The sequence below is a fragment of the Kitasatospora hibisci genome, from assembly GCF_043950205.1.
Taxonomy (GTDB): domain Bacteria; phylum Actinomycetota; class Actinomycetes; order Streptomycetales; family Streptomycetaceae; genus Kitasatospora; species Kitasatospora hibisci.
Window position 1 is genome coordinate 3323899 of record NZ_CP171642.1, and the last position, 228909, is coordinate 3552807.

Here is a 228909-nt window from a genome sequence, read left to right on the forward strand (position 1 = left end):
CCCTCCGCCTAAGCTGAAGCCACCACACGGCGGACCGCCGAGCGCCCTTCGCGGAATCGACACCACAGGCCATCGGGGGACTTCATGGAGTTTCGGGAAACGCCGCCCGCACCGGCGCTGCGCTTCCAGGTACTCGGTCCTGTCCAGGCATGGCTCGACGGCAAGCCCCTCGCGCTCGGCTCACCCCAGCAGCAGGCCGTCCTGACCACCCTCCTGCTGCACGCGGGACGCCCCGTCACCGCCCAGGACCTCGTCGACGGCCTCTGGGGTGACCGGCCGCCGGCCCAGGCCATCGCCGCCCTGCGCACCTACGTCTCCCGTCTGCGCTCCGTCATCGAGCCCAGGCGCGAGGTCCGCGCACCGGCCGAACTCCTGGTCTCGGTGGCCGACGGCTACGCCCTCCACATCCCCCGCGACGCGCTCGACGTGACGGTCTTCGAGAAGCTGGCCGCCGAGGCCGCCACGGCCCGGGCGGCCGGCGAGGTGCAGGACGCGCACGAGCTGCTGCTGCAGGCGCTCGGCCTCTTCAGCGGACGCCCGCTGACCGGCGTCCCCGGACCGTACGCCGAGGCGCAGCGGCTCCGCCTGGCCGAGCGCCAGATCGCCGTCGCCGAGGAGCGGTGCACCGCCGCCCTCGACATCGGCCTGCACGCCGAGGTGGTCGGCGAGCTGAACTCGCTCACCGCCGAACACCCGCTGCGCGAGCGACTGCGCGAACTGCTGATGCTGGCGCTCTACCGCTGCGGGCGCCAGGCCGAGGCCCTCGGCGTCTACACCGACACGCGGAAGCTGCTGATCGACGAGCTCGGCGTCGAGCCCGGTGCCGGCCTGTCGGCCATGCACGCGCGGATCCTCGCCGCGGACCCGACGCTGACCCCCGCCGTCGTGCCCGCCGCCCCCGCCCGCGAGGACAGCCCGGTCACGCCGCCTCCGCCGGCCCAGCTCCCGGCCGACGTCTCCGACTTCAGCGGACGGGAGGGGCTGGTCGCCGAGCTGTCCTCCGTCCTGATGAACGCCACCGGGCAGGCCGTCGTGGTGACCTCGCTCGCCGGCATCGGCGGCGTCGGGAAGACCACGCTCGCCGTCCACGTGGCCCATCGGGTGCGGGCCGAGTTCCCGGACGGGCAGTTGTACGTCGACCTCCGCGGCGCCGGGGCGTCTCCGGCCGACCCGGCGGTCGTCCTCGGCGACTTCCTGCACGTTCTCGGCGTCACCGAGAGCCCCGACTCCCTCGAACAGCGTGCGGCCCTCTACCGCTCGCTGCTCGCCAGCCGGCGGATGCTGATCCTGCTCGACAACGCCCACGACGCCGAGCAGATCCGACCGCTCATTCCGGGTGTGTCCGGCTGCGCCGTGCTCGCCACCAGCCGGGGCCGGCTCGCCGGAATCCCGGGTGCGCACCTGGTGGACGTCGAGGAACTGACTCCGGAGGAGGCGCTGGCCCTCTTCTCGGCCATCGTCGGCGAACAGCGCGTCGCCGCCGAGCCCGAGGCCTCGATGGCGGTCGTGACGGCCTGCGGCTTCCTCCCCCTGGCGGTCCGCATCGCGGCAGCACGGCTGGCCAGCCGGCCCCGGTGGAGCGTCTCGGACCTGGCCCGTCGGTTAGCCGATCAACGGCACCGGCTGGACGAGCTCCAGCTCGGCAACCTCGCGGTGGAGACCACGATCGGCCTCGGCTACGGACAGCTGTCCCCGGCCGAGGCGCGCGCCTTTCGGCTGCTCTCGCTGATCGACTCCCCCGACGTCCCGCTGGCGGCCGCCACGGCACTGCTCGGCGTGGACGAGACCACCGCCGAGGACCTCGCCGAGGCCCTGGTCGAGGCCAACATGCTGGAGTGCTTCACGCCGGGCCGCTACCGGTACCACGACCTGCTCCGGCTCTATGCGCAACGCCAGAACGAGCGCACCGGCGACGCCGAGGAGCAGCGGCTGGCCGTGCTGCGCCTGCTCGACCTCCTGTTGGCCACCGTCTACAACGCAGCCCGCGCGATCGAGCCGGACGACCGGTTCCCCGACCCGCTGAACCCACCGGCGTCGACCGGCCTGGCACTGGCGACGAGCGAGGCCGCACGGGACTGGCTCCGTGCCGAGAACGCCCTGATCCTCGGGGCCGTGGAGGCCGCGACGGACGGGCCGAGAGAACTGCGGTACCCGGCGGTCGACCTGCTGATCCTGCTGAACAGCCTGGGCGCGGACCCCACGCACGGGCCCCGGGTCCGTCGGGTCCTGGAGATCGCGGGCCAGAGCGCCGGCGACGACTGCGAAGCGCTCGCCCGCGTCCACTTCGCCATCGGAGCCCTTCAGGGGCTCACCAGCGATTTCCAGGGCGCGGAGCACTCCCTGCGCCGGAGCCTCGAATTCCAGGCAACGGCCGACACCGTGCTCCGTTCGGCCGCCACCAACATGCTCGGGATCATCCTCAGCATCGGCAACAGACCCGCCGAGGCCCTGGCATTCTTCGAGCAGGCCCTCGCCATCAGTCGGGTGGTCGGGGCTTCGATCGGCGAGGCCCGGCTGATCAGCAACATCGCCCGCGTCCAGCAGCGGCTCGGCATGACGGAGACGGCCGTCCAGTCGGCCACCGACGCGGTGGCCGCCGCGCGTACGTCGAAGAACGGGCCGTGCCTCGCGGACACGCTCTACCAGCTCGGCGTGGTGCTCTCCTCGGGCGCCGCCGTGGCGCACCTGCGCGAGGCCCACGAGCTGTACCGGTCCCAGCAGAACCCGCTCTGGCAGGGCTACACCCTGGCCCGGCTCTCCTCCTCGCTGCTCTCCGCCGGGCAGCACGCCGAGGCGGCCGAGTCGGCCGAGGAGTCGCTGGCCATCGGGCAGGAGCTGGACTCCGCCTACTGCCAGGGGCTGGCCAACGCCGCGCTCGGCGAGGCCCTGCTCGGACTCGCCCAGCCGGCGCGCGGCCTGGCCTGCCTGCAGGAAGCGCACGCCATCTTCACGCGGCTCGGTGTGCCGGAGGCCTCCCCCGTTGCGGACCTCATCTTCCGGCAGCACACCGAGCCCCTCTCTCCCCCTGCGCCGTAGGCCGCCGTCCCCCGGTCGGCAGCCTCCCCCCGGCGTTCGGTGCTCCCGCAGCCCCCCGGCTGCGGGAGCACCCTCAACGCTTCCCCGGCGCTGGACTCCACTGTGCACCGGGCCGATTGACGTTCAATAAACGACGGATTGTCAGCTCGAACCGCGACGGAAGTGCAGGTCAGAGCCGCCTTCCGGGCTGCCGGGCGGCGTGCGGACCGGCGCCGCACCACCCCGCCCCGCACCGATGTGCTTCCGCAACCCGGGCCGAGGCACCCAACCGTCACGAGTTGGCTGGAAACGGACCCCATGGCGGAGTGATCACGCATATTCTCAGATGCCAGTACACATGACTGCACCTTCCGGGCGGAGCATCCGGAAAAGGGCAGCGCGGCGGCGCTCCCACGGTGCAGAGTGTCCCTGCACGGAGATTCCGTGCACTGTGTCAGCGTGCAGTCAGTGTGACGCGGGGAGCGTGACGTACCGCCACCGGCAGCGGGGCAGCACGGGCGCCGGGCGGACGGCGGCCCGGCCTCGTCCGGCCGACCGGAGGCCCGGGTGGAAAGGTGCCTCTCAATCGTGACGACCGGACAGATATCGGACCCGTTCCCCCTCGACGAAGACGCGGACGGCGACGCCGGTCCCCCCGTGCTGCGACGGCGGGCCGAACGGGCCCTCCAGGCCGTCGCCTTCGACACCATCGGTGCCGGCTACGTCGAGGCCTTCCCGGTCAAGGACGGCCAGCTCGCCTGCGGGCGACGGCTGCTGGAGCGGCTCGAACCGGGCGACGCCGTGCTCGACGTCGGCTGCGGCACCGGCGACCCGACCGTCGGGCAGCTGACCGCCGCCGGGATGCGGGTCACCGGGATCGACCTCTCGGACGGCATGCTCACCCTGGCCCGGGCGGCGCGCCATCCCGGACCGCACGCCCCCGTCCTCCACCGCATCGACATGTACGACCTGGCCACCGAACGCGCCGACCGGGCATGGAACGTCCCCGCCCTGGGCCCGCGCGGGAAGGGCACCTTCGCCGCCGTCACCGCCTTCTTCTCCCTGATGCTGCTCCCCCAGGACGAGATCCCCACCGTGCTGGGGCGGCTGCGTGAACTCCTGAGGCCCGGCGGGGTGCTGGCGCTCGGCACGGTCGAGGCCGACCTGGACCACGTTCCGCTCCCGTTCCTCGGACGGGAGCTTCGCATCAGCGGGTATCTGAGGGAGGATCTGGAACGGGTTCTGGTGGAGTCCGGGTTCGCCGTCGAGGAGCAGTCGGGGTACTCGTACGCTCCGGCCAGCACCTCGCTGCCGCCGGAGGAGCAACTGTTCCTGTGCTGTCGACGCGTCGGCTGAGCCCGGACCAACCCGGAAGACCACCTACTCCACACCACTCCCCAGGACAGGCAGCCGTGCGCGACCAGCTCAACCCCGAGGCCGGACAGCCGCCTGCCCTCCCGGAGCAACGCCGCCCCCCGCACCCGCCACCCCACCCGTCCGGTCCCGCCGCACCGCTCCCCGCGCAGCCGGGCCCGGCAGGGGGCGCCCACGACCGGGTCGCCGAACGGCTCGCCTACCTCGACTCCGCCACCCGCCGGATCAACAGCGCCCTCGACCTCGCAGCGACGCTGCGCAACATCTGCCGGGTCCTCGTGCCCACCCTCGCCGACGCCGCCGTCGTCCACCTGCGCGATCCGCTGCCCAACGTCGAGCGCGAGCCCGGCTTCCCGGACGAGCTGCGGATCCACCACAGCCTGGGCACCCGGCTCGGCCGCCGGGGCCGCTCCACCGCCGGGGGCGAGCAGCGCGGCTCCCGCCACGACGGCCGGTACGGCCCCCGCTACGGCGCCCGCTCCAGCGCCGACACCGGGCCGGCCACCCCGGTCACCCGGGGCGGCGCGCTGGCCCACACCCTGCTCAGCCGCCGGCCCGCCGAGCCGGCCGTCCTCGGGGCGGACGGCTGCGCCGAGGGGGACTCGCGCGCCACCGAGCGGTCCACCGAGCTGCTGCGCGAGCTGTACGGCGCCCGCGGGGTGGCCCGGCTCGGCGCCGGCAGTTCGGTGCTCGCACTGCCGCTGCGCGGGCGCAAGGCCGTCCTCGGCCTGCTGGTGCTGATCCGCCGGCCACCCGGGAAGACCGGCCGGCCGGCCTTCGACGCCGCCGACACCGCCACCGCCGCCCACCTCGCCACCCAGGCCGGGCTCGCCGTCGACACCGCCCTGCGCTACGCCCGTGAGTGGGAGATTGCGAACGAACTCCAGCGCAGCATGCTGCCGTTGCGCCTTCCGCAGCCGCACGGCGTCCGGCTCTCCCAGCGCTACCTGCCCGGCGAGCGCGGGGCCCAGGTCGGCGGCGACTGGTACGACGCAGTGCCGCTGCCCGGGAACCGGGTCGCGCTGATCGTCGGGGACGTGATGGGCCACTCGCTGACCTCGGCCGCCATCATGGGCCAGCTCCGCACCAGTGCGCAGACCCTGGCCGCCCTCGACCTGCCGCCGCACGAAGTCCTCTACCACCTGGACGAGCAGGCCCAGCGCCTCGGCCGGGAACAGCACCTGGCCACCTGCGTCTACGCGGTCTACGACCCGATCGCCAACCGGGTGGTGCTCGCCAACGCCGGCCACGTGCCGCCCGTCCTGGTCCGGCCCGACGGCAGCGCCGAGCTGCTCGAGCTGGACGCGGGCGCGCCGATCGGCGTCGGCGGGGTCGACTTCAACTCCGTCGAGCTCCCCGCCCCGCCCGGCTCCGCGCTGCTGCTCTTCACCGACGGCCTGGTGGAGACCCGCAACCGCCCGATCAGCGACGGACTGGAACTGCTGCGCGCCCGGCTCGCGGGCGCACAGCTCCGGGCCCCCGAGCACCTCTGCCACGAGGCGCTGCGGATCCTGCCGCCCGGAGACCGGGGCGACGACATCGCGCTGCTGGCCGCCTGCTTCGACGGCATCCCGGCCGGGGACGTCGCCCACTGGTACCTCCAGCCGCGCAACGAGACACCGGGCCGGGCGCGCCGGCTGGCCGCGCACACGCTGCGCCGCTGGGGACTGGAGGAGCTCACCGCAGCCACCGAGCTGATGGTCAGCGAGCTGGTCACCAACGCCGTCCAGCACGCCACCCGTCCGGTCACCCTGAGCCTGGTGCGCACCACCCGGCTGCGCTGCGAGGTCGGGGACGACAGCCCGCTGCTGCCCCGCCCGCGCCGCACCGGGCCGGACGACGAACGCGGGCGCGGGCTGCAGATAGTGGCACGGTGCGCGGAGCGCTGGGGCGCCACCCGGCTGGGCACCGGCAAGGTGGTCTGGTTCGAGCAGCGCCTCCCCTGACGGGCGGGCCCCGGCGGTCGGGGATCCGACGGGCTGGGATCCGACGGGCGGGCCCCGGCGCCGGGGCCCGCGCCCGAGTGCGCCTGCTCGCTCCCGCCGGTGTCAGACCCGCTCCGGGACCTTCGCCGGCTCGGCGGCCTCCGTGCCCTCCAGCCGCGCCATCAGCTGCTCGCCCTCCATGTCGACCCGTGGGACGACCTTCTCCAGTCCCTTCGGGAACCACCAGGCGGCCTTTCCGAACAGCGCCATCGCCGCCGGCACCAACGCCATCCGCACCACGAAGGCGTCCACCAGCACGCCCACCGCGAGCGCGAACCCGATCGGCTGGACGATCGGGTCGTGGCCGAAGACGAAGCTGCCGAAGACCGAGACCATGATCAGCGCAGCCGCGGTGACCACCCGCGCACCGTTCCTCACCCCGGCGACCACCGCGTCCCGCGGCGCCATGCCGTGGACGTGGTGCTCCTTCATGCCGGAGACCAGGAAGAGCTCGTAGTCCATCGCCAGGCCGAACAGCACCCCGATCAGCAGGATCGGCACGAAGCTCACCACCGGTCCCACCTTGGGCACGTCGATCAGGCCGTCCAGCCAGCCCCACTGGTACACCGCGACCACGGCGCCGAGCGAGGCGGTGATGCTGAGCAGGAAACCGGCCACCGCCTTCAGCGGCACCAGGACGGAGCGGAAGGCCAGCGCCAGAAGCACCAGCGCGATGCCCACGATCACCGCGACGAACGGCGGCAGCGCGTCGCCCAGCTTGGCCGAGACGTCGATGTTGGCGGCCGTGGTACCGGTGACGTCGATCCGGGCGCCGGTCGCGGCCCTGATGCCGTCGCGCTGGTCGCGGATCTCGTTGACCAGCGTCCTGGTGTCGGCGTGGTCCGGGCCGGTGTGCGGGATGACGGTGAGCAGGGCGGTGCGGCTGGGTGCGTCCACGGCCGGCGGCAGCAGCGTCTGCACGCCCTTGAGCGTGGACAACGTCTGCGCCACGCCCTGCACCGCCTGCTCCGGCTGCTGCGCGCCGCCGGCGTCGACGACCACCACGAGCGGCGCGTTGAAGCCGGGACCGAAACCCTCGCTGACCAGGTCGTACGCCTTGCGGGCATCGGTTCCGGCGGCCTGCGAGCCGCCGCCGGGCAGGCCGAGGGTGAGGCTGACGGCCGGCACCGCGAGCGCGCCCAGCGCGGCCAGTCCGGCCAGCAGCACGGCGACCGGCCGGCGGACCACGAAGGTCGCCCAGCGCTCGCCCAGGGTGGTCCGGTCCGGGGCCCGCAGCGCGCGCCGCCAGACCGGAAGGCGGTCGATGGCGCGGCCTGCGAATCCGAGCAGCGCGGGGAGCAGGGTGATCGCGACGAGCACCGCCACCACGACGGCGCCGGAGGCCGCCAGGCCCATCACGGTCAGGAACGGCACTCCGGCGACGGAGAGCCCGGCCAGCGCGACCACCACGGTCAGGCCGGCGAAGACCACCGCACTGCCGGCCGTCGCGTTGGCACGGGCCGCGGCCTCCTCCGGATCCAGGCCCTCGGCGAGGTGGCGGCGGTGCCGGGAGAGGATGAACAGCGCGTAGTCGATGCCGACCGCCAGGCCGATCATCAGGGCCAGCACCGGCGCGGTGCTGATGATCTCGAACGAGCCGGAGAGGGCGAGCAGCCCGGCGAGGGCCACCCCGATGCCGACCAGCGCGGTCAGCAGCGGGAGCCCGGCGGCGACCAGCGAGCCCAGGGTGATCACCAGCACCACGCCGGCCACCATCAGGCCGACCGCCTCGCCGCCGTCCACCTGGGCCATCCGGTTGTAGGCGTCGCCGCCGTAGGCCACCGTCAGCCCGGCCTCGCCGGCCGGGTCGGCGGCGGCCCGCACGGCGTCGCGCTGCCCGTCGGTGATGTCGCCGAGCTTCCGGTCGAAGGAGACCAGCGCGATGGCGACCCGGCCGTCCGGGGAGATCGCCTTGGTGGCGTACGGGTCGGGGGCGCCCGCCACCCCGGGGACGGCGGCGATCCGGCCGACCGCCTCGGTGACGGCCTTGGCGGTCTCCGGCGCGGTGATGCCGCCGGGCTGCGGAGCGGCGAAGACGACCTGTGCGGAACCGTGGCCCTGGGCGGGGAAGGTGTCCTTGATCCGGTCCAGGGTGGCCTGCGCCTCGGTGCCCGGGACCTTGAACTCGTCGCTGGTCCTGCCCGCGAACGCCCCCGCGGCACCGCCCACGGCGATCAGGACGGCGAGCCAGACGGCGAGCACGGCGCGCCTTCGGCGGAAGCAGAACCGGCCGAGTCGGTACAGGTACGTGGCCATGGAGAACCTTCGATCAGGTCGGTCGGGCAGGCGGGTGCCTGAACGGGTCGCGACCCACCGTACGCTCGACTTGGTCGCATGACAAAGTCGAGCGACATGAGCTTGCGACAAGTTCACTAGACACGGTTGTCCGACCATGGCGATACGCTGATCCAATGGCCCATGTCCCCGCATCCGAACGGCGCCCCCAGCTGATCCAGGCCGCGATCGACCTGATGAGCCGCGAGGGTGTCGCCGCCGGCAGCACCCGGGCGATCGCGGCCGAACTCGGAGTGGCCCAGGCGACGGTGCACTACACCTTCGGCACCAAGAAGGACCTCTACCGCGCCGTGGTCGAGCAGCTGACCGCCGAGTTCATCGGCCAGGTCCGGGCGGCCGCGCCGGGCGCCGGCGCATTCGGCGACCAGGTCCGCGCGATGGTCTACGCGCTCTGGGACAGCGCGGTCGGCGAGGGCGGCAAGTGCGCCCTGATGTCCGAGTTCTCCGCGCTGGCGATGCGCGACCCGGACCTGCAGGAGATCATGCGCGCGCTCCAGTACGAGATCGAGGAGACCGCGGCCGAGCTGCTGACCGCGCTCGCCGCCGCGCACGAGCAGCCGCTGGCGGCGCCCGCGGCCGACGTCGCCGTTCACTTCCTGGCCGGTTTCCAGGGCCTGACCGACCGCTACCTGGTGCTCCGTGCGGCCGACGAGGAGCCCGACCAGGAGTCGCGCCGGGCCCTGGACCTTCTCGTCGCCACCACCGTCGGGCTCTGTCTGGGCGGACCCGCCCGGCTGTCCTGAACCCTTGGGCGACCCCCGGCGGGCCGCAAGGCCTCCGGTCGGCACGATGCCCAGCGGCGCAACGGCGAAGCGGCTCAGCGGCTAAGCGGCTAAGCGGCTCAACGCGTCAGGAGCAGGCACCCGACTGCTCGCGGGCCGCCGATCAGCAGACGATCCGCACCGGCAGCTCGGCCAGCACCTCGCGCAGGCTCGCGGCGAACCGGTCGTACTCGGCGCTGCGGGCCGAGCCCGGGCGGGTCGCGAGCCCGATCCGGCGCCCCGGCGCGGGGGAGGCGAACCGAACGGCCGCCAGCCGGTCGGTACGGCCCGCCTCGACGTCCAGCGCGGTGGCGGGCAGCAGCGTGACGCCGAGCCCGCCGGCCACCAGCTGGACCAGGGTGGAGAGGCCGGCCGCCCGGGTGGTGGAGCCGGAGGGGTCGGCGCCGACCTCGCGGCAGATGTCGAGGGCCTGGTCGCGCAGACAGTGGCCCTCCTCCAGCAGCAGCACGTCCAGGTCGAGCAGCACGTCGCGCGGGGTGTCGATCCGGCCGGCCAGCGGGTGCTCGGGCGGGGTCACCAGGACGAAGTCCTCGTCGTACAGCGGGATGTCCCGGGTCGGTGCGCTGCCGCCGGCCGGCAGCGCGAGCAGCAGGACGTCCAGCCGGCCGGCGGCCAGCCCGTCCAGCAGCGACGGCGTCCGCTCCTCGTGGACGTGCAGCTCCAGCTCCGGGTAGCGGTCGCGGACCAGCCGCAGCACGGTCGGCAGCAGGTACGGCGCCACGGTCGGGATGACGCCCAGGTGCAGCGGGCCGGTGAACGGGCGGCGAGCCGCCTCGACCTCCTCGGTGAGCGCCTGCAGTGCGGCGAGCACCCGGTGCGCGTGCTCGACCACCCGCTCCCCCAGGGGGGTCACGATCACCCTCCGCGTCGTACGCTCGATCAGCTGCGCGCCGAGCGCCTCCTCCAGCGCGGCGACCGCGCCCGACAGGGCCGGCTGGCTGGTTCCGGTCGCGGCCGCGGCCTCCCGGAAGTGCCGGTGCTGGGCCACCGCGGCGAAGGCCCGGAGCTGGGCGACGGTGGGCGTCCGGGTGCCGCGGGATGTGGCACTCGCCACAGCGCCGTCGGGTTTGCGGGCGCCCGCCTTGCGCCCCTTGGGGCCGGGCCGGGAAGTCGGGGTATTGATAGCTCTCTCCGATCAGACACATCGAGTGTAGCTATTTCCCTGATCAGTCCACGATGTGGAATCGTGGAGGGCGTTCCGCAACCCGGACAAACTCCCCTCATCTCACTTCAGGAGAAGCGAACGTGCTCACGATCGGTGACAAGTTCCCCGAGTTCGAACTCAACGCCTGCGTCGACCTGGACGCCGCGAACGCCTTCGCCGAGATCAACCACAAGTCCTACGAGGGCAAGTGGAAGATCGTCTTCTTCTGGCCGATGGACTTCACCTTCGTCTGCCCGACCGAGATCGCCGCGTTCGGCAAGCTGAACGAGGAGTTCGCCGACCGCGACGCCCAGATCCTCGGCGTCTCCGGCGACTCGGAGTTCGTGCACCACGCCTGGCGCAAGGACCACAAGGACCTGCGCGACCTGCCGTTCCCGATGCTGGCCGACGTCAAGCACGACCTGATGCGCGCCTGCGGTGTCGAGGCCGCCGACGGCACCGCCCAGCGCGCGGTGTTCATCGTCGACCCGAACAACGAGATCCAGTTCGTCATGGTGACCGCCGGCTCCGTCGGCCGTAACCCCAAGGAGGTCCTGCGCGTGCTGGACGCCCTGCAGACCGACGAGCTGTGCCCGTGCAACTGGAGCAAGGGCGACGACACCCTCGACGCCCAGGCCCTGCTGGCGGGCTGACCACCATGGCTCTCGACGACCTGAAGTCCGCCCTGCCGGACTACGCCAAGGACCTCAAGCTCAACCTGAGCGCGGTCATCGGCAACTCCGACCTCCCCGCCCAGCAGCTCTGGGGCACCGTGCTCTCCTGCGCGATGGCCACCCGCAGCGCCGAGGTGCTGCGCCAGCTGGAGCCCGAGGCCAAGGCCAACCTCTCCCCGGAGGCGTACAACGCCGCCAAGGGCGCGGCCGCGATCATGGGGATGAACAACGTCTACTACCGGACCACGCACCTGCTCTCCGACAAGGAGTACAGCAGCATGCGGGCCGGTCTGCGGATGAACATCATCGGCACCCCGGGCGTCGAGAAGGCCGACTTCGAGCTCTGGTGCTTCGCGGTCTCCGCCATCAACGGCTGCGGCCAGTGCCTCGACTCGCACGAGGGCGTGCTCCGCAAGGCCGGCGTCGAACGCGAGGTCATCCAGGCCTCGGTGAAGATCGCCGCGATCCTCCAGGCCGTGGCCGGTGTCCTCGACGCCGAGGCCGCCCTGGTCACCGTCGACGCCTGACGCACACCGGGCGCACGACAGACGCGCGAAGGCCCTGCCGGACACCACGTCCGGCAGGGCCTTCGCGCGTCGGCGCGTCCGGGCTCCGGCGCGTCCGGCGGGCGCTCAGTCGGCCGCGGGCCGGACCGCGGCGGGAAGGTCGGGAGCGGGCACGGACGCAGCCGCTGCCGGCCGGTCCGCGGGCGCGGGCGTGGGCGCGGGGTGGACGTGGCTGCGGGTGGCGGCGGCCTCGCGGGCCGCCTCCAGGGCGGTGAAGACGGCCTGGCCGGCCTCGTTGCGGCGGCGGAGGTGGGCGACCACGGTGTTGGTGACCGCGATCAGCGGGACGGAGACGACGGCGCCGCCGATGCCCCCGATGATCGAGCCGGCCGCCACCCCGAGCACCACGCCGAGCGGGTGGACGCGCACCGCCCGGCCGAGGATCAGCGGCTGGAGCACGTGGCCCTCGATCTGCTGCACGGCGACCAGCACCACCAGCACCATCAGCGCGGTGAACGGCGTCGTGGTGACCAGCGCGATCAGCACCGCGACGGTCCCGGTGACGAGCGCGCCGACCAGCGGTACGAAGGCCCCGAGGAAGATGATCACCGCCAGCGGCAGCGCCATCGGCACCCCGAGCAGCTGGATCCCGACGCCGATGAAGACCGCGTCGATGAACGCCACGCAGACGGTGCCGCGGACGTAGGCGGTGAGCGTGGCCCAGGCCTTCGGACCGGCGCCGGCCATCGCGTACCGGGAGTGCCGGGGCAGACCGCGCAGCGCCCAGTTCCAGATCCGCTCGCCGTCGTAGAGCAGGAAGAACGTGGTGAAGAAGGTGAGCAGAACGGCGGTCAGCACCTCGACGGCGATCTGCGCGCCGGTGAGACCTGCCGAGGTGAGCTGCTCGGTGTTGGTGCTGATCGCCTTGGTGATCTGGTTGGCGAAGTCGGTGATCTGCTGCTGGGTCAGGTGCAGCGGGCCGGTGATCAGCCAGTCCCGCAGTGTGGCGACACCGTCCTGGACCTTGGTGGTGACCGTGTTCAGGTTGGTGGTCACCTGCCAGACCACGAACCAGCCGACCAGCCCGATCCCGGCCAGGCCGCTCATGAACACCCCGCCCGCGGCCAGCGAGCGCGGCACGCCGTGCCGGCGCAGCCAGGAGACGCTGGGCTCCAACAGCGCCGAGATCAGCAGCGAGGCGAGGACCGCGAAGGCCACCAGCCGCAGCATGTCGACGATGTAGAAGACGACGTAGAGCGCGGCGCCGAGCAGCAGTAGCCGCCAGGTGGACTCGGCGGCCACCCGCAAGCCCCAGGGCACGGCCTCGGCCGGGGTCGCGGGCCGGCCGGGGTGGTACTCCCGGCCGAACGCGGCATGGCCGGTCGGACTCGCGGGCGCCGGGGCCGGCGCCGGTGCGACGGCACGGGCCGCCTCCTCACGGGGCCCCGGCAGCGGCGCCGAGACCGGTGCCACCGGCAACGGCGCCGGCACCGCCGCGGGCGGCGGCTCCACCGCGAGCGGGGGCTCGTAGGCCTCGGCCGCGATCGCGGCGCGCCGACGCCGCTCGATCACCGCGGCCGCGCTCGCCACCACGGCCGCCCCCTTGGCCACGGTCTTGAAGGCCTTCCCGCCCCACGCCATCCTCGCTACCACCGCTCCCCGCTGGGCCCGCCGTGCCGGCGGGTACGCCGTGGGTCGCGCCACGGCCGTCAGGGACGAAACTACCCGCCCGGTGCACGGCGAGTGCGGCGGGCGGGTGGGTTGGTCGAGCCCGGGGCCCGCTGCGGGCGGCCCGAGCCGGGCCCGGCGGTCGGGAGGCATCGGGGCAAAACCACCCGGACCAGGGGGTTTCAGGCGCGCGACAACGGGGAGGAGTCGGGCGAGAACACAGGCCAACTGTCGGCGGACCGGCCGGTGCAGGAAGCAACCAGGACCCCTTCCCGCGCCCCGCGTCCGCGCCCAGGACCGCACCGCCCGTGGGCGCACTGGTCAGCGCAGCCCGGGCGGCGCGGCCCGCCCCGACAGCACGGCGCAGCCCCCGACCCCGCTCAGGGCGGTCGGGGGCTGCGTCGGAAGTCCCGGGTACCGGTTGTCTCTAGTACCAGTGGTGGGACTGCCAGAACGACCAGGCGCCACAGGGGCTGCCGTAGCGGCTGTTCATGTAGTTCAGGCCCCACTTGATCTGGGTGGCCGGGTTGGTGCGCCAGTCGGCACCCGCCGTGGCCATCTTGGAGCCGGGGAGCGCCTGGACGAGGCCGTAGGCGCCGGAGCTCTTGTTGGTGGCGGTGTAGTCCCAGCCGCTCTCGCGCTTCACGATCTGGCTGAAGCACTGGAACTGTGCGTCGTTGCCGACGATCTGCTGGGCGATCGCCTGGACCGAGCCGGGGCTGACCGAGACCGGCGGGGCCGAGGTGTCGGTGGCGGCCATCGCCGAACGGGCCTTGGAGCGGTTGGCGGCGGCCTCGTCGGCCTTGCGCTTCTCCTCGGCCTCCTTGGCGGCCTTCTCCGCGTCGGCCTTGGCCTGCGCGTCGGCAGCGGCCTTCTGGCGCGCGGCCTCCTCGGCGGCCTTCTGCTCGGCCGCGGCCTTGGCGGCCGCCTCGGCGGCGGCCTGCTGGGCGGAGGCCTGCGTGCCGATGTTGTCGCTGATGGTCTGCGCCTGGGCGCCAGAGGGGACTTCGGCAAGCAGGGTCGCGCCGGCGACGTCGACCGTCTGCATGGTCTTGCCCTCGCTGCCCGAGGCCATGCCCACGACGGCACCGACGGCGGTGACGGCGGTGGCGGAGGCCACAGCAACTCCCCGGACCGAGATCCGAGTCACATGGATTCCTTCCAGCATCGCCCACGCGTGACCGTGCGGACGCAACATGCCCCTTGGCGCTGCCCTCCGTACGGTGCTGGTCACGGGAGGTACTGACCCGGCGTCCGGCCGCGCGAGCGACCGGGCGTTGAGATCGGGCGGCGTACGGCTCATCGGTGTTCAATTATGCGTCCACCCACCGGAGTTGGCGGACCGTCCGGACCAGGCCGCCGGTCGCCCGGGGCCCTGTCATGCCGTACGCGGGGCCTGACAGAACCCTCACCATGCCGCACCGGGCACTGTCGACGCAATTCCCCGTTGCGTGGCGGATGTCACATTCACCGCACCGGGGCTCTCCGGACAGAAAGCACTCGATGTGATGAAACGGGCGGAGGCCCGCTCCGTCAGGAGCGGGCCCCACGCCCGGAATTGACCATATTGTCCGACTATGCCCGGAACGCCCCGGTCACGGGTGGATGTCCTCCAGCATCTCCGTGACCAGCGCCGCGATCGGCGAACGCTCGGACCGGGTGAGCGTGATGTGCGCGAACAGCGGATGCCCCTTCAGCTTCTCCACCACCGCCACCACGCCGTCGTACCGGCCGACCCGGAGGTTGTCCCGCTGCGCCACGTCGTGGGTGAGCACGACCCGGGAGCCCTGGCCGATCCGGGACAGCACCGTCAGCAGGACGTTCCGCTCCAGCGACTGCGCCTCGTCCACGATCACGAAGGCGTCGTGCAGGGAGCGCCCGCGGATGTGGGTCAGCGGCAGGACCTCCAGCATTCCCCGGGAGATGACCTCCTCGATCACGTCCGGGGTGGTGACGGCGGAGAGGGTGTCGAAGACCGCCTGCGCCCAGGGGCTCATCTTCTCCGTCTCGGAGCCCGGCAGATAGCCGAGCTCCTGGCCGCCGACCGCGTACAGCGGCCGGAAGACCATCACCTTGCGGTGCTGCCGCCGTTCCAGCACGGCCTCCAGACCTGCGCACAGGGCCAGCGCGGACTTCCCGGTGCCGGCCCGGCCGCCCATCGAGACGATGCCGACCTCCGGGTCGAGCAGCAGGTCCAGCGCGACCCGCTGCTCGGCGCTGCGCCCGCGGAGCCCGAAGGCCTCGCGCTCCCCGCGCACCAGCCGGACCCGCCCGTCGCCGGTGACCCGGCCGAGCGCCCGGCCGCGCTCGGAGCTGAGCACCAGTCCGGTGTGGACGGGCAGCTCGGCGGCCCCCTCGACCGCCACCGCGGCGTCGTGGCCGGCCGCGAACAGCGCGTCCACGTCGTCCGCCGGGACGTGCAGCTCGGACATGCCCGTCCAGCCCGAGGTGACCGCCAGCTCCGCCCGGTACTCCTCGGCCAGGAGCCCGACCGAGCTGGCCTTGATCCGCAACGGGAGGTCCTTGGAGACGACGGTGACGTCGTACCCCTCGGCCTGCAGGTTCCGGGCGACCGCCAGGATCCGGGTGTCCGCCTCGCCGCCGCCGGCCCGGTAGCCGACCGGCAGTATCGACAGGTCGGAGTGGTTCAGCTCGACCCGGATGGTCCCGCCGAGCTCGCCGACCGGGATCGGCTCGTCGAGCCGGCCGAAGCGGATGCGGTAGTCGTCGAGGAGTCGCAGCGCCTGGCGGGCGAAGTAGCCCAGCTCGGGGTGGTGCCGCTTGGCCTCCAGTTCGGTGACGACCACCACCGGAAGGACGACCTCGTGCTCCTCGAAGCGGGTCATGGCGAGCGGGTCCGCCAGGAGCACGCTGGTGTCGAGAACGTACGTGCGCCGGTCTGGTGTCCGGCGGCTCTTGGAACTGACCACTAGGCCTCCAGAGCGGATGACCCTGCGTCATCCGCGGCAAGCCGGCCCCCGCTGCCCCGGTGGCCTCGGGGCCGGTCTGGTCGGAGTATTCCCAGGCGAGGGGCGGTGCATTCGCGTCCCCGGCGAACTGACGGATCATTGCCGGTGAACGTTTGGCCTCGTGCCCCGCCCGGGTAGGCCAGCCCTACTGGACACAGATCGGCCCCGCGGGCGCGGCGCGCCGCGGGGCGGGTGGGACGGGAGGGGTCTCCGGTGGGGCGGAAGGGGCCTCAGAGACCCATTCGCCGGTTCCGCTGCTCGTACGCGCGCAGGGCGCGCAGGAAGTCGACCTTCCGGAAGGCCGGCCAGTACGCCTCGCAGAAGTAGAACTCGCTGTGCGCGCTCTGCCAGAGCAGGAAGCCCGAGAGGCGCTGCTCGCCCGAGGTGCGGATGACCAGGTCCGGGTCGGGCTGGCCCTTGGTGTAGAGGTGCTCGGCGATGTGCTCGACGTCGAGGATCTCGGCCAACTCCTCGATCGAGGTGCCGCGCCCGGCGTGTTCCTGGAGCAGCGAGCGGACGGCGTCCGCGATCTCATGCCGGCCGCCGTAGCCGACGGCGACGTTGACCGTGATCCCGTCGATCCCCGCGGTCTCCTCGGCGGCGCGCTTGAGCACGTCGGCGGTGTGCTGCGGCAGCAGGTCGAGCGCGCCGACCGGGTTGACCCGCCAGCGGCGGGCGGCGGCCAGGCCGGTGACGGCGTCCTCGATGATCCCGAGCAGCGGGACCAGCTCGTCCGCGGGCCGGGAGAGGTTGTCGGTGGAGAGCATCCACAGGGTGACGACCTTGACGTGCGTCTCGTCGCACCAGCCGAGGAACTCGCTGATCTTGTCGGCGCCGCGCTGGTGGCCGTAGGCGGTGGAGCCCCCGGTGGCCTTCGCCCAGCGACGGTTCCCGTCGAGGATCACGCCGATGTGGTGCGGGGTGCGGGCCAGGTGCACCTCGACCCGGCGACCGTAGAGGCCGTACATACCGTCCAGCAGGGTGCGCAGCCCCGGCGTGCGTTCGACGACATCGCGCAGACCCATGGTTTCCGGCCCCTCCGTAACTCTTCACCGGGGTGCGTCACAACCCCGGGCGCAGCCTACTCCCGCCTGGACGAGCTGGGTAAAGCCGCAGGTAGCGGTCAGGTCACGGTCCTGTGCGGACTCTGTCGCGACCGGTGCGGCGGCCGTGGCCGGAAGACGTCCGCCGGGCGGCCGGCCCCCTCCGGGGAGACGGCTACGGAACGGTATCCGGTTCCTTAAGGAATCCGTAAGCCGACCGTTCCGTCCTTGACGGCCGGTAATGGTCTAGTCCAGCTTTTGACCGAGGCGGAAGAGCACGGACTCCCGCCCGCCAAGGCACCACTGCGGATGCATGCCCTCCCCCACACGCGGCCGCCGCGCCCCCCACCGCGGCGGCCGCTCCTTCCCCAGGAGCCCACCTCCATGGCCCGTACGCAGAACCAGCCCGCGCACCGGCGCCGGCGCAGCCCCCTGCCGGCGCTCGCCGCCGGCGCCACCGCTCTCGCCCTGGCCGGCAGCGGCCTGGCCCTCCTCGCCGGCGGCGCCAACGCGGCCGCCGGCAACCTGGTCGCCAACGGCGGATTCGACGGCGGCTCGCTCGCCGGCTGGTCCTGCACCGGCGCCGCGACCACCATCGCGGCCCCGGTCCACTCCGGGACCGGAGCGCTCCAGGCCACCCCGGGCGCCAGCGACACCGCCGAGTGCACCCAGACCGTCAGCGTGCTGCCCGACACCGGCTACACGCTGAGCGCGTGGGTCCAGGGCCCGTACGTCTACCTCGGCGCGCGGGGCACCGGCGGCGCCGAGCCGAGCACCTGGTCGAACCAGAACAGCTGGAACCAGCTCTCCTCGACCTTCACCACCGGCCCGAACACCACCAGCATCACGGTGTACCTGCACGGCTGGTACGGCCAGAGCGCCTACCTCGCCGACGACGTCACGCTGAGCGGCCCCGGAGGCACCTCCACCCCGAGCCCCACGGCGACGCCGAGCCCGACCGCGACGGCCACCGCGACGCAGACCCCCACGGCCACCGCGACCCCGACCGTGACGCCGACCCAGACCGCCACCCCGACGCCCACGGCGACCGCCACCGGCACCACCCCGCCGACCACCGGCCTGCCCAAGCACGTGGTCACCGGCTACTGGCACAACTTCGACAACGGCGCGACCGTCCAGAAGCTCGGCGACGTCCAGAGCGCCTACGACATCGTCGCGGTCTCCTTCGCCGACGCGGTGCCCACCAGGACCGGCGCGATCAGCTTCACCCTCGACCCGGCGCTCTCCAAGGCCCTCGGCGGCTACACCGACGCACAGTTCCGCGCCGACGTGAAGGCCAAGCAGGCGGCCGGCAAGAAGGTCGTCCTGTCGATCGGTGGCCAGAACGGCGCGATCTCCGTCGGCGACGCCACCGCGGCCGCCGCGTTCGTGGACAGCGCCTACGCGATCATCAGGGACTACGGCTTCGACGGCATCGACGTCGACCTGGAGAACGGCGTCAACCCGACCCACCTCGGCAACGCGCTGCACGGTCTCCAGGCCAAGGTCGGCCCGGGCTTCATCCTGACGATGGCCCCGGAGACCATCGGGATGTACAGCACCGCCGGCGCCTACTTCCAGCTCGCGCTGAACACCAAGGACATCCTGACCGTCGTCAACACCCAGTTCTACAACTCGGGCGGCATGAACGGCTGCGACGGCAAGGTCTACAACCAGGGCACCATCGACTTCATCACCTCGCAGGTCTGCACCCACATCCAGGGCGGCCTGCGGCCCGACCAGGTCGGCATCGGCGTCCCGGCCTCCAGCCGGGCCGCCGGCGGCGGCTACGTCTCGCCGACCGTGGTGAACAACGCGCTGGACTGCCTGGCCACCGGCCGCAACTGCGGCAGCTTCGTCCCGCCGGCCAAGTGGCCGACCATCCGCGGCGCGATGACCTGGTCGACCAACTGGGACGCCAACAACGGGAACGCGTTCTCCAACGCGGTCGGCCCGTTCGTCCACCAGATGCCGTAACTCCCCGCGGTGCACGGCTCCTTGAGGGTGGGGCCGGCGCACCCGCGGCGGGCCCGCCGTACCCGACCGGTACGGCGGGCCCGTCCGTGTCCCGGGGGCCGGCGCACCCGCCCGCCACCGCCGCCCCGGCGCTACCGCAGCAGCACCGCCGAGGCCGCGCCGAGCAGCAGGAAGGGACCCATCGGCAGGTCGAGCCCGCGCACCGGCCGGCGGCGCAGCACGGCCGCGACGGCCAGCCCGATCGACCAGAGTCCGGCCAGCGCCGAGGCGGCGAACAGCCCCCCGAACGCGGCCGGCCAGCCGTAGCGGCCGAGCAGTGCGCCGAGGCCGAGCGCCAGCACGGTGTCCCCGGGGCCCATCAGCCCGAACCAGGCGGGCAGTTCGAACAGCGCCGCGGCGGCGAGCGCGACCAGCAGGCAGCGCAGCAGGACGCCGGGGCTGCCGTCGGCCAGCTCCAGTACCACCAGCAGCAGCGCCAGCCCCGCCACCAGGGTCCAGCTCAGGGCGTAGGGCAGCCGGCGCACCCGGGCGTCGGTGAAGCCGAGCACCACGCCCGGCCCGGCCGCCCAGAGCAGCAGGACCGCGTCGGCCGGGTGCGCCGCCGAGAGCGCGGCCGCCACCGCCAGCGCGGTGACCGCCTCGACCCGCCCGGCGCCCGGGCCCAGCCGCTCCCGGCAGCCCGGGCAACGGCCGGTCGGCGGCAGCCCGCGCAGCTCCCGGTCGCAGGCCGGGCAGCGGGTGCACCACGGCTCACCTTCGGGCACGGCGTACCGCACCACCAGCCCGCGCAGGGCCGGTGCCACCAGCACTCCGGCCAGCACCGCCCCGAGTACGGCGACGATCACAGCACCCCTCCCGCCACCACCGGACCGCCCGCGAGGGAACCGGCCCGCTGTCGTCCTCGTCCGAGCGTTGGGGCCCGTCCGAATCGATCCCGTCGGACGGCGCGCGGTTCCGTGCGCCCGGCGGGACCGGCCGGACCGGACCCGGGCGGCACCCGGCGAACCGGGTGCCGCACCGACCACATCATCCACGGGGAACACATCTTGACGAAGCCCCAGACGGTCCTGCGCGCCGCGGTTCCGGCCGCGGCGCCGGCCATGCCGCTGACGGCCTGCGGGCCGGAGAACGACGCCCCGGTCGCCCCGGTCGCGGCGAGCGCCGGGGAGGCCACCGCCACGGGCCCGGGCGCCACGGAGCCCCCGGCGGCCGGCGGCGCGGGTGCCACGGCCGGTACCGGCGGCGCGGGCCCGGGCACCATCCCCTCGGCCACCACCGGCGGCAACCCGATCGGCGGCGCGGGCGGAGGCAGCGGCAAGGTCGGCTTCGGCAACCCGCTGGCGCTCACCGCCACCGGCAGCTACCAGGGCAGGACCAGGGCCGACGTCACCCCGGTCTCGGTGGTCGAGGGCACCGCGGCCGAGATCGCGCCGTTCGACTTCAAGCCCGCCGACCTGGAGGGCCGGACGCCGTACTACGTCACGGTGTCGTTCACCAACCGCACCGGCGCCCCGCTGACCGACGAGTACTTCATGATGCGGTTCAAGGTGAACACGGACGCCGAGGCGACCGGCATCCTCCCGGCTCCGGCGATCATGAAGTCGATCCCGCAGTGCGACGCGGGCAAGAAGCCCGGCACCCTGGCGGACGGCCGGAGCCAGCAGCAGTGTGCTGTCTATCTCGTTCCGACCGCCACCCCGCCGCAGTTCCTCACCTTCGGCAGCGTTCTGGACACCGAGCCGCTGGTCTGGAAGGTCGGCTGACGGCCCCGCCTGCCGATCGAAGGCAGGCCTTCGGGGCGGTCCGACGCGCGCCCCGGTACGCGCGCCGGACCGCCCCGATCTGCCCCTAAAGTAGGCAGGCATGCAGGTCATCCAGTCCAGCAAGCTCGCCAATGTCTGCTACGACATCCGCGGCCCGGTGCTCGACGAGGCGATGCGGCTGGAGGAACAGGGCCACCGCATCCTGAAGCTCAACACCGGCAACCCCGCCGTGTTCGGCTTCGACGCGCCGCCGGAGATCCTCCAGGACATCCTGCGCAACCTCGCCTCCGCGCACGGCTACGGCGACTCCAAGGGCCTGCTCTCCGCCCGCCGCGCCGTGGTGATGCACTACGAGGAGCGCGGGCTGCACGGACTCACCGTCGAGGACGTCTTCCTCGGCAACGGCGTCTCCGAGCTGATCCAGCTGGCCATGACGGCACTGCTGGACGACGGCGACGAGGTGCTCGTCCCCGCGCCGGACTACCCGCTCTGGACCGCCTCCGTCTCGCTGGCCGGCGGCACCGCCGTGCACTACCGCTGCGACGAGCAGTCCGAGTGGTACCCGGACCTCGCCGACATCGAGGCCAAGGTCACCGACCGGACCAGGGCGCTCGTGGTGATCAACCCGAACAACCCGACCGGCGCGGTCTACCCGCGCGAGGTCCTGGAGGGTCTGGTCGAGATCGCCCGCCGGCACAAGCTGGTGGTCTACGCGGACGAGATCTACGACAAGATCCTCTACGACGACGCCGAGCACGTCCCGCTGGCCACCCTGGCACCGGACCTCTTCTGCGTCACCTTCAACGGCCTCTCCAAGGCCTACCGGGTCGCGGGCTTCCGCTCCGGTTGGATGGTGCTCTCCGGCGACCGGAACCGGGCCCGCAGCTACGTCGAGGGCCTGACCGTGCTCGCCTCGATGCGCCTGTGCGCCAACATGCCGGCCCAGCACGCGGTGGCCGCGGCGCTCGGCGGCCGGCAGTCGATCCGGGACCTGGTACTGCCCGGCGGCCGGCTGCTGGAGTCCCGGGACGCCGCCTACCGGCTGCTCAACGAGATCCCGGGCGTGAGCTGCGTGAAGCCCAAGGGTGCGCTCTACGCCTTCCCCCGGCTGGACCCGAAGGTCTACAAGATCAAGGACGACGCCCGGATGGTGCTCGACCTGCTGCGGGCCGAACGGATCCTGCTGGTCCAGGGCACCGGGTTCAACTGGCCCGAGCCGGACCACTTCCGGCTGGTCACCCTGCCCAGGGCCGAGGACATCACCGACGCCGTCACCCGGATCGGCGCCTTCCTCGGCGGCTACACCCAGCCCTGACGGCGCGCAGGGGAGTGCGGCGCGCGGACGCCTCCGGAGCCGCCCGGAGGCCCCGAGGACGACTACGGCCGGAACCCCCGTCGCCGGACGATCTCCTTGGTCGGGGAAAGATCGTCCAGCAGGGGCTCCGGCCGTCCTGTCGCTCGGTCGGCGCGCGATTCGTGCCACGCGCCGACCGTTCGCCGGCTGAGGCTCAGGCTCAGCCGAGGCGGGCGACGAGGTTCCGGTACTCGTCCCACAGCTCGGTCGGCGTGTGGTCGCCGAAGAGCTCCAGGTGGGCGGGGACGAGTGCGGCTTCCTGGCGCCAGATGTCGGCGTCCACGGTGAAGAGCAGCTCACGGTCGGCCTCGGAGAGCTCCAGGCCGTCCAGGTCGAAGCCGTCGACGGACGGCAGCACGCCGATCGGGGTCTCGACGCCCTTGCCGTTGCCCTCCAGCCGCTCGACGATCCACTTCAGCACGCGGCTGTTCTCGCCGTAGCCGGGCCAGACGAACTTGCCCTCGGCGTTCTTGCGGAACCAGTTCACGTAGTAGATCTTCGGCAGCTTGCCGGCGTCCGCCTGGGCGCCGACCTTCAGCCAGTGGGCGAAGTAGTCGCCCATGTTGTAGCCGCAGAAGGGCAGCATCGCGAACGGGTCGCGGCGCAGCTCGCCGACGGTGCCCTCGGCCGCGGCGGTCTTCTCGGAGGCGATGTTCGCGCCCAGGAAGACACCGTGCTGCCAGTCGAAGGACTCCGTCACCAGCGGGACGGCGGTGGCGCGGCGGCCACCGAACAGGATGGCCGAGATCGGCACACCCGCCTGGTCCTCCCACTCGGGGGCGATGGTCGGGCACTGTGCCGCCGGGACGGCGAAGCGGGCGTTCGGGTGGGCGGCCGGGGTGCCGGACTCCGGGGTCCAGTCGTTGCCGCGCCAGTCGGTGAGGTGGGCCGGCGGCTCCTCGGTGAGGCCCTCCCACCAGACGTCGCCGTCGTCGGTCAGGGCGACGTTGGTGAAGACCGTGTTGCCCCAGAGGGTGTCGATGGCGTTGGCGTTGGTGTCCACGCCGGTGCCGGGGGCGACGCCGAAGAAACCGGCCTCGGGGTTGATGGCGTACAGGCGGCCGTCGGCGCCGAAGCGCATCCAGGCGATGTCGTCGCCGATCGTCTCGACCTTCCAGCCCGGGATGGTCGGCTGGAGCATGGCCAGGTTGGTCTTGCCGCAGGCCGACGGGAAGGCGGCCGCGACGTACTTGACCTCGCCGGACGGCGGGGTGAGCTTCAGGATGAGCATGTGCTCGGCCAGCCAGCCCTCGTCCCGGGCCATGGTCGAGGCGATGCGCAGCGCGTAGCACTTCTTGCCGAGCAGGGCGTTGCCGCCGTAGCCCGAGCCGAAGGACCAGATCTCCCGGGTCTCGGGGAAGTGCGAGATGTACTTGGTGCTGCTGCACGGCCACGGCACGTCCGCCTGACCCTCGGCGAGCGGGGCGCCGACGGTGTGCACGGCCTTGACGAAGTCGCCGTCCTCGCCGAGCTGGTCCAGCACGGCCCGGCCCATGCGGGTCATCACGCGCATCGACACGGCGACGTAGGCGGAGTCGGTGATCTCGACGCCGTACGCGGCCAGCGGGGAGCCCACCGGGCCCATCGAGAACGGCACCACGTACATGGTGCGTCCCTTCATCGCGCCGCGGAACAGGCCCTTCTCGCCCTGGAAGATCTCCCGCATCTCGGCGGGGGCCTTCCAGTTGTTGGTCGGGCCGGCGTCCTTCTCCTGCTCGGAGCAGATGTACGTGCGGTCCTCCACGCGCGCCACGTCCGTCGGGTCCGAGGCGGCGTAGTAGGAGTTGGGGCGCTTCTCCTCGTTCAGCTTCTTGAAGGTGCCCTGAGCCACCAGCAGGTCCGCGAGGCGCTGGTACTCCTCCTCGGACCCGTCGCACCACTCGATGCGGTCGGGCTGGGTGAGCTCCGCGATCTCGCTCACCCAGGCAAGCAGACGCTTGTGGCGGGTGGGCGCGAGGTTCTCGTTCGACACGATCGCTCCTTCACGCCATCTCGGCGAGGAGACGGCGTAGCGGGGGTTTGAGGGTGCTTGCAGCGTAGCTCCGGCTCCGAGCCCCGAATACGGCGCATCGGTGAAATTGACGCATCTTTTACTACAACCCGTCTGATTACCGGTTGGTAATCGGGCACTTTCGGCCGGCCCGAACCCCGTCACCCCCCGCCTCCATTACTCCAAAACGTCCAAGTAGTGATGATCGCCACTTCCTACGAGTCGGTAACCTACGGATCCGTAGGTAGCGGATAGCATGCTCCGCATGACTGCTGAGCTCCTGGAGAGCACGGAGAGCACGGAGAGTGCAGAGGGCAAGCCGAAGTGGCGCGGCTGGCTGCACGCCGGGATGTTCCCCGCCACGGTGGCCGCCGGGATCGCGCTGATCTGCCTGGCCGACTCCACCCCCGCCAAGATCGCCTGCGCGATCTACTCCGCCAGCGCCTGGCTGCTGTTCGGGGTCAGCGCGGTCTACCACCGCTTCACCTGGGGTCCGCGCGGCGACGCGGTGCTGCGCCGGCTCGACCACGCGAACATCTTCCTGATCATCGCGGGTACCTACACCCCGTTCACCATCCTGCTGCTGGACGGCGCCGCGCAGCAGGTGCTGCTCTGGGCGGTCTGGGGCGGCGCGCTGGCCGGGATCGCGTTCCGGGTGTTCTGGGTCGGGGCGCCGCGCTGGCTGTACACGCCGGTGTACATCGCGCTGGGCTGGGCCGCCGCGTTCTTCCTGCCGGACTTCCTGCGCACCGGCGGCGTCGCGGTCCTGGTGCTGATGATCGTGGGCGGCGTGCTCTACAGCGTCGGCGGAGTGGTGTACGGACTCAAGCGGCCCAACCCGTCACCGCGCTGGTTCGGCTTCCACGAGGTGTTCCACGCCTTCACCCTCGGCGCCTTCATCGTGCAGTACGTCGGCGTCTCACTGGTGGCGTACAGCGCGGCCAACTGAGCCCTGCGCCCCGTGACGGGGGGTCGGCCGGTCCAGCGACCGGGCGGCCGCCCGTTCCGCCGTCCAGTCCCGGGCGGGACGGCACCCCCGGACGGAGCGGTCGTGGCCGGCGAGGTCGCCGCCCGCGCGGCCATGGGCCGCAGGGTCGTGGGCCGCGCGGTCACGGACCGGGACCCCCTCGGCCCGGTGCGCCTCCCGGCGCTCCGCCCGGTCCCCCGACCGCGGGAGGGAACGGGCCCGCCGCGCGTCCAGCGCCTCGCGCGCCCGGCGGCAGCGCTCGCAGTGCGCCGCGTCCGGTGCACCCGCCGCCCCCTGGTGGCCGCTCGGCACGGCCGGTCGGCGGAGCCGCCGCCAGCGCCGACCGACGTGGACCATCAGCAGCAGCACCTCGACCCCGGCAACCACCAGCACCAGCACGGCACCGTTGATCAGATAGGCCGCGACCACGGCCAGCGCCGAGGCCACCACCACTGCCGCGCCCCAGATCTGGGCGGTCGACTCCCTGTCGGCCATTCGGTATCCCCTTCCTGCGCCGGGCTCGTGGTCGGCTCCTGCCGCCCCACCCCTTCTCCGCTCTCGGCACGCGTCGGCCTACAACTGACCGATTGCCACATCGTATCTACCGACAGTCACCCGGAGCCGCCCCGGAGCGGCGAACGACAGATCAACGTTGCGTCAATTCCCCGTGCGGAACCCTCACTTCCAGGACACATCACCGAGCGTGACCGACCAGGCCACCATTGCGCCGCATTGACGGCGCCCTCCTTTTGGGAGTTACTGTCATTTGAGAGGAACTTCCCGCCCGCGCTCCCGGCCCCGGAGGCTGCCGTGCCGACCACCCCTGCCCAAGCCCCGTCCGGACCCGACCCACGACGCTGGCTGGCGCTGGTCGCCGTCGCGCTCAGCGCCCTGGTGATCAGCTTCGACATGACGATCCTGAACGTCGCCCTGCCCACGCTGGCCTCCCAGCTCCGGGCCACCACCGGCCAGCAGCAGTGGATCGTCGACTCGTACACCGTCGTCTTCGCCGCCGCGATGCTGCCCGCCGGCCTGATCGGCGACCGGTTCGGCCGCCGCCGGACGCTCACCGCCGGTCTCGCCCTGTTCGCCCTCGCCTCCGCCGTCGGCATGCTCGCCGACAGCCCCGGCACCGTGGTCGCCGCCCGGGGCGCGATGGGACTGGCCGGCGCCCTGGTCATGCCGATGTCCCTGGCGGTGATCCCCGGACTCTTCCCCGCCGCGGAACAGCGCCGCGCGACCGCCGTCCTGTCCACGGCGCTCGCCGCCGGCGCCCCGCTCGGACCGCTGATCGGCGGCTTCCTGCTCCAGCACCTCTGGTGGGGCTCCGTCTTCGCGATCAACATCCCGCTGACCGCCGTCGGCATCGTCGCCTGCGTGCTGCTGCTCCCGGAGACCCGCAACCCCGCCGCGCCCCGGCTCGACCTGCTCGGCGCCGCACTCGGCGCGGGAGGGCTGGCGGCGCTCACCTTCGGCATCATCGAGATCCCCGAACGCGGCTGGACCGATCCGCTGGTGCTCGCGATGCTCGGCGGCTCGCTGGCCGCCCTCACCGCCCTGGTACTGCGCAGCCGTCGGCAGCAGGACCCGATGCTCGACCTCGCCCTGCTCGCCGCCCCGGCCTTCCGTTGGTCGGCGGTGGCCGCGACGCTGGTCTCGCTTGTGCTGTTCGGTGCCTTCTTCGTGCTGCCGCTCTACTTCCAGAGCGTGCTCGGCGCCGACGCCTTCGGCACCGGCCTGCGGATGATGCCGATGATGCTCGGTCTGATGGTGGCCGCGAAGCTCAGCGACCGCCTCGTCGCCCGGACCGGCCCGCGCACGGTGATCGCCCTCGGGCTGGCCCTGCTGGCCGCCGCCCTGCTGCTCGGCAGCCGGACCGGGACCTCCGACGGCTATGCCCCGGCAGCGGTCTGGCTCGTCCTGCTCGGCCTGGGAATGGGCCTGGCGCTGATCACCGCCCAGGCCACCGCCATGCTGACCCTGCCGCCCGCCCGAGCCGGCGTCGGCTCCGGACTGCTCCAGACGCTTCGCCAGGTCGGCGGCGCGATCGGGGTGGCCGTCTTCGGCAGCCTGCTGGCCGGCTCGTACCGGGGCGCGCTGGAGACCTCGGTCTTCCCCCCGGACGCGGTGCACCGGGCCGAGCAGTCGGTCGTCGCAGCCGACGCGGTCGCCGCAGCCGCCGGGGACCGGGCGCTGGCCGCCGCCGCGCACACCGCCTACGTGCACGGCATGACGGTGGTGCTGCTGGCCGCCGGGGTGACCGCGGCGCTGTCGGCGGTCCTGGTCGCGCTGCGGATGCCCGCCGCGGAAGCGCGGGCGGGCGGCGAGGGCGGTCCGGACGGTCCGGACGGTGTCGCGGACGGTGCGGACGGTGTCGCGGACGGTGCGGACGGTGTCGCGGACGGTGCGGACGGTGTCGGGGGCGGTGCCGGCCCGCTCTCGCAGAACGCCGCCGCGCCTGCGGCCGATCACCGATAATCGAAGGTATGAGCGCAGCGCGGCCGACAGCGGCACCCCCGGCATCCGCGGCAGGACCGACGACCGGCCCGGCCCGGGCGATGCTGGAGGAACCGCTGTCGCTGCGCGAGCGGAAGAAGCTGAAGACCCGCCAGGCGATCCGCCGCGAGGCGTACCGGCTGATCGCCGGACAGGGCTACGAGAACACCACCGTGGAGCAGATCGCCGCGGCAGCCGAGGTGTCGCAGTCCACCTTCTTCCGGTACTTCGCCACCAAGGAGGACTTGGTCCTCACCGACGAGTACGACCCGGCGATGGTCGCCGCGCTGCTCGCCCGCCCGGCGGATGAACCGTTTCTGCGTTCCTGCCGCGAGGCGATCGTCGGCCTGATCCGCGAGCTGCTCCAGCACGAGCGCGAGGAGCTGCTGACCCGGATACGGCTGGTCAACGACGTCCCGGCGCTTCGTGCCCGGCTGCACGAGACCGCCAACGACCCGCAGCAACTCTTCCTCACCGTACTGACCCGGCGGGCCGGCGTGGAGGAGCCGACCCTCCAGATGCGGATCACCGCCGCCGCGATCGGCGCGGCCACCACCGAGACGGTGCTGCAGTGGGCGGACGGCGGCGGCGCACAGGACTTCGCGGAGCTGGTGGACCAGACCTTCGCGCTGCTGGAGCACGGCTTCGCGGGCGTGTAGGCCCGGTCCCTGCCGAGGACCAGGCAGGCGCGGGGCCCGGCCACCGTGCACCGGACCCCGCCCGCCGGTCCGGTGGGCGCCCGCCCCCGTCGGACGCCCACCGTCGCCGGACCGCTACCCGAGCCGGGCTCCCGTCCGCCGCCGCCCAGCAGCCACGCCGCACGCGAGCGCGGTGACGCCCAGGGCCGCGGCCACCGTCGCCGGCAGCACCGCACCGCCGCCACCGCCGCCCGCCGCCACCGCGGACCGCGCGGACCGCTCCGACTGCGCGGTGGCGTCCGGCTGGTAGCCGCCGCCCTTCCCCGCCCGGTCGTACGCCGAGCCGGGCAACTTGTCCCCGTACCGTTGCCGGACGAGCTGCTGGTACGCCGCCAGGCTCACCCCGGACGCACCCACCGAGCGCCGGGCCTCGTCGGACAGCGGGAGTACCCGGCCGTCCCGCAGCACGTACCAGGCGTTGAGCTGCGGCTCGCGGAACGCCGTCCCGCCACCGCCGTCGGCCGCCCGAGCCGCGTAGTCGCTCTCGTCGCCGCCGGAGGCGATGTTGACGACCTGCCAGCCGTCGTCCTGCCTGACCGTCCAGACCGAGGCGATCTGCCCGTCCGCCGAGACGGCCTTGCTGGCCGCGAACTCGGCCTTCGCCACCGGCGCGCCCGGGGTCCCGGCCACGAAGGCCGCGTCCAGGGTGTAGACCGGCACGGTGTCGCCGGCGAGCCGCGGGGCGGCCTCCTGCGCCGCCCGGGCCTCCTCGGCCGCCCCGACGGTCGGCCGGCCGGTCGTCGGGGCGCCCTTGCGGGCGAAGAAGTGGCCCAACCGGTCCAGGACCGCCGGGCTCTGGGCCGCGCCGCGGGCCTGCGCCAGCTCGGCGGCGGTGACCGGCGCGGGGGTGCCGGCGGGAACACCGGCCGGGTCGTCGGCGTGGGCGGCCGGAGCGGCGGCCAGGCCGAGACCGGTGACGAGCAGGAGGCCGGCGGCGGCCTTACGGATGCTGGTCATGGTCGCCCCTCACGCGCCGATCCGGTACAGGGAGTGGGTCCAGGAGAACGTGCCGTTGGACACGTAGTAGTTGTAGTCCGCCCAGTTGTAGCGGTAGTTGGACGGCCACGGGTCACCCCAGTAGACCCAGTTGTTCGAGGTGTCGTAGCCGTAGACCACGTGCATGTGGCCGCCGCCCGAGCTCCACTGGATCCGGGTCTCGATCGGCCGGTCGGCGTTCACCTCGGTCTGCACGGTGCTGTAGCGCAGGTACCCGTTGACGTACGAGCCCGGGTTGACGCCGATCCAGTCGAGGCCGTTCTGCACGTCGCCGAGCGTGGCCTGGCTGTTGGGGCAGCCGGAGTTGGTCGCCCGGCCGAACGCGGCGTTGCAGAACTGGTTCTGGCTGTAGGAGTAGCCGAACCAGGTGGCGATCGTGTTGCCGCTCGCCGCCCAGCACCAGTTGCTCTGCTGTTGCTGCTGCATGGTGATGTTGAGCTTCTTGTACGTGCCGGCCAGGTCGGCGGCGCTGCCCGCCGCGGCCGCCGGCCGCACCTGGGCGGACGGCACGAACCGGACGGAGGGGGCGGACCGGGCGGAGGGGGCGCCGTTGGGGGCGGCGGAGGCCGGGGCGGCGGCCGCGACGCTGAGCGCCGGGCCGAGCACGCCGAGCGCGAGCACCGAGACCGCGCGGCGCAGGCGTGTCCGTGGAACTGACATGGGGGAGTTCCTCCTGGCGCAGGCAGAGGAGTGGAGATGTGTGGGGGTGCGGTCCGGATCGCGCCATGAGCATCACCCCGTCGAGAGAGCCTGGTCAACGACCCTCGCGGCCCCCGTTCCCGGGTGTGAACGCCACCACCCGGGTGTGAACGCCGCCCCGCGGACCCCGGCGCCCCCAGGCGCCACCGGTGACAAACCACCCTCCGCATGTGAATATTCACGACCGAACGAACCGGTGCCCGCCCCGCTCGACACGAGGAGGCCGCCATGCAGCGGACCGACCGGGCCGACCTCGCCACCGTCCTGCGCACCGGGCCGTTCCACCTCGCCCTGCGCACCGCCATCGCCGCCCGCGGCCTCGCCCTGCACCGGGTGCGCCAGCACCTCGCCCAGCGCGGTGTCCACGTCGGCCTGACCAGTCTCAGCTACTGGCAGCAGGGCCGCCGCCGCCCCGAACGGGCCGAATCCCTGCGCGCGGTAGCCGCGTTGGAGGAGGTCCTGGACCTCCCCGAGCACTCCCTCACCCGGCTGCTCGGCCCGCGCCGGGCCACCCCCGCCGACCCGGCCGGCCCACCCGTGCGCCCCTACCGGGACCTCATCGTCCCGGCCGCCGCGGTCGACGACCTCCTCGCCACCATCGCCGGCCCCCGCGACACCGGCCTGCACACCATCACCCACATCGAACGGGTCCGGATCGGCGCCGACCGACGGATGGTCCGCCGCGACTCCCAGCACGCCCTGCGCGCCCACCGCGACGGCATCGACCGCTACCTGGCCATCTACCAGGGCGACCCCGGCTGCGACGTCACCCGGGTCGGCGTCCGCGCCGAGGAGAACTGCCGCCCCGGCCGGATCCGCCGCGACGCCGCCCACGACCTCCTCGTCGCCGAGCTCCTGCTCGACCGCCGCCTCCGCACCGGCGACACCCACCTGCTCGGCTACGGCTTCGACGACGCCCCCTCGCCCGGGCCCAGCAGCGAGTACGTCCGCGGCTTCAACTCCGGCGCCGGCCAGTACGTCCTCCAGGTCACCTTCCACCCGGCCGCCCTCCCGGTGCGCTGCCACCGCTTCGCCCTCCGCTCCCCCGGCGAGAAGCCGTACGAGACGGAGGAGCTGACCCTGGACGGCCACCACTGCGTCCACCTGGTCGGCACGGCCCTGCGGCCCTGCCTGCTGGGGATCCGGTGGGACTGGGAATAGCGGCCGGGAGCCGGGTCCGCCGGGCGGCCGGGTTCACGCGAGCGGCTGGCCCGCCCGATCGGTCCGACCCGGCTGTTCGGCCCGTTCGGCCCGTTCGGCCTGGTTCGCCCGGTTCACCTGGTGCGCCGCCACCTTCAGCACCGGCCGTTCGGCCCTGCGCAGGGCGTCGTACCCGGGGTCGATGGTGCCGAACAGCCGGTCCCACACCGTGGTGTAGAAGCCCAGGTTGACCGCGGGGTCGGCGTGGTGGGCGGCGTGGAACATCGGCAGCGCCATCCAGCGGAACACCGCGCGCCGCCGGACACCGGCCGGGAAGGGCTCGACACCCAGGTGTCCGAGCAGGCCGAAGACGAGGTTGAGGCCGACGTAGCCGAAGAGCGCCGCGGCGGAGATCTCGCACAGGCAGAGCACCGCGATCCAGGTGCCGCCGAAGCCGAGCACCTCCAGCGGGTGCAGCACGAAGAGGGTCGACGGCCGCGGGTCCGGGTAGCCGTGGTGGACCTCGTGGGCCAGCCGGTAGAGCCGGCGACGGTGGGCCAGCCAGTGGCCGCCGTACATCAGACCGTCCATCACCAGGGCGAACGCCAGCAGCTCGACGACCGCACGCAGCCCGGTGTCCGCCGAGAGCCGGATCCAGCCGGCCCGCCAGAGTGCCCAACCCGCCACCCCGAGGCCGGCGTTGAGCAGGACTGCGGTCACCGTGAGGAGCCGCTCCCGCCGGTCGGGCGACGGCGGGAGCGGCGTCACCCGCCGGTCGCCGAAGCGCCGGACCAGCAGTCCGCCCGCGACCAGCGCCACCACGAACAGCCCGAGGTTGGCGAGCAGCGCGCCCGCCACCACCGCGACCGGGCTCAGCCCGCCCGCCCACGCCAGAAGTCCGTCCATCACCGTGCCCCCCACTCCGCGGCCGCCCCGGGCGGGCCCGGAGGCGGGCCGCTCTCAACCACGGAGGTCCAGGATGGGGCAGCCCACCACCGGCCGGCAGCCGATCGGCCGCCCCGGCCCGGCCACTACCCCTCCGCGCCGCCCGGGCCCGTCCGCGCCCCGAGCCGCTCGGCCAGCGCCGCCGGATCGGTGGTCGGCGCGTCGCAGGCGAAGTGCCGGCAGACGTACGCGGCGGGCTCGTCGTCGACCAGCGGCCGGCCGGCCAGCAGCGGTACCTCGTCCGACGCGGCGCCCGGCCCGCCGACCGCGACCACCGCGCCGGGCGCGGTGCCCAGCAGCGCGGCCCGGTGCAGCGCGGCCGTGGCCGGAGTCCCGGCCGGGCCGATCACCGCGACCTCGCGCGGCCCGTCGGCCAGCGCCTCGGCGACGGCCAGGCCCCAGCCGATGAACCGCGGCGCCCGGCCGGCCAGCGCCCCGACGATGCCGAGCGCCCGCTCCGCGGCGGTGCGGTGGCGCGCCGAACCGGTGTACGCGGCGTAGGTGAGCAGGGCCCCGGCAGCGGCGGTCCAACCGGACGGGGTGGCGTTGTCGGTCGGGTCCTGCGGCCGCCGGATCAGCTCCTCGGCGTCGTCCGCGGTGTCGTACAGCGCGCCGGAGGCCTCGTCGGCAAAGTGCTTGAGCACCGTGTCGAGCAGCCCGCCGGCGAGCTGCAGCCACTCGGCCTCGCCGGTGACGGCGAAGAGTACGAGGAACCCTTCGGCGGTGTCGGCGTAGTCCTCCAGGACGCCGGCGTTCGCGCCGGCCCGGCCGTCCCGGGAGGTGCGCAGCAGGCGGCCGTCGGGGGTGAGGTGGACGGCGAGCAGCAGGTCGGCGGCGCGCTCGGCGGCCTCGACCAGGTCGGGCCGGTCGAGCAGCGCCCCGGTCTCGGCGAGCGCGGCGATGGCGAGCCCGTTCCAGGCGGCGACCACCTTGTCGTCGCGCGCGGGCGCGGGGCGGGCGGCCCGTGCCTCGAACAGCCGGGCCCGGACGCGCTCGTGGGCCTCGGGGTCCCCGGGGTCGACGGGCAGTTGCAGCACCGAGGCGCCGTGCTCGAACGTCCCGGCCGCGGTCACCTCGAACAGCTCGGCGGCGTACCGGCCGTCCTCCTCCCCCAGCACCTCGGCCAGCTGACCGGGCGTCCAGGCGTAGTACGCGCCCTCGGCCTGTTCGCCGCCGGCCGGGTCCAGGCTGTCCGCGTCCAGGGCCGAGGCGAACGCCCCCTCGGGGGTGCGCAGTTCGCGCAGCAGGAAGTCGGCGGTGGAGAGCGCCACCCGGCGGGCGAGCGGGGAGCCGGTGGACCGCCACAGGTGCAGGTACGCGCGCAGCAGCAGCGCGTTGTCGTACAGCATCTTCTCGAAGTGCGGCACCACCCAGCCGGCGTCCACCGCGTAGCGGGCGAAGCCGCCGCCGAGCTGGTCGTGGATGCCGCCGCGGGCCATCGCCTCGGCGGTCCGCCCGGCCATCTCCAGCGCCGCCTCGGAACCGGTCCGGGCGTGGTGGCGGAGCAGGTACTCGATCACCATGGCCGGCGGGAACTTGGGCGCGCCGCCGAAGCCGCCGCGCCGGGTGTCGAACTCCCGGCTGAGGGCGACCAGCGCCTGGTGCAGATCGGCCTCGGCGGGGGGCCGGTTCACGCCGGCGCCCACCGCGTAGACCGAGGCGCGCTCGGCCAGGTCGGCCCGGATCCGGGCGGCGACCTCTCCGACCTCCTCGCGCCTGTCGCGCCAGGCCGCGTCCACGCCCTCCAGCACCTGCCGGAAGGAGGGCATCCCGTGCCGGGGCTCGGGCGGGAAGTACGTCCCGAAGTAGAACGGGTCCTTGTCGGGGGTGAGGAAGACCGTCATGGGCCAGCCGCCCTGCCCGGTCGCCGCCTGCACGGCCTCCATGTAGACGGCGTCGACGTCCGGGCGCTCCTCCCGGTCGACCTTGATCGCGACGAACCGCTCGTTGGCGTACGCGGCCACCGCTTCGTCCTCGAAGGACTCGTGCGCCATCACGTGGCACCAGTGGCAGGAGCTGTACCCGACGCTCAGGAAGACCGGCACGTTGCGCCGCCTCGCCTCCTCGAAGGCGGCGGGCTCCCACTCCCACCAGTCGACGGGGTTCTCCGCGTGCTGGAGCAGGTACGGGGACGTGGCGTGGGCGAGTCGATTGGCCATGCCCCCCATCCTCGCGTACCTGCCCGTACGGGGCGCATGCGCCACGGGCGAGGTGCGCGGGCGGGGCAGCGGGCCGGACGCCTTGCCGGGTCGGGCATTGCGGCATCGCGGGACGGTAGGCCGGGAGCAGCGGCACCGAGCCTGGCGGGACTCCTCGCAGGAGGTACACCATGACCGCCGAGATGGTGGCGCCCGCGTGGATGCATTCGCAGATCAGCGCGGAACAGTACGACTCCTGGTCCGAGGAGCAGTGCGCCGGCATCGAGGTCGTGTCGCCCGGTTCGGAGACCACCGACCGGATCGTGAAGGTGGACCGGTACGCCAAGGCCGGTATCCCCTTCTACTGGCGCGTCGAGCAGGCCGCCACCGGCGTCCCGATCGTCTACACGTACATCCTCGGCCCCGCCACCACGGCCCACCGGGACGGCGAGACGTTCACCGGCACGGTGACGGCCACCCCGCCCTTCTCCCCCACGGTCGATCTCGCAGCCCGGTAGGGGGCACCGAGAGGCCGCCCACTGCCGGTGCTTGACCGTGAGCACACGCATCGTGATGCGTCGCAGTCCGATCGAGGCGCCTCATACCTCCAGACCTGACGAACCTCCACCCGCCGACTCGCCAGGTGGGTGACGGCGCACCCGTGGGCGGCGTCAGCAGTGCGGCCAGCCGATCCCTGCCCACCACCCCTGATCGCACGCCGCCGTTCGACCGGAACCCGGCCCACGGCGACATAGGTCCGGCCCCCGTGAAGGGCCCCTTGCCCGCGGACTGAACGATCGTTTAATATGCTGAACATGCGTTCAATCATGAGGGACGGCAACGATCGGACGAGTCGGGCCGTCATGCGCGACGAGGCCCTGCGGCTCTTCGCGGAGTCCGGGCCCGACGCGGTGTCCGTACGGCAGATCGCGCAGGCCGCCGGCGTGTCACCGGGGCTCGTACTGCACCACTTCGGCTCGAAGGACGGGCTGCGGCAGGACGTCGACCGGCATGTGCTCGCCGTCTTCGAGGCGGTGCTCGGCGAGGTCTCGGCGCACGGTCCCGAGGGCCCCGAGCAGACCAGGGGGCAGGCGCGTTCCCTCGGGGCCGCCGTACTGCGTCATCTGCCCGAGGATTCGCCGGTCCCCGCCTACCTGGGGCGGCTGCTGATGTCGGACGCCGAAGCCGGCCGGACCCTTTTCCGCCGGCTCTTCGAGCTCAGCCTGCGGACCCTGGAGGAGATGGAGCGGACCGGTCAGGCCGCACGCGGACGCGATCCGCAGGTGCGGGCCGCGTTCCTGCTCGTCAACGACCTCGCGCTGCTCCTCCTGCGACCACGGCTGACCGAGGTCCTGGGGACCGACCCGTTGTCCGCCGCGGGCCTCGAACGCTGGGCGCCGGAAGTACTGACCGTCTACGGCGGAGGACTGACCGCCGAGGGAACAGGTGATACGGCATGAAAGCAGTGATCTGCGGGGCGGGGATCGCAGGGCTCGCCCTGGCGCGTCGACTGGACGCGCTGGACTGGAACGTCGTGGTGCTGGAGAAGGCTCCCGGCCCCCGGACCCAGGGGTACATGGTCGACTTCTTCGGCCCGGGGTACGACGCGATGGAGGCCATGGGGCTCCTTCCGCGGCTGACGGAGCTGGCCTACCGCATCGATGAGGCGAGCTTCGTCGACGAGCACGGGCGTCGTCGCGCGGGCCTGGACTACACCCAGTTCTCGCGCGCGGTCGGCGGGCGGCTGATGAGCATCATGCGACCCGACCTGGAGCTGGCGCTGCGCGAGACGCTCCCGCCGGGCGTGGACCTGCGCTTCGGCACCGGCCCCGCGGGCATCGAGGAGACGCCCGACGAGGTGCGCGTGACCCTGGTCGACGGCAGCGTCGAACGGGCCGACCTGCTGGTCGGCGCCGACGGCGTCCACTCCACCGTGCGCGGGCTGGTCTTCGGCGACGAGGCGTCCTTCCTGAAGTACCGGGGGTTCCACACGGCCGCCTACGTCTTCGACGACCCGGACGTCTTCGAGCAGGTGCGGGGCCGGCTCTGCCTGACCGACACGGTCGATCGCCAGATGGGACTCTACGGCCTGCGCGACGGGCGGGTCGCCGCCTTCGGCGTGCACCGGTCCGAGAGCGGAGACGTCCCACGTGACACCCGCGAAGCCGTACGCCACGCCTACGACGGGCTCGGCTGGGTCGTCCCGCGCGCCTTGCGCAAGTGCCCTCCGTCCGGCGAGGTGTACTACGACCAGGTGGCGCAGATCGTGATGGACCGTTGGAGCAGGGGGCGCACGGTGCTGGTCGGAGACGCCGCCTACGCCGTGTCCCTGCTCGCGGGCCAGGGGGCCTCGCTCGGGGTCGCGGGAGCGTACGTGCTGGCCGAAGAACTCGGCCGGGCGTCGTCCGTGGCGGCCGGGCTGGCCGCATACGAGCAGCGCTGGCGCCCGGTGACCCTGGACAAGCAGGAGGCGGGCAGGGCGGCGGCCGAGTGGTTCCTCCCCGCGTCGCCGTCGCGCCTGCGCGCCAGGCGGGCGGCCATGCGACTGTCCGGACTGCCCGGAGTGGGGCGGCTCGTGGCCCGCTCGCTCTCCGGAAAACCGGCCGTCCTGGCCCGTGAGACCACGAGCGACCGCTAGGCCGTGCTTTAGGTCGGGCTCCGGTTCACGCTCCCATTCCTCGATGATCATGTTGTGGGGCGTGGGGATCTTTCTGATGAGCAGTGGTCGGTGCTGGAGTCGTTGCTGCCTGCGGCGGGTGCGAGTCGTAGGCAGCCGAGTCGGCGGCGGTTGATCGACGGGGTGCGTTGGCGGGTTCGAACCGGGGTGCCGTGGCGGGACCTTCCCGATGAGTACGGCCCTTGGCAGACCGTCTACGGGCTGTTCCGCCGCTGGCAGCGCGGGGGTGTCTGGGCCCGACTGTTGACGCCGTTGCAGACGCGGGCCGACGCGGCCGGGCTGATCACGTGGGAGGTGAATGTCGACTCCACCGTCTGCCTGGCTCATCAGCATGCCGCCGGTGCCCGCCGGGACGGGGCGAGGCAGAAGGAACCACCCGGCGGACTCGGCGTCGAGCCGGACGATCACGGGCTGGGCCGGTCCAAGGGCGGATTCACCACGAAGATCCATCTGGCCTGCGAGCAGGGCCAGAAACCGCTGGAGCACGGAGGCTGAGGTCAGGCCCTTGCCCGGACCGGCTCGCCCCAGCTCGGGCAAGGGCCTGATGCCAGAGCTGCCCACTGCACCCGCAGCGGGTGCTTAGCCGGCATCTGCCTCGGGCCTGGGCAGCTCGTCCAGGTCGAGGGTGTAGGTGCGTCCGTCGGCCAGCTCGATGGGCAGCTTGCCCGACCCGTACTTGTGGGTGTGCGCCGCGATGTAGCCGGAGCCGGTGGGCTGGGTGTGGACGACGACCTCCGCGGCGTACGGGTCCACCACCACATAGACCGGGATGCCGTAGCGTCCGTACTTCGCGGTGCAGTCGTCGTAGTCCTTGCGTGCGGAGGAGACCGACACCACTTCGGCGATCAGCAGGACGTCCTCGAAGCTGTAGCGCTTGCCCTGTCGCTGTGCGTCCTCCCGCAGGATCGCGAAGTCCGGGGCCGAGTTCTCGTCGGCGGGGAAGTCCAGATACACGTCGGAGGCGGTCTTCGCGTGCCGGCCGAGCGAGAGCGAGTCGATCTGCATCGACTTGATCGTGCTGGAGTGCTCAAAGCTCTGCGGAGTCATGACCACCTTCCCGTCAGTACCGAAGAAGACCACGTACCCAGCGGGGAACTCGGTGTGCATGACCGCGTCGACGCTCATCAACGGCTCCTTCCTGTCGCCTCTCAGGATATGGGGCCACGCTCCCGCCCGGGGTCCACGACGAGGTTGCCGGCCCAGCGAGAGCAGCAGGGTGCGCTCACGGAGCCGGAGATCGAAGCCGCACGTCGCGAGCTGTTCGGGGACGAGAACGCCGAGGACGCCGAGCGGGGCGCCGCGTGAAGGAGCAGCCGGCCCGCTCGCTGCTGCTCGACTCCGAAGCGCTCTCCCTGCTCCTGCGCAACGACCGCGGTACGGCGGCTCGTATCGAGGCATCCCGGCAGGCCGGGGTTCCCGTCCTCGTGTCCGCGCTGACCGTTGTCGAAGCCGTACACGGGAAGACCGATCTGGCGCGCTTGAAGCGGGTGCTCTCCCGGCTGCGCGTGGAACCGGTCAGCCAGGAGGACTCCCTGACCGCCGTGGAGCTGCTTCAGGACGCAGGGGGGTTGCACGGAGACAAGTCCGCGATCGACGCCCTCGTCGCCGCGCTCGCGCTCCGCGCCCCGGGCCCCGTGATCGTTCTGACCTCCGACCGTGACGACTGGTCGAAGCTCTGCGGGAAACGCGTGACCATCAGAGACGTGCAAGCACCGCCGGCTACTGGGTCTGTGAGTTCACTGGCACCGGTGGCACAAGGCACAGCCGGCGCCCAGCAGTACCGCCTCGAAGGCCTGCGGCTCCCCGGGACCACCGGAGCACCGGGATGCCGGGATGCCACAGGAGGCACGGCGAGGTCGCGTCCGCGAGACGGTTCGGTGTGCCCCCGTCCTTGCGTGGCGGCGCGCGGACGGGGCCCGGTCTCACTCCTTCGGCGCCTCGGGCTCCTCGACGAAGTCGACGCGCTTGAACTGCTTGTTCATCGACTTGGCCAGGAACCAGGTGGCCACGCCGAGGGCGGCGAAGACCACGAAGCCCAGCAGGCCGGGGGTCACCTTGGTCTCGTCGAGGGCGAGCTCGGCGGCGAGGTGGGTGAGGTTCACGGGGGCACTCATATCTCTATGGTGGCCCGGCTCACGGGGAGCCGGGCCATCGGGGGGGTCAGTCGCGCGTGTCGGCGGCCTCGGCCGCCAGGCTGGGGGCGCGCAGGCCGGCGAACAGGTCGTGCTCCGGCAGGTCGACGTCGACGAGGGTGCGGGCCAGCTCGTAGTCCTCGGTGGGCCAGACCTCGCGCTGGACGTCGAGCGGGACGCGGAACCACGGGCCGTCCGGGTCGATCTGGGTGGCGTGCGCGATCAGCGCCCGGTCCCGGGTCTCGAACCAGTCCTCGCAGCGGACCCGGGTGGTGATCTCGCGCTCCTTGCGGCCGCTCTTCTCCCAGCCCGCGATCCACTCGCCGTAGGGCGACTCCAGGCCGTGCTCGGTGAGGTAGGCGTGCAGGGCGCGGATCCGGCCCATCGGGAAGCCGTGGTTGTAGTAGAGCTTCAGCGGCTGCCAGGGCTCGCCGGCGTCCGGGTAGGCGTCCGGGTCACCGGCGGCGTCGAAGGCCAGCATGGTGATCTTGTGGGTCATGATGTGGTCCGGGTGCGGGTACCCGCCGTTCTCGTCGTAGGTCGTGACGACCTGCGGCTTGAACTCTCGGATCAGTCGCACCAGCGGCTCGGCCGCCTCCTTGACGTCCTGCAGGGCGAAGCAGCCCTCCGGCAGCGGCGGCAGCGGGTCGCCCTCGGGCAGGCCCGAGTCGACGAAGCCCAGCCAGGCCTGCCTGATCCCCAGGATCGCACGGGCCTCGTCCATCTCCTTGCGCCGGACCTCGTGGATGTTCTCCTCGATCTCCGGCCGCCCCTGCAGCTTGGGGTTGAGGACCGACCCGCGTTCCCCCCCGGTGCAGGTGGCCACCAGCACGTCCACCCCCTGGTCGACGTACATGGCCATGGTGGCCGCGCCCTTGCTGGACTCGTCGTCCGGGTGGGCGTGCACCGCCATCAGTCGCAACTGCTCAGTCAACGCGTGCGTTCCTTCCACAATGTCCGGGCGTCCCGCCCGCAAGGCCGGTCCGCCCATCGGTCTGAGCCGCTCGGTTCGGGGCCGCGTCACCGCGGGACCGGCCGGAGAGTGCGCCGCGGCGATCAGCCGCCGCGCCGCCGGCACGGCCGAGCCCCGCCCCCGCCGGACCGGCCGCGGGCGTGCCCCTCCTATAGTGACGGACTGGAGGAGCGTCGCATTCCCCCGGCATCACCGGGGCGTCGCCCGGCCCCGGGCCGGGAGCAGGCCCTCGCAGGAGAGGAACGAGCCCGATGACCGCAGGCATCACCACCCCGCAGCTGCCCGAGGGGCGCTACGGCCGGCGCGACGACCGCGAGACGGACCGCCGCCTCAAGGCGGTGGGCGCGGTCTGCGCCGTGGTCGCGCTCGGCCTGCTGGCCTGGCTCGGCGGCTCCTACCTGATCCGCGAGACCACGATGAACGGGCTCGTGCCGACCTTCGAGGCGGTCTCGGACGGCGAGATGAAGCTGCACCTGGCCGTGCGCAAGAGCGAGGGCACCTCGGGCAGCTGCACCGTCCGCTCACAGGGCGCGGACGGCGCGGTGGTCGGCGTGGCGGACTTCCCCGTCCCGGCCGGCGGCTCCAGCTACGACGCGTGGGTGAGTCTTCGGACGACCGCCCGCGGCACCACCGCCGAGCTGCTGGGCTGCACCCCGGCCAAGTGACCCCCGCCACGCGCCCCCGGGGCAGGGCGGTCGGGCGCCCGGCGGACCGGTCCGCAGGCCTCCCGGCCTGGTGATCGTCGGAGCCCCGCCGCCGAGCGGGCGCATATTCCATCTGGAGACCGGGAATCCGTAGAGGAGTCCTGCGGACCGGCTCCTGTACATCTCGGCGCAACGCCACCGTCAACGGCACGCCAACGGCCCTCCCGCTTGTCGGCGGGAGTTGTTAGGCTCGTGGTTTCGCCCCTTCCGCACCAAGAGGTACGGGAGCGGGCGTTGCTTTGTAGTTACGACCGATATCTCCACCACCGATATCTCCACCACCGACCTGCTGACGACTCACACCCTCAGCACAGCCCCAGCACCTACGAGGAGCACCTGTGACCCAGACCAGCGACCACGTGACCTGGCTCACTCAGGCCGGCTACGACCAGCTCAAGGCCGAGCTGGACCATCTGACCGGCACCTGGCGCATCGAGATCGCCCAGAAGATCGAGGCGGCGCGCGAAGAGGGTGACCTCAAGGAGAACGCCGGCTACCACGCCGCCAAGGAGGAGCAGGGCAAGTACGAGCTGCGCATCCGCCAGCTCACCCAGCTCCTGGAGCGCGCCAAGGTCGGCGAGGCCCCCGCGGACTCGGGCGTGGTGGCCCCGGGCATGGTCGTCACGGTCGCCTTCGACGGCGACGAGGACGACACGATGACCTTCCTGCTCGGCTCGCGCGAGATGGCCGGCAGCGACGACCTGGACATCTACTCGCCGCAGTCCCCGCTGGGCCGCGCCATCGACGGCAGGAAGGTGGGCGACGAGGCCGCCTACGAGCTGCCCAACGGCAAGCAGGCCTCGGTCAAGATCACCGATGTGAAGCCGCACAACGGCTGATCCCCGCCCTCGTGCGTCCGGCGCCACGTGTCCGGCCCCGCAGGCGTCCGGGGGCTCGGGCGCGCCGGGCGTCAGCCCGCGGCCGCGCGGTACTTGCGCACCGACAGCCAGGAGAAGACGGCGGTGATCAGCACCGACCAGAGCACCGACACCAGGGCGGCGTGCTGCATCGGCCAGGCGGAGTCCACCGGGCCGACCTGGTTGCCGAAGAGGTCACGGCAGGCCTGCACGGTGGCGCTGAAGGGGTTCCAGTAGGCGATCGGCTGCAGCCAGCCCGGCATCGAGCTGATCGGCACGAAGGCGTTGGAGATGAACGTCAGCGGGAAGAGCCAGATCAGCCCGGCCGAGGTGGCCGCCTCGGGGCTGCGCACCGAGAGGCCGATCAGGGCGCCGATCCAGGAGAAGGCGTAGCCGAGCAGGAGCAGCAGCCCGAACGCGCCCAGCGCCGACAGCACGCCGTCGTGGATCCGCCAGCCGACCGCCAGCGCCACCACCGCGAGCACCACCAGGGTGAAGGCGGTCTGGCAGAGGTCCGCCAGGGTGCGGCCGACCAGCACCGCGGAACGGGCCATCGGCAGCGAGCGGAACCGGTCCACCAGGCCCTTGGTCATGTCCTCCGCGATGCCGGCCGAGGCGCCGGCGGTGGCGAAGGTGACGGTCTGGGCGAAGATGCCCGCCATCAGGAACTGGATGTACGTGTCGGAGCTGGCCTGCGTCCCGGGGATCTGGATGGCCCCGCCCATGACGTACGAGAACAGCAGCACGAACATCACCGGCTGCATGAGCCCGAACACCACGATCTCGGGGATCCTGGTCATCCGGCGCAGGTTCCGCTTGGCGACCACCCAGGAGTCGTGCAGGGTGGCGGCCGCGCCCCGGCGCTGCCTGGGTACCGCACCGCCGATGGCGTGCTCGGTGGCGGTCGTCATCTCACAGCTCCTTGCCGGCCGCGACGGCCTGCTTGTCGGGGCCCGGACCGCTGCCGTCGTCGTCGCTGCGGCCGGCGCGGCCCTTGCCGTGCCCGTGGCCCCGGCCGCCCTTGCCGGCGGCGCCGCCCTCCTCCTCGGTCTCGGTGACGTGGCCGGTGAGGGAGAGGAAGACGTCGTCCAGGGTGGGCCGGCGCAGGCCGATGTCGTCGATCTCGATCGAGCGCGCGTCCAGCTCGCGGATGGCGTCCGCTAGCACCTTGGCGCCGCCGCTGACCGGCACGGTGATCCTGCGGGTGTTCTTCTCCACCGCCGGCTCGCCGAGGGCGTACGCGGAGAGCGCCGAGACGGCGTCGGCGACCAGGTCGGCACGGTGCACCACGACCTCGATCCGCTCGCCGCCGATCTGCGCCTTCAGCTGGTCGGCCGTCCCGCGGGCGATGACCCGGCCGTGGTCGACCACGGCGATGTCGTGGGCGAGCCGGTCGGCCTCCTCCAGGTACTGGGTGGTGAGCAGCAGCGTGGTGCCCTGCTCGACCAGGGTCTCGATCACCTCCCAGAGGGCGAGCCGGTTGCGCGGGTCCAGGCCGGTGGTCGGCTCGTCCAGGAACATCACCGGCGGCCGGACGACCAGCGCGGCGGCGAGGTCGAGGCGGCGGCGCATGCCGCCGGAGTAGGTCTTGGCGGTGCGGTCCCTGGCCTCGGTGAGGTTGAACCACTCCAGCAGCTCCAGCGCGCGCGCCTTCGCGTCACGGGCGCTCATCTGGTAGAGCTCGCCGACCATCTGGAGGTTCTCGAACCCGGTCAGGTACTCGTCGACCGCGGCGTACTGGCCGGAGAGCCCGATCAGGCTGCGGACCCGGTTCGGGTGCTTGAGCACGTCGACGCCGGCCACCGTGGCGCGGCCGGAGTCGGGGCGGAGCAGGGTGGTGAGGACGCGCACGGTGGTGGTCTTGCCGGCGCCATTCGGGCCGAGCAGCCCGAGCACCGTGCCCTCGGGGACGTCCAGGCTGACGCCGTCCAGGGCTCGTACGTCGCCGAAGGTCTTCACCAGGTTCTCGGCTTGGATGGCTGGCGCCATGGGCCTGCCTCATCTCCTCGGACGATATGAGCGATCTGTCCCACTCTGCCCCTGATCGAGGCGAGCAGGCGACCCGGTTTCACCGTGCCGCCACAGAACGCGATGTATCGCGAGTTTCGCAGCACGCGATATATCGCGTCAAGGGTCGGGGCTCCGCCATCGTGACGGGGCCCACCGACAACCGAGGGGCGGACGGCGAACGGGAGGCCTACCGGGAGACGACGTACCCCGCGTCGCGCAGCTCGCCGACCACCGCCGCGCAGTGCTCCGGCCCCTTGGTCTCCAGGTGGAGGTCCACCTCGACCTCGGCCAGCCCCAGTCGCGGGTCGATCCGCACGTGCGCCACGTCCAGCACGTTGGCGTCCAGCCGGGTCAGCACCCCGAGCAGGTCGGCCAGCGAGCCCGGCTTGTCCGCCAGCCGCACCCGCAGCGACAGGTAGCGGCCGGCCGCCGCCAGACCGTGCCGGAGCACCCGCTGCATCAGCTGCGGGTCGATGTTGCCGCCGGAGAGTACCGCCACCACCGGGCCCTCGAAGGCGTCCGGGTGCTCCAGCAGTGCCGCCACCGGGCTGGCCCCGGCCGGCTCGACCACCAGCTTCAGCCGTTCCAGGCCGAGCAGCAGGGCCCGGGAGAGCGAGTCCTCGGAGACCGTCCGGACCCCGTCCGCCAGGGTGTTGACCACCTCGAACGGGATGTCCCCCGGCCGGCCGACCATGATCCCGTCCGCCATGGTGGCGAAGTGCTCCAGCGAGACCGGGCGCCCCGCCGCCAGCGAGGGCGGGTACGCGGCCGCGCCCGCCGCCTGCACCCCGATCACCCGCACGTCCGGGCGCAGCGGCTTCACCGCTGCCGCGATCCCGGCCAGCAGCCCGCCGCCGCCCACCCCGACCAGGATGGTGCGCACCTCCGGGCACTGCTCCAGGATCTCCAGGCCGACGGTGGCCTGGCCGGTGACCACGTCCCAGTGGTCGAAGGGGTGGATGAACACCGCGCCGGTCGCCTCCGAGTACCGCTGCGCGGCCAGCAGCGCCTCGTCCACGGTGGCACCGTGCAACCGGACCTCGGCGCCGTACTCACGGGTCGCCGCCACCTTGGGCAGCGGCGCGGCCACCGGCATGAAGACCGTCGAGCGCACCCCGAGCAGGGAGGCCGCCAGCGCCACCCCCTGAGCGTGGTTGCCGGCGCTCGCCGCGACCACGCCGCCGGCCCGCTGCACCGGCGAGAGCCCCGCGATCCGCACGTACGCCCCGCGCAGTTTGAACGAGCCGGTGCGCTGGAGGTTCTCGCACTTCAGGTGCACCGGCGAGCCGATCAGCGCGGAGAGGTGGCGGCTGCCCTCCATCGGCGTGACCCGGGCGACCCCGGCGAGCATCTTCTGGGCGCCGCGGACGTCGTCGATGGTGATCGGCCAGCTGTGCATGGCAGCAGCCTACGACCGGCGGCACCGCCGACCGGGGATGTCGGGACTGTTCCCGGGCCCGTCCCCGCCGCGTACGCTGCTGGTTCTGAGCCTCTCTCACCGCACGACGATCGTGAGCCGCGATGACGACGCCCTCGCCCCAGGCCACCGACCGCACCGACCCCGTGCACACCCAGCTCCAGTACCAGCTCGCGGTGCTCGCCCGGCGGATGGAACAGGTCCGCAGCTCCGGCGGGTTGGGCGCCCTGGACCGGGCCGCCTACCTGCTGCTCGACCGGCTGGAGCGGCACGGGCCCGCCAACGTCAAGGCCCTGGCCGACGCGCTCGGCGTCGACTCCTCCACCGTCACCCGGCAGGTCGCCCCGCTGGTCGCGGCCGGCCTGGTCGGCCGGGTCCAGGACCCGGCCGACCGCCGCGCCGTCCGGCTCGCGCTGACCCCGCTCGGCGCCGGCCGGTTGGCCGAGGTCCTGGCCGGGCGGGCCGAGCTGGCCCGTCGGCTGCTGGCCGACTGGCCGCCCGAGGAGCAGCGCGCGTTCTGCGCCCTGCTGGCCCGCTTCAACCGCTCCATGGAGTCGTACACGGCGGGCCGGCAGGGCGCCTGACCGTTGCGGGGCCTGGTCAGCCGAGGGCCTGCTGCAGGTCGGCCAGCAGGTCGTCGATCGACTCGATGCCGACCGACACCCGGACCAGGTCCGCGGGGACCTCCAGGGCCGAGCCGGCCACCGAGGCGTGGGTCATCCGGCCCGGGTGCTCGATCAGCGACTCCACGCCGCCCAGCGACTCGCCGAGGGTGAACAGCTGCGCGCGGTTGCAGACCTCGACCGCCGCCTCCTCGCCGCCGTCGACGCGGAAGGAGACCATGCCGCCGAAGGCCTTCATCTGCTTGGCGGCGATGTCGTGGCCGGGGTGCTCCGGCAGGCCCGGGTACAGCACCTGGCTGACCTTCGGGTGGCCGGCCAGCAGTTCGGCGACCTTCTCGGCGTTGGAGCTGTGCCGGTCCATCCGGACGCCGAGGGTCTTGATGCCGCGCAGCACCAGCCAGGCGTCGAACGGGCCGGAGACCGCGCCCATCGCGTTCTGGTGGTACGCGACCTCCTCGCCGAGGGCCGCGTCGGCCAGCACCAGGGCACCTCCGACGACGTCCGAGTGCCCGCCCATGTACTTGGTCGTGGAGTGCACGACCGCGTCGGCGCCGAGCGCGATCGGCTGCTGCAGGTACGGGCTGGCGAAGGTGTTGTCGACGACCAGCAGCGCGCCGGCGCCGTGCGCGATCTCGGCGAGCGCGGTCAGGTCGGTGATGCCCAGCAGCGGGTTGGACGGGGTCTCCACCCAGACCGCGCGGGTGTTGGGACGCAGCGCCTCCCGGACGGTGGCGAGGTCCTGGGTGTTGGCGACGGAGAACTCGACGCCCCAGCGGGTCAGGACCTTGGCGAACAGCCGGAAGGTGCCGCCGTAGGCGTCGTTGGGGATCACGATGTGGTCGCCCGGCTTGAGGACGGTGCGCAGCAGGGTGTCCTCGGCCGCGAGGCCGGAGGCGAAGGCGAGGCCGCGGGCGCCGCCCTCCAGCGCCGCGAGGCACTCCTCCAGCGCGGTGCGGGTCGGGTTGGCGCTGCGGCTGTACTCGTAGCCGCCCCGCAGGCCGCCCACCCCGTCCTGCTTGTAGGTGGACACCTGGTAGATCGGCGTGACGACGGCCCCGGTCTGGGGGTCTGCTTCCTGACCCGCGTGGATGGCGAGGGTCTCGAAGCCCTGGGGAAGCTGGTGCTCGGTCATGTGTCCGAGCGTAGTGGCCGAACGCCGGGCCGCCTCCCGGAAGGGCGGGAGTGCCCGGAATCCGCGGGCGGCCGTCCGCGTTGAAACCTGCGCCACCCTTCCCGACCCGATGGAGCAGGCCGTGCTGTTCAACCGCGTCAAGACCTCGCTCGTCCCCGCCGACCAGGCACTGCCCGGCCGGGAGTCGCCGGCCTTCACCCTGCGCGAGCCGCACACGGTGCTGGGCAACCCGCTCACCGGCCCGTACCCGGAGGGGCTGGAAGTGGCCGATTTCGGCCTCGGCTGCTTCTGGGGTGCCGAGCGCACGTTCTGGCGCCTGCCGGGCGTCTGGACGACGCTGGTGGGCTACCAGGGCGGATTCACCCCCAATCCGACGTACGACGAGGTGTGCAGCGGGTTGACCGGGCACACCGAGGCGGTCCGGGTCGTCTTCGACCCGGCGGTGATCCCGTACGAGCGGCTGCTGAAGACCTTCTGGGAGGCGCACGACCCCACCCAGGGAAACCGGCAGGGCAACGACGTCGGCACCCAGTACCGGTCCGCCGTCTACACCCACTCGCCGGCCCAGGCGGCGGCCGCGGCGGCCACCCGGGACGCCTTCCAGCCCGCGCTGACCGCCATCGGGCTGGGCCCGGTCACCACCGAGATCGCCCCGGCCGGCCCGTTCTACCCGGCCGAGCCGTACCACCAGCAGTACCTGTCCGACGCCAAGAACCCGAACGGCTACTGCGGCCTCGGCGGCACCGGCGCGAGCTGCCCGATCGGGGTCGCCCGCACCGGGGGCTGAGCGGACGGGCAGCTGGGGCGCCGGCGGCGCAGACTGGAAGGACCAACCGGCAGGCCCCGTCACCGAGCGCTGGTGGCGGGGCCCGTCGCCGTCCCGAGGAGGAACCGATGGCCGGTCTCGTCCGCAGGAGCTTCGACGATCCCGAGGAGGTCCGCCCCTTCGAGGCGGGCATGGGGGAGGTCCGCCTGGTCAACCAGGAGGGCGGCGCGGTCGGCCGTGGGGTGTTCCGGCCGGGCTGGCGGTGGACCGAGCACATCAAGCCGATCGCGGGCACCGAGACCTGCCAGGCGGCGCACACGGGGTACGTGCTCTCCGGCCGGATGAAGATCGTGATGGACGACGGCGAGGAGGCGGAGTTCGGCCCCGGCGACTTCATGATCTGCCCGCCCGGCCACGACGCCTGGGTCCTCGGCGACGAGCCCTGCGTCGTGATCGACTGGCAGGGCTTCGCCGACTACGCCAAGCGCTGACCCCGCCCGGGTCCGCCGCCACCGCCCCGCCGGGCTGCCCGGCCGGGGCGGTGGGGCGTCTTCCGGGCGTGCGGGCGGCGTGCGGGCGGGGCGTGCGGGCCGGGCGGCCCTGGGCTCAGAGCGCGCTGCCGGCCTTCCAGGCGGCCCAGCCCATGTTCCAGCCGTTCAGCCCGTTGGACGGCTCGACGGTCCTGTCGCCGGAGTTCACCACCTCGACCACGTCGCCGATCATCGAGCTCTTGTAGAACCTGGCGCCGTCCGCGCCCTGGTCCTGCGCGCCCTTGACGTCGCGGAGGCCGACGCAGCCGTGGCTGGTGTTCTGGCTGCCGAAGATCGACGGCGAGGACCAGTAGTTGCCGTGGATGAAGGTGCCGGAGGTGGTGAGCCGCTGGGCGTGCGGCACGTCGGAGATGTCGTACTCGCTGCCCAGGCCGACGGTCTGCGAATTCATCCGGGTCTGCTGGAACTGCTCGGAGATGACCATCTTGCCGCCCCAGGTGCGGTACTCGGTCGAGCCCCCGGAGATCGCGTAGACCGCGCTCACCTGGCCGTCGGTGGTGACGGTGAGCTTCTTCGCGGCGAGGTCGGCGACGCTGGTCTGGGCACGGCCGACGGTGAAGCGGACGTCCTTGGACTGCGTGCCGTAGACGCCCTTGGCGCCCTGGACGTCCTTGAGCCGGAGCTTGAGGGTGACCTCGGTGCCCTTGGCCCAGTACTCCTGCGGCCGGAAGTCGAGGCGGGTGCTGGAGAACCAGTGCCCGACGATCTCGACGCCCGGCTCGGCTATGACGGTGATCGCCTGCTGGACGGCCCGGCGGTCGGTGACCGGCTTGCTGAAGTTGATCGAGACCGGCATGCCGACGCCCACGACGGATCCGTCCTCGGGGGTGAAGTAGCCGACGAAGGTGTTGGCCGGGGTGGCCGTGGTGAAGGTGGCGTTGGCGTTCGCCTCCAGCCGGTCCTTGTCGGTGGCCGTGGCGGTGACGGTGTACTTGGTGCCGCTGACCGGCGCGGTGGCCGAGGTCCAGCCGGTGCCGTCCGCGGAGAGCTCGCCGGCCAGCGCCTTGCCGGCCGAGTCGACGACCTTGACCGTGCCCAGCGTGCCGCCGGTGACGGTGACCTTGACCGGGTCGCTGAAGCTGGCGGCGGTGGCACCGTCGGCGGGCGTCACGGTGATCACGGCCACCGAGGTCTTCGGCGAGCTGCTCGCCCCGGCCGCCGCCCCGTTCCCGCCCGCCGAGGAGCCGGATCCGCCCGAGGAGCCGGACCCGCCGGCCGGGCCGCCGCCCTCGTCGCCCTTGCTGTCGTTGCAGGCCGCCAGCAGCAGCACCGGTGCGCCGATCAGCCCGGCCAGCACGCCGCGCCGACTCCAGTGCCCGCCGGCCGCCCGGCCCCGCCCGTCCCGTGGTGTCACGTCGCGCTCTCCCTGCTGATCATCCCGGGCATTACGGATACAAGAACGCAATCCACCCCTTCACGGTTCCATCACCAACGGGAGACGTTGGTATGAGACTACTCAACTGGCCGCCAAACATGCCAAATATGGACAGAGCGCCCGACCTGCGCGGGCAGGTCGGGCGCTCACGAGCCGTGGCGGGCGGGCGGCTACTCGGCGGACTCCTCCACCGTGTACTCGTCCCAGCCCTCGCCCTCCGGGTCGAACTCGGTCTGGGCGGACTCCCAGGTCGCGGAGGCGAGCTCCACGCCCGGGACGTCGCCGAGGAGGGCGACCGGGTCGATGAAGTGGGCGAGCGAACCCGACGGGTCCACCTCGATGGCCTCGACGGACTGGGCGCGCTCGTCGTCGTCGAGGTACTCGTCGTCCGCCACCTGCTGCAGGGCGGCCGCCTTCAGCGCGCCCTCGTCGGTGATCTCGGCGATGAGCTCGATGCTGAGCCGGACGTAGCGCGGGGCGTCCTGGCCGGTCGTGTCAGTGCTGGTCATGCGTGCGAGCGTACGGGAAACCACCCGCAGGCACCGGACCGCGGCACCCCGGACGCGCACCGCGGCATCCGGCGCCCATCAGCACCCCGGCAACCAGCAGGGCCGGCCCCTCCGGAGAAGGACCGGCCCTGCCGCCTCCGCCGGGGCTCCCCCACCCGGGAGCCGCGGAGACGCGCCGAGCGGCGCGGCGGTTGCCGCGGGAGCCACCGCACCCTGACACCGGCTGGAGCCGGGCAGGAGCGGGACGACGGCGCCTCCCGCGGACGGGACACGGCCGGCCGGATCAGGGCCGACCTGCGTGTCCTGAGACGACCACGCCCACCGGGGAGCCGCTCCCGGTCGGTCGCCGTCGCCTCGCTCGGCATCTCGCCGTCGACCCCAACGATGCACGAGCCGTGTTAAGCGCGTGCTGCGCGCAGGTGACGCGGATGTACCACTTCACCCGCGGACGAACCCTCAGCCGCGGCGGCGCGGAGCCGGGCTGACCCGGGGTCAGTGACCGGTTCGGCTGGTGAGGAAGCCCAGCAGGTCCTGGCGGGTGACGATGCCCTGCGGCTTGCCCTCGACCAGCACCACCGCGGCGTCGGCCTTCTCCAGCACGGTCATCAGGTTGGTGACGGTCTCGCCCGAGCCGACCACCGGCAGCGGCTTGGACATCACCTTGTCCAGCGTGTCGGTCAGCTGGATCTCGTTCGAGAAGACGCCCTCCAGCAGCAGCTTCTCCACCACCGAGCCGACCACCTCGCCCGCCATGATGTCGGGGTGCCCGGCGCCGGGGGAGACCACCGGCATCTGCGAGACGCCGTACTCGCGCAGCACCCGGACCGCCTCGGCGACGGTCTCGTTCGGGTGCATGTGGACGAACTGCGGGATGCCCTCGTGCTCGATGGCGTCCTTGCGGGCCAGCACCTCGCCGATGTGCGCCTCGTCGGTGGCCGACGGCAGGAAGCCGTAGTCGGCCATCCAGTCGTCGTTGAAGATCTTGGACAGGTAGCCGCGGCCACCGTCCGGCAGCAGCACGACCACGACGTCGTCCGGGCCCAGGTCCCGGGCGACCTCCAGCGCGGCCACCACGGCCATGCCGCAGGAGCCGCCGACCAGCAGGCCCTCCTCCTTGGCGAGGCGGCGGGTCATCTGGAACGAGTCCTTGTCGGAGACGGCGACGATCCCGTCCGCGACGTTGCGGTCGTAGGCGGTCGGCCAGAAGTCCTCGCCGACGCCCTCGACCAGGTACGGCCGGCCGGTGCCGCCGGAGTACACCGAGCCCTCCGGGTCGGCGCCGATCACCTTGACCTTGCCGCCGGAGACCTCCTTCAGGTAGTTGCCGGTGCCGGAGATGGTGCCGCCGGTGCCGACGCCGGCCACGAAGTGAGTGATCTTCCCCTCGGTCTGCTCCCACAGCTCCGGGCCGGTGGAGTAGTAGTGCGAGGCCGGGTTGTCCGGGTTGGAGTACTGGTCCGGCTTCCAGGCGTTGGGCGTCTCGCGGACCAGGCGGTCGGAGACGTTGTAGTAGGAGTCCGGGTGCTCCGGGGCGACCGCGGTCGGACAGACGACCACCTCGGCGCCGTACGCGCGCAGCGTGTTGATCTTGTCGGTGGACACCTTGTCGGGGCAGACGAAGATGCACTTGTAGCCCTTCTGCTGGGCCACGATCGCCAGGCCGACGCCGGTGTTGCCGGAGGTCGGCTCGACGATGGTGCCGCCGGGCTTCAGCGCGCCCGAGGCCTCGGCGGCCTCGATCATGCGCATCGCGATCCGGTCCTTCACCGAGCCGCCGGGGTTGAAGTACTCGACCTTCGCCAGCACGGTCGCGCTGATGCCCTCGGTGACCTTGTTCAGCTTGACCAGCGGCGTGTTGCCGACCAGGTCGATGATCGAGTTGTGGTACCGCACGGGGGTCCTCCCGGTCTGTGGGCATGCGAGTGCTTTCGGTACTGCAAAGCCTAGGGCGTGCCACCGGCCCCAGCCCTCCCCTACGGCACACCCGTCACGGACCCCGCCCCGGGGACCGGCGCCGCATGCCCCTGCCACGAATGGCCCACCCCCGTCGTAGGCCGCCGCCAACGCGGGTAGGAGGGGTTGTATCAGGTGCACTGGAGATGCCCCGCCGGGGGCGGCACGACGACGTGAAGGGGGCACCGGATGCCAGGGGCACAGGAGTCGCGGGCCCGGGTGGCCCGCCGGATCGCCACCGCGGCCGCCTACGGCGGCGGTGGGCTCGGCCTGCTGGGGGTCGGCCTGGTCGGCGTGCTGCTGACCGAGAGCAAGCTGGCCATCCAGGCCATCGGCATGCTGGAGGGCGACCCGCCCAAGGCCAACGGCGTCTACGGCGAGGCGTTCGCCGACGGCACCGAGCTCCAGCCCCCGCTGGTCCTGGCCTTCCTCGGCGACTCCACCGCCGCCGGCCTCGGCGTGCTGCGGGCCCGCGAGACCCCGGGCGCGCTGCTCGCGGCGGGCCTGGCCTCGGTGGCCGAACGGCCGGTCCGGCTGGTCAACGTGGCCTTCTCCGGCGGGCGCTCCGTCGACCTCTCCGGCCAGCTGGAGCTGGCTCTGCCGCACCGCCCCGACATCACCGTGATCATGATCGGAGCCAACGACGTCACCCGGCACAGCCCGGCCCAGCTCGCGGTGCGCCAGCTCGGCGAGGCGGTCGCGGCGCTGCGCGCCAACGGCAGCGAAGTGGTCGTCGGCACCTGCCCCGACCTCGGCACCATCAAACCCGTGCGCCCGCCGCTGCGCTGGGTCGCCCGGCGGCTCAGCCGACAGCTGGCGGCCGCGCAGACCATCGCCGTGGTGGAGGCGGGCGGCCGGACGGTCTCGCTCGGTTCGCTGCTCGGGCCGGAGTTCGCGGCGCGTCCGGAGATGTTCGCGGCCGACCGCTACCACCCCTCGGCCCAGGGCTACGCGACGGCGGCGATGGCCGTCCTGCCGTCGGTCTGCGCCGCACTCGGCCTCTGGCCGGAGGAGGAGCGGCCGGCCGGCCAGGTCCCGGGCGAGTCGGTGCTGCCGGTGGCGGTGGCCGCGGCGGCCGCGGCCGGCCGGTCGGGCACCGAGGTGGCCGCGGTCGGTGCCGAGGGTACGGTCCGGCGCTGGGCACTGCTGCGGCAGCGGCTGCGGGTCGGCCTGCCGGCCGCCTCGGCGGAGCCCGCCGGGGAGGCCGGCCGGTCCCGGTCCGCGGACCGGAGCGCCACGGGCCCGAGCACCAAGGCAGGGGGCCCCGCGGACGGGAGCCCCCTGGACGGGAATACGTCGGCCAGCTCACACGCTGCTGCGGGTGACGCCTGAACTACCAGGCGGTAACTTTCCTCCCGGACGTCCCCGCCCGCCCGGCCCCGGGTCGGCCGGCCGCCCGGGCGCCCCTGCCCGAAGGACAGTCCGAAGGTCACTCAGCGAGGAGCCCGCCATGCCCGAAGCCGTCATCGTCAGCGCCGCCCGTTCGCCGATCGGCCGGGCCTTCAAGGGCTCGCTCAAGGACGTCCGCCCGGACGACCTGACCGCGCACGTCATCGGCGCCGCCCTGGCCAAGGTGCCGCAGCTCGACCCGCGCGAGATCGACGACCTGATGCTGGGCTGCGGCCTCCCCGGCGGCGAGCAGGGCCACAACCTGGCCCGCATCGTGGCCGTCCAGATGGGGATGGACTACCTCCCCGGTGCCACCATCACGCGTTACTGCTCCTCCTCGCTGCAGACCACCCGGATGGCGCTGCACGCGATCAAGGCCGGCGAGGGCGACGTCTTCATCTCGGCCGGTGTCGAGACCGTCTCGCGCAGCATCCACGGCACCTCGGACGGCATGCCGGGCACCATGAACCCGCTCTTCGACGAGGCCCAGGCCCGCACCGCCAAGCGCGCCGAGGAGGGCGGCGGCGAGTGGCACGACCCGCGCGAGGACGGCCTGCTGCCCGACGCCTACATCGCGATGGGCCAGACCGCGGAGAACCTGGCCGCGCTCAAGGGCATCACCCGCGCCGAGCAGGACGAGTTCGGCGTCCGCTCGCAGAACCTCGCGGAGGCCGCCATCAAGGCCGGCTTCTGGGAGCGCGAGATCACCCCGGTCACGCTGCCGGACGGCACCGTGGTCAGCAAGGACGACGGCCCGCGCGCCGGCGTCACCGTGGAGGGCGTCTCCGGCCTGAAGCCGGTGTTCCGCCCGGACGGCACCGTCACCGCCGGCAACTGCTGCCCGCTGAACGACGGCGCCGCCGCACTGGTCATCATGTCCGACACCAAGGCCCGCGAGCTCGGCATCACCCCGCTCGCCCGGGTGGTCTCCACCGGCGTCAGCGCGCTCTCCCCCGAGATCATGGGCTACGGCCCGGTCGAGGCCTCGAAGCAGGCGCTCAGGCGCGCCGGGCTGACCATCGACGACATCGACCTGGTCGAGATCAACGAGGCGTTCGCAGCCCAGGTCATCCCGTCCTACCGGGACCTCGGCATCGACCTCGACAAGCTGAACGTCAACGGCGGCGCCATCGCGGTCGGCCACCCGTTCGGCATGACCGGCGCCCGGATCACCACCACGCTGATCAACTCGCTGCAGTGGCACGACAAGCAGTTCGGCCTGGAGACCATGTGCGTCGGCGGCGGCCAGGGCATGGCGATGGTCATCGAGCGGCTCAGCTGAGCCCCGCATTGCGCACACCGCACGACCGCGTCAACCCCCGGGGGTCCAGACCACCCGTTTGGAGTGACACAGAGTAATTGAGGGCCGGATCACACCGCGAGGTCGATCCGGCCCTCCTTTCTTTCGATTCCGGACCGGAAATCGACGGTGCGGAGCGGATCAACTCCGCAGCGTAGAACGGTGTTACCTAACAATTTGGGGACAAGGGCGAATGTCTCGGACAAATTAGACATTCGCCACTGCGGTAACAGCGCCGCATGCGGCAGTGTGGAGACGTAACCCCGTTCCACTCCTCCCTAGGAGTACGTTCCGTGAGCGCCGTCTACACCATCCTGCTGCTGATCCTGATCGCCGTGTCGACCGCCGTGCTGCTCCACATCCGGGGACTCTCCCGCCGGCTGGACGCGCATGCCGCGGCCGCCGCCGCACCCGCACCGGTCGACGAGGCGGCGATACGCCGCGCCGTCGCCGAGGCGCTCGCCGCCGACCGCGAGCGGGAGATCACCGAGGCCCGGGCGTTCTGGGCCGAGCAGGAGGCCCGCGCGGCCGAGGACGCGCCGCTGTTCGACTCCCCGTTCGCGAGCGTGCTCGGCACCACCGACGAGTGGCCGCTCTTCTTCCCCCGCCCGACCGGGCCGCAGGAGGCCGCCGACAACGCGGGCACGATGGACCCGGAGTTCGGCGAGGCGCTGCGCTCCGCGCTGGAGGACCTGATCAACGAGGGCGGCGTCGCCCCGACCGGGCCCGGCACCGACGGCGGCGCCCCGGTGCGGCCCGGCCACCCGGCGGCCGGCCACCCGGCCGGTCACCCGGCCGCGGACGCCGGCGGCGACGCTCGGTCCCGCCGCGAGGCCGACCTGCTCGCCACCGGTCTGGAGGCCGGCCTGCTGGACACCGACGCGGCCGTCGAGGAGGCCCCGGCGGCCGCCCCGGACCCGCGCCGCCACCCCTCGCACCCCGACTTCGTGCCGAGCCAGGCGCCGTCCCGCGAGTGGACCGACACCCGGCTGACCGCGCTGGCCGAGGACCGCATCGCCCTGGTGGACGTCCGTCCCGGCCCGCTCGGCACCCTGGACGTGTACGCCTTCGCCGACGGCACCACGCTCTGCGTGGCCCCCGGCGACCGCGAGGCCGCGTACCGGCTGATCGATGCCGTCCGAGCCGGCGAGGACGTCCGACTGCTCGGCGGCTCCCGGTTCTCCGGCTCCTACTCGCTGACCTTCGCCACCGACGAGGACGCCGTCTACGTGCTCGCCGACCGGGTGGTCGCCAGCATCTGACCCGAGCGGCCGCCGACGGCCGCCGCACACGCCGCACCCGAAGCCGGCCGGATCGAAGGGGTTACCGATCCGGCCGGCCCATCGTCACCCGCTCGCCGGAGTCGCCCGCTCGCCTTCGGGCACCGGGGCCGGACAGGTCGGTGCCGTGGGCCCGGGGTCAGGTGCAGAGCGTGGTGGTGGCCGCCACCCGGGCCAGGGCCGCGGCGAGCACCGCCGCGGCCGGCGCGGGCCCGCCCGGCGCTTCCGGGAGCGGCACCGGCACCTCCGCCGGCAGCGCGGCCAACGCGGCCGCCAGGTCGTGCCCCGCCACCGCCAACTGGTCCCCGACCGCGAAGGCCCCGGCGTCCGGGAACTCCCGCACCGGGCCGCCCTCGGCGCTCTGTGCGGCCGTCGCCAGCCACCGGGCGAGCGCCAGTGCGGCCGCCGCCCGCGAGGGGTGGCCGGGCACCGCGCCCAGCAGGCGGCCCTGCGGCATCGAGCGGAAGCGGTCCGCCAGGGAGTCGACGGCTTCGACGAGGGGGGCTGTCTCGGGCATACCGGGAGCCTAACCAGCCCGGGCCGGCCCGAAAGCCGCCGGGCCCCGGAGCACTCGGCTCCGGGGCCCGGCGGCAGCGCGCCCCTGCCGGATACGGCCCGCGGCGCGGAGGTCCTGCGGGGTCAGTCGTCGCCGCGCAGGATGGCGATCAGCCGCAGCATCTCGACGTAGATCCAGACCAGCGACAGGGTGAGCCCGAAGGCGGCCCGCCAGGCCTCCTTCTGCGGGGCGCCCTGCGCGATCGCCTCCTCGATGGCCGCGAAGTCCAGGGAGAGGAAGAACGCGCCGAGGCCGATGCCGATCAGCCCGACCACGATGCCCAGCGGACCGGAGCGCAGGCCCATGTCCGCGCCGAACATCCCGGCGACCATGTTGACGAGCATCAGCAGCACGAAGCCCATGGCGATCGCGATGCCGATCCGCGTGTAGCGCGGGGTGACCCGGATCCGGCCGGTCTTGTAGGCGATCAGCATCGCCGCGAAGACCGCCGCCGTTCCCAGCACCGCCTGGATCGCGATGCCCGGCCAGATGGTGTTGAACACCTTGGTGACGGCGCCGAGCGCGAAGCCCTCCAGGCCCGCGTAGAGCAGGATCAGCGGCGGGCTGACGCTGCGCTTGAACGAGATCACCATGCCGACCACGAAGGCGATCAGCGAGGCGCCGACGGCGAAGCCGTAGTTGCGGTCGGGCAGCGCGAACCACGCCACGCCGCCGGCGGCGACCAGGGTGAGCAGCGTCATCGCGGTACGCGCGACCACGTCGTCGAGCGTCATCCGACCGGTCGCCAGCGGACCGGCGGAGGGCGCGCGGTACATCTCCACCAGCTGGTCGTCGGTCAGCGGCTGCTGTCCCGGGGCCTGCTGGGCGTACGGGTTGTTGCCGTACGGGTTGTTGTCGTACGGACCGCTCTGGCCGTAGGGGTTGGTGGCGTAGGGGCTCCCGGCCTGCGGGGCCTGCGTGGTGCCGAAACCCGCGTAGCCGGACTCGCGGGAGAAGGACCCCTCCCGCGAGAAGACCGGGTTGCTGCTTCTCATTGCTCATTCCCTCCGTGGCGGCACTGCACCGCACGAGGCACAAGGGTAATGGCTTGGCAAAGGAATCGGCATACGCCGCGAGGAGGATCCGCCGAACAGCACCCGTCGGGGACGCCGGATCGGCGCCCCCGCGAGAACGGTGCCCGGAGCCGGACTCGAACCGGCACGGCCTTTCGGCCAAGCAGTTTTAAGCTGCCCGTGTCTGCGTTCCACCATCCGGGCGTCCTGGACCGGCCGCAGCGGTGGCGGGAGCCGGTGCTCCGTTCCGTCGAGGCCACCCCTGAGCCTAGTCGCCCGCATCGCTCTTTCGCATGTTCCCAGCCGGGGAAGTTGTCATGTTTCCTTGCCATCTGACGAACAGTTCGCGATTCGGCCAGGGAAGGCGCAGGATCCGGCCACCGCACTCCGGTCAGGGTCGGTGTCATACCGGAGGATGAGGGCCCCACCTGGGCGTACGCCCAGCGGCGGTCAGGCCAACCGTCCGGCGGAGCGACGAGAACGCGTGATCGCAGGGCGGAGCATGGAGGTACGGCCGGAAGCCCCCTGGGGCCCGGCCGCCCAGCCGTCCCGGCGCCGTCCGCAGCCCGCGATCCCAAGGAGCACCCCCGTGACCACGCCGACCGCAACCGCCGTCCGCACCGGCCGGGCGGCCGCCCGCGCCACCGGCCTGAACAAGGTCTACGGGGAGGGGGAGACCCGCGTCGTCGCCCTCGACAACGTCACCGTGGCCTTCGCCCAGGGCGAGTTCACCGCCATCATGGGCCCCTCCGGCTCCGGCAAGTCCACCCTCATGCACTGCATGGCCGGCCTCGACACCGTCTCCTCCGGCTCCTCCACCATCGGCGACACCGAACTCGTCGGCCTCAAGGACAAGCAGCTCACCCAGCTGCGCCGCGACCACATCGGCTTCATCTTCCAGGCCTTCAACCTCCTCCCCACCCTCACCGCCCTGGAGAACATCACCCTCCCGATGGACATCGCCGGCCGAAAGGCCGACAAGGCCTGGCTCGACCGCGTCGTCGACACCGTCGGCCTCTCCGGCCGCCTCTCCCACCGCCCCAGCCAGCTCTCCGGCGGCCAGCAGCAGCGCGTCGCCTGCGCCCGCGCCCTCGCCGGCAAGCCCGACATCGTCTTCGCCGACGAACCCACCGGCAACCTCGACTCCCGCTCCGGCGCCGAGATCCTCTCCTTCCTCCGCAACTCCGTCCGCGAACTCGGCCAGACCGTCGTCATGGTCACCCACGACCCCGTCGCCGCCGCCTACGCCGACCGCGTGGTCTTCCTCGCCGACGGCCGCATCGTCGACGAACTCACCCACCCCACCGCCGACACCGTCCTGGACCGCATGCGCCGCTTCGACGCCAAGGGCCGGACCAGCTGACGCCCCACCCGCAGCAGCCCGCCCCTCCGCAGACCACAGGACACCCCATGTACCGCACCGCACTGCGCAACGTGCTCGCCCACAAGGGCCGACTGCTGATGACGGCTCTGGCCGTCATGCTCGGCACCGCCTTCGTCGCCGGCACCATGGTCTTCTCCGACACCTTCGGCAAGGCCATGCGGGACAGCAACTCCAAGAGCTACTCGGACGTGTCGGTCCAGATCGTCGACCACGCCGCGGGCACCGACGCGACCGCCCGGGAGAAGAGCGAGAAGAGCCCCGCCACCCTGACCGACGCGACCGTTCAGGAGCTCGCGGCCCTGCCCGGGGCCGCCGGCGCCCGCGGTGTGGTGAGCGGGTTCACCGGCGTCGCCGACAAGAGCGGCAACCTGATCGGCAAGGCCTGGGCCGCCAAGGGCGCCAACTACTCCCCCGGCGCGGACGGCCGGGACGCCCGCTACCCGCTGGTCGAGGGCCAGGGCCCGAAGACGGCCGAGGAGATCGCGCTCGACCGCGGGACCGCCGAGAAGGGCGGCTACAAGGTCGGCGACACCGTCCGGGTCGCCTCCAACGGCCCGGTCGTGGAGGCGAAGCTCACCGGTGTGTTCAGCACCGACGACCCGGTGGTGAACTCCGGCGGCACGCTCACCCTGTTCGACCGCGCCACCGCCCAGCAGCTGCTGCTGGAGCCCGGCCGCTACAGCAGCATCGTGCTCGGCGCCAAGCCCGGCACCAGCGAGAGCGCGCTGCTCGCCCAGGCCGAGCAGAAGCTCCCGGACGGCGACCAGATCGACGCCGAGACCGGCCAGCAGCTCAAGGACCACGAGCAGAAGATGATCGAGTCCGGCACCGCGAGCATGCGGACCATGCTGCTCGCCTTCGCCGGGATCTCCCTCTTCGTCGGCGTCTTCATCATCGCCAACACGTTCACCATGCTGGTCGCCCAGCGCACCAGGGAGCTCGCCCTGCTGCGGGCGATCGGCGCCAGCCGCAAGCAGGTCACCCGCTCGGTGCTGGTCGAGGCCCTGGTGATCGGCACCGTCTCCGCCGCGGCCGGACTGGTAGCCGGCATCGGGATCGGCGCCGGTCTGCAGTCCCTGGTCGGCGCGCTGGACAGCGGCATGCCCAGCGGCCCACTGGTCGTCAAGCCGGTGACGGTGGCGGTCACCCTGGTGGTCGGCGTCCTGGTCACGGTGCTCTCCGCCCTGCTGCCCGCGATGCGCGCCTCCCGGATCGCGCCGGTCGCCGCGATGAGCAGCGGCGACCAGCCCGGCACCCAGAAGAGTCTGGTGGTGCGCAACACCATCGGTTCGGTGCTGGCCGCCGGCGGTGTCGCGCTGATCGCCTTCGGCGCCTCCACCGGCAACAGCGACGGCCGGATGCCGGTCGCGTTCGGCGCCCTGCTCGCCCTGGTCGGCGTCTTCATCCTGCTGCCGCTGCTCTCCCGCCCGGTGATCGCCCTGGTCGGCCCGGTCCTCGGCCGGCTGTTCGGGACTCCCGGCAAGCTCGCCCGGCAGAACGCCGTCCGCAACCCGCGCCGCACCGCCGCCACCGCGGCCGCGCTCACCATCGGCCTGACCCTGGTCAGCGGTCTGACGGTGCTCGGCTCCTCCGTCGGCGACGCCATCGACAAGGCCGTCACCAGCACGATGAAGGCCGACTACGTGGTCGGGGCGGCGAACGGCATGGGCCTGTCGGAGAAGGTCCCGGCGGAGATCGCGAAGGCGCCCGGTGTGGCCGCCTCCTCACCTCTCACCACGGTCTACTGGAAGCTCAACGGCAGCACCCGGTCGATCACCGGTCTGAACCCGGACGGCTTCGAGAAGCTCGTCGCGATGAAGATGACCAGCGGCTCGGCCGCCGCGCTCGGCGAGGGCAGGATCCTGGTCGACGCGGACGTGGCCAGGAAGAACGGCGTCGGCACCGGCTCGACCGTCACGCTCACCTATCCGGACAAGTCCACCGGCCAGATCACCGTCGGCGGCGTCTACGAGGCGGGCGGGATGCTCGGCCCGGTCCTCCTGGCCAACACCGAGATCGTCAAGCACGAGCCCGAGCCGTACATCAGCGACGTCCTGGTCAAGGGCACCGGCGGCACCGGCGACACGCTGAAGCAGTCGCTGAAGAACGCCACCGGCGCCAACCCGGTGATCGAGGTCAAGTCGCTGCAGGACGTCCGGGACGACTTCAGCCAGGTCATCAGCTTCGCGCTGAACATGATGTACGGCCTGCTGGCGATGTCCGTGATCGTCGCGATCCTCGGCGTGGTCAACACGCTGGCCATGTCGGTCTTCGAGCGCAAGCGCGAGATCGGGATGCTGCGGGCGATCGGCCTGGACCGCAGCGGCATCAAGCGGATGGTCCGTCTGGAGTCGGTGGTGATCTCGGTCTTCGGCGCCGGGATCGGTGTCCTGCTCGGCTGCTTCGTGGCCTGGGCGATCAACGGCACGCTGAAGTCCAGCCTGCAGGGCCTGACCACGGTGCTCCCGTACGGGCAGCTGCTGCTCTTCCTGGCGCTGGCCGGCGTGGTCGGCCTGGTGGCCGCCTTCTGGCCCGCCCGCCGGGCCTCCAAGCTCGACATCCTGGCGAGCATCAAGACCGACTGACGCGAGGTCGCCGAAGGCTCCGGGCAACCTGCCCGGAGCCTTCGCGCGTCCGGGACGTCCGGGTGCCCGGGGCCCTCGCGCGTCCGGGCCCGGTGGGACGTCCGGGGCCGGGAGCGGAGGGGCCGGCCTTTGCACGCCCGGCCCCGGGAACGACGGAAGGCCCCCGCCGGAGGGCGGGGGCCTTCTCGTGCTGATGTACTCCGCCCGGTCGCACGGCCGGCTGAGCACCACGGAGGTCGTGGTCCGGCGACACTGCCGGGCGGAGGGCCTCCGACTCATACCCCGGTGCTCCCACACCGGGATCTCAGTCGCTTACTTGCTGCTGGCGAGTTCCTTGTCGGCGGCCGGCTTGGCGGCCTCGACGGGCTTGGGCGCGGGGCCCGCAGCCTCCTGGAACGCCTCGAACGGCTTCTCCATCTGCGCCAGACCCACGGTCTCGCGCTTCAGGAAGATCGCCAGCGTCCAGTCGGTGAAGACTCGGATCTTGCGGTTCACGGTCGGGACCATGGCGCCGTGGTAGGCGCGGTGGAACCACCAGGCCAGGCGGCCCTTGAGCTTCACCTTGCCGAAGAGGATCGCGACGCCCTTGTGCAGACCGAGACCGGCGACCGCACCGAGGTTCTTGTGCTTGTACTCCTTCTGCGGGAAGCCCCGCATGCCGGAGATCACGTTGTCGCCGAGGACGACGGCCTGACGGCAGGCGTGCTGCGCGTTCGGCGGGCACCAGGCGCCCTCGCCGGAAGCGAGGTCCGGCACCTGGGCGTTGTCGCCGGCGGACCAGACGTAGTCGAAGCCCTGGACCTGCAGGGTCGCTGCGGTGTCGACGTGGCCGCGCGGGCCGAGCGGCAGGCCGAAGTTGGCCAGCACCGGGTTCGGCTTCACCCCGGCCGTCCACACGATGGTGGAGGCGTCGACCTCGACGCCGTTCTTCAGCACGACGTGCTGGTCGAGGCAGGACTCCATCGAGGTCTCGATGAAGACCTCGATGTTGCGCTCCTCGAGCTTCTCCTTGGTCCACAGACCGAGGTCCGGGCCCACCTCGGGGAGGATGCGGTTGGCCGCCTCCACCATGATGAAGCGCATGTCGTCGCGGCTGACGGTCTTGTAGATCTTGGCGGCGTCGCGCGCCATGTCCTCGATCTCGGCGATCGTCTCGACGCCGGCGAAGCCACCGCCGACGACGACGAAGGTCAGGGCCTTGCGGCGGACCGCCTCGTCCGTGGTGGACTCGGCCTTGTCCAGCTGGGCCATGACGTGGTTGCGGAGGCTGATGGCCTCCTCGACCGTCTTCATGCCGATGCCGTGCTCCGCCAGACCCGGGATCGGGAAGGTGCGGGAGACCGAGCCGGTCGCGACGACCAGGTAGTCGAAGGGCAGCTCGTAGGAGTCGCCGGCCGCGGGCTGGATGGTGGCGACCTTGCGGGCGTGGTCCACACCGGTGACAGCACCGGTGAGCACCTCCGCCTTCTTCAGGGCGCTGCGCAGCGGCGCGACGAGGTTGCGGGGCGCGACGTTGCCGCCGGCCGCCTCGGGAAGGAAGGGCAGGTACGTCATGTACGACCGCGGGTCCACGACCGTGACGGTCGCTTCGCCGTAGCGCATCTTCTTGAGGATGCGCATCGCGGCATACAGGCCGACGTAACCACCGCCGACAATGAGGATGCGAGGACGCTCCGTGGTGCTCATATCCGAAAGTATCCAGCACGCCCCGGAGCACTCTTCGTGAGCCCGCTCACAAGGTGCTGGACACCCCGTGCTACACTCCGCGCCCCCGCTCTCGGCCCGGGAGGCCGGCTCACGGCCGGTTCGACCCCCCTGTGAGTACCTGCGCGCCAACGGGCCCGCTGAGCAGCAACGATCCATGTGGGGCGTGGGTTCCCGCGCATGATTTCGAATTTCAAACCTTCGACGGGGCGCAGCCTGCGATCCAGCGGGCGCCGGACCGGGCAGGCCTTCAGTCCCACATTTCGGACGTTGCGGGCGCGGGACCGCGACGAATGACGGGATCGCCATGTGAAGAAATTCACGAACTTTGTCGCGCGGCCCCCCGCGCGCCCCGGCCCCGGAGCCCCCGAGAGGGGTCCCGGGGCCGGTCGGGTAAGGCCTGCGGAAGGCCGACGGGCCGTACCCACGAGGGGTCCGGAGGGGCTCCGGCGGAGGCCGGGGAGGGCTCAGGAGGCGATGCTCCAGGCGATGCCGTCCAGGATGTCGTGCTCGCTGACGACCACTTCGGAGGCGCCGGTCCGCTCCATGATCTCCAGCAGTTCCAGCGCGCCGGCCGCGATCACGTCCACCCGGCCGGGGTGCATCGAGGGGATGGCCGCCCGCTGCTCGTGGGTGGCGGCCAGCAGCTCGTCGGCGACGCGGGCCACCTCCGCACGGCTGATCCGCGAGTGGTGGATCGCCGCCGAGTCGTACGCGGGAAGGTCCTGGACGATCGCGGAGACCGTGGTGACCGTCCCCGCCAGGCCGACCAGGGTCGCGGCGCCGGTCAGCGGGACGACCTCCTCCGCCTTGTCCAGCTCGGCCCGAACGTGCGCCCGCGCCTCGGCGATCTGCTCCGCCGAGGGCAGCTCGGCGCCGCCGAAGTGCCGCTCGGTGAGCCGGACGCAGCCGATGTCCACCGAGCGGGCGGCCTGGACGTCCTCCGCACCCAGCACGAACTCGGTGGAGCCGCCGCCGAGGTCGAAGACCAGGTAAGGCGCCGGGAACTGACCGCCGGTGAGCTCCTTGGTGGCGCCGACGAAGGAGAGGTGGGCCTCCTCCTCGCCGCTGACCACCTCGGGCGAGACGCCCAGGACGTCCCGCACGCCCTGGACGTACTCGTCGCTGTTCTCGGCGTCGCGGGAGGCGCTGGTGGCGACGAAGCGCAGCCGCTCCGGGCCGACGCCGAAGCCGCGGATGATCTCCGCGTACTCGCGGCAGGCCGCGAAGGTCCGCGCCAGCGCGTCGGGGTGGAGCCGGCCGGTGCGGTCGACGCCCTGGCCCAGCCGGTTGATGATCATCCGGCGGTCGAGGTCGGTGATCGCCCCGGTCTCCGGGTCGAGGTCCGCGACCAGCAGCCGGATCGAGTTGGTGCCGCAGTCGATCGCGGCCACCCGGGTCACCGTCATTCGCCGTCCTCCCCGGTCTCCCCGACCTCCTGCGCGGCACGCTTGGCGGCGCGCTCGGCGGTCTTCCGCTCCTTGGCGGCGATCACCGCCGCGTGGTCCGCGTCCTCGGCGCGGTTGCGCAGCACCCGCTCGCCGGCGGCCTCGACCTCGACCGCGGAGACGCACGGGCCCTTGGCCCACCAGTCCTCCAGCATGCCGAGCGCCTCGTCGCCGAGCGGGTTGACGCCCTCGCCGGCCGCCAGCGAGTGGCCGACCAGCACGTGCAGGCACTTCACCCGGTCCGGCATGCCGCCGGCGCTGGGGAAGCCCTCCAGCACCTCGATCGCGTCACGGCGGGCGATGTAGTCCTCGTGCGCCTTCTGGTAGGCCGCGGCCAGCTCCGGGTCCTCGGCGAGCCGGGCGGTCTGCTCCTTCATCACGCCGTCCGCCTCCAGGGTGCCGATCAGCGAGGCGGCCTTGGGGCAGGTCAGGTAGTAGAGGGTCGGGAACGGCGTGCCGTCCGCGAGCCGGGGGGCCGTCTCCACGACGTCCGGGTTGCCGCAGGGGCAGCGGTGTGCCACGCCGCGCAGACCGCGCGGGACCCGGCCGAGCTGGGCGGCGATGGCCGCGACGTCGGCGTCGGAGACGGAGGGGTGGTTCTCAGTGGTCATGGGGGGAGCTGGCTCCAGCGGGGGCAGTGGCGGGTGGAGAGGGCGGGGCGGTGTCGGCGGCGTCCACCGAGTCCCAGACGCTCGCGTACCAGGGCTTGGCGGCCTTCGCCGGGGCGGCGGCCGCACCGTCGGACGGCGCGGGCGGAGTCCCGGGGGACTCGGCGGCGCTCCGGCCGACCGGGTCCACCGCAATGTACGGGGTCTCCCCCGGCATCGCGTAGTGCAGCCGGGCGCGGGCCTGCGCCCTGACGTACTCCGGGTCCTGCCAGCGCGTCTTCTCCCGGCGCAGCTGCTCGACCTGCTGCCGGGCGTGCTCGGCCTTCGCCCGCTGGGCGGAGATCTCGGAGCGCTGGGAGATGAACTGCCGGGTCGGGTAGGCCAGGATCGCGACGAGGGAGCAGAGCACCAGGACGAGGACCGTCGCCCGGCTCGTGAAGCGAGGCCGGGCCGTCAAGCCCGGGATCCTCCAGCCTGCCATCTCCGGTGTCCCCTCCTGGTCGCGAGTGGCGCCGCCCGGTCACGCCGGTGCCCCGCCGCCCACCCTACGGGGTGAACAGGCGGGGCACCGGCGGGAGCAGTGTGTGTCAGCCCTCGTACTTGCCGGGCTTACTGGTCCGCGGAGCGGAACCGCGGGAACGCGCCGCGGCCGGCGTACTCGGCGGCGTCGTCGAGGATCTCCTCGATGCGCAGCAGCTGGTTGTACTTGGCGACGCGCTCGGAGCGGGCCGGGGCACCGGTCTTGATCTGGCCGCAGTTGGTGGCGACGGCCAGGTCGGCGATGGTGACGTCCTCGGTCTCGCCGGAGCGGTGCGACATCATGCAGCGGTAGCCGTTGCGCTGGGCCAGCTCGACGGCGTCCAGGGTCTCGGTGAGCGAGCCGATCTGGTTCACCTTCACCAGCAGCGCGTTGGCGGTGCCGGTCTCGATGCCCTTGGCCAGGCGCTGCGGGTTGGTGACGAACAGGTCGTCGCCGACCAGCTGGACCTTGTCGCCCAGCTTGACGGTCATGGCCTTCCAGCCGTCCCAGTCCGACTCGTCCAGCGGGTCCTCGATGGAGACCAGCGGGTACGCGGCGACCAGCTCGGCGTAGTACTCGATCAGCTCGGCGGCCGAGAGGGACTTGCCCTCGAACTGGTAGGCGCCGTCCTTGAAGAACTCGGAGGCGGCGACGTCCAGGGCCAGCGCGATGTCGCGGCCGGGCACGTAGCCGGCCTTCTGGATGGCCTCGGTGATGAGGTCCAGGGCCTCGCGGTTGCTGTCCAGGTTCGGGGCGAAGCCGCCCTCGTCGCCGAGGCCGGTGGAGAGGCCGCGCTCCTTCAGGACGCCCTTGAGGGTGTGGTAGACCTCGACGCCCCAGCGGACGGCCTCGGAGAAGGACTCCGCGCCGATCGGAGCGATCATGAACTCCTGGATGTCGACGTTGGAGTCCGCGTGCGAGCCGCCGTTGAGGATGTTCATCATCGGGACCGGCAGGACGTGCGCGTTCGGGCCGCCCAGGTAGCGGAACAGCGGCAGGTCGCTGGCCTCCGAGGCGGCGTGCGCCACGGCCAGGGAGACGCCGAGAATGGCGTTGGCGCCGAGCGAGGACTTGTCCGGGGTGGCGTCCAGGTCGAGCATGGCCTGGTCGATCAGACGCTGCTCGGTGGCGTCGTAGCCGACCAGCTCCGGGCCGATCTGCTCGATGACGGCCAGGACGGCCTTCTCCACGCCCTTGCCGAAGTAGCGGTTCTTGTCGCCGTCACGAAGCTCCAGCGCCTCGAAGGCGCCGGTGGAGGCGCCCGACGGGACAGCGGCACGGCCGGTGCTGCCGTCGTCGAGGCCGACCTCGACCTCGACCGTGGGGTTGCCACGCGAGTCGAGGATCTCACGGGCTACGACGACATCGATGGACGGCACGAGGCATCTCCTAGCGGAAGCAGGTCCGGCTGACGGTGGGTGCTGTCGGCCGGACGATTGCGGAGTCGTTACGACCAGAGCCTAACCGCACGGGCTCTCGGGGCCACGTCGACCATGGGTCCGTCTCAGCGTGTGGCCGCACTACCCACCGGTAGTTCACCTGGTTGCCCCGTGAAAGCGGTCCGGATGCGGACGAAGGGGGAGGTATCCGACCCCCCCTTCGTCCGCGCCGACGGGCGGTGGCCCGGGTTCAGCGGCCGGGGGTTCAGCCGAGGTTGAGCACCTGGCCGGGGATGATCAGGTCCGGGTCGCCGCCGACGGTGCCGCGGTTGCCGTCGTACAGCGCCTGCCAGCCGCCGGACACGCCCTGGGCGGCGGCGATGCCGGCGAGTGTGTCGCCGTCCCGGACGGTGTAGCCGTGGCCGGCGCTCTGCTGCTGGGCGGCGGGTTCGGCGTGACCGGCCGTCGGACTGTCGCCCTGGCCGATGTACCCGACGGACTGGCCGGCGGACTGGACGGCGGCCTGGGGGGCGTGCTGGCCCGCGTACTGCTGGTACACGCTCCGGTGGCTGGTCCAGTACCAGGCGCCGTCGTTCTGGTACCAGTACACCTTCGCGTCGGCGTCCCAGCCGCCCTGGCCCGAGAAGTCCGGCGTCTTGGCGTCCTGCTGCGCGGGCTGCTGGGCGGCGGGCTTCGGAGCCTGCTGCTGCACCGGCTTCCGGTCCGGCTGGGCGGGCTTCTGAGCCGGCTTCGGCTGGGCGGGCTTCGGCGCCGCCGGCTTCGGCGCCGCGGGCTTGGCGTTCGCGGCGGTGTCCACCTCGGCCGCCGCGCCGCCCTTGCTCAGGCCCGCCCGCTTGGAGCAGACCGGCCAGGCACCCGGGCCCTGCGAGGCGAGGACCTTCTCGGCCACCGCGATCTGCTGCCCCTTGCTGGCCTGGTTGGCCTGCGGCGCGTACGCGGTGCCGCCGTACGCCTTCCAGGTGCTGGAGGTGAACTGCAGACCGCCGTAGAAGCCGTTGCCGGTGTTGATGCTCCAGTTGCCGCCGCTCTCGCACTGGGCGACCGCGTCCCAGGTGGAGACGGGGGCCGCCGAGGCGCCGGTGGCGGTGAGGAGCGGCATCGCGAGTCCGACGCCGGCCACACCGGCGACGGCGATGGCCTTCTCGGCCTGGGTGCGGCGGCGGTGGCGGCCAGTTCCAACGAACAGCATGAAGACGTCCCTCTCCGCACGCCTGCGAGGTGAGCTGTCGGGTTCGGACCGGGAGGTGGCCCGGCCGCGTGTCGCGAGGCGCTCTGCCCGCGACTGCGGCTTCACCCCAAGCCGTGGAGGACGGCAACAAACCTGGGTCCCCCGCCCCTGCCCAGGGTTCTGGTCGGTTTCCCGTGGCACGGCGGGCAGGATTCGGCGTTCCGCGCACGAGGTCCGCAGCTGCGAACTTCAGGGAGAGTAGACAGATCCTCACACCAATCACAAGCTCATATCGCCGATATCACACAGAAATTACGGCACACGGTCGATCGCCCACCAACGAAGGCGGTATGTCCGGATTGATGATGTTTCAGCCCCTCTCCAGGGGAGACTCGGCGACGCCGTGTCAGCGTGTCGAGCCCACCGGCCGGAAGACGTGCAGGCCGCTGCGAACGGTTCCGGCCGTGATCAGAGGGGGTTCTCCTGTAGGTTCTCCGGAGTGAATTCGACCGGAAGTTCACGAAGTCCACGCATGATCAGACCACCGCGCCACCGCAGATTCTCCGGGCTTTCGGCGAGCTGCAGGTCGGGCAGCCGGGTGAGCAGCGTGGCCAGCGCGGCACGGCCCTCCAGACGGGCCAGCGGAGCGCCGATGCAGTAGTGGATGCCGTGCCCGAAGCCGAGGTGCGGGTTGTCCGTCCGAGCGAGATCGAGGGTGTTCTCGTCGGCGAACCGCGCCGGGTCCCGGTCCGCCGCGGCGAGCACCACCAGCACCGGGTCGCCCACCGGGATCTCCACCCCGCCGATGGTCAGCGGGCTGGTCGCGAACCGCCAGGTGGCCAGCTCCACCGGCCCGTCGTAGCGGAGCAGCTCCTCGATCCCGGTCTCCAGCAGGCCGGTCTCGCCACGGGCGATCGAGTCCTGCAGCAGCTCCCGCTGCCCGGGGTTGCGCAGCAGTGCGTAGGTGCCGTTGCCGATCAGGTTGACGGTCGTCTCGAACCCGGCGAACAACAGGATGAAGGCCATCGCCGCGGCCTCGTTCTCGGTCAGGTGCTCGCCGTGGTCGCTGGCCCGGATCAGCCCCGAGATCAGGTCGTCGCCGAGATCGGCCCGCTTGCGGTGGATCAGCTCCGCCAGGTACGACCGCATCCGCTTCACCGCCCGCCCCACGCCGCCGCGCTGGCCGCCGCCGTGGCGGATCATCATGCCCGCCCAGTCGCGGAAGTCGTCCTGGTCCTCGGCGGGCACACCGAGCAGGTCGCAGATCGCGTAGATGGGGAGCGGGAAGGCGAACTCGTGGATCAGGTCGGCGCTGCCGCGGGCCGCGAAGCCGTCGATCAGCCGGTCGGTGAGCTGCTGCACCCGGGGCTCGAAGGCGGCCACCCGGCGCGGGGTGAACGCCTTCGAGACCAGGCGGCGCAGCCGGGTGTGGTCCGGCGGATCGATGTTCAGCAGGTGCGTCATCAGGTTGGCCTGCCGCTCACCGGGGATGCCGACCCGGCCGGTGCGGTGCGCGTGCGTGCTGTGGTGGACCGGGTTCTTGGAGAGCCGGCTGTCGGCGAGCGCCTGCCGGGCGTCCGCGTACCTGGTCACCAGCCAGGCCTCCACCCCGCTCGGCAGGGTCGTGCGGTGCACCGGCTCGTGCTCCCGCAGCCACGCGTACGCCGGGTACGGATCGGCGGCGAACTCCCAGGTGAAGAGCGACGGGCGGGCGGGATCGGGCTGAACTGGCATGGGTCGACCGTATCCGGTGGAGATCGCCCGTACGGCAGGCGTGAGCCTGGTCACCTGACGGGTAATTCCTGTTGCGGAGGATCGGGACGAGCCTACGATCCTCCGCAAAGCACGTGTGTGGGCGCCGGTGCGGAGCCGCCCACCAGGGAGGAGCGCACCATGCGGGTCACCGGGGCAGTCGTCGTGATCGCGGTACTCGACGGCGGGTCGGGGGCCGACCTCGCGCGCCGCTTCACCGCGGCCGGCGCCGCCGGCGTCCTCATCGCGGACGAGCAGGTCGGCGTCGCCGAGGACCTGGCCACCGAGCTCGACCGGCCGGGCTGTCCGGTCGTCGGCGTCTGCGGTGACGTCCGGCGCCCCAGCGACGTCGCCGCCCTCGTCGACACCGCAGAGAAGCACCTCGGGCCGATCGACCTGTTCTGCGTCGCCGGCCCGGACGGCGAGCGGATCGTCTCGCTGGCCGACCTGCCCGACCACCTCGACCTGGAGCGGCTCGCGGAGCTGCTGCAGCTGGTCGGCGAGGCCATCGGCGAGGTGGTCGTGCCGCAGCCGCGCCGGCCGGTGGAGGAGGCGGCGCGCGTCTGAACGCGCGCCGGGCGCCTCCCCGGGCTCTCGGGGGGGCGGGCCTTCGGGCGGCGTGCCCGCAGCACCCACCCGCTCCGGCCCTACTCGGGCTTGAGCCCCTCGGCCGCGCGGACGGCCTCCCGGTAGCCGCGCGCGGCCGCCCGCAGCGCCGCGTCCACGTCCACGCCCGCGTCGTGCGCCCGCTGCGCCACGGCGAGCAGCAGCGTGCCCGCCGACTCCGCGGTCAGCTCCGCCGGAAGCTCGAACGGCGCGTCAGGCACGCCCGTGAACCCGGCCCGGCGGACCCGGGAGACCAGCTTCGCCGCATACGCCAGCGACGGCAGCCCGGCCGGCACTCCGTCCAGCACCGACTCGCGCCCGGACTTCTCGGCGGCCTTCAGGGCCTCCCAGTTGGCCTCGACCTCGGCGGCGCCCTCCGCCTGCGCGTCGCCGAACACGTGCGGGTGGCGGTACATCAGCTTCTCGACGATGTCGCCCGCGACGTCGTCGATGGAGAAGGCGTCGGTGGGGTGCTCCTCGGCGATCCGGGAGTGAAAGAAGACCTGGAGCAGGACGTCGCCGAGCTCCTCGCGGAGCGTCTCGCGGTCCTCCTCCTCGATCGCCTCGACCAGCTCGTAGGCCTCCTCGACCAGGTACTTCACCAGGCTGGCGTGGGTCTGCTCGGCGTCCCAGGGACAGCCCCCCGGCGAGCGCAGGCGGTCCATCACCGAGACCAGGTCCAGCAGCCGTGCACCGGGCAGGTCGTACGAGCCGGGCAGCACCTCGATCTCCGGCACCTCGCCCGCGTGCTCGACCGCGAGGCGGGCGAGCGCGTCGGTCAGGCCCGGGTCGCCGTCCGGGCTGCCCAGCCAGACCGTCGCCCCCGCACCGGCCGGCTGACCGGTCAGCGTCCGGGCCAGCGCCGGCGCGGAGGCGGGCGCCACGACCTCCACCTCGACCCCGGCCTGGCGCACCGCGGCCACCTGCGGATGCCCCTCGTCGGCGGCCAGCACCCGCCCGGCCGAGCGCAGGGCCTCCCACGCCGGCCAGGACAGCAGTCCGGGGGCCACCCGGTGGGTGGTGGTGAGCAGGATCAGCTTCGCGCCGGGAAGATTCGTCACACCCCGAACCTACCCGGGCCGCCCCGGCCGCCGCTTCCGCATTCCGGCCCGGTCGGCGCACGGCCGGGGCCGGCCGGCGCGCTGCTCAGGCGCGAGAAGTCGAAGGGGCCGACGTCCTCTGCGCACCCGCCCGTGCGCACCGCCGGTCAGGGGGCGAGCCAGGGCGGGAGGTCGGGGACGAGGGTGGCCCGGGCGGGGTCCCAGGTGCCGTAGCGCGGGTTGATCCGCAACCGGAGCGCGGCGGCCGCGTCGACGAGGGCGAGGCGGACGACGTCCTCGCCCTCCGGGGTGCCGGCGTCCGCCCCGGCCGCGGCGGCGAGCCGGAGGAGGCCGAGCCGGCTGCGGAACCAGTCGTCGATCCCGCTGCCCGGAACGCCCCGGGCGGCCAGCACCCGGGCCAGTGAATCGGCGCCCCCGGACCGTTCCGCAGCGTCGGCGCGCGCCGTCGCCACCTCTGCGGCGGAGACGGCCAGCCCGCGGTCGGCCAGCGCACGGGCCACCACCGCGTCGAGCACCAGGTCGGCGACGGCCCGCCGGGCCAGCCCGTCCGGCTGCTGCCGGGCGTCCACCGACGCGCCGCCGGCCGTGTGCCGCAGCTCCGCGACCCGGGCCTCGACCGCGCGCACCGGGATCCGCCTCCCGTCCAGCGCCGCCGCCGTCGCAGCCGTCAGCCCGCCGCCTCCGCACCCGGCCAGCCCCGCGGCGGCCGGCGCGACGGCGGCGAGCAGGACGCCGACGGCAGCGGTCCGACGGTGCATGGCGGCCTCCGGGGCGAGCTGGCGGCGGGCCGGGAGGGGGCTCCCACCGGACGCCGCGCGTCCACCGAGCGTAGGTCCGGGAGGCCGCCGTCGCGCGGACCGCGGGCCGAACGGGTCACCCGGCCGGCGGCGTCCGCCGGCCGCCCCCGGCTACGGCTGCGGCGCGGCGCGGTCGACCAGGACGGCGACGCCGTCCAGGATGCGCTCCAGACCGTAGGCCAGCGGATCCTCCTCCCGGGGTGCGAAGGCACCGGCCGCGATGGCGGCGGTCAGCGCGGGGAAGCGCGGACCGTGGCGCTCCAGCAGCTCAGCGGTGAGTCGGTTCCACTCCTGGTCGTCCTCCTGGTTCGCGTCGAGCCGCTGCTGGGCGAGGCTGCGGATGTGCCCGACGATCAGCAGGAACGTGTCGTGCCGGCGGGCCGGGGACAGCCCGCTGTCCGCGAGGGCGGCGAGGGCGGCGTCGAGCCAGGCCAGCTGGTTGGGGCCCATCGGCTGCCGGCGCATCGCGGTGGCGGGCAGGATCCATGGGTGGCGGCGGTACAACTCCCAGCACTGCCGCGCCCACTCGGTGAGCCGGGGGCGCCAGCCGCCCTCCGTCCCCCCGGGTGGCGGGGCGCCGAGCGCGGTGTCGACCATCAGGTCGATCAGGTCGGTCTTGCCGGGGACGTAGCGGTAGAGCGCCATCGTGGTGACGTCGAGCTCCGCGGCGACCCGCTGCATGGAGACCGCGTCCAACCCCTCGGCATCGGCGACCGCGACGGCGGTGGCGGTGATCCGGTCGAGGGTCAGTGAGGGCTTCGGCCCGCGCCGGGGCTGCTCCTGCTCCCCCCACAGCAGCGCGAGGCTCGCCTTCGGGTCTCGCTGTTTCTCGGGACTCCTCGCCATACCCGCACTCCTCGCTCGTCGGTCGGCGGCCGTCGGTGGGCTTTGACGGTCACTCAGAACTGTGTATAACATACACTCAACCGCGTAAGGCATATACAGTTCAGGGGAGTAACTGTGCTCGGGATCGTTCTCGCCGCCTCCGCCGCCCTCGTCGCGCCCGTCGCCGGCCTGCTGGGCCACCGTCGGGTCAAGCAGCTCCGCAACGCCGAGCTGATGCGGATCGACCGTCCGAACGGCGTCGACGAACAGGGCTTCGTCCGCATCGGCGCGATCGAGCAGTGGATCTCCATCCGCGGCGAGGACCTGGACAACCCGGTGCTGCTGGAGATCCACGGCGGCCCCGGCTCGTCCAACTCGTTCTTCGGGCCGCGCACCCGGGAGTGGGAGAAGCACTTCACCGTCGTCCGCTGGGACCAGCGGGGCGCCGGCAGGACGCTGGGGCGTTCCGGCGCCGAGGGCCAGGGCGAGCTGAGCATCGCCCGCCTCCAGGAGGACGCCGTCGAGGTCACCGAGTACGTCCGCGCCCGGCTCGGCGTCGAGCGGGTCGTCCTGACGGCGTACTCGTTCGGCAGCGTGATCGGCCTGCGGCTGGCCCGCCGGCGGCCCGATCTCTTCTCCGCCTACGTCGGCACCGACCAGAACCTCCACGACGGCGGCCGCGACCGCTCCGCCCACCACGCCCTGCTGGAGCGGCTGCACGCCGCCGGCAAGCGGAAGGACCTCGCCGCCGTGGAGCAGCTCGGCACCGACCCGCGCACCTGGACGGCCGAGGAGCACAGCACCTACGCCCGGATCACCGCGACCAGCGAACCGCGAACCGCCGACGCCCTCAAGCGCGTGGTGATGGCCTCGCTCTGGGTCTCCCCGCTGCACGGGCTGCGCGACATCGGCGTGCTCGGCAAGGGGATGAAGCTCTCCGCGCAGCTCGTCCCGGAGACCGCCGGCTACGACGACTGGGCCGACGGCACCACGTTCGACCTGCCGTTCTTCGTCTTCCAGGGAGACCACGACCCGTACACCCCGCCGGTGCTCGCCCGACGGTTCGTCGCGGACGTCCACGCTCCGGTGAAGGACTTCGCGCTGATCCCGGACGCCGGCCACTTCGCCGCGTTCCGGCACCCGGACCGGTTCCTGGAGCTGATGCTGGCCAAGGTCCGCCCCGTGGTCACCGAGCGGCAGCCCGCCGCCCGGTAACAGGGTGGGGCCGGCCCGGGGCGGTGGCGCCGGGGGCGGTCAGCGGCCCGGCGGCCAGGGGGTGGCGCGGGGGTCCTGCGGCGGGGCCGTGTGGTTGGTCGCGCGGTGGGGCTGGAGGGTGTCGAGCGTCTGGCGGAGCCGGCGGACGGCCGGGTGGCGCGGGCCGTCGCGGCGCTCGCGGTCGAAGAGCAGCTGGAGCAGCCACTGCCAGGCGGCCTCGGTGCCGCCACCGGCCGCGAGGAGCAGGCCGATCCGCTCCCGCAGGTCGAAGGCCCGCTCCGGGTCGGCGTCCGACGCGGAGGAGAGCAGGGCCCGGTACTCGTCGAGCGCGTCCGAGCCGTGGCCGAGCTGTTCGAGGCAGAACGCGGCGCGGTACCGGGGCTCGCGGGCCTGCGGGCCGTCCGGACCGCCCTCGGCGGTGGCGACCAGCAGCCGGTACTCGGGCAGCGCCTGCCGGTAGCGGCGCTCCTGGAGCAGGACGCGGGCGTAGATGGTCCGGACGGTGCGCACCAGCGGGGCGCCGTCGCCGAGTGCGGCCTGGGCCCGGGGCAGCAGCCGGGCGGCGAGGTCCAGCACCTCGGTGTGCCGCTCGGCGGCGACCAGGTCGGAGAGCTGGGCGCAGGCGGCCGTCAGGTCGGCGGACGCGGGCGGGGCGTCGGGCGGGGGCGGGGTGCCGGCCGGGGCCGGGGCCGCCGCGGACGGCACCGCGGCCATCAGGAACGGCTGCGGCTCGGCCCGCCTCGGCGCGGGCGGCACCGGCGGTGGGTCGGCGGCCCCGACCGGCCGCGGCTGCGGCTGGTGGGGGTGGCGGTACGGGCGGGCGGGGTCGGGCAGCGGCCCGTAGCGGGGCTGAGGGGCCGACACGGCCGGCGGGAGGAACGGGAGCAGCCGGGCGTGGACCTGCTGGGCGTCGGCCGGGCGGCCGTCCGCCTGCTTCGCGAGCAGGTCGAGCACCAGTCGTTCGATCGGCTCCGGGACGTCGGCGCGGAGGTCGCGCAGCGGGACGGGCGCCTCGTCGACGTGGCGGCGGAGCACCCCGAGGGCGGTCGGTGCGCGGAACGGCTCCTCGCCCGCGATCATCGCGTGCAGCAGGCAGCCGAGCGCGTACAGGTCGCTGCGCGGGTCGGTCGCGGCGCCGAGCGCCTGCTCGGGAGCCATGTAGGACGGGCTGCCGACCGGCGCACCGGTGAGGGTGAGCCGGGTGGCCTCGGTGTCGAGCGCGGTGGCGATGCCGAGGTCGAGCAGGACGATCCGGCCGTCGTCGCGGACCATCACGTTGCTGGGCTTCAGATCGCGGTGGACCACCGGCACGGCGTGGACGGCCGCCAGCGCCGCGCAGAGCTGGGCGGCGACGGCGGCCGCGCGCTCGATCGGGAAGGGCGCGTCCTCGGCGATCAGGTCGGCGAGGCTGACGCCGGGGACGCGCTGCATGACCAGGTAGAGCTCGCCGGCGTCCTCGCCGGCGTCGAAGACGGTGACCAGGCCCGGGTGGTCCAGGGCGGCGGTGATCCGGCACTCGCGCAGGAACCGGCGGCGCAGCCGGTCGCCCTCGCGGTCGTGGTCGGTGCCGCCGCCGGTCCCGGAACCGTGCGGGCGGACGGGGAGCAGGTGGTCGGTGCGGAGCAGCTTGACGGCGACCGGGCGGTCCAGCCGTTCGTCGTAGCCGCCCCAGACCTGGCCCATGCCGCCGTGGCCGATCTTCTCGGCCAGCCGGTAGCGGCCGCCGATCACCCGGTCGACGCTCACGGGCGGCCCTCGCCGGCCTGACGGCGCAGCAGTTCGCCCAGCTCGCGCAGCTCGTCGCTGGTCTCGGACGACGCTCCGGAGGCCGGCGCGGGAGCGCCGCCCCGGGCGGTCGGGGGCGTGGCGTACGGCGCGACGGGGCCGTCGAACCGGGTGGCCGGCGGCGGCTGGTGCGGCGTCCCGGCGGGGCACGGGGAGCCGACGGGGTACGGGGTGCCCGTCGGGACGGGGGTACCGGGCGCGTGCGACGCACCGGCCGGGTACGGGGTGATCGCGGTCGCCGCGTACGGCGAGACGGGCGGCGGGGCGGGCGGGGGGTAGTAGGCGGCCGGGGCCGGCGCGGACCGGCCGGCGTCCCAGACCGCGCGCAGGTCCATCCCCACGAAGTGCAGCGGCGCGCCGAACCAGAGCAGCACCAGCGAAACGGTGCCCAGTTTGTCGAGCACGGTGCCGCCACCGTTCCCGCCGGCGATGCCGGCGCTGACCAGGAAGGCGAGGAACAGGCCGGTGAAGACCACCGCGCCGACGAAGTCGTACGCCCGCCGGCGGCGGATCGCCAGCAGCAGCGAGGGGACCATCCCGAGCAGGCCGAAGCTGAGCAGCGGGGCCAGGATGCACAGCGTCCGGCCGACCGCCCCGTACGGGCCGGGGCCCTGCCGGGGCACGGGCCCGGTCGGCGGGGCCGGGCAGGGCGGCCCGCCCGGTATGCCGCCGGCGGGCACGCCGCCGGGCGGTGGTCCGAACTGCCCGGGGTACTGCCCTGACATCTGCGCTCCTGAGCGGTGAGAACGGCGGCCGGCCGTACCACGGACGATCCCCGCACACCGTACCGCCCACGACCGACCGGCCGGAGGCCTTCCCGGACAGCGGACCGGGCGGGGGTTGCTGCGCGGGGCGCCGCGCAGGGAGCCGGGCGCGGCCGGGGATGTGACGCCGGGTCGGCGCCGCCGCCGCGCGGGCTCGGAGCCGGCCGGTGGCGGCGGGCCCGGCCGCCTCAGGACCGGCCGGGCTCAGGACTCGGCGGGTCCGGCCGGCGGGGGCAGGGTGCCCACGGCCAGGCCGTCGGTGAGGGCCTGGGTGAGCGTACGGGCGAGGGCGGCGGCCTGCTGCAGGGTGGCGTCGAAAGCCGCGATCCGGGCGAAGGCGGCGCCGAGGGCACGCTGTTCGGTGATCGGCAGGCGAGGCAGCTCGACCCGGCGGATGTCCAGGCGGACGGTGGTCGAGGCGTGGCTGGCAGCCCGTCGGGTGGAGGCGGTGGAGCGGAACTGACCGGCCAGGAACTCCGGGTCGAGCGCGGCCGGGTCCGGCCGCAGCAGGTGGAGCTGTCGGCCGAGCGCCGCGCCCACGAGCGGCCCGCCGGCCCGGACGACCCGGGCCACGCCCCCGCCGAGCGCGGGAACGAGGACGTCACCGGGCCGCGTCCGGAGCTCTCCCACCGGGCCGGTGGCGCCCGTGCCGCCCGCGGGACCGGCCTGGGCGAGGACGGCGCCGGGCGGATTGCCCGCGACGACGTCCTGGTCGGTCAGCACGGGGACACCCGGGCCGGGGGTACCCGCGCCCGAGGCTTCCTCGGCCGGGCGGGCGGGCACGCCGGCCCCGGAGGAGTACAGCTCCAGAACACCGCTGCGGACCAGCTCCCCCACCGTGACCACCGGCCCGGCCGCGCGGGCCGTGCCGGCACCCCCGGCCGGGGCGGGCAGGAGCGCGGACGGCTCCCCCAGCCCCTCCAACAGCTCGGCCAACCGGCCGCTCAGGTGGGAGAGTTCGGCCGTTCCACCGACCGGCGAGGCGGGCGGGACGTGGCGGGTCGGCGAGAGGTCGGTCTCGTCGTCGAGCAGGTCGATGGCGGCCATCACCCGGTGGACGCCCGGCCGGTCCGGCGGCAGCGGCAGGCCCTCGCGGGCGGCCAGGTCGAAGGCGCGCCAGGCGTCCAGGACGGTCCGGCGCAGCTCGGGCCAGCGGACCTTGTCCCGGCCGCCCTCCACCCCGTCGGAGGCGGCCGCGAACGTGGCCGAGGACGCGTCGAGCAGCAGGACCTGGCGGAAGTCGTCCCCCGGGCGGGGTGCGCGCAGCACCCACAGGTGGAGCGGCACCCCGTACGGCGGGGCGGCCCCGGCGGGAAGGGCGACGACGGCGCGCAGCGCACCGGAGCGCAGCAGCTCGGCGCGGACCCGTCGGCCGGCCCGGCGGGTGGCGACGGTGGGCGGCAGCAGCAGCGCGGCGAGTCCGCCGGGGCTGGTGTGGGCGAGGCAGTGCAGCACCCAGGCGAGCTCGGACTCGCCGCGCGGCGGGACGAGGCCGCCCGGCCAGCGGGCGTCGAACTGCAACTCGTCGTAGCCCCAGTCCCGTTCGTTGTACGGGGGCTGGCAGAGCACGGCCTCGAAGGTGTCACCGGGGTAGCCGTCGGCACGCAGGGCGTCACCGGCCCGTAGCTCGACCGGGAGCGGCCCGGGAGCGCCGGCGGGGGTGTGCAGGGCGAGCCGCAGGAGGGCGAGCACACCGGTGACGCGGTCGGCGTCCTGGCCGTATCGGCCGGTGCCGGACGGGAGGGCGAGCAGCAGGGGGCCCAGGCCGGTGGCGGGGTCCAACACGGTGGCGGGGACGCCGGCGACGGCGGCGAGCAGTTCGGCGGCCTCGGGCGGGGTGGGGCTGAGCTGCCGGGAGTTGGCCTCGGCGTACCGGGTGAGCAGTTGCTCGTACGCACCGGCGGCGGCGGGGGCGGGGGCAGCGGGGGCGGGGGCAGCGGGGGCGGGGGCAGCGGGGGCGGGGGCAGCGGGGGCGGGGGCGGCCAGTCGGACGAGAAGCCGGGCAAGGTCCAGCTGAGTGCTGCCGAGCAGGCCCGGGAGGCGGAGGGCGGCGGCGCCGTCCCGGCCGAGCGCCGCGGCGGCGACCTCGGCGACGGCGCGGGGCAGCGCGGTGGCCAGCCGGGTGTCGGGCTCGGCGGCGAGGGCGGCCCAGCGCTCGGGATCGCGGTGCAGCAGCAGGAGGACGGCACCGGCCTCGGTCAGCGGCGCGGCCGGGTGGCCGTCGGGGTCGCGGAGGGTCTCCAGCAGCTGCCAGACGCGCTCCAGCAGCGGGAGTTCGGCGAGCTTGCCCTGCGCACGGAGCCAGTCGGCCACGTCGTCCAGCGCGAAGGTCGGGCTGGCGTCGGTGCCGCCGACCGGGCGGGGGAAGTCGGCGTGCCGACGGCGCCAGTTGCTCACGGCGGCCCGCCCGACCCCGGCCAGCCGGGCGATCTCGACGGCGGTCACCTCAGGACGGTCCGGCATGGAGGGGCTCCTTCGGCAACGCGCGGACGGGCCGGGGCGGGGAGGGCGAAGCAGGACAGGACGACACAGGTGTGACCACACAGCATAGCCAGCACCATCCCGCCAGCGTTCACACGTGAACAGGGGCATTTCTTGATTCTTCGTTGACATCGTTCACAGCGAATGGTGTGATCTACCTGTCGCCGACGCGATCGAGCGCCGCCGCCCAGGACCGAGAACCGGGAGAGACCGATGTCCGCCGCCACCACCCCGCGCCGCACCCGCCGCACCGCCGCCCTGCTGCTGGGCGCCGCGCTGGTCGCGCTCACCGCGACCGCCTGCAACTCCACCGGTGGTTCCACCGTCGCCACCGAGCCCAAGCAGACCGCCGCTGCGACCTCCGCCGCCGACGCGGCCACCGGCGGTGCCGCCGAGCCCGCCGGCACCAAGTCCGCCGACGCACCCAAGGCCGCGGCCAAGGTGGGCGACACCATCGCGCTCAAGGGGATGGAGAAGGGCAACACCGCCGACGTCACCGCGGTGAAGCTGGTCGACCCGGCCGAGAGCGCGAACGAGTTCCTCCAGCCCGCCGACGGCAAGCGGTACGTCGCGGTGCAGTTCCAGATCAAGGCCACCGGCACGCAGGCCTACGGCGAGTCCCCGCTGAGCAGCGCCAAGGTGGTCGACGCCCAGGGCCAGTCGTACGGTCCGACGTTCGCGGAGACCAAGGCCGGACCGGACTTCCAGACCCCCACCAACATCGCCTCCGGCGAGACCGGCAAGGGCTTCGTGACGTTCGAGGTGCCGACCGACGCCAAGATCGACAAGATCCAGTTCGCCCTGGACAACGGCTTCGCCGACCAGGTCGGCCAGTGGAAGATCGGCTGACGCCCCTGTTCACACCCGACCGGGACCGGGCCTCCGTCAGGCCGGCTCCCCCGCCCCCCGCCCGGTGGGGCGGCCCGCACTGCACCCCGCCGGCACGGAGCGGCGGTCCCGGGCACCGTCGCCCGGGACCGCCGCTCGCCTCCCGCCTCCACCGAGGCGGACCTCCGCCTTCCCGCCGCTACCTCTTCGCCCCCGCCAGGTCGTCGAACATCGCGGACAGGAACTCCCGGCACCAGGCCAGCAGCTCACGCCCCACCAGCGGCTTGCCCCCGATCCGCCCGGTGGCCGGCCTCGGCACCAGCAGCTGCCGGGTGGCCGCCTTCACCTGGCTGCGCGGGTAGAGCCGGTTCAGCCGCAGCTGCTGCGACTCCCGCAGCTCCACCGGGCCGAACCGGATGCTGGTGCCCTGCAGGGTGATGTCCGCGATCCCGCAACGGCGGGCGTACAGCCGCAGCGCCGCCACCAGCAGCAGGTTCTCCACCGGCTCGGGCAGCTTGCCGTAACGGTCGACCAGCTCGTCCCGGACGTGCTTGATGTCCTCCTCCGAGTTGACCGCCGCGATCGAGCGGTAGGCCTGGAGGCGCAGCCGCTCGCCGGGGGCGTAGTCGTGCGGCACGTGGGCGTCCACCGGCAGCTCGATCTTCACCTCCAGCGGTTCCTCCTCCGGCTCGCCGCCGCCGCTCGCCAGCGACTCCCGGAACTCGGCCACCGCCTCGCCGACCATCCGCATGTAGAGGTCGAAGCCGACGCCCGCAATGTGCCCGGACTGCTCGCCGCCGAGCAGGTTTCCGGCGCCGCGGATCTCCAGGTCCTTCATCGCCACGTACATACCGGCGCCCATCTCGGTGTGCTGGGCGATGGTGGCGAGGCGCTCGTGGGCGGTCTCGGTCAGCGGCTTCTCCGGCGGGTAGAGCATGTAGGCGTAGCCGCGCTCGCGGCCGCGGCCCACCCGGCCGCGCAGCTGGTGCAGCTGGGAGAGGCCGAAGGTGTCGCCGCGCTCCACGATCAGGGTGTTGGCGTTGGAGATGTCGATGCCCGACTCCACGATCGTGGTCGACACCAGGACGTCGAACTCCTTCTCCCAGAAGTCGACGACCACCTTCTCCAGCTGGGTCTCCCCCATCTGCCCGTGCGCGGTGGCGATCCGCGCCTCGGGGACGAGGTCCTTCAGCCGGGCCGCCGCCTTGTCGATCGACTCGACGCGGTTGTGGATGTAGAACACCTGTCCCTCACGCAGGAGTTCACGCCGGATCGCGGCCGAGATCTGCTTCTCGTCGTACGGGCCGACGAAGGTCAGCACCGGGTGCCGCTCCTCCGGCGGGGTGGTGATCGTGGACATCTCGCGGATGCCGGTGACCGCCATCTCCAGGGTGCGCGGGATCGGCGTCGCCGACATCGTCAGCACGTCGACGTTGGCACGCAGCTTCTTCAGCTGCTCCTTGTGCTCGACGCCGAAGCGCTGCTCCTCGTCGACGATGACCAGGCCGAGGTCCTTGAACCGGGTCTCGGAGGAGAACAACCGGTGGGTGCCGATCACGACGTCCACCGAGCCCTCGAACAGCCCCTCCAGCACGGCCTTCGCCTCGGAGTCGGTCTGGAAGCGGGACAGCGCCTTCACCGTGACCGGGAAGTTGGCGTACCGCTCGGCGAAGGTCGAGAAGTGCTGCTGCACCAGCAGCGTGGTCGGCACCAGCACCGCCACCTGCTTGCCGTCCTGCACCGCCTTGAAGGCGGCCCGGACGGCGATCTCGGTCTTGCCGTAGCCGACGTCGCCGCAGATCAGGCGGTCCATCGGGACGGACTTCTCCATGTCCGACTTGACCTCGGCGATGGTGGTCAGCTGGTCCGGCGTCTCCGCGTACGGGAAGGCGTCCTCCAGCTCGCGCTGCCACGGGGTGTCCGGACCGAAGGTGTGGCCGGGCGCCGCCATCCGGGCCGAGTACAGCTTGATCAGGTCGGCGGCGATCTCCTTGACCGCCTTCTTGGCGCGCTGCTTGGTCTTCGCCCAGTCCGCGCCGCCCAGCCGGTGCAGCGTCGGGGCCTCGCCGCCGACGTACTTGGTGACCTGGTCGAGCTGGTCGGTCGGCACGAAGAGCCGGTCGCCGGGGTGGCCGCGCTTGGCCGGTGCGTACTCCAGCACCAGGTACTCGCGGGTGGCGCCCTGCACCGTGCGCTGCACCATCTCGACGTAGCGGCCGACGCCGTGCGCCTCGTGGACGACGTAGTCGCCGGCCACCAGGGCCAGCGGGTCGATCGCGTTGCGGCGGCGGGACGGCATCCGGCGCATGTCCTTGGTGGAGGACTTCTGGCCGGAGAGGTCGGTCTCGGTGACGACGGTCAGCTTCAGGGCCTCGTCGACGAAGCCGTGCTCGATCGAACCGCAGGAGACGTAGACGACGTCCCGGGTGGGCGCCTCGGCGAGGTCGGCCACCAGCCGTGCCGGGATGCCCTCGTTGCCGAGCACCTCGGCCAGCCGACTGGCCGGGCCGTGGCCCTCCGTCACCATGACGACCCGCCAGTCGGCGGCCAGCCGCTCCTTGGCGTCGGCGATCGCCCGCGCGGTGTCGCCGCGGTAGGCCTCGACGGCGCGCATGCCCAGGGTCAGCGTGTTGGCGTCGAACTCCAGCACCTCGCTGACGCTGGACTCGCTGGTCGCGAACGGGCTGACCGACCACCAGGGCAGGCCGATCTCGGCCGCGTGCTCGCGGACGTCCGCCAGCGACCAGAGCGAGGCGGCGGAGACGTCGATCGCCTCCAGGTCGATGGGGCGGTCGCCACCGGCCGCGGCCGCCACCCAGGATGCGTGCAGGAACTCCTGGCTGGTCGCCACCAGATCGGCCGCCCGGGTACGGACCCGCTCCGGGTCGCAGACGACGGCGACCGAGCCGAGCGGCAGCACGTCCAGCAGCAGTTCCATGTCGTCCACCAGCACCGGGGCCAGCGACTCCATGCCCTCGACCGCGATGCCCTCGGCGATCTTGTCCAGGATCTCGGCGAGCCCGGGGTGCTCGGCGGCCAGCTCGGCGGCCCGGGCCCGTACCTCGTCGGTCAGCAGCAGCTCGCGGCAGGGCGGCGCCCAGAGGCCGTGCTCGGCGATCTCCAGCGACCGCTGGTCGGCCACCTTGAAGTAGCGGATCTCCTCGACGTCGTCGCCCCAGAACTCCACCCGCAGCGGGTGCTCCTCGGTCGGCGGGAAGACGTCCAGGATACCGCCGCGCACCGCGAACTCGCCGCGCTTCTCGACCAGTTCGACCCGGGCGTAGGCGGCCGCGGCGAGTCGGCGGGCCACCTCCCCCAGGTCGTGCGACTCACCCCGCCGCACCGCGACCGGCTCCAGCTCGGCCAGTCCCTTCACCTGCGGCTGGAGCACCGAGCGAACCGGCGCCACGACCACCTGCACCGGTCCGGCGGCAAGGTCGTCCGCCCTCGGGTGGACGATCCGGCGCAGCACGGCCAGCCGGCGGCCGACCGTGTCCGAGCGCGGCGAGAGCCGCTCGTGCGGCAGGGTCTCCCAGGCCGGGAACTCGGCCACGGCGTCGGGCGGCAGCAGCGAGCGGAGCGAGGCGGCGAGGTCCTCGGCCTCCCGGCCGGTCGCGGTGACGGCCAGGACCGGCCGGCCGCGCTCGCCCGCCGTCTGCCCGGCCAGCGCGCGGGCCAGTGCGGCGATGGCGAACGGCCTGGCGGCGGGCGGGCCGACCAGGTCGAGGTGGTGGCGGCCGCCCGCCGCCGACCCGGTGGCGGTCGCGGCCTCGATCGCCTCGGCGAGCGCCGCGTCCCGCGCGACGACATCGAGCAGTCCGGTCAGGCTCATCTGGAGTCTCTTCTTCGTCCCGTGGCTGGTGCTGCCCCCGACGCGGGAAGGCCCGCCGGGGCAACGCGAACGGCCCGGCGCGCCCAGCGGCCGGGGGTCTCCAGCCTACGCCGCGGCGCCGACACGTACGCGACACGCGGCCCGGCACGGCCGCGGCGACGGTACGGCCGAGGAGACGGCAGGGGCGCGGCGACGGTGGGGCGCGGACCCGGCGGACGGCCCTGTGCGGAGAAGCGCCGGAGAACCAGGGGTCCCTGGCATGTCCGCGCGAGGTCTGGTCGCGGACGAATCACCGGCCCGGGGACCGGGGCTCCGTCTCCGCGATCCGCCACGAACTGGACATACTCCTGTCACTGCCCGTCCATGGAGATCGCGCACCATGGTGAACGTGCCCGCCGCACCCAACCGTGGGGGATGGCTGCGGTGGCACGGTCGCACACCCGATGGGGGTCGGGGGTGCGAGGCCGGGCGGCCCTGGGTGGGGGCGCCCGCCCAAGCGCCGGGAACCGTGGCGCCCTTCCTGGAGGGCGCCACGGGTCTCGGCCTCCTTCGTCTTCCCGCCCCTCCCGCCTCTCCGGCACCGCTCGCACCACCCCGCCCCGGACCGCAGGCGCCCACCCCCTAGACCCCGCGTTCCACACCGTGCCGTTTTGCGCATACCGGCACACGGCCCGCCACCGCTCCCTACCCTGTTGTGAAGACCGTGTGGGAACGCCCCGGTGGGGCCAGGGGGTGTCGCGATGGAGGGGGTTCTTCGTCATGCGCGTTGTCATCGCAGGTCAGGGCTACGTGGGGCTGCCACTGGCGGTCCGGGCGGCCGAGGTGGGGCACCAGGTGATCGGCTACGACGTGGACGAGCGCCGGATCAAACGGCTGGCGATCGGCGAGTCGTACGTCGAGGACATCCCCGCCGAGCGGCTGCGGCCGCTGCTGGAGAACGGGACCTACCTGCCGTCGGCCGAGCCGGCCGACGTGGCGGGCTTCGACATCGCGGTGGTCACCGTGCCGACCCCGCTGCGCGACGGCGTGCCCGACCTGTCCTTCATCGAGTCCTCGGCCCGGCTGCTCGCCCAGCACCTGCGGCCGGGAGCGACCGTCGTCCTGGAGTCGACCACCTATCCGGGCACCACCGAGGAACTGCTCGCACCGCTGCTGGAGGAGGGGTCGGGGCTGACCGCAGGCCGCGACTTCCACCTCGGCTACAGCCCGGAGCGGATCGACCCCGGCAATCCGACCTGGCGGCTGGAGAACACCCCGAAGGTGGTGTCCGGGGTCGACCCGGCGGCGCTGGCCGCGGTCGAGGGCTTCTACGGGCAGCTGGTGGAGCGGACCGTGCCGGTCTCCTCCTGCAAGGAGGCCGAGCTGACCAAGCTGCTGGAGAACACCTTCCGGCACGTCAACATCGCGCTGGTCAACGAGCTGGCGATGTTCGCGCACGACCTCGGCATCGACGTCTGGGAGGCGATCGACGCCGCCTCCACCAAGCCGTTCGGCTACCTGCGCTTCACCCCTGGGCCCGGCGTCGGCGGGCACTGCCTGCCGATCGACCCGTCCTACCTCTCCTGGCGGGTGGAACGGGCCCTCGGGCAGTCGTTCCGCTTCGTCGAGCTGGCCAACGACGTGAACAGCCACATGCCCGATTACGTGGTGCGCCGGCTCGGCGAGGCGCTGAACGAGCGCCGGCGCTCGGTGAAGGGCTCCCGGGTGCTGCTGCTCGGGCTCGCGTACAAGAAGAACACCGGCGACGCCCGCGAGACGCCGGCCGCCCGGGTCGCCGAGCTGCTGACCAGGATGGGCGCCGAGGTCCGGGCCGCCGACCCGCACGTGGTGGTCGGCGTGCACGTGCCCGAGCCGGTGATCCCCGGCCAGCGGGCCGCCGAGCAGGACCCGCACGGCGATCCGTTCGCCGCCGTCCGCCGGGTCGAGGCGACGCCGGAGGAACTGGCCGCCGCGGACGCGGTGGTGCTGCTCGCCGACCACGACGACTTCGACTACGAGGCCGTGACCACGCACGCCCGGTACGTGCTGGACTGCCGTCGCCGGCTCTCGGGCGCTGCCGTCGAGGTGCTCTGACCACGGGAAGGGCGTGGTGCCGGGCGTTCGCACCCGCCCGGCACCACGCCCGTCCCGCCCCGCTACCAGCGGTACGGGCCGATGTCGCACATCATCACCTGGTGGCCATGGTTGCCTTGGAGTCGTACCGCTCCCAGCTGAAGACGGTCCGGGAGCCCGTCCCGCCCCGGGGTGGGTGATGACCTCGTTGTTGCCCGCGTCGATCCGGTCGACGTCGTAGATGCGCACCGTCGTCCAGCCGTCGTTCCCGAAGCAGGCCGGCCGCTGTAGCCGTAGTTGTCCAGCGGCCCCGACCGAACGGTTCCGCGTCGTTCCGGAGACCACCCCGGCGAGCCGGCCACGGCCCGCGCCGACGCGGACTGCACCGCCCGCGTCAACCTCGCCGGGATCTGGTTCGCCGTCCTGGCCGGCGACCAGCGGCGGCAGCAGATCGAGCGCAACGCACGGGCCCTGACCGCCCACCAGGAGGCGGTCAGGGCCCGGGGAGCCGAGCTGGCGCAACTGCTCGCGAGCGAGGGTTCCCAGGGCGGCTCCGGCCCGGGAGCCCGGCGGGCCGTCAGCGCCGTTTGTAGCTCACCGTGTTCGGGGTGGCGTAGTCGCTGCCGTCGTCGACGATCACGATCTTCGGGATGATCCGGGTCTCCTCCTCCGTCCGCTTCCCGCCGTCCGCGGGCGCGTCCGGGACGGGCACGGCGCTCGGCGGCGCGGACGGACGGGGCGGCGCCGCGGAGCCCGCGGGGGCCACCGGGCCCGGTGTGACCGGCCCCGGCGTGACCGCCGCGGGGGCGACCCGGCCGGGGGCGACCGCCGCCAGCACCGTGGTGGCCGCGTCGCCACCGGGGGCGGTGTCCTTGCGCAGGTCGGCGACCGCGATCTCACCGGTGTCCGCCTCGGAGTCCACCGCCGGCGCGTCCTCGGCCGGCTCCGCGGCCGCGGGCTCTGCGGCCCCGGCCGCCTCGACGACCTGGGCGGGCTCGATCGCGCCCACCGCCGCGCCGGTGAGCGAGGCCAGGGTGCCCTTGATGTGGTCCAGGTGCTGCTGCACCGTCTCCTGCCGGGCGGCGAAGTCGCGCTGCTCGCGCTCGCTCGCCGTGTTGATCCGCTCCGCCTCGCGCCGGGCCTGCTCGATCAGCTCGTCCGCCCGGGCCTGCGCCTCGGCGTCCGACTGCTTGATCCGGCCGAGCACGGCCTCGCGGTGCTGCTCGGCCTCCTTCACCCGGCGCTCGGCGGTCGCCGAGACGGCGGAGTCCTCGCCGTCGGCCTTGGCCTCGGCGGCGGCGAAGGACTCGTCGGCAGCCCGGCGCAGCTCGGCGAGCTTCGCCTCGGCCCGCTCGGAGGCCTCGGCCGCGGCGACCCGCACCTTGGCGGCGTGCGCGGTGGCGGAGTCCCGGACGGTGCGGCACTCCCGGTCGGCGTCGGCCCGGATCGTCTCGGCCTCGGCCCTGGTCCGCTCGTCGGTGCGACGGGCGGCCTGGTCGGCTTCGGACCGGGTGGTGGCGGCGTACTCCTTGGCGGCGCGGGCGAGGTCCTGGCCGGCGTCGTAGACCTCGTCGCGGAGGTCCTCGGCGAACCGCTCGGCCGCCTCCCGGACGGCCCGGGCTTCGTTCTCGGCCATCCGGGCCAGACCTGCGGCCTGGTCGCTGAGCACGTGGTAGTCCGGATCCGGAGCATCGGCGGCGGCCTGCCGGATCTCGGCGAGGCGGCGCTCCATCTCCCGGATCCCGGCACCCAGCACGCTCAGCCGCTCCCACGCCTCGTCGCGCTGGGCGGTGAGAGCCACCAGGGCTCGGTCGACCTGCTCGGGCGCGTAACCGCGCCGGGCAGCGGTGAAGCCGTACTGGGGGACGGCGTCGCTCATGGGCTCTCTTCCCCTCGGGTCGCGGGCTGCGGAGCCCATGATCGGACGGAACGGACGGATCCGGAACCGGATGCCGGAACCAGGTCCGGATTCGCACGTCACACGGATCGGAACATGTCGAGGAGTGGGTGAATACACCCATCCTCTTGACCTATTTTGCGCAGATCAGGGCGAAACCCCAACGAGGCAGAGCCGCCCCGGCATGCCGAAGGGGTCGTCCCGGCCACCGGAACGACCCCTTCCACCTGCACGGATCCACGACGGTCCGCTAGAGCAGGCCGTCCCAGAACTGCTCCAGGAGAACGGCCCACCAGGTGTCCGCGGACTGCAGGGCCGCCGGGTCGATCGCGGCGAGCTGGGCCTGGAAGTCGGTCGTCCAGCGACCGGCCTGGTCAGGCGTCAGCCCGTACCGCAGCCGCCACATCCGGCCCAGCAGGGCCAGGGCGCGGACGAACTCCGGTACACCGCTGTTGACGAAACGGGGGGGCTCGCCGGTTCCCTCCAGGTCCACCGCGACCACGTGCGCCGTGCCGTACTGCACGCAGAGCTGGCGGCCGTAGTCGTTGCCGAGCACCAGGTAGCCGCCGAAGTCCGGGCCGCCGGTCAGACCGCGCTCGGCGGCCAGCTCCGCGAGCGTCGGGATCGGGCGTCCCTCCTGGGCCTGCGCCCAGAAGAAGGGGCCGAAGTCGCGCGGCAGGCCGGCCCACATCAGGGTCTGCGCCACGGGCTCGGGGACGCCCTGGCGGGCGACCGCCCGCTGCTCGAAGCGGAACACGTTCTGGCCGAACGCCTGGCCGAGCTCCTGGGCCAGCTGCTGCGGCGCGATCGGCGGCAGCGGCGGGACGGTGCCCGGCGGCGGCAGCGGCACCCGGAACGGCCGGACCCGCTGGGGGCCGGAGGCCAGCTGGTGCAGCTCGTCCAGGTGGTCGAGCAGCTGGGCCATGCCGGCCTGCCGGGAGTGGTGGTCGCGACCGTAGTCGGCGGTGTGGGTGAGCCGGACGTTCGGCCAGGAGGCCGCGATCATGCGGTTGCAGTAGCCGCCCGGCAGGTCGCAGGACTCCAGCTCGGTGTAGAGCTCCAGCACCTGCTCCGGCGGGACGTTCAGCCGGCGCAGGTCCTGCAGGATCTTCCACTCCGGGTGCGGGGTGCCGGGCTCGCTGCGGTGCAGCAGCTTCTGCTCGGAACCGTCCGGACCACGGTAGCTGAGCGCCGCGAAGTAGCCCGGGCCGACCGCGGGCACGCCGGGCGGCACCGGGGCGCCCGGCGGCGGCCCGGGGACGGCGGCGGGCGGGACGGCCGGGGCCGCAGCCGCGGCGGGCGGGACGGCCGAGGCCGCACCGGGGTAGCCGTAGCCGGCCGAGGACGTGCCGGGGCCGGCCGGACCGGGCGGCGGCGGGACGGCCGGACCGCCGGACGGCGGGGTGCCGGGGTCGACGGGCGCGCCCGGGGCGCCGCCGAGCAGCGCCGGGTCGATCGCGCTCGCCAGCTGGGTGCGCTCGTACGCCACGCCGGCGCCGGGCGCGCCGGACTCGGCGGCCGCCGGCGGGGCACCGGCACCGCGCAGGCCCGCCGGCGGCGGGGGCGGCGGCGCGCTGTCGGCGCTGCGGCCGCCGGAGCCGGCCGCGGGGCCGCCGGAGCCCGGGGCCTGCCGAAGCTCGCCCGGCGGGGGCGGCGGCGGGGCCGAGGCGGGGTTGCGGCCGAGCGAGACCGGAGAGCCGGCCGGGCCGGACGAACCGCCCCGGAGGGCGGCCGGCGGGGGCGGCGGCGGGGCGGAGGCGGGGTTGCGGCCGCGGGCGCCCTGCGGCGCGTCGGCGCCCGGGGCGCCCGGGGCGCCCGCCGGGACCCCACCGGGCGGCGTGCCGGGACCGGGCGCGCCGGGCAGGCCGGCCAGACCGGGCAGGCCGTCCGGCGGCGCCAGCATCGTCGGGGCGTGGTCGAGCGCCGCACCGCCCGGCGGCGGGGTCACGGGCGCGCCGGGGGCGGGCACGCCGTGCGGCGGCGTCCCGGGAACCGGCGGACCGGGCGTACCGGGACCGGGCGCGCCCGGCAGGCCGGCCAGACCGGGCAGACCGTCCGGCGGCGCCAGCAGCGTCGGCGCGGGTGCGGCCGCGGCGGGCAGGGCCGGCGGCATGCCGGGGACCGGCGTGCCCGGCACGGACGCGCCGGGGCCGGGGACCTCGGGCAGGCCGGTCAGGCTCGGCAGCAGCTCGGTCGCCGCCTCGGAGCCGGGGCCCGGCGCTCCGGGCAGGCCGGCGCCGTTGGTCCGCAGGCCCTCGGGCATCAGTACGGTCGCCGCCTCCGCTCCGCCGGGCGCCGGCAGGGCGACCGGGGGCTCCGGGGCGGCGGGCGGCGCCGACGGCTGCGGGCCGACCGGCTCGTCGTGGGCGGGCGGCGGGGCCAGCATGGTCGGCGCGTCACCGGCCGGCCGCTCGGAGACCGGCGGCGTGGTCAGCACCGCGGGCGCCGGGACGGCGGGCGGGGCCTGGACCGGGGCAGGGGCAGGGGCAGGGGCCGGGGCCGGGGCCGGGGCGGCCGGTTCCGCGGCGGCGGCAGCGGCCGGAGCCGGCGCCCCCAGGCGCTCGGCCTCGGCGGCGATCGCCGCCTCGCCCGCCTCCTGGAGCCACTGCGGCGGGCTGAGCAGGAAGGACGTCGCCTCGACCGGTCCGGGCGCGGGCCGCGCCGCCCCGGCCGGGTTGGCCGCGACCGGGCGGCCGTAGACCTCCTCGAACTGCCGGACGACCTCGTTGACCGGCAGCGCGGGCCAGAGCGTGCTGGCGCCGGAGTCCCGGGCGATCACCAGCCGGGCCTCGCCGGCCGAGCCGTCGTCGCCGCCCGGGTCGCCGTCGGCGGGCCGGACCGCCCAGCAGACGAAGCCCAGGTCGAACTCCCGGACCCGTACCTCGCGCTGCTGCGAACGCGGCACACCGCCGTTGATCCACTCGTCGGCGAGCTCCTGCGCCTGCGCGTACGTCACCACGCCCGGTTCACCCCTGTCCCCTTCATCCCCGCTTGTTCCACCATCACCGCAAGCACCGCCGGCGGCCCGGCCGGTGCGACCGCACCCGAGGGAGCCACGTCAGCCCACCGGCACGGCGCGGGCGAACCCGCCGTCCACCATCAGCTCCGCCACCGTCTCCAGCTCCGGCGGACTGCCGGCCAGCCGGAGCAGGAACGCGTCGAAGTCCTCGCCGCAGGGCAGCAGCAGCCGGGCGACGCGGTCCTCGGGCGCCTCGGGCGCACCGCTGTCGCGGGCGTCGTCGTACAGGCAGAACCAGACCGAGCCGGCCCGCTCGCCGCGCACCTTGAGCGCCACGATGCCGCCCTGGGCGTAGGCGATGCCGAGGTAGTCCTTGGTGAGGTGGTCACGCAGGCACTTGTTGGCGTAGACGACGTCCTCGGTCCCGTACTCCTCGCTGAGGGTCAGGAACGGCTGGTCGAGCAGCATGCCGAGCTCGGGGTCGAGCGCGACGCCGACCGGGGCGCGGCCGCCGCCCAGCTTGAGGAAGGTCCGGTAGGCGCCGGGCAGCCGGTAGCCGAGGCGCTCCTCGGCCCGCTGCACGAGGTCCTCCGGAACGCCGACCGGGTCGCCGCCGTCCTTGGCGAGCGAGAAGTGCACGGGCCGGTGCTCCTGGAGCGGGCGGGTGCCGCGGCGACCGTGGTCGGCGGAGGAGGTGGCCAGGCCGCCGTGGTGCCGCAGCAGGGCCTTGACCTCGACGGGGACGAGTTCCATCCGGCGCCAGCCGGGCGCGGCCCGGCCGACCGCGTGGTGCCAGGTCCAGCCGGGCGGGGTGGCGACGGCGGTCTCCAGGTCGGCCCAGAGCGGGTGGCCCTGGGTGAACTGCGCGGCGTTGGCCGAGACGTAGTCGGTCAGCCGCAGCTCGTCGACGCCGAAGCCCGCCGGCGGGTCGGCGACCTCGGCCGCGGCCGCCGTGTAGGGGCCGAAGTCCGGGTAGCCGTACTCGTCCACCCGGACCCCGGCGGGGTGCCGCTCCGCACGGACCGGATCCGGGAAGTGCACCACCTGACCTGCGTACGCCGCGTTCGGTGCGGCGGCGACGCCGGGCCGACCTGTCGTCATCTGGGAGCCCCCACTGGCTGCTGCAAATTCTCCGTGCCTGCTGGCTACCAGCGTAGGGGGTCGGTCCCGGACCCGGACCCCCGCCCGGGGGACCGGGACCGCAGCGGGGGTCGTCAGGCACGCCCTAGGCGAGCGCCTTGGCCAGGGCTTCGGCGACGCGCTCCTGCTGGGCCGCGGTGATCTGCGGGAAGAGCGGCAGGGTGAGCAGCTCCCGGGCCGACCGCTCGGCGACCGGGAACGCGCCCTCGCCGTGCCCGAGGTGACGGAACGCCGGTTGCAGGTGGACCGGCACGGGGTAGTGGATGCCGGCGCCGATGCCGGCCCCCCGGAGCGCGGTCAGGACGGCGTCGCGGTCCCGACCGGGCCGGATCCGCACCGTGTACAGATGCCAGACGTGCTCGTTGCCGGGCGCGGTCCGCGGCAGGGTGACGCCGTCGAACCCGGCCAGCAGCCGGTGGTAGCGCTCGGCGGCGGCACGGCGGGCCTCGTTCCAGGCGGGCAGCCGACGCAGCTTGGCCCGCAGCACCACGGCCTGGAGCGCGTCCAGCCGGGAGTTGAAGCCGAACCGCTCGTGTACGTACTTGCGCTCCGAGCCGTGGTCGCCGATCAGCCGGGCCGCCGCGGCCAGCCCGTCGTCGTCGGTGGTGACGGCGCCCGCGTCGCCGTACGCACCGAGGTTCTTGCCGGGGTAGAAGCTGGTCGCGGCGATCCGGCCGTGGAGGGACCGGCCGTGCTGGCGGGCGCCCTGGGACTGTGCGGCGTCCTCGACCACGGGCCGGCCGCCGGCCAGCTCCAGCAGCGGCGCCATCGGGGCGAGCTGACCGTTGAGGTGGACCGGGAGCAGCGCCGCGGCCTGCGGCAGGACGTCCGCCACCCGGGCCGGGTCGATCAGCAGGTGGTCGGCGTCGACGTCGACGAGGACCGGGCGCAGTCCGGCCCGGACCACGGCCTCGGCGGTGGCGACGAAGGTGTTGGCGGGCAGCACCACCCCGCCGCCGGGCGGTAGGTCCAGGGTGCGCAGAGCCAGTTCGAGGGCGTCGGTCCCGTTGGCGGCGCCGACGCAGTGACGGGTGCCGGAGAAGGCGGCGTACTCCTCCTCGAAGCCGTCCGCCTCCGGGCCCCGGATGAAGCCGCCGGTGGCGAGCACCCGGTCGAAGCCGGCCCGGACCTCGGCCTCCACCTCGGCGTGCGCGGCCCTGAGGTCGACGAGCGGGACGGTCGTGTCGGTGGTCATCCCCGGTTCCCTTCAGCTGCGGCGGAGGGCGTCGAGCAGGGCGCCGGCCACGCGGTCCTGCTGCTCCTCGGTGAGGGCGTGGTAGAGCGGCAGGATCACCGAGCGGTGGGTGAGCAGTTCGGTGACGGGCAGCGGCACCCGGGCGGTGCCCTGGTACGGGGCCTCCAGGTGGGCGGCCATGATGCCGCGCCGGGCGGAGACGCCGGCTCCGGCCAGCGCGGCGAGCACCGCCCCGCGGTCGGGGGCGTCGTCCGGCAGCAGCAGCCAGCAGGACTGGTAGTTGGTGGTGCCGTGCTCCGGGTCGGCGACCAGGCGGGCGCCGGCGCCGGCGAGCAGCTCGCGGTAGCGCGCGGCGAGCTCCCGCCGCCGGGCGACCATGGCCGGCAGCTTGCCCAGCTGCACCAGGCCGACCGCGGCCTGGATGTCGGTCATCCGGTGGTTGAAGCCGATCTCGTCGTACGTCTCCGGCACGCCCGCCCCGCCGGCGCCGGCGTGCCGGTCGGCGGCCGAGACGCTCATCCCGTGCTCGCGCAGCCGCCGCAGCCGGGCGGCGAGTTCGCCGTCCCGGCAGGTGACCATCCCGCCCTCGCCGGTGGTGAGCACCTTGCGCGGGTGGAAGGAGTAGGCGGCGATCGTCGCCGTGGCGCCCACCGGCCGGCCCCGGTACACCGAGCCGGCGCCGCACGCGGCGTCCTCGACCACGGTGGCGCCGCGCGGCTCGACCAGCGCCCGGATGCCGTCCAGGTCGACCGGAACGCCGCCCTGGTCGACGGCGACGACGGCCTTCGTCCGCGCGGTGAGCAGCGGTTCGACGGTGGTGGCGGTGAGGTTGCCGGTGGCCGGGTCGACGTCGGCGAAGACCGGGACGGCGCCGACGTAGGTGACGGCGTTGGCGGTGGCCACGAAGGAGAGGGAGGGCACCACCACCTCGTCGCCCGGCCCGACGCCGGCACCGATCAGCGCCAGGTGCAGGGCGGCGGTGCACGAGGAGACGGCGACGGCGTGCGGCACCCCGAGGTGCTCGGCGAAGGCCCGCTCGAACGCGGCCACCCGGGGACCCTGGGCCACCCAGCCGGAGCGGACGGCCTCGGCGGCGGCCTCGGCCTCCTCCTCGCCGAGCCAGGGCAGCATGACGGGGATCGCGGGCGCCGCGGGCACGGTGCTGGACACGGCTCTGCTCCGAACTGCCGGACGGGAAGGGGGGTTCACTGCTCGCGCCACCAGGCGACCAGCCGGCGCAGGCCCTCGTCGAGGCCCAGCTCGGGCTTCCAGCCGAGGTCGCGCTCGGCGGCGGAGATGTCCGCCACCCGGCGGACCACGCCGCCGGCGGTGCCCCGGGCCGGACCGTGCTCGACGTCCAGGTCGGGGCGGTCCATCGCGCCGAGCAGCGCGTCGGCCAGACCGCGCAGCGAGACCTCGGTGGAGCTGGCGATGTTGTAGACCCGGTCGGTGACGGGCGCGGCGGCGGCGAGCAGGTTGGCCCGGGCGATGTCCTCGGTGTAGACGAAGTCCATGGTCTGCGCGCCGTCGCCGAAGATCAGCGGCGGCTCCCCGGCGGCGATCCGCTCCATCCAGCGGATGAACACCTCGGTGTACTTGCCGTGCACGTCCATCCGGGGCCCGTACACGTTGAAGTACCGCAGCGCGACGTAGTCCAGCCCGGACATCGCGTGGAAGCTGCGCAGCAGGCCCTCGTTGAAGGCCTTGGCGGCCCCGTAGAGGGTGTCGTTGTTGTAGGGGTGCTGGGTCTCGGGCGTCGGGAAGACGTCGGCGAGGCCGTAGACGGAGGCGCTGGAGGAGGCGACCACCTTGCGGACACCGGTCTCCGCGGCGGCCTCGACCACGTCGAAGGTGCCGTCGACCAGGACCTCCAGGGCCAGCCGGGGCTCGGTGGCGCACTGGGTGATCCGGATCGCAGCGAGGTGGAAGAGCAGGTCGGTGCCGGGCTCCAGCAGCTCGCGCAGGAGCGCGCGGTCGCGGATGTCGCCGTCGACCACGCGCAGCCGGCCGGGCCCTGCGGCGGCCTCGGCGCGGGCCAGGTTGGCCCGCCGCCCGCGGACGAAGTTGTCGAGGACGATCACCTCGCGGGCGCCCGCGCCGAGCAACTGGTCGACCACGGTGGAGCCGATGGTGCCGGCCCCGCCGGTGACCAGGCAGCGGGAGCCCTCGATCCGTACAGCGTTCACCGCGTCGCGGCCCTTTCCTGAGCTTCGGACAGTTCGTCGACCGGAGCGGTGCCCACCGGGACGGTGGCACCGCCGAGTTCGAGGCTGAGCGAGGCGGCCTCCAGCAGTTGCAGCACCCGCAGCCCGGCCCGGCCGTCGGTGAGCGGGGCCCGGCCCTCGGTGATCGCGGCGGCGAACTCGGCCATCACGTTGCGCAGCGCCTCCTGCTCCACGAGGGCGGGCGCCACCATCTCGCCGACGCGGTAGGAGATCAGCGCCTGGTGGCGGATGGCGTCGGTGAGCTCGTCGGGCGGGGTGAGGTCCACCCCGCGGTCGTGCACCGCCAGCCGGGCCTGCGGGTTGAGGTCGTCCCAGACCAGCGTGCGCCGCGAGCCGCCGATCAGCGTGGTGCGGACCTTGGTCGGGGAGAGCCAGTTGACGTGGCAGTGCGCCAGCGCGCCGTTGTTCAGCCGGACCGTCAGGTACGCCACACAGGCCCGCCCGGCGCCGATCGGGTCGGCGCCCTGGGCGGAGACCCCGACCGGCTCGACACCCGGCGGCAGCACGAAGTCGAGGATCGACAGGTCGTGCGGGGCGAGGTCCCAGAGCACGTCGACGTCGGGCTGGACCAGCCCGAGGTTGATCCGGACCGAGTCGAAGAACTGGACGTCGCCGATCTCCCCGCCGTGCACCAGCTCGCGGATCCGGCGCACCACCGGTGTGTAGCAGAAGGTGTGGTCGCACATCAGCACCAGCCCGCGCGCCCCGGCGAGCGCCACCAGGTCGGCGGCCTGCTCGGCCGAGGTGGTGATCGGCTTCTCCACCAGGACGTGCTTGCCCGCCTCCAGGGCCGCGCGGACCAGCCGGTAGTGCGCCGCCGCGGGCGTGGCCACGACCACCGCGCCGACCCGCTCGTCGGCCAGCACCTGCTCGAAGGAGGTGGTGGACCGCACGGTGCTGTACTCCCCCAGTACCCGGCGGGCCCTGCTCTCGTCCAGGTCGCAGAGCCAGTGCAGGCGCAGCGCCGGCGTCAGTTGCGCGTTGCGGACCAGGTTCGGGCCCCAGTAGCCGGCCCCGACCACGGCGATCCCGACCGGGTGCGCGGGCGTGGGCTGGGGCGGCGCTCCCGGCGTCGGCACGTGCTCGCCGGGCGCTTCGTTGGCGGTTTCCGTCTCCGTCATCGCAAGACCCCCCTTGCTCGTCGTCGACCCGGCCTCCGGGGGCACCCCGAACGGCGCCGACCCCCTCACCCCGGCAGCCTCAACGGCTGTCGAAGACAAGGCAGTTGTCATGCCACTCCGGAAACCCCCGACCGGTCGGACACCCCTCGCACCGCTGTTGGAACGCTACCGGCCGCCACCACCGGCCGGGGGCGGATTCGGGAAACCCGGGGACGAGTCGTGACGATGGCGTGTGGATCCGGCCAACACCCCGTGCCCGCACCGCCGATCGGTGACCGCCGCACCCCGGTTGTGCGAATGTCGGTGACATTTGACAGGCTTGTCCCGGACTGACCCCCGTCAGCCGCGGCACCCGCACAGAGACACCGGAGGAGGACGACGCATGACCACCGAAGACCAGCCCGGCACTCCCCTGCTGCGCCACCACCGCGACAGCCTGCTGCCCGCCGTCGCCGCCGCCCTGTCGCTGAAGCACGGCGAGGTGCACACCCTGGCCGGCGACAAGTCCGCCCGCCGGCCCGTGCTGCACCCGCTGGTCGGGGAGTTCCTGGACGCGCTGCCGCTGGAGCACCGCGAACGCTTCACCGGCCGCTGCCCGGAGGCCGTGCTGCTCTCCCAGTACCTGGCCACGGTCGACGGCAGACGCTCGAAGCGTGCCTCCCGCAAGCCGATGAGCCTGAACGACGCCCGCAAGGCGCTCAAGGGCTCCCGGTTGACCACCATTCGGATCCGCGAGGAGCACGACCCGGCGCACGGCACCCATGCCCCGCCCTGCCGCTCGTGCATACCGATGCTGGAGCACTTCACCGTGCAGAGCGTCGTGGTCGGTCCGACCGGGCGCTGACCGCGCGGCCCGACCAGCCGGCGCCGACCGCGCGCCCCCGTACGCCCCCTGTTCCCGAACCACCGGAGCCCGCCCTGAATCCGCCCAGCCCTCCCCCGCCGCCTCCGACCACGCTCGGCGGCTCGGCCGTCCGCACCCGCCCGCGCTTCCCCGCCGACGTCGCCGCCGAGCTCAAGGCGGCCGGCTGGCACCCCGGCCGGTGGGAGATCCGGCAGGCCGAGGAGTGGGCCGACACCCTGGCGGGCCACGGCAGCCCCACCGGTGTGGCGCACTCGGTGTTCCCGGCGGCGGTGGAGGCCTGGGCCGAGTTCGGCGGGCTCGCCTTCGACCTCACCGGTCCGGGGCGCCAGCTGGCCCGCACCCCGTTCCTGATCGACCCGCTCTGCGGGCTGCACCAGCCGCGCACCCTGGCCGACCTCGGCCGCGCCCTGGACACCCGGCTCGCCCCGCTCGGCGAGGAGGCGTACGGGCAGGCGCTGCTCGCCATCGACGAGGAGGGCCGGGTCCACAGCCTGGACCACACCGGCGAGTGGTTCCTCGGCCACGGCATCGACCAGGCGATCACCGCACTCGTGCTCGGCACCGCCCCCGAGCGGCTGCGCACCGCCGACGAGGTCTGACGGCCGTCCCGACCGGCGGGGCCGGGGAGCGCCCGGGCTCAGACCAGCCGGTCGGCGCGGACCGCCAGCCGGGACGGCAGCACGGCCTCGACCCGGAACCCGCCGTCCCGCTCCGGCCCGGCCGAGAAGGTGCCGCCCAGTGCGACCACCCGCTCCCGCATCCCGACCAGCCCGTTGCCCCCGCTGGGCAGCGCCGCCGCACTCCGCTCGCCGCCCGGGCAGGCGTTCACCACGCTCACCCGCACACCGTTGGGCGCGTAGGCCAGCAGGACGGAGACCACCGCACCGCCGGCGTGCTTGTGCGCGTTGGTCAGACCCTCCTGCACCACCCGGTACGCGGTCTGCTCGGCCTCGGTGGTGAACTCCTGACGGCTGCCGCTGACGGTGAGGGTCACCGCCATCCCCGCCGCCCGGGACTGGTCCACCAGTCGGGGCAGTCCGGCCAGCGAGTCCGGCTCCGGCGTCGTCTCGTCCGACATCCGCAGCACGCCGAGGATCTCGCGCAGCTCGTTCAGCGCCTGCCGGCCGACCTCGCCCATCAGCTTGGCGCTCTGCGCCGCCTTCTCCGGGTCCTTGACGACGATCCGCTCCAGCGCCCCCGCGTGCACCACCATCAGCGACACCCGGTGCGCCACCACGTCGTGCATCTCCCGGGCGATCCGGGTCCGCTCCTCCAGCCGGGCCCGGCGGGCGCGCTCACGGGCCTGCTCGGCCAGCAGGTCCAGCTCGGTCTCCAGACCGTGCGCGCGGTCCTTGAGCGACTCGATCAGCCTGCGCCGCGCACCCATGTAGAGGCCGGTCACCACCGGCGGCACGGTCAGGCCGACGGCCACCAGCACCGCGAGCAGGATCTGGCCCCACAGCGGCGGCTGCTCCACCGGCGCCTCGCCCGGCGCCAGCATCGTCACCATCATCACGCCGACCGCCTCGGCGAAGGCCAGCGCCGAGAGCGCCACCACCCGGCGCCGCCGGGACGGCCACTCCCAGGTCTCCGCCAGCGTGTAGAGCGAGACCACCAGCAGCACCACCCCGAGCATCCCGGGCATCGCCACCAGCGCGACCAGCACCGGCACGGCGGGCCAGCGCCGGCGCAGCACCAGGCTGGCGCCCGCGATCGCGCCGATCACCGCGACCCCGGCGATCGCGAGCGGGGGGAGGTCGACCCGGGGCGCCAGGAAGGCCACCCCGCTCGCCGCGCACTCCAGCGCCGCCAGCGCGGCCAGGCCGATGTCCAGAAGAGCGCTGCGCCGACGCTCCCACCACCAGAACGAAAGACCCCGCACGCGCTCCCCAGGCGACTTGCTCATAACCCCACAGCCTAAGCGCGAACCCTCCCCTCTCCCCACCCGGTTCCCCCCGTACACCTCGGCCGACGGGCAAGTGGTCCAGACCACACAAAGCTTGACAGTGATCCTGTCCGGCATCCGGCCACCTCGCGGACACGACCCCTCCCGACACCTATGCTGGGTCGCGTCGGACAGCGCGGTCCGCACGCGTCACAGGCGCCACACGCGCACTGAACTGTGGCGATGAGCCGTTGCCGAACCCCACCACCACAGGGAGCCAGCCGTGACCGCTCCGGTCCCCACCCCGGCGGACAGCCCCACGCCCGTCGCCGACAACGCAGCCCTGCGCGCGGACATCCGACGCCTCGGCGACCTGCTCGGCGAGACACTGGTCCGTCAGGAGGGCCCCCAGCTGCTGGGCCTGGTCGAACAGGTCCGACTCCTCAGCCGCACCGACGGCGAGGCCACCGCCGAACTGCTCTCCGACATCGACCTGGAGACCGCCGCCAAGCTGGTCCGCGCCTTCTCCACCTACTTCCACCTCGCCAACGTCACGGAGCAGGTGCACCGCGGCCGCGAGTTCGCCACCCGCCGGGCCCGCGAGGGCTCGCTCCTCGCCCAGACCGCCGACCAGCTGGCCGAGGCCGACCCCAAGCACCTCGAAGACACCCTGGCCCACCTCTCGGTCCGCCCGGTCTTCACCGCCCACCCCACCGAGGCCGCCCGCCGCAGCGTCCTCAACAAGCTCCGCCGCGTCGGAGAGCTCCTCGACCGGATCCACCGCGAGCAGATCGCCTCCGGCCTCGCCGCCGCCGACGCCCCCGGCACCCCCGACCGGGCCGCCGCCCGGCGCACCTCCCTCCAGCGCCAGGCCGACCGCCGTCTCGCCGAGGTGATCGACCTGCTCTGGCAGACCGACGAGCTGCGGATCGCCCGCCCCGAGCCCACCGACGAGGCCCGCAACGCCGTCTACTACCTCGACGAGCTCTACCGCGACGCCGTCCCCGAGGTCCTGGAGGAACTCCACGAGGAGCTCGCCCGGGTGGGCCTCGCCCTGCCCGACGGCGTCCGCCCGCTCACCTTCGGCACCTGGATCGGCGGCGACCGCGACGGCAACCCCAACGTCACCCCTCAGGTCACCTGGGACGTCCTCAACCTCCAGCACGAGTACGGCATCAAGGACGCCCTCGCCGCCGTCGACGACCTGCGCAACTCGCTCTCCACCTCGGAACGCCTGGCCGGCGCCTCCGTCGAACTGCTCGCCTCGCTCAACAACGACCTGCACGTGCTCCCCGAACTCAGCCCCCGCTACAAGCGGATGAACGCCGAGGAGCCCTACCGCCTCAAGGCCACCTGCGTCCGGCTCAAGCTGGAGAACACCCGCGAACGACTCGCCCACGGCACCCCGCACGTCGAGGGCCGCGACTACCGCGGCACCCGCGAGCTGATCGCCGACCTCCGGCTGATCCAGGACTCGCTGCGCGCCCACCGCGGCGAGCTGATCGCCGACGGCCGCCTCGCCCGCGCCATCCGCACCGTCGAGGCGTTCGGCCTGCAGCTCGCCACCATGGACGTCCGCGAGCACGCCGAGGCCCACCACCACGCCCTCGGCCAGCTCTTCGACCGCCTCGGCGAAGAGGCCTGGCGCTACGCCGACATGCCGCGCGAGTACCGGCAGCGGCTGCTCGCCAAGGAACTGCGCTCGCGCCGCCCGCTCGCCCCCACCCCGGCCCCGCTCGACGCCGCCGGCACCAAGACCCTCGGCGTCTTCAGCACCATCCGCGAAGGCCTGGAGCGGTTCGGCGACGAGATCGTCGAGAGCTACATCATCTCCATGTGCCAGGGCGCCGACGACGTCTTCGCCGCCACCGTCCTGGCCCGCGAGGCCGGCCTGATCGACCTGCACGCCGGCATCGCCAAGATCGGCATCGTGCCGCTGCTGGAGACCACCGAGGAGCTCCAGAAGGCCGACCGCATCCTGGACGAGATGCTCTCCGACCCCTCCTACCGGCTGCTCGTCTCGCTGCGCGGCGACGTCCAGGAGGTCATGCTCGGCTACTCCGACTCCTCCAAGTTCGGCGGCATCACCACCTCCCAGTGGGAGATCCACCGCGCCCAGCGCCGACTGCGCGACGTCGCCCACCGGTACGGCATCCGGCTGCGTCTCTTCCACGGCCGCGGCGGCACCGTCGGCCGCGGCGGCGGCCCCTCGCACGAGGCCATCCTGGCCCAGCCCTGGGGCACCCTGGAGGGCGAGATCAAGGTCACCGAGCAGGGCGAGGTCATCTCCGACAAGTACCTGCTGCCCTCGCTGGCCCGGGAGAACCTGGAGCTCACCATCTCGGCCACCCTGGCCGCCTCCGCGCTGCACACCGCCCCGCGCCAGGCCCCCGAGGAGCTGGCCCGCTGGGACGCCGCGATGGACCGGGTCTCCGCCGCCGCCCACGACTCCTACCGGGCCCTGGTCGAGCAGGACGACCTGCCGAAGTACTTCTTCGCCGCCACCCCGGTCGACCAGCTCGCCTCGCTGCACCTGGGCTCCCGCCCGTCCCGCCGCCCGGACTCCGGCGCCGGCCTCGACGGCCTGCGGGCGATCCCGTGGGTCTTCGGCTGGACCCAGTCCCGCCAGATCGTGCCCGGCTGGTACGGCGTCGGCTCCGGCCTCGCCGCCGCCCGCGCGGCCGGCCTCGGCGACGTGCTGGACGAGATGTACGGCCAGTGGCACTTCTTCCGCAACTTCCTGTCCAACGTCGCCATGACGCTGGCCAAGACCGACCTGCGGATCGCCCGTCACTACGTCGAGCAGCTGGTGCCCGCCGAGCTGCACCACATCTTCGACCAGATCACCGCCGAGCACGAGCTCACGCTGCGCGAGGTGCTCCGGCTCACCGGCGAGAGCGAACTGCTGGAGCACAACCCGGTGCTGAAGCAGACCTTCACCGTCCGCGACGCCTACCTCGACCCGATCTCCTACCTCCAGGTGGCGCTGCTGCGCCGTCAGCGCGAGGAGGTCGCGGCCGGCCGGCACGATGACCCGCTGCGCGCCCGCGCGCTGCTGCTGACCGTCAACGGCATCGCGGCCGGCCTGCGCAACACGGGCTGACCCGACCGGCCCCTCCCGTCCGTCCCCGCTCAGCCGAGCTGGCGCACCTCGACGACCAGCGGCCCGTACCGGGCCACCACCTCGTCCCTGGCCTTCGCCGCATCGGTGACGTACACCAGCACCCCGGCGCCGTCCCCGGCCAGCGTGCCGAGCAGCTGCTGCCCCCGCGCCCGCCAGTACTCCGCGTCCGCGGTGATCCGCTGCAGCACCTCCCGCGCCTGCCGGCGCGAGCCGGCCGCGTCCCGGAAGGCCACCGTCACCAGCGCGTTCCGGACGGAGTCCCGCACCGCCTGGTCGAAGCCACCGCCCGGCACCCGCAGCACGTACACCGTGCCGGCGCCGGCGCCGGCGTCCACGCAGACGCCGAAGTACTGGTCCGGGTAGTGCTGCGCGCCCAGCGTCCTGATGTCCTGGGCCGCCCGGCCCGCCGGGGTGTCCATCAGGCCACCGCCGCCCACCGGGGCGGACGGGGAGGGCAGGCCGGAGGACGGCGTGCCGCCCGCCGGGCCGCCGGTCGCGCCCCCGGTGGACGGCCCGCCCGTCGGGCCGGTCGAGGCGGTCGGGTGCGTCGGGACCGGCAGCCCCGTCCAGGTCGCCGCCGCCCCGGTGGACGGCCCTCCGGTGAAGGGCCCGCCGGACGAGGACGGCCCCGCGGACGGGACGCCGGACGACGGCGAACCGCCCGGACCCGAGGACGGGACGCCCGGAAAGGGCACGCCCGTTGACGGGACGCCGGACGACGGCACCCCCGACGACGGCACCCCCGACGACGGCACCCCGGACGACGGCGCACCCGACGACGGCGCACCCGACGGACCGCCCCAGCCCGGCGTCCGCAGCGAGGTCGGCCCCTGTGTGCAGGCCAGCACCGGCCCTTCCTCCGGACCGAACGGATCCGTCGCCCCCGGGCCGGACGACGCCGCACCGGCCGGAGCCAGACCCGCCCCCCCGCCACCACCACCGCCGAGCTGGGTCAGCCCGCCGACGCCCACCGCCAGGACCGCCGCCCCCGCGGCGACCCGCAGCGCCACCGTCCGCCGGGCGCGCCGCTCACCGGCCCGCCGCAGCTCGGCCAGCGGGGCGGCGGCGCCGCTCACCGCCTCCGCCTGCTCGCCGAGCCGGACGACCAGCTCCTCCTCGAACCCGTCCGTCTCCTCAACCGCCATGGCCCACCATCTCCCTCGCCGGTGCCAGCTCCTGCCGGAGCGCCTTCAACGCACGCGCCAGATGGGTCTTCGCCGTCGCCTGCGAACAACCGAGCTCCTCGGCGACCCGCGCCACCGGAAGGTCGACGTAGTACCGCAGCACCACGGCCGCCCGCTGCCGCGGCGGCAGCACCCGCAGCGCCGCCGCCAGTTGCTCGTCCCGCTCGCTCTCCGGGCCCACCACCGGGCCGTCCGGGAGCACCGCGGTCAGCACCTCCCGCCGGGTCCGCCGCCACCGCGAGACATGGGTACGCACCATCGCCCGGCGGACGTAGCCCTCGGTCGCCGCGGGGTCCCGGATCACCGACCGTTTCGGATAGACCCGCGCCAGGGCGTCGTGCAGCAGGTCCCGGGCGTCGTGGACGTCCCCCGTGATCAGGAAGGCACCGCGCAGCAGTGCCTGGTACCGGGCCGCGACGAACTCGTCGAACGGGTCGCCCCCGGCGCCCTCCGACCGCATCGATTCGCGCTTCATGCCCCCAGGACGCACGGGCCCCCGGAAACGGATGACACCGCGCGGAGAATGCCGGAGGGGCCGGTGCCCGGAACCCCGGACCCGGCCCCTCCCGGCCTCGTCACCGCCTCGGATCGCCCACGCGGCGGCGTCACTCCCCCAGATCGCCGGCGCGGCGGCGCTTCACCCACAGGGCCGCACCGCCCGCCGCCACGACCAGGCCGCCACCGACGGCCAGCAGGCCGGCGTCACCGCCGACCGAACCGCCGAGCACCGGACCGAACTGCGCCGCGGCCGGCTCCGGGGACACCACACCCGGATCGGGCTCCGCGACGGTCTCCGCATGGGCCGCACCGCCGCCGGAGAGCAGCACCCCGGCCGCACCCAGCGCGCCGGCCGTGCCGACCCTCCGACCGAGTTGCTTCAACCGAACCACCCGGATCCGCCGAAGGCGCCGGACCGGACGAAAACTGCGCATCGAGAACTCCCCAGGACCCGTTCGCGTACCCGGTCGACGCTATCGGATCGGCACAGACATCTCACACACATTCAGGTTTGACCGCCCAAGCGTTGTACGACTGTTGTGCGACGCACCGTCCTACCGCCCGGCGCCCACCGCCCCGTCGTACAGGCACCCGTCGCGGATGCCGACGGTGCGCGGCACCCGGCCTCGGAGAGCGCCCCGGTGTCGATGCCGTCGAGCTCGCAGGTGCCGGCGCCGGGCCGGTCGAGCAGCCCGAGCAGATTGAGGAACGTCGACTCGCCGGCCCCGGACGGGCCGACCACCGCGGCGCACTCGCCGGGCGCGACGTCCGGGTCCGCCGGGTGCGGCGCGGTGACCGGCGGCGGGGCGGGCGCCCGAGCCACCCCGCGCATCCGGATGACCGGCACCCGGCCGCTCCCCCCGCCGCTCGGACCGATCCGGGCCTCCGGCACGGCTGCTCCCCTCGGAACCGACGGGGCCGCACTCCCCCGGTGCGCACCCCGTCCCCGATCGAAACAGCCCCGCCGGCCCGGCGGAACCCGCGAGCCGACGCCCGGTCAGCACGGACCCGGTGCCTGCGCGGTCAGGAGTTGTACGTCCCCTGCGCCCGCTCCAGCCCGTCCGACAGCAGCGCCTCCACCGCATCGGCGGACCGGTCCACGAACCAGTCCAGCTCCTTGCGCTCGGCGCCGGAGAAGTCCTTCAGGACGAAGTCCGCCACCTCCATCCGGCCCGGCGGCCGACCGATCCCGCAGCGCACCCGGTGGTAGTCCGGGCCGAGCGACTTGGTGATGGACTTCAGGCCGTTGTGGCCGTTGTCCCCGCCGCCCAGCTTCAGCCGCAGCGCCGCGTAGTCGATGTCCAGCTCGTCGTGGACCGCCACCACCGCCGAGGCCGGCACCTTGTAGAAGTCCCTCAGCGCCGTCACCGGGCCGCCCGAGAGGTTCATGAACGACATCGGCTTCGCGAGCACCACCCGCTGCCCCGACAGCCGTCCCTCGGCCACCTGGGCCCGGCTCTTGTGCGCCTTGAACTTCGCGCCCATCCGCTGAGCCAGCAGGTCCACCACCATGAACCCGATGTTGTGCCGGTTCCGGGCGTACTGCTCACCCGGGTTCCCCAGGCCCACCACCAGCCAGGGGCCCTCGTACGCGTTCTCGCTCATCCCGCCGCTCCTCGTGGTCACGTTCACCGCCATCTTCCCGGACACACCGCTGCCCCGGGCGCTCCAGCGGGAGCGACCGGGGCAGCGGTCAGACCGTGCGGAAGGCTCAGGCCTCGGCGCCGGCCTCGGCCTCGGCGGCCTCCTCCTCGACCGGGGCGGCCTGGGCGGCGATGACCTGCAGCACGACGGCGTCGGCCTCGACGGCCAGGGTGACGCCGGACGGCAGGGTGATGTCCTTGGCGTGGATCGAGGCACCGGCCTCCAGACCCTCGACCGAGACGGTGACGGCCTCGGGCAGGTGGGTGGCCTCGGCCTCGATCGGCAGGGCCTGCAGGACGTGCTCCAGCAGGTTGCCGCCCGGGGCCAGCTCGCCCTCGGTGTGGACCGGAACCTCGACGGTGACCTTCTCGCCGCGCTTGACCAGCAGCAGGTCCACGTGCTCGATGGTGCGCTTGATGGCCTCGCGCTGGACGGCCTTCGGCAGCACGTACTCGTCCTTGCCGTCGATCGGCACGACCAGCAGGGCGTTCGGGGTCTTCAGGGCCATCATCAGGTCGTGGCCGGGCAGGTTCAGGTGAACCGGCGCGTGGCCGTGGCCGTAGACGACACCGGGGACGAAGCCGGCACGGCGGGCGCGACGGGCGGCACCCTTGCCGAACTCGGAACGGGTCTCAGCGGCAAGGCGGATCTCGGACACGACTGCACTCCTCGGAAGACTGGCGCGGGGGTGCAGACAACGAAAAACCGCCGGGACCACACCCTCAGAACGTTCGGGGGTCACTCGGCGGCGTACGACCTCTGCAGATGACCGGGAGCCGGCATCGGCAGCGCGTCGATCACGGAGCGCGCACCCGCGAGCAGGCACACGGCATCCCTCGCCGAGCAGTTTCACGAGTCTAACCGCACCCGCCGCCTCCCGCGAAATCGGCGGCGGCCCCGGTCCGCCCGGGACCGGGGCCGCCGACACGGGGCATCGTCAGTGCACGCCCTCGAACAGGCTGGTGACCGAGCCCTCCTCGAACACCTCGCGGATCGCGGCCGCGATCGACGGGGCGATGGAGAGCGTGGTGATCTTGTCCAGCTGGAGCTGCGCCGGGGTCGGCAGCGTGTTGGTGAACACGAACTCGCTCACCCGCGAGTTCTTCAGACGGTCCGCAGCCGGACCGGAGAGCACCCCGTGGGTGGCCGCCACCAGGACGTCCGCGGCACCGTTCTCGAACAGCGCGTCGGCCGCGGCGCAGATCGTGCCGGCGGTGTCGATCATGTCGTCGACCAGGACGCAGACCCGGTCCCGGACGTCACCGACGACCTCGGCCGACAGGATCGTGTTGGCCTGCGTCATGTCGCGGCGCTTGTGGATGATCGCCAGCGGGGCGTCCAGGCGGTCGCACCACTGGTCGGCCACCTTCACCCGGCCGGCGTCCGGCGAGACGATCGTCAGCTTGGACCGGTCGACCTTCTCGCCCACGTAGTCCGCCAGCAGCGGCAGCGCGAACAGGTGGTCCACCGGACCGTCGAAGAAGCCCTGGATCTGCGCGGTGTGCAGGTCCACCGCCATCAGCCGGTCCGCGCCCGCCTGGCGCAGCAGGTCGGCGACCAGCCGGGCGGAAATCGGCTCGCGACCCAGGTGCTTCTTGTCCTGACGGGCGTAGCCGTAGAACGGCAGGATCGCCGTGATGCTCCTCGCGGAAGCCCGCTTCAGAGCATCGATCATGATCAGCTGCTCCATGATCCACTGGTTGATGGGAGCCGTGTGGCTCTGCATCACGAAGCAGTCCGCGCCGCGCGCCGACTCCAGGAAGCGGACGTAGATCTCCCCGTTGGCGAAGTCCAGGGCCTTGGTGGGAACCGGCTCGGTCCCCAGCGACACAGCCACCTCCCTCGCCAGCTCCGGGTGGGCACGGCCGGAGAAGAGCTTCAGCTTCTTCTCACCCGACGTCGTGATCCCGCTCACTGCACCGTCTCCTCGCGTTGCTGACGCTGAACCCGTCCGCACCGCAGACAGGCACGAGCCCGCTGGCGATAGGGGTCGGGGGAATGTCGGTACGCCTGGACACGGGCGGTAAGCCCTATGGCGCACGTATGTCCCCAAGGTTACGCGCCCGCGCAGAAACCGTCCGCCCCGGTACCGCCCCTCGGACTCCCGCCCCGCCCGATCAGGCCTCCCCGGCCGCCTCCGCCGCGGCGGCCGCAGCCTGCGCCGATGCCGTACCCGGGCGCTTGCGCTCCACCCAACCCGGAATGTTGCGCTGCTGCGCCCGAGCCACGCCCAGTGCGCCCGGCGCAACGTCCGAGGTGATCACCGAGCCGGCCGCCGTGTAAGCGCCGTCACCGACCGTCACCGGTGCGATGAACATGTTGTCCGAGCCCGTGCGGCAGTGCGCCCCGATCACCGTGCGGTGCTTGTTCACGCCGTCGTAGTTCACCGTCACCGAGGCCGCACCGATGTTGGTGCCCTCACCGATGGTGGCATCGCCGATGTAGGAGAGGTGCGGCACCTTGGCGCCCTCGCCCAGCTCCGAGTTCTTGATCTCGACGTAGGTGCCGGCCTTCGCCTTGCGGGCCAGCTTCGCCCCCGGCCGCAGGTACGCGTACGGGCCCGCGGTGGCGAGCTCGCCCACCTCGGCGCGGTCCGCCGTGGTGTTGCTCACACGGGCGCCGGCACCCACCCGGGTGTCCGTGAGGGTCGAGTTCGGGCCGACCTCACAGCCCTCGCCCAGGTGGGTCAGACCGTGCAACTGGGTGTTCGGCAGCACCACGGCGTCCGGCTCGTAGGAGACCTGCACGTCGAACCAGGTGGTCGCCGGGTCCACCACGGTGACACCCGCACGCATCGCCCGCTCCAGCAGGCGGTCGTTGAGCAGCCGCCGGGCCTGCGCGAGCTGCACCCGGTCGTTGATGCCGAGGATGTCCCGGTAGTCCGCCGCCACCACGGCCCCGACCCGGTGACCGGCCGTACGCAGGATCTCCAGGGTGTCGGTGAGGTACTCCTCGCCCTGCACGTTGTCGGTGGTCACCCGCGCGAGCGCCTCGGCCAGCAGCTTGGCGTCGAAGGCGAAGACCCCGGAGTTGATCTCGGCGATCTCCCGCTGCGCGTCCGAGGCGTCCTTCTCCTCGACGATCGCCGACACCGCACCGTCCGCGCCGTCCCGCAGGATCCGGCCGTAGCCGAACGGGTCCGGCACCACCGCGGTCAGCACGGTCACGCCGTTGCCCTGCCCGGCGTGCGCCTCGGCCAGCACGGCCAGCGTCGCCCCGGTCAGCAGAGGCGCGTCGCCGGTCGTGATGATCACCGTGCCGTCCAGCTCCACACCGTCGGCGGCCAGCACCTCCAGCGCCGTCCGCACCGCATGCCCGGTGCCCTTCTGCTCGGCCTGCACCACCGCACGGGCGCCCGGGTAGTGCGCCGCCAGGTGCGCCTCCACCTTCTCCCGCATGTGGCCGACGACCACGACCAGCTGCTCCGGCGTCAGTTCCTCGGCCGCCGCCACCGCGTGCCCCACCAGGGAACGCCCGCACACCTCGTGCAGCACCTTGGGCAGGCTGTTCGACTTCATCCTGGTCCCGCCACCGGCGGCAAGCACGACAACGGCGGCAGGCGAATTGGCACTCACGGGGGGAGGCTCCTCAGTCGGTTCACAGGGAGGGAAAGCAGCCGGGGAGCGGATCCGCACGTCTACGCCCTGGCGCCTAGAGGATAGCTGCGCTGGGAAACGACCCGATCAGGGTCGCTCAAGTGTGAAGCTCCCCGGGCAGGAATCGAACCTGCGAAGACCAGATTCAAAGTCTGGGCGCCCGTGCCAGCAGAGCAACCGGGGATGGCCAGGCACACACTACGGCTTTCAGCGCTACGTCTCTACCACTATGCCGGACCACCAACCCTCAATCCGGCGATAGAGGTCCGCGCGGTCGAGGACGTTGACGGACAAGCAACCCCGTTAGGCCGGTCCCGCATTCTTCCGGGCCGTCGTCGGATTGCGACGCTTGAGGGTGGGGCGTTGGAAGAGCGGCCGGAGCACGCCAGATACAACCGGATCGCTCCCGGGTCGCTGTTGATGAACCGGACGCGCTCGCGGCGGGCGTACTGCTCGTCCTTCGCCCCCTCCGCCCGGCAGGGCGCAACACCGGCGATGAAGAGATCCCTGTCGCTCATCGGGCCGATGTCCGCCCTCGCCTCCGCCCTCACCGCTCGGCGCTCCTCTTCCCGCTCCTTTCGTACCGGCCCCCAGCGAGTCTCGGAAGCCTTCCGCATCCTCTCCCTGCGCGTGGTGGGCGCCGGCAAGTCCCGCACCCAGAGGGACGTCGGGCTCTTCGAGACCCCCGGCTCCGCCTGGATCTCGTCGTACGTCCACCCCTGGGCCCGGAGGCGGCGGGCGGCTTCGCGCTGCCCGGTCCCGGCTCGCGTGCGGTGAATGCGTGTGCGGGTCGTCCCGACACGGGGCACATCCACCCTTCATCCATCCGGTCGGGTGAATTCACTCAAGCGCCGGGCGGCGGCGTATTCCCCTCGCGGCCGGGCAGAACCTACGATGCCGTAGGTTACGCTCACGTAACCTCTCTCCCCTCCCTCAAGGGACGCTCATGACCATCCAGGCCGGCGAGGCGCGCACCGAGACCGCGCCCCCCATCGATCCCGCCCCGACCCTCCTCTCCGCCACCCGTGGCGGGGAGAAGCAGGGGCTCGCCGAGCGGATCACGCTCGCGCTCTTCATCGCCGTACCGTTCGCCGCCCTGGTCGCCGCCGTGCCGGTGGCCTGGGGGTGGGGGCTGGGGTGGACGGACCTCGCGATCGCGACCGTCATGTACTTCCTCACCTGCCACGGCATCACGATCGGCTACCACCGCTACTTCACCCACGGCGCCTTCAAGGCCAAGCGCCCGCTGCGGCTGGCGCTCGCGGTGGCCGGCTCCCTCGCCATCGAGGGCCCGCTGGTCCGCTGGGTGGCCGACCACCGCAAGCACCACCGGTTCAGCGACAAGGACGGCGACCCGCACTCGCCGTGGCGCTACGGCGAGACGGTCCCGGCACTGCTCAAGGGCCTCTGGTGGGCGCACATGGGCTGGCTCTTCGACGAGGAGCAGACGCCCCAGCTGAAGTACGCTCCGGACCTGGTGCGCGACCCGGCCATAAGGACCATCTCCCGGCTGTTCTGGCTCTGGACGCTGATCTCGATGATGCTGCCGCCGCTGGTGGGCGGGCTGGTGACGATGTCCTGGCAGGGGGCGCTCACCGCGTTCTTCTGGGGCTCGCTGGTCCGGGTGGCGCTGCTGCACCACGTCACCTGGTCGATCAACTCGATCTGCCACGCGGTGGGCGCGCGCCCGTTCCGTTCCCGGGACCGTTCGGGCAACGTCTGGTGGCTGGCCCTGCTCTCCTGCGGCGAGTCCTGGCACAACCTGCACCACGCCGACCCCACCTCGGCCCGGCACGGTGTGCTGCGCGGGCAGATCGACTCCTCGGCCCGGCTGATCCGCTGGTTCGAGCTGGCCGGCTGGGCCCGGGACGTACGCTGGCCGGACGCGCAGCGGATCGCCGCCCGCCGCGCCGCATGAGGGCGCGCCTGCAGCATGATGTAGGGGTGAACGGGAGCAGCGCAGAGAGCACAGGCGGCCACGAGAGCACGCGGACGGACGCGGCGCCCGATGCGGCGCCGGACCGTCCGCGTGCCGGTACGGCGGCCGGCGAGGCTGCGGCGGGGGGCCGCCGGCGGGGCAGCCGGGTGCGGATGACCGGCAAGCAGCGTCGGGAGCAGCTGCTGGAGATCGGTCGGACGGTGTTCGCGGAGCGCGGCTACGACGGTACGTCGGTGGAGGAGATCGCCGAGCGGGCGGGTGTGTCGAAGCCGGTGGTGTACGAGCACTTCGGGGGGAAGGAGGGGCTGTACGCGGTGGTGGTGGACCGCGAGATGCAGCTGTTGCTGGACATGGTGACGGGGGCGCTGACCGGGGGGCATTCGCGGGAGCTGCTGGAGCAGGCGGCGTTCGCGTTGATGGATTACATCGACACCTCGACGGACGGTTTCCGGATTCTGGTGCGGGACTCGCCGGTGGCGCAGTCGACGGGCACCTTCGCGTCGCTGATCAGTGACATCGCGACGCAGGTGGAGGACATCCTGGGGCTGGAGTTCAAGGCCCGGGGGTTCGACGCGCGGCTGGCGCCGATGTATTCGCAGATGCTGGTGGGGATGGTGGCGCTGACCGGCCAGTGGTGGCTGGAGGTGCGCAAGCCGGAGAAGGCCGAGGTGGCGGCTCATCTGGTGAATCTGGCCTGGCACGGGCTGGAGGGGATGGAGCGGCACCCCAAGCTGGTGGGTGAGCGGAAGTCGTAGCGTCCGCCGGGCGCTAGCCCCGTTTGACGCCGACTGCGAAGATGCGCCGGAACGGGAAGACGGTGCCGTGGGGTCCTGCCGGGTAGGCCTCGCGGAGCAGGGTGCCGTACTCGGTGAGGAAGGCGTCCTGGTCCGCGGGGTCGGTGAGCCGGGTGAGGACGGGGCGCAGTGCGGTGCCCTTGGCCCATTCCAGGACCGGGTCGGGGCCGGTGAGCAGGGTGCTGTAGGTGGTTTCCCAGACGTCGGGGGTGCAGCCGGCGTGGGCGAGGACCCGGAGGTAGTCGGCCGGGTCGTGGACGTCGGCTCGGGCGGTGTCGCCGAGGGTGTCGCGCCAGCGGGGGCTGTGGCGCAGTTCGGCGAGGGTGGTGTGGCTGGGTGCGTCGAAGTTGCCGGGGACCTGGAAGGCGATCACGCCGCCGGGTTTGAGCGCGGCCGCCCAGCGGGGCAGCAGGTCGAGGTGGCCGGTGACCCATTGCAGGGTGGCGTTGGAGGCGATCAGGTCGGGTCGGGCGCCGGCGGGGTCGTAGTGGGTCGCGTCGGCGAGCCGGTAGTGGGCGGTGGGTTCGCCGGTCGTGCGGGCGGTGGTGAGCATCTCGGCGGAGTTGTCGATGCCGGTGAGGTGGGCGCGGGGCCAGCGTTCGCGCAGGGCGGCGGTGGAGTTGCCGGGGCCGCAGCCGATGTCGAGGACGGTGGGGGCGGGTTCGTGGGGGAGGGTGGGGACGCGGGCGAGCAGGTCGCGGAAGGGGCGGGTGCGTTCGTCGACGAAGCGCAGGTACTGGTCGGGGTCCCAGGCGGGGGTGTTCATGGTCCACCTCGCATGTATCTCGACATCAAGACATCCAGTCGCACCTTCCACGTTACATTTCTCGATGTCAAGAGACTTCACATCGACACAACCCCCGATACACTGATCGCCATGGAGGACGAGGTCGACCGCCTGGTCGCAGCATGGCGCCGAGAGCGCCCCGACCTCGACGTGGAACCGCTTGAGGTGCTCAGCCGGGTCAGCCGACTCGCCCGGCACCTCGACCGTGCCCGCCGGACGGCCTTCGCCGAGCACGGCCTGGAGCCCTGGGAGTTCGACGTGCTGACGGCACTGCGCCGGGCCGGCACCCCGTACCAGCTCTCGCCCGGCCAGTTGCTCACCCAGACCCTGGTCACCTCCGGCACGATGACCAACCGGATCGACCGCCTCACCGGCAAGGGCCTCGTCAAGCGGTTGCCCGACCCTGACGACCGGCGCGGTGTGCTGGTGCGGCTGACCGACGACGGCCGCGACCGGGCGGACCAGGCGCTCGCCGGCCTGCTCGCGCACGAGCGCGAGCTGCTCGCCCAGCTCACCACCGTCCAGCAGGGCGAGCTCGCCGGGCTGCTCCGGCTGCTGGTCGCCCCCTTCGACAACATCCCTGGCTGATCCACGGCGCCCGGGGCGCGGGCGACGGCGCTCCGCTCAAACGTGGCACCGGCGACCGGGCGCGGGCCGGGCCCGCCCGACCGCAGGGCCCGGCGGGGCTCAGAACCCGTCGGGGTACGGGGTGCTGAGCGCGGGCACCGGGGCCGGCTCGGCCTCCGCCGTCCGGTAGCCGGGCAGCAGCTCCGCCAGCCTCCGGCGCACCTCTTCGTCGCTGTTGCCGGCCGCCGCCGCGTACAGGCCGGTCAGCCCTCCCGCGAGGTCGTCCGGGCCCGAGGCGGACTCCGCCACCGTGGCGTAGATCCGGGCGTGCGAGGTCGGCAGGCGCTCCTCCCCTTCGGAGAACAGCGCCTCGTTCAGCTTCTCGCCCGCCCGCAGGCCCGTGTAGCGGATCTCCACCTCGTCCCGGCCGAGCTGCACCTGCTCGGCGAAGTTGTGCACCAGGTCGACGATCCGCACCGGCTCGCCCATGTCCAGCACGAACACCTCGCCGCCGTGCGCCATCCGGCCGGACTCCAGCACCAGGCCGACGGCCTCCTCGATGGTCATGAAGAACCGGGTGACGTCGGGGTGGGTGATCGTCACCGGACCGCCGCTGCGCAGCTGTTCGGCCAGGACGGAGAGCAGCGAACCGCGCGAGCCGAGCACGTTGCCGAAGCGGACCGCGGAGAAGACCCCGGTGCCGAGGTTGCGGGCGTCCCGTGCGTTGGCCTGCACGATCAGTTCGGCCAGGCGCTTGCTGGCGCCGAGGACGGAGGTCGGGTCGGCGGCCTTGTCCGTGGAGATCAGCACGAACCGCTCGACGCCGGTGGCCAGCGCGGCCTCGACCAGGTGGTCGGTGCCCAGCACGTTGGACTTGACCGCCTCGCTGGGGTGGCGCTCCAGCAGCGGCAGGTGCTTGTGGGCGGCGGCGTGGAACACCACGTCCGGCTTGAGGTCGCGGAAGATCTGCTGGATCCGCGGGCGGTCCCGGATGTCGGCGATCACCAGCGAGTCGTCGGTGAGCAGCGCCTCGCCCCAGATCTCCAGCTGGAGCCGGTGCAGGTTGGACTCGTCGTGGTCCAGCATGTAGAGCGCGCTCGGGTTGAACGCGTGGACCTGGCGGCAGAGTTCGCTGCCGATGGAGCCTCCGGCGCCGGTGACCAGGACCCGCCGGCCCTCGATGACGTCGCGGACGTCGGCGGAGACCACGTGCACCTCGTGCCGGCCGATCAGCCGGTTGACGTCCAGGCTCCGCATGTCCGAGCCGACCACCTCGCGGCGCAGCGCCGCGAGGAAGGACGGCAGGTAGCGGACGGCGGCTCCGGCCGCGGCGGCGGCGGTGGCGAGCGCGCGGACCCGCTGCGGGGCGAGGCCGGGGATGGCGAGAGCGACGACCTGGGCGTGGTGGTGGACGGCGAGTTCGGTGAGCTCGGTGAGGGTGCCGAGGACGGGGACGGCGTCGACGGACTGTCCGGCCTTGGCCGGGTCGTCGTCCAGCAGGCCGATCGGGGTGAGGCCGAACTCGGGCGCCCGGCCGAGGTCGCGGACCAGCGCGGTGCCGGCCGCGCCGGCGCCGACCACGAGGGTGCGCAGGCCCGTCGGCGGTGCGCTCCGGGCCGGGCCGGGGCCGCCGGCGCGCGGGCCGGCCTCGGCTGTTCGGTGCTCCTGGGCTGTGTGCGGGCGTGCGGAAGTGCTGTGCGGCGACATCTGTCCTCCGGATTTCCCTGACCTGACGGACCTGAGCCGTACCTGGGTGTTACGGGCGGATCAGCCGGCGCCGGGAGCTGTGGTCGAGGCGACGGACGGCGGGGCTGTGGGCGCGGCCGGCTCGGACGGGCTGACGCCCGCCCGGCGCGCGACCGCGACGGCGGCGAGGGTGGAGTGCACCCCGAGCTTGCCGAGGACGTTCTGCATGTGGGTGCGCACGGTGTGCGGGGAGAGGTAGAGGCGCTCGGCGACGGCCTGCCGGCCGAGGCCGGCGACCATGCAGCGCAGGATCTCCTTCTCCCGCGGGGTGAGCGTGTCGACCAGGCGTTCGCTCTCGGTGCGGTCCCGGCGGGCGGTGGTGAGCTCCCGGATCACGCCGGTGAGCAGGGCGGGCGGCAGGTGCGTCTCGTCGCGCAGCACGCCGCGGATCACCGCCAGCAGGCGGGCGAGTGAGCTCTCCTTGGCGACCCAGCCGGTGGCGCCGGCGTGCAGGGCGCGGGCGGCGCGGTGCGGGTCGTCGGCGGTGGCCAGGACGATCGCGCGCAGGGCCGGGTGGTTCCGGCGGACCCGGGCGAGCAGGGTGATGCCGTCGGGTGCCGGGGTGGCCGCGGGGTGGTGCGCGGGGGGCAGGTGTGCATGCGGGGTGTGCGCGGAGGGCAGGTGCGCGTGGGCGGGCGGGGTGGCCGGGTGCCGGGGCGCGGGTAGGGCTGCCGACGGGCGCCGGTGGGCGGGTTCGGGAGGGTCGGCGCCGGGCCGGCGGGGCGTGCGGGGGCCTGCGGTTGCGGAGTCGGCGCCGAGGTCGGCGTCGATCAGCACCACGTCGTAGCCGCGGCCCTCGACGGCGGCGCGCTCCAGCGCCCGGTCGGCGGCCGCCGCGCTGCCGGCCGCGCCGACCTCCACGTCGGGTTCGGCGGCGAGTGCCGCCGCCAGCGCCTCGGCGAAGATCCGGTGGTCGTCGACCACCAGGACGCGGATCCGCCCCATCGTCACTCCCCCCTGCCCGGACCAGTCCGGTGCTCCGGGGCGATCACCCGGTTGCGCCGCCGTGACCTGGGCACTCGTCCGCCGTCCGCCTCCCGGTGCCGCGAAGGCCGACGGCACCGACCCCCACCGGTACCGGAATCAGCGTACGGGGTGGGGGGCGGCCCGGTGGGGGTTTGGTGAAGTTTCGTCAGGAGGTGCTTACCTGGCGTGACTTGGGGCTCCTGCGGGGGAGCAGCAGGGCCGGCAGGAGGGCCACGGCGAGCAGTGCGACGGCCCAGCCGTAGGTGTCCCGGAAGGCCGCGGCGAGGCCGGGGGCGAGCGCGGCGCGGGCGGCGGTGTCCAGGCCGTGCAGGGCTGCCAGGCCCCCGCCGCGGGGCAGGCGGCCGGCGAGGGCGCCGGTGAGCAGCACGGACATCAGTGCGGTGCCGGTCGAGCCGGCGACCTGCTGGACGATGGTGACCAGCGTGGTCGCGGCCGGGACGTCGGCGGGGGCGACTCCGCGGGTGGCCGCGGCGATGGTCGGCATGATCGTCATCCCGACGCCGGTGCCCATCAGCACCAGGGCGGCGATCAGCTGCCAGTACGGCGTGCCAGCGGCGACCTGGACGGTGAAGGCCAGGAAGCCGGTGGTGGCCACCGCCGCACCGGTCAGCACGATCCGGCCCGCGGCGATCCGGTCGGTCAGCCGGCCGGCGACCTGCATGGTGATTCCGGTGGCCAGTGCCTGCGGGATGCCGAGCAGCCCGACGTCGGTGGCGCTCTGGCCGCGCACCAGCTGGTAGTAGAGCGGGAGCAGCAGCATCGAGCCGAAGTAGCCGCAGGCGAAGAGTGCGAGGGTGGCGGCGGGGCCGGCGAACGCGCGTCGGCGCAGCAGGCGCAGGTCGATCAGCGGGTCGCGGGCGGTCAGCGCGCGGACGGCGAACCCGGCCACCAGGGCGGCGCCGGCGAGGGTGGGCAGCAGGGCGTCCGGGGCGCCGATGCCGCCGTGCTCGGCGCCGGCGGCGAGGCCGTAGATCAGTGCGGCCAGGCCCGGGGAGAGCATCAGCAGGCCGGGCAGGTCGAGGCGGCGGCGGGTGCCGTCGCCGGTGTCGCGGGGCAGCAGCCGGACGGCGAGGGCCAGGGCGAGCAGGCCGATCGGCAGGTTGACCAGGAACGCCCAACGCCAGGAGGCCTCGTCGACGAGCCAGCCGCCGAGCACCGGGCCGGCGAGCGGGCCGATCAGGACGGGGATGCCGAGCACGCTCATGGTGCGGCCGGTGCGGGCCGGGTCGGAGGCGCGGACCAGGACGGTCATCCCGACCGGCATCACCATGCCGCCGCCGAGGCCCTGGATGACCCGGAAGGCGATCAGCGAGGGGGCGTCCCAGGCGGCGCCGGCGAGGCCGGAGCCGAGCACGAACAGGGCGAGCGCGGTGAGGTAGAGCCTGCGGGTGCCGAACCGGCCGATCGCCCAGGCGGTGATCGGGGTGACGGTGGCGAGGGCGAGGGTGTAGCCGGTGGTGACCCACTGGATGGTGGCCAGTGGGGCGGCGAAGTCCTCGGCGAGGCGGTTGAGGGCGACGTTGACGATCGTGGTGTCGAGGACGGTCATCAGCGAGCCGAGGACCACCACGGCGGCGACGGCGGCGGTGCGCGGGGCGGGTGCGGCGGCACGGGCGGCGGCCGGTGCGGGTGTGCTCGCGGCGGGTGCGGCGGTGGTGCTCATCGGTCCCCCCTGGTGGTGGGCCGGGGCGGCGTCCGGCACTGGCGCGGCCCCGGCGGTCGGGTGCGGTCAGGCGCCGTACGGGTGGGCGTTGCGGGCGTCCCGGAGGGCCCGCGCCCACCAGGTGAGCTGGTCGAGCATGCCCTTGGCCGCACCGGTGGGGACGGCGGGGTGGACCGGCTCCCCGTCGTCACCGAAGGCGGCCCAGGCGCCGTGGAAGCTGACGCTGTCCCGGACGGTGACGGCGTGCAGCTCGGCGAAGACCAGCCGGAGCTGCTCGACCGCGCGGAGCCCGCCGCCGATGCCGCCGTAGGAGACGAAGCCGACCGGCTTGGCCTCCCACTCGGCCTTGTGCCAGTCGATGGCGTTCTTCAGGACGGCGGGGAAGCTGTGGTTGTACTCAGGTGTGATCACCACGAAGGCGTCGGCGGCGGTCAGCCGGAGCGAGAGCGCGGCCAGCACCTCGGCCTGCTCGGGGGTCGGCTCGTCACCGAGGTCCGGCAGCGGGTGCTCGGCGAGGTCGACCACGTCGAGGGCGAGGTCGCTCCGGTCGGCGGCGGTCCGCAGGAACCAGTCGGAGACGTTCGGTGCGAAGCGGCCCCGGCGGTTGCTGCCGATGATGACGGCGACGCGGTAGGGGGTCTCGGGCACGGCAGCCTCCGGATCGAGTGTGCGTTTCTGCCGCCCGGTCTGGCGACACATCAGGTAAAGTACAACGTGCATGGCAATAAGTACAACGATGGCTGCAAAGTCCTGGAGGTCAGCCCGTGACCAGTGAGAACGAGAGCCCCGCCAAGCCCCGCCGCGGACTCGCCGAGAAGCGCCAGGCCATCACCGGGGCGGCACGAACGGTCTTCGGCCGGGACGGCTACTCCCGCGCCAGCATCGACGCCATCGCCTCCGAGGCCGGGGTCTCCACCCGCACCATCTACAACCACTTCGCCGGGAAGGAGTTGCTCTTCCGGACCGTCGTCCTGGAGAGCGCGGCCCAGGTCAGCGACGCCCATCTGGACATCGTGGAGCGCAACCTCGCCAAGGTCACCGACCTGGAGCCCGACCTCACCGCGCTCGCGCTGGCCTGGGTGGAGGTGCTCGGGCGGTTCGCCGACCACTTCGCGCTGGTGCGACAGATCAATGCCGACGCCGGGCACCTGCCGAAGGAACTGCTGGAGGCCTGGCAGGAGACCGGGCCTCGCCGGGCGCTGCGGGAGCTCGCCACCGGCTTCGGCGAGCTGGCCGACCGCGGGCTGCTGGTGGCACCCGATCCGTTGCGGGCCGCCGAGCACTTCGTGCAGCTCACCGGCAGCGCGGTCACCCTGCGCACGTACTGGGGCGCACACCCGATCGACCCGGCGACAGCTGAGGAGGTCATCACCAGCGGGGTGCGGGCCTTCCTGCGCGCCTACGCCGTACCGGCGGCACGGTAGCGCGGGCGCGTCGGGGCTGCTGCGCCGCCCCGGACGGCGCGCGCGGTAACGCCGAAGCGCCGCCCCGGACGGTCGGGGCGGCGCTTCGGGTGCCCCCGCAGGGGCGGGGAATCCTAGAGACCGTTCTTCTCCAGGGTGAACTTCCACGCGTCGGCGACGATGTCGTCCAGGTCCGGACGGCGCGGGATCCAGCCCAGGGCCTCGCGGGCGCGGTCGGCGGAGGCGACCAGCACGGCCGGGTCGCCCGCGCGGCGGCCGGCGACCTGCACCGGGATCTCCCGGCCGGTGACGCGCTTGACCGACTCGATCACCTCGCGCACCGAGAAGCCGCTGCCGTTGCCCAGGTTGCAGATCAGGTGCTCACCCGGCTCGGCCGCGTCCAGCGCCAGCAGGTGGGCGTCGGCCAGGTCCGCGACGTGAATGTAGTCGCGGATGCAGGTGCCGTCCGGGGTCGGGTAGTCGTCGCCGTACACCGCGATGTGCGGACGCTGCCCGAGGGCGGCCTGGAAGACCAGCGGGATCAGGTGCGACTCGGGGTCGTGCCGCTCGCCGTAGGCGCCGTACGCGCCCGCGACGTTGAAGTAGCGCAGCGAGACGGCGGCCAGGCCGTGGGCGACGGCCTCGCTGGTGATCAGGTGGTCGACGGCCAGCTTGGTGGCGCCGTAGGTGTTGGTCGGCGCGGTGCGGGCGGTCTCGGCGATCGGCACGACCTCCGGCTCGCCGTAGGTGGCGGCGGTGGAGGAGAAGACCAGCGTGCGCACACCGGCCGCGCGCATCGCGCTGATCAGCTCCAGCGAGCCGGCCACGTTGTTGCGCCAGTACTTCTCCGGGTCCACCACCGACTCGCCGACCTGCGAGGAGGCGGCGAAGTGCAGCACACCGTCGAAGGAGGCGTCCAGGACCTCGCCGGCCTCCTGGATCCGGCCCTCGACGAACTCGGCGCCGGCCGGCACGCCCTCGCGGAAGCCGGTGGAGAGGTCGTCCAGGACGGTCACCTGGTGCCCCGCCTCCAGCAGGTGGGCGGCGACCACACTGCCGACATAGCCGGCGCCACCCGTGACCAGGTACTTACTCATGATGAGACCTCCAGCGGGCGATGTCCGCCGGGTCGGCGGACATCGGTGACGTACGTAGGACTGGGCCTATTGTCCCTGGCCGCCGAGGGTGCTCCGGACCGCCCGGGGAGGCTCCCGGCGGACCCGCCGGCGGCCGGTCCGGCCGGGCCCGCGGCGCCTCGCCGGGCCGGGCCGGCCTCGGCCCGCCGGCCGGCCGGCCGATCCTCAGCCGCGGGCCACCCGGTCCAGCAGTCCGGTCCGGGCGGCCACCGCCGCGGCCTCCAGCCGGGTGCGCGCCCCGAGCTTCATCAGCACCCGCTGGACGTGCGTCCGGGCGGTGCTGGCCGCGATCCGCATCCCGGCCGCGATCGCCGCGGTGTCCTCGCCCTCCGCGATCCGGGCCAGCACCTCGACCTCACGGCGGGTCAGCAGCCGCAGCAACCGGACGGCATCGTCGTCCGACTCGGGTGCCGGGCTGAGCAGTTGGTCGAACGCACCGCGCAGCACCTCCGCCGCGACCGCCGCCTCGCCCGCCCGCGCCCGCGCGATGGCCCGCTCGACCACCTCGATCCGCTCGTCGCTGGGCACGTAGCCCGCCGCCCCCGCCGCGAACGCGCCCGCCACGCCGCGCAGTTCACCGACCGGTCCGAGCACGATGACGGCCACCTCGGGCCGCTCCCGCCGGATCCGGCGCAGCCCGTCGAACGCCCCCGGTTCCGCCGGCGCGGCCACCCCGAGCAGGCACACCTCCGGACGGCGCCCGGCCACCAGGTCGGCGGCGGCACCGGCCGGCGAGCCGACCGCGAGCACCCGGTGGCCGCGCAGCTGGAGCGCGGCGGCCAGGGCCTCGGCGAGCAGCCGGTGGTCGTCGACCACCACGAGTCGAACGCCCATGACACCCTCCCGGTCGGGGTCCGGCCCGCACCCGTACCCGGTGGGGCGGGCGGCCGGTGACGCACCATCACAGCGCATTCCGTGCCCGACCCGCTAGGCCGCCTCCGGGCCGGCACGCGAAAAAGACCCTCGCCGTTGGGCGAGGGTCTTTCACTTGAGCCCCCATGCGGAATCGAACCGCAGACCTTCTCCTTACCATGGAGACGCTCTACCGACTGAGCTATAGGGGCTTGTTCCCTGTCGTTCTCGCTTGCTCACCGCTCGCTCGAACAAGGAAGACACTACACGGCGGACGACCGAGAAGGGAAATCGGTCCGGGATGCCCGCCGGCGGCGGCCCGCCGCCCGTCAGCCGGCCGGGTGGGCCTCGTCGAACTCCGTGCGGGCGGCGAGCATCAGCGGGGTGCGCTCCTCGGTCCAGCGCCCGATCGGCGCGACCAGTGCGGCCAGCTCCCGACCGAGCGGCAGCAGGTCGTAGACCACCCGGGGCGGCGTCTCGGGATGCACGGTGCGCTTCACCAGCCCGTTCCGTTCGAGCGTGCGCAGCGACTGGGTGAGCATCTTGCGGCTGACGCCGTCCACTCCGCGCTGCAGCTCGGAGAACCGCTGCTGCCCGAACTCCGCGAGGCTCATCAGGATCAGCATCGACCACTTGTCCACCAGCTCGGCGAACACGGCCCGGCTCGGACAGCACTGGGCGAGGACATCGAGCTCCCGGGCCTCCTCGGCCGGGGCCGGGGGCTGCTCCTGCGTCGTCATGCCCTCCAGGGTAGCCGGACGAGTCTCCGATCCACCCCTGGCAACTATCCCATCCTTGGTAACTGGTGGAGACCTGGTCTATATTCGAGACCATCGGCCGGGAGGCCACGCCCGTGCGGCGTCGTCCCCCCGCATGCCGCCCGTCCCCCCTGTCCCTCCCCCGCCGCCGAGGAGCCCGTCATGACCGCTGTCCGCCCGACCGTCGCCATCGCCTACCACTCCGGCTACGGCCACACCGCCGTGATCGCCGAGGCCGTCGCCCGCGGCGCCGCGGCCGCCGGCGCCGAGGTCGTCTCCGTCTCCGTCGACACCATCACCGACGAGCAGTGGGCGCAGCTCGACGCCGCCGACGCGATCGTCTTCGGCTCGCCCACCTACATGGGCACCGCCTCCGGCGCGTTCCACGTCTTCGCCGAGGCCAGCAGCAAGCGCTGGTTCAGCGACGCTTGGCGGGACAAGGTCGCCGCCGGCTTCACCAACTCCGCGTCCAAGAGCGGCGACAAGGCCGGCACCCTGGGCTTCTTCCAGACCCTGGCCGCCCAGCACGGCATGAGCTGGGTCAACCTGGGCCTCAAGCCCGGCTGGAACTCCAGCGCCGGTACCGAGGACGACCTCAACCGCCTCGGCTTCTCCTCCGGTGCCGCCGCCTCCACCCCCGCCGACGGCGGCACCGACACCGTGCACAAGGCCGACATCGCCACCGCCGAGCACCTCGGCGAGCGGGTCACCCGGCACACCGCCGTCCTGCTCGCCGGCCGCGCCGCCCTGGCCGCCTGACGCCTCCCGCTCCCGCGCGCTACGCCGCCGGATCAGCCCCCAGCACGGGCGTCCGGCGGCGTCCGCCGTCCGCCGCCCCCGTCTGCGCGAGGTCCGCGCCGCTGGTCTCCGGCAGCAGCCGCAGGCAGGCCAGCGCCACCACGCCCAGCACCGCCAGGTACCAGCCGACCGGAACCGCCGTCCCGTGCGCCTCGGTGAGCCGGGTCGCGACCAGCGGCGTGGTGGCACCGCCGACCACCCCGCCCAGGTTGTACGTCAGTGCGGCGCCCGTGTAGCGCACCCGGGTCGGGAACAGCTCCGGCAGGTAGGCCGCCACCGGCCCGAGCAGGCATCCGAGCACCACCAGAGCACCCGCCAGGGAGAGGAACATCAGCGGCCGGCGCACCGTCTCCAGCAGCGGGAACAGCACCGGCGACCAGAGCACCGCCAGCACCGTGGCCCCCTGCAGGGTCCGCCGCCGGCCCCACCCGTCACTGCGCCGCGCGCTCACCCAGACCGTTGCGCCCTTGCCCACCGCGCCCAGCAGCAGCATCGTCAGCACCGCCGTGCTCGACACCCCCAGCCCGGTCGTCGCGTAGGCCAGCGCGTAGGTGGTGGTCACGTAGAACAGCGCGTAGCCGACGGTGATCGCGCCGCAGCCGACCAGCACCGTCCGCCAGTGCCCGCGCAGGACCTCCAGCACCGGCACGGCACGCCCCCGCGACGGTGCCCCCGCGACGGCCCCGGCCTCGGCCCGGAACAGCGGCGTCTCCTCCAGTCGCAGCCGGATGAAGAGCCCCACCGCCACCAGCCCCAGCGAGGCCAGGAACGGCACCCGCCAGCCCCACGCGTGGAACGCCCCCTCGTCCAGGGTCAGCCGCAGCACCAGGAACACTCCGTTGGCGAGCACGAAGCCGCTGGTCGGCCCGAGCTGCAGGTACGCCCCGTAGCGGCCGCGCCGCCCGGCAGGCGCGTTCTCCGCGATCAGCAGCGCCGCACCGCCCCACTCCCCGCCCAGCCCGACGCCCTGGCAGACCCTCAGCACCACCAGCAGGACCGGCGACCACCACCCCCACACCCCGTACCCCGGCAGCAGCCCGACCGCCGCCGTCGACAGCCCCATCAGCAGCAGCGACACCACCAGCGTCGCCTTCCGCCCCAGCCGGTCCCCGAAGTGCCCGAACACCACCGCGCCGACCGGCCGCGCCAGGAACGCCACCGCGTACACCGAGAACGCCGCCAACAGCGCGCCGACCGTACCCAGTTCGGGGAAGAACACCGGCCCGAAGACGAGCGCCGCCGCTGTTCCGTAGAGGAAGAAGTCGTAGAACTCGATCGCCGTGCCGATCAGGGCCGCCGCCGCGGCCCTCCGCAACTGCGCCGCCCGCCGGGCATCCTGCGTATCCATACCGCCACCCTGGCGACCGCCTCGCCCCCCGCAACAGCGCCACCCGGGTGAAGCCCGCGCACGTCCACGCCCGCCCGCCCCGGCTTCGCGCTCCCCGCGCCACAGCGCTCACACCCGCAAACGCGCCTGCCCGGCCGCGGGATCGACTCCCGACGGCCGGGCAGGCGCAGCGCTCCCCCGGCTACCGCGCGTAGGGGTTGTCGCTCGGCGGGGACGGCGGGCCGTACGCGGGCGGCGGCGGCACCGCCGGCCCGCCCTGCTCCGGCGGGTACCCGACCGGGGCCGGGGGCACCGGGGCGGCCGCCGACGCCGCGCCGCGCCGGCGCAGTACGAAGAACACCACGAGGGCGACCAGCACCAGCCCGCCGACCACCGACGCCACGACCGGCACCATGCTGTCGGAGTCGGATGCCCCGTCGGCCTTCGGCTGCGCCGCGGGCGTGCCCACGGGGGTGCTGTCGCCACCCGGCGCCGGGGTCCCGGCAGCCGAGGGCTCGGTCGAAGGCGCGGTCGACTGCGGCGAGGCCGACGGCGTCAACGCCGTGGCCGGAGGCTCGGCCGCCTTCTCCTGGATGGGGTAGACGTCCGCCGGCCCTGGGTCACCCGGAGTCGTCAGGGCGATCCGGGGACGGACGGTGCCGTAGCCGACGGCATCGGTGCGGGCCGACCCGTCGACGGGCTTCCCGGCCGTGTTCATCAGCACCCGCAGCACCTGGTTGGCGCTCCAGTCCTTGTGCACCGACCAGACCAGCGCCGCCGACGCAGAGGTGATCGCGGTCGCGTCGGAGGTCCCGTGGCCCTTGCAGTAGCCCGACGAAGCGGTACAGGCACCGAACATGTCGATCCCGGGGGCGACGAGGTCGACCTGCGGGCCCCGCTCCGACTCGTCCGTGGTCGAGCTGTTCCGGTCGACCGCACCGACACCCACCACATGGGGGAGCGCGCCCGGGTATTCGACCGGGTTGCCCTGCTGGGCCGAGTTTCCGACGCTCGCCACGACCAGCGCGCCCTTCGCCTCCGCATGGGCGATGGCGGTGTTCGCGGTGGCGATATCGTCCGCCGTCGCCCAGGAGGCGTCGGTGCCCTGGGAGATGCTGATGACCTTGGCGCCGTTGTCGGCCGCGTAGGTCACGGCCTGCGCGATCTGGCGAAGCGCCACGCTCGCCGTGACACCGCCGCCCGTTTCACCGCCGTTGACCTTCAGAGGCAGCAGCTTGGCGCCCGGGGCCAGGCCGTAGGCTCCGTTCCCCGACATCCCCTTGCCGGAACCGGCGATCAGGGCCGCCATGGCGGTTCCGTGGCCACTCGCGTAGGTCCCCACACCGCCTGGCAGTTCGCTGAAGTCCTTGCCTTCCAGGAACTGCCCGACGAGATCCGGGTGGTCCAGCTTGAACCCGCTGTCGATCACAGCGACCGTGATGCCTTCGCCCTTGGTGGTCTTCCACATCTCCGGCGCGTGCATCGCGTCCAGGTGCCACTGCTGCGCACGGATCGAGTCCGCTGCAGCCGCCGGCGCCACGGCCGGCCCCGCGACCACACCGGCGGCCAAGAGTGCCACAGCGAACCCGCGACCGCGCCTCCCCATGTCAGTTCGCCGCATCACTGCTCCTCGTCAGTCTCCCCGTCGGCCGGGGGCCGCAGCCCCCGGACAGGTCTGCCCGGCCACCGGGGTGGGCCCAGTGGCCGGGCAGTCGTCACTGCCTACTCAATCACGTCCGGGTTGCTCTGCGGCGTACCGCTGGTCCAGGTCTCCTCGTCCTCGTGCAGGTAGTCGGCCCGCTTGCGGCGGTCACGCTCGTTCCTGCCCGGCCCTCCGGACGTGCCGGGAGCGCCCATCATGCCGTTCTGGCCGGAGCGCGCCCCGCCCTCGGCACCCGCGCCACCCGCGCCCGCGGCGGAGCGGCTGCGCAGACCCGTACCGCCGGGGGTGAACTCGCCACCCGCCTTGGGGCCGCTGCGCCCGCCGACCGTGCCGCCTCCGAACGAGGTCAGCCCACGCCCACGCGCGCTGCCGCCGGAGGCACCACCACCGTGGCCGCCGGCGCCCGGGTGCATGCCGCCGCCCAGGCCTCCGCCGCCTGCCGTGGTCCTGCCGCCCTGGCCTCCCTGGGCCTGCTGGCCGAAGGCCTGCCCGCCGCCCGGGGTTCCCGGCACGCCGTTCTTCGACGGCACGTTGCCGGCGCCGAAGGTGCTCGTCCGGCCCGGCGTCGGCCCGCTCCCCTTCAGCGGGACGGAGCCGCCGGGGCCGAACGGGAGCGGCCCGGTGCCCGGGAAGGCCGGACCGCCGCCGGGGCCGCTCGGGTAGCCCGGCTGCCCGCCGGGGTAGCTCGGCGGCAGGCTGCCCGGGACGCTCGGGCCGATCGGCCCGGTCTGGTTGGGCAGGGTCGTGACGGGCGGCAGGCTGTTGAGATCGGTGCCCGGCCGGTCCGGGATGACCGGCACCGGGGCCGGCCCCGGCGACGGGGTGGGCGGCAGCGGGGTCGGCCCGTTGTGCGGCGGGATCGGGTCGATCCGTCCCGGCTGGTTCGGGTCGTCGGGGCCCGGAGTGCGCGGACGGGGCGCCACCGAACCGCCGCCACCACCGTGGTTGGCGGGCGGGCTGTAGCTGCCGCCACCGCCGCCCACACCGCCCTGCGGGGTGCGCACGGTGCCGCCGGAGCCCGTACCGCCGCCGCCACCGCCACCGACCTCCTCAAGGCCGCCGCGGTTGTCGTTGCTCCCCGGCGGCTGCAGCGCCGCCGGGGTCTCCAGCGCGTTCAGCTTCGTCGCCACAGCGTCGTAGGCCTGCCCCAGCTTCACCATCTGGTTGATGGCTTCCTGGTGCTCCAGCTCGACCTTCTTCTGCGCCGCCACCGCCTCGGAGGCCGTCACCCAGTTGGGATTGGCCTGCTTCATGACCGAGTCGACGGTGGAGCCGACCCCGTACTTGGCCTCGAAGTCGGAAGGCAGGTACGGGACGGACTGGTTCTTGTGCTTGTTGACGGTGGCGATCTCCGTCTTGGGCAGCTCGGGCACCGCGGTCTTCGCGGTGCTCAGCGCCTCGCCGGCCTGGTGGATCGCGTCGCCGACGCCGATCGAGTAATCGGCCAGCGCCGCACCCGACTTGTGGAAGTTCCCGGCCCACGCCTTGAAGGCCTCGCCGGCCGGGCCCTCCCACTGGATCTGGTCGACGTGGGACTTGAGGGCCGCGCTGAGCTCCTTCAGGACCTCGCCGGCCGACTTCAGCTGGCTGCCCCGGCTCAGGACCTTGCTCGGGTCGGTACTGGCGACCATGGCCCTGAGCTGTTCGTGGTTCTTGGCCTCGAAGTTCGTTCCGCCTGCCATCACATGCTCCCCGTGTCAGTCGAAGTGTCGCGCCGTGCCACCGTCACAGCCCACCGGTCTGCGTGCCCGTGCCGCCGCTCGGTGACCCGCCCAGGCCGCTGCTCTTCGCCATGGCCTGATGGACGGCGGTCGCATGCTCCTCGTTGCCCGCGTAGTTCGCCGCCGCCTTCGCGACCGCCTTCGACATGGCCTCGATCTGCTTGACGAAGGTCTGGTGCATGCTCACCAGCTCGTTGTGGGTCCGCTGGTAGGCCGTCGTGACATCGGTGGACTGGGAGAAGTCCTTGCCGAAGTTGTCCCCGTGCAGCCGCTGTTCCTGGAGCTTCGCCTGCGCGGCGTCCGAACCCTCCATCGAGTCGAGCAGCCCCTTGACCTTGTTCGTGAACGTGATCAGCGTGCCCAGCTCGACCTCGACGTTCTTGCTGCCGAACGCGGACACCAGCGCGGCCGCGCTGGTGTTGGTCTCCGCCGTACGGACCATCTTTTCGGCGACGCCGAACACGGCGCCGAACCAGCCACCGTGATTACCGTGTCCGAGCGAGAACGGCTTGTCGTCCAGGGGCGGCGTCGCCGCGCCGTTCGTCGTGCTCGTACCGTCGCCTGCAGGCGCGTCTGCCACCGCGATCCACCTCTCCCCCGTGCGCGGGCGGCTCCCAAGCCCCCGCGCCCCGCAACACACCGTCAACTTCTCGGTCCTACAGTCCTGCCGGTGCACCAGCCCCACCCGAGGGGACGGCAGGCACCCTGCCATCGTAGCCACCGCCTCCGTCGGACCGGCAGGGCCCATGGCGCGACTGCGCGCGATCGGTACGAACTTGACACGTACAAATCGCACCCCGCGCCCGGAACCCCCCTACTCCGCCCGGCCGCACCGGCCCCCACCGCCGAACGCCGCCGGGCCGTGCGCACGGGCCCCAAACCCGCCGCACGGCCCGGCGCCGAACGGGACTCAGACCTGCTCGGCCAGCTCCAGCCAGCCCATCTCCAGCTCCTCCTTCTCGCCCCGGACGGCGCGCAACTGCGCGTCCAGCTCCGCGACCTTGGAGAAGTCGGCGGCGTGCTCGGCGAGTTGGGCGTGCAGCTTGGACTCCTTCTCGTCCAGCTTGGCGATCTGACGCTCCAGCTTCTGCATCTCCTTCTTCGCCGCGCGCACGTCGCCGGCCGACAGCGCGGGCGACCCGGCCTCCGCGGCCGGCGCCGGAGCGGCGGACGCGGCGGCAGCCGCGGTGGCCGCCATCCGGGCGCGCCGCTCCAGGTACTCGTCGATTCCGTTCGGCAGCATCCGCATCCGCTTGTCGCCGAGCAGCGCGTGCACCACGTCCGTGGTCCGCTCGACGAAGAAGCGGTCGTGGCTGATCACGATCATCGAACCGGGCCAGCCGTCGAGCAGGTCCTCCAGCTGGTTGAGCGTCTCGATGTCGAGGTCGTTGGTGGGCTCGTCCAGGAACAGGACGTTGGGCTCGTCCATCAGCAGCCGGAGCAGCTGGAGCCGGCGGCGCTCACCGCCCGACAGGTCACCGACCGGGGTCCACTGCTTGTCCTTGCCGAAGCCGAACTGCTCGCAGAGCTGGCCCGCGCTCATCTCCCGGCCCTTGCCGAGGTCGACCCGCGAGCGCACCTGCTCGACGGCCTGCAGCACGCGGGTGGTCGGCTCCAGCTCGGCGACCTCCTGCGAGAGGTACGCCAGCCGCACCGTCTTGCCGACCTTGATGACGCCGGAGGCGGGCTGCACGTCACCCTCGGAGGCGTAGGCGTCGCGGAGGGCGCGCAGCAGCGAGGTCTTGCCGGCGCCGTTGACGCCGAGCAGGCCGATCCGGTCGCCGGGGCCGAGCTGCCAGGTCAGGTCCTCCAGCAGCAGCTTGGGGCCCGCCTTGACGGTCACGTTCTCCAGGTCGAAGACGGTCCGCCCGAGCCGGGCGTTGGCGAACTTCATCAGCTCGCTCTTGTCCCGCGGCTCCGGGACGTCGGCGATCAGGGCGTTGGCGGCCTCGATCCGGTAGCGCGGCTTGGAGGTCCGGGCGGGGGCGCCACGGCGCAGCCAGGCGAGCTCCTTGCGGGCGAGGTTCTGGCGCTTCTGCTCCTCGACGGCCTCGATCCGGGAGCGCTCTGCGCGGGCGAAGACGTAGTCGGAGTAGCCGCCCTCGTACTCGTGCACGGAGCCGTGCTGGACGTCCCACATCCGGGTGCAGACCTGGTCGAGGAACCAGCGGTCGTGGGTGACGCAGACGAGGGCGGAGCGGCGGCCCTGCAGGTGCTTGGCGAGCCAGGCGATGCCCTCGACGTCGAGGTGGTTGGTGGGCTCGTCCAGGACGATCAGGTCGGGCGAGTCGAGCAGCAGCTTGGCGAGCGCGATCCGGCGGCGCTCGCCACCGGAGAGCGGGCCGATGACGGTGTCCAGGCCGTCGGCGAAGCCGGGCAGGTCGAGGCCGCCGAACAGGCCCTCGATGATGTCGCGGATCCGGGCGTCGCCGAGCCACTCGTGGTCGGCGCGGTCGGCGATGACCTCGTGCCGGATGGTGGCCTTCGGGTCGAGCGAGTCGTGCTGGGTGAGGACGGACAGCTGCAGGCCGCCGGACCAGGTGATCCGGCCGCCGTCCGGCTCCTCCAGCTTGGCGAGCATCCGGATCAGGGTGGTCTTGCCGTCGCCGTTGCGCCCGACGACGCCGATCCGGTCCCCCTCACTGACGCCGAGGCTGACCCCGTCGAGAAGGGCCCGGGTGCCGTAGACCTTCGTGACGGACTCGATGGTGGCGAGGTTGACGGCCACGTGTGCTGCGCTCCTGGTTCGAGGGCTCGGGGCTCGGAGGGAGCCGCGATCCTCCCCAGCCTAGTCGGCCGCCCGGGGGCCGGGCGGCCGTCCCCGTCCGGGCAGCGCCCGGCCCGGACCGCTTCTCGGCCCCGCCCCGGCCCTTCCCCGGGGGCGGTCAGCCGCGCCCCGGCACCGCCGCGCCCGGCACCGGCCCGTACGTCGCGTGCGCCGCCCGGCAGGTGCCGGACGCCCGCAGCGCCTCGGCGACCGCCGCGGCCGTGTCGGCGTCCTTGGCCAGGAAGGCGCAGGTCGGTCCCGAGCCGGAGACCAGGGCGCCGAGCGCACCCGCCTCGGTGCCCGCCCGCAGGGTGTCCGCGAGCGCGGGCCGCAGTGAGAGGGCGGCCGGCTGGAGGTCGTTCGCGAGCGCGCCGGCCAGGGCGACGACGTCGCCGTCGGCGAGGGCCGCGAGCAGCGCCGGGTCGGCGTCGGGGGTGGCGACGTCGGTGTCGCTGGAGCCGCTGCCGGCCTCGTCGCGGAGGCGGTCGCACTCGTGGAAGACCGCCGGGGTGGAGAGCCCGCCGTCGGCGACGGCGAAGACCCAGTGGAAGGTCCCGCCGACCGGCAGGGCCTCCAGGATCTCGCCCCGGCCGCGGCCCAGGGCGACGCCGCCGATCAGTGCGAACGGCACGTCGGAGCCGAGCTCGGCGGCCAGCTCCAGCAGGGTGTCGAGTGGGGTGTCGAGGCCCCACAGCGCGTCGCAGGCCACCAGGGCCGCCGCGCCGTCGGCGCTGCCGCCGGCCATACCGCCGGCCACCGGGATGGCCTTGGCGATGTGCAGGTGGACGCCCGGGTCGGCGATGCCGTGGTGGGCGGCGAGCAGCCGGGCGGCGCGGGCGGCGAGGTTGCTCTCGTCGAGCGGGACGACGGCGGCGTCCGGCCCCGAGCAGCTCAGGGTGACGCCGGTGCCGGCGGTGGCGGTGACCTCGTCGCCGAGGGCGACCGCGAAGAACACGTTGGCCAGGTCGTGGAAGCCGTCGGCGCGCAGGCCGCCGACGCCCAGCTGGACGTTGACCTTGGCGGGAACGCGGACGGTGACGCTCACTCGGAGTCCTTCGCTGGCTTGTGCTCGGCGATGGCGGCGAACTGCTCGACGGTCAGCATCTCGCCGCGCAGCTTGTGGTCGATGCCGGCGGCGGCGAGTGCCTGCTCGGCCCCGGCCGGGGAGCCTGCCCAGCCCGCCAGGGCGGCCCGCAGGGTCTTGCGGCGCTGGGCGAACGCGGCGTCGACGACCGCGAACACCTCCTCGCGGGTGGCGGTGGTCTTCGGCGGCTCCCGGCGGATCAGCGAGACCAGGCCGGAGTCGACGTTCGGGGCGGGCCAGAAGACGTTGCGACCGATCGCGCCGGCCCGCTTCACGTCCGCGTACCAGTTGGCCTTGACCGACGGGACGCCGTACACCTTGTTGCCGGGCTTGGCGGCGAGCCGGTCGGCGACCTCGCTCTGCACCATCACCAGGGTGCGCTCGATGCTGGGGAAGGTCGCCAGCATGTGCAGCAGCACCGGGACGGCCACGTTGTAGGGGAGGTTGGCGACCAGTGCGGTCGGCGCCGGCCCGGGCAGCTCGGTGACCTCCATGGCGTCGCTGAACACCAGGTCGAAGGCGTCCGCCTTCTCCGGCATCCGGGCGGCGACGGTGTCCGGCAGGTGCCGGGCCAGCACCGGGTCGATCTCGACGGCCGTGACGTGCTCGGCCACCTCCAGCAGCGCCAGGGTGAGCGAGCCGAGCCCGGGCCCGACCTCCACCACGGCGTCCTCGCCGGTCACCCCGCCCGCGCGGACGATCCGCCGCACGGTGTTGCCGTCGATGACGAAGTTCTGCCCGCGCTGCTTGGTCGGCTTCACGCCGAACGCGTCCGCCAGGGCCCGGATGTCCGCGGCGCCCAGCAGATGGCTGTCAGGGGTGGGGTCGGTGGTGCTCACCCGCCAAGGATACGGGCGCGGCGGCCCCCCGCCGTTCGACGGCCGCCGCACGGACGGTCTCCGCCGGACCCTTCCTGCCCGGCCCCGGGGAGTGTCCCGCGCGCGGCGGCCGGCTCAGTATCCGAACGCCCGGGCCGTGTTCGCCGCGATGGCCGCCGACAGCTCGTCCTCGTGCAGTCCGAGGGTCCCGGCCATCGAACGCACCGTGACCGGGATCAGGTACGGCGCGTTGGGGCGGCCGCGGTACGGGTGCGGGGTGAGGAAGGGCGCGTCGGTCTCGACCAGGACGCGGTCCAGCGGGGTGACGGCGAGGGCGTCGCGCAGCGGCTGGTTGGCCTTGAAGGTGACCGGACCGGCGAACGAGAGGTACCAGCCGTGCTCGGCGCAGACCTTGGCCATCTCGGCGTCGCCGGAGTAGCAGTGGAAGACGGTCCGCTCGGGGGCGCCCTCCTCCAGCAGGACGGCGATCACGTCCTCGTGGGCGTCCCGGTCGTGGATCACCAGGGCCTTGTCGTGCCGCTTGGCCATCTCGATGTGGCGGCGGAACGACTCCTTCTGGATCTCCACGCCCTCCGGGCCGGTCCGGAAGTAGTCCAGGCCGGTCTCGCCGACGGCGACCACCTGCGGCAGCGCGGCGAGCGCGTCGATCTCGGCGAGCGCCGCGTCGAGCGCGGCCTGCCCGCCGGCCGGGCGCTGCTGCCCGGACCAGCCTCCCCCGGCCCCAGGGTCGCCGAGGTGGATCCGCGGCGCCTCGTTGGGGTGCAGGGCGACGGCGGCGTGCACCTGCTCGAACCGGGCCGCCAGCTCGGCGGCCCAGCGGGATCCGGGCACGTCGCAGCCGACCTGGACGACGGCGGTGACGCCGACGGAGGCGGCGCGGGCCAGACCCTCCTCCGGGGTGCCGGACTGCATGTCCAGGTGGGTGTGCGAGTCGGCCACCGCCACCGCCAGCGGGGCGGGCAGCGGCGGTGGCGTCGACCGGTCGTCCGTCTTCTTCGGCATCAGGCGGCCGGCTTCTCTTCCAGGCGGGGGAACAGGATCTCGCCCTTGGTGACGGTGGCGCCGGCGGGCAGCCGGCCCCAGTCCGCCGCGGTGGCGACGGTCTGCGCGGACAGCGCGCCGAGGCCGGCCGCGTCGGCGCCGAGCGAGGCCCAGAGCTTCTCGGCGGTGGCCGGCATCACCGGGTTGAGCAGGACGGCGGTCGCCCGCAGTGCCTCGGCGGCGGTGTAGAGGATGGTGGCCAGGCGCGACCGGCCCTCCTCCGAGTCGTCCTTGGCGACCTTCCACGGCTCCTGCTCGGTGAGGTAGCCGTTGACCTGCTTGACGAAGTCGAAGACCGCGGCGATGCCGCCGGCGAAGTCCAGCTCCTCGCCGATCTTCCGGTCGGCGGCCGCGACGGCGACGGTCAGGCCGTCGGCCACCGCCTGCTCGGCCGTGCCCGCGGCGGTGGCGGCGGGCAGCACACCGTCGAAGTACTTGCCGACCATGGCCGCGACCCGCGAGGCGAGGTTGCCGAAGTCGTTGGCCAGCTCGGAGGTGTACCGGGCGGAGAAGTCCTCCCAGGAGAACGAGCCGTCGGTGCCGAACGGGATCGCCCGCAGGAAGTAGTAGCGGTAGGCGTCCACGCCGAAGTGCGAGGTGAGGTCGGTCGGGGCGATGCCGGTCAGGTTGGACTTGGACATCTTCTCGCCGCCGACCATCAGCCAGCCGTTGGCCACGACCCGCTTGGGCAGCGGCAGCCCGGCGGCCATCAGCATCGCGGGCCAGATCACCGCGTGGAAGCGCAGGATGTCCTTGCCGACCAGGTGGACGGAGGCGGGCCAGAGCTCGGCGAAGCGCTCCGGGTCGGTGCCGTAGCCGGCCGCGGTGATGTAGTTCTGCAGGGCGTCCACCCACACGTACAGGACGTGCTTCTCGTCCCAGGGCAGCGGTACGCCCCAGTTGAAGGTGGAGCGGGAGATCGAGAGGTCCTTGAGGTCCTGCTCGACGAAGCGCAGCACCTCGTTGCGGGCCGAGGCGGGCTGGATGAAGTCCGGGTTGGCGGCGTAGAACTCCAGCAGCTTCGGGCCGTACGCGGAGAGGCGGAAGAAGTAGTTCTCCTCCTCCAGCCACTCGACCGGCCGCTTGTGCACGGCGCAGAGCTTCTCGCCCTCGGCGGCGCCGTCCAGCAGGTCAGCCGGGAGCTTGTACTCCTCGCAGCCGACGCAGTACGGGCCGGAGTAGCCGCCCTTGTAGATCTCGCCCTTGTCGTGGAGGTCCTGGACGAACTCCTGCACCCGGGCGGTGTGCCGCTCCTCGGTGGTGCGGATGAAGTCGTCGTTGGCGATCTCCAGGTGCTGCCAGAGCGGCTTCCACTCCTCCTCGACCAGCTTGTCGCACCACTCCTGCGGGCTGACGCCGTTGGCCTCGGCGGTGCGCAGGATCTTCTGGCCGTGCTCGTCGGTGCCGGTCAGGAACCAGACCTTCTCACCGCGCTGGCGGTGCCAGCGGGTCAGCACGTCGCCGGCCACCGTGGTGTAGGCGTGGCCCAGGTGCGGGCGATCGTTGACGTAGTAGATCGGGGTGGAAACGTAGTACGCCGGGGTCGTGCTCCCGGTGGTGCTGTGCTCTGCAGTGGCCGCCATGGTCGGCAAGCTTAATCGCGCGCGGGGGCCGCCCTCGACAGATCCGGGAGCCGCCCTCGACCGATCGCTCGGGGTGGGCGGCCCGGCACCTGCGGCCCCTGGCGCCGCCCCGCCACCGCGGGGCGGCGCAGCGGCGGTCAGCCGGTCAGCCGCGACCAGAACCGGGCCCAGCGTCCGCGCGGTCTGGCCGGCTCGGCCGCCGTCGGGTCGGCGGCGGGAGGTGCGCCGGCGGGCTCGGCGTGCGCCGAGTACCCGGGGGCGTGGTGCCAGGGCTGGTCCGCGGACGCCACCCGGCCCTCGCGCATGATCCGGACGGTGTGGCCGCCGCAGCCCGGACAGGTCGGCTTGAGCAGCGGGGACGGCACCCGGACGCCGTTGGCGTGGTACTCGAACACGACGTGCCCGTCCCGGCCCACGTGGTGCTCGATGTCGTACGTCTGCTCCCAGCCGTACCCGCAGCTCAGGCAGGCGAAGGAGTACGCCTCCCGGACGGTCTCGACGGGAGTGTGCGGCCGGCCGGTCAGGCCGGGATCGCTCAGCGCATTGCCACCGCGGGGGCTACCGATCGTCTCACTCATAGCCGTCTCCCAGCGCCCGCCGGGCCCTCGCCCGGCTGGGTCTTTCCCATCCAGGGAATGCCCGGAACGCCCCGGCCGATACCCGCCTTGTGAAGTCTTGGAAGCGGGTTGGGAATCCCTATACGAAAGGGTGGGTCCTGTCCCGAAATCCCGGCCGAAACTTCAGCTCGACTGGTGTTTACCAGGGGCCTTCCCTCCAAGGTACGCGCCCGCACCGGGAGCGGCACGCCCGGATCTCACGGCTTCGCGCCGGCCTCCCCGCGGTCCGCGTTCTTGGCCGCGACCACCGCGTCGAAGACCTCCCGCTTGGGTACCGACAGCTCGACCGCGACGGCGGCGATGGCCTCCTTGCGCCGCTCGCCGGCCTCCTCGCGGACGGCCACCAGACGGGCCAGCTCGGCCGGGGTCAGCTCCTGCGGGGCGGCCGGCGGGGCGCCGGCGACCACCACGGTGATCTCGCCCTTGACGCCCTCGGCCGCCCAGGCCGCCAGCTCGCCCAGCGGGCCGCGCCTGACCTCCTCGTAGGTCTTGGTCAGCTCGCGGCAGACGGCGGCGGGGCGGTCCGCGCCGAAGGCGTCGGCCATCGCGGCCAGCGCCTCGGCGATCCGGTGCGGGGCCTCGAAGAACACCATCGTGCGCGGCTCGGCGGCGATCGAGGCGAGCTGGCGGGCCCGGTCCCCGGTCTTGCGCGGCAGGAAGCCCTCGAAGGTGAAGCGGTCGACCGGCAGGCCGGACAGCGCCAGCGCGGTGAGCACGGCGGAGGGGCCGGGCACCGCGGTGACCTTGACGTCGGCGGCCACCGCCGCGGCCACCAGCCGGTAGCCGGGGTCGGAGACGGAGGGCATCCCGGCGTCCGTGACCAGCAGCACCCGGGCGCCGCCGAGCAGCGCCTCGACCAGCTCGGGGGTGCGGCCGACCTCGTTGCCCTCGAAGTAGGAGACCACCCGCCCGGCCGGGGCGACCCCGAGCGCCTGGGTGAGCCGGCGCAGCCGCCGGGTGTCCTCGGCCGCGATCACGTCCGCGGTGGCCAGTTCGGTGAGCAGCCGGGGCGGGGCGTCCGAGACGTCGCCGATGGGGGTGCCTGCGAGAACGAGTACTCCTGTCACGCGCCCCATCCTCCCAGCATCGGCGACCCGGGGGAGTCCCCGGCGGTCCCCGGCGCTTTTGGTGACGATTCGGGCAGCTTCGGAGGGAGCCGTCCTGCCTTCCGGAAGCGCCCCTACGATGTGGCGGATGAACGGCGACACGGCGGCGCAGACGCCCACGGGTACAGACCACACCGCGCAGGGCGGCGTCGGCGTGCCGGTCCTGGCGGACCAGCCGTCCCCCGCGGTCCCCGGCCCGCGCACACCCGGCGCCGAGGGTCCGGCGGCACGCCCGGCCTGGCTGCACCGGCTGGCCCGGTACGGCTACACCGCACCGCCCGCGGCCGCGCCGGCCGAGCGGCTGGCACCGCCGATGCCGGACGGCCCCCGGGTCACCCCGGCGCGCGTCGCCCCCTCCCCGCTGCTGCTGCGGCTCGGCATACCCGTGCCGCAGGGCCTCTGGTCCTGGCTCTGCCGCTGGGCGGGCTGGCTCGGCCCGCTCGCCGTGGCGCTGTTCGCCGGGGCGCTCCGGTTCAGCGGCCTCGGACAGCCGCACGCGATCATCTTCGACGAGACGTACTACGCCAAGGACGCCTACGCGCTCTGGCACGGCGGCTACGAGATCAGCTGGCCGGAGGGCGCCAACGAGCAGATCATGGCGGGCGGGGCGGTGCCCTACCGGCCGGAGGCCAGCTACGTGGTCCACCCGCCGGTCGGCAAGTGGATCATCGGCGCGGGCGAGCAGCTGTTCGGCATGAACCCCTTCGGCTGGCGCTTCGCGGTGGCGCTGCTCGGCACCCTCTCCGTCCTGATGGTGGCCCGGATCGCCCGCCGGCTCTTCCGCAACACGCTGCTGGGCTGCGTGGCGGGACTGCTGCTGGCGGTGGACGGCCTGCACTTCGTCCTGAGCCGCTCCGCGCTGCTGGACCTGGTGGTGATGTTCTGGATCCTCGCCGCCTTCGGCTTCCTGCTGCTGGACCGCGATCACACCCGGGCCCGGCTCGCCGCGCGGCTCGACGGTGTCGCGGACGCCGCGGCGGCCCAGCGGCTCAACCTGGGCTGGCGCCCGTACCGGATCGCGGCCGGCGTCTGCGTCGGCCTGACCTGCGCGACCAAGTGGAGCGGCCTCTACGTGGCGGCCGCGTTCGGTCTCATGACGGTGCTCTGGGACGCCGGGGCCCGCCGCCTCGCCGGCGCCGGCCGCCCGTACCTGGGGACGCTGGTGCGGGACGCCGTTCCGGCCTTCGTCTCGATCGTCGTGGTCTCCGCGGTCGTGTACGTCACCTCCTGGTGGGGCTGGTTCGCCAGCAGCAACCTGCCGGGCCGGGGCGGCTACGGCCGCGACTGGGCGGTCGGCCGGTCCACCGACTACCCGTGGATACCCGAGGGCCTGCGGGCCCTGTGGCACTACCACTCGACGGTGTACGACTTCCACACCCACCTGAGCGACCCGCACACCTACCAGTCGAACCCGTGGAGCTGGCTGGTGCTGGGCCGGCCGGTCTCCTTCTTCTACGAGTCCCCCAAGCAGGGCCAGGCGGGCTGCACCGCGAGCGAGTGCGCCCGCGAGGTGCTGGGCATCGGCACCCCGCTGCTCTGGTGGGCGGGCGTGGTGGCGCTGGCGTACTGCCTCTGGCGCTGGGCGGCCCGGCGGGACTGGCGGGCCGGCGCGGTGCTCTGCGGCCTGGCCGCCGGCTACCTGCCCTGGTTCGCTTACCAGCAGCGGACCATCTTCCTCTTCTACGCGGTGGCCTTCGTCCCGTTCGTGGTCCTCGCCGTGACGATGCTGGTCGGCGCCCTGATCGGGCCGGCCGGCGCGAGCCGGGACCGCCGGATCATCGGCTCCAGCGCGGCCGGTCTGCTGGTCCTGCTGATCGTGTGGAACTTTCTCTTCTTCCACCCCCTGTATACGGGGCAGACGATTCCGATGGAGGACTGGCGCAGGCGGATGTGGTTCGACAGCTGGATCTGACGGTTCCGAGCACGGGAACCTTGCGGACGGGGTGCTCGGCACGTACCAGATCCGTCACAAGTCCCGGCCACGCCGTCGGCCTGCGGAGATCGGCTGCCTAGGCTGAGCACCGAACGCGTATCCGGCCACTCCGGTTGCGTCCAGTCGCCAGACCCTTGGGGGAGCAAGCACCATGCGCAAAGGCGCGAAGATCGGCATCATCACCGGCGTGTCCCTCGCCGTGCTCGCGGGCGGCGGGTACGGGGCGTACAGCCTCGTCGGCGGCTCGGGCTCCGATGCGCCGGAGGCGAAGAAGCCCCGAACGGTGGTCGCCGAGCCCCCCACCGCCGAGCAGGCCGCGGCCGGCGCCAAGGACTTCCTGGAGGCCTGGGCTGCGGGTGACCTCGGCAAGGCGGCCGGACTGACCGACGACCCGGCCGCCGCCACCGCCGCGCTGACCGCCTTCAAGGACCAGGTCAAGCCGAGCGGGCTGACGCTCGCGCCGTCCGGCCCGGCCACGCCGGCCGCCTTCGCCTCCGCGACCGGGACGCCGTCGCCGGCCGCCAAGCCGTCCGCCTCGGCCCCCGCCACGCCGTCCGCGACCGGCACCGGGGCCGCCTCGCCGTCCGCCTCGGCGGCGCCGGCCGGCGTGCTGATGGGCTTCAAGGCGCGGGCCGAGTTCGAGGGCACCAACCGGGTCTGGGACTACAACGGCTTCCTGAGCGTCGTGAAGATGAGCGACGACACCCCGGCCGTGCACTGGGCGCCGACGGTGATCCACCCCCACCTGGGCCCCGGCGAGGTGATCTCCACCCAGCCGGTCTTCGCACCGCCGGGGAACGTGGTCGACCGCAACAACAAGCCGCTGCAGGGCGCCTCGATCACCCCGACGCTGCTCGCCACGCTGCAGGACAACGTCCGCAAGATCCAGGCCGCCGACCCGGGCAAGGACCAGAGCGACGCCGGCAGCGGTGTGGTGATCACCACCGCGGACGGCAAGGGCACCACCGACAAGCTGTTCACCATCGTCGAGCCGAAGCCGGCCAAGCCGTTCAAGGTGACGATCGACAACACGCTGCAGGCCGCCGCGGAGAAGGCGATGGCCGACCTCGGCGGCAAGTCCGGCTCGATCGTCGCGATCGAGCCGAGCACCGGCCAGGTGCTGGCCTTCGCCAACGCGCCCGCCAGCGGCCAGAACCGGGCCTTCCTCGGCCTGCTCGCCCCCGGCTCGACCATGAAGATCGTCACCTCGACGGCCCTGCTGGAGGCCGGTGTCAACCCGGACACCGTGGTGCCCTGCCCGCTGAAGAGCAGCAACCCGCAGGCGATCCCCAACTCGTTCCCGGACGCCTACCCGAACAACACGCTGCAGCAGGACTTCATGATCTCCTGCAACACCGCCTTCATCGACCAGGGCCTGGCCAGCCTCAAGCCGGGCGCGCTGACCTCCACCGCCAAGGACGTCTACGGCATCGGCCTGGAGTGGAAGACCGGCCTGCCGAACGCCGACGGCCGGGTGCCGGACGCCGGCACCAACAAGGACGAGCAGGCCATGCAGTCCATCGGCCAGGGCAAGATCCAGATGAACCCGCTGGCCATCGCCTCGATCACCGCCACGGTGCAGAGCGGCGAGTTCAAGCAGCCGATCATGGTCGCCGACCTGCCGCAGCAGAAGGCCGCCCGCAGCCTCTCCCCCGACGCCGCCGGCAAGCTGCGCGCGATGATGGCGGCCACCGCCAAGGACGGCACCGCCAAGGCGGTGATGGCCGGGATCTCCGACAACGCGGGCGCCAAGACCGGCTCGGCGGAGGCCACCGGCATCGACACCACCAACAGCTGGTTCACCGCCTACCGGGGCAACCTCGCCCTCGCCGCCGAGGTCCAGGGCGGCGGCCACGGTGCCGACGCGGCCGGCCCGGCCGTCGCCGCCGTCATCAGGGCTGCCGGCAACCGCTGAAGCCCCCGGCCCCGTCCTGCCCCGGTCACGTCCGGGGCAGGACGGCCTCCGGCCGGGCCAGCAGGCAGCCGGCCGGGACGGGCGGCCGCGCGCTCCACCGCCGGGCCGCCAGCCGGGGCCAGATCACCAGCACCGACGGCAGTGCCAGGTAGCCGAACCGGCCGGCCGGCGCGAGCATGAACGCGATCGTCAGGCCGGCCGCCAGCAGGTCGGCGGCGGCGATCGCCGAGACCGGCGGCCGGGCCAGCAGCCAGATCGCCACCCCCAGCCCGCCGATCGTCATCAGCGCCAGCGACACCGAGTGCCCGGTCGGCCCGAAGCCGGCCAGCACCTTGCCCGGCAGCGGGCTGCCGGCCGGCGTCTGGATGGCGGTCAGGCCCAACGGGAACCGCACCACCTGCTCGCGCAGCGCGTCGGCCCGGGCCAGCGCGGCGGGCACGATCACCACGAGACCGGCCCCGAGGGCGGTGAGCCCGGCCCGGGCCGCGGGACGGCGTCCGTAGAGCCGCCAGAGCAGCAGCACGGCCACCGGCAGCGCCGGCCAGGCCGTCCACTTCAGCGTGCAGGCCACTGCGAGGACGAGTCCGGCGCCGATCGTGCGGTCCCGCTCGGCGAGGGCCATGGCCAGGCAGCAGACCCCGATCAGCGGCAGGTCCACCCCGCCCACCACCAGCGCCAGCGCGATCAGGGGCGAGGCGGTGAGCACCGCCAGGGGCAGCAGCGGCGCGCGGTCGCGGGTCGGCCGCAGCAGCCGCCAGCTCGCCAGCAGGCAGACGACGAAGGCCAGCGCGAACCAGATCCGGGCGTCACCCACCAGCTGGGCCACCGGGTTGCCGCTGCCCACCAGGGCGCGGGGCATTCCGAACAGGGCCATGGCCGGCAGGTACGGGTTGTAGTCGGTGACGACCACGGGGTGCGGCAGGTACGGGCTGCCGGTGGTGAGCAGCAGGTGAGCCGAGCGTTCGACCACCATCACCTCGGACTGGTGGCGGCCCTCCAGGGCCAGCAGGGCCAGCGGCACCAGGACGGCGCCGATCAGGGCGGCTGCGGCCGCGACGCGGGGCGCGATCCGGCGCGGCAGGGTCAGGCAGACGAGCCCGGCGAGGGCGTAGGCCGGGGCGGCGAGGGCGCCCCAGAGCCGCTGGTTGGGCAGGTCGGAGACGAGCGGGAAGGCCCCCGCCCAGCCGGCGGCGATCAGGCAGCCGAGGAACTGGACGCGGCGCCGCGCGGCGAGCCGGGCGGGATTCAGCCGATCGGGCGTGGGCGGAAACGTGTTCTCGCCACGCTGTCGGGGGAACGGCCGGGGGCCGAGGCCGCGGATCAGGCGTCCGGGCGGGGCCGTCGATGCGGCCGATGCGGCCGATGCGGCCGGGGCCGGCGTTCTCGTACGGCCGGTGAAGCGGCCGCGCGGGCGGGAGAAGCCGGGCGTGCGGGTGCTCACCATGGTGGAAGGTTATTGGTGGGGGCGGCGCCCTGTCGCCATGTCGGCCCAGGGAGTGTCCGGCGTTACGCACGGGGCCGCCGGGGTGTGGTCACCACCGGCAGCCCCGTGCGCGGGGGCCCTGCAGGGCCCCGGACTCAGCCGATCTTGCTGTCGGCCGGCTGCTCGACCGCGGCGGTCTCCTCGGCGCCCTCCAGCTTGGAGTGCTTGATGCTGTAGCCGAAGTAGACGGCCACCGCGACGACCAGCGCGACGGCGCCGGCCTCGAAGGTGTCCGCGTGCAGGCCGGTGATCAGGTAGATGCAGAAGGCGACGCTGACCAGCGGGACGACCGGGTAGCCGGGGACCTTGAAGCCGCGCGGCAGGTCGGGCTGGGTGCGGCGCAGCACGATCACGCCGACCGAGACGACCGAGAAGGCGATCAGGGTGCCGAGGCTGGTGATGTCGGCCAGCTTCTCCAGCGGGATGAAGGCGGCCAGCGCGCCGACGCCGAGGCCGACCGCGATGGTGTTCCAGACCGGGGTGCCGGTGCGCGGCGAGAGCTGGGCGAAGCGCTTGGGCAGCATGCCGTCGCGGCCCATCGAGTACAGGATGCGGGTCTGGCCGTAGATCACCACGAGGGTGATGGAGAAGATCGAGATGATCGCGCCGACCGCGAAGATCATCGCGGGCCAGCTCTGGCCGGTGATGTCCTGCAGGATCTGGGCGAGACCGGCCTCCTGGCCGTCGAACTTCTCCCAGGGCTGGGCGCCGATGCCGGCCAGGGCCACCAGGATGTAGAGCAGCGTCACCACGACCAGCGAGATGATGATCGCCAGCGGCAGGGTGCGGCGCGGGTTCTTGACCTCCTCACCGGCGGTGGACACGGCGTCCAGGCCGATGAACGAGAAGAAGATGCTGGAGGCCGCGACCTGGACGCCGCCGATGCCGAGCGGCATGAACGGGGTCAGGTTGCCGGAGTGGAACGCGGTCAGCGCGACGCCGATGAAGAGCACCAGGATGAGGATCTTCACGGCGACCATGGCCGCGTTGACCTTGACCGACTCGCTGACGCCGCGGATCAGCAGGAAGCAGACCATGGCGACCAGCAGCAGCGCCGGCAGGTTGAACCAGTGGCCGTCGCCGGGCGCGCCGGCCAGCTTGTCCGGGATCTGCCAGCCGACGGCCAGGTCGAGGAACTTGTTCAGGTACTCGGCCCAGCTGACCGCGATCGCGGAGGCCGAGACGCCGTACTCCATGAGCAGGCAGATGCCGACCACGAAGGCGACGCCCTCGCCGAGGGTGGCGTAGGCGTACGAGTACGAGGAGCCGGAGACCGGGATGGCGGAGGCCATCTCGGCGTAGCAGAGCGCGGTGAGGCCCGCGGTGATCGCGGCGATCACGAAGGAGAGGATCACGGCCGGGCCGGCCGACGGCACCGCACTGTTCAGCACGAAGAAGATGCCGGTGCCGATGGTGGCGCCGATGCCGATCGAGGACAGCTGCCAGAGGCCGATCGAGCGGCGCAGGTGGATGCCGGAGCGACCGCCCTCTTCGGGAGCACCGGCGGGCAGGGCGTCGGCGCCCTCGCTCTCGGCGATCAGGGCGGAGACGGGCTTGCGTCGCAGCAGACGCGCACCAACGGTGTTGCTGGCCAAAACGACGATCCTTCTAGGCGGGGAGGGTGTCCTAGCGGCCGGTCACTCGACGCGCCATGTGGTGTCATCGCGGACCAACCGAACAAAGATGGGACAGTACCGCGCGAATGCACCAGTGTCGCAAACGAACAGTACGATCGAGCGCATTGTACGAATTGTCAGATCCTCCTGCACAAACCGGACACTTCGCCAACGGCAGATCCCCTCGGAAGCGGCTAAGTCCCAGGTCAGGCGTGCCGAAGTGGTTCAACCACTGAGCACGGCCTGCATCACCGCGCGGGCGACCGGCGCCGCCAGCCCGCCACCCGTCACATCGGTGGCGTTACTGTCCGCGATCACCACGGCGACCGCCACCGGCGGCACCGCGACCGATCCGGCCGGCTTGGCCCAGGAGACGAACCACGCGTACGGCGTCCCGCCGTTGTCCGCCCCGTGCTGGGCGGTGCCGGTCTTGCCCCCGACCACCGCACCGGCGATCCGGGCGTTGCGGCCGGTGCCGGTCTCCACCACGTCGACCATCAGCCGCTGCACCTGCCCGGCCACCGCCGGGGTCACCGCCTGCCGGTAGGCGGTCGGCTGCATCAGCTGGACGGTGGTCCCGTCGCTGCGGGTGAGCCTGTCCACAAGCTGTGGACGCATCACGGTGCCGTTGTCGGCGATCCCGGCCGCGACCATCGCCATCACCAGCGGGGTGGCGGCGGTGTCGTACTGCCCGATCGAGGAGAGGGCGAGCTGGGCCCGGTCCATCTCGGTGTCGAAGACCGAGCGGACCGGCCGGACCGGCACGTCCAGCCTGGCGTCGTTGAACCCGAAGTTCTCCGCCATGGCGACCATGCCCTCCAGCCCGACCTGCACCCCGAGGTGGCCCAGGACGCTGTTGCAGCTGTGGACCATCGCGGCGTCCAGCGACTGCCCCGGCTGGTTGCACGCCGGGGTGTCGTTGGGCAGCGGGGTCGTGGTGCCCGGCAGCACGTACGGGTACGGCGCACCGGTCGGCGCGTCGATGTCGGTGACCACCCCGTGCTGCAGCGCGGCCGCCGCGGTGACCACCTTGAACGTCGAACCGGGCGGGTACGTCTGGCGCAGCGCCCGGTTGAGCATCGGCTGGTCGGTGTCGGCCTGCAGCCGGTTCCAGGCCGCCTGGTCGGCGGAGACGGCGCCGGCGAAGCTCCCCGGGTCGTACGTGGGGGTGCTGACGAGCGCCAGGATCCGGCCGGTGGCGGGCTCGATCGCGACGACCGCGCCCTTCTGGTCGCCCAGCGCACGCATCGCGGCCTCCTGCGCGGCCCGGTCGATGGTGGTGTGGACGTCACCGCCCGGGTTCTGCCGGCGGGCGACGGCGTCCCAGACGGCCCAGCTCGCCAGCCGGGGGTCGATGCCGGAGAGCAGCGCGTCCTCGGTCCCCTCCAGCTGGCTGTTGCCGTAGGCCTGCGAGGAGTACCCGGTGACGGCGGCGTAGAGCGGCCCCGCGGTGTACGTGCGCTTGTAGTCGTACCGGCCCCCGGTGGGCACCGAGCCGGTGACGGTGTCGGCGCCGACCCGGATGTCGCCGCGCGGCTGGGAGTAGCGCTCGACGACCAGCCGCTGGTTGGCCGGGTTGCGGTTCAGCTCCGCGGCCCGGAACACCTGCACCCGGGTGGCCTGCACGCAGAGCGCCACGATCAGCAACAGGCAGAAGGTGCCGGCCCGTCGGCCGGTCACGGAGATCCCGGGCAGGCCCTGCGGGCCGTTCCCGTTCCCATGGCCGTTCCGGCCGGGTCGGGGCCGGGACCGGAACCTCTGCCGGTAGTCGCCGCCGCGGCCGCTGCCCGGGCCGGTGCCGGTGCGATCGCGGGCCATCAGCCCTCCTCCGCGGGCCGGCGGGCGAGGTCGCTCATCCGGACCAGCAGCGCCACGATGATCCAGTTGGTCACCACCGAGGAGCCTCCCTGCGCCACGAAGGGCAGCGTCATCCCGGTCAGCGGGATGAGGTCCAGAACCCCGCCGGCCACCACGAACACCTGGAGACCGACGATGGCCGCCAGCCCGATCGCCAGCAGCCGTCCGAACGGGTCCCGCAGGGCGATGCCGGTCCGGAAACCCCGGGAGACCAGCACCGCGTACAGCAGGAACACCGCGAAGAGCCCGGCCAGGCCCAGTTCCTCGCCGATGGTGGCCAGGATGAAGTCCGACTTGGCGGCGAAGCCGATCAGGATCGAGTGCCCGTTGCCGAGCCCGGCGCCCAGCTCCCCGCCCCAGGCGAAGGCGAACAGCGACTGGGCGATCTGGTTGGCGCCCCGGCCGGCCGCGATCGAGCCGAGCGGGTCGAGCCAGTCGCCGACCCGGCTGTGCACGTGCGGCGAGAGCAGGCCGACCCCGACGGCCGCCACCGCGGCCAGGAACAGGCCGATGGCGATCCAGCCGCTGCGCGCGGTGGCCACGTACAGCATCACCACGAAGAGGCCGAAGAGGAGCAGCGAGGTGCCGAGGTCGGTCTCCAGCACCAGGACGCCGACGAACGCCGCCCAGATCACCAGGACGGGCGCCAGCACCCGCCCGGGCGGCAGCCGGAACCGCCAGACCCGGCGGCCGGTGAGCGCCAGTGCGTCCCGGTGCACCGCCAGGTACGCCGCGAAGAAGACCGCCAGCAGGATCTTGGCGAGCTCCCCCGGCTGGAACGACAGCGGGCCGACCGTGATCCAGATCCGCGAGCCGTACACCGGCGGGAAGAGGACCGGCAGGACCAGCAGCACCAGCGCCACCAGAGCGCCGAGGTAGGCGTAGCGCTGCAGCCGCCGGTGGTCGCGCACCAGCAGGACCACGGCGATGAACAGCCCGACCCCGACGGCCGACCAGAGCAACTGGGCGGGCGCCGCGTCACCACGGGGGGCGGCCCGGTCCAGCCGGTAGATGACGACCAGTCCGATCCCGTTCAGGAACACGCCGATCGGCAGCAGCAGCGGGTCCGCGTACGGTGCCTTCCGACGGACCACGGCGTGCGCCAGCAGTGCGAGCGCGCCCAGCGCGGCACCGTACTCGCCGGCGTCCGCGGGCACCGCGCCGTCGATGTTGCCGCCCACCTCGGCGTAGCCGAGCACGGCGAGCAGCACGGCGGCCAGGACCAGCCCGAGTTCGGTGTTACGCCGGGTGGTCACCGCCCGGCGCGGGCGGCCTGCGGTTCTCGTCACGGCGGAGGGTGTCGCCACGGACCGTCCTGGGTGTCCTGCTGCGGTGGTGTCGCGGAGCGGAGCCGCACGGTCCTCCCGTAGGTCGGACGTGCCGGCCGGTGCCGGACGCCGTCCGGCACCGATGCGCCTCTTCGTCACCCTAACGAGCACTATCCATAGGTATGTGCTCTTCCATACGGTGTGTCCCGCATTGGCCGCCGGAGCGCCGGCGCCGTGCGGTACCCGCACCCCGCCCGGACGGGCGCTCCGTCCACGGCGGACCGGCGCACGCCCCCACACCCGCGGCCCGATCACCCACCGGCGCCAGGGAGTTCACGCCGGCGCCCGACGCTCCACCCACCCGGCCCGTGCGGCCGGGGGGAACTGATGGCCGCTCGGGCACGCCCTAGGATCGGCGCGTGATTACCGGACGACGACCAAAGACCAGGCTCGGCGGCCTGCTGGCCGCCCTGGCGATAGCCGGCGGTGCGCTGCTCAGCGGGCTGCCCGCCCATGCCGACGAACCATCAGCCGGAACAGCCGCCGGCAAGGAGGCCCCCCGGGTCGACCTCGTGCTGGACGTCAGCGGCTCCATGCAGGCCACCGACATCCAGGGCAAGAGCCGCATCGCGGTGGCCCAGCAGTCGCTGAACGAGGTGATCGACGCCCTGCCTGCGGAGACCGAGTTCGGCATCCGCACCCTCGGCGCCAACTACCCCGGCGACGACAAGGCCCAGGGCTGCCAGGACACCAGGCAGCTCTTCCCGGTCGGGAAGACCAACAAGACCGAGGCCAAGACCGCCGTCGCCACCCTGCGACCGACCGGCTGGACCCCGATCGGCCTGGCCCTGCGCGGCGCCGCCCAGGACCTCGGCAAGGGCGAGACCACCCGCCGGGTGGTGCTGATCACCGACGGCGAGGACTCCTGCGCCCCGCCGGACCCGTGCGACGTGGCCCGCGAGCTCGCCGCCCAGGGCATCCACCTGGTGGTCGACACCCTCGGCCTGGCGCACGACGACAAGACCCGCCAGCAGCTGCTCTGCATCGCCAACGCCACCGGCGGCACCTACACCGACGTCCGGACCCAGGAGCAGCTCACCGACAAGGTCAAGCAGCTGGTCGACCGCTCCAACGACACCTACACGGTGGCCCCGGTCAAGACCGCCGGCACCGACAAGTGCGAGAGCGCGCCCGTCCTCACCCCCGGCGTATACAGCGACCGCGAGAAGTTCTCCGAGCACCGCGTCTACCGCGTCCCGGTCAAGGCCGGGCAGGAGTTGCGCGCCTCGGTCAGCGTCGCGCTGGACCGGGCCGTGGCCCGCGACTACGGCGTCCTGCTGCAGGCCACCAGCGCCACCGGCCAGGAGCTGGTCCGCGGCACCGACGCCGGCAGCGGCCGGACCGACGTGGTCTCCGCCGGCCTGCGCTGGTCCGCCGACGACTCCAGGGGCTACGCCACCGCCACGCCGTCCGCCTCCGCGAGCGGCAGGCCGGAGACCACCGTCTGCCTGGTCGTCAGCAACTCGCTGGCCGGCCAGCCCGGCGTCCAGGCCGACCCGGGCCTGCCGCTGGAGCTGACCGTCGACCTCACCGCAGCCTCCCCCGCCCCCGACGGCCCCGCGATGGGCCTCGGCCGCGGCTGGATCCTGCTGCTGGTGCTCACCCTGGCCGGCCTGATCACCGGCCTGCTGTTCGGCTGGATCGCGCGCTGGCGGATCGCTGTCTGGCAGGAGAACTGACCATGCCCAACCCGACGATCCGCGGCGCCCTGGCGGGGCTCGCCCTGCTCCCGGCCCTCACCCTCGCGGCCCCGGCCGCCTCGGCCGCCTCGCCCTCGCCCACCGCGAGCGGCACCCCCGCCCCGGCCACCAAGGCCGGGACGTCCTTCCTGACCGCAATCAACCTCTCCCCCGGCCAGGACGCCAAGGTCGCCGCCTCCACCGGCGACTACCTCTACTGGGCCTTCGGCGCTTCCGAGGGCCAGACCCCGACGGTCGGCCTGACCGTCGGCCTGGCCGCCGCCGCCGACCGGCACGGCCCGCAGACCTGGAGCGTCGAGGTGTTCGACGGGCTGCGCCGCCGCCAGTCCTGCACCGGCGGCACCCAGAACGCGACCGCCGACACCGGCGCCTCCTCGATCACGCTGAGCTGCACCCTGCGCGAGGTCCGCTCCTGGGCCGAGCCGTGGTCCGGCGACCCGCTGCCGGGCACCTACTACGTCCGCCTCTCGGTCTCCGACGCCCCTCAGCCGGACCTCGGCCTCGCCGCCTCCGTCCAGCTGCACGTGAGCGCCAAGGGCGACGCCGACAACGCCCAGCCCGAGGGCGGCGACCTCAAGGCCCCGCTGGTCCCGCCGGCCGGTGGCGGCGCCGCCACCGCCAAGGCGGCCGCACCGGAGGAGGCCGAGGAGCACTGGTACACCGGCTGGTTCTCCGGCTGGAACAGCCGCTGGTTCTGGACGCTCGGCGGCGGCGCCCTGGCCGCCCTGGCGGGCGTCGCGGGATACACCCTCACCCGCCACCCGCGCGGCCGCCGTCCGGCCCGCTACGGCACGGTGCCGCCGCAGTCCGGCGCGCCCCAGCCGGGCCCGTACGCCGGCTCCGGCCGGCCGTAGGCAGCGCGGACCCGCCGGCCCCCGGCCGTTCTCCCGGCGGAACCCGCGGGACCGCCCTACCCTCGAACCATGGCTCCGCGACCGGACGGCAGGATCGTGGTCGGGGTGGACGGCTCCCCGCACTCCCACGCCGCCGTCCGCTGGGCGGCCCGGCTGGCCGCCCTCACCGGCGGGCCGCTGGAGGCCGTGACCGTGTGGGACTTCCCGTCCCTGCACGGCGCACACGGCCTGGTCCTGCCCGCCCTGGACGGCTTCGGGCCCGAACGCCACGCCGCCGCCATCCTCGACGAGACCCTGGCCGCCGCGGGCCTGCCGGACGGCCGACCGGCCGTCCACCGCCGGCTCAAGGCCGGCCCGGCAGGCCCCACCCTGGTCTCGGCCGCCGCGGGCGCCGCCGTCCTCGTGCTCGGCCGCCGCGGGCGCTGCGCCCCGCCCGGCGCCCGGCTCGGCACCACGAGCCAGTACTGCGTCCACCACGCCGGCTGCACGGTGGTCCTCGTGAAGGGCGACGACCCGCCGCAGTGATCATCGCCACACCGGCCAACCCGGGCTCCCCGGAGGCCGCCTGACAGCCCGTCCGGCGCCACCACCCCCATAACGCAGAAGTCCCGCCCGATCTGATGATCGGGCGGGACTTCTTGCTGGGTGGGCCGTTCACGAGTAGGGATGACCTGCAGCGATACACATCGCCACCGTGACCCTCCCCACGCCCGGAAAGATCGCTTCCCATTTTGTCACAGCCGCGACAATAATCTCAGCGTGAGATTCCTGCCCACCGCAGCACAACCGCTCAAGTACGACCCGGACTGGCGCACCGCCCACTGGGGCCGTAGCCGCCTGTATGCCCAGCCATGTCCGTGACACGTTGAGCCCTGCCGACCTCGTGAGTAGCATCGGCGTCGGGCAAGAACCCTCGGGTTCAATGCCGCGAGATCGGTTGATCGATTGTGACCGCGCTGCTCGAATCTGCTGATGCAGTACCGGCGTGCGCCTTGCGCGCGGCCTCTCAGCTTGTTGAGCGGGTCCAGTGCGACCCGATCCACATCGGCTCCGTAGGGTGCGGGCCCGGACTGTTCCGTCCAGGAGTCCGGGAGGGCTGGACAGGCTGGACGGCGAGCTGTGGATTGCGCTCCGCGCGGAGCAGAAGGCCCCGGGCGTACGTCACATCCCGTACGGCCTTGCTGTGCTTCCGCAGGGCGGCATCAAGGTTGCGCCGGCGCTTGAATTCCGCCGCCCCGCTCTTGCGACGCTCCTCAGCCTTGAGCCTGGTCACGATTTGGGCGGTGTGCTTCTCGGCCTCGATGTGCCGGGCGAGGGAGACGAAGGCGTTCTGGGCAGCGACATTGCGCCGATACGTCTTCGCGGCGCGTTCCTCGGCCTGGCGGATCCGCTGGCGGCCAGCCTTGCTGAGGAAACTGTCGGGTATGTGCACAGTTGGGGTCCCCTCCCTCTGGACAACGGGCAGACCGTATCGGAGACGGGAACCGGACACATATCAGCGTCGACTCGGCCTTGCGAAAGGATCGCTGGGAATCTAGAAGCCCGAGGTGACGCCGCAGTTCACGACGCCTTCGTGCTCGCCGGAGGCCATGGCAGCATCTAAACCTCGATTGGCGGGGTTTCGATCCCCTCTTGTCAAATCCTTGGCTACCACCATGAGTCCGCGGAACCCCGGCGCGGCAGGCAGTGTTCTAAGCTCAACAGCGAGCGGACTACATCACCGTCGGCCCAAAATGCCGACGGCCCCCGTTCCAGCGGGAGCCGTCCGTTCCTTCAACCCGCCGAGCTTGACAGGGAAGGTTCGTTTGGTATTGACCATAGCTCATAAGGCCGTATCCGGCAACGGACTTGACACCCGGACCTCGCTGTCCGGGGGGTGCCGGTGACGGTCCCTTTCAGCGTATGGGCCCGGCTCGCGCTCGCGGTGCCGGTGACCGTCGCAGTGGTGGTGATGAGCCTCATGCTCTTGATCGCCATGTTTATCCCCTCGCCGGCGACGAGGAAGTTCGCACTGGCGAGTACTCGTCAAGTCCTCGCTCTGGTAAAAGTGTTGGTGCCAGCGAGTAAGTAGGCCGGTGCGGGTGAGTCGAGCGTGACCGCTCGACTCACCCGCAACTCTCTTCTCGTTCGCCCTGATTCCCATTGCCGGTCAGGGCCGGGTGGAAAATCCAGCCAGGGGGCGTCAGCTCCACGGGCGCCGCAGCGAGCCGATCGGAGCGATCTGCGAGGCTCGCCTCCGCGAAGCGGTCCCGGATCTCGGGGCTGACGGCGTTGCGCAAGATCAGGTGGCCGTCGCGATCGACCGCGGCGAGCTGATCGGGGTCGGGTGGTGCCGGGAGGGTGCGGATCACCGACGGCGCTCCTTGATGAGTCGGGTCGCGCGGGTGGACAGGACGGGGGCCGCCAGGTCAACGTGTTCGATCCGGTCCTCGTTGGCCATGAGCCTGCCGGGGTCGCGGTAGCCGGCTACGTGGAAGCGTTCCGCTTCGCCGCCCGCGAGCAGGGCGCGGACGGCGCCAGGGAAGGTGGAGACGGCCTATTCGAAGTTCCTGTGGCCGCGAGGTGGGGCCGGGAGGGGGAAGAACCCACGCCTGTCGTTGCCGGTCCCGGAGAAGAGGTAGGAACGGCAGTTGGCGATGACATCCGCTGGTGGGTCACCGTTCTCGATGATGACTGCTTGTCCGGGGAAGTCCAGCATGCCGCGGTAGAAGCGTTCGACGACAGATGACGTCATGACGACATCGTCGCCGACGGGATCATTGACGGGATCGCGATAGGTGACGACGGGGGAGTCCAGGACGACGAAACCGGTGTGCGGGGAGTCATTGTCACGGCAGTAGCGGGCCAGAGCGGTGGTGAACGCGGAGTGAAGGACCGAGCGGACACCCTTGCCACGGGTTGAGCGCAGCCTGTTCCCGGCCCGGATATCCATTTCGTACTGGTCGTACTCGGCGTACTCGACGGACGGAACCCCCCAGTCCTCCAAGGTCTGCCGCAGCACCTCGTCGAAGCGGGAGAGGAATCGGGTTCGGATGAACTCGGGGGAGCGCGAGGCGGGGGCGGCTGTTCCCGCGTCCAGTACGGAGCGGCGTTCTTCCAGTTCTTCGATGCGCTGGTGGAGTTCGAGGTCGCGTTCGACTGCGGAGCGGCTATGGAGGATTTCTTCCATGAGCCCGCGGGCAGGGTCCAGAAGCGCCTCTGCTTCGGCGAGCTGCTGTTCGGCGAGCGCCCTAGCGTCGATGAGTACCGCACGGCGTGAGACGAGTGCCTCGAACTGGGCTGTGAGGTCATCGATGGTGGGCAGCAGGTCGGACAGCAGCGAGGTGGTCTTGACCGCCTCGTGCTGGACGGCGATGTGCAGTTGGGTGGTCTCGTGGTCGCCGTGTCCGGGGTGTTGGTGCTCGGGTTCGGCACCGCAGAACACACACGTGCCCACGTTGAAATATCCCAAGATACTTCCGGCCTCCGTGACCATCTCCAAACGGGCGAGGTCGGACCGGTACTGGGCCTCCAGGAGGCGGAATTTGGTGACGAGTGCACCGACCTCGGAGAGGCGTGATTCCACATCGGCCAATTCCTGGGCGATCCTCGCACGGCTGGCGACCGCCTCCAAGTGGCGGGCAGTCGACGCACTCAGGCTGCTGGAATGCTCGTCGAGAGACGCCTGAATCCGGGCATGGCGGGTACGCAGTTCGCCGACCGTCTCCTGTGTGGAGAGTTTCGCGTGCAGGTCCAGGACGATTCTGTCGAGAAGGACGATGTTGCCCCGGTTCACCCGGCGCTGCCCCTCGTTCGGGCCGGGATCGACCTCTGTATCGCCTTCCCCAGTGAGCAACAGACGCATGACGGATGCGGCCGCGGTACTGCCGGTGGCTGAGGACGAGTGCAGAACCGGAGAGAGCGGGGCGACCATCCGGGTCTCCGGGATGACCGACAGGTGGACGAGGTCGCTCAGCGCCAGCGGCCGGGTCGTCCCAGTGCCGCCCTTGCGGATGCGGAAGTCCGACAGACCGAGCTCGCGCAGAAGGAACACCGACAGACTGTTCTTACTGCGGGCGGTGTGATTTGCGGTGACCTGCTCGTCGGGGTACCGCGTCACTAGTTCCCGTAGGTCCGCGCGATGTACGAACACGGTCTTGCTGTCCAGCGTCCGGACCAGCGTCAGTGGACTCCCGTCCGGCAGCAGCAGACCCAAGAGGATCTGGCTGTACCCGTCAGCCTCGGGAACCGGATTCAATGACGTGCCGCCGAGCATGTACTCCACGGACTCAGCGATGAACGACTTCCCGGTATCGGACGCCCCGTAGATCACCGTGAGCTCGGGATCGAACTCCACGTTGGCGGTGGGCCGGCCCGACCCCGCATAGGTGAGGTGGACAAGCCGCAGGTCGCTCACAGCTGATTCTCCGCGATAGTGGAGCCGACGAAGGATCGGTTGGCGATCTCTCTTGTCGCCTCCCGGACGTTCATGGACGGAAGGTAGTGGTGAACCACCCACTCGGCGCGCTCGCGCAGCGACTCGGCGTAGGGTGCTTCGAGGATGTCGACGAAGACGGGCCCGCGATCGGTCGCCGAGTACATCAGCCCCTCGCTGCGGTCCTCCAACCCAGCGAGGCCCGCCCTGATCAGGACAAGCAGCGCCTGTTCCAGCACTCCTCGCTTCATCCCAATCTCCCCGGCCCCAGCCGGCAGCGCGGGATGCAGGCTCGGTGGTCCGTCGTAGTCACTGGTGTGGAGCATGACGTGGTCGAGGACGACGAGCTGTGCCAAGTCCAAAGGCTGCGGATGGGTCTCGGCCAACAGCACAAGCGCACGCACCCCGACCTCTAGGGGGCTGTTCAGCGGGTTCACCCGTCTCCCTTCCGGCACCACGTCAAGCGGTCCTGGTTCGCCAAGTGATGGCATACCCCTTTACGCGTGTCAGGCTCCACGTACGGCGTCAGGATCGTCGGAGTGAGCTGGACCGAGCCGGCAGCGGCGACGACCTTCGCCAGTCGGGTCCACCCGTCTGGCGCAGGACACTCCGCGACCTCTACGACGATGTCGTAGACGTCCTTCATGACCTTGTCGAAGTAGTCCGGTCCGGCCGAGTCGCGGGCGAAGACCCGCAACGACTCAGCGGCGTAGAAGGCCACACGGTGGCGCTTGAGGTGCCCGTCGGCCTCCTCGACATCCGCTACGTGCTTGAGCTCGGTGATCAGATCGGGGAACTTCTCCTGGTAGACCTCCAGGAGACGCTGCAGGTAGCGCCGCTCGTCGTCGTGGTGCTCCTCCGGCGGCAGCATCTTCTCCGGCCCCTGCGGCAGCGGGGCGTACGGGAAGCGTTGCGCCCAGTGCGGCGTGGTTCGGTGTTGGGCGAGCATCTTGTCCAGGTCGATGCACTCGAACATCGAGAAGCACGTCGCCGCTGCCAGTGCCCGCACCTCGGCGCGCAGCTCAACGGACAAGATGGTCACGATCGCGTCCGTGGTCGTGTCGAACTCCGCGAGGAACTTCTCGCGGCTGTCGGTGGGCTTGGCGAGCTCGGTGCGGAGGGTGCGGGAGATCGCAGGCGCTACGAACACGTACCTGGTCGGTACCGTGAAGTGGCCCTGTGCTGCGGAAATGAACATTTTGCGCATCTCGTGCGCTACGGTCGCCCATGTGAGCGACTTGGCGTATCGCTTGCACTGGTAGTTGTGCCATTCCCCCTCCAGCCTCTGTGTCGACAGGTATCCGGCCACGTCGATGCCGTGATCGCCGGAGCCTCCGAGGCGTTCCACCGCGACGTACCCCGGCTCCTTCTCAAGAGCCGGGACCCACTCCTTGACGAATTCCTCGAACTCGTCGGGATCATAGAGAGGGACCAGTTTCTTCGGCTCAGGCACCTGCGCCATCCGCAGGGTATGGGGTAGCACCGTCAGTGAGCGGTGTCCCCCACCTACCTGCCGCGCACCCTCCGACTCCGACACACCGCTCCCCGATCCACCTGGCGTGGCCGTCAACGCACGCCAAGTGATATCACCCATCGGGTGTACACGTAAGGCGTGGGGCTTGTTGTGGCTTGCAGACGGTGCCTCGACAACAAGGACTCGTCAGCCGCTCGCAGGCCCTGCTGGGGGTTCCTCAGACCCCCGACTTCGCCAGATCCGCTATCGACTGGCGGTCAGCTGACCAGGGCCTCACCGAGCGGGCGTGCGTCGAGCCGGGCAACGCGCGGTGGAGGATCTCGGCCTGGGTGCGGACCAGCCCGTCGCGATACGCCTTCGGAAATGGGTGCCAGGTCGACACTGTTCGACCAGCACACCCCCGTCACAGCTGGGGCAGCAAGTTCAGACTGGTGTGAATCCGGCGTCAAACCGGAGATCTCCGCCGAACCAACCCCGCCAAGGTTTCCCGATTCCGCATCATTCTGGTGCACATCACCACAGTCCTTCGTACCGTCGTAACGGTCCTGCTGCGGACCAACCCGTTGTCTGAGCTCGCCCCGCCCCTTATCGCTACGGTGGTGTTGCGTTCGCCCACGCAGTGGCAGTCGACAGGCCGACTGGGGTGGACGCCCCGACCACGCCGACGAGGGGGTAGCGTGACCGAACCGCCCTTCAACCAGCCGGGCCGCTTCTGGCGCGGCAATCTGCACACACACTCCAACCATTCCGATGGCGCCCTGTCACCCGAGAAGACCGTGGCCCACTACCGCGCGGCCGGCTACGACTTTCTGGCGATCACCGACCACTTCCGCGCCAAGCACGGGTTTCCGCTGACAGACACCCGGCCGCTACGAACCCCCGAGTTCACCACGCTGCTCGGCGCGGAGTTGCACGGCCCAAGCACTGAGTTCTCTTCGGAGTGGCACATCGTCGCCGTGGGGTTGCCGCTCGGCTTCCCTCCTCCCGCGCTTGGAGAGACCGGCCCGCAGCTGGCGCGCCGCGCACGAACCGCCGGCGCGTTCATCGGGATGGCCCACCCTGCCGCATCGCTCCTCACCCTCTCCGACGCCGAGAGCCTGGATGCGGCACACGCGGTCGAGGTCTACAACGCGCTATCCGCCTACGAAGACCGGGGTGACAGCTGGCACCTGACCGACGTACTACTCAACCGCGGTCATAAACTGAGCGCCTACGCTGCGGATGACTCGCACTTCCAACCCGAGGATCCACCGGCCTGCGCGGCCTGGGTCCAAGTCCGTGCGGAGTCGCTCTGCCCGGAGGCACTCCTCGTGGCACTCAAAGCAGGCCACTACTACTCAAGCACCGGGCCCGAGCTGTACGACATCCAGCTGGGCAACGACCGGATCTCGGTGGCATCTTCGCCGGTACGCAAGGTGCTGATCACCGGGAGCAAGCCGGGCAAGCAAGTTCTCGAAGGCACAGACCTCATGGACTGCTCGTTGCCTGTGGCGATGTTCGCGGGCGGGTACTGCCGGGTCACTGTCGAGGACGCGGCAGGGCGACGCGCCTGGAGCAATCCGATCCACCTGGGACCTCCAAGGTAAGTCCTGGCGCAGTCGGCTGCTGCTGCCGCACCATTCCCCTGGTCGCCTGACCGATGAAGGAGCCATCTGCCATGCTCTGGCCCGCACTTCGAGTGCTCTCCCACGGAGACCTGACCGCGCACCAACTCCAGGAGCTACTCGGCGCACTCCAGCTCGAACCGATCCCTCGTGCGGAGGGGCCCGGGGCGACCAAGAGCGTCGCTCACCGAGCTCTGGCGAGTGACACTGCCACCCGCCTCATCCTGGACCTCGCCCGTACTGGCACGTCTGGTTGGGTATTCAGCCTCTTCTTCGACGGGGAACCGCCCTCGACCGCCACGGTCGAGGACTACCGGGTCTTGCTCCGAGGAACCGTCGAACGGCTTGGTCTCACCTTGATCGAGATCACTCCCGCTGCCAGTGCCGACGAGGTCCACGTCGTGCCCGCAGAACCGGTCGGCGCGCCGGATTCCACGCTCGGTCCCGCGTGGGACCTCCCGTACGACGACTTGAGCCAGATGTGGTCGCACATCGGCTTGCGGAGGGACGCGCCCCGGGAGGTGAAGGAGATCAAGCTGCGAGAGGTGATGCGCAGCCCGCCTGGCCCGCGGCGCCGGCGAAACTCCGCAGCCAAGCCGAGTCCTTCCTACGCGGGGCCTGACGGGCCGCAAGCGGGAGAGGGCGGGACGGCAACCCGCGGAACTGTAGAACGAATCAGCGAGGGGGATCGTGATGAGTGAACAGCCGGTCGACGAAGGGGGCGTTCGCAGTTGGGCTCGTTCGCTGCCCGCGATGCTGGGGGACGGCTGGGTGAACTGCGCTCAGGGGCACGCGCACTGGGGCCGCTTCGGCGCCGCTGGGCTGCTGCCTGTGCACCGTGCCGCGGACGGCGAGGTCTACGCGCTCATGCATCATCGGGGCGCGGATACTGACCAAGGAGGCACCTGGGCGCTGCTCGGTGGCGCGAGGGACAGTCACGAGTCCGCGGCTGACGCCGCCATCCGCGAAGCCATCGAGGAGAGTGACCTGGATCCGGCCCAAGTCCGTGTTGAGCGGGTTGTTCGGGACGATCACGGCGGATGGTCGTACGACACCGTGATCGCCACCGTCGATCGGCTGATCACAGTCCAGCCCGTCGAGGGTGAGTCTGTCGCAATGTCCTGGGTTCCCCTGTCCGAGATCCAGAACATGAATCTCCACCCCGGGTTCGTCGCAAGCTGGGCGAGTGTCCAGGCCGAGTTGCAAACGGTGCTGGCCGGGGAACCGCACGCCGATGTCCCGAGTGCGCTTGTTCTTCCGGCGCACCCGGTTACCGGCGCCCGTGCGGTTGGCATGACGGCGCTCGACCACGGGAGCGACTTCGAGAACAGAGCGCTGGTCGACTTCGAGGACGGCACGCGGGCCGTGTACGAGTCGTTCGCCCGGTCCGAGGACGCGAGAATCAAGGTGCTCGACGCGTATGTCGGCCGAGTGGTGGGCGCCCGAGTCCCGCTATCGCACCCAGTGGGGCCCCGCGGCGTGTACACCGATCACATGCCCGGTGAGCCGACCGGCCAACAGAGCCTGAGTGAGCTGGACGAGCGTGGGGCACCCTCAACCCGAGACGGCGTGTTCCTCGGGCTGCACTATGCCCTGACCGCCACCCACGGCATCGATGCCGACCACATCCTCCCGGGCGCGCGGCAAGGCCTGATCGCGGTCGGCAACGGCGCTGGCGCCACCTCGCACGGATTGGTCCCCGACGCCGCGAACCCCTTCGTGCGCACCTTCTACCGACAGGTAGAACCTCACGTTTTCGCTTGGGTGGACAACCCGATCCCCCCGGGCGACATCGCGATCATGCGCCGCCAACTCGAAGGCCTGAACGCCTTGTTCGGGCAACTGGGCCGCCCTGACCTGTTCGACGCCGTCATGGAGCGGTTCGATCAGGTGGCAGAGCACGCTGTCGGCACCGCGCCGCTCCTGCCCCGGCCGCCGGGGGAACACGTCGCCTTACCCCAGACGCCGGCCGAACAGCACCATTCCCTGGCGCCAGAACTGGGATCCCCGGAACGAACCGACCAGCAGCGGATCAGCGAAGCGTTACTGACCGATGACGGCCGTATCACCCATACTCCCCAGGCCAAGACCATCGCCATCCAGGCCCTTGCCGAGCGGATGCAGTCGCCGACACCGGAGCTCGTGCTCGCCGCATTCGGACTGGGTGTCGGTACGGACATGGGACACCGACTGGGCGATGGCCGCTACGTCCTTGAGCCCCACAACGAGCAATACCCCTCGATGGGGGCAGACATCTTCCACATCGATGAGCTGGACCAGGCCGATCCCCGGCACGCTCCCAACAGGGTGGTGCGCATGGACGACCCGCGCGCCGAAACGCTGGTCCGATGGATCGCGGTCAGCGAGCTGATGGGGTCCTGGTCCTACGGCTCCAACAACAACGTGCGCGTGCTGGCCCTACAGGAGGCCGCCAAAGAGGAATTCGGTCTTACCCAGGTCCTGGAATGGCGGATGGACCCGAAGACCCGCTTCGCCGTGGACTTGGAGCTCGACTACAACCGCAACGCGCTACGAGATTTCCTGCGCATCCAGTACCAACTGACCCAGGAGCTTCTCGCCAGCCGGGGAATCACCGAGCTGATCTCCTACCGGGCACTGGCCTGGCAGGGAGGATCGGAGCGGCCGGACTGGTTCGGCTTGAACGTCGGCAACACCTTCGAGGCGCGTCAGCGTCCCCTGGCAAGCTGGTCGTCAGACCGCCAGATCGTGTCTGATTGGTTGGAACAGCGTGGCGGCGGCCATGCCGTGATCCTCGTCGACCGCAAGCCGGCACGGGACATCCTGTCCATCCCCATGACCGGCAGCGCGAGGAGCTGCTCCCCCGTCTGGAGGAAGCCGACCCTTTCCTCCTGCCGCTCAAGCAGAACGCCAATGCCAAGGGCGTCGAGCGGTACCAGTGCCCGGCCGCCGACACCAGCCCCAAGGTCCAGTGCGCCTGGGCCGCCGAACGCGACCAGCGTCCCCGCCACCAGCGCCGCGCCACCCCGCCCCGTCCGGTGATCGACCTGGACAACCGACGCTCGCGCCGGGCTCACCCCGCCGCCAAACCCACCGTCCGTGTCCCGGACAAGCCGATGCACCTGCGGCCGGAGATCTGTCAGCAGCCCACCATCGGCGCCCCTGTCGACCTCATGCCGAAACTGCGTCAGGACCTGCGATGGGGCCGCGAGACCTGGCAACAGGTCTACAGGGGCCTGCGCAGCCACGTCGAGGGCCTCAACGGGCGCGTGAAGAACGTCGACACCTTCCTCGACAAACGCGAGCTCCGCCAAAGCCGCGGACGCGTCGCCCAGACCCTCCTCGCGGCCGTCCAGCTGATGGTCGAGAACCTGCGCACCATCGAGGTCTACCTGCGCGAGCGCCGCCTGTGGGCCGAGGACCGCTACACCCTGGCCGGCATCACCGACACCCCCGACCCGCACGTCCCACCGGCAGCGGAGACCCCGACCACGACGCCCCACAGCGCCCGCAGCGGCCCGGGAACCGGCCCACCTCACCCCAGCTAGCCAACCAACTGCCAGACCAACTGCAGAACACACGACGCTGGCTCGTGGGACCGCGCCCTCTCCGGTCCCACGGCCGCTTCGCCGTGCCCGCACTCGCACCGCCAGCTCCGCTCAGCCATCCTGCGGGGCGATGTGGTCCTCCCCACAGGCCACAGCCAGACCCGACCAGACCCGCAAAGCACGAAATCCCGCCCAGAGTTGCCTACTGGACGGGATTTCGTGAACCGTTCACGACCGAAGTCGTGAACGGCCCTGTTGGGTGGAGCTGAGGGGATTCGAACCCCTGACCCCCTCGATGCGAACGAGGTGCGCTACCGGACTGCGCCACAGCCCCAACGAGAAGAAACTCTAGCACCTTTCGGAGGGGGCTCGTGACCACCCCCGGAGCGCGACCCTGGTCGGGGGTGCCGGAGCACCCCCGGGACCGTCACCCGTTGGCGGCGCGGGGGCGACTCTCCACGGCCGACGGATCGGCGTACTGGTCGAAGAGCGGGGTGGTGCGGGCCTCCGTCGGGCGGGCCTCCGCAGCACGCCCCTCCGCCGGACGGCCCGCGGTCCAGGTGCCGGGGGCCGACAGGTCGAGGCCGCGACTGACCCTGGGGGCCACCGGGGCGGTCACGTAGGTCGGCAGCGGGACCGGCACGGGCTCCCAGGAGTCCGGGCCGGCCGCGGCGCGCTCGCGCATGCCGTCGACCCACTCCTCATGCTCGGTCGCCTCCGCCACCGCCGAGGCCGAGCCGGCCGGGCCGGTCTCCGCCGGCGTCGGGTCGGCGGCCAGCCGCAGGTGCGGCCGGGCGCCGACGGACTCGTCGGCGGCCTCCGCCGGGGCGTCCTCGACCGCGCGGGCCTCGGTGCGCTGCTGCTCGCGCCGGCGCAGCCGCTCGGCCGCCTGGGCGGCCCGGGCCCGGTCGAGCTTCACCTCGTACCGCTGGCGCTCCAGCTTGCGCAGGTGGCCGATGTAGAGGGTGAGCAGGACCGCAGGCACCGCCGGGACCCAGAGGAAGGCCAGACCGGCCACCGCCGCGGCCACCGCGCCGAACGCGAAGGCCAGGAAGAGCACGCTGACCATCCGGCGGCGGCGGGCCAGCAGCCGCGCCCGGCGCTCGGTCCCGGCCCGTCGCTCGGCGCCGTCCGCCGGACGGTCCACCGGACGGTCGGCCGAGCGGTCGATCGCGGGCTCGGGCTCGGGCTCGGGCGGGCGCTCGGCCCGCGGTTCGGCCTCCCGGTCCGTCCCGTCCTCGCCGTCCGTCCGGTCCGCGGGGTCGCCGGAGGCCGCCCCGTCCCGCTCGGGAGGGCCGTCGTCACTGCTCTGCTCGTCATCACACGGTTCGTCGCCCAGGGCCCGGGATGCCCGCCGCTCCAGCGCCGAACGCCCGGCCAGCAGGCGGATGGCGGTACTGAAGCGTTCCGTCGGGCGCGCCTCGTTGAGCTCGTCCTGCCTGCGGAGCCACATCGGCACGAGATAGGCGGCCCAGGCCCCTACGATGACGGCGTAGATAAGGCCGCTACTGCTCACGTTTCACACCGTACGGGCGCCGGGGAAGGCCCGGTAGCAATTCGACGCGGCGTGTCGTGTGATCAAGCTGATTCTCCGACTATTTTGCCGGCATTTGTGCCCGTCCGTCGGCACACCGATGCCATATCGATATTTGATTCGAACATATATTCAATTACCTGGACGGTGGCCGGAACTGAGCATCCGCCAGCGCTCCAGCATCCCCTCCGGGACCTCCTCCGCGGTGAGCGCGTACACCAGGTGGTCCCGCCAGTCGCCGTCGATGTGCAGGTAGCGCGGACGCATTCCCTCCGAGCGGAAGCCGAGCTTTTCCACCACCCGCCGGCTCGGCCCGTTCTCGGGGCGGATGCAGACCTCGATCCGGTGCAGTCCGAGTGCGCCGAAACAGTGGTCCACCGAAAGCGCCACCGCGGTCGGCATGATGCCCCGGCCGGCCACCGCCTCGTCGATCCAGTACCCCACGTTGGCCGAGCACATCGAGCCCCAGGTGATCCCTCCGACGGTGAGCTGGCCGACCAGTTGGCCCTTGTAGAGCACGACGAACGGCAGCATCCGCCCGGCCGAGGCCTCACCGCGCAGGAAGCGCACCATCTGCCGGTAGGTCGGGCGCTGGCCGGCGTTGTGGCCGGCCGGACCGGGCGGCACGGTGGCCTCCCAGCGGCGCAGCCAGTCCCGGTTCCGCTGGCTGACCTCCTGCCATTCGCGCTGGTCGCGGCCCCGGATCGGGCGCAGCGCGACGTCCCCCTCGTGGAGCTCCACCGGCCAGCCGGCGTTCAGTGCGCTCTCCCGGAGTCAGACGTGTCGGGCCGGGGGTGGTCCCCGCCGCCGAGCTGGTCGACGGCGTGCGCGAGCAGCGGTTCGAGGACGGCCAGGCCGTCCTTGACGCCGCCGGTCGAGCCCGGCAGGTTGACGATCAGGGTACGTCCGGCGAGGCCGGCCAGCCCGCGGGAGAGCGCGGCGGTCGGGACCTTCTCACGGCCGTACGCCCGGATGGCCTCGGCGATGCCGGGGATCTGCCGGTCGATGACCCGGGCGGTCATCTCGGGGGTGAGGTCCATCGGGGAGATGCCGGTGCCGCCGGTGGTCAGCACCACGTCGTAGCCGGCCGCGACGGCCCCCCGCAGGGCCGCCTCGACCGGTTCGCCGTCCGGGACGACCTCGGGGCCGTCGGCGGTGAAGCCCATCGCCCGCAGCCCGGCGACCAGCAGCGGGCCGCCCTTGTCCTCGTACACCCCGGCCGACGCACGGTTGGAGACGGTCACCGCCAGCGCCCTCATGCCCGCCCCCCACGCGCCCGCACCCCGCGCGGCTCGTCCGCGCCGGTCACTGCGCGGCCTCCGGCGCGAACCAGTCGCCGCTCTTGCCGCCGGTCTTGCTGAGCACCCGGACCGACTCGATGGCGGCGCCCTTGTCGACGGCCTTGACCATGTCGATCACGGTGAGGCCGGCCACCGCGACGGCGGTGAGCGCCTCCATCTCGACGCCGGTGCGGTCGGCGGTCTTCACGGTGGCGGTGATCTCGACCGCGTCGTCCGCGACCGCGAGGTCGACCCTGACCCCGGAGACGGCGATCGGGTGGCAGAGCGGGATCAGGTCGGGCGTCTTCTTGGCGCCCATGATCCCGGCGATCCGGGCGACGGCCAGGGCGTCGCCCTTGGGCACGCCCTCGCCGCGCAGCAGCTCCACCACGCGCGGGGAGACCCTGACCCGGCCCGCCGCGACGGCGGTGCGCGCGGTGGCGGCCTTCTCGGAGACGTCGACCATCCGGGCCGCGCCCTGGTCGTCGACGTGGGTGAGGCGGTCGCCGGGGGGTGAGGTGGTCACGGGTGGCTCCAGGGGGCGCGCAGATCGAATACCGCGCTACCGTACCCCCCGTCCCGGCCGGGGCGTGGGACGGGCCGTGCCGGTGAGACGGCCCGTCGCGCCGGGGTCTCAGCCGCCGAGCAGGACGACGTCCACCTCGCTGCCGGCGGGCAGCTCCGTGACGTCCTCGGGGACGGTGATCAGGCAGTCCGCCCGGGCGAGCGCGCCGACCAGGTGGGACCCGGCCCCGCCGACCGGCTCGACCACGCCGTCGGCCGCCCGGTACCTGCCGCGCAGGAACTGGCGCCGGCCGGCCGGGGAGCGCAGCGCGACCGGGCATACCGCGCGCACCACCGGGCGGTGGACGTCCTCGGCACCGAGCATGGTGCGGATCACCGGGCGGACGAAGAGCTCGAAGGAGATGTAGGCACTGACCGGGTTGCCGGGCAGGGCCAGCAGCGGCACGCCGGGGCCGGAGTCCCCGGCGCCGATCCGGCCGAAGCCCTGCGGCTTGCCGGGCTGCATCCTCAGCCGGCGGAAGTCCACGCCCCCGTAGGACTCGAAGACCTCCTTGACCACGTCGTACGCGCCGACGCTGACGCCGCCGCTGGTGACGATCAGGTCGGCCCGGCCGAGCTGGTCCTCCAGGACGGCGCGCAGCCGCGCGGCGTCGTCCGGCACCCCGCCGACCCGGTAGGCGATGGCGCCGGCGTCCAGCGCGGCGGCGGTGAGGGTGAAGCTGTTGGAGTCGGTGATCTGCCCGGGGCCGACCGGCTCGCCGGGCTGGACCAGCTCGCTGCCGGTGGAGAGCACCACCACGCGCGGGCGGGGGCGGACCTTGACGGTGGCCCGGCCGACCGCGGCGAGCAGGCCGAGCTGGGTCGGGCCGAGCCTGGTGCCGGCCTCCAGCACACGGGTACCCGCGGCGACGTCGCTGCCGCGGCGGCGGATGTGGGCGCCCTCGGAGACCGGGCGCAGGACCCGGACCTCCTCGTCCTCGACGGCGGCGCCCATCGCGTCGGCGGCCCGGCCGGTGCCGCTGCCGCCGTCGGTCCACTCGACCGGGGCGACGGCCTGGGAGCCCGGCGGAACGGGCGCACCGGTCATGATCCGGGCGGCCTGGCCGGGACCGACCGTCGGCAGCTCTCCGGCGCCGGCGGCGATGTCGCCGACCACCGAGAGCACCGAGGGGTACTCGGCGGTGGCGCCGACGGTGTCGGCGGTGCGCAGGGCGTATCCGTCCATCGAGCTGTTGTCGAAGGACGGCAGGTCGACGTCGGCCAGGACGACCTCGTCGAGCCGGCAGCCCTGGGCGTCGAGCAGCTGGAGCTCGATCGCGGGCAGCGGGGCGACCGCGGCGAGGACGTCGGCGAGGTGCTCGTCGACGGTCCACATCCGAGCCGGGCGGGGCGCCGGTGCCGGGTCCGCGGACCCGCCGCAGCAGGCTGCGACGGGGGTGGTGCTGCTGTCCGTGGACCCGGTCATCGGCGCTCTCGCTCTCTGTCGGTTGCTCAGTCCTGCAGCTCGGAGGCGACGAACTCGCGGAGCCAGGAGCGGAACTCCGGGCCCAGGTCCTCGCGCTCGGAGGCCAGTCGGACGATGGCGCGCAGGTAGTCGGCACGGTCGCCGGTGTCGTAGCGGCGGCCCTTGAAGAGGACGCCGTGCACCTGGCCGCCGGACTCGACGTCGCGGGTGGTCAGCTCGCGCAGCGCGTCGGTGAGCTGGATCTCGCCGCCGCGGCCGGGCGGGGTCTCGCGCAGCACGTCGAAGACCGAGGGGTCGAGGACGTAGCGGCCGATGACGGCGTAGTTCGACGGGGCGTCGGCGGTGTCGGGCTTCTCGACCAGGTCGGTCACCTGGAAGACGTCCTCGCCGAAGCCGTTGGCCTTGACGGCCGCGCAGCCGTAGAGGTGGATCTGGGAGGGGTCGACCTCCATCAGCGCCACGACCGAGCCGCCGAGCTCCTGCTGGACCTCGATCATCCGGGCGAGCAGCGGGTCGCGCGGGTCGATCAGGTCGTCGCCGAGCAGGACGGCGAAGGGCTGGCCGGCGACGTGCTGCTCGGCCACCGAGACGGCGTGGCCGAGGCCCTTCGGGTCGCCCTGGCGGACGTAGTGCATGTTCGCCAGCTCGACGGACTCGCGGACCCGGCGCAGGCGGTCCTGGTCGCCCTTGCGGGCGAGCAGCTCCTCCAGCTCGTAGGCACGGTCGAAGTGGTCCTCCAGGGCGCGCTTGTTGCGCCCGGTGACCATCAGTATGTCGGAGAGGCCTGCCGAGGCGGCCTCCTCGACGACGTACTGGATCGCCGGCTTGTCGACGACGGGCAGCATCTCCTTCGGGGTGGCCTTGGTGGCCGGAAGGAAGCGGGTGCCCAGTCCGGCCGCGGGTACCACGGCCTTGGTTACCGGAATTCGGGAGCTGGTCGTCGTCATGCGTTTTACCTTACTAAGGCACGTTTTCGCCTGACCGGGCACGGCTGACCGGCTGTGACAGCACGTCGCTGAGCCCGGCCACAATGGCAGGCAGAGGTGGTGTGACGGGTGAGGAGAGGGGGTCCTCTCCGACACAGGGCGACAGACTACCCGCCTTTCCCGAACGGTCACCCTCGGCATCGGAGCCGCTGTCCGGCCGGGAGGAGCCCGCCGTGCGCCAGCAGTCGCCGCCGGCCGCGCGGGCCTCGGCGAGGGCCCGGTCCGCGGCCCGGAGCAGAACGGCGGCGTGCGTACCGTCCGCGGGAAGCACCGCGACGCCGACGGCGGCGGTCAGCCCGTTGCCGTGCGGGCGGCGGTCCGCCCGCGGCCCCGAGGACCAGTCCAGCAGCAGGTGGCGCCGGACCGACCAGACCAGCCGCTCGGCGACCTGCGCGGCGCCCTCGGCGCCGGTGTCCGGCAGCACCGCCAGGAACTCCTCGCCGCTGTACCGGCCGAAGGTGTCGGAGCGGCGGATCTCCATGCCGAGCCGCTGGGCGAGGTCGCGCAGCACCGCGTTGGACCGGCCCCTCCCGTGCTCGGCCACCACCGCCTCGAAGCCGGCGATCTCCAGCAGCAGGACGGCCAGCGGGCGCGGGCCGTCCTGCTGCTCGTTCTGTTCGGCGCGCCGGGAGCGCTCGATCTCCCGGTCCAGGGTGAGCTGGAGGTGGCGGTAGTTCCAGACGCCGGTGAGCGGGTCGCAGGAGGCGGTGCGCTCCAGTTCGGCGCAGCGGGCCTCCAGTTCGGCGACCCGGGTGCGCAGCCCGGCCTCGCGCACGGCGGCCCCGCCGTCGCCGCGGCGCACGCGCAGCCCGAACAGGGCGGCGCAGGCCAGGGCCGGAACGCTCAGCGCCGCCATGGCCTGGACCAGGAGCGGGGTGGACATGGGGGGTGCCTTCCGCGTGACAGGCTCTGGGCGTCACCGGCACAGAGCTGTGGAGGATCCCGTGCACAACGAGAAGAGCGAGCTGAGGACACGGCTGCTGGCGCAGCGGCGTGCCCTGCCGCCCGACGCCCGGGAGGAGGCGGCGCGTGCACTGGCCGCGCACGCCGGCGAGCTGGCCGCGCCGGGGGCCACGGTGGCCGCGTACGTGTCGGTCGGCGGGGAGCCCGGCACCCGGCCGCTGCTGGACGCGCTGCGGGCGCGCGGGGTGCGGGTGCTGCTGCCGGTGCTGCTGGCCGACAACGACCTGGACTGGGCCGAGTACGCGGGCCCGGAGGAGCTGGCCCCGGCCGGGCGCGGGCTGCTGGAGCCGGTCGGCGGGCGGCTCGGGCCGGAGGCCGTGACCGGGGCGGCGCTGGTGCTGCTGCCGGGCCTGGCGGTGGACCGGGCCGGGCTGCGGCTGGGCCGGGGCGGCGGCTCCTACGACCGGGTGCTGGCCCGGCTGGAGCGGGCCGGGGTACGTCCGCTGCTGGCGGTGCTGCTGTACGAGCACGAGCTGTTGGCCGAGGTGCCCGCCGAGCCGCACGACCTCCCGGTGGACGTGGCGCTCACCCCGTCCGGGCTGCACCGGCTGGGGTGACGAACGGCCCCGCCCCCGTGCTGCGGGGGCGGGGCCGTGGGCCGGTCCGGCGGGTGCCGGTTCCGGCGGGGCGTCAGCCGGCGGTCAGGATCAGCTTGTTCTTGGCCGCCTTCTCGACCGCGTCCGGCGAGTAGGCCCAGGTCAGCAGCTTGCCCTTGAGCCAGAGGTCGGTCTGGTCGTTGTAGTTGGGGTGGAAGGCGTGCCCGGAGGCGCCGCCGACGTTGACCCAGCGGGAGGCGTCGAGGTCGCTCATGTCGACCACCATCCGCATCGACGGGATCCAGTCCACCTCGTAGCCGGCGGCCGCGTTCCAGCCCGCCGCGTCCACTGCGGCCGAGCCGCCGGAGAGGCGGTACGGGCCGCGGTTGAGCAGCTTGTGGACCGCGCCGGAGGCGATCGAGGAGTCGTCCGTGCCCATGGTCCGCTCGCGCAGGGTCAGCTTGTGCAGGCGGCCCCAGCTCCAGGTGGAGACGTCCTTGCTGAGCAGCGAGGTGAGGTCCTGGCGGGCGTTCTTCATCGCCTCGGCGAGCAGGTTGTCGAGGCCCTTCTGTTCCTTGTGCTGCGAGTCGATGTACGTCCACCAGCTGCTGGCGGGCTTCTCCAGCTGCTGGCGCACCACCTCGGTCCAGCGGTCGCCGCCGTCCGGCTGGGCCTTGCCCGGGTCGCGGGTGCCGCACTCGGTGACGATCTGGGTGCTGCTGTCCGGCTTGGTCGGGTCGGCCTGCTGGCGGACCAGCAGGCAGTTGTCCTTGGCCCGCAGGTCGGCCGGGAACTTCTGGCCGAAGGAGAGGCTGAGCAGCTGGCGCCAGACGCCGTTGTAGAAGGCGGCGGCGGCCGAGTCGGCGTCCTGGTGGTAGTTCCAGTCCTTCAGCAGGTCCTGCGCCTCGCGCACGTACGGGTCGTCGATCTGGACCTTGAGCAGCAGCGGGACCAGCGTCTTGGCGAGGATGCTGGTGTTGTCGAGCTGCATCTCCTGCATGTCGTCCGGCGAGATCCTGCCGTTGTTCTTGAGCTTGGCGTCGATCTGGTCGGAGATCTCCTTCGCCCGGGTGCCGTACTCCCAGTCCCTGGTCAGCAGGTACTTGTAGGACGGGTCCACCACGGCCTGGTTGGCGGTGACGATGTATCCGGACGGCGGGTTGAAGCTGTACGGCATGGCCGTGAAGGGGACGAAGCCCTTCCACTCGGAGGCGGAGTCCCAGCCGGCCGCCGGGTAGGTGCCGTCGCCCTTGGCGCGGACCGGGACGAGGCCGGGGGCCTGGTAGCCGATGTTCTTGGCGTCGGCGTAGATCAGGTTCTGCGCGGGGACGGTGAAGTCCTTGGCCGCGGCGCGGAAGTCCTCCCAGCCCTTCGCCCTGTCCAGTTCGAAGACGGCGTCCATGGTCTTGCCCGGGATGAGCGCCGTCCACTGGAGGGCGACGCCGTACCCGCTGGTGCCGCGGTCCGGGGCGGAGGTGCCGTTGGGCGCGTACTTGCCGACGTTCTGCTGCTCGGTGCTCTGGTCGGAGATCAGCGGGGCGCCGACGCCGTTCGGACCGGCCTTGGTGGTGCGGACGGTGATGGTGCGGTCCTCGCCGCCGGCGACCTTGATGGTCTCCTTGCGCAGCTCGAACTTGGTCTCCTTGCCGTCCAGCAGGTAGGTGTCCGGGCCGGTGACCTTCTCCAGGAGAAGGTCGGTGACGTCGGCGCCGAGGTTGGTGAAGCCCCAGGCGATGTCCTTGTTGTGGCCGATCACCACGCCCGGCATGCCGGCGAAGGTGAAGCCCGAGACGTCGAAGCCGCAGGTGGCCGAGACGGTCCGGCAGTGCAGGCCCATCTGGTACCAGACCGAGGGCAGGCCGGGGCCGAGGTGCGGGTCGTTGGCCAGCAGCGGCTTGTTGGTCGTGGTGTGGGAGCCGGAGACGACCCAGGAGTTGGAGCCGATGCCCTGGCCCTGGCGGCCGAGCAGCTGCGGCATGGCGTCGATCCGGTCGGTGACGTCCTTCAGCATCGCCTTGGTGGCGGCCGCGCCCTGAGTGGTGGCGCCCTGCGTGGCGGCGCCGGCCGGGGCGGGGCCGTCGGCCGGGCGGTAGGCGTCGCCGCTGACGGTGCCGGTCTTCACGATCGTGCCGTTGCGCGCGTACGGGTACTCCGGGTACAGCTCGGCGATCTTCTCCGGGCTGTAGTCCTGGGCGAGCAGCGAGCGGTCGATCTCCTCCTGGAGGTTCCCGGAGAGGTTCCAGGCCATCGCCTTCAGCCAGGCCACCGAGTCGACCGGCGTCCACCGCTCGGGCTTGTAGTCGCCGTTGACGACACCCAGCAGCGCGTACTCCAGCGAGGCGCCCGCCCCGCCGGGGTGCTCGCCGAGCCAGGCGTTGACGCCGTCGGCGTAGGCCTGCAGGTACTTCTTGGTCTCCGGGGAGAGCTGGGTGTCGAACTCCTTCTGCGCCACCTGGCGCCAGCCCATGGTGCGGATGAAGGTGTCGGTCTCTACCTGGCTGTCGCCGAACATCTCGGAGAGCCGGCCGGCGGTGATGTGCCGCCGGACGTCCATCTCCCAGAACCGGTCCTGCGCCTGGACGTAGCCCTGGGCGCGGAAGAGGTCCTCGGAGGTGTCGGCGTAGAGCTGGGGGATGCCGTTGGCGTCCCGCTTGACGTCGACCGGGGCGCTCAGGCCCGCCACCTTGACGCTGCCGTCGACCTCCGGGAAGGACGCGCGGACCGCGGCCACCCCCCGGTAGCCGCCGTAGCCGGCGCCGGCCACCAGCAGCACGACCAGCACGATCACGATCAGACGGGCGCGCCGGAACTTCTTCGAGCGGGGCATCTGGGTCCTTGCGGTCCTCGACTGGGGGGCGGGCGGGCATGTCCAGGGCACACGGCCGTGACAGGGCACCACATTAGGCCGACTCGGCTGGCGGGCGTGCACGGGGGACGCTCACGGTGGGATCGGACGAGGTCAGGCACGCGGAGTCGGCGGCCTCGCGGAACAGGAGAAGCTAAAGATATGGCAAAATGTTAGACTGAGTAACGATCCGCAAGGGGAGCAATCGGCCGTGCCGACCGCCGCGACCCTTCCGGTCGGCTCCCCGGCCCCGCCGCCGGCAGACACCCCGCCCGCCCACAGCTCGCCCGAGGTGCCCCTGCGTGAATGTCGACCACCTGAACCAGCTGCTCCTTGAGTTCTCCGTGATCCTGCTGGTCGCGGTGGTCGCCGTGCGCATATCGACCCGGTCGGGTCTGCCCAGCCTGCTGATCTACCTCGGCCTCGGCGTCGCGCTCGGACAGAACGGCGTCGGCGTCTCCTTCAACGACGCCGCACTGACCCAGGTGATCGGCTACGCCGCCCTGGTCGTGATCCTCGCCGAGGGCGGCCTCAAGACCAGCTGGAGCGAGGTGAGACCGGTGATGCCGGCCGCCACCGTGCTCGCCACGGCCGGCGTCGGCATCAGCGTCTTCGTGACGGCGGCCGGAGCGCACTGGCTGGTCGGACTGGACTGGCGCACCTCACTGCTGCTCGGCGCGATCGTCTCCTCGACCGACGCCGCCGCCGTCTTCTCCGTCCTGCGGATGGTGCCACTGCCGCACCGGCTGACCGGCCTGCTGGAGGCGGAGTCCGGCTTCAACGACGCGCCCGTGGTCATCCTGGTCGTGGCCTTCGCCACCACCGGCGAGACGGAGAGCTGGTACGTGCTGCTCGGCACGATCGCCGCCGAGCTGGCGATCGGCGCCGCGGTCGGCCTCGCGGTCGGCAAGATCGGCGCGTTCGGCGTCAAGCACGTGGCACTGCCGTCCTCCGGTCTCTACCCGATCGCCGTCCTGGCGCTCACCGTGCTCGCCTACGCCGGCGGCGCGCTGCTGCACGGCTCGGGCTTCCTCGCCGTCTACATCAGCGCCGTCATCCTGGGCAACGCCAAGCTGCCGCACGGACCGGCCGTACGCGGCTTCGCCGACGGACTGGCCTGGATCGGGCAGATCGGCATGTTCGTCCTGCTCGGCCTGCTCTGCACTCCCGAGACGATGGGCTCGGCCGTGGTGCCCGCCCTGGTGATCGGCACCGTGCTGGTCTTCCTGGCCCGGCCGCTCTCGGTGGTGCTGACCATGACCCCGTTCCGCCTTCCCTTGCGGGAGCAGGCGCTGCTCAGCTGGGCCGGCCTGCGCGGGGCGGTGCCCATCGTGCTGGCGACCATCCCGATGGTGTCGGGTGCGCCGCTGGCCCAGGAGGTCTTCAACATCGTCTTCATCCTGGTCGTCGTCTTCACCCTGCTCCAGGGGCCGACCCTGCCCTGGGTGGCCACGTGGCTGCGGATCGGCGAGGGATCGATGGGCCAGGACCTCGGCATCGAGTCCGCCCCGCTGGAGAAGCTGCACGGCCACCTGCTCTCGGTGGCGCTGTCGCCGACCTCGAAGATGTCCGGTGTGGAGATCGGCGAGCTGCGGCTGCCGGCCGGCGCGGCGGTGACCCTGGTCGTTCGCGAGGGGAACAGCTTCGTGCCCGACAAGGCGACCGTGCTGCGCGGCGGCGACGAGCTGCTGGTGGTCACCACGGACGAGGTGGGCGAGGCGGCCGAGCGGCGGCTGCGGGCCGTGGACAAGGGCGGCAAGCTGGCCGGCTGGCTGCACGGGCGCGGGGCCTGAGCGACCCGAAGCCCGGCCGAGCCTTGGGCTGACCGGCTTCACCCGGGGTTCACCTTCAATTGGCAGGACAATTTTGCCAGTAACCTGTATTGTCGAGGCCAGCGCGACATCTACGCGCGTATACGTATACTGGTTGCTACACCCCCAGCATCTGCCTGATGCAGAGTTGGCGCGACCGCTCGGCGGCTGCGGCCCGGCCTTCGGCACCCATGCCGGCCGGCCCGGTATCTACCCCGGTCGACGCGCGAGAGGACGACTCTCGGCGCCGTCGGGGCCACCCCATGCCCCTTCCGCGCTACCAGGCAGCAGGAAGGACCGGCCGTGACGGCTCGCCGAACGGTCGACAACGGCAGCGTCGCCGACGACGCCCTCACCGACCCGGCCGCCCCGGCCAACCCCGCCGCCCCGGAGCGCGTCGGCTACGGCGCGCTGCTGCGCACGCCCGGGGCCTGGACGTTCCTCGCCCCCGCGTTCGCCGCGCGGCTCCCGTACGCGATGCTCAGCCTGGGCATCGTCCTGCTGGTCCTGGACACCCACGGCTCCTACGGCACGGCGGGCAGCGTGGCGGCGGTCTCGGCCGTCGCCCAGGCCTTCGTCGGCCCGCAGACCGGCCGGCTCGCCGACCGCTACGGCCAGGCCGCCGTCCTGATCCCGAGCGTGGTGGTGCACGCCTTCTCGGTCGGCGCCCTGATCGCGCTGGCGCTGGGGCACGCCCCGGTCTGGAGCCTGTTCCTCGCCGCCGCCCCGGCCGGCGCCAGCGTGCCGCAGGTCGGCGCGATGGTCCGCGCCCGCTGGGTCGCCAGGCTCTCCACGGAGGGCGCCTCGCCGGCCAAGCTGAACACGGCGTTCGCCTTCGAGTCGGTCACGGACGAGTTCACCTTCGTGGTCGGACCGGTGCTGGCCGGCGCCATCGCCACCTCGGTGACCCCCTCCGCCGGCCTGATCGCCGAGGCCGCGCTGACGGTCGTCGGCGGCCTCGCCTTCGCCGCCCAGCGCGCCAGCGCGCCGGCCCGGCACCCGCACCAGCCGGGCGTCCGCCGGGTCTCCGCGCTCTCCTCCCCCGGCGTCCGGCTGCTGGCGGGCGCCTTCCTGGGTGTGGGCACCGTCTTCGGCGCGATGCAGGTCTCGGTGACCGCCTTCACCGAGTCCGTCGGCCAGCCCGGGGCCAACGGGACGGTCTACGGGATCTTCGCCGGCGGCTCGATGCTGGCCGGCGTGCTGTACGGCATGGTCGCCTGGCGCCGCGCCGCCCGGCACCGGATGCTCGCCAGCTACGCGCTGCTGGTGCTCGGCTGCTCGACGCTCTGGGCGATGCCCGACCTGGTCGCGCTCTCGGTCGCCGGGCTGGTCTGCGGTCTGGCCATCGCGCCGACCCTGATCACCGGCTACACGCTCGTCGAGACGCTGGTCGCGGAGGGCGCCAAGACCGAGGCCTTCACCTGGCTGACCGGCGCCATCGGCCTGGGCCTGGCGGCCGGCTCCACGGTGGCCGGCCGGCTGATCGACGGCCACGGCCCGTCGGCCGGGTTCCTGGTGCCGCTGGCCGGCGCCGGCCTGGGCCTGGCCGCGCTGATCGCGCTGCGGCACCTGCTGATCGCACCGGGCTCGGCGAGCCCGGTGGTCGCGAGCAGCGGCGAGCGGGGCAACAGCCGGCAGCTGGTGGGTGCGGCCAAGGGCTGAGAGCGGCGCGGGCCCGGGACGCCGGCGGCGCCAGGCGGCGGCCGGCGCCGTCCCGGCCGCCGACTCATCTCACACCGGAGTCGCTGGACTGATCCCGCGGAATGCCGCATCATTGACCATCGTTAGCACTCATCAGGCGAGAGTGCCAGGAGGAAGCAAGTGCCCACGTACCAGTACCAGTGCACCGAGTGCGGCAACGGCCTGGAGGCGGTGCAGAAGTTCACCGACGAGGCGCTGACCACGTGCCCCGACTGCCAGGGGAAGCTCCGCAAGGTCTTCTCGGCCGTGGGTGTGGTCTTCAAGGGCTCCGGCTTCTACCGGACCGACAGCCGCTCCTCCTCCAGCTCCTCGGTGAGCGGAGGCTCCTCGTCGGCCGCGGCCTCGTCGACCTCCTCGTCGTCGACCCCGTCGTCGTCCTCGGGTGGCTCGGCCCCCGCGGCGAGCCCCGCTCCGGCGACCGCCAAGTAGGGCCGCCGTCCGGCACGTCGGCCGCCGAGCAAGGCCGGCCGACACCCGTCATTCCCCGCAAGGCCCGCCGGGCCCGTGCAGCCGCGCGGCCGGTGGGCCTTGCCGCGTTCCGGGGCCGCGCGACGTTCCGCCGGCCCGCGGTGTCACCCGGGCGGGCCGGCATCCACCCTCACGGGCGTACGGGGTTGTCCACAGCTCCGGGTTTTCCACAAGCCCGGGGACAAGACTTCCCGACCGCCGGCCGGCGGCCCAGAGTGTGCGCGAGAGGCCGGCCCGGCGGACCCGGGCCGGCGCCCTGCGACCCACCCGGGCGGTGCCCCATGACGACCACGGCCGCGAGCCTCCCCCGCCGCTCCCCTCTGCCGCTCCCGGCGCCGACCGTCCCACCCCGCCGCGAGGTACCGCCGTTCGCGCCGATCCGGCGCGGGGGCGGCCGGTTCCACCGGCTGCGGCGGGCCCTGTGGCAGCGGCCCGCGGCGCCGGCGCTGGTCCTGCTGACGGTGGCCGCGGCGCTGGCGTTCGGCCCGGCCCGGGCGGGCCTGCCGGCGCCGCCCGACAGCGCACTCTCCCCGCAGTCCGTCCACCGAACGGGTTGCCCGTCGGGCGCAGTGGAAGATCACCCGTGACCGAATGAGGACGTCGTCGTTCACGCGGCATGAAGGGCTTCAAGGAATTCCTGCTGCGTGGAAACGTCGTCGAGCTCGCCGTCGCCGTCGTCATCGGGGCGGCGTTCACCAACATCGTCAACGCCTTCGTGAAGGGCGTCATCAACCCGATCGTCGGGGCGCTCGGGGCCAAGGACCTGGACTCCTACCGGTCCTGCCTCAAGGGCCCCTGCGCGGTCAGCGCGACCGGGGAGGTCACGTCCGGCATCTTCATCCTCTGGGGCACCGTGCTGAGCGCGGCGCTGCAGTTCCTGATCACCGCCGCCGTCGTCTACTTCTGCCTGATCCTGCCGATGAACAGGTTCACCGCGAAGCGCAAGACCCTCGCCGAGGTGCAGACGGAGACCGAGCTGAAGGAGGTCGTCCTGCTCGCCGAGATCCGCGACGCGCTGGTCGCGCAGCAGCGCTGAGCCCGCCGCGGCCGGGGTGCTGCGGTTCGGCACGCGACGCGGGCTGCCGGCGGCCGTCCGGTGCCGGTCAGTCGCCGTGGTGCGGCGGGCGCTGGCTCAGGTACCAGTCCAGGCCGCGGCCGCCGCTCTCTCCGCCGCCCGGGCGGTCGCCCCAGCCGGAGTCGGTGTCGTCCCGGGACTGCTGGTCCAGCGGGTCGCGGAAGACCAGCCGGGCCTTCGCGGCCGGCCCGGCGGCCTTCTCCTCGGTGCCGTCCTGCCCGGGCTTCCGTTCGTCCACCGGACCGTCTCCTTCTCGCACGTCGTCCACTCCTTCGCCTCCGACGCCGCTCGCCTGCGCGCGGCGCCCGCAGCGGCCCTCCTCCCGGCGTCCTCCCAGCCTAGAAGCTCGCACCCACCCGCGTGGGCGGCCGCCCACCGGCCCGGGGCGGGAACGCGCGCGGCCCCGGCGCGGAGTGCGCCGGGGCCCGGGGCCGTCCGGTTCGCGGTCCGGGATTCACCCGCCCGGCCTCACCAGCCCGACCTCACCTGGTCCGCGGACCCTCAGGCCGCCTCGAAGCCCGCGTGGTCGGCGATCTTCTTCAGCTCGGCCAGCGCATGCTTCTCGATCTGGCGGATCCGCTCACGGGTCAGACCGTGCTGCTTGCCGACCTCGGTGAGGGTCCGCTCGCGGCCGTCCTCCATGCCGTACCGGGAGCGGATGATCGAGGCCGTCCGGTCGTCCAGGCGCCCGATCAGGCCGTCCAGCTCCTCGCGGCGGAGCATGACCATCACGGCGTCCTCGGGGGACGTCGCCCCGGTGTCCTCGACCAGGTCGCCGAACTGGGTCTCGCCCTCGTCGTCGACCGACATGTTGAGGCTGACCGGGTCGCGCGCCCAGTCCAGCACGTCCTTGATGCGCTCCTCGGTCGTGTCCAGCTCGGCCGCGATCTCGGCCGGCTCGGCCTCGCGGCCCAGCTCCTTGGACTTCTCCCGCTGCACCCTCCGGATCCGGCCCAGCTCCTCGACCAGGTGGACGGGCAACCGGATGGTGCGCGACTGGTCGGCGATCGACCGGGTGATCGCCTGGCGGATCCACCACGTCGCGTAGGTGGAGAACTTGAACCCCTTGGCGTAGTCGAACTTCTCGACCGCCCGCACCAGGCCGGCGTTGCCCTCCTGGATGAGGTCGAGCAGCGGCAGACCGCTGCGCGGGTAGCGGCGGGCGACGGCGACGACGAGGCGCAGGTTGGAGCGGATGAAGACGTCCTTGGCGCGTTCGGCGTCGTCGGCTATCGCCTCCAGTTCCTCACGATCGACGCCCTTGGGCAGCTCGCCCTCGTCCAGCAGGTGCTGGGCGTACACGCCGGCCTCGATCCGCAGCGAGAGCTCGACCTCCTCGGCGGCATCGAGCAGGGGCGTCCTGGCGATCTCGTCGAGGTACATGCCGACCAGGTCACGGTCGGCCTCTAGGTTGGTCGGGCGGGCCGCGCGAGTCCGGTCGGCCCTGTCGCGAACGACGGCACGGGTGGCCATGCTTGCTCCCTTTGCTGGGTGTTGCCGAGGTCTGCCTGCCTGCCCGAGAGGGCAAGAAGTGCGGGCCCCGCGGGGCTCACACGTAACGATCCAACGAACAGATTCCGGACAACATTCCCAAGTCGCTCAGATTCTTCCAGCGATGCAGTATCCTGCCGGTTTTCACCCCGGATCTGGACGGAGGGTGACCGCCCGGGTGCGCCAGGTGCCCGTGCAGCGACCGCTTCGGAGCGGGTACCGGCCGGTACCCGGCGCCGGCACTCGGTGAACCCCCGGCCGACCACCGACGTTCCCGAACCACCCGGGATCCGCCCGGGATCTGCCCGAGATCCGCCGGCGCTCACACCCCGGCGCTCGCAGGACCTCCGCACAAAAGATGCCGAATCGCTATCGCGACGGGGGCCGATCGGTGCGGGCCCCTGGGAAGGTGTCAGCCATGCACCTGACGAGCAGCTCGGGCTCCATCACCCCGCGTAGCCGCCATCTGCTCCGGCAGACGGCACTCGCGGTCGGCTGCGCCGCGCTGTTCGCCGTCCTGGCCGGCCTGGTCAAGAGCGGCTGGGGCCCGCTCGCCCGGTTCGACCAGGGTTGGGTCGACCACCTGCACTCCTACGCCCGTGACCGCACGGCCTGGACCGCCTCGGTGCAGACGCTCTCCGACATCGGCGGCACGATCACCATGCGCACCGTGCTGGGCGTCGCCGCCGTCTGGCTCTGGCTGATCGGGGCGCGGGTGCTGGCGGTCTGGGCGGTCGCGCAGACCCTGATCGGCTGGGGTGTGCTCTGGGCGCTGAAGCTCTCCCTCGACCGCCGGCGACCCGCCTTCCCCGACCCGGTCTCGCACGCCGGGGGCCCGGCCTACCCGTCCGGGCACGCGATGGCCTCCGCGATCACCTGCGCCGCGCTGGTCGGGCTCTTCTGGTCCCAGCTGCGGCGCGGTGGGCGGATCGCCGCCTGCGCGGCCGCCGCGTCGACGGTGCTCCCGATCGGCTGGACCAGGACCGCCCTGGGTGTGCACTGGCCCAGCGACGTCCTGGGCGGCTGGCTGGCCGCCGGGGTGGTGCTGGGCGCGGTCACCGTCGCCGTCGAGCTCCGGCGGCCGGGTGCGCTGGCCCGGGACATCCGGCGGGTCAACTGGCGGACCCGCCCCCGGGTCCAGCGCATCGTGGTCTCGTCGGCCCGCCCGGCGCCCCACGACACGGCCTTCGACGAGGCCCCCGACCGCCCGGACGGCCCGGTCGGCCGCGGGCCGGCCTGATTCCGGACCCCGGGGCGGGCGCCCGGCTGCGGAACGACCGAGGCCCGGGCCGGAGGGACCTCATTCCTCCGCCCCGGGCCTCTCACGCGTCCGCGGTGCTGTGCCCCAGGCAGGATTCGAACCTGCGACACCGGCTTTAGGAGAGCCGTGCTCTATCCCCTGAGCTACTGAGGCGGGGCCTGCCGGGCGGGTGCCGACAAGACTGTGAGCGCCGGGTTGGCGGGGCCGGCCGCACCCGTGGGGGCGCGGTGGGCGCCCGCCTGGACGCTCGCGATCCACAGAGTACCGGATCGGGTGTCCGACGGGCGCCGAGGTTTGCGGGAGTTCGCCGACGGCGCCGCAGGGCGGGCGGCGGGCGCGGCTGGCCCGGACTGGTTCCGCGGGGCCGGGCCCGCACTGGCGGTGGACCGTCAAGACGGCTCGGGCCAAAGGGAAGGTGCCCGACAGGGCGTCAGGAGACGTCCAGTAGCCTGCCAGGGAAGACCGCGTCCGCACGAACCCCTAAGGCCTCCCGCATGCGACCAGCCGCCGCCCCGCACCCGGCGATCCGACTGCTCGGGCAGGTCTGGGTGTGGCCGGCGCTGGCCATGCTCTGCGTCGGCGGGTACCGGCTCGGCACGCCCGAGCTCTGGCGGGACGAAGTGGCGACCTGGAGCGCGGCCTCCCGCTCGCTCGGCGACCTGCTGCGGCTGCTGCAGCACATCGACGCCAGCAACGGCGCGTACTACCTGCTGATGCACTGCTGGACGGCGCTGTTCGGCGAGTCGACGATCGCGCTGCGGCTGCCCTCGGTGCTGGCCATGGCCGGCGCGGCGGCGTTCGTGGCGCTCACCGCGGAGCGGCTGTTCGGCGGCCGGGTGGCGGCGATCAGCGGCGGACTGCTGTTCACCGTGGTCCCGATGGTCTCCCGGTACGCCCAGGAGGCCCGCTCGTACGCCCTGGTGACCTGCGCGGTCGCTGCGGCGACCTGGTTCCTGCTGCGCGCGCTTGAGCGGCCGGGGCTGCAGCGCTGGGCACCGTACTGCGCGGCGATGGCCGCGGCCGGCGCGGGCCACGTGATCTCGTTCAGCACGGTCGCCGGACAGCTGGCGGTGGTGCTGCTGCACCTGTGGCGGACCCGCGGCGCGGTGCAGCGGCGGCTGCTCTGGCAGTACCCGCTGGCCGTGGCCGTGGCGGCGCTGCCGGCGGTGCCCGTCCTGGTGCTGGGCAGCTGGCAGTCCGGGCGCCAGCTCGGCTGGATCACGACCCCCGGTCTCCGCTCCCTGTGGCGCGTGGGAGCGTCGCTGTTCGGTTCGGCCAACGTCTTCCACGTCTTCCTGCTGCTCGCCCTGCTCGCGCTCGTCCTGCCCGGGCGCCGGCCCTCGGCGCTGCAGCTGGCCCTGCTCGCGACCCTGCCGGTGCTGGTCGTCTGGCTGGCGTCGCGCGGCAGCACCTCGTACTTCCTCGACCGGTACCTGCTGTTCACGGTGCCGGCATGGGCGTCGCTGGCCGGCGGCGGGGTGCGCGCGGTCTACACGACGGTGGCGGCGGCCGCCCGGCGCAGCCGGACGCCGCGGCAGCTCCGGGCCGCCGGGCTGCTGCTGGCGGTCGGACTCCTGGCCGTCCCGACCGCGGCGGCACTGCCCAAGCAGTCCTCGGTGCGGCAGGCCGGCTCGCACTCCAAGGAGCCCTACCGCTCGGCGGCCGTCCTGATCGCCGCCGGCTACCGGCCCGGGGACGGCCTGGCGGCCCCGCTCGGCGACCAGAGCTGGGCCATGCTCGGGCCGGGTGTCTCCTACTACCTGCCGGCGGGCGTCCGCCCCTACCCGGTCTTCGTCGAGCGCAGCGCCGAGCAGGCCGAGGACCTCTTCCCCACCGAGTGCCCGGAGCCGGAGCGGTGCATGGGCCAGGGGCAGCGGATATGGCTCCTGGTACTGGGGGACACCCCCGAGCCGCTCGCGGCGCTGCCGGACGACCAGGCCCGCGCCCTCCGCTCGCGCTACGGCACGCCGGACCGGGTCACTCAGCTGGGCGGCGTGACGCTCGCCCTGCTGGACCGCACAACCCGCTGACGACCCGCTGATCACCGGCCGAGAACCGGCCACGACCGGCCACGACCGTCTGCGAGCGGACCGCCGCCGCGCCCGGACGGACGGACGGCGCCCCGCAGCGGATGCGGCGGCCCGGGGGCGGGGTGACCATGGAGCACGACGACCGGGCGCCTCCGGCCGACCGGGCCGACCGATCACCTGCGGACCCGTCGCCGGCCGATCGCCTGCTGTCGACCGTCGCCCGGCCGCCTCTCGGACGTCGCGTGCCGTGCCCCAGGAGGATGCCCGTGAGCGAGCCACCTCCCGGGCGGATGGCCCGGCTGAAGCAGCGGTCGGCCGAGGTGGCCGACTTCCTGCGGGTGCTGCCCGAACAGGTGCCGATGGTCGGGCGGGCGCTCCGTCAGCTGCTGCACGTGAGACTGCTGGACTGCGCCACCCGGTTGGCCGCCCAGTCCTTCCTCAGCGCGCTGCCCGCGCTGTTCGTGCTGGCCGTCTTCGCCCCGTCCTCGATCCGGGACGGGGTGGTGCAGTCGCTCCGCCACGAACTCGGGCTGCAGGGCCAGGCCGGGGAGTCCGTGCAGCAGCTGCTGCATACCGGCAAGGAGCAGGAGACCGGCTTCGGCGTGGTCGGTGCACTGGTCACGCTGCTGTCGGCGACGGCGCTGAGCCGGGCGGTGCAGCGGGTCTGCGAGCGGTGCTGGGAGCTGCCGAAGTCCGGGACCCGGATAGCGGCCTGGCGGTGGCTGGTCCTGCTGCTGGTCTGGCTGGTCGTCCTGGTGTTCCAGGCCCCGCTGCGAGACGGCTTCGCTCTGGGCGCGTGGTTGGGGATCCCGCTGACCTTCGCCGAGGCGTGCCTGCTGTGGTGGTGGACCCAGCACCTGTTGCTGGCCGGCCGGGTGCGCTGGCTGCCGCTGCTGCCGGGCTCGCTGCTCTGCGGAGCGGCGGTGATCGGCCTCGGCCTCGCGGCCCGGATCTACCTGCCGCGGGCGATGACGCGCAGCGTGCAGCAGTTCGGCTCGTACGGGGTCGTCTTCACCAGCCTCTCCTGGCTGATCGTGCTGTTCGCCGGGTTGACACTGGCGATCGCGATGGGGCGGGTGGTCGCCGAGGAGCCGCAGATCGCGCACTGGCTGGGAAGTCAGACCGAGCCCGGTGTCTGGGGCGGCCCCCGCTTCTAGGCTCTCGGCCGGCGCCTCGGAGCCGCGCGGTGGTCCCGCAGAACGACGGAGTGGGAAGTCGGACCGACTTCCCACTCCGTCCTCCGTCGTCGGGAACGGTCGAACGCCGCCCGGGCGGGCGGGCCGCGCTCAGAACAGCCGGGTCAGCCGCGACAGGATGGACGGCGGCGCCAGGTCGGACTGCAGGACGACCGGGACCTCCAGCTTGCCGTCGCCCGCGCCGACCCGCAGCACACCCACCTGGGTGCCGGCCTTGGCCGTGTGGCCGAGCTTCGCCGGGTCGAGGCTGAGAGTGCCGGAGATGCCGGGGAAGCCGGCCGTGGTGAGCTCCTTGGCCGCGACCACCGGGACGGTGCCGCCCAGACCGTCGTCGACCTGCCCGACCACGTCGCCCTGCTTGGCCAGCGTCTGCCCGGTCAGCCCGTTCTGCGCCGCCTGGATCTGCTTGGCGCTGACGTTCTGGACCACCTTGAGGATGCTCGGCTCGGCGCTGGTCGCCGGCTGGCCCAGGGTGACGCCGAGGATCAACCGCCGCACCCCGCCGATCTCCTTGTAGGCGGCCCACATCAGGCAGCCGCCGGCCGGGGTGCTGGAGCCGGTCTTGACGCCGATGATGCCGTTCTTCGGGGAGATCAGGGTGTTGGTGTTGGGGATCTTCTGGTTGTTGAAGTTGGTGTCCGGGGTGGAGACGATCTGCCGGAAGACCTCGTCCTGCATCACCTGGCCGGCCAGCTTCAGCTGGTCCTTGGCGGTGCTCTTGGTGTCCGGGCTGAAGCCGGCCGGGTCGGTGTAGGTGGTGTTGGTCATCCCGAACTTGGCGGCGGCGTCGTTCATCTTCTTGACGAACGCGTCCTCCGAGCCGGAGTCCCAGCGGGCCAGCAGCCGGGCCACGTTGTTGGCCGAGGGCAGCATCAGCAGTTCCAGCGCCTGGTACTGGCTGATCTGCTGCCCCTCGACCAGGGGCACCCGGGACTCGTCGACGTTGCCGGACTCCTGGGCGGCCTGCTTGTCGACGGTGATCTTCGGGCCGCTCTCGCCCTTCTTGAGCGGGTGCGCCTGGAGGATCAGGTAGGCGTTCATCACCTTGGTGACGCTGGCGATCGAGGCCGGCGCATCCGTGCCGGAGCTGCCGAGGCTGCCGACGCCGACCACCTCGGCGGCCGACTGGCCCTTGGCCGGCCAGGCCAGGTCGAGCGGGTCGCCGCCGAAGCTGAAACTGCCCGGGGCGGTCAGCTTGACCTTGGCGTCCGGCAGCGGCCGGAGCAGCTGGGCGACGACCACCGCGCCGAGCACCACACCCAGGAAGACGGTCCAGATGGTGATCCGCTTCAGCGCGCGGCGCAGCGGCGAGACCGGGCGGGCGTTGAGCGCGGCCAGCACCTCCATCGCCTCGGCCGTGGTCTCCGGAACCGGCAGCGGCTCGGGAGCGGGCAGCGGTTCCGGCTTCGGCAGCGGCGGCACCGGCGGCACGGGCTGCGGATCGGGGGTGGGCAGTGGCGACGGCGCCGGGCGGGGGCCGGGCTTCGGGGCCGGCTCGGGCTTCGGCAGCGGCTCCGGCCCGGGCGTCGGCTCCGGTTCGGGGACAGGCTTCGGCTCCGGGTGCGGCTCGGGCACCGGCTCGGGGACGGGGCCCGGTTCGGGCAGCGGCCGCGGGGTCGGCGGCTCCGGGACGGTGCCCGAACCGGGGGCCCGGAACGCCTTGGGCTTCTCCAGTTTCTCGGCCTGCTCCGACCGCGCCGGGGCATGGGCGGCCGCGGCGCCCCGCTCCCCCTTCTTCCCGCGGTCGGACGCCGGCTCGGAGTTGCGCTCGGACGACGGTTCGGGGTCGGCATCGGGCGCGGCTTCCGCCCCGCGCTCCGACTCCGTGTCAGGCGCCGCCTCGGACGCCGTCCCGGTCCCGGGCCGCTCGGGCCGGTCCACGACGGACGTCCGGAGGGCAAGACGCGGGTCGACTCCGGACGGGCGGCCGGCGGGCGCGGCCGTCCCCGACCCCTTCGCCGGCGGGACGTCATCGGCACCGCCCGCACCGCCGTCAGCTGTGGCTTCCCCGGCACCGGGCGCGGGCTCGGTGAGCTCGGGGGGCAGGCGCAGGGCGGTGGTCGCGTTGTCGACCGGGAGCCGCAGCATGGTGGTCCGGGTGTCCACATCCCGGACGCGGAGCTGCACGGTGGAGCCCGCCCGGCCCGTTCCCGACGGGGCTTCCGACGACGCGTCCGACGACGCGGGCCCCTCGGGGGCCGCCGGCTCCTCGCCGGCCGCGGACGCCCCGGCGGGCGCGCCGTCCATGTCCGCCCCCGAGGCCGACCCCGAGTCCGCGACCGCCTCGGCCGCGGCACCGGCCGACACGTCCGCGGCATCCGCACCGCCCGTGCCGTCCTCCCGGACACCGGCCGGGCGTTCCCGGCCCCGCTCCCGCGCCCGCTCGCCGTCCCGCAGCACCCTGTCGGGGGACTCGCCCACGTAACCCAGCCTCCTCAACGCCCGGCGGGGCACCGGCCGACCCGATTTCGGGAAGCCGACGCCCCGCCCCGTGTACCTGTACAGTCTCCGCCACCGGCGGCCTTCCGGCTGCCCACACCCCGCCCGACCGGCACCGATTGCCGCCGCACGGCCGCACCGCGGCCCGTTCACCGCTCAGACGCCGTCCCCGAGACCACCGGTTCCGCGTCCCGGTGGCAAGGTCACGATTCGGAGGCGTACTCGACAAGCCCGTGTGAGAGGCGTCACGCTGTTTCCCATCCACGCGGGGAGGCTTGGATGGGCAAGAGCCGCAGAACTGTTCCCGAGGAACTCTTGCTGCTCGCCCTGGACCCGACCACGGGTACCACGGCGCAGCCGCAGACCCTCGACCTCGGACTCGCCGGGGCACAGCTCGTCGAGCTGTCCCTGGCCGGACGGATCGTCCCGGAGGGCGACCGGATCGCCGTGGTGCTGCCACGGCCGACCGGCGACCCGACCCTGGACCACGCACTGGAGCTGCTGCGCCGACGCGGCAGTCCGGTCCGCGCCACGCACTGGATCGGCGGGCCCCGACTGGGGCTGCGGCAGACCTACCTGGCGCACCTGGAGAGGTGCGGCATGGTCACCGCCGTACCGGGCCAGATGTGCGGGGTGCTGCCGACGACGCGTTACCAGGCGTCGGACGACTGCACCAACGCCGCGATCAAGCAGCGGTTGGACACCGCGATCCGCACCGGCGTGCCGCCGGACCCACGGACGGCCGCACTCGCCGCCCTGGCCCACTCGGTCGGCCTGGGCAAGCACCTGTACCCGGGCAACGAGGGACGGTCCTCACGGTCGCGGCTGCGCGACCTGATCCGCTACGACCCGCTGGGCGGGATGGTCGCGCACGCCGTGATGGACGTGCAGAACGGCCTGCCGTCGCAGCAGAACCGTTCCTCCCAGGCCGCCGGCGGCCCGGCGGGCTCGGGTCGACCGGTCCAGCGCGGGGCTGGTCGCAGCGGCGCCGGCGGCCGGGTCGGAGCGCCGCGGGTGGGAGTCCGCTGAGGCGGCGGGCGCCGGCACCGAACGCACCCGAGCACCGCAGCACCGCAGCACCGCAGCACCGCAGGACAGCAGCACCGCAGGACCAAGCCGAAACACCGAGCAGCAAGCACCGGGAACCGCCGGAAACCACGCCGCGACGAGCAGCACCGAGGGCACACGCGCCGCGGCGGAACGGCAGGACGGCACGCGTGTCACCGGCGCCGCAGGGGCGTACGCCACCGCCGCACCGCACCTGCGGGCGGGAGGGGGCGCGCGCCGCGCCGTCGGCGCCATCGTCCGGCGGTGAGCAACCAGGAGCACGGAGGGGCGGTCGCCCGCGACGGAAGTCGCCGGGCGACCGCCCCTCGGCCGTCCCCGAGGGCGGCGCGGCCGATGGTCCGGAGCCGGCCGGGCCCCGTCCCGGAAACACCCTGCAGGCACACCCCGACACACCGGCGGCACGCACCGCCTGCACGTGCCACCAGCACATCCGCGCCCGCAGGGCGCATCCCGCACCACCGTCACCGCACCACCGCTGTACCGCCAGAGAACCGCCGCAGCACCACCGGATCGGGCCGTCGGCCGCCTTACCACCCGGTAGCATCCGCCGTCTCGCCGAAGCGCTTTTCCGACGATCTGTCCTACCGCGCTCCTGCGATTCCCCGGCGCCGACCTGATCCAAGGTGTCATGCTGCTCAGAGCCAGGGGGGTTGGTCCCAATGTCCACAGTGTTCCGAGGGCTGCCGTTCCAACGATCACCAGAGGTCCGGCCGGAGGTCGACGTGTCCGCGAACATCAATCCCACCGTGCGCCGCAGGCGTCTGGGCTCCGAGCTCCGCAAGCTGCGCGAGGGCCTCTCCATGACGGCCGAAGAGGTGGCCGGCCGGCTGATGGTCTCCCAGTCGAAGATCAGCCGCCTGGAGAACGGCCGCCGCAGCATCAGCCAGCGCGACGTGCGCGACCTCTGCGACGTCTACAACGTCACCGACGAGGCGATGCGCGCCAGCCTGATGGAGATGGCCCGGGAGTCCCGGCAGCGCGGCTGGTGGCACGACTTCAACGACATGCCGACCCCGTACAGCGTCTACATCGGCCTGGAGGCCGAGGCCTCCTCGATCCGCGCCTACGAGTCCTCGTTCGTCCCCGGCCTGCTGCAGACCGAGCAGTACGCCCAGGCCGTGGTCGAGGGCACCCAGCCGGACACCGACGCCCTCGCCGTCCAGCGCCGGGTGCAGGTCCGGATGAAGCGCCAGGACCGCATCAACGGCGAGAACCAGCTCGGCAGCCTGTGGACCGTCATAGACGAGTCGGTGCTGCGCCGGGAGGTCGGCGGGCGGGCCGTGATGGCCGATCAGCTGAAGCACATGCTGGAACTGAGCCAGCGCCCCAACATCACCATCCAGGTGATCCCGTTCTCCCAGGGCGCCCACCCCGGTATGACCGGGACATTCTCCCTGCTGGAGTTCCCCGAGTCAGCCGATTCCACAGTTGTCTACTTCGAAGGGGTGACGAGCGATCTCTACCTGGAGAAGGAGGCCGACGTGCGCCGCTATACCTCTCTCTACGACCACCTGCGGGCCGCCGCGCTCGGGGTGGCCGAAAGTCGGTCACTGATAGCCAAGATTGCGGAGGACTACCACGCATGAGCACCACCTTCGAGAGCGGGACGGTCTGGCGGAAGAGCAGCCACAGCGGCGGCAACGGCGCGTGTGTGGAGATCGCCACACCGGTCGAGGGCGCGGTGGCGGTCCGGGACTCGAAGGACCCGCAGGGCCCGCAGCTGCACTTCTCGGCCGAGGCGTGGCAGGCGTTCGCCGGGGCCGCCGGAGCAGGGGCGTTCGGCGCGTTCTGATCCGCATCCACCGTTCTCGGAGCAGGTGCCCGTAGCGGCGCCCGCCGCCCCTCCCGGCGGTCGGCACCGCTACGGGCACCTCTGTGTTCGGGGCTCGCCCAGGCGAGCACCCGCCTCGGTGCAGGCCCGGCAGCAGACCCGGCAGCACCCGGCAGCAGGCCTCGCCGGCCGAGGGCCCGCTCGCCCGCGGCAGACGGTCCGGCTCAGCCCAGGACCGGGTAGCGGGCCGCCCAGGCCGCGCCCGCCGCGGCGTCGGGGCCGTGCAGCTCCGGCCCGTGCACCAGTTCCAGGACGAAGTCGTCCGCCAGTTCCAGCAGTGCCGCGCGCCCCTCCAGACCGGCCACCAGGCCGGGCGGCAGCGCGGTGTCCCCGTGCAGGACGCCGAGGAGGTTGCCGCAGATCGCGCCGGTGGAGTCGCTGTCCCCCGAGTGGTTCACCGCCAGCAGCAGGCCCGAGCGGACGTCGTGGGCGACCAGCGCGCAGTACACCCCGATGGCCAGCGCCTCCTCCGCGACCCACCCCTCCCCCAGGGCCTCGACCCGCTCGGCGGACGGCTCCCCGGCGCGGACCGCGTCCAGTGCCGCCCGCAGCGCCGTCGTGGTCTCCTCGTGCGCGGGCCGCTCGGAGAGCAGGGCCAGCGCCAGGTGGACCCCCTCCTCCAGGGTGCCGCCGCGGGCCGCGGTCTGGACGATCACCGCGAGCGCGCCCGCCGAGAGGTAGCCGGTGGGGTGGCCGTGCGTCAGCACCGAGCACTCCACGGCCAGCTGGAAGACGAGGCCCGGGTCCCAGGTGGTGAGCAGCCCGAACGGGGCGGCCCGCATCACCGTTCCGCAGCCCTTGGAATGCGGGTTCTTGGGCGCCTCCAGCGTGCCGAGGCGCCCGGCGTCCGGCCCGGAGAGCCCGGAGAGGCAGGCCTGGCCGGGTGCGCGCTGGGCGTACAGCCACTCCTCACGGCCGAGCCAGCCGAGGTCGGCCCGGCGCTCGTCCGGGCCCCAGTCGCGCTGGGTGTCGGCCCAGCGCAGGTAGGCGAGGTGGAGGTCGGTCGGCGGGTGCCAGCTGCCGGTGTCCCGGCGGATGTGGGCCCGGATCAGCCCGTCCAGGGTGAACAGCACCATCTGGGTGTCGTCGGTGACCGCGCCGAGCCGCCCGTACGCGGGGACGTAGCCGGTGACGCCCTGCGGGCCGTGCACCGCACGGATCTTCTCCAGCGACTCGAACTCGACGCCGGCGCCGAGCGCGTCGCCGATCGCGCCGCCCAGCAGACAGCCCCGCACCCGGCTGCGGAAGTCCTGCTGCTGTGCGCGTGACCAGAGTGGCATCACGACGGGAGGCCTTTCGTCCGGGAGGCGGGCCGCGCGACGGGGCCGGTCGCGCGCGCCCCCGACTGTATTCGAATGACCGTACAAGTCGAGGGGCGGACCGGAACACCTGCACTTCAACAGAATGTTGCTGCACCGTCATGCGGCGGCAACGGCCCACCACCCCGGGCTGCCTACCGTGCCGGGCCATGACCATCTCCCGCACCCGCCTGGCCACCGCGATCGCCCTGACCGGCACGCTTGCCCTCGGCACCCCGGCGCTCGCCGTCGCCGCCCCGGCCGGCTCCCCCGCCCGGGCCGCCGCCCGGCACGCCGCGCACGCCATCCCGTTCACCGCCGCCACCGTGGCCCAGCAGGCCGACGGCGGCTTCACCCTCGCCTGGACCGCCGCCCCCGGTACCCGCGGCGTCACCGTCTACGCCGGCACCGACCCGGAGGACATCCGCCGCCACAAGCCCGTCGCCGAGGGAGCCGGCACCGCGACCGTCACGGTCACCGGCCTGGCCGCCGCCGACCGCTGGTACTTCGAGCTGGTCCCCGACCGCGGCGAGTCGCTGGTCGTCGCCGACCGCTCGCTGCACCTCGCCTCCGCGCCCAACTTCCGCGATGCGGGCGGCTACCGCACCGCCGACGGCCGGTGGGTCCGGACGGGCGTCGTCTACCGCTCCGGCGACCTCTCCAAGCTGACCGACCAGGACCTCGCCAAGCTGCGCCGCCTCGGCATCCGCACCGTCTTCGACCTGCGCACCCCCGCCGAACAGAAGGCCGCCCCGGACCGCGTCCCGGCCGGCGCCACGGCCGTGGACGCCAACGTGCTCGGTGTCGCCGACACCGGCGCGTTCAACGTCACCAGCCCGCAGGCCGCCGTCCAGGCCATGATCGACGCCGAGCGGACCATGGTCTCCGCCGACAGCGCGAAGACGGCCTACCACTCGGTGTTCGACTCCCTGGTGGAGCGCGACGACGAGAACGTCCTCTTCCACTGCACCGCCGGCAAGGACCGCACCGGCTGGGCGGCCGCAGCGCTGCTCACCGCGCTCGGCGTGCCGCGCGGGACCGTCGAGGCCGACTACCTGGCCAGCAACACCTACCGGGCCGCCGAGAACGCCGCCACCCTGGCCAAGCTGCCGCCGGCCTACCAGGCCGTCTACAAGCCGCTGCTGGACGTCCGGCCGGAGTACCTGAACGCGGGCTTCGACGAGGTGCAGCAGAAGTTCGGCTCCTTCGACGCCTACCTCAAGTCCGGCCTCGGCCTGGACCAGCGGGACCTGCGCGACCTGCGCAGCCAGCTTCTCGTCGGCTGAACCGCGGCTGACCGGGGCTGGAGGGCCGGCCGGGCCACCGGCCGAACCCGCGCCCGACCGCCGGGCCGTGCACCCGGCCCGGCGGTCGTCACCCGAGCCTTCCGGGCCCGGCTCCGCTTCCGGTGCGGCGTCAGTCGAGGACCGGCAGCAGCTCAGGCAGGTGCCCGTCCGAGGCCAGCGCCGCGGCCCGGCGCTCGGCCGGCACCTCCCCGTACGTGGTGGTGCGCTGGCGGTGCGGGCGACCCGCCGCCTCCGCGATCGCCCGGAGCTCCCGGACGGACTTGTAGCTCCCGTACGCCGAACCGGCCATCCGCGAGATGGTCTCCTCCATCAGTGTGCCGCCCAGGTCGTTGGCGCCCGAGCGGAGCATCTCGGCCGCACCCTCGGCACCCAGCTTCACCCAGCTGGTCTGGATGTTGGGGATGTGCGGGTGGAGCAGCAGCCGCGCCATCGCCACCACCGCCCGGTTGTCCCGGGCGGTCGGGCCGGGCCGGGCGATGCCGGCCAGGTAGACCGGCGCGTTGGTGTGGATGAACGGAAGCGTCACGAACTCGGTGAAGCCGCCGGTGCGCTGCTGGATCTCGGCGAGCAGCCGCAGGTGGCCCAGCCAGTGCCGCGGGGTGTCGACGTGCCCGTACATCATCGTGGACGAGGAGCGGACGCCCAGCTCGTGCGCGGTGGTGACGACCTCCACCCAGGTCGCGGCCGGCAGCTTGCCCTTGGTCAGCACCCAGCGGACGTCGTCGTCCAGGATCTCGGCGGCCGTGCCCGGGATGCTGTCCAGGCCGGCCTCCTTGGCCCGCTGCAGCCACTCGCGGACGGACAGGCCGGTCCGGGTCGCGCCGTTGACCACCTCCATCGGCGAGAAGGCGTGCACGTGGATGCCCGGCACCCGCTCCTTCACCGCCCGCGCGATGTCGAAGTAGGCGGTGCCGGGCAGGTCCGGGTGGATGCCGCCCTGCATACAGACCTCGGTGGCGCCGACCTCCCACGCCTGCGCGGCCCGGTCGGCGACCTGCTGCAGGGAGAGGGTGTAGGCGTCGGCGTCGGTGCGGCGCTGCGCGAAGGCGCAGAAGCGGCAGCCGGTGTAGCAGACGTTTGTGAAGTTGATGTTCCGGGTGACGCAGTAGGTGACGTCCTCACCGACGGCGTCGCGGCGGACGTCGTCGGCGATCCGGCAGAGCGCGTCCAGCGCCGGGCCGTCCGCGTGGAACAGCGACAGCGCCTGGTCGTCCGTCAGCCGGGTCGGGTCGTCGGCGGCCGTCGCCAGGGCGGCCCGCAGGTCCCCGGCCAGCCGCTCGGGGGCGCCCTCGGCGAGGACCCGCTCGCGCAGCACCTCCCAGTCGCCGTAGACGTCCTCGAAGTCGGCGCGCCGGTCGCCCGTTCGGCCCTCGGTGTCGATGGCGGTGTGCAGGTCCGTCCGCCCGTACGAGGCGGGCAGGTCCTCCGGCTCCTGCCACGGGTGGCCCTGGACCACCGCGTCCGGACGGGCCAGGCCGGTCTCCGGGTCGGCCAGTGCGCGGACGTGCGGCAGCACCCGCGGGTCCAGCCACGGCTCGCCGCGGCGGACGTACTCCGGGTAGACGGCCAGGCGCTCGCGCAGCTCGAAGCCGGCCGCCGCCGAGTGCTCGGCCAGCCGGTCGATCTGCGGCCAGGGGCGCTCGGGGTTCACGTGGTCGGGCGTCAGCGGCGAGACCCCGCCCCAGTCGTCGATCCCGGCCCCGATCAGCCTCGCGTACTCGCCGTCCACCAGGTTCGGCGGGGCCTGCAGACAGGCCGACGGGCCCATGATGTGGCGGGCCACGGCCACCGTGGCGACCAGCTCGTCCAGCTCGGCGTCGGGCATGCCGCGCATCGCCGTGTCCGGCTTGGCGCGGAAGTTCTGCAGGATCAGCTCCTGGATGCCGTGGTAGGCGCGGGCGACCCGGCGCAGCGCGAACAGCGACTCGGCGCGCTCCTGGTAGGTCTCGCCGATGCCGATCAGCAGCCCGCTGGTGAAGGGGACGGAGCTGCGCCCGGCATCCTCCAGCACCCGCAGCCGGACGGCCGGCTCCTTGTCCGGCGAGCCGTGGTGCGGGCCGCCGGGCTCGCTCCACAGCCGCGTCGCGGTGGTCTCCAGCATCATGCCCATCGAGGCCGACACCGGCTTGAGCCGCTGGAAGTCCGTCCAGCCCAGCACCCCGGGGTTGAGGTGCGGCAGCAGGCCGGTCTCCTCCAGGATGCGGATCGACATCGCCCGGACGTAGGCGACGGTGTCGTCGTACCCGTGGGCGTCCAGCCACTCGCGGGCTTCCGGCCAGCGGTCCTCGGGCTTGTCCCCGAGCGTGATCAGGGCCTCCTTGCAGCCCAGTTCGGCGCCCCGCCGGGCCACCTCCAGCACCTCGTCCGGGGACATGAACATCCCGTGCCCGGCCCGGCGCAGCTTGCCGGGGACGGTGGCGAAGGTGCAGTAGTGGCACTTGTCCCGGCAGAGCCGGGTGAGCGGGATGAACACGCTCCTGGAGTAGGTGATGACGCCGGGACGCCCGGCCGCGGCGAGGCCCGCGTCGCGCACCCGGGCGGCGCTCGTGCAGAGGTCCGCCAAGTCGTCGCCCCTGGCCTGGAGCAGCACCGCCGCCTCGGCCGTGTCCAGCGCGACACCGTCCCGGGCGCGGCGCAGGGCCCGCCGCATCGCATTCGACGTCGGGGAGATGGTTCCGTCCATGGCGCGACCCTACGCCAGTCCTCGTACGTCCGGAGTAGCCGACCCTGAGGACGTATCAGGGTCGGCTGCGCCGCGAGGTCGACCCCGATCTGGCCCTGCAGGGCGATGACTCCGGCGCGCCGCGGACTTGTAATGGAGACCAGAGACGAACTCGGTCACGGTTACGGAGGGGTTGGACGCCATGACGGACGAAAGGCCGGCTGAGCGGCATCAGGACGACGGGGGTGCCCCGTACCGCGCCGGACGGCGCACCGCGGTACGGGTGGCGGTCCCGGTGGCGGTGGCGGCGGTGATCGCGGCCGGGGTCGGCCTGGTCCCGGCCCTCGCGGCCGACTCCCCGCCGGACCTGCCGGCGCTGACGGCGGAGCAGCTGGTGGCGAAGGCACTCGGCTCTCAGACGCAGACGCTCTCCGGCACCGTCGCGGTCTCCGCCGACCTCGGCGTGCCGAGCCAGCTGCTGACGGCCGGCGTCGGCGTCGGCTCGCGCGGCACCGGCGGCACCGGCGGCACCGGGTCGTCGGCGGCCGCACCGGAGGCCAAGCTGACCGCGCTGCTCGGCGGCGAGCACACCCTGCGGGTCGCGGTGGACGGCCCGGACCGCCAGCGGGTCGGCCTGGTCGAGACGCTGGCCGGGTACGAGCTGATCCACAACGGCGACCAGGTCTGGGCCTGGGACAGCAGCACCAACGAGGCGGTTCACCTGACCGCCCCGCAGGGGGCCGGCCAGGACGCCCACGGCGGCGCGGACCGCAAGGCGCCGCTGACCGGGGTACCGGCCACCCCGCAGGAGGCGGCCCGCCGGTTCCTCACCGCGAGCGCGGGCACCACGGCCGTGACCGTCGACGGCACCACCACCGTCGCCGGGCAGAAGGCGTACCAGCTCAGCGTGAAGCCCACCCGGTCCGGTTCGACCATCGGCGAGGTCCGGATCGCGGTGGCCGCCGAGAACGGCGTGCCGCTCGCGGTCCTGGTCAGGGACACCGACGGCGGCAAGGTGTTCGACCTCCACTTCACCGAGGTGTCGTTCGCCCGGCCGTCCGCCAAGACCTTCGACTTCGCCGTGCCCAAGGGTGCCAAGGTGACGGAGCACGAGGCCGGCAACGAACCGAAGGCCTCGTCCGAGCAGGAGGTGCGCGAGGCGGCCGAGGGGCTGAACGTGGTCGGCGAGGGCTGGACGGCGGTACTCAGCGCCAAGCTGCCGACCGGCGAGGTCGCGGCGCCGGCCGGGGGCCGGCACGGCGACTCCGGCAAGTCCGCGCCGCAGAGTCCGCTGGCGCTGGCGAAGTCGCTCGGCAAGCCGGTCAAGGGCGGCTCGCTGATCAGCACCAAGGTGCTGAACGTGCTGGTCACCGACGACGGCCGGGTCTTCGCGGGCGCGGTGACGCTGCCGGTGCTGCAGAGTGCGGCCGGGGTGAAGTAAGTGACCGAGGCTCCTGTAACGGGGGACGTTACGGAGCCGGCCGGGGGCCGGGGCGCCGATGTGCGCCCGGCCCCCGTGACCGTTCTCTCCCGCACCCCGTCCCCGGCTCCGTCCGACGATGTGATCAGAACCCGGGGGCTGACCAAGCGCTTCCGCGGCGGCCAGCTCGCCGTGGACGGGCTGGACCTGACCGTGCCGCGCGGCTCGGTCTTCGGCTTCCTCGGCCCGAACGGCTCCGGCAAGACCACCACCATCCGGATGCTGATGGGCCTGATCGCGCCCAGCTCCGGCGTGGCCACCGTGCTCGGCGAGTCGATGCCGCAGTCGGTCGGCTCGGTCCTGCCCCGGGTCGGCGCTCTGATCGAGGGCCCTGCCCTCTACGGCTTCCTCTCCGGCCGGGACAACCTGGCCCGGTTCGACGCGGCCGACCCGACCGCCGACCCGCGCACCCGGCAGCGGCGCGTCGCCGAGGCGCTGGACCGGGTCGGGCTCACCGCCGCGGCCGGCAAGAAGGCACGGGCGTACTCCCTGGGCATGAAACAGCGGCTCGGGCTGGCCTCGGCGCTGCTCCAGCCCCGCGAGCTGCTGGTGCTGGACGAGCCGACCAACGGGCTCGACCCGCAGGGCATGCGGGAGATCCGGGGGCTGGTGCGCGAGGTCGCCGCCGAGGGGACGACCGTCTTCCTCTCCTCCCACCTGCTGGACGAGATCGAGCAGGTCTGCACCCACGCCGCGGTGATGTCGCGCGGCCGGCTGCTGGTGCAGGGGACGGTCGCCGAGCTGGCCGCCCGGGCCCAGGGCCGGCTGGTGGTCCGCACCCCGGACGTGGCGCGGGCCGCCGAGGTGCTGGCGGCCCGGCAGGTCGCCGACCTGCGCTCCGCCGAGGGCCGGGTGGACGGCGAGCTGGACGCGCCGGCCGACGACGTGCTGCCGGCGATCTGCGCGGCGCTGGTCGAGGCCGGGGTACGGGTGCGCGGCTTCGGTGTGGAGCGGGGCACGTTGGAGGACGCCTTCGTGGCGCTGACCGGGGAGGGCTTCGATGTCGCGGGCTGAGCTGTCGGGGACCGAGCTGTCGGGGGCCGAGGTTTCGCAGGCCAAGCTGCCGGGGGCCGCGACGGCACGGTCCGGTCTGAGGGAGACCCCCGCCGCCGGGCGGCGGCCGCAGACGGCGGCCGGGTTCCTGGCGCTGTTCCGCAACGAGCTGCTGCTGACCTTCCGCCGGGTGCGGACCATGGTGCTGCTGGGCATCCTGGCCGTGCTGCCGGTCCTGATCGGCGTGGTGGTCCGGATCGAGACGGACGGCCCGCGCGGCGGAGACGGCCCGGCCTTCATCGCGCAGGTGACCCAGAACGGTCTCTTCCTGGTCTTCACCGCACTCGCGGTGGCATTGCCGGTCTTCCTGCCGATGACGGTCGGCGTGGTCGCCGGCGACGCGGTGGCGGGCGAGTCCGCGAGCGGCACGCTGCGCTACCTGTTGGTGGCCCCGGCCGGGCGGACCAGGCTGCTCGCCGCCAAGTTCACCGCCGGACTGGCGTTCTGCCTGGCGGCCACCCTGACCGTCGCCCTGGCGGCCCTGGCCACCGGCGCGGCGCTGTTCCCGCTCGGCGACGTCACGCTGATCTCGGGCGAGACCATCGGGCTCGGCTCGGCGCTGCTGCGGGCCGTGCTGGTGGCCTTGGTGGTGGCCGCCTCGCTGGCCGGGCTGGTCTCGATCGGGCTCTTCGTCTCGACGCTCACCGGCAGCGGCATCGCGGCGATGGCCGCCACCGTCGGTCTGATGATCACCGTGCAGATCCTGGACAGCTTCCCGCAACTGCACGCGATCCAGCCGTTCCTGTTCACCCACCACTGGCTGAGCTTCGGGGACCTGCTGCGGGAGCCGATGTACTGGGACGGCGTGCTGAAGAACCTCGGACTGCAGGCGGCGTACGTCGCGGTGTTCGGATCGGCCGCCTGGGCACGGTTCACCAGCCGGGACATCACGGCGTAGCGGGGCGGTGGGATCGGCGCGCGGCCGTCCGCCCCGGCCACCGGCCTGCCCCGGCGGGGCGGCGGGGGCCCCTCGGCGGGCGGCGGTCCCTCAGCGGGCGGGGGCCGGCACGGTGTCGGTCGGGGTCCCATCGGCCGGCGTTCCACCCGCCGGGGAGTCCTCGCCCACCGGGGAGACCTCGCCCGGGACGGCGTCGCGCCGGGCCGCACCGGCCGCGGTGGCGGACTCCAGCCGGGCCACGACGGCCGCGCGCTCCAGCCGGTCGGCCCGCACCCGGCGCAGCGCGTCCCAGGTGAGCACCGCGAGCGCGGCCCAGACCAGGGCGAACCCGGCCCAGCGGGCGGGCGGCATCGACTCGTGGAACACCGCGATGCCGATCAGGAACTGGAACACCGGCGCCAGGTACTGCAGCAGCCCGAGCATGGTGAGCGGCACCCGGACGGCGGCCGCACCGAAGCAGAGCAGCGGGATCGCGGTGATCACCCCGCTGAGCACCAGCAGCCCCGAGTGCCCCCAGCCGTACTCGCCGGCCACGGTGTGCCCGAAGGTGCCCTTCCCGCTGAGCTCCAGGTGGACGAGGTAGCCGAGGGCGAACGGGAACATGAAGGCGCTCTCGGCCGCCAGGCTCTCCAGGCCGCTCAGCCCCACCTTCTTCTTCAGCAGGCCGTAGGTCGCGAAGCTGAGTGCCAGGGTCAGCGCGATCCAGGGCAGCCGCCCGTACCCGATCGTCAGTACCGCGACGGCGAGGGCCCCGATCCCGACGGCGGCCCACTGCGCCGCCCGCAGCCGCTCCTTGAGCACCAGGACGCCGAAGGCGATGGTCACCAGCGGGTTGATGAAGTAGCCGAGGCTGGTCTCGACCACGTGCCCGGCGTTGACGCCCCAGATGTAGACGCCCCAGTTGACCGAGATCACCGCGGCGGCCGCGCCCAGCATGGCGAGCCGGCGCGGCTGGCGCAGCAGCGGGCGTATCCAGCCCCAGTGCCTCTGGGCGACCAGCAGCAGTGCGACCGCTACCAGGGACCAGACCATCCGGTTGGCCAGGATGTCGTCCGCGGCGCCCGGCTCCAGCAGCGGCCAGAACAGGGGGAAGAGCCCCCACATGCCGTACGCGGCGAAGCCGTACCAGAGTCCTCTTCCGGCCTCCTGCTGCCCTGTCTCCGGCATTGACCGCCTGCCCTCCGCGCGCGCCTGTGTCGAGCCGACGGTAGCGGGCGCGGGGGCGGGCTGTCATCTCCGTATTCCGTTTTTGGTCATGACAGGGCGTGGCCGGTGGCCGCCTCAGCCCTTCAGTGCGACGCGCACGCTCTCCGCCAGCGGGACCGTCGGGCGCCCGATCAGGCGGGCCAGGTCGCCGGGGGTTCCGGCCAGCTCACCGCGGGCGATGCCGGCGTCCACGTCGACCAGGACCTCGGCGAAGCCCTCCGGCAGGCCCGCGCCGACCAGCACCTCGCGATGCTCGGCCGGGGTCACGTCGCGGTGCCCGACCGGCCGGCCCGAGGCGTTCGCCAACTCGGCGGCCAGCTCCGGCAGGCTCCAGGCGACGTCGCCGCTCAGCTCGTAGACGGTGTCCGCATGGCCGCTCCCGTCGCCCGCGCCGACCAGCACCGCCACGGCCGCGTCGGCGTAGTCCCTGCGCGGGGCACTGGCGATCCGACCCTCGCCTGCGCTGCCGATCACGATGCCCCGGGCCACCGTCCCGGCGGCGTCGCCCAGGTAGTTCTCGGTGTACCAGCCGTTGCGGAGGAAGGAGTAGGGCAGACCGGACTCCCGGATCACCGCCTCGGTCGCCCGGTGCTCGTCGGCCAGCCGGAAGGTGGCCGCGCCCGGCGCACTGGTGTAGGCGAGCAGCGCGACCCCGGCCGCGCGCGCCGCGTCGACCACCGCGGTGTGCTGCGGGATACGGCGGCCGACCTCGCTGCCGGAGATCAGCAGCACCCGGTCGCCGGCCTCGAAGGCGCCGGCCAGGCTCTCCGGGCGGCCGTAGTCGACCTCCCGGACGGTCACACCGCGCGCGGCGAGGTCGGCGGCCTTCCCGGCGGAGCGGACGGCCACGGCCACCTCGCTCGCGGGCACCCTGGCCAGCAGGCCCTCGACGACCAGGCGGCCGAGCTGCCCGGTGGCTCCGGTGACGACGTACATGATGCGACTCCCTCGTTCGGGTGATGCGACGACTCGCTGTCTCGTTGACCTCGCAACTAACCCTAGGGACTGCACTTACTTCCAGAAAGTACGCACTTCAAAGTAGGGTACTGACATGGAGGTAATGACTCAGGTCGACCGTGACCGCCGACTGCCCGCGCCGGACGTCTTCGACCGCATGTGCCCCTCGCGCGGGGTGCTGGAGCACGTCACCAGTCGCTGGGGCGTGCTCGTCCTCGGGGCGCTCGACGAGCGCGGCTACCGCTTCAGCGAGCTGCGGCGGAAGGTCTCGGGGGTGAGCGAGAAGATGCTGGCCCAGACCCTGCAGACCCTGGAGCGCGACGGCTTCGTCCTGCGCGAGGCCCACCCGGTCATCCCGCCCCGGGTGGACTACAGCCTGACCCCGCTGGGCCGGGAGGCCGCCCGGCTGGTCGCGGCCCTGGCCCACTGGTCCGAGGAGCGCGTCCCCGCCGTCCTCTCGGCCCGCGCCGAGTACGACGCCCGCCCGCGCTGACGGGGAGCTCGCGGAGGACCCGGTCCGCGGCGCGGGTGGGCGCGCGGTTGTGGGCACCCGGTTGCGGGCCGCGCCCGGCGGCTGCACGCTACGACCCGAGGCCACGGGTGCCGGGCGCGGGCTGCGGGCTGCGGGCTGCGCGGACCGCTCAGGAATCCTGCACGCATCGAACACCTGAGCGCCCTGCCCGCTCATAGGCTGACCTGCGGGGTCACCCGGGAGCCGCGCTCCTCGGTGGTGCCCGGGCACGGGGGTCCCGGGCACCACCCCGAGAGTCGGCGCCGGCTCCGGGGTACGCCGACCCGGAGGGCACGCCGACTCGGGGGGACGGGCCGGGGAAGGGCATGCGGGCCGATCGGCGGTTCCACCGCCGGCCGGCGGCCGACCCACGGCGTCCCGGCTTACGGCGTCCCGGCGGGGCGCCCCGGCTACGGCTTCCGGTGCGTCTCGATCAGCGCCGCCAGGCCGTCCAGGAGCCGGGCCAGGCCGAAGGCGTACGCGTGGTCCGGGCTGTACGCGCCGCCGTGGGCCTCCCCGGCAGCGGCACCCACGCGCGCGGCGACCGGGTAGCGCTCCGGGTCCAGGACGCGGGCGAGCAGCTCGGCGTTGGCGGACCACCACTGTTCGTCGCTCATCCGGCTGTCCTGCTCGGCGCCGCGCTCGTCGGCGGCCATCCGGGCGCAGGTCTGCACGAAGCCGAGCAGGTGGGTGAGGGCGGCGTCCAGCTCGACGTCCGGCAGGCCGGTGCCCTCCAGGGCGCGCAGCTCGTACTCGTACTTGGCCATCAGGCCCGGTCCGAGCGGCGGGCGGCTGGTGGCGATCCGGGCGACCCAGGGGTGGGCCCGGTGCAGGGCGCGGTTGTCGTCCGCCACCGCGGCCACCCGGTCGCGCCAGCCGTCGCCGGCGGGGGCGGCGCGCCGCATGGTCGCGTACACGGTGTCCAGCATCAGGTCCAGCAGCTCGGCCTTGCCCGGCACGTAGGTGTAGAGCGCCATCGCCGAGACCCCGAGCTCCTGGGCGACCCGGCGCATGGTCACGGCGTCCACGCCCTCGGCGTCCGCCAGCGCGATCGCCGCGGCGGCGATCTCCGCCGGCGACTTCGCCTGTCGCGGGCCGCGACGGCCCGGCTTCTCCTCCGCCGAGAGCCCCCAGAGCAGGGCCAGCGTCCGGGCGGGATCCCCCGCGCTGCTGCGATCGCTTGCCATGGCCGGATCCTTTCACGCCCGCGCCCCGCTCGACCGGGCTACCGTCTGCCCATGACCGACGCCGCCCCCGACACCACCCCGAACGCCCGGCCCGAACCACTCCCGGGCACCTCGACCGTGCAGCCGCTGCGCCCGCGCGTCACCTGCCGCCGCTGCCACCGCCCGCTGCACGACCCGGAGTCGCGCATGCTCCGGCTCGGACCCGAGTGCCGCGACCCGGCCGAGCGCGTCCCGCGGCACGAGGTCGACCAGGACGCGCTGCCCGGCCTGGACTGATCCGCGCCGGGACGGCTCGCCGACGACCGCCCCGGTGGCCACCGAGGTCGCGAAGGTCACGGGCGCCGGGCGCCGGGCTCGCCCCACGCCGCCGGCAAGGGCGTCAACCGGAGGCAACCGGAGGCAACCGGAGGCAACCGGAGGCCGGACGGAAGGAGCCACCGGGGGTGTCCGCACCCGGTCGTCGACCGCCTCGACGAGAGGCGTCCGGCATTTCACAGGACTCCCCCTTGGCAAATTCTCCGTACGTTGTACATTGTACTGCGTACGGGATATTGTCGACGAGAGGGCACGCACGCATGCAGATCACCGGTTCCGCCGTATCGCTCACCGTCGAGGACGTCGCCGCCTCCGCCGCCTTCCTCGAGCAGCACTTCGGGTTCGCCGAGCAGATGGCGGCCGACGGCTTCGCCTCACTCGGCCGTGAGGACGCCGGGCTGAACGTCGTCTACCTGAAGCGCGGCAACGACGTCCTGCCCGAGGGGTTCCGCGACCAGCACGCCGCCGGGCTCATCCTGGCCTTCGTCGTCACCGACCTGGTCGGCGAGGAGGCCAGGCTGCGGGCGGAGGGCGTCGAGATCACCATGCCGCTGCGCGAGGAGCCCTGGGGCGAGAAGCTGTTCCAGGTCACCGACCCGAACGGCGTGATCGTCCAGCTCGTCGAGTGGGCGCAGCCGCAGCAGTAACGACACCGCGCGGCGGCGCAGAGCGAGCGGCGCGCAGCGGGAACAGCGCGGACGGGCCGCGCAGCGGGAACAGCGCACAACGGAGCGGCGCCGCCGGCCAGGCCGGGGGCGCCGCTCCGTTGTACCGCCGCAAGGTCAGCCGACCGTCCAGGTGTCGCTCCCCGACAGCAGCGACGCGAGGTCGCCCGGGCCGCGCCGGGCCTCCGACGCGGCCAGCTGTTCGGCCATCAGCTCGTCGTACACCGGCCGCTCGACGCTGCGCAGCACGCCGATCGGCGTGTGGTGCAGGGTGTCCGCGTCCGCGATCCGGGAGAGCGCGAACGCCGCCGCCGGGCCGGCCGCGTGGGCGTCGTGGACCACTACGGCCGACTCGTTCTCCGCCGTGACCGCGGCCACGAACAGTTCGCCGTCCGCGGCCCGGAAGACGCCCTGGCCGTGGTCCGCGCCGAAGCGGATCGGCTGCCCGTGTTCCAGCCGGATCAACGCCTCGTCCCGGGTGCCCGGTTCCTTCAGGATCTCGAAGGCGCCGTCATTGAAGATGTTGCAGTTCTGGTAGATCTCCACCAGCGCCGTTCCCCTGTGCTCCGCCGCCGCCCGCAGCACGGACTGCAGGTGCTGGCGGTCGGAGTCGATCGTCCGGGCGACGAAGGTGGCCTCGGCGCCGATCGCCAGCGACAGCGGGTTGAACGGGGCGTCCAGCGAACCCATCGGCGTGGACTTGGTGATCTTGCCGAGCTCGCTGGTCGGCGAGTACTGGCCCTTGGTAAGTCCGTAGATGCGGTTGTTGAACAACAGGATCTTCAGGTTCACATTGCGGCGCAGAGCGTGGATCAGGTGGTTTCCGCCGATGGACAGCGCGTCGCCGTCGCCCGTCACCACCCAGACGCTGAGGTCCTGCCGCGAGGAGGCCAGACCGGTCGCGATGGCCGGCGCGCGCCCGTGGATCGAGTGCACCCCGTAGGTGTTCATGTAGTACGGGAACCGCGACGAGCAGCCGATCCCGGAGACGAAGACGGTGTTCTCCCGCTTGATCTCCAGCTCCGGCATGAACGCCTGCACAGCCGCCAGAATCGCGTAGTCACCGCAGCCCGGGCACCAGCGCACCTCCTGGTCGGTCTTGAAGTCCTTGGTGCTCTGCGGCGCTTCGGCCTTCGGCACCAGCTTCAGCGAGGGGAACTGCTGCTCGCTCATCGGTTGTCCTCCTCGCTCGGCGAACCGGCGGTCGCACCGGTGGTCGTGTCGACGCTCGCACCGGCCGGCGGACCTTCGGGTGAACCGGCCGGCGGACGGGCGGGCGAACCGCCTTCCGACCCGATCGCCGCCCACAGCACGTCGGCCAACTGCGCCGCCTTGAAGGGAAGCCCGCGCACCTGGTTGTAGGACTGCGCATCCACCAGGTACTTGGCCCGCAGCAGCAGCGCCAGCTGCCCGAGGTTCATCTCGGGGACGATGACCTTCTCGTAACTCCTCAGCACCGTGCCGAGATTGGCCGGGAAGGGGTTGAGGTTTCGCAGGTGGGCCTGGGCGATGCGGCCGCCGTCCGCCCGGACCCGCCGCACGGCCGCGGTGATCGGGCCGTACGTCGAACCCCAGCCGAGGACCAGCACCCGCGCCCCGCCGTCCGGGTCGTCGACCTCCAGCGGCCGGACGGCGATGCCGTCGACCTTGGCCTGCCGGGTGCGGACCATGAAGTCGTGGTTGGCCGGGTCGTAGGAGATGTTGCCGGTGCCGTCCTGCTTCTCGATGCCGCCGATCCGGTGTTCCAGGCCGGGTGTGCCGGGCACCGCCCAGGGGCGGGCCAGGGTCTGCGGATCGCGCAGGTAGGGCCAGAACGAGCCGTCCTCGCGGTTCGGGCCGGTCGCGAAGTCCGGGGTGATCTCGGGCAGTTCCTCGACCTCCGGGATCCGCCAGGGCTCGGAGCCGTTGGCCAGGTAGCCGTCCGAGAGCAGGAAGACCGGGGTGCGGTAGGTGACCGCGATCCGGGCCGCCTCAAGCGCCGCGTCGAAGCACTCGGCCGGGGTGGCCGGGGCGACGATCGGCACCGGCGCCTCGCCGTTGCGGCCGAACATCGCCTGTAGCAGGTCGGCCTGCTCGGTCTTGGTCGGCAGTCCGGTGGACGGGCCGCCGCGCTGGATGTCGACCACCAACAGCGGCAGTTCGAGCGAGACGGCCAGACCGATGGTCTCGCTCTTGAGCGCCACGCCCGGGCCGGAGGTGGTGGTCACGCCGAGCGCGCCGCCGAAGGCTGCGCCGAGCGCCGCCCCGATGCCGGCGATCTCGTCCTCGGCCTGGAAGGTGCGGACGCCGAAGTTCTTGTGCCGGCTGAGCTCGTGCAGGATGTCCGAAGCCGGGGTGATCGGGTAGGAGCCCAGGTAGAGGGGCAGCCCGGCGCGCTGCGCGGCGGCGATGAGGCCGTAGGAGAGGGCCAGGTTGCCGGAGATGTTGCGGTAGCGGCCGGCCGGGAGCTTGGCCGGGGGCACCTCGTAGGAGACCGCGAAGGACTCGGTGGTCTCGCCGAAGTTCCAGCCCGCCCGGAAGGCGCTGATGTTGGCCTCGGCGATCTGCGGCTTCTTGGCGAACTTGCTGCGCAGGAAGGACTCGGTGCCGTGGGTCGGCCGGTGGTACATCCAGGAGAGCAGGCCCAGCGCGAACATGTTCTTCGCCCGCTCGGCGTCCTTGCGTGCGAGCCCGCTGTCCTTGAGCGCCTCCAGCGTCAGCGTGGTCAGCGGCACCTTGTGCAGGTGGTACGCCTCCAGCGAGCCGTCGGCCAGCGGGTCCGCCGGGTAGCCGACCTTGGACAGCGCGCGCTTGGTGAACTCGTCGGTGTTGACGATGATCTCGGCTCCGCGCGGCAGGTCCGGCAGGTTGGCCTTGAGGGCGGCCGGGTTCATCGCCACCAGGACGTTGGGCGCGTCCCCCGGGGTCAGGATGTCGTGGTCCGCGAAGTGCAGCTGGAAGGACGAGACACCCGGCAGCGTGCCGGCGGGGGCCCGGATCTCGGCCGGGAAGTTGGGCAGGGTGGAGAGGTCGTTGCCGAAGGACGCCGTCTCCGAGGTGAAGCGATCGCCGGTGAGCTGCATGCCGTCGCCGGAGTCCCCGGCGAACCGGATGATCACCCGGTCGAGTCTGCGGATCGGCTTGGCGCGCCTGGGCTGCGGACTGCCCGGCACGGCGGGGCCGGATCGGCCGCCACCGGGCCCGGGGCGGCCCTCGTCGCCGCCCGAGCCGTCCACTGCTTCTGACTGATCGACCTGACTGGTCACTGCCGCGGACCTCCTCGTGGGCACCAGCCGCGGGCGTGAGCCGTGTGCCCCGTCCGCCTGGTGCACCTCTCGCATCCTATGCGGGTGAGGATTGCCTGGGACGGAACTGCCCGATGCGGCAGGAAGCTGCCGGTGTCGCTGCCGCTCCGTCCAGGTACAACGCCCGCGGCATGCGGTCCCATACCGCACCCGCGAACGCTTGTTCGGGTGCGCACCGAATTCGGCGGCCTCCCGGGCGACGGGGCTGCGGGTGTGCCGCCCGGCGGGTCGCGGACGGGCGTGCGGGTGGGTGAACCGGCGGCCGCTCGGGCCGGCGCCCGGGCTGCCGCCCGGGCGGGGACGGGTGCCCGTCCGGGGGGACGGTCAGGAGTCCAGGTAGGTGAGTACGGCCAGCACCCGGCGGTGGTCCTCCGGGCTCTGGGCCAGGCCCAGCTTGAGGAAGATGTTGCTGACGTGCTTCTCCACCGCGCCGTCCGAGACCACCAGCTGCTTGGCCACCGCGGCGTTGGTCCGTCCTTCGGCCATCAGCCCCAGCACCTCGCGCTCGCGCGGGGTCAGCCCGGACAGCACGTCGCCCTTGCGGCTGCGGCTGAGCAGCTGCTGGACGACCTCCGGGTCCAGCGCGGTTCCGCCCTCGGCGACCCGGACCACCGCATCGACGAACTCGCGCACCTCGGCGACGCGGTCCTTCAGCAGGTACCCCACGCCCCGGGTGGAGCCGGCCAGCAGCTCGGAGGCGTACCGCTCCTCCACGTACTGCGACAACACCAGCACGCCCAGCTCCGGGTAGAGGCCGCGCAGGGTGACGCAGGCGCGCACGCCCTCGTCGGTGTGGGTCGGGGGCATCCGGACGTCGGCGACCACGACGTCCGGCAGCGTGCCGGCCACGGCCAGGTCGTGGACGGCCTTGAGCAGGGCCTCGCCGTCGCCGACGCTCGCGACGACCTCCAGGCCCCGGTCGGTGAGCAGCCGGGTCAGGCCCTCCCGGAGCAGTACGGAGTCCTCGGCGATGACGACGCGAAGCATGGTGGCCTTCCGGGTTGGCACGGCTGGGGGCTGGACTGACGGAGCCAGTCTTCCCTACTCGCGACAACGCCGGGGCGACAAATCACACCGGCGGCCCGGGCGCCGGACGGCCCGCAACCGCACCGGGCACCGGGTACGGGGCCGGGGCCAGAGGCTGGGACGGGGCGCGAGAGGACGGGTGCTCGGGCCGGAATGCGACCCGGACCGGTGCGGGGCCGGCCCACTGCGTCGGGCCGCTCCCCCGGGTCGGTCACATCGTGCGGATGGCCACCGCGTCGCAGAGGCCCTGGAGCGCCTCCTTGGCCGGGCCCTCGGGCAGCGGGGCGAGCAGCGCGCGGGCCTCCTCGGCGTGCCGCAGAGTCTCCCGGCGGGCGAGCTCCAGCGCGGGGTGGCGGCGCAGCAGCCGCAGCGCCTCCGCGTGCAGCTCGTCGTCGTCGAGGGAGCCGGCGACCAGCTCGCGCAGCCGCAGGTCGGCCGGGTCCGACTCGTCCACCGGCAACTGCTGGAGCAGCAGGGTGGGCAGGGTCGGGATGCCCTCGCGCAGGTCGGTACCCGGAGTCTTGCCGGACTCGTGACCGTCGCTGGCGATGTCGAGCACGTCGTCGGCCAGCTGGAAGGCGATGCCGATCCGCTCGCCGTAGGCGCTGAGGATGTCAACCACCCACGGCTCGGCGCCGGCCAGGAGTGCTCCTATCCGGCAGGAAACGGCGATCAGGGAGCCGGTCTTGCCGGCCAGCACGTCGAGGTAGTGGCTCAGCGGGTCGTCGTCCGGGCCGGGGCCGGCGGTCTCCAGGATCTGGCCGGTGACCAGCCGCTCGAAGGCGTCGGCCTGGAGCCGGACGGCGTCGGGGCCGAGGTCGGCGAGCACCTGGGAGGCGCGGGAGAAGAGGAAGTCGCCGGTGAGGATGGCGACCGAGTTGTCCCAGCGCGAGTTGGCACTGGGGGCGCCCCGGCGCACCGGGGCCTCGTCCATGACGTCGTCGTGGTAGAGGGTCGCCAGGTGGGTCAGCTCGACCACCACCGCGGCCGGGACCACGCCCGGGGCGTTGGCGTCGCCGAACTGGGCGGAGAGCAGCACCAGCAGCGGGCGGAAGCGCTTGCCGCCGGCCTCCATCAGGTGGCTGGCGGTGAGGGTGATGAACGGGACGTCGCTCTTCACGGCCTCGGTGAGCGCGTTCTCCACCGCGTCCATCCCGTACTGGACGTCGCGGGTCAGATCGCGGTCCTGCACGCTGAGCCCAAAGGGTCCCACGACGGTCACGAAGACCACTCCTCTGTCCCTGGTCGATCTAGCGGCCTGGTCCCTGAGTGCCGCCGCTGGCCATACAGGCAGGGTATCCGGTCGCGAGTGGATCACTGCACGGGCGTGCGGGTCCGGTCATGGTCGGGCTGTATCGGCTGGTCAGGTGCGATGCCGAGACGACTCGTCCGGGCCGCGCGGATAAGGCGCGGCCCGGACGGGAGGGGCCTCCCGGCGGGCCCTCCGAACCTTCCGGCGGGGCACCTGACGGGCCCGCGGCCGACTCCGGACGGGGCCTCAGCGGACGAACAGCGAGGCCTTCGACGCGAGGTCCAGGAAGTACTGCGGCAGGAGCCCGAGCCCGATGGTGACCAGTACGCCCACGCCGATCGCGGTGGCGGTGAAGGCGCTCGGGATGACCACCGTCGGACCGCCCGGCTGCGGGTCGGAGAAGAACATCAAGACGATGACCCGGATGTAGAAGAAGGCGGCCACAGCCGAGCTGAGCACGCCCACGATCACCAGCGGGGTCGCGCCGCCTGCCGCCGCGGCCTGGAAGACCGCGAACTTCCCGGTGAAGCCCGAGGTCAGCGGGATGCCCGCGAAGGCCAGCAGGAACAGCGCGAAGACCCCGGCGACGAGCGGGGAGCGCCGGCCCAGCCCGGCCCAGCTGGACAGGTGGGTGGCCTCGCCCTTGGAATCGCGGACCAGGGTGATCACGGCGAAGGCTCCCAGGGTCACGAACGAGTACGCCAGCAGGTAGAACAGCACCGAGCCGAGGCCCTGCTTGTTGGTGGCGATCACGCCGGTCAGGATGAACCCGGCGTGCGCGATCGAGGAGTAGGCGAGCAGCCGCTTCACGTCCTGCTGGGTGACGGCGAGGATCGCGCCGACCACCATGGTCAGGATCGCCACGCCCCACATCACCGGCCGCCAGTCCAGCCGGAGGCCGGGGAAGGCGACGTAGAACAACCGCAGCAGGGCACCGAAGGCGGCCACCTTGGTCGCGGCCGCCATGAAGCCGGTGACCGGCGTCGGCGCTCCCTGGTAGACGTCCGGGGTCCAGGAGTGGAACGGCACCGCGCCGACCTTGAAGAGCAGTCCGACCGCGAGCATCGCCAGGCCGACCAGCAGCAGCGCGTCGTTCTGGGTGGTGGAGAGCAGCGCCGGGGTGGCCAGTGCCTTGCCGGAGATCACGTCGGAGATGTCCCCGAGCCGCACGCTCCCCGCGTACCCGTAGAGCAGAGCGGTGCCGAACAGGAAGAACGCCGAGGCGAAGGCGCCCAGCAGGAAGTACTTGACCGCCGCCTCCTGGGAGAGCAGCCGACGGCGCCGGGCCAGTGCGCAGAGCAGGTAGAGCGGGAGGGAGAGGACCTCCAGCGCCACGAACATGGTCAGCAGGTCGTTGGCGGCGGGGAAGAGCAGCATGCCGCCGACCGCGAACATGGTGAGCGGGAAGACCTCGCTGGTGGTGAGGCCGGCCCGGACCGCGGCACGCTCCTGCTCGCCGCCGGGGGTGGCGGCGGCCTGCGCGGCGAAGGCGTCGGCCGGCTCGCCGCCTGCCTTGGGCTCCAGCCGCCGCTCGGCGTAGGTCAGCACGGCGACCACGGCGACCAGCAGGATCACGCCCTGGAGGAAGAGCGCGGGGCCGTCCAGCGCGACCGCGCCCATCGCCAGCAGGTCGACCTTGGTCGACCCGTAGCCCTGGGCGGCGAGCACCACCACGGCGGTGAAGGCACCGACCAGGCCGATCAGCGCCAGCCAGACCTGCGCCCAGTGCCTGTGCCGGCGGGGCAGAAAGGCCTCCAGCAGGATGCCGGTGACGGCGGCGCCGAACACCACCAGCATCGGGGAGAGCTGGCCGTACTCGACATGCGGCGCCGGGATGCTCGGGCTGTTGCCGCCCGCGGCGGCGAGCCATCCGGTGGTGCTCACTTGTGCTCACCTCCTGAGGGGGCTGCTCCGGGGTGCCCGGCGACCGGGAGGGCCGGGGCCGGGTCGGTCTGGTGGACCTGCGTCAGCGTCGCGTCCACCGCCGGGTTGACGATGTCGGTCAGCGGCTTCGGGTAGACGCCGAGCAGGATGGTCAGGGCCACCAGTGGGGCGACGACGGCGAGTTCGCGCGCCTTGAGGTCGGGCATGGCGCTCACCCCGTCCTTGACCGGACCGGTCATCGTGCGCTGGTAGAGCAGCAGCGCGTAGAGCGCGGCGAGCACGATGCCGAACGTGGCGGCGATGCCGATCGCGGGGTACCGGGTGAAGGTGCCCACCAGCACCAGGAACTCGCTGACGAACGGTGCGAGGCCGGGCAGCGAGAGGGTGGCCAGGCCGCCGATCAGGAACGTTCCGGCGAGCACCGGGGCGACCTTCTGCACGCCGCCGTAGTCGGCGATCAGGCGCGAGCCGCGGCGGGAGATCAGGAAGCCGGCCACCAGCATCCACGCGGCGGTGGAGATGCCGTGGTTGACCATGTAGAGGGTGGCGCCGCTCTGGCCCTGGCTGGTCATCGCGAAGATGCCCATGATGATGAAGCCGAAGTGCGAGATGGAGGCGTACGCCACCAGCCGCTTGATGTCCTTCTGCCCGACCGCCAGCAGCGCGCCGTAGACGATCCCGATCAGTGAGAGGACCAGGATCGCCGGGGCGAAGTCCTTCGAGGCGTCCGGGAAGAGGCCGAGGCAGAAGCGGAGCATCGCGAAGGTGCCGACCTTGTCGACCACCGCGGTGATCAGGACGGCCGTCCCGGCGGTGGCCTCGCCCATCGCGTTCGGCAGCCAGGTGTGCAGCGGCCAGAGCGGGGCCTTCACCGCGAAGGCGAAGAAGAAGCCGAGGAACAGCGCCTTCTCCGCGGTGCCGCTGAGCACCAGCTTTCCGTCGGCGATCGCCGAGGCGAGCGTCGGCAGGTCGAAGGTGCCGAAGCCCTGGTCCTGCGCGATCACGTAGAAGCCGATCACGGCGGCCAGCATGACCAGGCCGCCGAGCAGGTTGTAGAGCAGGAACTTCACGGCCGCGTAGGAGCGCTGGCGCGCCGACTCCGGGCCGCCGGCCCGGTCCCCGAAGCCGCCGATCAGGAAGTACATCGGGATCAGCATCGCTTCGAAGAACACGTAGAAGACGAAGACGTCGGTGGCGTAGAAGGAGACGATCACCATCGCCTCCACCGCCAGGATCAGGGCGAAGAAGCCCTGGGTCCGCCGCCGGTTCTCGAACGACCCGTCGGCCGAGTCCTGGCCGGGCGGGTCGGCGTCGTGCCAGGAGGCCAGCATCACGATCGGGACCAGGACGGCGGTGAGCAGCGCCAGCACGGTGCCGATGCCGTCCACGCCGAGCGAGAAGCTGATGCCGAAGGAGCGGATCCAGCTGTAGGACTCGGTCAGCTGGTAGCGCGCGCCGTCCGGGTCGAACCGCGCCGCCACGGCGGCCGCCAGGGCCAGGGTGACGGCCGAGGTTGCGAGCGCGACGGCCTTGGTGGTCCGCCGCCGGGCCTCGGTGGACCCGGCGGGCAGCGCCGCGGTGAGCACCGCGCCCGCGGCCGGGACGGCGCAGGTCACGGTCAGCAGGTGACTCATCGCCGCACCCCCGGAGATGAACTGGGCCTACTCATCAGACGGACCTCATCAGGAGAGTCGTGGCGACCAGCACCAGCGTGCCGCCGAACATGGAGAGCGCGTACGAGCGGACGTAGCCGTTCTGGATCCGGCGCAGCCGGCTGGAGATTCCGCCGATGGTGGCGGCCAGTCCGTTGACGAAGCCGTCCAGACCGCGGCTGTCGAAGTAGACCAGCGCCGCGGCCAGCGCCGAACCGGGGCGGACCAGGACGGCGTGGTTGAAGTCGTCCTGGAGCAGGTCGCGGCGGGCGGCCCGGGTGAGCGGAGAGCCGACCGGCGGCACCACGGGAACGGCCGAGCGCCCGTACATCAGGTACGAGACCGCGACGCCGATCAGCATGCAGACCGTGGCCAGCACGGAGACCGTCAACGGGGTCAGCGGGGAGTTGCCCTCCTCGTGACCGGTGACCGGCTCCAGCCAGTTGACGAAGGAGTTGTTCAGGACGAACAGGCCTCCTGCGAAGACCGAGCCGAAGGCGAGCAGGATCATCGGGGTGGTCATGCTCTTCGGCGACTCGTGCGGGTGCGGGTCGTGGCCGTCGGCGTCCGGGTGCCAGCGCTTCTCTCCGAAGAAGGTCAGGATCATCACCCGGGTCATGTAGAACGCGGTGATGGCCGCGCCGAGCAGGGTGCAGAACCCGAGGATCCAGCCCTCGGTCCCGCCCTTGGCGAAGGCGGCATCGATGATCTTGTCCTTGGAGAAGAAGCCGGACAGACCGGGGAAGCCGATGATGGCCAGGTAGCCGAGGCCGAAGGTGATGAAGGTGACCGGCATGTACTTGCGCAGGCCGCCGTAGTGACGCATGTTCACCTCGTCGTCCATGCCGTGCATGACCGACCCGGCGCCGAGGAACAGCCCGGCCTTGAAGAAGCCGTGCGTCACCAGGTGCATGATCGCGAAGGCGTAGCCGATCGGACCGAGGCCGGCCGCCAGGATCATGTAGCCGATCTGCGACATGGTCGAGCCGGCCAGCGCCTTCTTGATGTCGTCCTTGGCGCAACCGACGATCGCACCGAAGAGCAGCGTGACCGCGCCGACCACCACCACGGCGGTCTGGGCGTCCGGCGCCAGGTTGAAGATGGGGCCCGAGCGGACGATCAGGTAGACGCCGGCGGTCACCATGGTGGCCGCGTGGATCAGGGCCGAGACCGGGGTCGGGCCCTCCATCGCGTCCCCGAGCCAGGACTGCAGCGGCACCTGGGCGGACTTGCCGCAGGCTGCCAGGAGCAGCATCAGCGCGATCGCGGTCAGCTTGCCCTCGCTCGCCCCGCCCGCCACGCCGGCGGAGCCCTCCGCGCCGAGCAGCGGCCCGAAGTCGAAGGTGCCGAACTCCGCGAACATCAGCATGATCGCGATGGAGAGACCCATGTCGCCGACCCGGTTGACGATGAACGCCTTCTTGGCGGCCGTCGCGGCGCTCGGCTTGTGCTGCCAGAAACCGATCAGCAGGTACGAGGCGAGGCCGACTCCCTCCCAACCGAAGTACAGCAGCAGGTAGTTGTTCGCCAGCACCAGCAGCAGCATGGCCGCCAGGAAGAGGTTCAGGTAGGCGAAGAAGCGGCGCCGGCGCTCGTCGTGCGCCATGTAGCCCACCGAGTAGAGGTGGATCAGCGTGCCGACGCCGGTGATCAGCAGGACGAAGGTGATCGAGAGCTGGTCGAGCTGGAACGCGATGTCGGCCTGGAAGCCGTTCACCGGGATCCAGCTGAACAGCTTCTCGGTGACGGCGCGTTCGTCGCCCGGCCGGCCCAGCATGTCGGAGAAGAGCGCGAGGCCGAAGCCGAAGGAGAGCGCGGCCAACGCGGTGGCCAGCCAGTGGCCGAACCGGTCGAAGGCGCGACCCCCGAGCAGGAGCAGGGCAGCGCCGGCCAGCGGGGCCGCCACCAGCAGCGGAATGAGAGAGTTCACCGAAGGCCCTCCGCCTACAGCTTCATCAGGTTGCTGTCGTCGACCGAAGCGGAGTGCCTGGTCCTGAAGATGGAGACGATGATGGCGAGGCCCACCACGACCTCGGCCGCCGCGACCACCATGGTGAAGAACGCGATGATCTGCCCGTCCAGGTTGCCGTGCAGCCGGGAGAAGGTGACCAGCGCCAGATTCGAGGCGTTGAGCATCAGCTCCACACACATGAACAGGACGATCGCGTTGCGCCGGATCAGCACGCCCGAGGCGCCGATGGTGAACAACAGGGCTGAGAGATAGAGGTAGTTGACCGGATTCACTCCGCGTCCTCCTCGTCCTGGCCGTTCGGCACGGCGTGGTTGTTCGGGGCCACCGGCTCCAGCTCCCTGGAGCCGGCGGCCCCGCCGGCCTCCAGCTGCTTGCGCGGGCCGGCCACCGGCGGGCGCTCGGACTGCGGGCGGCCCAGCCAGTCGGCGGTGGTCTCCTCCAGCTCGGCCATCCGCCGCAGCATCTCCTGGCTGACGTCGCGGACCTGGCCGCGCTCGCGAAGGGTCTCCATCACCGAGCTGTCGGCGAGGGTGCCGTCCGGCAGCAGGGCGGGGATGTCCACCGCGTTGTGCCGGGCGTAGACACCGGGGGCGGGCAGCGGCGAGAGCTGGATGTTGTCCTTGACCCGCTGGGCGGCCAGCTCGCGCTGGGTCTTCGGGGCCTTCACGTGCTCGCGGTGGGTCAGCACCATGGCGCCGATCGCGGCCGTGATCAGCAGGGCGCCGGTGACCTCGAAGGCCCAGACGTACTTGGTGAAGATCAGCCTGGCCAGGCCCTGCACGTTGCCCTCGGCGTTGGCCTCGGCCAGGCCGGTGAAGGTGTCCAGCTTGGCGTTGGCGATGCCCGCGATCAGCAGCACGCCGAAGCCGAGGCCGCAGAGCACCGCGGCGAACCGCTGGCCCTTCAGCTGCTCCTTCAGCGAGTCGGCGCTCGTGACGCCGACCAGCATCACCACGAACAGGAAGAGCATCATGATCGCGCCGGTGTAGACGACGATCTGCACCACACCCAGGAAGACCGCGCCCTGGGCCATGTAACAGACCGCCAGGGCGAGCATGGTGGCCGCCAGGCAGAGCGCGCTGTGCACGGCCTTGCGCATCAGCAGCATGCCGAGCGCGCCGCCGACGGCGATCACCGCGAGCACCCAGAACTGGACGGCCTCGCCGGTGGAGGTCGCACCGGTGACGGCCGCCTGGGCGGCAGCCAGGTTCAGCGGGGTCACTGCTGCGCCTCCTTCTCCAGCGGGGTCCGCTCCTGCTGGACCGTGCCGGGCGCGGCCGCGGTGATCTCGCCCCGGTAGTACGCGCCCTCGTCGGCGCCCGGGAAGATCGCGTGCGGGCTGTCGACCATCCCCTCGGAGAGGCCGACCAGCAGCTGCTCCTTGGTGAAGATGAGGTCCCGGCGGGAGGAGTCGGCCAGCTCGTACTCGTTGGTCATGGTGAGCGCGCGGGTCGGGCAGGCCTCGATGCAGAGGCCGCAGAGGATGCAGCGGGCGTAGTTGATCTGGTAGACGGCGCCGTAGCGCTCGCCCGGCGAGTAGCGCTCCTCGTCCCGGTTGTCCGCACCCTCCACGTAGATCGCGTCGGCCGGACAGGCCCAGGCGCAGAGCTCACAGCCGACGCACTTCTCCAGGCCGTCGGGGTGCCGGTTCAGCTGGTGGCGGCCGTGGAAACGCGGCGCGGTGGGCTTCTTCTCCTCCGGGTACTGCTCGGTCAGCCGCTTCTTGAACATGGCCTTGAAGGTCACGCCGAAACCCGCGGCGGGCCCGAGGATGGAGGGCCTGTCGGGCCGCTCCGGCCGGTCGCCGCTGCCGTTCTGGTCGGACGACATCGCGGTCAGCTCCCTTCGGAATGGTCGGCCCCGTTGAGGGCGTCCTGGAGTTGCTTCGGAGCCCGGCTGCGCCGGCGGGGGACCGGCGGGAGCTCCTGGCCGGGCAACGGGGGCACCGGGTACCCGCCGGCCATCGGATCGAAGTCGGCGGCGGGCGGCTCGGCCGGTTCCTCGGGCTTGCGCTTGAGGAAGTCGCGCAGCAGGGCGAGCAGCAGGATCGCGCCGACCGGGGCGCCGACGTACAGCACCACCTCGCCGAAGTCGTAGCCCTCGTTGCGCAGCGCCCGGACGGCGGCCACCATGACCAGCCAGACCAGCGAGACCGGGATCAGTACCTTCCAGCCCAGCTTCATGAACTGGTCGTAGCGGAGCCGGGGCAGCGTGCCGCGCAGCCAGATGAAGAAGAAGAGCACCACCTGGATCTTGAGAATGATCCAGAGCATCGGCCACCAGCCGTGGTTCGCCCCCTCCCAGAAGGCGGAGATCGGCCAGGGCGCCCGCCAACCACCCAGGAACAGCGTCGAGACGACCGCCGAGACGGTGACCATGTTGACGTACTCGGCCAGCATGAACATCGCGAACTTCAGCGAGGAGTACTCGGTGTTGAAACCGCCGACCAGCTCGCCCTCGGCCTCCGGCAGGTCGAACGGAGCCCGGTTGGTCTCGCCGACCATCGCGATGACGTAGACGATGAACGACACCGGCAGCAGCACCGCGAACCAGGTCGGCTGTTGCGCGGCGACGATCTCCGAGGTGGACATCGAGCCCGAGTAGATGAACACCGCCGCGAAGGACAGGCCCATCGCGATCTCGTAGCTGATCATCTGGGCGGACGAGCGCAGCCCGCCGAGAAGCGGGTAGGTCGAACCGGACGACCAGCCGGCCAGCACGATGCCGTAGATGCCGACCGAGGCGGTGGCCAGGATGTAGAGCAGCGCCACCGGGAAGTCGGTCAGCTGGAGCGGCGTCCGGGTGCCGAAGATCGACACCTCGTTGCCGGCCGGGCCGAACGGGATCACCGCGATGGCCATGAACGCGGGGATCGCGCAGACGATCGGGGCCAGGATGTAGACCGCCTTGTCGGCGCCCTTGACCACCAGGTCTTCCTTGAGCGCCAGCTTCACGCCGTCCGCGAGGGACTGCAGCAATCCCCAGGGTCCGTGCCGGTTGGGGCCGATGCGCAGTTGCATCCAGGCGACGACCTTGCGCTCCCAGACGATCGCGACCAGGACCGTGCCGACCAGGAAGGCGAAGCAGAAGACGGCCTTGAGCAGCACCAGCCACCAGGGGTCGCGGCCGAAGAAGCCCAGGGTCTCGTACGCGGCGAGGTTCACTGCTCCTCCTCCGGGGTGGTGGCGGACGGGCCGGCGGGGCCGGCCGCCTCGACGGTGGCCGCGCGGGCGGCGGCCGCGGCGGCGGGGCGGCCGGGTGGCGCGTCGGGTGCGGGCCGTACGGACCCTGCGGGCCCCGCAGGTGCTGCGGACTCCGTGGCCGGAGCGACCGTCCCGGCGGTGGACGCGGCGGGCGCGGCGGGCGCGGGGCTGGCGGGCGCGGGGCCGGCGGCGACGACTTCGGGCGCCACGGTCTCGGGAGCGACGGTGACCAGGTGGCCGACCGTGGTCCCGAGGGTGCGGTAGGCGCCGCCGGGGGTGGAGTTGAGCGGGAGCCAGACCGTGCGGTCCGGGATGTCCTTGGTGATCTCCACCGGGAGGGTCAGCGAGCCGGCCGGGCCGGTCACCCGGAGCCTCGCCGTGGGCCCCTCGGCCGCGCCGATCTCCTCGGCAGTGGCCGGCGAGATCCGGGCGACGGCCCGGTGCCGGGTACCCGCCAGGTGCGGGTCGCCCTGCTGGAGCGTGCCGTTGTCCAGCAGCTGGCGCCAGCCGGCGAGCACCGCCTGGCCGGTGGCCGGCCGGGGCAGCAATCCGGGGTGCGCGGCCGGGTCGGTGGCCCGGTCGCCGGTCCACGGGGCGAAGCGGTCCAGCTCCAGACGGGCCGCCCGGACGTCGGGCAGGCCGAGCCGGTGACCCATCGCGTCGGCCAGCATGTTCAGCACCCGGACGTCCGGGTGGAGGTGGCGGCCCATCAGCTGGTCCGGCTTGAGCGCGGCCTCGAACATCCGTACCCGGCCCTCCCAGTCCAGGAAGGTGCCGGACTTCTCGGCCACCGCGGCGACCGGCAGCACCACGTCGGCGTACGCGGTGACCACGGACGGGCACAGCTCAAGCGAGACCACGAACGGCACGGCGGCCAGAGCCTCCTCGGCGAGCGCCGGGTCCGGCAGGTCGTCCGGGTCGACGCCGCCGACCAGCAGCGCGTCGAGGTCCCCGGAGGCGGCTGCGGCCAGGATCTGGTCGGTCTCCCGGCCCAGCCACGCCGGGAGCTCGGCCACGCCCCAGGAGGCGGCGACCTCGGCCCGGGCGGCCGGAGCCGCGACCGGACGGCCGCCCGGCAGCAGCCCCGGGAGCGCTCCGGCCTCGACCGCGCCGCGCTCGCCGGCCCGGCGCGGGATCCAGGCGAGCCGGGCACCGGTCGCGTGCGCCAGCCGCAGCGCCGCGGTGAGCGCGCCGGGGACGGCGGCCAGCCGCTCGCCGGCCAGGATCACGGCGCCCGGGGTGCGCAACAGCTCGGCGGCGCGGCCGGCGTCGTCGTTCAGCGGCTCGTCGGCGGCCAGGGCGGCCAGCCACTCGGGCTCGGTGCCCGGGGCGGCGGGCAGCAGTGCGCCGCGCAGCTTGGCCAGGCCCCGGGAGCCGAACGCGGCGATCGAGAAGACCTTGAGGCCGTGGGCGCGGGCAGCCTTGCGCAGGCGCAGGAAGACGATCGGCGACTCCTCCTCGGGCTCCAGGCCCGCGAGCAGGACGGCCGGCGCCGCTTCGAGGTCCTGATAGGCGACGCCCGACCCGTCCAGGTCCACCCCGCGGCCGGCGACGGCGGCGGCCAGGAAGTCCGCCTCCTCGCCGCTGTGCGGACGGGACCGGAAGTCCACGTCGTTGGTACCGAGCACCACCCGGGCGAACTTGGCGTAGGCGTAGGCGTCCTCGACGGTGACCCGGCCGCCGGTGAGCACACCAGTGCGGGAGCCGCGCAGTCCCCCGGCCGCCCGGGCGAGCGCCTCCGGCCAGGAGGCGGTGACGAGTTCACCGGTGTCGGCGTCGCGGACCAACGGGGTGGTGAGCCGGTCGCGCTGCTGGGCGTAGCGGAAGGCGAACCGGCCCTTGTCGCAGTTCCACTCCTCGTTCACCGCCGGGTCCTCCCCCGCCAGCCGGCGCAGCACCTTGCCGCGGCGGTGGTCGGTGCGCTGGGCGCAGCCGGAGGAGCAGTGCTCGCAGACGCTCGGCGAGGAGACCAGGTCGAACGGCCGGGAGCGGAAACGATAAGCCGCAGAGGTGAGCGCGCCGACCGGGCAGATCTGGATGGTGTTGCCGGAGAAGTAGGACTCGAAGTCGTCGCCCTGCCCGGTGCCGACCTGTTGGAGGGCGCCGCGCTCGACCAGGTCGATGAACGGGTCCCCGGCGATCTGCTGGGAGAAGCGGGTGCAGCGGGCGCAGAGCACGCAGCGCTCGCGGTCAAGCAGCACCTGGCTGCTGATCGGGACCGGCTTCTCGTAGGTGCGCTTCATCCCCTCGAAGCGGGAGTCGGCGTCGCCGGTGGACATCGCCTGGTTCTGCAGCGGGCACTCGCCGCCCTTGTCGCAGACCGGGCAGTCCAGCGGGTGGTTGATCAGCAACAGCTCCATCACGCCGCGCTGGGCCTTCTCGGCCACCGGCGAGCTCAGCTGGGTGCGCACGACCATGCCCTCGGCGACCGGGATGGTGCAGGAGGCGACCGGCTTGCGCTGGCCCTCGATCTCGACGATGCACTGCCGGCAGGCGCCGGCCGGGTCCAGCAGCGGGTGGTCGCAGAAGCGCGGGATCTGGGTGCCGATCTGTTCGGCCGCCCGGATCACCAGCGTCCCCTTGGGGACCTGCACTTCGACGCCGTCGATGGTGAGCGTGACCAGTTCGACCGCCGCCTTGGAGGTGGATGGCTCTGTGATCGTCACGCGTGCACCTCCCTTTCGGTGGCGGACTGGTGGCCGGGGCGGGGGCCGTCGGCCCAGACGGTGGAGGCTGCCGGGTCGAACGGGCAGCGGCGCTCGGCGATGTGCTGCTCGTACTCGGCCCGGAAGTGCTGGAGCGAGGAGACGATCGGGCTGGCCGCGCCGTCGCCGAGGGCGCAGAAGGACTTGCCGTTGATGTTGTCGGCGATGTCGAGCAGCTTCTCCAGGTCGCCGTCGACGCCTTCGCCGGCCTCGACCCGCTTGAGCAGCTGGACCAGCCAGTAGGTGCCCTCGCGGCACGGCGTGCACTTGCCGCAGGACTCGTGCGCGTAGAACTCGGTCCAGCGGGTGACGGCCCGGACCACGCAGGTGGTCTCGTCGAAGATCTGCAGGGCCTTGGTGCCGAGCATCGAGCCGGCCGCGCCGACGCCCTCGTAGTCGAGCGGGACGTCGAGGTGCTCGTCGGTGAACATCGGGGTGGACGAGCCGCCCGGGGTCCAGAACTTGAGCCGGTGGCCGGGCCGGACGCCGCCGCTGACGTCCAGCAGCTGGCGCAGGGTGATGCCGAGCGGGGCCTCGTACTGGCCCGGGTTGGTGACGTGGCCGGAGAGCGAGTAGAGCGTGAAGCCGGGGGACTTCTCGGTGCCCAGGCTCTTGAACCACTCCTTGCCGCGGGCCAGGATCGCCGGCACCGACGCGATCGACTCGACGTTGTTGACCACGGTCGGGCAGGCGTAGAGGCCGGCGATGGCCGGGAACGGCGGGCGCAGCCGGGGTTGGCCGCGGCGCCCCTCCAACGAGTCCAGCAGGGCCGTCTCCTCGCCGCAGATGTACGCGCCGGCGCCGGCGTGCACGGTGATGTCGAGGTCGACACCGGAGCCGAGGATGTCGCGGCCCAGCAGCCCGGCCCGGTACGCCTCGGCGACGGCGGCGTGCAGGCGGCGTAGCACCGGGACGACCTCGCCCCGCAGGTAGATGAAGGCGTGGTCGCAGCGGATCGCGTAGGACGCGATGATCATGCCCTCGATCAGCGCGTGCGGATTGGCGAACAGCAGCGGGATGTCCTTGCAGGTGCCCGGCTCGGACTCGTCCGCGTTGACCACCAGGTAGTGCGGCTTGCCGTCGTTCTGCGGGATGAACTGCCACTTCATGCCGGTGGGGAAGCCGGCGCCGCCGCGGCCGCGCAGGCCCGCGTCCTTGACCAGGGCGATCACGTCGTCCGGGGGCATGGCGAGGGCCGCTCGGAGGCCCTCGTACCCGGCGTGGCGCCGGTAGGTGTCGAGCGTCCAGGGGCGGGTGTCGTCCCAGGGGGCGGAGAGCACGGGAATGAGCAGCTTCTCGGCCGGCTCGGCGGAGGTCATCACGCTTCGGTCCCTTCGTGGCCGGTGCCGGTGCCCTCGGGGCGGAGCCCCTCGTGGCGGGGGGAGACGACCCTGGTGCCGCCTGTTCCGGGCAGCGCCTCGCCCCGGGCCAGGCGCAGGCCGGCCAGCGAGGGCGCACCGCCGGCACCGGACTCGTCGACGGCGCCCGGGCGCTCGTCGGGGAAGCCGGCCAGGATGCGGGCGGACTCCTTGAAGCTGCAGAGCCGGGCGCCCCGGGTGGGGTGGACCTCCCGGCCCGCCCGCAGGTCGTCGACCAGCCGCTTGGCGCTCTCCGGGGTCTGGTCGTCGAAGAACTCCCAGTTCACCATCACCACGGGGGCGTAGTCGCAGGCCGCGTTGCACTCGATGTGCTCGATCGAGATCTCGCCGTCCTCGGTGGTCTCGTTGTTGCGGATCCCGAGGTGCTGCTGGAGCTCGTCGAAGATCTGGTCACCGCCGAGCACCGCGCACAGGGTGTTGGTGCAGACCCCGACGTGGTAGTTCCCGGCGGGCCGGCGGCGGTACATGGTGTAGAACGTCGCGACCGCGGTGACCTCGGCGGTGGTGAGGTCCAACTGCTCGGCGCAGAACCGGATGCCGGAGGGGCTGACGAAGCCCTCCTCGGCCTGCACCAGGTGCAGCAGCGGCAGCAGCGCGGACCGGGCCTCCGGGTAGCGGCCGATCAGCTCGGCGGCGTCGGCGGCGAGCCGGGCGCGCACCTCCTCGGGGTACGGCTTGGCCGGCAGCGCCGGCATCCCCAACTGGACGTCTGTCACCGGTCCACGCCTCCCATCACCGGGTCGATCCCGGCCACCGCGACGATCACGTCGGCGACCTGGCCGCCCTCGCACATCGCCGACATCGTCTGCAGATTGGTGAACGACGGATCCCTGAAGTGGACGCGGTAGGGGCGCGTGCCTCCGTCGCTGACCACGTGGACGCCCAGCTCGCCCTTGGACGACTCCACCGCCGCATACGCCTGACCGACCGGGACCCGGAAACCCTCGGTGACCAGCTTGAAGTGGTGGATCAGGGCCTCCATCGAGGTGCCCATGATCTTGCGGATGTGGTCGAGCGAGTTGCCCATGCCGTCGGGGCCGACCGCGAGTTGAGCGGGCCAGGCGATCTTCCTGTCGGCCACCATGACCGGGCCGGGCCTGAGCCGGTCCAGGCACTGCTCGACGATCCGCAGCGACTGACGCATCTCCTCCAGGCGGATCAGGAAGCGGCCGTAGGAGTCGGCGCTGTCCGCGGTCGCGACCTCGAAGTCGTAGTTCTCGTAGCCGCAGTACGGGTCGGACTTGCGCAGGTCGTGCGGCAGGCCGGTGGCCCGCAGGACCGGGCCGGTGGCTCCCAGCGCCAGGCAGCCGGCCAGGTCCAGGAAGCCGACGTCGACCAGGCGGGCCTTGAACAGCGGATTGCTCGCGGCCAGCTTGTCGTACTCGTGCATCCGGGAGCGGAGCGTCCTGACCGTCTCGCGGATCCGGTCGACCGCGCCGGGCGGGAGGTCCTGGGCGAGACCGCCGGGGCGGATGTACGCGTGGTTCATCCGCAGGCCGGTGACCAGCTCGAAGATGTCCAGGATGAGCTCGCGGTCGCGGAAGCCGTAGACCATCAGGGTGGTGGAGCCGATCTCCATCCCGCCGGTGGCCATGCAGACCAGGTGCGAGGAGATCCGGTTGAGCTCCATCATGAGCACCCGGATGACGTTGGCCCGCTCCGGGATGTCGTCGGTGATGCCGAGCAGCTTCTCGACCGCCAGACAGTAGGCGGCCTCATTGAACAGCGGCGCCACGTAGTCCATGCGGGTCACGAAGGTGGTGCCCTGGACCCAGTTGCGGAACTCCATGTTCTTCTCGATGCCGGTGTGGAGGTAGCCGATGCCACAGCGGGCCCCCTTCACCGTCTCGCCGTCGATCTCCAGGATCAGCCGCAGCACGCCGTGGGTGGACGGGTGCTGGGGGCCCATGTTGACGATGATGCGCTCGTCGTCGGCCCGGCCGATGGCCTCGACCACCTCGCCCCAGTCGCCGCCGGTGACGGTGAAGACCCGGCCTTCGGTGGTTTCGCGGGCCTCCGCCTGTTCCGCCGCTGCCTCTTCGAAGTGCTGAGTACTCATCAGCTGTACGACCTCCGCTGGTCGGGCGCCGGGATCTGGGCGCCCTTGTACTCGACGGGGATGCCGCCGAGCGGGTAGTCCTTGCGCTGCGGGTGGCCCACCCAGTCGTCCGGCATCATGATCCGGGTGAGCGCCGGGTGGTCCTCGAAGACCAGGCCGAAGAAGTCGTAGGTCTCGCGCTCGTGCCAGTCGTTGGTCGGATAGACGCTGACGACGGACGGGATCCTGGGGTCGGCGTCCGGTGCCGTCACCTCCAGCCGGATCAGCCGACCGTGGGTGATCGAGCGCAGGTGGTAGACCGCGTGCAGCTCTCGTCCCTGGTCCCCCGGGTAGTGCACGCCGCTCACGCCCAGGCAGAGCTCGAAGCGGAGCGCCGGGTCGTCGCGCAGGGTGCGGACGGTCTTCAACAGGTGCTCGCGGGCGATCTGGAAGGTCAGCTCGGAGCGGTCGACGACGGTCTTCTCGATCACGTCCGCCGGGTCGAGCCCCTGCTCCTCCAGGGCGCCCTCCAGCTCGTCGGCGACCTCGTCGAACCAGCCGCCGTAGGGCCGCGGACTGGCCGGCGGCAGGACGATCGGGGCGGCGAGACCGCCGAAGCCGGAGGTGTCGCCGCTTCCCTGGGTTCCGAACATGCCCTGGCGCCGGCCGACCACCTCGACGGGGATCTCGCGGTGCGGCTGCTCACGGCGGGTCTCGGGTACCTGGTCGTTCATCGCAGCTGCCCCCGCATCTCGCTCACCGGGGTGGCCTTCAGCGCCAGCGCCTCGCCCAACTCCTCGGCCCGGCGGCGGTTCACGCCCAGGGGCTCGTGCTGGATCTTGTCGTGCAGCTTCAGGATGGCGTCCATCAGCATCTCCGGCCGGGGCGGACAGCCGGGCAGGTAGATGTCCACCGGGACGATGTGGTCCACGCCCTGCACGATCGCGTAGTTGTTGAACATCCCCCCCGAAGAGGCGCAGACGCCCATCGAGATGACCCACTTCGGATTGGGCATCTGGTCGTACACCTGGCGCAGTACCGGGGCCATCTTCTGGCTGACCCGACCCGCCACGATCATCAGATCGGCCTGCCGAGGGGATCCTCGGAAGACCTCCATGCCGAACCGGGCCAGGTCGTAGCGGCCGGCCCCGGTGGTCATCATCTCGATCGCGCAGCAGGCCAGCCCGAAGGTGGCCGGGAAGACGGACGCCTTGCGCACCCAACCGGCGGCCGTCTCCACGCTGGTGAGCAGAAAGCCGCTCGGCAGCTTCTCCTCGATTCCCATCAGATCCCTCTCAATGCCCTCAAGTCCTGTGGTTGCTCCGGCCGTTCGGGCTTGTCCACCCGTTCACAAGGTCGGCGGCAGGTCGGCGGCGGGTCGGTGGCCGCGCGGCACTCAGTCCCACTCCAGGCCGCCGCGGCGCCAGACGTAGGCGTACGCGACGAAGACGGTGGCGATGAACAGGAGCATCTCGACCAGCCCGAAGATCCCCAGGGCGTCGAAGCTCACCGCCCACGGGTAGAGGAAGACGATCTCGATGTCGAAGACGATGAAGAGCATCGCCGTCAGGTAGTACTTGATCGGGAACCGACCGCCGCCCACGGGCTGCGGGGTCGGCTCGATGCCGCACTCGTACGCCTCCAACTTCGCCCGGTTGTAGCGCTTGGGGCCGGTCAGTGAGGCCATCACGACGGAGCCGACCGCGAACGCCGCCGCGATGGCACCGAGTACGAGGATCGGCGCGTAGGCATTCATAGCCCCCGCTCCCTCCGTCCAGTCGTCCTTGACTGCAGATCGGAACCGACGGGTCACGCTGCGGTGAACCCGTGCTCCAGTTCCCGAGATCCACCTCATGTGAGGCAGTTCACAAAGCCTGGAACGAGCGCATCCTATGCCTGTCCGCTTGTGATCTGCGACACGCAGTTCAGGGAGAACTTTGTGATCTACGCCACCTCTTGAATGATGGCGAAGGTGGGCATGCCCAGATTTGTCAACGCAAAGGAGTCAAATGGTCACAACCAGTCGCATTCATCTGCGAATTAGCTGGTCAGAGCCGTACTCCTATATCAACTATGCCTTGTTCCATGCAAATTTCCTGGCGTCATGTTGACGTGTTATGGCGGCTCACTCGCAGGGGTGGCGGGGGGCGAACGCTCGCTTGACCCTTCGTTCACAAGCCCCGCGAGGATCAGGCGCCGGTCTCCCAGACCCAGGCCGCGATGCCGACCCGGTTCCGGGCGCCGATCTTGCGCTGGATCGCGGCGAGGTGGTTCTTCACCGTCCCGGCGGTGATGAACAGCTGCGACCCGATTTCTGCATTGGTCGCGCCGTCCGCAACCAGCTGGGCGACCTCCGTCTCACGGGCGGTGAGCTCCTCGACGAACGAGGGGCGCGGCCACCCGATCCGGCTCTGCTCGGCACGCCGACTCCGCGCGGCCCGCCCCTCGTCGCCGCCGCCCTCCCCCCGCTCGTTCTGCAACGACTCCTTCTGTTCCCGACTCCGCTCCTCGTTCTGGTCCCGCCCGGAGAGCTCCCGCAACAGCCTGACGGTGATCTGCGGGCTGATCAGCGCATCACCCGCGACCGCAGCCCGAACCGCCTCCGCCAGCAGCGTCGGCCCCGAGCGCTTCAGGAGGAAGCCGGCTGCACCGGACCGGATCGCCGTGTGCACGTACTCGTCCAGGTCGAAGGTGGTCACCACGACCACCCGGAACTCCCCACTCAGCTGCCGGGTCAGCTCCAGTCCGTCCATCCTCGGCATGCGGATGTCGGCGAGGATCACGTCCGGCCGGAGCCGACGGGCCGCCTCCACAGCCGCGGCACCGTCCGCGGCCTCACCCACCACCTCGATGTCCGGCTGGGCGTCCAGGATGATCCCGTACGCGCTGCGGATCGCGTCGTCGTCGTCGGCGAGCAGGACCCTGATGCTCATCGCCGCCCCTCCCGCGCTCATCGCCCTTCCAAGGGCATCGTCGCCTTCACCTGCCAGCCGCCGGCCTGGGCCCGTCCCGAGCAGAGCGTCCCGCCCAGCGCCTCGACTCTGGCCCCCAGCCCGGCCAGTCCACTGCCGCCCCGCACGACCTCACCCAGGCGTGGGCCGGACGGCTGTGGCCCGCCTCCGTCGTCCCGCACCAGCACCTCCAGCCGCCGGCCCTCGCGTCGCACCCGGACATCGACCACGTGTGCCGCGGGCGCATGCCGTCGGACGTTGGTGAGTGCCTCGACCACGATCCGGTACGCCGTCGCTGCGACCTCACGGGGAATGTCCTGGTCCGTCGGGGCGTCCAGCCGTACGACGGCTCCGCCGGACTCCGCGAACCTTTCCGTCAGGGAGGTGAGCTCGGCCAGGCCCGGCCGCGGGCCGCGCTCGGGCAGGTCCGCCTCGTCGCTGCGCAGCAGGCGGACGGTCCGGTCGAGCGAGGTCAGCGCCTGCTGCCCGGTCTGCTCTATCCGCTCGAAGAGCGCCGCCGCCCGGACCGGATCCGAGCCCGCGAGGACCATCCCCGCCTGTGCCTGAGCCACCATGCCGCTGACGTCGTGCGCCACGAAGTCGTGCAGGTCGTGGGCGAGTTCGAGCCGCTGAGCTCGACGGGCCGCCGCCACCGAACGCCGCCGGGCGTCGTCCATCCCCCGCAGGTAGAGCCCGACCAGCACCGTCGGCAGCGCCATGGCCGAGCCGAACCCGAAGAGCATCAGCCAGGACGCGGGCCCCGAGATCACCTCGAACCGGGACGGCCAGAGCGCCGCCGCACCACCGATCGTGTAGGCCACGGCGGCCGAGCGCCGGCCGCTCTCGATACGGAGCGTGAGCACCAACAGCAGGAGCAAGGAGGCGATTTCGGCCAGGCCGACCGCGCCCGCCCAACGATCCTCCTCCAGCCAGCGGCCGGCCGCCCAGACGCCGACGGTGACCCCCGCCGACGCCGATCCGGCGACCCCGGCCACGGCCACCACCCCGAACCGGGCCCGCGTCAGCCACCCGACCAGCAGCACCAGCGGGACCGCCAGCGAGAGCATCTGACTCATCGTCGCCTCCCTTCGTGCCGCAACCATACGAAGGCCCGGCTCTGCCGCGCCTCTGCCGATCGGCACATTTCCGCGTCCCGTTCCGAGTCCCGAGGAACCTGCCGATCGGCACTGCCGAGGGCCGTCGCCCCAGCGGCACGCTCATCCCGTCGGCCGGCCACCGGGGCCGTCCGGAGAGGAGCAGACCGCCATGACCGCGACCGCGCGCCGCACCACGACCGGGGCCGAGGCCCACGCCGCCGGTACCGGCCCGGCAGCCGGATCCCGTGCCCGCACCGCCGCCCCCGCGCCGCGCTGGGCCGAGCTCGCCGCCAAGGCCGCCGTCTGGACGACCGTGCCGTCCGGGCTGTGGCGGATCGTCCTGGGGCTGGGCATCCCGGTCGGCTTCAGCGGCGAGACGGCCGTGGCCTTCGACCGCCACACTCCGGGATGGGGCACCGTCTACGTCCTGGTGCTGAGCGGTCTGGCCGAGTTCCTGGCCTTCCTCACCCTCGGGCTGGTCCGGCCCTGGGGCGAGGTGGTGCCGCGCCGGATCCCACTGCTGGGCGGCCGAAAGGTCCGCCCGCTCGCCGCGATCGTCCCGGCCGCCCTCGGCTCCGCCGCCCTGACCTGGCTCGGTGCGACCGCTCTCTTCGGCGGCTGGGCGGCCGACATGAGCAGCCCGGATGCCCCCCACGGCCTCGCCGGGGCGGTCATGACCCTCTGCTACCTCCCGCTGGTCGCCTGGGGTCCCCTGGTCGCCGCGGCGACGTTCTCCTACGCCCGCCGGACGCTGGGACGCCGATGACGACCACTCCGGCGCCCTCTGCGCCTCAGCCCGTGGTTACGGGTTCCGTGTCCACCGCCCGCTCACCGTCCGCCGTGCGCGACCCGCCCCGGCCGGGCCCGGCGACGGTGCGGCGGCCCCACGCGGTGGCGACCAGCACCAGCGCACCGCCGAGCAGCCCGACCGGACCGAGGCGGTTGCCGGCGAGGGTGACGCCGAAGACGGCGGCCCAGAGCGGTTCGGTGCCGAGCAGCAGGCTGACCCGGGAGGGTGAGGTGTTACGGACTGCCCACATCTGCACGAAGAAGGCGAACAGCGTGCAGAGCAGGGCGAGATGCAGCAGCCAGGCCCACTGGGGCGGCCCGTACGAGGCGGCCACCGTCCACGGCAGCGGCCCGACGAACGGCGCGACCACGGCGAACACGGCAGTTGCGGCAGCGAGTTGGACCCAGGTGAGGGCCAGCGGATCGGCGCCCTCGATCGCCCTCATCCGGGACATCGCCAGCACGTTCACGGTTCGCACGACCGCGGCGCCGAGTACCAGCAGGTCCCCTGCCGTCGGGGCCTTCAGGCCGCCGTCCCCGGTGAGCAGGGCCACACCGGCCACCGCCAGCCCCGCCGCTGCGAGGAACGCCCGCGGCAACGGCGTCCGTGTGAGGGCGCTCTCCGCGAGCGGAGTGAACACCATGGTGAGACTGATGATCAGACCCGCGTTGGTGGCGGAGGTGTGCACCGCGCCGTACGTCTCCAGCAGGAAGATCCCGCCGAGTATCAACCCCAGGACCCCGCCGCCCAGCCACTCGGCGCGGACCATCCGGCGCAGCACCGGCCAGGCGACGACCCCCAGCAGCGGCAGCACCAGCCCGAACCTCAGTACCAGCATCGCCACCACCGTCCCCGGCTCGGCCACCTGCTGTACGGCCAGGAAGCTCGACCCCCAGACCACGGCCACCAGCAGCACCGGCAGATCACGAAAGAAGGACGAACCGCGCATGAACAGGACCCCTCCGGAGCGAACGGAACCGACGAGGAGATTCCCGTACGACGTCGGACGGATCTCGGGCCACTACAGGCCGGCCGGCTCAGGGCACCACAGCGGCCTTCCGAGGGGCCCGTCATCATTGCGTACCGACATGGCCGCGATCAACGGCTTTCCGTCGACGGGGCAAGGAGCCGACGCGCCAGAGGGCCGAAGTTCGGCGGGGTCACGAGGCCAGCAGCCCGTTGGCCGCGGCGATGGCCTCGATGTCGGCGGGGGTGCCGGACATGATGGCGCGGACGTGTTCCGTGACCAGCTCGACCGGCCAGTCCCACCAGGCCGCGCGCAGCAGCCGGTCGATGTCGGCGTCGTCGAAGCGGCGGCGGATCGGGCGGGCCGGATTACCCCCGACGACGGTGTAGGGCTCGACGTCGCCCGCGACCACGGCACCAGCCGCGATGATCGCCCCGTCCCCGATCCGCACCCCGGGCAGAACGGTGGCGCCGTACCCGAACCAGACGTCATTGCCGACGACGGTGTCGCCCCTGGTCGGGAGCCCGGTGACGATGTCGAGGGTCCGGTCGGTCCAGGTGCCGCCGAACATGGAGAACGGAAAGGTGGACACCCCGACGGTCGGGTGGGCGGCGCCTGCCATCAGGAAGCGGGTCCCGGTGGCGAGAGCGCAGTACTTGCCGATCACCAACCGCTCGGGACCGTAGGCGTAGAGGACGTTGCGTTCCTCGAAGCGGGTGGCACCGTCCGGGTCGTCGAAGTAGGTGTACTCACCGACCTGAATGCGCGGATCGGCGACCAGCGGACGCAGCAGGACGACGCGGTCGTGACCTGCGAGGGGGTGCCGGACGCTGGGGTCGGGGATGGTGGCGGCGGTCATGGAACTCCCTGAGAGGCCCGAGGGAAAGGAGAAACGCGACCAGAGTCGCATTAAGATGAGAATGACACGGCGAGGCCAACACGGCAACCCTTAACGCGACTGGAGTCAACTTTGAGCGAGGAACCCCGAACCCCCTTCAGCCGCCCCGGCGGCCGCAGCGCCCGCGTACGGGCGGAGGTCGTCACCGCCACGCTCGCCGAAGTCACCGAGAAGGGGTACGACGGACTGACGGTCGACGGCGTCGCCACCCGCTCCGGCGTGCACAAGGCCACCCTGTACCGCCGCTGGGGCGGAGTCGACGGCCTGATCGCGGAGGCACTGACCACCTCAGCCGACCAATCATGGCCACTCCCCGACACCGGCGACCTGGCCGGCGACCTCCGCCTGATCACCCACGAGGTCTTCGCCGTCTTCACCGATCCCGACCTGGGCCCGACACCGACCGCGCTGATCGCCGCCGCCCAGCGCTCCGACACCGGAGCGGCCGCCCTTCGCTCCTTCTTCACCGCCCGCCACCGGCAGGCCGCCGCCGTGGCCGAGCGCGCGATCGAACGCGGCGAGCTACCCGCGGGCACCGACGGCGCCGAGGTGATCCGAGCGGCGACAGCACCGCTCTACTACCGCCTTTTCGTCAGTGGTGAGCCACTCGACACCCGCACCGCGGAACGGGCCGCGGACGTCGCCGCCCTCGCCGCCCGCGCCGGGCTGTTCACCCCCGAGGCCGATTGACCACCCCGCCACACCCGCCGCCCTCCAGCACCCAGCACCCAACACCCAACACCCACCGCCCACCGCCCACCGCCCACCGCCCACCGCCCACCGCCCACCGCCCAGGCGACGCGACGCCCCACGGTGCCCGCCGCGCAACGCGTGCCCCGGACGTCTACCGCATCCACCCCCAGACATGGATGATGTCGCCATGACAACCAAGCCGTCCATC

189 protein-coding genes, 5 tRNA genes, 3 pseudogenes and 1 riboswitch (1 of these 198 only partly in view) are annotated in these 228909 nt (G+C 72.9%); of the genes and pseudogenes, 70 read left to right on the forward strand and 127 right to left on the reverse strand.

The window, feature by feature from the left end:
- The first annotated feature begins 84 nt into the window (after nt 1-84).
- From ACF9IK_RS14110 to ACF9IK_RS14120, 3 genes are all read left to right on the forward strand, one after another.
- Nucleotides 85-3036, forward strand: coding sequence for an AfsR/SARP family transcriptional regulator (locus ACF9IK_RS14110; protein WP_395294555.1), 2952 nt, complete (start codon nt 85-87; stop codon nt 3034-3036).
- A 636-nt stretch (nt 3037-3672) separates the two neighbouring features.
- Nucleotides 3673-4371 (forward strand): class I SAM-dependent methyltransferase, encoded by a 699-nt coding sequence (locus ACF9IK_RS14115; RefSeq protein WP_395298573.1) that lies wholly within the window; start codon nt 3673-3675, stop codon nt 4369-4371.
- A 56-nt stretch (nt 4372-4427) separates the two neighbouring features.
- The gene (locus tag ACF9IK_RS14120; RefSeq protein WP_395294556.1) at nt 4428-6335 is read left to right on the forward strand and encodes a SpoIIE family protein phosphatase; all 1908 of its coding nucleotides are present in this window, start codon (nt 4428-4430) and stop codon (nt 6333-6335) included.
- 102 nt (nt 6336-6437) lie between these two features.
- On the opposite strand, the gene ACF9IK_RS14125 is transcribed toward ACF9IK_RS14120, so the two are convergent.
- Nucleotides 6438-8630 (reverse strand): MMPL family transporter, encoded by a 2193-nt coding sequence (locus ACF9IK_RS14125; protein ID WP_395294557.1) that lies wholly within the window; start codon nt 8628-8630, stop codon nt 6438-6440.
- 155 nt (nt 8631-8785) lie between these two features.
- Here ACF9IK_RS14125 and ACF9IK_RS14130 point away from each other — a divergent pair, with 155 nt between their 5' ends.
- Nucleotides 8786-9412, forward strand: coding sequence for a TetR/AcrR family transcriptional regulator (locus tag ACF9IK_RS14130; protein WP_395294558.1), 627 nt, complete (start codon nt 8786-8788; stop codon nt 9410-9412).
- Nucleotides 9413-9554: 142 nt separating this feature from the next.
- On the opposite strand, the gene ACF9IK_RS14135 is transcribed toward ACF9IK_RS14130, so the two are convergent.
- The gene (locus ACF9IK_RS14135) at nt 9555-10505 is read right to left on the reverse strand and encodes a LysR substrate-binding domain-containing protein (protein WP_395294559.1); all 951 of its coding nucleotides are present in this window, start codon (nt 10503-10505) and stop codon (nt 9555-9557) included.
- Nucleotides 10506-10696: 191 nt separating this feature from the next.
- Here ACF9IK_RS14135 and ACF9IK_RS14140 point away from each other — a divergent pair, with 191 nt between their 5' ends.
- Both ACF9IK_RS14140 and ACF9IK_RS14145 read left to right on the forward strand, forming a co-directional pair.
- Nucleotides 10697-11248, forward strand: coding sequence for a peroxiredoxin (locus tag ACF9IK_RS14140; protein ID WP_395294560.1), 552 nt, complete (start codon nt 10697-10699; stop codon nt 11246-11248).
- 5 nt (nt 11249-11253) lie between these two features.
- Nucleotides 11254-11796, forward strand: a complete 543-nt coding sequence (locus ACF9IK_RS14145) for an alkyl hydroperoxide reductase (protein ID WP_395294561.1) — start codon at nt 11254-11256, stop codon at nt 11794-11796.
- Between the two features lie 105 nt (nt 11797-11901).
- Here ACF9IK_RS14145 and ACF9IK_RS14150 read toward each other — a convergent pair whose 3' ends face one another.
- The 4 genes from ACF9IK_RS14150 to ACF9IK_RS14165 form a co-directional block, all read right to left on the reverse strand.
- Complete coding sequence (locus ACF9IK_RS14150) at nt 11902-13416, reverse strand: AI-2E family transporter (protein WP_395294562.1); 1515 nt, start codon at nt 13414-13416, stop codon at nt 11902-11904.
- Between the two features lie 454 nt (nt 13417-13870).
- Entirely contained in the window at nt 13871-14593 is a 723-nt protein-coding gene (locus ACF9IK_RS14155; RefSeq protein ID WP_395294563.1) for a transglycosylase SLT domain-containing protein, read from the reverse strand.
- 445 nt (nt 14594-15038) lie between these two features.
- Complete coding sequence (locus ACF9IK_RS14160; protein WP_395294564.1) at nt 15039-16373, reverse strand: PhoH family protein; 1335 nt, start codon at nt 16371-16373, stop codon at nt 15039-15041.
- A 269-nt stretch (nt 16374-16642) separates the two neighbouring features.
- On the reverse strand, nt 16643-17437 hold the full coding sequence (locus ACF9IK_RS14165) for an isoprenyl transferase (RefSeq protein ID WP_238951068.1): 795 nt from the start codon (nt 17435-17437) through the stop codon (nt 16643-16645).
- Nucleotides 17438-17839: 402 nt separating this feature from the next.
- Between ACF9IK_RS14165 and ACF9IK_RS14170 the strand changes: the two genes are divergently transcribed.
- Complete coding sequence (locus ACF9IK_RS14170; protein WP_395294565.1) at nt 17840-19432, forward strand: chitinase; 1593 nt, start codon at nt 17840-17842, stop codon at nt 19430-19432.
- A gap of 131 nt (nt 19433-19563) precedes the next feature.
- Here the strand turns inward: ACF9IK_RS14170 and ACF9IK_RS14175 are convergent, their stop codons facing one another.
- On the reverse strand, nt 19564-20277 hold the full coding sequence (locus ACF9IK_RS14175; protein WP_395294566.1) for a prepilin peptidase: 714 nt from the start codon (nt 20275-20277) through the stop codon (nt 19564-19566).
- A gap of 201 nt (nt 20278-20478) precedes the next feature.
- Between ACF9IK_RS14175 and ACF9IK_RS14180 the strand changes: the two genes are divergently transcribed.
- Both ACF9IK_RS14180 and ACF9IK_RS14185 read left to right on the forward strand, forming a co-directional pair.
- Nucleotides 20479-21195, forward strand: coding sequence for a hypothetical protein (locus tag ACF9IK_RS14180; RefSeq protein WP_395294567.1), 717 nt, complete (start codon nt 20479-20481; stop codon nt 21193-21195).
- A gap of 100 nt (nt 21196-21295) precedes the next feature.
- A complete protein-coding gene (locus ACF9IK_RS14185) occupies nt 21296-22510 on the forward strand; it encodes a pyridoxal phosphate-dependent aminotransferase (RefSeq protein WP_395294568.1) in 1215 nt (404 codons plus the stop codon).
- A 199-nt stretch (nt 22511-22709) separates the two neighbouring features.
- On the opposite strand, the gene ACF9IK_RS14190 is transcribed toward ACF9IK_RS14185, so the two are convergent.
- On the reverse strand, nt 22710-24521 hold the full coding sequence (locus tag ACF9IK_RS14190; protein WP_395294569.1) for a phosphoenolpyruvate carboxykinase (GTP): 1812 nt from the start codon (nt 24519-24521) through the stop codon (nt 22710-22712).
- Between the two features lie 274 nt (nt 24522-24795).
- On the opposite strand from ACF9IK_RS14190, the gene trhA reads away from it, so the two are divergent.
- Nucleotides 24796-25488: a PAQR family membrane homeostasis protein TrhA gene (trhA, locus tag ACF9IK_RS14195; RefSeq protein ID WP_395294570.1), complete on the forward strand. Its 693-nt coding sequence runs from the start codon at nt 24796-24798 to the stop codon at nt 25486-25488.
- Here the strand turns inward: trhA and ACF9IK_RS14200 are convergent.
- The gene (locus tag ACF9IK_RS14200) at nt 25459-26001 is read right to left on the reverse strand and encodes a hypothetical protein (protein ID WP_395294571.1); all 543 of its coding nucleotides are present in this window, start codon (nt 25999-26001) and stop codon (nt 25459-25461) included. The two genes, trhA and ACF9IK_RS14200, sit on opposite strands and share 30 nt — an antisense overlap.
- A 315-nt stretch (nt 26002-26316) precedes the next feature.
- On the opposite strand from ACF9IK_RS14200, the gene ACF9IK_RS14205 reads away from it, so the two are divergent.
- The gene (locus ACF9IK_RS14205; protein WP_395294572.1) at nt 26317-27984 is read left to right on the forward strand and encodes an MFS transporter; all 1668 of its coding nucleotides are present in this window, start codon (nt 26317-26319) and stop codon (nt 27982-27984) included.
- An 8-nt stretch (nt 27985-27992) separates the two neighbouring features.
- Nucleotides 27993-28661 (forward strand): TetR family transcriptional regulator, encoded by a 669-nt coding sequence (locus ACF9IK_RS14210; protein ID WP_395294573.1) that lies wholly within the window; start codon nt 27993-27995, stop codon nt 28659-28661.
- A 114-nt stretch (nt 28662-28775) separates the two neighbouring features.
- Here the strand turns inward: ACF9IK_RS14210 and ACF9IK_RS14215 are convergent, their stop codons facing one another.
- Both ACF9IK_RS14215 and ACF9IK_RS14220 read right to left on the reverse strand, forming a co-directional pair.
- Complete coding sequence (locus tag ACF9IK_RS14215; RefSeq protein WP_395294574.1) at nt 28776-29657, reverse strand: hypothetical protein; 882 nt, start codon at nt 29655-29657, stop codon at nt 28776-28778.
- Between the two features lie 9 nt (nt 29658-29666).
- Nucleotides 29667-30356: a papain-like cysteine protease family protein gene (locus ACF9IK_RS14220; RefSeq protein WP_395294575.1), complete on the reverse strand. Its 690-nt coding sequence runs from the start codon at nt 30354-30356 to the stop codon at nt 29667-29669.
- Nucleotides 30357-30623: 267 nt separating this feature from the next.
- Between ACF9IK_RS14220 and ACF9IK_RS14225 the strand changes: the two genes are divergently transcribed.
- Entirely contained in the window at nt 30624-31556 is a 933-nt protein-coding gene (locus ACF9IK_RS14225; RefSeq protein ID WP_395294576.1) for a hypothetical protein, read from the forward strand.
- 33 nt (nt 31557-31589) lie between these two features.
- Here the strand turns inward: ACF9IK_RS14225 and ACF9IK_RS14230 are convergent, their stop codons facing one another.
- Together ACF9IK_RS14230 and ACF9IK_RS14235 are read right to left on the reverse strand one after the other, a co-directional pair.
- A complete protein-coding gene (locus tag ACF9IK_RS14230; RefSeq protein WP_395294577.1) occupies nt 31590-32441 on the reverse strand; it encodes a sterol desaturase family protein in 852 nt (283 codons plus the stop codon).
- A 125-nt stretch (nt 32442-32566) separates the two neighbouring features.
- A complete protein-coding gene (locus ACF9IK_RS14235; RefSeq protein WP_395294578.1) occupies nt 32567-34639 on the reverse strand; it encodes a thioredoxin domain-containing protein in 2073 nt (690 codons plus the stop codon).
- A 170-nt stretch (nt 34640-34809) separates the two neighbouring features.
- On the opposite strand from ACF9IK_RS14235, the gene ACF9IK_RS14240 reads away from it, so the two are divergent.
- From ACF9IK_RS14240 to ACF9IK_RS14255, 4 genes are all read left to right on the forward strand, one after another.
- Nucleotides 34810-35136, forward strand: a complete 327-nt coding sequence (locus tag ACF9IK_RS14240) for a hypothetical protein (RefSeq protein ID WP_395294579.1) — start codon at nt 34810-34812, stop codon at nt 35134-35136.
- A gap of 297 nt (nt 35137-35433) precedes the next feature.
- Nucleotides 35434-36078: a TetR/AcrR family transcriptional regulator gene (locus tag ACF9IK_RS14245; RefSeq protein ID WP_395294580.1), complete on the forward strand. Its 645-nt coding sequence runs from the start codon at nt 35434-35436 to the stop codon at nt 36076-36078.
- On the forward strand, nt 36075-37256 hold the full coding sequence (locus ACF9IK_RS14250) for an FAD-dependent monooxygenase (protein ID WP_395294581.1): 1182 nt from the start codon (nt 36075-36077) through the stop codon (nt 37254-37256). Before ACF9IK_RS14245 ends, ACF9IK_RS14250 begins: the two co-directional genes overlap by 4 nt.
- Before the next feature lie 54 nt (nt 37257-37310).
- Nucleotides 37311-37790, forward strand: coding sequence for an IS5 family transposase (locus ACF9IK_RS14255; protein WP_395294582.1), 480 nt, complete (start codon nt 37311-37313; stop codon nt 37788-37790).
- Between the two features lie 84 nt (nt 37791-37874).
- Here ACF9IK_RS14255 and ACF9IK_RS14260 read toward each other — a convergent pair whose 3' ends face one another.
- Nucleotides 37875-38420: a Uma2 family endonuclease gene (locus ACF9IK_RS14260; RefSeq protein ID WP_395294583.1), complete on the reverse strand. Its 546-nt coding sequence runs from the start codon at nt 38418-38420 to the stop codon at nt 37875-37877.
- Nucleotides 38421-38596: 176 nt separating this feature from the next.
- Here ACF9IK_RS14260 and ACF9IK_RS14265 point away from each other — a divergent pair.
- Nucleotides 38597-39001 (forward strand): annotated as a pseudogene (locus ACF9IK_RS14265) (type II toxin-antitoxin system VapC family toxin); the annotation flags it as partial.
- Between the two features lie 216 nt (nt 39002-39217).
- Here ACF9IK_RS14265 and ACF9IK_RS14270 read toward each other — a convergent pair.
- Both ACF9IK_RS14270 and mca read right to left on the reverse strand, forming a co-directional pair.
- Nucleotides 39218-39409 carry a hypothetical protein gene (locus ACF9IK_RS14270; RefSeq protein ID WP_148643133.1) on the reverse strand — a complete coding sequence of 64 codons (192 nt, stop codon included), beginning with the start codon at nt 39407-39409 and terminating at the stop codon, nt 39218-39220.
- 46 nt (nt 39410-39455) lie between these two features.
- On the reverse strand, nt 39456-40361 hold the full coding sequence (gene mca / locus ACF9IK_RS14275; protein ID WP_395294584.1) for a mycothiol conjugate amidase Mca: 906 nt from the start codon (nt 40359-40361) through the stop codon (nt 39456-39458).
- A 290-nt stretch (nt 40362-40651) separates the two neighbouring features.
- Between mca and ACF9IK_RS14280 the strand changes: the two genes are divergently transcribed.
- Nucleotides 40652-41065 (forward strand): DUF4307 domain-containing protein, encoded by a 414-nt coding sequence (locus ACF9IK_RS14280; protein ID WP_395294585.1) that lies wholly within the window; start codon nt 40652-40654, stop codon nt 41063-41065.
- Between the two features lie 377 nt (nt 41066-41442).
- Nucleotides 41443-41943: a transcription elongation factor GreA gene (gene greA / locus ACF9IK_RS14285; protein WP_395294586.1), complete on the forward strand. Its 501-nt coding sequence runs from the start codon at nt 41443-41445 to the stop codon at nt 41941-41943.
- A gap of 71 nt (nt 41944-42014) precedes the next feature.
- On the opposite strand, the gene ACF9IK_RS14290 is transcribed toward greA, so the two are convergent.
- From ACF9IK_RS14290 to ilvA, 3 genes are all read right to left on the reverse strand, one after another.
- The gene (locus tag ACF9IK_RS14290) at nt 42015-42872 is read right to left on the reverse strand and encodes an ABC transporter permease (protein WP_395294587.1); all 858 of its coding nucleotides are present in this window, start codon (nt 42870-42872) and stop codon (nt 42015-42017) included.
- A gap of 1 nt (nt 42873) precedes the next feature.
- A complete protein-coding gene (locus ACF9IK_RS14295) occupies nt 42874-43950 on the reverse strand; it encodes an ATP-binding cassette domain-containing protein (RefSeq protein WP_395294588.1) in 1077 nt (358 codons plus the stop codon).
- Nucleotides 43951-44158: 208 nt separating this feature from the next.
- A complete protein-coding gene (gene ilvA / locus ACF9IK_RS14300; protein WP_313765315.1) occupies nt 44159-45370 on the reverse strand; it encodes a threonine ammonia-lyase in 1212 nt (403 codons plus the stop codon).
- A 122-nt stretch (nt 45371-45492) separates the two neighbouring features.
- Here ilvA and ACF9IK_RS14305 point away from each other — a divergent pair, with 122 nt between their 5' ends.
- A complete protein-coding gene (locus ACF9IK_RS14305; RefSeq protein ID WP_395294589.1) occupies nt 45493-45972 on the forward strand; it encodes a MarR family winged helix-turn-helix transcriptional regulator in 480 nt (159 codons plus the stop codon).
- A 16-nt stretch (nt 45973-45988) separates the two neighbouring features.
- On the opposite strand, the gene ACF9IK_RS14310 is transcribed toward ACF9IK_RS14305, so the two are convergent.
- Nucleotides 45989-47143 carry a cystathionine gamma-synthase gene (locus tag ACF9IK_RS14310; RefSeq protein ID WP_395294590.1) on the reverse strand — a complete coding sequence of 385 codons (1155 nt, stop codon included), beginning with the start codon at nt 47141-47143 and terminating at the stop codon, nt 45989-45991.
- Nucleotides 47144-47252: 109 nt separating this feature from the next.
- Here ACF9IK_RS14310 and msrA point away from each other — a divergent pair, with 109 nt between their 5' ends.
- Entirely contained in the window at nt 47253-47930 is a 678-nt protein-coding gene (gene msrA, locus ACF9IK_RS14315; protein ID WP_395294591.1) for a peptide-methionine (S)-S-oxide reductase MsrA, read from the forward strand.
- Nucleotides 47931-48037: 107 nt separating this feature from the next.
- Nucleotides 48038-48400, forward strand: coding sequence for a cupin domain-containing protein (locus tag ACF9IK_RS14320; RefSeq protein ID WP_395294592.1), 363 nt, complete (start codon nt 48038-48040; stop codon nt 48398-48400).
- Nucleotides 48401-48515: 115 nt separating this feature from the next.
- Here the strand turns inward: ACF9IK_RS14320 and ACF9IK_RS14325 are convergent, their stop codons facing one another.
- The 3 genes from ACF9IK_RS14325 to ACF9IK_RS14335 form a co-directional block, all read right to left on the reverse strand.
- A complete protein-coding gene (locus ACF9IK_RS14325) occupies nt 48516-49814 on the reverse strand; it encodes a L,D-transpeptidase (protein ID WP_395294593.1) in 1299 nt (432 codons plus the stop codon).
- Between the two features lie 191 nt (nt 49815-50005).
- A complete protein-coding gene (locus ACF9IK_RS14330; RefSeq protein WP_238949627.1) occupies nt 50006-50344 on the reverse strand; it encodes a hypothetical protein in 339 nt (112 codons plus the stop codon).
- 492 nt (nt 50345-50836) lie between these two features.
- Nucleotides 50837-52237, reverse strand: a complete 1401-nt coding sequence (locus ACF9IK_RS14335; RefSeq protein ID WP_395294594.1) for a cystathionine beta-synthase — start codon at nt 52235-52237, stop codon at nt 50837-50839.
- A gap of 249 nt (nt 52238-52486) precedes the next feature.
- Here ACF9IK_RS14335 and ACF9IK_RS14340 point away from each other — a divergent pair, with 249 nt between their 5' ends.
- The 3 genes from ACF9IK_RS14340 (at nt 52487) to ACF9IK_RS14350 (ending at nt 56248) form a co-directional block, all read left to right on the forward strand.
- On the forward strand, nt 52487-53629 hold the full coding sequence (locus ACF9IK_RS14340; protein ID WP_395294595.1) for an SGNH/GDSL hydrolase family protein: 1143 nt from the start codon (nt 52487-52489) through the stop codon (nt 53627-53629).
- Nucleotides 53630-53747: 118 nt separating this feature from the next.
- Nucleotides 53748-54968, forward strand: coding sequence for an acetyl-CoA C-acetyltransferase (locus ACF9IK_RS14345; protein WP_395294596.1), 1221 nt, complete (start codon nt 53748-53750; stop codon nt 54966-54968).
- A 311-nt stretch (nt 54969-55279) separates the two neighbouring features.
- A complete protein-coding gene (locus ACF9IK_RS14350) occupies nt 55280-56248 on the forward strand; it encodes a hypothetical protein (protein WP_395294597.1) in 969 nt (322 codons plus the stop codon).
- A gap of 157 nt (nt 56249-56405) precedes the next feature.
- Here ACF9IK_RS14350 and ACF9IK_RS14355 read toward each other — a convergent pair whose 3' ends face one another.
- The 3 genes from ACF9IK_RS14355 to ACF9IK_RS14365 form a co-directional block, all read right to left on the reverse strand.
- Nucleotides 56406-56783, reverse strand: a complete 378-nt coding sequence (locus ACF9IK_RS14355) for a hypothetical protein (protein WP_395294598.1) — start codon at nt 56781-56783, stop codon at nt 56406-56408.
- 122 nt (nt 56784-56905) lie between these two features.
- A complete protein-coding gene (locus ACF9IK_RS14360; RefSeq protein WP_395294599.1) occupies nt 56906-57817 on the reverse strand; it encodes a Bax inhibitor-1/YccA family protein in 912 nt (303 codons plus the stop codon).
- A gap of 140 nt (nt 57818-57957) precedes the next feature.
- Nucleotides 57958-58039: transfer RNA gene (locus tag ACF9IK_RS14365), tRNA-Leu, on the reverse strand.
- 298 nt (nt 58040-58337) lie between these two features.
- On the opposite strand from ACF9IK_RS14365, the gene ACF9IK_RS14370 reads away from it, so the two are divergent.
- Together ACF9IK_RS14370 and ACF9IK_RS14375 are read left to right on the forward strand one after the other, a co-directional pair.
- Nucleotides 58338-59198, forward strand: a complete 861-nt coding sequence (locus ACF9IK_RS14370; protein ID WP_395294600.1) for an ABC transporter ATP-binding protein — start codon at nt 58338-58340, stop codon at nt 59196-59198.
- A gap of 47 nt (nt 59199-59245) precedes the next feature.
- A complete protein-coding gene (locus tag ACF9IK_RS14375; protein WP_395294601.1) occupies nt 59246-61804 on the forward strand; it encodes an ABC transporter permease in 2559 nt (852 codons plus the stop codon).
- Nucleotides 61805-62116: 312 nt separating this feature from the next.
- On the opposite strand, the gene ACF9IK_RS14380 is transcribed toward ACF9IK_RS14375, so the two are convergent.
- The 7 genes from ACF9IK_RS14380 to ACF9IK_RS14410 all read right to left on the reverse strand — a co-directional run bounded on the left by ACF9IK_RS14380 (nt 62117) and on the right by ACF9IK_RS14410 (nt 70386).
- On the reverse strand, nt 62117-63490 hold the full coding sequence (locus ACF9IK_RS14380) for an NAD(P)/FAD-dependent oxidoreductase (RefSeq protein ID WP_395294602.1): 1374 nt from the start codon (nt 63488-63490) through the stop codon (nt 62117-62119).
- A gap of 485 nt (nt 63491-63975) precedes the next feature.
- Complete coding sequence (locus tag ACF9IK_RS14385; protein ID WP_395298574.1) at nt 63976-64911, reverse strand: exopolyphosphatase; 936 nt, start codon at nt 64909-64911, stop codon at nt 63976-63978.
- 2 nt (nt 64912-64913) lie between these two features.
- Nucleotides 64914-65567 carry a DUF501 domain-containing protein gene (locus ACF9IK_RS14390; protein ID WP_395294603.1) on the reverse strand — a complete coding sequence of 218 codons (654 nt, stop codon included), beginning with the start codon at nt 65565-65567 and terminating at the stop codon, nt 64914-64916.
- A complete protein-coding gene (locus ACF9IK_RS14395) occupies nt 65557-66021 on the reverse strand; it encodes an FtsB family cell division protein (protein WP_395294604.1) in 465 nt (154 codons plus the stop codon). Before ACF9IK_RS14395 ends, ACF9IK_RS14390 begins: the two co-directional genes overlap by 11 nt.
- 152 nt (nt 66022-66173) lie before the next feature.
- Nucleotides 66174-67463, reverse strand: a complete 1290-nt coding sequence (gene eno / locus ACF9IK_RS14400; RefSeq protein WP_238949651.1) for a phosphopyruvate hydratase — start codon at nt 67461-67463, stop codon at nt 66174-66176.
- A 265-nt stretch (nt 67464-67728) separates the two neighbouring features.
- Nucleotides 67729-68673 carry a transglycosylase family protein gene (locus ACF9IK_RS14405; protein ID WP_395294605.1) on the reverse strand — a complete coding sequence of 315 codons (945 nt, stop codon included), beginning with the start codon at nt 68671-68673 and terminating at the stop codon, nt 67729-67731.
- Between the two features lie 5 nt (nt 68674-68678).
- A riboswitch (cyclic di-AMP (ydaO/yuaA leader) is annotated at nt 68679-68848 on the reverse strand.
- A gap of 272 nt (nt 68849-69120) precedes the next feature.
- Complete coding sequence (locus ACF9IK_RS14410; protein ID WP_395294606.1) at nt 69121-70386, reverse strand: cytochrome P450 family protein; 1266 nt, start codon at nt 70384-70386, stop codon at nt 69121-69123.
- 159 nt (nt 70387-70545) lie between these two features.
- Between ACF9IK_RS14410 and ACF9IK_RS14415 the strand changes: the two genes are divergently transcribed.
- Complete coding sequence (locus ACF9IK_RS14415; protein WP_395294607.1) at nt 70546-70971, forward strand: SDR family NAD(P)-dependent oxidoreductase; 426 nt, start codon at nt 70546-70548, stop codon at nt 70969-70971.
- Nucleotides 70972-71051: 80 nt separating this feature from the next.
- Here the strand turns inward: ACF9IK_RS14415 and ACF9IK_RS14420 are convergent, their stop codons facing one another.
- The 3 genes from ACF9IK_RS14420 to ACF9IK_RS14430 form a co-directional block, all read right to left on the reverse strand.
- Complete coding sequence (locus tag ACF9IK_RS14420) at nt 71052-72071, reverse strand: MazG family protein (RefSeq protein ID WP_395294608.1); 1020 nt, start codon at nt 72069-72071, stop codon at nt 71052-71054.
- A 146-nt stretch (nt 72072-72217) separates the two neighbouring features.
- Nucleotides 72218-72829, reverse strand: a complete 612-nt coding sequence (locus tag ACF9IK_RS14425; RefSeq protein ID WP_395294609.1) for a hypothetical protein — start codon at nt 72827-72829, stop codon at nt 72218-72220.
- A gap of 150 nt (nt 72830-72979) precedes the next feature.
- Entirely contained in the window at nt 72980-73714 is a 735-nt protein-coding gene (locus ACF9IK_RS14430; RefSeq protein WP_395294610.1) for a TetR/AcrR family transcriptional regulator, read from the reverse strand.
- A 114-nt stretch (nt 73715-73828) separates the two neighbouring features.
- On the opposite strand from ACF9IK_RS14430, the gene ACF9IK_RS14435 reads away from it, so the two are divergent.
- Nucleotides 73829-74908: an alpha/beta fold hydrolase gene (locus ACF9IK_RS14435; protein WP_395294611.1), complete on the forward strand. Its 1080-nt coding sequence runs from the start codon at nt 73829-73831 to the stop codon at nt 74906-74908.
- A gap of 39 nt (nt 74909-74947) precedes the next feature.
- On the opposite strand, the gene ACF9IK_RS14440 is transcribed toward ACF9IK_RS14435, so the two are convergent.
- From ACF9IK_RS14440 to ACF9IK_RS14450, 3 genes are all read right to left on the reverse strand, one after another.
- Nucleotides 74948-76654, reverse strand: a complete 1707-nt coding sequence (locus ACF9IK_RS14440; protein ID WP_395294612.1) for a protein kinase domain-containing protein — start codon at nt 76652-76654, stop codon at nt 74948-74950.
- The gene (locus ACF9IK_RS14445) at nt 76651-77418 is read right to left on the reverse strand and encodes a hypothetical protein (RefSeq protein ID WP_395294613.1); all 768 of its coding nucleotides are present in this window, start codon (nt 77416-77418) and stop codon (nt 76651-76653) included. Before ACF9IK_RS14445 ends, ACF9IK_RS14440 begins: the two co-directional genes overlap by 4 nt.
- A 243-nt stretch (nt 77419-77661) precedes the next feature.
- Entirely contained in the window at nt 77662-79920 is a 2259-nt protein-coding gene (locus ACF9IK_RS14450; RefSeq protein WP_395294614.1) for an N-6 DNA methylase, read from the reverse strand.
- Between the two features lie 231 nt (nt 79921-80151).
- On the opposite strand from ACF9IK_RS14450, the gene ACF9IK_RS14455 reads away from it, so the two are divergent.
- Nucleotides 80152-80787: a DUF4352 domain-containing protein gene (locus tag ACF9IK_RS14455; protein WP_395294615.1), complete on the forward strand. Its 636-nt coding sequence runs from the start codon at nt 80152-80154 to the stop codon at nt 80785-80787.
- A gap of 178 nt (nt 80788-80965) precedes the next feature.
- Here the strand turns inward: ACF9IK_RS14455 and mfd are convergent, their stop codons facing one another.
- Nucleotides 80966-84598 (reverse strand): transcription-repair coupling factor, encoded by a 3633-nt coding sequence (gene mfd / locus ACF9IK_RS14460; RefSeq protein WP_395294616.1) that lies wholly within the window; start codon nt 84596-84598, stop codon nt 80966-80968.
- A 759-nt stretch (nt 84599-85357) separates the two neighbouring features.
- Here mfd and ACF9IK_RS14465 point away from each other — a divergent pair.
- Entirely contained in the window at nt 85358-86671 is a 1314-nt protein-coding gene (locus tag ACF9IK_RS14465) for a nucleotide sugar dehydrogenase (RefSeq protein ID WP_395294617.1), read from the forward strand.
- Nucleotides 86672-86854: 183 nt separating this feature from the next.
- Here the strand turns inward: ACF9IK_RS14465 and ACF9IK_RS14470 are convergent.
- From ACF9IK_RS14470 to ACF9IK_RS14505, 8 genes and pseudogenes are all read right to left on the reverse strand, one after another.
- Nucleotides 86855-87133 (reverse strand): annotated as a pseudogene (locus ACF9IK_RS14470) (beta/gamma crystallin domain-containing protein); the annotation flags it as partial.
- 94 nt (nt 87134-87227) lie between these two features.
- Nucleotides 87228-88529, reverse strand: coding sequence for a hypothetical protein (locus tag ACF9IK_RS14475; RefSeq protein WP_395294618.1), 1302 nt, complete (start codon nt 88527-88529; stop codon nt 87228-87230).
- A gap of 268 nt (nt 88530-88797) precedes the next feature.
- Nucleotides 88798-91506, reverse strand: a complete 2709-nt coding sequence (locus ACF9IK_RS14480; RefSeq protein ID WP_395294619.1) for an SUKH-4 family immunity protein — start codon at nt 91504-91506, stop codon at nt 88798-88800.
- Between the two features lie 99 nt (nt 91507-91605).
- The gene (locus tag ACF9IK_RS14485) at nt 91606-92607 is read right to left on the reverse strand and encodes an SMI1/KNR4 family protein (protein WP_395294620.1); all 1002 of its coding nucleotides are present in this window, start codon (nt 92605-92607) and stop codon (nt 91606-91608) included.
- A 124-nt stretch (nt 92608-92731) separates the two neighbouring features.
- Nucleotides 92732-93841 (reverse strand): DegT/DnrJ/EryC1/StrS family aminotransferase, encoded by a 1110-nt coding sequence (locus ACF9IK_RS14490; protein ID WP_395294621.1) that lies wholly within the window; start codon nt 93839-93841, stop codon nt 92732-92734.
- Nucleotides 93842-93853: 12 nt separating this feature from the next.
- A complete protein-coding gene (locus ACF9IK_RS14495; protein ID WP_395294622.1) occupies nt 93854-95011 on the reverse strand; it encodes a DegT/DnrJ/EryC1/StrS family aminotransferase in 1158 nt (385 codons plus the stop codon).
- Nucleotides 95012-95046: 35 nt separating this feature from the next.
- Nucleotides 95047-96027, reverse strand: a complete 981-nt coding sequence (locus ACF9IK_RS14500; protein ID WP_395294623.1) for an NAD-dependent epimerase/dehydratase family protein — start codon at nt 96025-96027, stop codon at nt 95047-95049.
- Nucleotides 96024-97187, reverse strand: coding sequence for a Gfo/Idh/MocA family protein (locus ACF9IK_RS14505; RefSeq protein ID WP_395294624.1), 1164 nt, complete (start codon nt 97185-97187; stop codon nt 96024-96026). The genes ACF9IK_RS14500 and ACF9IK_RS14505 overlap by 4 nt, the downstream gene beginning before the upstream one ends.
- Nucleotides 97188-97569: 382 nt before the next feature.
- On the opposite strand from ACF9IK_RS14505, the gene ACF9IK_RS14510 reads away from it, so the two are divergent.
- Together ACF9IK_RS14510 and ACF9IK_RS14515 are read left to right on the forward strand one after the other, a co-directional pair.
- Nucleotides 97570-98031: a YwqJ-related putative deaminase gene (locus ACF9IK_RS14510; protein ID WP_395294625.1), complete on the forward strand. Its 462-nt coding sequence runs from the start codon at nt 97570-97572 to the stop codon at nt 98029-98031.
- Between the two features lie 74 nt (nt 98032-98105).
- A complete protein-coding gene (locus tag ACF9IK_RS14515; RefSeq protein WP_395298575.1) occupies nt 98106-98651 on the forward strand; it encodes an SUKH-3 domain-containing protein in 546 nt (181 codons plus the stop codon).
- Nucleotides 98652-98689: 38 nt separating this feature from the next.
- Here ACF9IK_RS14515 and ACF9IK_RS14520 read toward each other — a convergent pair whose 3' ends face one another.
- Nucleotides 98690-99958 (reverse strand): sensor histidine kinase, encoded by a 1269-nt coding sequence (locus tag ACF9IK_RS14520; protein WP_395294626.1) that lies wholly within the window; start codon nt 99956-99958, stop codon nt 98690-98692.
- A 262-nt stretch (nt 99959-100220) separates the two neighbouring features.
- On the opposite strand from ACF9IK_RS14520, the gene ppc reads away from it, so the two are divergent.
- A complete protein-coding gene (ppc, locus tag ACF9IK_RS14525) occupies nt 100221-103040 on the forward strand; it encodes a phosphoenolpyruvate carboxylase (protein ID WP_395294627.1) in 2820 nt (939 codons plus the stop codon).
- A 29-nt stretch (nt 103041-103069) separates the two neighbouring features.
- Here the strand turns inward: ppc and ACF9IK_RS14530 are convergent, their stop codons facing one another.
- From ACF9IK_RS14530 to ACF9IK_RS14570, 9 genes are all read right to left on the reverse strand, one after another.
- Nucleotides 103070-104206, reverse strand: a complete 1137-nt coding sequence (locus tag ACF9IK_RS14530) for a hypothetical protein (protein ID WP_395294628.1) — start codon at nt 104204-104206, stop codon at nt 103070-103072.
- Nucleotides 104196-104720, reverse strand: a complete 525-nt coding sequence (locus ACF9IK_RS14535; protein ID WP_395294629.1) for a SigE family RNA polymerase sigma factor — start codon at nt 104718-104720, stop codon at nt 104196-104198. Before ACF9IK_RS14535 ends, ACF9IK_RS14530 begins: the two co-directional genes overlap by 11 nt.
- Before the next feature lie 130 nt (nt 104721-104850).
- Nucleotides 104851-105126, reverse strand: coding sequence for a hypothetical protein (locus tag ACF9IK_RS14540; protein ID WP_395294630.1), 276 nt, complete (start codon nt 105124-105126; stop codon nt 104851-104853).
- A gap of 122 nt (nt 105127-105248) precedes the next feature.
- The gene (locus tag ACF9IK_RS14545; RefSeq protein ID WP_395298576.1) at nt 105249-105575 is read right to left on the reverse strand and encodes an ATP-binding cassette domain-containing protein; all 327 of its coding nucleotides are present in this window, start codon (nt 105573-105575) and stop codon (nt 105249-105251) included.
- A gap of 191 nt (nt 105576-105766) precedes the next feature.
- On the reverse strand, nt 105767-106348 hold the full coding sequence (gene pth / locus ACF9IK_RS14550) for an aminoacyl-tRNA hydrolase (protein WP_395294631.1): 582 nt from the start codon (nt 106346-106348) through the stop codon (nt 105767-105769).
- Nucleotides 106349-106454: 106 nt separating this feature from the next.
- Complete coding sequence (locus ACF9IK_RS14555) at nt 106455-107045, reverse strand: 50S ribosomal protein L25/general stress protein Ctc (protein ID WP_395294632.1); 591 nt, start codon at nt 107043-107045, stop codon at nt 106455-106457.
- Nucleotides 107046-107324: 279 nt separating this feature from the next.
- Complete coding sequence (locus ACF9IK_RS14560; protein ID WP_395294633.1) at nt 107325-108302, reverse strand: ribose-phosphate diphosphokinase; 978 nt, start codon at nt 108300-108302, stop codon at nt 107325-107327.
- A gap of 202 nt (nt 108303-108504) precedes the next feature.
- The gene (glmU, locus tag ACF9IK_RS14565; protein WP_395294634.1) at nt 108505-109962 is read right to left on the reverse strand and encodes a bifunctional UDP-N-acetylglucosamine diphosphorylase/glucosamine-1-phosphate N-acetyltransferase GlmU; all 1458 of its coding nucleotides are present in this window, start codon (nt 109960-109962) and stop codon (nt 108505-108507) included.
- A 130-nt stretch (nt 109963-110092) separates the two neighbouring features.
- Nucleotides 110093-110167 (reverse strand) — tRNA-Gln (locus tag ACF9IK_RS14570).
- A gap of 762 nt (nt 110168-110929) precedes the next feature.
- On the opposite strand from ACF9IK_RS14570, the gene ACF9IK_RS14575 reads away from it, so the two are divergent.
- Complete coding sequence (locus tag ACF9IK_RS14575) at nt 110930-111901, forward strand: acyl-CoA desaturase (protein ID WP_395294635.1); 972 nt, start codon at nt 110930-110932, stop codon at nt 111899-111901.
- Between the two features lie 173 nt (nt 111902-112074).
- Entirely contained in the window at nt 112075-112677 is a 603-nt protein-coding gene (locus ACF9IK_RS14580; RefSeq protein WP_395298577.1) for a TetR family transcriptional regulator, read from the forward strand.
- Between the two features lie 13 nt (nt 112678-112690).
- Here ACF9IK_RS14580 and ACF9IK_RS14585 read toward each other — a convergent pair whose 3' ends face one another.
- On the reverse strand, nt 112691-113482 hold the full coding sequence (locus ACF9IK_RS14585; RefSeq protein WP_395294636.1) for a methyltransferase domain-containing protein: 792 nt from the start codon (nt 113480-113482) through the stop codon (nt 112691-112693).
- Nucleotides 113483-113593: 111 nt separating this feature from the next.
- Between ACF9IK_RS14585 and ACF9IK_RS14590 the strand changes: the two genes are divergently transcribed.
- A complete protein-coding gene (locus ACF9IK_RS14590) occupies nt 113594-114091 on the forward strand; it encodes a MarR family winged helix-turn-helix transcriptional regulator (protein ID WP_395294637.1) in 498 nt (165 codons plus the stop codon).
- 99 nt (nt 114092-114190) lie between these two features.
- Here the strand turns inward: ACF9IK_RS14590 and ACF9IK_RS14595 are convergent, their stop codons facing one another.
- The 4 genes from ACF9IK_RS14595 to ACF9IK_RS14610 form a co-directional block, all read right to left on the reverse strand.
- On the reverse strand, nt 114191-115777 hold the full coding sequence (locus ACF9IK_RS14595; RefSeq protein WP_395294638.1) for a polysaccharide biosynthesis protein: 1587 nt from the start codon (nt 115775-115777) through the stop codon (nt 114191-114193).
- 60 nt (nt 115778-115837) lie between these two features.
- Nucleotides 115838-116761, reverse strand: a complete 924-nt coding sequence (locus ACF9IK_RS14600; protein ID WP_395294639.1) for a LuxR C-terminal-related transcriptional regulator — start codon at nt 116759-116761, stop codon at nt 115838-115840.
- 187 nt (nt 116762-116948) lie between these two features.
- Entirely contained in the window at nt 116949-118466 is a 1518-nt protein-coding gene (locus ACF9IK_RS14605) for a DHA2 family efflux MFS transporter permease subunit (RefSeq protein WP_395294640.1), read from the reverse strand.
- Nucleotides 118467-118532: 66 nt separating this feature from the next.
- Nucleotides 118533-119165: an NADPH-dependent FMN reductase gene (locus tag ACF9IK_RS14610; RefSeq protein WP_395298578.1), complete on the reverse strand. Its 633-nt coding sequence runs from the start codon at nt 119163-119165 to the stop codon at nt 118533-118535.
- Between the two features lie 65 nt (nt 119166-119230).
- Between ACF9IK_RS14610 and ACF9IK_RS14615 the strand changes: the two genes are divergently transcribed.
- Nucleotides 119231-119890, forward strand: coding sequence for a TetR/AcrR family transcriptional regulator (locus ACF9IK_RS14615; RefSeq protein ID WP_395294641.1), 660 nt, complete (start codon nt 119231-119233; stop codon nt 119888-119890).
- Between the two features lie 113 nt (nt 119891-120003).
- Here ACF9IK_RS14615 and galE read toward each other — a convergent pair whose 3' ends face one another.
- The 4 genes from galE to ACF9IK_RS14635 form a co-directional block, all read right to left on the reverse strand.
- Nucleotides 120004-120966, reverse strand: a complete 963-nt coding sequence (gene galE / locus ACF9IK_RS14620) for a UDP-glucose 4-epimerase GalE (RefSeq protein WP_395294642.1) — start codon at nt 120964-120966, stop codon at nt 120004-120006.
- Nucleotides 120967-121170: 204 nt separating this feature from the next.
- The gene (locus ACF9IK_RS14625) at nt 121171-121839 is read right to left on the reverse strand and encodes a response regulator transcription factor (RefSeq protein ID WP_395294643.1); all 669 of its coding nucleotides are present in this window, start codon (nt 121837-121839) and stop codon (nt 121171-121173) included.
- Nucleotides 121840-121996: 157 nt separating this feature from the next.
- Nucleotides 121997-122069: transfer RNA gene (locus tag ACF9IK_RS14630), tRNA-Thr, on the reverse strand.
- Nucleotides 122070-122186: 117 nt separating this feature from the next.
- The gene (locus ACF9IK_RS14635; protein WP_395294644.1) at nt 122187-122597 is read right to left on the reverse strand and encodes a winged helix-turn-helix transcriptional regulator; all 411 of its coding nucleotides are present in this window, start codon (nt 122595-122597) and stop codon (nt 122187-122189) included.
- A gap of 180 nt (nt 122598-122777) precedes the next feature.
- On the opposite strand from ACF9IK_RS14635, the gene ACF9IK_RS14640 reads away from it, so the two are divergent.
- Nucleotides 122778-123374: a flavodoxin family protein gene (locus ACF9IK_RS14640; RefSeq protein WP_395294645.1), complete on the forward strand. Its 597-nt coding sequence runs from the start codon at nt 122778-122780 to the stop codon at nt 123372-123374.
- Between the two features lie 19 nt (nt 123375-123393).
- Here ACF9IK_RS14640 and ACF9IK_RS14645 read toward each other — a convergent pair whose 3' ends face one another.
- The 11 genes from ACF9IK_RS14645 to rsmI all read right to left on the reverse strand — a co-directional run bounded on the left by ACF9IK_RS14645 (nt 123394) and on the right by rsmI (nt 137122).
- Nucleotides 123394-124761 (reverse strand): MFS transporter, encoded by a 1368-nt coding sequence (locus tag ACF9IK_RS14645; RefSeq protein WP_395294646.1) that lies wholly within the window; start codon nt 124759-124761, stop codon nt 123394-123396.
- 181 nt (nt 124762-124942) lie between these two features.
- Nucleotides 124943-126319, reverse strand: a complete 1377-nt coding sequence (locus tag ACF9IK_RS14650) for a S8 family serine peptidase (RefSeq protein WP_395294647.1) — start codon at nt 126317-126319, stop codon at nt 124943-124945.
- A 143-nt stretch (nt 126320-126462) separates the two neighbouring features.
- On the reverse strand, nt 126463-128085 hold the full coding sequence (locus tag ACF9IK_RS14655) for a WXG100 family type VII secretion target (RefSeq protein WP_395294648.1): 1623 nt from the start codon (nt 128083-128085) through the stop codon (nt 126463-126465).
- Between the two features lie 43 nt (nt 128086-128128).
- Nucleotides 128129-128704 (reverse strand): hypothetical protein, encoded by a 576-nt coding sequence (locus ACF9IK_RS14660; RefSeq protein ID WP_395294649.1) that lies wholly within the window; start codon nt 128702-128704, stop codon nt 128129-128131.
- A gap of 330 nt (nt 128705-129034) precedes the next feature.
- Complete coding sequence (locus tag ACF9IK_RS14665; RefSeq protein ID WP_395294650.1) at nt 129035-130852, reverse strand: ABC-F family ATP-binding cassette domain-containing protein; 1818 nt, start codon at nt 130850-130852, stop codon at nt 129035-129037.
- A gap of 157 nt (nt 130853-131009) precedes the next feature.
- Nucleotides 131010-131936, reverse strand: a complete 927-nt coding sequence (locus ACF9IK_RS14670; protein ID WP_395294651.1) for a 4-(cytidine 5'-diphospho)-2-C-methyl-D-erythritol kinase — start codon at nt 131934-131936, stop codon at nt 131010-131012.
- Complete coding sequence (gene rsmA / locus ACF9IK_RS14675; RefSeq protein WP_395294652.1) at nt 131933-132814, reverse strand: 16S rRNA (adenine(1518)-N(6)/adenine(1519)-N(6))-dimethyltransferase RsmA; 882 nt, start codon at nt 132812-132814, stop codon at nt 131933-131935. The genes ACF9IK_RS14670 and rsmA overlap by 4 nt, the downstream gene beginning before the upstream one ends.
- A gap of 114 nt (nt 132815-132928) precedes the next feature.
- Entirely contained in the window at nt 132929-133816 is an 888-nt protein-coding gene (locus ACF9IK_RS14680; RefSeq protein WP_395294653.1) for a TatD family hydrolase, read from the reverse strand.
- A complete protein-coding gene (gene metG / locus ACF9IK_RS14685; protein ID WP_395294654.1) occupies nt 133816-135438 on the reverse strand; it encodes a methionine--tRNA ligase in 1623 nt (540 codons plus the stop codon). Before metG ends, ACF9IK_RS14680 begins: the two co-directional genes overlap by 1 nt.
- A gap of 137 nt (nt 135439-135575) precedes the next feature.
- On the reverse strand, nt 135576-136016 hold the full coding sequence (locus tag ACF9IK_RS14690; protein WP_395294655.1) for a hypothetical protein: 441 nt from the start codon (nt 136014-136016) through the stop codon (nt 135576-135578).
- Nucleotides 136017-136252: 236 nt separating this feature from the next.
- Nucleotides 136253-137122 carry a 16S rRNA (cytidine(1402)-2'-O)-methyltransferase gene (gene rsmI, locus ACF9IK_RS14695; protein ID WP_395294656.1) on the reverse strand — a complete coding sequence of 290 codons (870 nt, stop codon included), beginning with the start codon at nt 137120-137122 and terminating at the stop codon, nt 136253-136255.
- Nucleotides 137123-137249: 127 nt separating this feature from the next.
- Here rsmI and ACF9IK_RS14700 point away from each other — a divergent pair, with 127 nt between their 5' ends.
- Nucleotides 137250-139073, forward strand: a complete 1824-nt coding sequence (locus ACF9IK_RS14700; protein WP_395294657.1) for a dolichyl-phosphate-mannose--protein mannosyltransferase — start codon at nt 137250-137252, stop codon at nt 139071-139073.
- A 172-nt stretch (nt 139074-139245) separates the two neighbouring features.
- Nucleotides 139246-141009 (forward strand): penicillin-binding transpeptidase domain-containing protein, encoded by a 1764-nt coding sequence (locus ACF9IK_RS14705; protein WP_395294658.1) that lies wholly within the window; start codon nt 139246-139248, stop codon nt 141007-141009.
- Nucleotides 141010-141034: 25 nt separating this feature from the next.
- Here ACF9IK_RS14705 and ACF9IK_RS14710 read toward each other — a convergent pair whose 3' ends face one another.
- The 4 genes from ACF9IK_RS14710 to ACF9IK_RS14725 all read right to left on the reverse strand — a co-directional run bounded on the left by ACF9IK_RS14710 (nt 141035) and on the right by ACF9IK_RS14725 (nt 147254).
- Nucleotides 141035-142453, reverse strand: coding sequence for a glycosyltransferase 87 family protein (locus ACF9IK_RS14710; protein WP_395294659.1), 1419 nt, complete (start codon nt 142451-142453; stop codon nt 141035-141037).
- 134 nt (nt 142454-142587) lie between these two features.
- Nucleotides 142588-144087, reverse strand: coding sequence for an amino acid permease (locus tag ACF9IK_RS14715; protein WP_395294660.1), 1500 nt, complete (start codon nt 144085-144087; stop codon nt 142588-142590).
- Between the two features lie 246 nt (nt 144088-144333).
- Nucleotides 144334-145926, reverse strand: a complete 1593-nt coding sequence (locus ACF9IK_RS14720; RefSeq protein WP_395294661.1) for a penicillin-binding transpeptidase domain-containing protein — start codon at nt 145924-145926, stop codon at nt 144334-144336.
- Nucleotides 145926-147254 (reverse strand): FtsW/RodA/SpoVE family cell cycle protein, encoded by a 1329-nt coding sequence (locus tag ACF9IK_RS14725; RefSeq protein ID WP_395294662.1) that lies wholly within the window; start codon nt 147252-147254, stop codon nt 145926-145928. Before ACF9IK_RS14725 ends, ACF9IK_RS14720 begins: the two co-directional genes overlap by 1 nt.
- A gap of 398 nt (nt 147255-147652) precedes the next feature.
- On the opposite strand from ACF9IK_RS14725, the gene ACF9IK_RS14730 reads away from it, so the two are divergent.
- The 3 genes from ACF9IK_RS14730 (at nt 147653) to ACF9IK_RS14740 (ending at nt 150372) form a co-directional block, all read left to right on the forward strand.
- Nucleotides 147653-148972: a VWA domain-containing protein gene (locus ACF9IK_RS14730; protein ID WP_395294663.1), complete on the forward strand. Its 1320-nt coding sequence runs from the start codon at nt 147653-147655 to the stop codon at nt 148970-148972.
- 2 nt (nt 148973-148974) lie between these two features.
- A complete protein-coding gene (locus ACF9IK_RS14735; protein ID WP_395294664.1) occupies nt 148975-149847 on the forward strand; it encodes a peptidase in 873 nt (290 codons plus the stop codon).
- A 69-nt stretch (nt 149848-149916) separates the two neighbouring features.
- Nucleotides 149917-150372, forward strand: coding sequence for a universal stress protein (locus tag ACF9IK_RS14740; RefSeq protein ID WP_395294665.1), 456 nt, complete (start codon nt 149917-149919; stop codon nt 150370-150372).
- A gap of 481 nt (nt 150373-150853) precedes the next feature.
- Here ACF9IK_RS14740 and ACF9IK_RS14745 read toward each other — a convergent pair whose 3' ends face one another.
- From ACF9IK_RS14745 to ACF9IK_RS14765, 5 genes are all read right to left on the reverse strand, one after another.
- Nucleotides 150854-151279, reverse strand: a complete 426-nt coding sequence (locus ACF9IK_RS14745) for a hypothetical protein (protein ID WP_395294666.1) — start codon at nt 151277-151279, stop codon at nt 150854-150856.
- Nucleotides 151280-151952: 673 nt separating this feature from the next.
- The gene (locus ACF9IK_RS14750; RefSeq protein ID WP_395294667.1) at nt 151953-152198 is read right to left on the reverse strand and encodes a hypothetical protein; all 246 of its coding nucleotides are present in this window, start codon (nt 152196-152198) and stop codon (nt 151953-151955) included.
- Between the two features lie 185 nt (nt 152199-152383).
- Nucleotides 152384-154243, reverse strand: a complete 1860-nt coding sequence (locus ACF9IK_RS14755; RefSeq protein ID WP_395294668.1) for a hypothetical protein — start codon at nt 154241-154243, stop codon at nt 152384-152386.
- Complete coding sequence (locus tag ACF9IK_RS14760; RefSeq protein ID WP_395294669.1) at nt 154240-154698, reverse strand: ABC-three component system middle component 2; 459 nt, start codon at nt 154696-154698, stop codon at nt 154240-154242. The genes ACF9IK_RS14755 and ACF9IK_RS14760 overlap by 4 nt, the downstream gene beginning before the upstream one ends.
- Complete coding sequence (locus tag ACF9IK_RS14765) at nt 154695-155723, reverse strand: ABC-three component system protein (RefSeq protein WP_395294670.1); 1029 nt, start codon at nt 155721-155723, stop codon at nt 154695-154697. The genes ACF9IK_RS14760 and ACF9IK_RS14765 overlap by 4 nt, the downstream gene beginning before the upstream one ends.
- 689 nt (nt 155724-156412) lie before the next feature.
- On the opposite strand from ACF9IK_RS14765, the gene ACF9IK_RS14770 reads away from it, so the two are divergent.
- From ACF9IK_RS14770 to ACF9IK_RS14780, 3 genes are all read left to right on the forward strand, one after another.
- On the forward strand, nt 156413-157321 hold the full coding sequence (locus tag ACF9IK_RS14770) for a CehA/McbA family metallohydrolase (RefSeq protein WP_395294671.1): 909 nt from the start codon (nt 156413-156415) through the stop codon (nt 157319-157321).
- Between the two features lie 711 nt (nt 157322-158032).
- Nucleotides 158033-160360, forward strand: coding sequence for an NUDIX domain-containing protein (locus ACF9IK_RS14775; protein ID WP_395294672.1), 2328 nt, complete (start codon nt 158033-158035; stop codon nt 160358-160360).
- Nucleotides 160361-160434: 74 nt separating this feature from the next.
- Complete coding sequence (locus ACF9IK_RS14780) at nt 160435-160866, forward strand: hypothetical protein (protein ID WP_395294673.1); 432 nt, start codon at nt 160435-160437, stop codon at nt 160864-160866.
- A gap of 260 nt (nt 160867-161126) precedes the next feature.
- On the opposite strand, the gene ACF9IK_RS14785 is transcribed toward ACF9IK_RS14780, so the two are convergent.
- From ACF9IK_RS14785 to ACF9IK_RS14820, 8 genes are all read right to left on the reverse strand, one after another.
- Nucleotides 161127-161200: transfer RNA gene (locus ACF9IK_RS14785), tRNA-Ala, on the reverse strand.
- A 93-nt stretch (nt 161201-161293) separates the two neighbouring features.
- Nucleotides 161294-162382 carry a divisome protein SepX/GlpR gene (gene sepX / locus ACF9IK_RS14790; protein WP_395294674.1) on the reverse strand — a complete coding sequence of 363 codons (1089 nt, stop codon included), beginning with the start codon at nt 162380-162382 and terminating at the stop codon, nt 161294-161296.
- Nucleotides 162383-162532: 150 nt separating this feature from the next.
- Complete coding sequence (locus ACF9IK_RS14795; protein WP_395294675.1) at nt 162533-163141, reverse strand: GNAT family N-acetyltransferase; 609 nt, start codon at nt 163139-163141, stop codon at nt 162533-162535.
- A gap of 14 nt (nt 163142-163155) precedes the next feature.
- A complete protein-coding gene (locus tag ACF9IK_RS14800; protein ID WP_395294676.1) occupies nt 163156-163659 on the reverse strand; it encodes a MogA/MoaB family molybdenum cofactor biosynthesis protein in 504 nt (167 codons plus the stop codon).
- Between the two features lie 46 nt (nt 163660-163705).
- Nucleotides 163706-164206 (reverse strand): cyclic pyranopterin monophosphate synthase MoaC, encoded by a 501-nt coding sequence (gene moaC / locus ACF9IK_RS14805; protein ID WP_395294677.1) that lies wholly within the window; start codon nt 164204-164206, stop codon nt 163706-163708.
- 108 nt (nt 164207-164314) lie between these two features.
- Nucleotides 164315-165580 (reverse strand): molybdotransferase-like divisome protein Glp, encoded by a 1266-nt coding sequence (gene glp / locus ACF9IK_RS14810; protein ID WP_395298579.1) that lies wholly within the window; start codon nt 165578-165580, stop codon nt 164315-164317.
- A gap of 116 nt (nt 165581-165696) precedes the next feature.
- Nucleotides 165697-166617, reverse strand: a complete 921-nt coding sequence (gene galU, locus ACF9IK_RS14815) for a UTP--glucose-1-phosphate uridylyltransferase GalU (protein WP_238949767.1) — start codon at nt 166615-166617, stop codon at nt 165697-165699.
- Nucleotides 166618-166630: 13 nt separating this feature from the next.
- Nucleotides 166631-167539: a GGDEF domain-containing protein gene (locus ACF9IK_RS14820; RefSeq protein WP_395294678.1), complete on the reverse strand. Its 909-nt coding sequence runs from the start codon at nt 167537-167539 to the stop codon at nt 166631-166633.
- Between the two features lie 61 nt (nt 167540-167600).
- On the opposite strand from ACF9IK_RS14820, the gene ACF9IK_RS14825 reads away from it, so the two are divergent.
- A complete protein-coding gene (locus ACF9IK_RS14825) occupies nt 167601-168176 on the forward strand; it encodes a 5-formyltetrahydrofolate cyclo-ligase (protein ID WP_395294679.1) in 576 nt (191 codons plus the stop codon).
- Nucleotides 168177-168249: 73 nt separating this feature from the next.
- Here ACF9IK_RS14825 and ACF9IK_RS14830 read toward each other — a convergent pair whose 3' ends face one another.
- On the reverse strand, nt 168250-170982 hold the full coding sequence (locus ACF9IK_RS14830; RefSeq protein WP_395294680.1) for a penicillin acylase family protein: 2733 nt from the start codon (nt 170980-170982) through the stop codon (nt 168250-168252).
- A 320-nt stretch (nt 170983-171302) separates the two neighbouring features.
- Here ACF9IK_RS14830 and ACF9IK_RS14835 point away from each other — a divergent pair, with 320 nt between their 5' ends.
- From ACF9IK_RS14835 to mscL, 5 genes are all read left to right on the forward strand, one after another.
- Nucleotides 171303-172793 (forward strand): potassium/proton antiporter, encoded by a 1491-nt coding sequence (locus ACF9IK_RS14835; RefSeq protein WP_395294681.1) that lies wholly within the window; start codon nt 171303-171305, stop codon nt 172791-172793.
- Nucleotides 172794-173222: 429 nt separating this feature from the next.
- Nucleotides 173223-174473: an MFS transporter gene (locus tag ACF9IK_RS14840; RefSeq protein WP_395298580.1), complete on the forward strand. Its 1251-nt coding sequence runs from the start codon at nt 173223-173225 to the stop codon at nt 174471-174473.
- 159 nt (nt 174474-174632) lie between these two features.
- Nucleotides 174633-174941 carry an FmdB family zinc ribbon protein gene (locus ACF9IK_RS14845; RefSeq protein ID WP_395294682.1) on the forward strand — a complete coding sequence of 103 codons (309 nt, stop codon included), beginning with the start codon at nt 174633-174635 and terminating at the stop codon, nt 174939-174941.
- Nucleotides 174942-175261: 320 nt separating this feature from the next.
- Nucleotides 175262-175567, forward strand: a complete 306-nt coding sequence (locus ACF9IK_RS14850; protein WP_395294683.1) for a hypothetical protein — start codon at nt 175262-175264, stop codon at nt 175565-175567.
- Nucleotides 175568-175596: 29 nt separating this feature from the next.
- The gene (gene mscL / locus ACF9IK_RS14855) at nt 175597-176016 is read left to right on the forward strand and encodes a large conductance mechanosensitive channel protein MscL (RefSeq protein ID WP_395294684.1); all 420 of its coding nucleotides are present in this window, start codon (nt 175597-175599) and stop codon (nt 176014-176016) included.
- Nucleotides 176017-176083: 67 nt separating this feature from the next.
- On the opposite strand, the gene ACF9IK_RS14860 is transcribed toward mscL, so the two are convergent.
- Both ACF9IK_RS14860 and ACF9IK_RS14865 read right to left on the reverse strand, forming a co-directional pair.
- Nucleotides 176084-176293 (reverse strand): hypothetical protein, encoded by a 210-nt coding sequence (locus tag ACF9IK_RS14860; protein WP_395294685.1) that lies wholly within the window; start codon nt 176291-176293, stop codon nt 176084-176086.
- Nucleotides 176294-176556: 263 nt separating this feature from the next.
- Entirely contained in the window at nt 176557-177528 is a 972-nt protein-coding gene (locus tag ACF9IK_RS14865) for a sigma-70 family RNA polymerase sigma factor (RefSeq protein ID WP_395294686.1), read from the reverse strand.
- A gap of 436 nt (nt 177529-177964) precedes the next feature.
- On the opposite strand from ACF9IK_RS14865, the gene ACF9IK_RS14870 reads away from it, so the two are divergent.
- On the forward strand, nt 177965-178786 hold the full coding sequence (locus ACF9IK_RS14870; protein WP_395294687.1) for a phosphatase PAP2 family protein: 822 nt from the start codon (nt 177965-177967) through the stop codon (nt 178784-178786).
- Between the two features lie 101 nt (nt 178787-178887).
- Here ACF9IK_RS14870 and ACF9IK_RS14875 read toward each other — a convergent pair.
- Nucleotides 178888-178960, reverse strand: a tRNA-Arg gene (locus ACF9IK_RS14875).
- Nucleotides 178961-179301: 341 nt separating this feature from the next.
- Between ACF9IK_RS14875 and ACF9IK_RS14880 the strand changes: the two genes are divergently transcribed.
- Both ACF9IK_RS14880 and ACF9IK_RS14885 read left to right on the forward strand, forming a co-directional pair.
- Entirely contained in the window at nt 179302-180837 is a 1536-nt protein-coding gene (locus tag ACF9IK_RS14880; protein WP_395294688.1) for a glycosyltransferase family 39 protein, read from the forward strand.
- Nucleotides 180838-181097: 260 nt separating this feature from the next.
- Nucleotides 181098-181994, forward strand: a complete 897-nt coding sequence (locus ACF9IK_RS14885; RefSeq protein ID WP_395294689.1) for a YhjD/YihY/BrkB family envelope integrity protein — start codon at nt 181098-181100, stop codon at nt 181992-181994.
- A gap of 129 nt (nt 181995-182123) precedes the next feature.
- Here the strand turns inward: ACF9IK_RS14885 and ACF9IK_RS14890 are convergent, their stop codons facing one another.
- Nucleotides 182124-184454 (reverse strand): D-alanyl-D-alanine carboxypeptidase, encoded by a 2331-nt coding sequence (locus ACF9IK_RS14890; RefSeq protein ID WP_395294690.1) that lies wholly within the window; start codon nt 184452-184454, stop codon nt 182124-182126.
- A 297-nt stretch (nt 184455-184751) separates the two neighbouring features.
- On the opposite strand from ACF9IK_RS14890, the gene ACF9IK_RS14895 reads away from it, so the two are divergent.
- The 3 genes from ACF9IK_RS14895 (at nt 184752) to ACF9IK_RS14905 (ending at nt 187332) form a co-directional block, all read left to right on the forward strand.
- Entirely contained in the window at nt 184752-185501 is a 750-nt protein-coding gene (locus ACF9IK_RS14895) for a GOLPH3/VPS74 family protein (protein WP_395294691.1), read from the forward strand.
- A gap of 761 nt (nt 185502-186262) precedes the next feature.
- Entirely contained in the window at nt 186263-187126 is an 864-nt protein-coding gene (locus tag ACF9IK_RS14900; RefSeq protein WP_395294692.1) for a helix-turn-helix domain-containing protein, read from the forward strand.
- Nucleotides 187123-187332, forward strand: a complete 210-nt coding sequence (locus ACF9IK_RS14905; protein WP_395294693.1) for a DUF397 domain-containing protein — start codon at nt 187123-187125, stop codon at nt 187330-187332. Before ACF9IK_RS14900 ends, ACF9IK_RS14905 begins: the two co-directional genes overlap by 4 nt.
- A gap of 203 nt (nt 187333-187535) precedes the next feature.
- On the opposite strand, the gene ACF9IK_RS14910 is transcribed toward ACF9IK_RS14905, so the two are convergent.
- Nucleotides 187536-188651 (reverse strand): ADP-ribosylglycohydrolase family protein, encoded by a 1116-nt coding sequence (locus ACF9IK_RS14910; RefSeq protein WP_395294694.1) that lies wholly within the window; start codon nt 188649-188651, stop codon nt 187536-187538.
- A gap of 188 nt (nt 188652-188839) precedes the next feature.
- On the opposite strand from ACF9IK_RS14910, the gene ACF9IK_RS14915 reads away from it, so the two are divergent.
- On the forward strand, nt 188840-189955 hold the full coding sequence (locus ACF9IK_RS14915) for a tyrosine-protein phosphatase (protein ID WP_395294695.1): 1116 nt from the start codon (nt 188840-188842) through the stop codon (nt 189953-189955).
- A 130-nt stretch (nt 189956-190085) separates the two neighbouring features.
- Here ACF9IK_RS14915 and ACF9IK_RS14920 read toward each other — a convergent pair whose 3' ends face one another.
- Entirely contained in the window at nt 190086-192659 is a 2574-nt protein-coding gene (locus ACF9IK_RS14920; protein ID WP_395294696.1) for a bifunctional FO biosynthesis protein CofGH, read from the reverse strand.
- Nucleotides 192660-192840: 181 nt separating this feature from the next.
- Here ACF9IK_RS14920 and ACF9IK_RS14925 point away from each other — a divergent pair, with 181 nt between their 5' ends.
- The 3 genes from ACF9IK_RS14925 (at nt 192841) to ACF9IK_RS14935 (ending at nt 196069) form a co-directional block, all read left to right on the forward strand.
- Nucleotides 192841-194079 (forward strand): LolA family protein, encoded by a 1239-nt coding sequence (locus tag ACF9IK_RS14925; protein ID WP_395294697.1) that lies wholly within the window; start codon nt 192841-192843, stop codon nt 194077-194079.
- Nucleotides 194080-194154: 75 nt separating this feature from the next.
- Entirely contained in the window at nt 194155-195132 is a 978-nt protein-coding gene (locus ACF9IK_RS14930) for an ABC transporter ATP-binding protein (RefSeq protein ID WP_395294698.1), read from the forward strand.
- The gene (locus ACF9IK_RS14935; RefSeq protein WP_395294699.1) at nt 195119-196069 is read left to right on the forward strand and encodes an ABC transporter permease; all 951 of its coding nucleotides are present in this window, start codon (nt 195119-195121) and stop codon (nt 196067-196069) included. The genes ACF9IK_RS14930 and ACF9IK_RS14935 overlap by 14 nt, the downstream gene beginning before the upstream one ends.
- A 90-nt stretch (nt 196070-196159) precedes the next feature.
- Here ACF9IK_RS14935 and rarD read toward each other — a convergent pair whose 3' ends face one another.
- On the reverse strand, nt 196160-197236 hold the full coding sequence (rarD, locus tag ACF9IK_RS14940) for an EamA family transporter RarD (protein WP_395294700.1): 1077 nt from the start codon (nt 197234-197236) through the stop codon (nt 196160-196162).
- A gap of 114 nt (nt 197237-197350) precedes the next feature.
- Nucleotides 197351-198214 carry an SDR family oxidoreductase gene (locus ACF9IK_RS14945; RefSeq protein WP_395298581.1) on the reverse strand — a complete coding sequence of 288 codons (864 nt, stop codon included), beginning with the start codon at nt 198212-198214 and terminating at the stop codon, nt 197351-197353.
- A gap of 121 nt (nt 198215-198335) precedes the next feature.
- Here ACF9IK_RS14945 and ACF9IK_RS14950 point away from each other — a divergent pair, with 121 nt between their 5' ends.
- The gene (locus ACF9IK_RS14950; protein WP_395298582.1) at nt 198336-198725 is read left to right on the forward strand and encodes a winged helix-turn-helix transcriptional regulator; all 390 of its coding nucleotides are present in this window, start codon (nt 198336-198338) and stop codon (nt 198723-198725) included.
- Between the two features lie 428 nt (nt 198726-199153).
- On the opposite strand, the gene ACF9IK_RS14955 is transcribed toward ACF9IK_RS14950, so the two are convergent.
- Entirely contained in the window at nt 199154-199930 is a 777-nt protein-coding gene (locus ACF9IK_RS14955; RefSeq protein WP_395294701.1) for a TetR/AcrR family transcriptional regulator, read from the reverse strand.
- A gap of 51 nt (nt 199931-199981) precedes the next feature.
- Between ACF9IK_RS14955 and ACF9IK_RS14960 the strand changes: the two genes are divergently transcribed.
- Both ACF9IK_RS14960 and ACF9IK_RS14965 read left to right on the forward strand, forming a co-directional pair.
- Nucleotides 199982-200206 (forward strand): DUF6011 domain-containing protein, encoded by a 225-nt coding sequence (locus ACF9IK_RS14960; protein ID WP_395294702.1) that lies wholly within the window; start codon nt 199982-199984, stop codon nt 200204-200206.
- 299 nt (nt 200207-200505) lie between these two features.
- Nucleotides 200506-200892 (forward strand): VOC family protein, encoded by a 387-nt coding sequence (locus tag ACF9IK_RS14965; protein ID WP_395294703.1) that lies wholly within the window; start codon nt 200506-200508, stop codon nt 200890-200892.
- Nucleotides 200893-201027: 135 nt separating this feature from the next.
- On the opposite strand, the gene ACF9IK_RS14970 is transcribed toward ACF9IK_RS14965, so the two are convergent.
- The 20 genes and pseudogenes from ACF9IK_RS14970 to ACF9IK_RS15065 all read right to left on the reverse strand — a co-directional run bounded on the left by ACF9IK_RS14970 (nt 201028) and on the right by ACF9IK_RS15065 (nt 225332).
- Nucleotides 201028-202083: a 2-oxoacid:ferredoxin oxidoreductase subunit beta gene (locus ACF9IK_RS14970; RefSeq protein ID WP_395294704.1), complete on the reverse strand. Its 1056-nt coding sequence runs from the start codon at nt 202081-202083 to the stop codon at nt 201028-201030.
- Nucleotides 202080-204155 carry a 2-oxoacid:acceptor oxidoreductase subunit alpha gene (locus tag ACF9IK_RS14975; protein WP_395294705.1) on the reverse strand — a complete coding sequence of 692 codons (2076 nt, stop codon included), beginning with the start codon at nt 204153-204155 and terminating at the stop codon, nt 202080-202082. Before ACF9IK_RS14975 ends, ACF9IK_RS14970 begins: the two co-directional genes overlap by 4 nt.
- Before the next feature lie 363 nt (nt 204156-204518).
- On the reverse strand, nt 204519-205181 hold the full coding sequence (locus ACF9IK_RS14980) for a LuxR C-terminal-related transcriptional regulator (RefSeq protein ID WP_395294706.1): 663 nt from the start codon (nt 205179-205181) through the stop codon (nt 204519-204521).
- Nucleotides 205182-205431: 250 nt separating this feature from the next.
- Nucleotides 205432-206442: a polyprenyl synthetase family protein gene (locus ACF9IK_RS14985; RefSeq protein WP_395294707.1), complete on the reverse strand. Its 1011-nt coding sequence runs from the start codon at nt 206440-206442 to the stop codon at nt 205432-205434.
- A 276-nt stretch (nt 206443-206718) separates the two neighbouring features.
- A complete protein-coding gene (gene nuoN, locus ACF9IK_RS14990; protein ID WP_395294708.1) occupies nt 206719-208356 on the reverse strand; it encodes an NADH-quinone oxidoreductase subunit NuoN in 1638 nt (545 codons plus the stop codon).
- The gene (locus ACF9IK_RS14995; RefSeq protein WP_395294709.1) at nt 208353-209990 is read right to left on the reverse strand and encodes an NADH-quinone oxidoreductase subunit M; all 1638 of its coding nucleotides are present in this window, start codon (nt 209988-209990) and stop codon (nt 208353-208355) included. The genes nuoN and ACF9IK_RS14995 overlap by 4 nt, the downstream gene beginning before the upstream one ends.
- A gap of 34 nt (nt 209991-210024) precedes the next feature.
- The gene (nuoL, locus tag ACF9IK_RS15000) at nt 210025-211938 is read right to left on the reverse strand and encodes an NADH-quinone oxidoreductase subunit L (RefSeq protein ID WP_395294710.1); all 1914 of its coding nucleotides are present in this window, start codon (nt 211936-211938) and stop codon (nt 210025-210027) included.
- Between the two features lie 14 nt (nt 211939-211952).
- The gene (nuoK, locus tag ACF9IK_RS15005; RefSeq protein WP_209412994.1) at nt 211953-212252 is read right to left on the reverse strand and encodes an NADH-quinone oxidoreductase subunit NuoK; all 300 of its coding nucleotides are present in this window, start codon (nt 212250-212252) and stop codon (nt 211953-211955) included.
- On the reverse strand, nt 212249-213202 hold the full coding sequence (locus ACF9IK_RS15010) for an NADH-quinone oxidoreductase subunit J (protein WP_395294711.1): 954 nt from the start codon (nt 213200-213202) through the stop codon (nt 212249-212251). Before ACF9IK_RS15010 ends, nuoK begins: the two co-directional genes overlap by 4 nt.
- Nucleotides 213199-213810 (reverse strand): NADH-quinone oxidoreductase subunit NuoI, encoded by a 612-nt coding sequence (gene nuoI, locus ACF9IK_RS15015; protein ID WP_395294712.1) that lies wholly within the window; start codon nt 213808-213810, stop codon nt 213199-213201. The genes ACF9IK_RS15010 and nuoI overlap by 4 nt, the downstream gene beginning before the upstream one ends.
- Nucleotides 213811-213815: 5 nt before the next feature.
- Nucleotides 213816-215144, reverse strand: coding sequence for an NADH-quinone oxidoreductase subunit NuoH (nuoH, locus tag ACF9IK_RS15020; RefSeq protein WP_395294713.1), 1329 nt, complete (start codon nt 215142-215144; stop codon nt 213816-213818).
- A 224-nt stretch (nt 215145-215368) separates the two neighbouring features.
- Nucleotides 215369-217849: pseudogene (locus ACF9IK_RS15025) on the reverse strand (NADH-quinone oxidoreductase subunit G); the annotation flags it as partial.
- Nucleotides 217846-219207: an NADH-quinone oxidoreductase subunit NuoF gene (gene nuoF, locus ACF9IK_RS15030; protein WP_395294714.1), complete on the reverse strand. Its 1362-nt coding sequence runs from the start codon at nt 219205-219207 to the stop codon at nt 217846-217848. The gene nuoF and the pseudogene ACF9IK_RS15025, both read right to left, overlap by 4 nt.
- Nucleotides 219207-219983 carry an NADH-quinone oxidoreductase subunit NuoE gene (gene nuoE, locus ACF9IK_RS15035; protein ID WP_395294715.1) on the reverse strand — a complete coding sequence of 259 codons (777 nt, stop codon included), beginning with the start codon at nt 219981-219983 and terminating at the stop codon, nt 219207-219209. Before nuoE ends, nuoF begins: the two co-directional genes overlap by 1 nt.
- Nucleotides 219980-221326, reverse strand: a complete 1347-nt coding sequence (locus tag ACF9IK_RS15040; protein ID WP_395294716.1) for an NADH-quinone oxidoreductase subunit D — start codon at nt 221324-221326, stop codon at nt 219980-219982. Before ACF9IK_RS15040 ends, nuoE begins: the two co-directional genes overlap by 4 nt.
- Nucleotides 221326-222039, reverse strand: coding sequence for an NADH-quinone oxidoreductase subunit C (locus ACF9IK_RS15045; RefSeq protein ID WP_395294717.1), 714 nt, complete (start codon nt 222037-222039; stop codon nt 221326-221328). Before ACF9IK_RS15045 ends, ACF9IK_RS15040 begins: the two co-directional genes overlap by 1 nt.
- Complete coding sequence (locus ACF9IK_RS15050; protein ID WP_238951215.1) at nt 222036-222590, reverse strand: NuoB/complex I 20 kDa subunit family protein; 555 nt, start codon at nt 222588-222590, stop codon at nt 222036-222038. Before ACF9IK_RS15050 ends, ACF9IK_RS15045 begins: the two co-directional genes overlap by 4 nt.
- A gap of 111 nt (nt 222591-222701) precedes the next feature.
- A complete protein-coding gene (locus ACF9IK_RS15055; RefSeq protein WP_014137597.1) occupies nt 222702-223061 on the reverse strand; it encodes an NADH-quinone oxidoreductase subunit A in 360 nt (119 codons plus the stop codon).
- Between the two features lie 433 nt (nt 223062-223494).
- Nucleotides 223495-224238, reverse strand: coding sequence for a response regulator (locus ACF9IK_RS15060; protein WP_395294718.1), 744 nt, complete (start codon nt 224236-224238; stop codon nt 223495-223497).
- A gap of 17 nt (nt 224239-224255) precedes the next feature.
- Nucleotides 224256-225332 carry a sensor histidine kinase gene (locus ACF9IK_RS15065; protein ID WP_395294719.1) on the reverse strand — a complete coding sequence of 359 codons (1077 nt, stop codon included), beginning with the start codon at nt 225330-225332 and terminating at the stop codon, nt 224256-224258.
- Nucleotides 225333-225522: 190 nt separating this feature from the next.
- Between ACF9IK_RS15065 and ACF9IK_RS15070 the strand changes: the two genes are divergently transcribed.
- Complete coding sequence (locus tag ACF9IK_RS15070; RefSeq protein WP_395294720.1) at nt 225523-226119, forward strand: hypothetical protein; 597 nt, start codon at nt 225523-225525, stop codon at nt 226117-226119.
- Nucleotides 226120-226144: 25 nt separating this feature from the next.
- Here the strand turns inward: ACF9IK_RS15070 and ACF9IK_RS15075 are convergent, their stop codons facing one another.
- On the reverse strand, nt 226145-227092 hold the full coding sequence (locus tag ACF9IK_RS15075; RefSeq protein ID WP_395294721.1) for a DMT family transporter: 948 nt from the start codon (nt 227090-227092) through the stop codon (nt 226145-226147).
- 211 nt (nt 227093-227303) lie between these two features.
- The gene (locus tag ACF9IK_RS15080) at nt 227304-227969 is read right to left on the reverse strand and encodes a CatB-related O-acetyltransferase (protein WP_395294722.1); all 666 of its coding nucleotides are present in this window, start codon (nt 227967-227969) and stop codon (nt 227304-227306) included.
- A 111-nt stretch (nt 227970-228080) separates the two neighbouring features.
- Between ACF9IK_RS15080 and ACF9IK_RS15085 the strand changes: the two genes are divergently transcribed.
- Nucleotides 228081-228698: a TetR/AcrR family transcriptional regulator gene (locus ACF9IK_RS15085; RefSeq protein WP_395294723.1), complete on the forward strand. Its 618-nt coding sequence runs from the start codon at nt 228081-228083 to the stop codon at nt 228696-228698.
- A 190-nt stretch (nt 228699-228888) separates the two neighbouring features.
- Nucleotides 228889-228909, forward strand: the beginning of a protein-coding gene (locus ACF9IK_RS15090; protein WP_395294724.1) for a peptidylprolyl isomerase. 699 nt of this gene lie beyond the right edge of the window; the window shows 21 of its 720 coding nt (coding positions 1-21); the start codon lies at nt 228889-228891; its stop codon lies beyond the right edge, outside the window.

Coding starts and splice junctions, on each gene's coding strand:
- ACF9IK_RS14110 (WP_395294555.1), top strand. CDS start 85: ATGGAGTTTCGGGAAACGCCGCCCGCACCGGCGCTGCGCTTCCAGGTA.
- ACF9IK_RS14125 (WP_395294557.1), bottom strand. CDS start 8,630: ATGGCCACGTACCTGTACCGACTCGGCCGGTTCTGCTTCCGCCGAAGG.
- ACF9IK_RS14130 (WP_395294558.1), top strand. CDS start 8,786: ATGGCCCATGTCCCCGCATCCGAACGGCGCCCCCAGCTGATCCAGGCC.
- ACF9IK_RS14145 (WP_395294561.1), top strand. CDS start 11,254: ATGGCTCTCGACGACCTGAAGTCCGCCCTGCCGGACTACGCCAAGGAC.
- ACF9IK_RS14150 (WP_395294562.1), bottom strand. CDS start 13,416: ATGGCGTGGGGCGGGAAGGCCTTCAAGACCGTGGCCAAGGGGGCGGCC.
- ACF9IK_RS14165 (WP_238951068.1), bottom strand. CDS start 17,437: ATGGGTCTGCGCGATGTCGTCGAACGCACGCCGGGGCTGCGCACCCTG.
- ACF9IK_RS14170 (WP_395294565.1), top strand. CDS start 17,840: ATGGCCCGTACGCAGAACCAGCCCGCGCACCGGCGCCGGCGCAGCCCC.
- ACF9IK_RS14185 (WP_395294568.1), top strand. CDS start 21,296: ATGCAGGTCATCCAGTCCAGCAAGCTCGCCAATGTCTGCTACGACATC.
- trhA (WP_395294570.1), top strand. CDS start 24,796: ATGCTCCGCATGACTGCTGAGCTCCTGGAGAGCACGGAGAGCACGGAG.
- ACF9IK_RS14200 (WP_395294571.1), bottom strand. CDS start 26,001: ATGGCCGACAGGGAGTCGACCGCCCAGATCTGGGGCGCGGCAGTGGTG.
- ACF9IK_RS14210 (WP_395294573.1), top strand. CDS start 27,993: ATGAGCGCAGCGCGGCCGACAGCGGCACCCCCGGCATCCGCGGCAGGA.
- ACF9IK_RS14215 (WP_395294574.1), bottom strand. CDS start 29,657: ATGACCAGCATCCGTAAGGCCGCCGCCGGCCTCCTGCTCGTCACCGGT.
- ACF9IK_RS14220 (WP_395294575.1), bottom strand. CDS start 30,356: ATGTCAGTTCCACGGACACGCCTGCGCCGCGCGGTCTCGGTGCTCGCG.
- ACF9IK_RS14225 (WP_395294576.1), top strand. CDS start 30,624: ATGCAGCGGACCGACCGGGCCGACCTCGCCACCGTCCTGCGCACCGGG.
- ACF9IK_RS14230 (WP_395294577.1), bottom strand. CDS start 32,441: ATGGACGGACTTCTGGCGTGGGCGGGCGGGCTGAGCCCGGTCGCGGTG.
- ACF9IK_RS14235 (WP_395294578.1), bottom strand. CDS start 34,639: ATGGCCAATCGACTCGCCCACGCCACGTCCCCGTACCTGCTCCAGCAC.
- ACF9IK_RS14240 (WP_395294579.1), top strand. CDS start 34,810: ATGACCGCCGAGATGGTGGCGCCCGCGTGGATGCATTCGCAGATCAGC.
- ACF9IK_RS14245 (WP_395294580.1), top strand. CDS start 35,434: ATGCGTTCAATCATGAGGGACGGCAACGATCGGACGAGTCGGGCCGTC.
- ACF9IK_RS14250 (WP_395294581.1), top strand. CDS start 36,075: ATGAAAGCAGTGATCTGCGGGGCGGGGATCGCAGGGCTCGCCCTGGCG.
- ACF9IK_RS14260 (WP_395294583.1), bottom strand. CDS start 38,420: ATGAGCGTCGACGCGGTCATGCACACCGAGTTCCCCGCTGGGTACGTG.
- ACF9IK_RS14270 (WP_148643133.1), bottom strand. CDS start 39,409: ATGAGTGCCCCCGTGAACCTCACCCACCTCGCCGCCGAGCTCGCCCTC.
- ACF9IK_RS14280 (WP_395294585.1), top strand. CDS start 40,652: ATGACCGCAGGCATCACCACCCCGCAGCTGCCCGAGGGGCGCTACGGC.
- ACF9IK_RS14290 (WP_395294587.1), bottom strand. CDS start 42,872: ATGACGACCGCCACCGAGCACGCCATCGGCGGTGCGGTACCCAGGCAG.
- ACF9IK_RS14295 (WP_395294588.1), bottom strand. CDS start 43,950: ATGGCGCCAGCCATCCAAGCCGAGAACCTGGTGAAGACCTTCGGCGAC.
- ilvA (WP_313765315.1), bottom strand. CDS start 45,370: ATGCACAGCTGGCCGATCACCATCGACGACGTCCGCGGCGCCCAGAAG.
- ACF9IK_RS14305 (WP_395294589.1), top strand. CDS start 45,493: ATGACGACGCCCTCGCCCCAGGCCACCGACCGCACCGACCCCGTGCAC.
- ACF9IK_RS14310 (WP_395294590.1), bottom strand. CDS start 47,143: ATGACCGAGCACCAGCTTCCCCAGGGCTTCGAGACCCTCGCCATCCAC.
- msrA (WP_395294591.1), top strand. CDS start 47,253: ATGGAGCAGGCCGTGCTGTTCAACCGCGTCAAGACCTCGCTCGTCCCC.
- ACF9IK_RS14320 (WP_395294592.1), top strand. CDS start 48,038: ATGGCCGGTCTCGTCCGCAGGAGCTTCGACGATCCCGAGGAGGTCCGC.
- ACF9IK_RS14330 (WP_238949627.1), bottom strand. CDS start 50,344: ATGACCAGCACTGACACGACCGGCCAGGACGCCCCGCGCTACGTCCGG.
- ACF9IK_RS14340 (WP_395294595.1), top strand. CDS start 52,487: ATGCCAGGGGCACAGGAGTCGCGGGCCCGGGTGGCCCGCCGGATCGCC.
- ACF9IK_RS14345 (WP_395294596.1), top strand. CDS start 53,748: ATGCCCGAAGCCGTCATCGTCAGCGCCGCCCGTTCGCCGATCGGCCGG.
- ACF9IK_RS14355 (WP_395294598.1), bottom strand. CDS start 56,783: ATGCCCGAGACAGCCCCCCTCGTCGAAGCCGTCGACTCCCTGGCGGAC.
- ACF9IK_RS14360 (WP_395294599.1), bottom strand. CDS start 57,817: ATGAGAAGCAGCAACCCGGTCTTCTCGCGGGAGGGGTCCTTCTCCCGC.
- ACF9IK_RS14370 (WP_395294600.1), top strand. CDS start 58,338: ATGGAGGTACGGCCGGAAGCCCCCTGGGGCCCGGCCGCCCAGCCGTCC.
- ACF9IK_RS14375 (WP_395294601.1), top strand. CDS start 59,246: ATGTACCGCACCGCACTGCGCAACGTGCTCGCCCACAAGGGCCGACTG.
- ACF9IK_RS14380 (WP_395294602.1), bottom strand. CDS start 63,490: ATGAGCACCACGGAGCGTCCTCGCATCCTCATTGTCGGCGGTGGTTAC.
- ACF9IK_RS14390 (WP_395294603.1), bottom strand. CDS start 65,567: ATGACCACTGAGAACCACCCCTCCGTCTCCGACGCCGACGTCGCGGCC.
- ACF9IK_RS14405 (WP_395294605.1), bottom strand. CDS start 68,673: ATGCTGTTCGTTGGAACTGGCCGCCACCGCCGCCGCACCCAGGCCGAG.
- ACF9IK_RS14410 (WP_395294606.1), bottom strand. CDS start 70,386: ATGCCAGTTCAGCCCGATCCCGCCCGCCCGTCGCTCTTCACCTGGGAG.
- ACF9IK_RS14415 (WP_395294607.1), top strand. CDS start 70,546: ATGCGGGTCACCGGGGCAGTCGTCGTGATCGCGGTACTCGACGGCGGG.
- ACF9IK_RS14425 (WP_395294609.1), bottom strand. CDS start 72,829: ATGCACCGTCGGACCGCTGCCGTCGGCGTCCTGCTCGCCGCCGTCGCG.
- ACF9IK_RS14430 (WP_395294610.1), bottom strand. CDS start 73,714: ATGGCGAGGAGTCCCGAGAAACAGCGAGACCCGAAGGCGAGCCTCGCG.
- ACF9IK_RS14445 (WP_395294613.1), bottom strand. CDS start 77,418: ATGTCAGGGCAGTACCCCGGGCAGTTCGGACCACCGCCCGGCGGCGTG.
- ACF9IK_RS14450 (WP_395294614.1), bottom strand. CDS start 79,920: ATGCCGGACCGTCCTGAGGTGACCGCCGTCGAGATCGCCCGGCTGGCC.
- ACF9IK_RS14455 (WP_395294615.1), top strand. CDS start 80,152: ATGTCCGCCGCCACCACCCCGCGCCGCACCCGCCGCACCGCCGCCCTG.
- mfd (WP_395294616.1), bottom strand. CDS start 84,598: ATGAGCCTGACCGGACTGCTCGATGTCGTCGCGCGGGACGCGGCGCTC.
- ACF9IK_RS14465 (WP_395294617.1), top strand. CDS start 85,358: ATGCGCGTTGTCATCGCAGGTCAGGGCTACGTGGGGCTGCCACTGGCG.
- ACF9IK_RS14475 (WP_395294618.1), bottom strand. CDS start 88,529: ATGAGCGACGCCGTCCCCCAGTACGGCTTCACCGCTGCCCGGCGCGGT.
- ACF9IK_RS14485 (WP_395294620.1), bottom strand. CDS start 92,607: ATGACGACAGGTCGGCCCGGCGTCGCCGCCGCACCGAACGCGGCGTAC.
- ACF9IK_RS14490 (WP_395294621.1), bottom strand. CDS start 93,841: ATGACCACCGACACGACCGTCCCGCTCGTCGACCTCAGGGCCGCGCAC.
- ACF9IK_RS14505 (WP_395294624.1), bottom strand. CDS start 97,187: ATGACGGAGACGGAAACCGCCAACGAAGCGCCCGGCGAGCACGTGCCG.
- ACF9IK_RS14510 (WP_395294625.1), top strand. CDS start 97,570: ATGACCACCGAAGACCAGCCCGGCACTCCCCTGCTGCGCCACCACCGC.
- ACF9IK_RS14520 (WP_395294626.1), bottom strand. CDS start 99,958: ATGAGCAAGTCGCCTGGGGAGCGCGTGCGGGGTCTTTCGTTCTGGTGG.
- ACF9IK_RS14530 (WP_395294628.1), bottom strand. CDS start 104,206: ATGGCGGTTGAGGAGACGGACGGGTTCGAGGAGGAGCTGGTCGTCCGG.
- ACF9IK_RS14535 (WP_395294629.1), bottom strand. CDS start 104,720: ATGAAGCGCGAATCGATGCGGTCGGAGGGCGCCGGGGGCGACCCGTTC.
- ACF9IK_RS14545 (WP_395298576.1), bottom strand. CDS start 105,575: ATGCGCGGGGTGGCTCGGGCGCCCGCCCCGCCGCCGGTCACCGCGCCG.
- pth (WP_395294631.1), bottom strand. CDS start 106,348: ATGAGCGAGAACGCGTACGAGGGCCCCTGGCTGGTGGTGGGCCTGGGG.
- ACF9IK_RS14575 (WP_395294635.1), top strand. CDS start 110,930: ATGACCATCCAGGCCGGCGAGGCGCGCACCGAGACCGCGCCCCCCATC.
- ACF9IK_RS14580 (WP_395298577.1), top strand. CDS start 112,075: ATGACCGGCAAGCAGCGTCGGGAGCAGCTGCTGGAGATCGGTCGGACG.
- ACF9IK_RS14585 (WP_395294636.1), bottom strand. CDS start 113,482: ATGAACACCCCCGCCTGGGACCCCGACCAGTACCTGCGCTTCGTCGAC.
- ACF9IK_RS14590 (WP_395294637.1), top strand. CDS start 113,594: ATGGAGGACGAGGTCGACCGCCTGGTCGCAGCATGGCGCCGAGAGCGC.
- ACF9IK_RS14595 (WP_395294638.1), bottom strand. CDS start 115,777: ATGTCGCCGCACAGCACTTCCGCACGCCCGCACACAGCCCAGGAGCAC.
- ACF9IK_RS14600 (WP_395294639.1), bottom strand. CDS start 116,761: ATGGGGCGGATCCGCGTCCTGGTGGTCGACGACCACCGGATCTTCGCC.
- ACF9IK_RS14605 (WP_395294640.1), bottom strand. CDS start 118,466: ATGAGCACCACCGCCGCACCCGCCGCGAGCACACCCGCACCGGCCGCC.
- ACF9IK_RS14610 (WP_395298578.1), bottom strand. CDS start 119,165: ATGTGTCGCCAGACCGGGCGGCAGAAACGCACACTCGATCCGGAGGCT.
- galE (WP_395294642.1), bottom strand. CDS start 120,966: ATGAGTAAGTACCTGGTCACGGGTGGCGCCGGCTATGTCGGCAGTGTG.
- ACF9IK_RS14625 (WP_395294643.1), bottom strand. CDS start 121,839: ATGGGCGTTCGACTCGTGGTGGTCGACGACCACCGGCTGCTCGCCGAG.
- ACF9IK_RS14635 (WP_395294644.1), bottom strand. CDS start 122,597: ATGACGACGCAGGAGCAGCCCCCGGCCCCGGCCGAGGAGGCCCGGGAG.
- ACF9IK_RS14640 (WP_395294645.1), top strand. CDS start 122,778: ATGACCGCTGTCCGCCCGACCGTCGCCATCGCCTACCACTCCGGCTAC.
- ACF9IK_RS14645 (WP_395294646.1), bottom strand. CDS start 124,761: ATGGATACGCAGGATGCCCGGCGGGCGGCGCAGTTGCGGAGGGCCGCG.
- ACF9IK_RS14655 (WP_395294648.1), bottom strand. CDS start 128,085: ATGGCAGGCGGAACGAACTTCGAGGCCAAGAACCACGAACAGCTCAGG.
- ACF9IK_RS14680 (WP_395294653.1), bottom strand. CDS start 133,816: ATGCCGAAGAAGACGGACGACCGGTCGACGCCACCGCCGCTGCCCGCC.
- metG (WP_395294654.1), bottom strand. CDS start 135,438: ATGGCGGCCACTGCAGAGCACAGCACCACCGGGAGCACGACCCCGGCG.
- ACF9IK_RS14690 (WP_395294655.1), bottom strand. CDS start 136,016: ATGAGTGAGACGATCGGTAGCCCCCGCGGTGGCAATGCGCTGAGCGAT.
- ACF9IK_RS14700 (WP_395294657.1), top strand. CDS start 137,250: ATGAACGGCGACACGGCGGCGCAGACGCCCACGGGTACAGACCACACC.
- ACF9IK_RS14705 (WP_395294658.1), top strand. CDS start 139,246: ATGCGCAAAGGCGCGAAGATCGGCATCATCACCGGCGTGTCCCTCGCC.
- ACF9IK_RS14710 (WP_395294659.1), bottom strand. CDS start 142,453: ATGGTGAGCACCCGCACGCCCGGCTTCTCCCGCCCGCGCGGCCGCTTC.
- ACF9IK_RS14720 (WP_395294661.1), bottom strand. CDS start 145,926: ATGGCCCGCGATCGCACCGGCACCGGCCCGGGCAGCGGCCGCGGCGGC.
- ACF9IK_RS14735 (WP_395294664.1), top strand. CDS start 148,975: ATGCCCAACCCGACGATCCGCGGCGCCCTGGCGGGGCTCGCCCTGCTC.
- ACF9IK_RS14740 (WP_395294665.1), top strand. CDS start 149,917: ATGGCTCCGCGACCGGACGGCAGGATCGTGGTCGGGGTGGACGGCTCC.
- ACF9IK_RS14765 (WP_395294670.1), bottom strand. CDS start 155,723: ATGGCGCAGGTGCCTGAGCCGAAGAAACTGGTCCCTCTCTATGATCCC.
- ACF9IK_RS14775 (WP_395294672.1), top strand. CDS start 158,033: ATGAGTGAACAGCCGGTCGACGAAGGGGGCGTTCGCAGTTGGGCTCGT.
- ACF9IK_RS14780 (WP_395294673.1), top strand. CDS start 160,435: ATGCACCTGCGGCCGGAGATCTGTCAGCAGCCCACCATCGGCGCCCCT.
- ACF9IK_RS14800 (WP_395294676.1), bottom strand. CDS start 163,659: ATGAGGGCGCTGGCGGTGACCGTCTCCAACCGTGCGTCGGCCGGGGTG.
- glp (WP_395298579.1), bottom strand. CDS start 165,580: ATGTGGACCGTCGACGAGCACCTCGCCGACGTCCTCGCCGCGGTCGCC.
- galU (WP_238949767.1), bottom strand. CDS start 166,617: ATGACGACGACCAGCTCCCGAATTCCGGTAACCAAGGCCGTGGTACCC.
- ACF9IK_RS14820 (WP_395294678.1), bottom strand. CDS start 167,539: ATGTCCACCCCGCTCCTGGTCCAGGCCATGGCGGCGCTGAGCGTTCCG.
- ACF9IK_RS14830 (WP_395294680.1), bottom strand. CDS start 170,982: ATGCCCCGCTCGAAGAAGTTCCGGCGCGCCCGTCTGATCGTGATCGTG.
- ACF9IK_RS14850 (WP_395294683.1), top strand. CDS start 175,262: ATGACGACCACGGCCGCGAGCCTCCCCCGCCGCTCCCCTCTGCCGCTC.
- mscL (WP_395294684.1), top strand. CDS start 175,597: ATGAAGGGCTTCAAGGAATTCCTGCTGCGTGGAAACGTCGTCGAGCTC.
- ACF9IK_RS14865 (WP_395294686.1), bottom strand. CDS start 177,528: ATGGCCACCCGTGCCGTCGTTCGCGACAGGGCCGACCGGACTCGCGCG.
- ACF9IK_RS14870 (WP_395294687.1), top strand. CDS start 177,965: ATGCACCTGACGAGCAGCTCGGGCTCCATCACCCCGCGTAGCCGCCAT.
- ACF9IK_RS14880 (WP_395294688.1), top strand. CDS start 179,302: ATGCGACCAGCCGCCGCCCCGCACCCGGCGATCCGACTGCTCGGGCAG.
- ACF9IK_RS14885 (WP_395294689.1), top strand. CDS start 181,098: ATGCCCGTGAGCGAGCCACCTCCCGGGCGGATGGCCCGGCTGAAGCAG.
- ACF9IK_RS14895 (WP_395294691.1), top strand. CDS start 184,752: ATGGGCAAGAGCCGCAGAACTGTTCCCGAGGAACTCTTGCTGCTCGCC.
- ACF9IK_RS14905 (WP_395294693.1), top strand. CDS start 187,123: ATGAGCACCACCTTCGAGAGCGGGACGGTCTGGCGGAAGAGCAGCCAC.
- ACF9IK_RS14910 (WP_395294694.1), bottom strand. CDS start 188,651: ATGCCACTCTGGTCACGCGCACAGCAGCAGGACTTCCGCAGCCGGGTG.
- ACF9IK_RS14915 (WP_395294695.1), top strand. CDS start 188,840: ATGACCATCTCCCGCACCCGCCTGGCCACCGCGATCGCCCTGACCGGC.
- ACF9IK_RS14920 (WP_395294696.1), bottom strand. CDS start 192,659: ATGGACGGAACCATCTCCCCGACGTCGAATGCGATGCGGCGGGCCCTG.
- ACF9IK_RS14925 (WP_395294697.1), top strand. CDS start 192,841: ATGACGGACGAAAGGCCGGCTGAGCGGCATCAGGACGACGGGGGTGCC.
- ACF9IK_RS14935 (WP_395294699.1), top strand. CDS start 195,119: ATGTCGCGGGCTGAGCTGTCGGGGACCGAGCTGTCGGGGGCCGAGGTT.
- rarD (WP_395294700.1), bottom strand. CDS start 197,236: ATGCCGGAGACAGGGCAGCAGGAGGCCGGAAGAGGACTCTGGTACGGC.
- ACF9IK_RS14950 (WP_395298582.1), top strand. CDS start 198,336: ATGACTCAGGTCGACCGTGACCGCCGACTGCCCGCGCCGGACGTCTTC.
- ACF9IK_RS14955 (WP_395294701.1), bottom strand. CDS start 199,930: ATGGCAAGCGATCGCAGCAGCGCGGGGGATCCCGCCCGGACGCTGGCC.
- ACF9IK_RS14960 (WP_395294702.1), top strand. CDS start 199,982: ATGACCGACGCCGCCCCCGACACCACCCCGAACGCCCGGCCCGAACCA.
- ACF9IK_RS14965 (WP_395294703.1), top strand. CDS start 200,506: ATGCAGATCACCGGTTCCGCCGTATCGCTCACCGTCGAGGACGTCGCC.
- ACF9IK_RS14970 (WP_395294704.1), bottom strand. CDS start 202,083: ATGAGCGAGCAGCAGTTCCCCTCGCTGAAGCTGGTGCCGAAGGCCGAA.
- ACF9IK_RS14980 (WP_395294706.1), bottom strand. CDS start 205,181: ATGCTTCGCGTCGTCATCGCCGAGGACTCCGTACTGCTCCGGGAGGGC.
- ACF9IK_RS14995 (WP_395294709.1), bottom strand. CDS start 209,990: ATGAGTCACCTGCTGACCGTGACCTGCGCCGTCCCGGCCGCGGGCGCG.
- nuoI (WP_395294712.1), bottom strand. CDS start 213,810: ATGTCGTCCGACCAGAACGGCAGCGGCGACCGGCCGGAGCGGCCCGAC.
- nuoF (WP_395294714.1), bottom strand. CDS start 219,207: ATGACCTCCGCCGAGCCGGCCGAGAAGCTGCTCATTCCCGTGCTCTCC.
- ACF9IK_RS15040 (WP_395294716.1), bottom strand. CDS start 221,326: ATGAGTACTCAGCACTTCGAAGAGGCAGCGGCGGAACAGGCGGAGGCC.
- ACF9IK_RS15045 (WP_395294717.1), bottom strand. CDS start 222,039: ATGAACGACCAGGTACCCGAGACCCGCCGTGAGCAGCCGCACCGCGAG.
- ACF9IK_RS15050 (WP_238951215.1), bottom strand. CDS start 222,590: ATGGGAATCGAGGAGAAGCTGCCGAGCGGCTTTCTGCTCACCAGCGTG.
- ACF9IK_RS15055 (WP_014137597.1), bottom strand. CDS start 223,061: ATGAATGCCTACGCGCCGATCCTCGTACTCGGTGCCATCGCGGCGGCG.
- ACF9IK_RS15060 (WP_395294718.1), bottom strand. CDS start 224,238: ATGAGCATCAGGGTCCTGCTCGCCGACGACGACGACGCGATCCGCAGC.
- ACF9IK_RS15065 (WP_395294719.1), bottom strand. CDS start 225,332: ATGAGTCAGATGCTCTCGCTGGCGGTCCCGCTGGTGCTGCTGGTCGGG.
- ACF9IK_RS15070 (WP_395294720.1), top strand. CDS start 225,523: ATGACCGCGACCGCGCGCCGCACCACGACCGGGGCCGAGGCCCACGCC.
- ACF9IK_RS15075 (WP_395294721.1), bottom strand. CDS start 227,092: ATGCGCGGTTCGTCCTTCTTTCGTGATCTGCCGGTGCTGCTGGTGGCC.
- ACF9IK_RS15080 (WP_395294722.1), bottom strand. CDS start 227,969: ATGACCGCCGCCACCATCCCCGACCCCAGCGTCCGGCACCCCCTCGCA.